The organism is Pantoea phyllosphaerae (genome assembly GCF_051025595.1).
Lineage (GTDB): Bacteria > Pseudomonadota > Gammaproteobacteria > Enterobacterales > Enterobacteriaceae > Pantoea.
The window spans coordinates 1-224,180 of record NZ_JBPFDE010000002.1; the positions used below are offsets into that span (position 1 = coordinate 1).

Sequence of the window (224,180 nt, forward strand, 5' to 3'; positions counted from 1 at the left end):
ACCCGGTGAGCGGGATTGCGGTCACCCCGGCGGCGGACAGCCGGGACGTGACGGTGCACCCCGGCGCGGCGACGGACCAAAGCGGAACCTCCACCTTCACGCTGACCAGCACAAAGGCCGCGGCAGACGTGACGGCGAACGCGAAAGCGGGCAGCGGCGCGGCGGTGAGCGCAGATAAAAAGGTCAGCTTCGCGGCAGACAGCAGCACGGCGAAGGTGGTGGCGCTGAGAACGATAACCAGCGGAATGAAGGCGGACGGAAAGGCCGCAGATCTGGTGCGCGTCTACGTTATGGACACGAACGGGAACCCGGTGAGCGGGGCAACGGTGAGCCTGAGTGCCACCGGCGGGGCGGTCATTGCGGCGAGCGTGCTCACGAACGAGAAGGGCCGCGCGCCCGCCACCCTGACCAGCCAAACGGCCGAAACAGTCACGGTGACCGCGACGCTGGGGTCGAGTAGCCTGAGCACAACGGCGACCTTCACGGCGGACAGCAGCACGGCTAAGGTGGCCTCGGTGACGCTGCAGGGCGCGGAAACAGCGAAGGTGGCGGACGGCAGGAGCGCATTCCATTACCTGGTGACGGTCAGGGATGCGAACGGCAACCCGGTCAGCGGGATCGCGGTTACGCCGTCGGTGGACAGTAAGGACGTGACGGTGCACCCCGCTGGCGCGACGGACACGAGCGGAACCTCCACTTTCACGCTGACCAGCACAAAGGCCGCGGCAGACGTGACGGCCAACGCGAAGGCAGGCAGCGGCGCGGCGGTGAGCGCAGACAAGAAGGTCAGCTTTACGGCCGACAACAGCACGGCGAAGGTGGCCTCGGTGACGCTACAGGGCGCGGAGACAACGAAGGTGGCGGACGGCAGGAGCGCGTTCCATTACCTGGTCACGGTCAGGGACGCGAACGGCAACCCGGTCAGCGGGATCGCGGTGACCCCGGCGGCGGACAGCAAGGACGTGACGATGCACCCGGGCACGGCGACGGACACGAGCGGAACCTCCACCTTCACGCTGACCAGCACGAAGGTCGCGGCAAACGTGGCTGTGAGCGCCAAGGCGGGCAGCGGTGCGGCAGTGAGCGCGGACAAGAAGGTCAGCTTCACGGCAGATGCGCCTGACCAGGCGAAATCGTCGGTTAAGACGGACAGCACCCACTATGTGGCGGGTACTGATATAGCGGTGACGATCACATTGAAAGATGCGAATGATAACCCGGTAAGCGGTGCCGCGTCCGCTCTGGCAGCGTCCGGCGTCGTCGCGGTGGCGAACGCCTCCCTGAAGGCCGACGGTAAGTGGACAGATAACCAGGATGGCACCTACACGGCGACCTACACCGCCCTTACGGCGGGTACGAACCTGACGGCGACGGTGAAGCTGAGCGGCTGGAGCTCGCCCACCTCCTCAGGAGCCTACGCCATCACAGCAGGCGCCCCCGTTTGGGCAACATCCTCCATTGCGGTGGACAAGAGCAGCTACACCTCAGGTAGCGACATTGCGGTTACTGTGACGCTCAGGGACGTAGCCGGCAATGCGATTGCAGGCCAGGCTTCAATGCTCGCAGCGTCTGTTGAAGTCGGCCACGCCACTCTTAAACAAGGGTATTCCTGGAAGGACAATGCCGACGGTACTTATTCCGCTATATATACAGCACAAGATGAGGGATCAGCGCTCAAGGCTACGGTCGAACTAACTGGCTGGGATAAACCTCTCGAATCTGCAACTTATGAGATCAAAATTATATTTAAAATTGTAAATATAACGATAAACGGAATAACTTATGAAAAAGATAAAATCCCAGCCGATGTCAGCTATTTTAGTGGCGCGTCCTTTACCATTAATTATAGTGCTTCGCCAGAACAGGTGACGTCATCCCTGAAAAGTCTGTCACTTACCCAGAGTAGTGAAAGCCTAACCGTTAAAATAGGTGACGATTCTCCAGCAGGAGCAGAGATTGTTGCGAAAAGAGGCGATAAAACCTTAACCTACAGCCTGGATAAGAAAACTACCCTCTACTTCCTGCCTTATTATTCGGATAAGGCTTACGGAACAGGGATCAGCAGCGACAATGCATCAGACAAATTATGTAAAGCGGTTAATGGAAGGGTACCAACGAAAGATGAGCTTGTCGCTCTCCATTCTTATTGGGGAGATATGAAGAATTATGGCTGGAATACTGAGCCCGATTTGCCTTACAGAACCAGCAATACGCTGAGCTCTGGCGGCGTGGGGGATACAATCGCGGTATGGTTAGCGAGTGGAGAAGTTGATGAACAAGAATATAATGCCTGGAACGCATGGAAGCTCCGCTGCATCTCAAATTAGCGAGGTGTAAATCTTTCGCACAGGCTGTGGGTGGAAATATCAAGATAAGTGGCGACGCTTACGATGACACGGCCGCGTTCAACAAGGTGTCTGGCCGCTTCAAGCTTGAACGCTTCAAAATAACGACTACCGCTTTTATACGCTTCAGCGTCATCTCAAATAATGTTGAGATGGCTGTAAAATCACTGCCAGTGCAGGCAGCCTTTCTCAGGATAATGATGAAGGCGTTAAGTGCGCATAATCATGATTATGTTAAATAGACTGTGCGGTTGGTTTCGGTTAGCGATGTGCGGGCTTCAGCATTAAAAAATCCCTCTTTCCCCTGCTGAACCCCGCCTTAAAGACCTTTTATTTCGCAGCGCTTTCCGCCCGTTTAATGGCAGCCTGTAGTGCGGACGCGTTAGCTACGCCGGGAAAGACGCTGACATTGTCGGCGTTAGCGCCGCTGATCGGCATGACGATTAGGCCGGGCGTCCCCTGAAATCCAAGGTTTTGCGCCAGCGCATCTGTCCGCGCCACCACATCAAGCATGCTATTCGGCTTACCTTTTGGCCTGCCCGCAGTTGAGGCCGCTTTTTTAATATCCGCCTGCGTCAACTTGCCTTCCTGATGGCCTGTAGCAAATAGCGCGTTATGGTAGGCCAGATAGGCGTCGGATCCTTTTTGCTGCCAGATCATCAGCCCCGTCTCCGCTGCGGTCAGTGACGGCTCCCATCGCGAAGCAAAAATGGGCCACTCCATAAAGATATAGCGCACCTCTGGATGGGTTTGCATCAGCGACTGGATTACAGGCGCCTGTCTGGCGCACATGACGCATTGATAATCGAAAAATTCAATCAGCGCCACCTTAGCATCTGCCGGGCCTGCTGCAGGAATGGCGGGATCGTTTAATAACGCATCCTGACGCTGAACCACGGCTGCGGTAATGGCCTTAATCAGCTTTTCATGCTGTAAAATATCCAGTTTTTCGCTGACTTCGAGCAGCACTTCGGGATGCGCCAGCAGATAGCCTTTTGCGATTGCGCCAATCTGCTCTTCCTGCTCGGGCGTGAATTTATCCGCCGTGTGCTCAGATGCTGTGGGGGCAGTTGTTTGCGCTTCAGGTTTTAAAACGGGCTCAGGCTGCGTGGTTGACGAAGCCGGTGCCGCAATAGCCTGCGTTGCCTGTCGATTCGCCGCAGCTGGAGATGATGAGGCTTCAGCGGCAGGTTCGACCGGGTCCGCGTTGACCCTTTGAGAAGGCTGTTCCGGGGCGGTGGAAGCGCCTGCTTTGCCTGACGCAACAGAAGGATCCTGTGCCGCTGAAGAAGATGCCGAAACAGCTGCCTCAGCGGTTTGCGCTTCAGGTTTCACGGGCTCAGGCTGCGTGACGGGCGAAGCAGGCGCCACCATCGCCGGCGCTGTCTGTTGATGCGCCGCCGGTGCAGACGTAGAGGCTGCAGCGGCAGGTTCTACAGGGTCCGCTTTGATGCGTTGGGAAGGCTGTTCCAGGACGGTGGAAGCGTCTGCTTTACCTGACGCGACAGGGTGATCCTGTGGCGCCGTGGAGGATTCAGAAGCAGCCGCGTCGGCTGCCAGGGCGGTATGGGTAGTGATGCCAGCCACTAGCATAACCGTAAGGGCAATATTGGTCATTTTCACCATGCGATAAGATCCCAAAAAAAGTCTGATGCCTGACCAGGCGATAGCCGACTATTTTTGCTGAATGCGTTCTGCGCTGAATTGACGAGCGTCATCCTGTAGCGCTGTTTATTAAACAGAGAGATAAAGGAAATCAATTAGTTAAGGAGGGAAAAGAACAACTCGGTTACCGGCCTGGCCGAAAAGCGCGGCAGCAGGCCGGTGAAGCAAAAGCGCCCCGCTAGCCGCTAAATGCAGGCAGCAAATTGAACCAGCTCAGCGTCCACGCCAGGATATTCAATGCGCCAAAGGTTATCACTACCGCTGGCGCAAGCGTGCTCCACGCCCCTGCACTTTCCTGTCGCGCAAAACGTCTGCGCGCGCTGATATAGAGTAAGGCGGGCACAATCACCGCCCAGAGCGTGGCGAAGAGCCCGGCGAAGCCGATAGCGGCGAGAAAGCCGTCTGGAAACCACAACGACGCGCTCAGCGCGGGTACAAAGGTCAGCAGGGCCACCTTAAAACGCGCCAGCGGCGTCTCGCCCAGCTTCAGGCGATCGGCGATAAAGTCAAAAAGGCCAGCCGTTACGCCCAAAAACGACGCGATCACCGCAAAATGGGAAAACAGCGTCATCATTAAGCTCAGCGCGCCAACGTGCAGGCGGTCGCGTAAGGAGGCCAGCAGCGCGGCGATATCCCCGCCCGCCGCCACCACGGCGGGAAAAGCGGCGCGCGGCAGGTTGCCCATGGTACCGGTAATCCAGAACAAATAGATAATCAGCGACATCAGGGTGCCGAACACCAGCGCGCGCCTCACCCGCTTCTGCTCGCCGCCATAGTAGCTTATCAGGCCCGTAATATTGCCATGATAGCCAAACGAGGCGAGGCAAAACGGCAGAACGCCAAAGGCATAGCGCCAGTAGCCACCCTCGCCGTTACCGGCGTCAAAGAGCGTAAGCGGATCGACCTGGGTGAGCAGCCCGCCGAAAACCGTTACCAGCAGCAGAAGTTTGGCCAGCACGCAAAAGGTCATAATCCTGCTCACCCCTTTTGTGCCCAGCCAGACGACAAGGGCGACGCACAGCGTCAGGATCGCTTTTGCGCCCGCGGTGGAGACAGGCAAACCGGCAAGATTAAGCGAGTGCTGATAGACTGGCCCGCTGGCCGAAATATAGGCATAGGTCAGAATGCCCAGCACAAACAGGATGCTCAGGCCGTTGAGCGCCGCCCACCGCCGCCCTAACAGCGAGCGCGTTAAGGTATCGTAGCCGGAGCCCAGCGGAAAATAGCGGCTCGCCTGCTGGAACAGCAGTCCCGACAGCAGCATACATCCCCAGCTTATCAGCAGTATCAGCAGCGACCAGCCGAACCAGGCGCCGGCCATCACCACTGGCAGCGTAAACATCCCTGCGCCCACCACCGTCCCGCAGATAATCATCGCGCCCCACCATACCGAGGGTTGACGCTGTGTTAATGCTGTTTCTGTCATTACGTGTTCCGATAAAAAAATTTAAGCCTGCACCAGGCGAGCGACGGCGAGAGCATAACTCATTAGCTGGCGATCCTCTCCTGGCAGACCATCCACAGAAAGGCCGACGGAGAGTTCACCCGCGATTCCGACCGGCAAGGTCAGGCTGGGCGCGCCTGCGCTGCTGGCGATATCCGTATTGCGAACCAGCTGTTCAAAAACAGCAGGATCGTGCGCCTCTGTCAGGCGCGGTACTGCGCAGCTGACGGTTGGGTAAACTAAAACATCAAGCTGATGTTCAGAAAACATCTCCAGCCAGGCGGTGCGCAAATCCCCTGTCGTACACAAACCTGCCAGATAGTCATCCCAGGAAACGCTGCACTGCTGCAGCTGCCGTTGAAGAAGATTACGTACCTGGATATCGCTTATCTGCTCCAGAATGGCGTGAAATCGCCATTCGAGCCCTTCGTCGAGCAGAAAGCGCGGGAAATCGATAAAAAACTCATAGAACGGAACGGCAAACTGAACGGACGCATTGAGTTCGCCAAGATGGCTGTCATCAAGTTTAATGACTTCGACACCCTGAGCCTCAAGTCTGGCGACAGCCTCCCGGCATCGCTTCTCTACTGAGTGATCGAGCCCCTGCCACAGAAAGGCTTCAGGAATACCCACGCGGCGCGGCATCACGGGTTCCACCGGCTTTTCATCCATCAGGATGGCATCGAGCAGCACGATATCGGAGACGTCGGGCGCAATAAAGCCCGGCGTATCCCGGGTGTGGGAAACCGGCACCACGCCGACAGACGAGTAGCGTCCGGTGGTCGGGCGGAATCCTGACAGGCCGCATAGCGAGGCCGGAATACGCACAGATCCCCCGGTGTCGGTTCCGACAGCGAAAGCGCAGGCACCCGCAGCAACGGCGGCCGCACAGCCCCCGCTGCTGCCGCCAGCCAGATAGCCGGGATGAGCCGGATTGCCTACCGTGCCCCAGGTGTGGTTACATGAGGTCACGCCAAACGATAATTCATGCATATTATTTTTGCCGCACAGCACTGCGCCCTGCTCAATTAAGCGGGCAACGACAGGAGCGTCTTTTTCAGGCAGGAAATCGGCCAGTCCCGGCGTTCCGGCTGTCGTTGCGAATCCGCGCGCGTTGATGTTGTCTTTGCAGGAAAAAGGCAGTCCAAAAAGCGGCGCGTGCGCAATCTGTGCCGGTGTGGCTTCGCCGTTTAGGCGCGAGGCGTCGTAAGCAATAAATGCATTCAGCGCCAGCGTATCCCGGTAGCGTTCAAATCGGTACTGATGATTGTCTTTTAATCCTGCCGGGTGGCGATTCAAGGCCGCCTCGGCGGCCAAAGAGCAAGGGCGTTTAGTCAGCATGAACGTGTCGCTCTCAGTAGTGAAAATGGCGCGCCATGGCGTGCAGCGGATTACGGGATATCAACGCCCCTCCCAGACTGGCGATAGCGGCGCAGGCGGCATTGATCCCCGTCTGTACCGCCCCTTCTGCCCAGCCTCCGGTAAAGGAGCAACTGCATCCTGCGAGGTATATTCCTTTGTCGGTCTCAGGATTGATGGCGCTCTGGAACTGGAAAAAGAGCGCTTCTGAATAACGGTCGTCGCCCGGATAGTTGAGTTTGAACGCCCCCATCGAAAGAGGATTGGTCAACCAGTCATACTCCAGAATAAACTTTGCATCGTTATTCATTGGGACAAGATGACGGGCAAAATCTGGCGCGGTCTGGCTGAGCTCCTCGACAAGCCTTGCCAGACGCGTCTCTTTATCCTTAAGCGTGACCAGCTTGTGTGAATCATCTTCCCACGTATAGCTGATCAGCACGACGCCGTGTCCATCGGGATCGTCTGGCTGATAATCAAGGCAGTAGACCCCTTTCGCTAGCGTATCGGTCAGGATGGTATGCGGCAGCTTCTCCCTTAGCCAAAATTTGTCCCTGGTAAGCAAGAAAAGCTTCGACGAACCGATAAGATGCGTCTCATTTATCGCTCGCGAAACCTCGGGCGATAGCCACTGCGGACGCTGCGAAAGCTTCAGCGCAATCTGCATCGCGCGCGTCGATACCGTAACAATGACGCGGTCAAACAGCGCGCTACCCTCGGCGGTTAGCACCTCGAACTGCTTGTCCTCACGCTCCTCGATGGCGGTGACTTTTTGATACAGGATGCGCTCCGACAGCGTCTTACCGGCAATGCGTTCCTCGCCCATTCGGTTAGTGAGCGTAGCGATACCGGCAGGCACCAGCCGCTGATCCTCTTCCAGACCATTTACCACCAGCCGCATGATCTCAATAAACGACGCGCGGAAAACGGGCTGAAAACCACCGGAACCGATGCCAAGCGAGCCAAAAAGCGCAAAGTCGGTAGGTTTAAGCCAGGGCTCCCCGCCGGGTGGATTTTTGCCGGTGAAAATACGTACCAGTGCCGAGTAAAAACAGCTGTCGCCAAACTGATCCAGATAACATTGCCACGCCTCTTTTGCGTCTGCGAGCCTGCCCTCCTTCAGCGCCTGCGTGATGGCGGCGGGCGCCGCCATCACCTTGCCATCATCCAGGGTAATGCCCTCTTTTATAAACGATCGCCATCCGTTATCGACTTTCTGAAACAGCGGCGGCGGCGGCGCGCCAGCGCGCCAGGCAAATGCCTCGCCGCGATAGTGAATTTCGGTATCGACAATGCCAGGGTCTGGAAAAGCGGATGCGGTACTGATATCGAAATGGTCTAAATAGTGAAACAGCCCGACTTCCGTGGGAGGAAAGCGCATGGCCCCCATTTCGGCAATATAGTGCGGCATGGAGGGATCGAAGCGCTGGCTGAGCAGCCGTCCACCGTAGCCGCCCTGCTCAGCTTCAAACAGCGTCACGTGGCCAATTCCCGCCCGAAGCAACTCACGCGCGGCGATTAATCCACTTAAGCCAGCGCCAATAATGGCGACGCGGGACGCGCTTTCCCTCTCTGGACACTGGCCGATGCCTCCCTGCGACTCCGCACGCGCAAGAAAATCACCGTAATCAAATAGCGTATCAATATAGGGGAAAGCCTGCGCCGCCCCGTTTTCATGTGATGGAGATGTCATAGCTGTTCTCAGATGATCAACTGCAGGCTGTCGAGAGGACGTTCAAGATTAAGCAAAATCGTTTTGCGCGCGGCGATTAGCCATTGCCCTTCCACCAGACGAAAGGCATGCTCAACGCGGGCAGCATAATGCCACTCTTGCTCGCCCCGGCTTTCGCTGTACATAACCTGAGTGACGGCCGCCGCCTTTGCTTCGCCTTCGCGCCAGGCGATCGCTGGCCGCTGCAAAAGGTGCTGACTGCGGCTTTTTGGCTGTTGCGAAAAATTACGCGCGTTGCGCAGGCGATTAACGCGCAGTTGCGTAACAAAACGATCCTCATAAAGCAGCGAAGACTCGGTTAAAGGATCGGGCTGATCGTGACGCAGCGGCATCCACCAGGTGTAATCCTCAGAGAGGAGCGCCATCCAGGCATCATAGTGTTGCTCGTCCAGCAGCTCCGCTTCGTGATAGATCAGGTTGGTCAACGCGTGGTAAACATGTTCAGGAGACATGACGCCCCTCCAGCATATGCTGCCACATGGCATAAAAGTTTCTCATTGCAATTTCACTGGTTCCTGAAGTGACGACCGTGCTGTTCCATTGCTCATCCGGCTGGTAAAGTCGCGCAATGTTGACCCACTCACTCCCCTGGCTGTGCAACCCCTCAGTGGCGCGTTCATACATCTCAACATCGTCATGCGCCACCATTGAACAGGGTGAATTGATCAGGTTGTTGTACTGAACGGTGCGTTCCAGCATCTGTTGCGGTGCGCCAACCAGTTCCAGAATCCAGGACTCGACAAGGGTTTCGGTGGCCGAGACGGGGCGAATAATACGCAGGGTTTGTATTGGGCCTTTTACCATCAGGTTGGGAAAGTAGACGGTATTGTGTCGCGTATCATCGAGAATTTGCCGTGCCCGGCTTTCGCCATAGCTTTCAACCATACTTTCCCAGTAACCGGGGATGGCTGAATAATCTTTGTGGATTGAATTACGGGTTCCCGTATGTCCGTGTCCGTTTGGCCAGATACGCATCCCCATTTCAGCGAAGAACGCGTGCGACGACATGAACGGAGAAAAGAGTTCCACTGCCATCGGCTGATCAGCCTGCCGCTCTGACTGCGCCCAGAGATTGACGGCTTCACCTGCTGAGGACTCATGCGCCACCATGGGATGACAGGTGTCAGTCTGATTATCCATGACCATTTTCCAGTTACAGCGATGACGATGGCGCAGCGGCGCGCCAACCACGCGAAGCTGGCCGGCTGGAGAGCGATCGACCATATTGTCCAGGGTCGAAAGCGCATCGCCGTAAAAGGCGTCAAAAGAGAGGCCGTGCTGGCTCAGACGTACAAAAATGAAATCGCGATAGTTAACGACATTTTCGACTCGCGTCATGCCCTGGCCTGCTTCACACGCGGACATCACACAGGGATCGTATTCATTTTTCACCGGAATGCTCAGCAACTCACCAGACGGCTTAAAGGTCCACGCATGGTAGGGGCAGCGTAAAAACCGGCCGCAGTTGCCTGAGGATTCCGCTAACACCTTGACGCCTTTGTGCGGACAACGGTTAAACAGAACGTTGATATCGCCTGTTTTTTGACGAATCGCGACCAGGGGCTGAGCAGCAAGCTCAGCGGTAACATAATCCCCTGCAGCAGGGAGTTGACTGGCGTGGCACAGATAAAGCCAGCTTTGCCCAAAGACAGTTTCTTGCTCCGTGAGGAAAAGAGTCTGATCGAGGTAGGCGGATTTATGGATTTCGCTGCCGCGAAAAAGGTTATTAAGGTTCATGGCTTAACTCATAAAGCTAATTTAAGAACGCTTCCTTTAGCTCGGGAAACGCAGGGATAAATTGTCCGGCTGGTTGCTGCTTCCTGCGGCGTCATAATAAAGTCGCGGTGCTCCACCTCTCCCTCAATAACCTCCAGCGCGCAGAGTCCGCATTCCCCGCGTCGGCAATCATAGAGGGGCTCCAGACCGGCCTCTTCCAGCGCATCCAGCAGTGACTGGCCGCTAGCGACCTGAAACCTGATGCCCGTCTCCGTCGCCTCGACCTCATAACCGCCTGTTTCAGCCCCAGTGGGAGGCGCGTTAAAGATTTCAAATGCAAGATGGCCGCGGGGAAAATCCCGGGCATCGCAGTAATCAAGCACCGCACTCAACAGACGCGCCGGTCCGCAAAGGTGGATACGATCGTCGCGCTGCAGCTTGCCCAGCAGCGCCTCAATAGTGATGCGCGGGCCTTCCGGGGTGTGTAAATGAAACCGCTCTTGCGCCAGTCTTTCCAGCGGCTCCGCGTAAGCCGCCTGAGTTCGGGAAGAGGCAAAGTAATGACATTCAGGCTGGCGCCCGGCGGCGAACAGGCGGGTGACGATCCCCGTTAAGGGTGTAATCCCAATCCCGCCAGCGATAACAATATCTCGCCCATTCAGCGGCGCGGATAGCTGTGGAAAATGGTTAAACGGCCCCTCCAGCGTGATAACGTCGCCCTCGGCCAGACCTGCCAGATAGCCGCTGCTCAACGAGTCCGGCGAGAGTCGCACAGCAAACTTCAGCGCGGTCGCGGGCAGCTCCAGCATGACGCAGGAATAACAGCGCGCGCCGATCGCGTCAGGCATTTGCCAGCGGTAGTGCGCTCCCGGCGTGAGCAAAGCCAGCTCGTTGTTATCCGCGTCGAGCGTGAACTCGCGAACGGCTTCGCCCAGAGAACGAATAGTCGTGATGACAAAACGCTTCATAATGATTCCGCTACCGCCGTTTCTTGCAGGTAGCGCCAGCGAGGCTCGCCTGAATCAAAATCAATAATGGCGATCGACCAGCGGACATGCGCGGCGCCTTGTTCATAATGGGTTTCGCGGTAGCGGCAGGTTACCGAGGTTTCCGTCTGGGCGAGCGTTTCACAGGCGTCCGTTTCAATACGCAGGTCTGGCCGTATTCCTGTGTTGTTACGGAAAAGGCTTTCTACTTCGGATAAGCCGACAGGCTCTCCCTTAATGGTAACCATGCTGAAAGAGTCGCTGAAGCTGGCGAGCAGCCGGTCAAGGGCTGAGGGATACCCAGCGCGCCCGGTAAATACCTCTTCAATCCACTGATGCAGTTCAGTCACGCTGTGATGTGCGATTAACTCTCTTTCCGATCGCATAAGACCTCCGATTTTTGGCTAAGATTGATGAGTCCGAGCAGAGGAAGTAACCCCAGCCCGGCGGCAATAAGAAACACAGAATGGTAAGCTGACGTCATCGTGGTGGACTGCTGCAGCAGGTTGAATAACAGGGTAAACACCGCGGCGCCTGTGCTGAAAGAAATTTGGCGGTTCAGATTCCAGATGGTGCTGGCGCGTGCCAGGCGATCCCCTTCAAAATCCATCATCGCGGTAGTCTGAGCGGTATTGGCCGCTATACCGCCCCCAATTCCCATGAGCAGATAAGCGCAAACCAGAAACAGAAGATCGTGGGACGCCTCGGTGACCGACAGCACCGCAATACCGGCGGCGTGCAGCAGCAGACCTGCCAGAAAAAGCGGCGCGGCGCCGGTGCGGTTATATAAACGACCGCATAGCGTCATGGCGCAGAAAGAGCCGCCCGCATAGAGCACCATCAGTGAGCCCGTTTCGCTCGCTGTCCAGCCCAGCACCTCCTGCACGAAAAAAATATTAAGCAGATTGACGCCGGTAAAAATGCCCGGCACTGCGTAATAAACGATGACGGAAAAGCGCATATGCGCGTTTCCAAGCACGCTTAAATCCAGCACAGGGTTAGCCTGGCGGCGGTAGTGCAGCACATAAGCAAACGCCAGCGTTATGCCCGCCAGAACCAGCCCCAGAGGCAAGCTCTGGTAAGCAGAGTCAGCATATAAGGACATGCCTGACAGTAGCGCCGTCAGCGCCAGACTGATAATAATCAGACCAACAATATCGGGCCGGCGCGCCGTGATTTTTTCAGACTGGATCCACAGCAGCGCCAGCGCAGCGGTCGCGAGGCTGAAAGGAATATTGCAAAGAAAGACCCAGCGCCAGGAGAGATGGTCGACAATTGCCCCGCCAGCAGCCGGTGAAATGGCCGGAGCGATAAGGGCTACAGCCATCACCAGCGTGGAAATTCTGGCTCTTTCATCCTTTTTAAACAGGCCAAAGGTCAACGCCTGCCCAACGGGGATCAGCAGTCCTCCTCCTACACCCTGGATAAAACGAAATAACACCAGGCTGCCAAAGTGGTCAGCCAATCCGGAAAGCAGCGCGCCCGCAGAGAATATCAGCATGGAAGCTGCTATTGTCAGACGCGCGCCAAAGCGGCTGGCAAGCCAGTGGCTAAGAGGAATAATAAGCGTCAAACCAAGAATATAGCTATTAGCTACCCAGGCAACGCTGGAAGCTGAGACCTGTAATTCACGCGATATGTCAGGCAAGGCGATAGCCGACATAAATATATTGATACAGTCGATAAAAAAACCAGCAAGGAAAACACAAGCAATGCGATAGCGATACGTCATTTTGACCTCCGACGCGGAGTCTAAGGCGGCTTGACGTTGAGAGTCGATTAAATTAAATTAAACGCGGTGTTTACTTAAAATTAACAGTTAATGTTTAACCATTTAAACCGAATTCAGACATTTATCGCGGTCGTCGACTGCGGTTCCTTTACGCGCGCGGCAGAGCGTCTCTTTATCAGCAAAGCCATGGCGAGCATTCATGTCAAATCGCTTGAAGAGGCGCTTAAGGTTCAGCTGTTAATCCGCAACTCGCGCGGTATTATCCTGACTGAAGCAGGGGAAGCGCTTTACAGAGATTTCTGCGAAATATTCATTAACATCCAGAGCTCACTTGAAAATGTTTCTGACAGCCACAGGTCGCTCTCTGGCGCCTTGAATATTACGTCAACTACGGAATTTGGCGAACAATATATCATTCCGCTGATTGGGGATTTCTGCCAGCTACACCCTAACCTGGGCATTAACTTTTACGCAGACTCATCTTTAAATGATTTAATTTCCGATCGCCTCGACTTAGCTATCAGGCTTGGCACACTACGTGATTCGGAATTAAAAAGTCGCAAGTTAGCCAGCTATGATATTTTGCTTGTCGCCTCGCCTGAATGGCTGGTCAATAACCCATTACGCTCTGTCAACGATTTAAACAGCGTGTCCTGGATTGCTAACAGTAATTTACAGGCACCGACGCAGTGGACGCTGCGTCATAAAGACGGAACGTCGACAGATATACGCGCCATCGCGAAATATCACTCCAACTCGTCAACCGCCATTAAATCCATGGCCATTGCCGGTCTTGGCGTTGCCATTCTTCCGGAATGGATGGTTCGCGAGGAGCGTGAAGCAGGCAAGCTGATCCCGCTGTTTGCGGACTACGCCTTACCCGCGCAGGACATTACCATAGTCTATGCAGGCGACCATCGCATTCGGCTTAAGTGCCGAATTTTCATCGACTTCCTAATTAAAAACATAAAAATATAATTCTCTGCGCGCCTGAAATCGTTTCCTGCAAAGAAGTGATCGTCACGCTTGACGCGCTGCAGCGGGCACAATTAGGATACGATCGTTTCCTAATATCGCTAAGCGGCAGGCATGCCGCCATTATCAACCCGCAGCGCTACCCCACTTCCATTGCAGACAAGGAACAACGCCATGATCCACGGTTCAATGCCGCCCGCGCCACAGGGTTTTAGCCACAAATTCGCCGCCGTCAACGGGTTACGCTTTCACTATGTTGAAGGGGGCGCGCCTGGCGAGCCGACCGTGGTGCTGATGGCGGGTTTTCCAGAAAGCTGGTACGCCTGGCGTCACGTGATGCCCCAACTGGGGAGCCGCTTCCATGTTATTGCGCTCGATTTGCCCGGTCAGGGCGACAGCGATCGCCCGTTGGAGGGCTATGACACACAGACTGTCGCTCGCCGCACCCACGATCTTCTCGACCATCTGGGCGTCAGGCGATACAGCCTCGCCGCCCATGACGTCGGCGCGTGGGTCGCCTTTCCCTATGCGCATCTGTTTGCGGAAGAAGTGACGGCGCTAGCGCTGATGGATGCCGGTATCCCCGGCGTAAGGGTGGACTCACCATGCCGGTGCTTGGCTTAAGCGCCGATCAGGGGTCAATCCCGGATATGTCTGCCCTGCTGCGCGCGTTTGCCGTTGACGTCACGGGCGAAACAATCAAGGCGTGCGGCCATTTCCTGCCCGAGGAGCAACCCGACGCCGTCGCGGACGCCCTGACGCGATTCTTTTCGCGCCAGGCGGCCTCAGCGCGCGCGTCCGTTCAGGAGATCGCCCGCATGTAACCGCGCTACTCTCCTCCCCGCAGCGTGATGCGCGTCAGTTCCGACGGCCGCCCTAACCGGATCGCCATGCCGGGCCAGAGGGCGGTGCCGTTATTAACGTAAAGCTGCATGCCCTCCACCTGGTAAAGCCCGGAGACAAAACCGCCGTTGGGTTTGCCGAAGAGCCGGTCAAAGCCGGCGATCAGCCCGCCATGCGTATGGCCCGACAGCTGTAAATCGACCTGCTGCTGCGCATTCTGGCGCGCGTTGCGCGGCTGGTGGTCGAGCAGAATAACCGGGGCGTTTTTCGGCGCGCCTTTTAACGCCAGTGCCAGATCGGGGCCGTCCGCCTCTCTCCGCGATGCAGAGATGTCAGGCAGGCCCGCAATCACCAGCTCCGCTGCGCCGCGTTTGACTATAACGTGGCTGTTATGCAGGGTCGGCAGGCCCAGCGAAGCGAGGTGCTCGGTCCAGCGCCGCTGTTCAAAAAAGTATTCGTGATTGCCGGTAATGGCGTAAACGCCGTCCGGCGCGTGCAAACTGGCAAGCGGCGCCACATCCTGCCTGCGGTTTTGCACGGTACCATCAATCACATCGCCTGTTATAACGATGAGGTCGGCATTAAGCGCCATGGCCCTGTTGACCATCTGCGTGGCCCAGGCGGCATTAAAGAGCTTAGTGATATGCAGATCCGTCAGCTGAAGAAGCTGGTAGCCCTCAAACTCGCGCGGTAGATGATTAATTCTGATGGTGATCTCTTTCACCGGCGGCACGCGTATCGCCTGCTGTACGCCAACGGCCGCCAGCGCCATAGCCAGCAGCGCCGCCAGATAACGCACCATCGGCGCAATCTCCAGCGGGTGCCCGATCAGAAGCGACAACAGCGCCAACGCGTCAATCAGCATCTGCAGCAGTGCAAGAAACAGCACGGCGCCGAACGCCCAGTTGCACAGAATGATCAGCGCGCGGGGCATCTCCGGGGAAAAGATGCCGCCTGCGGTAAAGCGGCGGATCAACAGGTATTGCGAGGCCAGCAACACCAGTGCTGATAAGAGGATTTTTAACGCCAGCGGCATCGCTAACGGGAGAAGGAAACGCACGATGACATACCAGCTCGGTATACTGAAAATCAGATGAAACATGGATCGTCCCTGGGTTACAGGCGCTTGTTCAGCGCGAAAAGGAGTCTGACAGAATGGTGTAACGCGTGCTCAGGCGTTTAAGCGTAGCACGAATGCGGCTGGTCGCTTCGTGATGATCCCAGGCGTTGATGGCGTGAAAGGATTGCGCTGAAGGGGTTTTCAGCCACGTCTCGCGTGAGATCGCAGAGGCGCGGCTGAAGCGAAGAAAATTACATAATACCGGCGACGGATTTCGCCAGCTGGGCTTCCAGCACCGGCTTAGCCTCTTCAAATTTCAGGTTGACCTTATTGGCGTTGGAGACCACGCGCGTCTGATATTTCACGCGGTTGCCCTCTTCGCTGCTGGTCTGCAGCTTAATACCGGCGTTCCCCTGACGCAGCGCACCGATATTTTCGGTGGTGACGGTGGATTTGCTGCGCTCAGAGATTTGCAGATCGGTCACCATCGTGAAGTTTACGTCCTCGATCAGCGCATCTGCCGCCATGCCTGCCAGCCCGGCCGCGAGGCCAATTCCCAGGACAGCACCGCCCGAGTTGCTGTTATAAGCGGTAATGCCAGCACCCAGCGCCGCGCCGGTAGCAGCGCCCTCATAGCCCGTCGACAGGAAACCCTGCGACTGACGCAGATCCATTTTTTCTGCCTTGAGCACGTTGGCCTGAATCCAGTAATAGGCTGTGTCGGGTGAGGATGTCACGGTGTAGCCTTTAGCGCGCAGATCCTGTGCCAGTAATGTCTGAAGATCGCTCATATCTTTGTCTGACGTGTTGCGCACCTGCAGATAAACCGTTTTTTCGTTTGACGGCTCAAGCCACACTGTCTGGCTCATCTGCGTTTTGACGTCGAGATTACGTTTCTTGATGGCCGTTCCCATTGCGCTACAACCTGAGAGAACCAGACATGATGCGACGACAGCCGCCACAACGGTATTGCGGTGTTTCATTTACTGCTCCTTGTTAAATTAAAAAACGGGGCAGTCTCGCCCCGACGCGCACTCCGGTGAGGGATATAATTGAAAACGCATCCTCTACCGTCAGAGTGGCGGGATGATTATCGGCCGAAGGGTGAGAAACTTAAATCTATTTCATCGGTATGGCCGGATCGCAGAGGGATTTTTGGCGGGCTAAGCCCGCCAGGCGGGCGCTCAGGGTCACTGGCAACAGGAGAATTGATAAAGGAAACGCCACGATAGAGGCCTGGCCGGCGAACACAGCGCGGCCTGGTGACGATTAACCGCGATATCCGTCAGCCAGCAGCCCAAACAGCCGGTCGTACCGCCACGCGTTATTTAAATTGTTCAGACAAGATTCTGCCTTTTCAAATAGGCCGCCAGCCGATGTTTGAATCGACGCGTCTGAAAACCTATTTCACTCCAGACATAGAGCGGCGACTTAATGAAAATCTCCCGCTCTTCAGCACGAATTTGCGCGCATTTTTCACAGCGGAGACAGCGGTCGTAAAACCAGAAATATTCGTCCCGACTTAAAAGCGCGCGGCAGTGCCTGCAGTAAGCTCCCATACATTCCTTATTATTTGATGCGTTCGCCAGCGGTCAAAGCCGCGTTTAACGCCTGATGTTAACTGCGACGCTTTTGCTGGCGGCGAAGCATCCAATAAATAACTGGCACTTCCCACCTCCGGCAAATTCCGCAGTCTGACCTGTTGCCTCAACCTACGGGCTCAGCGGCACTGGTAGCAATGAGAGTTATTCTCAAATATAGCGCTCTGCGAGCGCAGGCAGGATTTTTTCGCCAGATAGTGGTTAAGGAGACGACAATGGCGCACGGGCGTCACGCTGGCGGCGCGGTGGCCGCCAGCAGCGCGAGTGCGTAATCGGGCCAGCAGGAAGCAGGCCTGACACTCGGTTTCCGTGCAGTACACATAAAAAAACCCGGCCTTTTGGCCGGGTCGCAGATTGCAGGCAAACGGTGGTGGTTTATCTGTCAGGTCGCTTTAAAAGCCTTCCAGTACAATTTTGCCACACGCGCGGTTGCTCTCAATCAGCGCATGGGCGCGACGCAGGTTTTCCGCGTTGATGACACCGTAATGCTCGCCTTTAGTGGTACGCAGCGTGCCATCGTCGATCAGGCGGCGCACGTTTTCCAGAATCTCATTCTGGCGCGCCATATCCGGCGTCTGGAACAGCGAGCGGGTAAACATCAGCTCCCAGTGTAGCGAGATCGCTTTACGCTTCAGCGGCATCGCGTCGAGGGTGTCTGGATCGTCAATCACCGCCAGACGGCCCTGCGGCGCCAGCACTTCGACGATCTGCTGATAGTGCTTGTCAGTATGGGTCAGGCTGGCGACATAGCGTACCTGCTCGACGCCGATTTCGTGCAGCCCTTCCAGCAGCGGACGGGAGTGATCGATCACGTCGTGTGCGCCCAGTTCGCGCACCCACTCGGCAGTTTCAGGACGCGACGCGGTGGCGATAACGCGCAGCCCGGTCAGCTTGCTGGCGAGCTGGGTCAGAATCGAACCGACCCCGCCGCCCGCGCCGATAATCAGCAGCGCTTCGTTCTCCTGCTCTTTCACCTCAAGGCGGTCGAACAGCAGCTCCCAGGCGGTTAGCGAAGTCAGCGGCAGCGCGGCGGCATCGGCGTTGCTTAGCGAAGCGGGCTTGTGACCGGCGATGCGCTCATCCACCAGGCCATACTCCGCATAGGAGCCGGGGCGATCGATGGCGCCCGCATAAAACACCTCGTCGCCGGGCTTGAACCGCGTCACGCTCTCGCCAACCGCTTCTACCGTGCCGACGGCGTCCCAGCCTAGAATGCGCGGCTGCTGTGTCGGCGCGTTGTTGCGCACTTTGGTATCGACCGGATTGACGGCGATCGCGGCGATTTTTACCAGCAGATCGTGCGCGCCCGGCTGGGGCTGCGCCAGCGTGGTGTCGTAGAGCGATTGCGGATCGGCGATCGGCAATCCATTCTGGCTGTAGACGATAGCTTTCATCTCTGTTCCTTTTTGCAGTAATAAGTTTGCTGATGCTGGATAACAGCATAGGCGGGCTGCGCCGGAAGAAACACCTGCTGGCAACAGCAGCACTTTCACTGCGGGAGTGAAAATAGCCGTCCCGGCGGAAAACGGTGTCAAATGAAGCGGATAAAAAATCGGCAGTCGCACCGCCATAGATGTACAGACGTCTAGATGTAGATTATAGTCCTTTCCCTACGACAAAAGGGATCTGGCTTATGAACAAAAAAGTGCTTTCTATTCTGCTGGCCGCGTCAGTTACGCTGCTTAGCGCCTGTAATAAAGATGACGACAGCAAAATCAAAGTGGCTATCAACACCGGTCCTGACCAGACATTATGGGAGACCGTTAAACAGGTGGCGCATGACAAATATCATCTGGATGTCGATGTCGTGGCGTTCAACGACTACGTGCAGCCCAATGAAGCGCTGTTTAATAAAGATGTCGATGCCAACGCCTTCCAGAGCCTGCCCTATCTGGAGATGCAGTCTAAAGAGCGCGGCTACCATTTCGCCGTGGTCACCAATACCTTCGTCTTCCCGATTGCTGGCTATTCGCGCAAAATCAAATCGCTGAATGCCCTGCCGGACGGCGCAACGATCACCATCTCTAACGAAGCGACCACGCTGGGCCGCAGTCTGCTGCTGCTGCAGGCACAGGGTCTCATCAAGGTGAAGCCGGAAGCGGGCCTGCTGCCAACCACGCTGGACGTGACCGACAACCCGAAAAAACTGAAGTTCGTCGAGGTCGATACGCCGCAGCTGGCGCGCACGCTTGACGATCCGCAGGTTTACGTTTCTATTATCAATAACAACTTCGCCGCGCTGGCGAATCTCTCCGCCTCGCGCGACGGCATGTTTATGGAAGGCAAAGCCTCGCCGTACGTGAATGCCATCGTGGCGCGCGAAGATAATAAAGACAGCCCGAATATCCAGAAGCTAAAAGAGGCGTTCCGCTCGCAGGAAGTGCTGGATAAAGCCAATGAGCTTTATAAAGGCGATATTATCAAAGGCTGGTAACTCCGCCTCGCCTCCGCCTGCCATACAGGTTGCGGAGGCGGTTCGCTCGCCTGTTCCGACATGTCAAAACCCGCCAGAATGTAATCAAATGAAAATATCTTCGCTAAACCTTCGTTAAGTTATCAGCCGCTGTTTCCATAACATCTCATTAGCAATTAAAGCTAAAACGCATAACAAATTCTGGCGTTTATTACTTTCGTTACGACCGAAAACAGAGATAACCGTGCGTTAATGTCATAAGGAGTCGTCTGATGAAAGAGTTAGTGCAGGATGTTTTATCCATTTTCTCTCCGCAGAGCGTGAATCCCGTATTGATTCGTTCGGGCCTCACTCAGCGTGAAATCGCTTCCGTGCAGCCCTTCGCCGTAATGTCGGTGAGCTGGGCGACCTCTATGGAAGAGCTTAACGCCGCGTTTGTCCATAAAGCGCGTGAAGCGGGCGCGGTCGGCTATCACATTACCGATGTGGAATCGCATAAAGCGGGCAGCGACGTCCAGCCGCTACTGGCGGCGAAAGCGACGCTCTACACCATCCCCGACGAAAGCGACCATACGCCAGCGGCGGCGGGATTTATTCTGTAACCGGTCTGAATCGACGCAGACCTTAAATGCCCGCTTCTGTCTGTTATAAAACACCCTTTCCTTTCAGGCTCAGGCGGCCCAGGCCGCCGCGGCCTTCACCCGGCTTTTTGCCTTCCACGCCTCCGTCAGCGTCTATCCCTGCTACCCTTTGACGACTTACCGGCTAGCCGTGCAGGCGGCGAGCCGACAGAACAGCACGTTATGGAAACCTTTTGGGTAGGAGCGTTATGACGTCTAAAGGAAAGGAAAACGGCGGCAACCAGCCGCCTTGCAGCAATTACAGCGGCGTCAGCGTTCAGGGTGCGAGAACGCATAATCTTAAGGATCTCTCCTTCACCTTTCCCCGCAACGCCATGGTCGTTTTTACCGGCGTGTCGGGATCGGGCAAGTCGTCGCTGGCGTTCGACACGCTCTACGCAGAGGCGCAGCGGCGCTTTATGGAGTCGATTGCGCCCCATGCGCGTCGCCTGATAGATCAGGCGTCGGCCCCCGACGTAGACAGCGTTGATGGCCTGCCCCCGGCGGTTGCGCTACAGCAGAGTCGGGCGGGCGTACAGGAGCGCTCCACCGTCGGCAGCCTGACGCGCGTTTCTGCGACCCTCAGACTGCTCTATTCCCGCGCCGGAAAGCGGCCTGACGGCGTGCCTTTTCTGGCGGCCGAATCCTTTTCGCCTAACAACCCACAGGGCGCCTGTCCGGCGTGCCAGGGCATGGGCAGGGTGCATCAGGTGAAGCGAGAAGCGCTGGTGCCGGACGCCTCCCTGAGCATTCGAGAAGGCGCTATCGCTGCCTGGCCGCACGGCTGGCAGGCGAAAAACCTGCGCTCCATCCTGGAGGCGCTGGATTACGATATCGATGCGCCATGGGAAGCGCTCTCTGAACGGGACAGAGAGTGGATCCTGATGACCGATGAGCAGCCCTCGGTGCCTGTCTTCATGGGGCTGAGCGCCGAACAGCGTAAAGCGGCGATAGCGGCAGAGGTCGAACCCGCCTATACCGGCACCTATACCAGCGCCAGAAAATATGTGCTCCAAAGCTATGCAGGAGGCAAAGAGAGCGTCAAAAAGCGCCTTTCCCGCTTTGTCGCGGTAGCGCCCTGCACGCTTTGCCAGGGGAAAGGACTTAACCAGGATGCGCTCTCCGTGACCTTCGCAGGCTACGACATCGCTGAAATGGGCGAGCTGACCATCGCTGAACTCAAAGCGCTGTTTTCCCCGCTGGCGAAGGGTGCCTCTTCTCTCCTTCCTGAAGAGGCGGCGCTAAGGGAAGCCGCGATCCGCATGGCGGCGGATATGGGTGGACGGCTGGACCAGCTGGAAAATCTTGGCCTCGGCCATCTCTCCCTCGGCCGCAGGACAACGATGCTCTCCTCTGGCGAGCTACAGCGCATCCGGCTGGCGACGCAGCTGATCTCACAGCTTTTTGGCGTCATGTATGTGCTGGACGAACCGGCGGCCGGTCTCCATCCGGAAGATGTGCGCGCGCTGATCCACTCGCTGCGCGCGCTGCTGGCGGCGGGCAACTCCCTGGTGATTGTGGAGCACAATCTTGACGTTATTGCCGAAGCGGACTGGCTGACGGAAATTGGACCCGGGCCGGGCCGGCTGGGCGGCGAAATCGTCTATAACGGCGCGCCTTCAGGCCTGACGCGCAACGGCCAGTCAGCGACGGCAGACTACCTGCACGGCGACCGCTATCCCGGCCTGCGTCAGCGCAGACTACCTGAGCAGTGGCTGCAGTTTGAACAGGTAACCTGCAATAACCTTCACGCGCTCGATTTTTCGCTGCCGCTCGACAGAATGACCGTGATTACCGGCGTTTCCGGCTCAGGCAAATCGACGCTGCTGATTCGCGTCCTGCCCGCATTGCTCCAGCGGCTGGACAACACGCCCGCCGACGAAGAGGAGGATGAGGAGGAGGATGCCACTACGGCGGTTCAGGGCAAAGTGGTTGCCGGCGGTGCTTCTCTGAAGCGGCTGGTACGTATCGATCAGCGCCCTATCGGCCGCACACCGCGTTCTAATCTTGCGACCTATACCGGCTTTTTTGATACCGTCAGGCGGCTGTTTGCCGAGACCGATGAGGCGAAGAGGCGCGGCTTCGATGCCAGCCGTTTTTCGTTCAATCTGCCCGCTGGCCGCTGCCCCGCCTGCGAAGGACAGGGGCTCATCACCATTGAGCTGCTGTTTATGCCGCAGGCGAGCGCGCCCTGCTCCACCTGCGGCGGCGGTCGCTATAACGCCGAGACGCTTGAAGTGCGCTGGAACGGCAAAACCATCGCCGACGTGCTGGCGCTGACGGTAGACGAAGCCGCTGAGTTTTTCAGCGACAACAGCACTATTCAGCGTTCGCTCACCGCGCTTAAGGCACTGGGTCTGGGCTACCTGACGTTAGGCCAGCCAGCGACGGAACTGTCAGGCGGGGAGTGCCAGCGCATCAAGCTCGCCTGGGAGCTGCAGCGCGCGCAGCGCGGCAAAACGCTCTATCTGCTCGACGAACCCTCAACCGGCCTGCATCCCTCAGACATGGATAAGCTGATGCGGGTGCTGGATCAGCTGGTGAAACGGGGCGATAGCGTGGTGATGGCGGAACACGATATGAGAATTGCCTCTGAGGCTGACTGGATAATCGATCTTGGCCCGGGCTCGGGGGAAAACGGTGGTCATATCGTGGCCGCCGGGACGCCGGAAGCGGTCAGCCGTGCAGAGAACAGCGTGACCGCACCCTATTTAGCCCGGTGGCTTAAAAACAGGCGCGGCGATCCGCAGACGTAGCGCGAGAGATGATTTCGCGACTCGCGAAAATCCAGCCCTTTAACAGACAAACCAGCAGGCAGCCGGAGGCGTGTTATCTCCGGCTGCCTGATATGCGAGACAGGAATACGCGAGCCCTGAAAAGATCCTGTTCGGACGCAAAAGCGCCACCCTTTTCGCTGCCTGAAAAAAAACCGCACAGCAGCAAATAGAGTGTTACTGTTATTTAGGTATGTTGTAACTATAGGCAGACTGGATGTTATTCTGGTTTTATCTGACCTGAACCCACCTGCTTACGCAACACAATAAACCTTGTGATAAATCAATATTGGAACTTGCTGCTATTGAAACAGCATCAGGCAGATGCTATAACTGCGCCGTGTCTGTTACTGGAGTACAATCCGTCCACCGATGAGAAGCAACAGCGTGGATGTCTTGTTTATTTTATGCGCGTAGCGTTTATCAATCTTTCTCATTTCCTCTGCTCTCTTTCCGTCTGCAATATCGCCGATCGGCACTGGCGTAGCGCCCTGTAGCCTCCTCTCCTCGTTTCCCTATGCCAAAAGGAACTTGCGCCCGTGCGGTGCAGGTCGATTGAATTATTACGACAGGAGTGAGCCATGTTTGCATGGGTTTTATTATTACTTGCTATTTTTAGCGAAATTATCGGCACGCTGGCGATGAAATGGTCCAGCGTCGACGAAAGCGGTTCAGGTTATTTAATCATGCTGGTGATGATCGCCTGCTCCTATATTTTCCTGAGTTTCGCTGTCAAAAAAATTGCGCTCGGCGTCGCCTACGCTTTATGGGAAGGCATTGGCATCATATTAATTACGATATTTAGCGTCCAGCTGTTCGGAGAGCCGCTGTCGCCGATGAAAGTCGCCGGCCTGGCGGTGCTGATCGCCGGTATTATGCTGATCAAAACCGGTACCACGCAGAAAAAGGAGCTGCAGCATGTCATCCGCTGATATTACGCATATGCTCTGGCTGGCGCTGGCGATCCTGCTGGAGATCGCCGCCAATATCTTCCTGAAATATTCCGACGGCTTTAAAAAGCCGCTGCTGGGCATCGCGTCATTGCTCTCGGTGCTGCTGGCGTTCAGCGCGCTCTCCCAGGCGGTAAAAGGGATTGAGCTGTCGGTCGCCTACGCGCTGTGGGGCGGTTTCGGCATTGCGGCTACCGTCGCAGCGGGCTGGGTGCTGTTTGGCCAGCGACTCAACGCGCGAGGCTGGGCGGGGCTCACCCTGCTGCTGGCGGGCATGATCTTAATTAAGCTCGCCTGATAGCGCGTAACGTCCTGCTGCTGCCGGACGTTACGGCTCCAGCCGCGCAGGAAATGTTTCCTGCAGCCAGCTAATAAAGACCCGCAGTCGATGCGTCACATAGCGATTTTGCGGGTAAACCACATGGAAGGGATAGCGCGCTGGCCGCCACGGCGCCAGAATCTCCACCAGCCGCCCCGCCTGGATATGCGCCGCGGTAGCATAGGTGAAGGTCTGTACGATACCCATGCCTGCCAGCGCCGCCGCCAGATGCGCGTTGCTTTCGTTTACCCCGACGCGATACTCCGCCTTAATCTCCGTTTTCTCTCCGTCGCGCGCAAAGCGGAAGGGAAAGGCGCGTCCGCTCTGCGGCGAAAGGTAGCTGATCAGCCGGTGGCCATTTTTCAGCTCCTCAGGATACGCCGGAACGCCATAGAGCTTAAGATAGGCGGGCGTGGCGCAGGTGATAAGGGTGGCAAAGCCGATCTGGCGCGCGATCAGCGAGGAGTCGTTTAACGGCCCGCCGCGGATCACGCAGTCGACATTATCGCTAATCAGATCGACCGCGCGGTCAGCGACGCCGAGATCGATATGAATATCGGGATAGCGCGCCATAAAATCGGGCAGCGCCGGGATCAGCACCTCGCTGGCGGTCGAGCCGCCAACGTCAATGCGCAGGAGACCGCGCGGCGAGCAGCGCGCCACGTTAAAAGAGGCGTCGATATCCTCAAGATCGTGCAGAACGCGCAGCGTTTTCTCATAATATTCCTGCCCTTCCGGCGTCACCGTAACGCGGCGCGTGGTACGCTGCAGCAGACGGATGCCGAGATGCGCCTCCAGCTCCTGCACCAGCTTGCTGAGCGTGGCGTTCGGCATATTTAACGAGTCCGCCGCGCGGGTAAAATTGCCCGCTTCCACCACGCGGGCGAACGCCCGAATCGCCATTAGCTGATCCATCATCCCTCCTGATCTACGATTATCCACCCACAGAAATAGTGCTTTTCATTTTACAGGATTTTTCAATAAAGCCGGAAGGGATAGATTGCTCCTCAGCGCTGCAGTGACCTGGCGCTGCGACCCTAACCTATATGCTTAAAGAGGAAACGATCATGACTCACGCACTTAGCGGCAAAATCGCCTTAGTCACCGGCGGCACCAGCGGTATCGGCCTGGCGTCAGCACAGCAACTCGCCGCACAGGGCGCGCGCGTTTTTATTACCGGACGCCGTCAGGAAGCGCTGGATGATGCGGTCGCGCTTATTGGTTCCGCCGCGACTGGCATTCGCGCCGACGCCTCGCTTCTCACCGATCTGGATGCGGTCTACGCCGAGATAGCGCGCAGCGCCGGCCACCTGGATATTCTGTTCGCCAATGCAGGCGGGGGCGACATGCTGCCGCTGGGCGCGATTACGGAAGCACATTTCGACCGTATCTTCGCCACCAACGTGCGCGGCGTGCTCTTTACCGTACAAAAGGCCCTGCCGCTGCTGGTAGACGGCGCCTCGGTAATTCTGACCTCATCCACGACCTCGGTGCAGGGCACCGCCGGATTCAGCGTTTACAGCGCCAGCAAGGCGGCAGTGCGTAACTTCGCCCGCTCATGGGCGCTGGACCTTAAAGAACGCGCTATCCGCGTTAACGTCGTCAGCCCAGGGCCGGTGCGTACGCCAGGCCTGGGTGAGCTGGTGGATGAAGCCAGCCGCCAGGGCTTGTTCGACGCGCTGGCAGCGCAGGTGCCGCTAGGTCGCCTGGGCGAACCCGAAGAGATTGGCAAGGTGGTCGCCTTCCTCGCCTCTGATGCAGCCAGCTTTATCAATGCGGCTGAACTCTTTGTCGACGGCGGTATGGCGCAGGTCTAAGGCTGATGCCCTGCAGGAAATTGTCTGCAGGGCCTTGCTGTAAACAGAAGTTGTACAGCCTAAGAAGCGTCCTGAAAGCACTTGACGTTTTGCTCGCTTTAACGACAATACAAAGAGTTAACTAAGTTCATGCTCATTTGAGAGCATTTTTTGCAAAAAAGTTATCGCAATTTTTTTGCATATTCTTGTACACTTTTCCAATCGATGTACAGCTTGTCAGTTTTCTTAACTGATCATCGTTTAACTCATTTTGGGGTAAAATTATGCGTCAGAGCAGCAGCCTTCTCTCTTCATCCGAAGATATCGCACGTTATTTTCGTGAAGCCAGCCTGCCTTCCCAACAGGAAACGCTGGGCCAGATCGTTGTTGAGCTTCTCCGTGCGGGAAAAAACGTCAATCGTAAAGGGATTTGCACTAAGCTGGTTAGACGACTGGAAGTAGCCTCGACGGCGGAAGAAGAGCAACACTATCAGCGCCTTATCGGCTTATTATTGGGTCGTTAATACCCGATTATCGTTACGATTTCCGTTTTAACTGGCACGACCTTAGATATAAGCAGGCATTCGCTGGCTTCGGCCAGCACCAGCCGGGTGCGCTGGTTCTTTCTGTAGTCAACCGCACCTCAATCCTGCCCCAATTGCTGGGGCGTGCAGCGGGACACAGAGCAAATGTTATGTATAAAAGTAATGAAGAAAGACTGACCGATATCGTTATTGGCGAGGCGACGCTGGAGCTGCTGTTGTCTGACAAAGCGGTCTCCAGCCGTGCTTTGATGGACGTGCTGCAGCGCATGGCGGCCGAAGAGACGGATGAAGAGCGTCAGCAGGTTATCGCTCGCGCCATTAACGAGGTGCAGCAGAACCTCACCACACAATCTACTCAGTCTCGCGTGACATTACGCGATCGCAACAACAATGAGCATCACTTTAAGGGCGATGCGATACCTGGCGATAAACGCAGGCATTGATCCTCTCTTTTCCGGTTTTCCTTTCAGGAGCACTCGATGAATATTGCCTGTTTAGGTTGGGGCTCGCTGATCTGGAAACCGGGTGATCTTCCCGTTGAAGGCGCGTGGCATCAGGATGGCCCGCGCTTTCCCATCGAGTTCTCCCGCACCAGCGACGGCGGCGAGCTGGCGACCGCGATCTGCATGAACGCGCCGCCGGTGCCGGTGCTCTGGGCCAGGCTGGCGACACAGGATTTAGGTCAGGCCTGCCTGCAACTTCGCGAGCGCGAAGGGATCCCTGATGAACGCGTCGACGGCATCGGTATTTTTTCCCTAACGGCGCATACGCCCGGCGTGCTGGCCGAGTGGGCGCGCGCGCGCGAGCTGGATGCGATTATCTGGACCGGGCTGCCGCCGAAGCTGGGCAGCGTTGAAGGGTTCGTTCCCACGCTGTCGCAGGCGATAGACTATCTGCAGCAGCTGGAAGGCAGAGAGGCAGACCACGCGCGCGCCTATATTTTGCAGGTGCCCGCGCAGATAGATACCCCTTATCGCCGCGCGATTACCGCTCACTTCGGCTGGGATCGATAACCCCTCTGGTCAGCGCATAGTCATAAAGGCGCTGACTGGCGAGATTCTTCATTTTCACCTCGCACATGATATCGAAGGCGCTAAACGATAGCGCCCAGTCGTTAAGCGTCGCATTGAAATAGTAGTCGGAGTGCGCGCGCAGTTTGGTTTTCGCTACGCCCAGGCTGCTCTGATCGGGATAGCCCTGTTCCGGTATCAATCCTTCCTGCGAGATCGAATAGTGCAGCACCGGCTGAACGTCGCGCCATGACGCCAGAATCTGGTCGATACGGCTATCGTCTGGCTGAATAAAGGCGTTCTCTTTCACCCAGTGGTGGTGAATATCCAGCACAATGGGACAGAGCGCCCTCGCCTGCAGCACCTCATCCAGCGAACAGGAAATCTCATCATTTTCCACCGTCAGCATATTGCGCGCTTCAGGCGTAAGCTGACCAAAGGCCTGCTTAAACCCCTCGAAGCCTTTCTTGCCGTTCATATGGATGTTGATTTTAAAATCCTGAAACGTTTTGCCGTAGCCCATTAGTACGGCGCAGAGCGCATGGTACTCCACATCTTCGATCGCCCGCTGCACCACGTCGGGGTTATCCGACGCCAGCACCGAATATTGCCCGGGATGGAAAGAGAGACGGATGCCATGCTGACGCGCCAGCGCGCCACAGCGCTCAAACAGCGGGTAGAGATCGGGCAAAAATTCGCGGTAGAGCGGCATCGCTTCCGGCACGGTAAAGAGCGGCAGCAGATCGCTGCCGATACGCATCATGCGCAGGGTTTCAGGCTGGGTCGCCAGCGTTTCAAGCAGGCCAGCAAGATTCGTCAGGTTCAGGCGGGCAAGGCTGGCGATCAGCGCCATCTGCTCATCGCGCGGCAATCTGAGAAAGCGGGTACGGGTTGTGCTCTTGAACGGGAAATGTTGTTTGCCATCTGCATCCAGATATTTACACGCGAAGCCTAATTTCATATTTCCCCCTGTTAAACACAAACAGTAAGTTTAACAGTTATTTGAAAACCGGCTGGATGCAAGACGCGACAATCAGGAATGCCTGCGCAGAGGGCGCAGGCATCGCGGTCAGGCACTCGCTTTTTTCGGCCTGTTGCTGCTGTAGATAAAGAAGAGCGCAATCGCCAGGCAGACCACCGCCGCCAGCCGACCTGGCGAGAAGGCGATCGCCGGATTGCCTAACCAGCCAAAATTATCGATCAGCATGCTCATGGCGAGCTGGCCGAAGATCACCGCGACGGTGGCGACGGCCGTTCCGATACGCTGCACCGCCAGCACCATAATCACGATATAGGGAACGCCGCACAGCGCGCCCAGCAGCTGCCACTTGGGCACCTCCATCAGGCTCTGCGCCTGCGGCGGCTCAAAAAAGAAGATCAGCAGCGCCGTCACCACCGCGCCCAGCGCGAAGGTAAGAAAGGCGCAGCGGAAGACGCCGACTTTGGCGCCGAGCTGGCCGTTAATCGCCGCCTGAACACTCAGCAGCGCGCCGCCCAGTACCGCTAAACAGATCATAAAAATCGTCATATTAACCTCGGGCGACCAGCGCCAGTGCGATAACAATAAACAGCAGCGCAATGATGCGCTTGCCATCGATTCTGCGATGCGGCGTGCCCAGCAGGCCGAAGTGGTCAATCACCAGGCTTTTGAATACCTGACCGGCAAGAATGCCGATCATCGTCATGGCGATGCCGATCACCGGCGTCGCCAGCGTCAGGACCACCACGTAGCCAGGGCCTAAAATCCCGCCGAGCAGCTGCCAGCCCGGCTGGGCGAAAAACGACGGGCTGTTGCGCGGGCTGAAAAAGAGCATCAGCAAAAAGGTGAGCGCCGCGCCGACGCCAAAAATGCTGAACGTCGCCCAGAGATCGCCAACCTGCTGACCCAGCGGCCCGAGCAGCCCCGCCTCTACCGACAGTCCCATCCCGCCGGCGATAACCAGTAATAGAAAAATGAGTTGCATAATCGCTTCCTTTAAATCGAAGCGGAACAGCATAATGGCGTCGATTAAATTAAAAAACGCTATAGTGTGGCAAACACCTTTGCAGGAAATGCATTAATGGACGGCACCGGCTCGATTGATCTGCGCGCGCTGCGCTTTTTTCTTGGCGTCTACGACGCGCAAAATTTTTCCGTGGTGGCGCGGCGCGAAGGGGTCTCCGCCTCGGTGGTGTCGCGGACGATTCTCCAGCTGGAGGATGCGCTGGGGCAGCAGCTCTTCTACCGCAATACGCGCGCGGTGATCCCGACCGAAGCGGGTCGGCTCTTTATCGACTATGCGCGCGCCATCGACAGCCAGTTTAGCGACGCGCGACAGGCCTTGCAGGCGCGCTCGCTTCAACCGTCAGGCCTGGTGCGGCTCAATGCGCCCGTCTTTTTCGGCCAGCGGCATATCGCGCCCTGGCTGGCGGGCCTGTCGGCACGCTATCCGCTGCTGGAGATTGAGCTGACGTTGACCGACGACTATGTCGACCCCCACCGCACCGCGACCGACCTTATCTTTCGCATCGGCACGCTCACTGACTCCTCGTTTCACGCGCGGGTGCTGGGCAGTCAGCGCTACTATCTGGCCGCCGCGCCAGACTACCTCGCCAGGCATGGCGCGATCGCCAGCCCGGATGCACTGAGCGAGCATCACTGTCTGGTCTACCGCGGCTCCGTGGGGACTAACCGCTGGCTGTTCCGACGCGACGACGCGCCCTGGGTGCACTATCCGGTTAGGCCGCTGCTGTCGTCGAACAACGCCGAGACCTTGCTGACTGCCGCGCTGGGCGGTATGGGAATGGTGCTTTTTCCTGACTGGCTGACGGGCGATCATCTGCGCACGGGCAAACTGGTCAGACTGCTGGAGGAGTATGAAGCGGGGATCTCTCCTGTGCCGCAGCACATTGCCGCCATTTATCCCAATACGCGTCATCCACCGCTCAGCGTGCGTGCGGTGATCGATTATTTTGTCGAGGTGTATGGTTCGCCGCTCTACTGGCAACGCGAGGCGTCAAACGAGGCTCAGAAGGCGTAGATCATTACCCGGGTCAGCGCGAGAAAACAGGAACGGCGGCAGATAACGCGTTTTCCATCCTGTCTGGCTTTCTGGCATAAAACATTCTGACTGAGACGCAATAAAAAGCCGGGTCATAGCGTAACGGCCATTTTAAGCGAAGCGGTTAAGGCTGAAAAAAAGTGTTTCAGCGCGCCGCCAGATTTATGGATAAAATTAAAGCGAACCGGCAGCAGGTTATGACTTTTTTTTAGAAAACAGCCTCCGGCATACTTTTTTTTATTTCTGAAAAAAACCGCTAGACAATTCCTGCGCGACCTCTGTTAATGTGTGCCTCACAAAAGCCAAGACTGGAATTATCCATGCTGACAACAATAATTTATCGCAGCCATCTGGCAGACGACGTGCCTGTAAGAACGCTGGATAATTTAGCTACACGCGCCAACAGCAAGAATGAAACCTATGACGTTACCGGCATTCTGCTGTTTGACGGCACCCATTTTTTCCAGCTTCTGGAGGGTTCCGATGCAGCGGTATGCGCCATATATGAACGCATCTGCGCAGACAAGCGTCATCATAACTTAGTGGAGTTAATGTATGACTACTCGCCGTCGCGCCGCTTCGGCAATGTCGGCATGGAGCTGTTTGACCTGCGCAAATATGACAAAGAGACGGTGCTGCAGGCGGTGCTTGATAAAGGCACCTCAAAATATCAGCTTACCTATGATGACCGCGCCCTGCAGTTTTTGCGTACTTTCGTCGAGGCGAGAGAAAAAGCCAACTATTTTGAAATCCCTTCTACTGACACGCTGCAGTTTGTCGTGGAAGAGAGGCTGGAAAAAGCCATCGCCCCGCCGGACGCCGCCGACTGCAGCTTCGCCTTTCAGCCGATTATCGATCCGCTGAAGCAGCAAATCGTCTCGCTGGAGGCGCTGATCCGCACGCCAGACGGCAGCGCGCCGACTGACTATTTTGCCCAGTACTCCGGCGACGATATTTACGCTGCGGATATTAAAGCGAAAGGCGTCGCCTTCGCGCTGGCGAAAAAGCTCGACATTCAGGGCCAGACGCTATCGGTCAATTTGCTGCCAATGTCACTGGTGGTGGTGCCTAACGCGGTAGAGATTCTGCTGGAGCAGATCAAGCAGAACGGGCTGGTGCCGGAGCAGGTGGTAGTGGAGGTGACGGAAAACGAGGTGATTTCACGTCTTGATGAGTTTACCGTCGCCGTTAAGCAACTGCGTGCGGCAGGCATCAGCATTGCGCTGGATGATTTCGGCGCCGGTTTCGCCGGGCTGTCGCTGCTGTCGCGCTTCCAGCCGGACAAAATTAAAATCGACCGCAACCTCATTATCGACGTGCATAAAAGCGGGCCGAAACAGGCGATTGTGCATGCGATTCTTAAATGCTGCTCCTCGCTGGAGATCAGCGTGATCGCCGAAGGGGTTGAGAAGCCGGAAGAGTGGATGTGGCTGGAAGCCGCTGGCATCAGCAATTTCCAGGGTTATCTGTTTGCCCGCCCGCAGCTGAACGGTATTCCGGCGGTCGCCTGGCCAGATATTCAGTAAGCTGACCAGATGGGCCGCCTTTCGCGCGGCCCATCTGTTTTCACTCAGCCAGCGGCTAAATTTCGTCGTTCGGCGGAATGGCGTTTTTTCCCAGCTTCACCAGAAAACTGCCGTCGACGCGTTTAATTTTCGCGCCCCGATCGCCCCAGTACATCGCGATACCAAAAAACTCATCGGCAGAAAGCTCATAGCCGATAACTACTGATTTATGCTCCCCGCTGCTGAGCAGTTCATTCAGCTCATCCAGATTGCTGGCGATAGCGTAATCCATGTTTCCCCCCTGATGATTCACTTTAAATAGTGCGGCCAAAGTTTAACCATACGCCATCCCGGCAAATCCGCCATCTAAACCGCTTCGCCGCCGATCACCTGCCTGATGCGCTGCGCGATATAGCCCGCATGGGTTTCCAGCGCAAAATGGCCCGTATCGAGCAGCTCAACCTGCGCCTGTGGGTTATCCCGCAGATAAGCCTGCGCGCCTGGCGGAATAAAGAAGGGATCGTGTTTGCCCCAGATAACCAGCGTCGGCAGCTGTTTCTCACGGAAGAACTGCTGAAAAGCCGGGTAGCGCGTCAGGTTATTCGCGTAGTCCAGGAAGAGATCCAGCTGAATATCTTTGTTGCCGGGCCGCTCCATCAGCAGCGCATCAAGCATATAGCCTTCTGGCGCCACCAGCGTTTCGTCGCTGACGCCATGCAGGTATTGCCAGCGGGTGCCTGCCAGATTGAGCACGTTGTCATGCACGACCTGGCGATTTTCCGGCGTCGGCTGCGCCCAGTAGCGACGAATCGGCTCCCATGCGTCGCCCAGGCCTTCCAGATAAGCATTGCCGTTTTGAGACACCAGGCCGGTTACCCTGTCGGGATAAGCGAGCGCCAGCCGCAGTCCGCTCGGCGCGCCATAATCGAACACGTAAAGCGCGTAGCGTTCGAGCCGTAGTGCATCGACAAACGCGGCGAGCGTGTCGCCCAGGGCGTCGAAGCTATAGACGTAACGGCGCGCGTCCGGCACTTCGGTAAAACCAAAACCGGGCAGATCGGGCGCCACCAGATGAAAGCTGTCGCTCAATAAGGGAATCAGATCGCGAAACTGATGCGAGGAGCTGGGATAGCCGTGCAGCAGCAGCAGCGTGGGGCGTTCAGGATTGCCTGCCTCGCGGTAGAAGACGCGTACGCCGTCGGCGTCGACATAGCGGTAGTGCACTGGACAGAGCGGATTGCTGATCATTTTGACCTCTCATGTAACCGTTAAAGTAGTTTTTTACAGGTTGGTTTATACCCTGGCACAGAACACAAACCTTTAAAAGTTATTTTTAGCGGTTACTTGAGTGCGCCACCGTTGCAGCAAGCAACCCTTTAACCTAATCTTTAATGGTTATCAGGAGAGCAGAATTAGATGAAAGAGAGAAACAGCGAACCCTTTCCCGCCGCGCCGCTGCAGATTGGCGATCATCTGGCGCTCGATTTTCTGAACACCGTGGCGCAGGTTGATGGCGAACCGCATGATTTTTTTCAGCGCGACGAGGATGTGGTGCGCTGGCTTGAGGCGGCGGGATGCGGGTCAGCCGGGAGGGCGCGTGAAGCGCACGCTGGCGGATTGCTCAAGGCGGCGCGTGAACTGCGCACTGTTATTCTGCAGGCGGTAAAGCAAAGAAAAAGAGAGGAAGCCTGGCAGCCGGATGCGCTCAATCGCTTCCTTCGCAGCGCCTCCAGCCACTTTGAGCTGACGCTAAACCAGGATGGCCAGCCTGAGTCTCGCCGCGTCTACGCGACGGCGACGCCAGAGCAGCAGCTTGCCCAGGTGGCGGAGCAGGCTGCCGATTTGCTGGTAAACGGCGATTTCTCGCTGGTGCGCGAGTGCGAGCATCCCGACTGCACGCTCTGGTTTTACGACCGCACCAAAGCGCATCGCCGCCGCTGGTGCAGCATGGCGCTGTGCGGCAACCGCGCCAAGGCGGCGCGCTTTCGCCGGATGACTCAGAGCTAAGACGGCTGCGCGCCAGTCGTGATTCAGGATGAGGGCGTATTCGCTTTATGCAGCGTGCTCATTGCCCGATCCAGCGCCTGCACCTCAAGCTGGCCCGGCGCAGACGCCTCGTCCAGCGTGCCGAAGGTCAGATTGCTGCCGAACACCTCGCCCGACAGGCGCGTCACCGCGCCCAGGCCGCCCATCGCCATGGTCAGCAGCGGCCTGTCGCTGCGCTGGCGCATCTGCCAGGTCACGTCGCTCAGGCGGCTGACGTCGTGCGGCGTTTTCGGCATCACCGCTATCTTCAGAATGTCCGCGCCGTGCGCCTCCTGCCACGTCAGCCGCTGCAGCATGTCAGCGCTATCCGGCGTCGCCTGGAAGTCATGATAAGAGAGGATCACCGCGATGTGTCGGCGGTGCGCCTGCGCCACCAGCCGATCCACCGCCTGCGCGCCGATGCGCATCTCAATATCGATAACATCGGCGAAGTCTGCCTCGATCCACTGCTGATAAAGGGCGATATAGCTGGCGTCATCCGGCGACAGGCTGCCGCCTTCGTTTTTAGTGCGCAGCGTCAGCAGCAGCGGCTTGCCCTGAAGTTCACGGCGCATCTCTCGCCCGAGCTGCGCGACCCTGTCAACGTGAGTGGCGAAATCGAGCTTATCGACGCGCAGTTCGACCATTCGCACCTGCGGCGTTTGCGCCGCCTGGCGCGCCAGCTGCAGCGCACTCTCGGCATCGTCGCCCGTGGTCGAGACGATAATGGCCGGTTTGCCCTGCTGAATGGTGAGATTGCCCACTTGTAACGGCCGTACATGCGCAGATGGCGGTTCCGCAGCCGCTGCGGAAACCGACATCATCAGTAGCGCTAAAGGTGCTTTGAGCATAAAACCTCTCCCTGTCCTGAATAAAACCCAGGGTTTAAGATCTAGCTCACACTTTTATCACCATCAAGCCTCAACGCGCCGGTCACTGCATTACTGGGCACGCTGCTGCTGGGGCGCCGTCAGAGACGCGCCTTTTTTATGGAACAGCAGATAGGCGGCGCTGGTCACCACCAGGCTGATCACCCAGGAGATATCGGCGCCAGGGATCAGATGCGCGTAGGGTCCGGTAAAGAAAGCGTTCTCAACGAACGGAATCTGCACCACCACGCCACCAAAATAGATCAGCAGCGCGTTCGCATTCACCAGCCCATAGCGACCGCCGTCGGCGCGGAAAATCGAGGGGATGTCATAGCGCTGCTGCTTCACCACATAAAAGTCGAGCAGGTTGATGACGCTCCAGGGGATCAGCACGCCGATCAGCGCCCAGATCAGGTTCAGGAAGAAAGAGACGAAGTTGGCCGATGCCGCCAGCGACACCAGCACGCCGCCCACCAGCACCACCGCCGAAAACAGCACGCGCACGCGCGCAGCCGGCAGCCAGGTCGGGCGGAAGGTCTGCACGGCGGTAATCAGCGAGAGCACCGAACCATAAAGGTTCATCGAGTTATGGCAGATGATATTCAGCAGGAACAGCACCATCAGCACCGGCCCGAGCCAGCCGGTCGCCTGCCGCACCGCCGCCATCGCATCCCCTTCGCCGCCGACTACATTCACCGCCACCACGCCGAACAAAAAGGCCAGTATCGTGCCGCAGCACGCGCCAAACCAGGTGCAGATAAAGGGTTTGAACACCCCAATATTGGCGGGCAGATAGCGGGAATAGTCAGAGGTATAGGGTGAAAAGCTAATCTGCCACACCGCGCAGATGCAGAACGTGGCGAACCAGCCGTTCAGGCTGAAGCTGCCGCGCTGCCAGAAATCCACCGGCAGCGGACGGCCAAGCATCACAATCAGCCCCACCACCAGCGCAATGCCCATCACCCAGGCGCCAACCTTGTTGATATGGTGGATAAAGCGATAGCCGACGATACCGATCAGCGTTGCCGCGACCGCGCCGAGGATGGTGGCGCTGTGGACCGATAGCGCCGGGATCACGTTATTGATCACCTTGCCGGAGAGCGTCACATTGGAGATAAAAAAGCCGAGGTAGATCGCCGTGGTAAAGCAGATCACCAGCAGCGAGCCGTAGCGGCCGAACTGCGCGCGGCTCTGCACCATTTGCGGAATGCCGACGCGCGGCCCCTGCGCCGAGGTGAGCGCCAGAAACAGCCCGCCGAACAGATGCCCGGCGATAATCGCCGAGATCGCCGAGAGGATATTAAGGTGGTAAGTCTGGGTCGAGATGGCACCGGTCACCACCGCCAGCGGCGCGATATTGGTGCAAAACCACAGCGTGAACAGGCTGCGCGCCTGGCCGTGCCGCTCGTTTTCCGGCACGTAGTCTATCGATTTATTTTCTATCACGTTGTTTTGAGACATTTTATCCTCCGCACTGGGGATTTTTATTTTGTGATGTGTAGGGTTACGTAGCTGAACGGCGGCAAAGCCTGGCCGGAGGCCGTCGTGGCCCCGACAACAATCGGGCTTCTGAATTCATCCTTTACATCAGACGCAGCGCCGGTATCCGTGCGGCGCGCGCCTGCGGGTCACTTCGTCCGTGAGGTCTTTTCCTGGTGTGGTCACGCAGTTAACGCATGACGAAGGGATCGCCGATGGGCTCGTCGCTGGTGCGCAGCCACACCGTTTTGGTGGTGGTGAACTCCAGCGCCGCCTCCATGCCGCCTTCGCGGCCGTGGCCGGAGAGGCCGTAGCCGCCAAAGGGCGCCAGCGGCGACACCATGCGGTAGGTATTGATCCAGACCACGCCGCTGCGCAGCGCCTTCGTCACGCGATGGGCGCGCGCCAGGTTCTGCGTAAAGACGCCCGCGGCCAGCCCGTAGGCGGTGTCGTTAGCGAGGCGAATAGCCTCCGCCTCATCGCGAAAGCTCACCACCGACAGCACCGGACCGAACAGTTCGTTCACCACGGTTTCGGCCCGCGGCGCGGCAGAGCAGTCGAGAATGGTCGGCGGATAGTAGAAGCCGGGCCGGTCGATAGCGTAGTGGCCGGTCAGCAGTCTCGCCCCCTGCTCCAGCGAGCGGGCGACCAGCGACTGAATGCGGGTTTTCTGCTGTTGCGTGCAGAGAGGGCCGAACTGCGTCGCCATCTCCTGCGGCGCGCCGATGATGATGCGCTCGACGCGCGCCACCAGCGTCGCCAGAAAACGTTCTTTGATGCTTTCCGCCACCAGCAGGCGCGAACCGGCGACGCAGCTCTGCCCCGACGCGGCAAAGATCGCCGCCACCTGCGCATTGGCCGCGCTCTCCAGGTCGGCGTCGTCAAAAACGATAAACGGCGACTTGCCGCCCAGCTCCAGCGTGGTTTTGCTGAGGTTCTCCGCGCTGTTGCGCACGATGTGGCGCGCAGTCTCCGGACCGCCGGTGAAGGCGATATGCGCCACGTCGGGATGAGTGGTCAACACCGTGCCGCAGCGCTCGCCGAAGCCGGTAATAACGTTGCAGACGCCCGCCGGGAAACCCGCCTCGGCAATCAGGCGAGCGAAGGCCAGCAGCGGCGTCGGCGCGCTTTCGGCCGCCTTCACCACCAGCGTACAGCCCGCCGCCAGCGCCGGGCCGATCTTCACCGCAGAGAGAAACAGCTGGCTGTTCCAGGGAACGATCGCCGCCACAACGCCTACCGGCTCACGCCGCGTCCAGGTTTCGGTATCGGCCTTGTCGATGCTGAGCACGCGCCCTTCCATCTTGTCGGCCAGCCCGGCGTAATAGCGGTAATAGTCGGCGACGTAAGCGATCTGCGCGCGGGTTTCGCGGATGATTTTGCCGGTGTCGAGCGTCTCCAGCCGCGCCAGCTCGTCAGCGTTCTGTTCGACCAGATCCGCCAGCCGCATCAGCAGCTTGCCACGCATTGATGCGGTCAGGTCGCGCCATGCCGGTGCGTTAAAGGCCTGATGCGCCGCTGCGACGGCACGGTTGACCTCTTCCGCGCGCGCTTCGGCGATGGTCGCCCACGGCTGACCGGTGGCGGGATTCAGCGAGTCGAACGTTGCGGCGCCCGACTCAAACTGGCCGTTAATAAAGAGTTTGAACGATTCCATCTCGCCACCTGTTAATGAAATTCGGGCATCACCTGGTTGATAAAGCGGGTCAGAGACGCTTTTTTACGTTCGAACGTCATGCCGCTGTCGATCCAGAGCGCAAATTCGTCATAGCCCAGCGCTTCGTAGTGCTTGAGGCGCGTAATCACCTCGTTGGCGCTGCCGATAGCCAGGTTCTTGCGCATCGCTGCCGCGGAGTAGTAGGTATTGGCGGCGATGTCGGCGTCGCTCAGTGGCTGGATCAGTCCCTGAGTGACCGGTCGTTCGTTTTTGAACCAGGCGCCAAAGTAGTTGTAGAAGCGGTTAAGCTCCTCCGCCGCCTGCTGCGCGTCCGCTTCGTCCTCCGCCACGTAGCCATGCTGCAGCAGCATGATCTTCAGCGGCTTCTCCGGCGCGAGGCGCTGACGCGTTTCGTGGAAGCACTGCGCCAGACGCACGATCTCCTCATCGCCCTGATGCAGCGGCGTAACCTGGACGTTGCAGCCGTTGGTCACGGCGAACTCGTGGCTGTTGGGATCGCGCGCGGCGATCCAGATGGGTGGATGGGGCTGCTGTTTCGGCTTCGGCGACGAGGTAGAGAGCGGAAACTGCCAGAACTCACCGTTATGGGCATAGTCCCCTTCCCACAGCTTTTTCACCGCGGGCACCAGCTCGCGCATGCGCTGGCCGGCATCCCAGGCGGTCAGGCCCGGCATCATGCGCTCATACTCGTAGCTGTAGGCGCCGCGCGCGATGCCCAGCTCCAGACGCCCGCCGGTAATGATATCGGTCATCGCCGCTTCGCCCGCCAGCCGCAGCGGATGGTTAAAGGGCGCGATCACCGTGCCGGTGCCGAGCCGCACGTTTTTGGTCCGGTTCGCCAGATCGGCCAGATTGATTAACGGGTTAGGCGCGATGGTGAAGTTCATGCCGTGATGCTCGCCGGTCCAGATGGCGTGCATATTGGCCTGATCCGCCATCTCGCACAGCGCCATCATTTCCTGGTAGAGCCTGTCCTGCGGCTCGTCGGGCGAGATGCGTTCCATATGGATAAAGAGTGACAGTTTCATAGGGTACCCCGGTACGAGTTTCAGCTGGCGAATTGTTTTATTGAACCGTTGATTTCATCGCCGTAATAGATGCTGTAATTGCCGACGCTATTCTCTCTGACGAAGCGATTCATCAGCGATTTCAGCGCCGAATCTTTGATGGAAAGCGCAGAAATTTTTTCCAGATCGAGCCATTCGCCCTGGCTGAGCACTCCAGGCGTGCTGTCGGTCGGCAGCGCGCAGAGAAAGACGATATGCTGCTTGTTGCTCTGGCGATCTTCGTAAATCGAATAGACAAAGCCGGGACTGGCGTTGACGCCCAGGTCGGCCATCAGCGCAGTCAGGGTTTCGCTGACGCTGCCGTCAGCGACAGGGCGCGAAGGCAGGCTGGCTGCGCCCGCTTTCTCCACCATGATGGCGTGGCCGTTGCATTCGATCAGCGCGCTGACTTCGACGCGCAGGCGATTGATCAGGGTTTGCGCATTCTGGTACGGCGTGAAATAGGCACCGCGGTAGTAGCCCAGGCCAGCGGTCGCCTGAGAGTCGAAGCCCTCGACCCTGCCAATCAGGAGCGCATGGTCGCCCGCGTCCACCACCTGATGCAGCGCACAGTCGAACCAGGCGGAGCTGTGCTCCAGCAAGGGCGTGCCGTTGTCGCTGGCGCGCCACTCCACCAGCGCGAAGCGATCTTCTACCTTCGAGGCGAAGATATTCGACGTCTCTTTTTGCTGCTCCGCCAGGATATTCACCGCAAAGTGCGCGCACTCGGTAAAGTTGGCGAAGTTGGCCGAACGCTTGTCGATGCTGACCAGCAGCAGCGCCGGATCGAGCGACACCGAGGTAAAAGAGTTGGCGGTAAAGCCTATCGGCTGGCCCGCTTTGTCGCGGCTGGTCACCACGGTGACGCCTGTCATAAAGGCGCCGAACGCGTCGCGCAGCTGTCTGCGTTTATCTGTCTGCATGAGAAACTCCTGCCAGTGCGTTGATCTCTTTTTCCGCCGCGAGGGGTGCGGTCAGGAAGGTCATCATCTCCTGACTGACGCGTTCCGCGTCCGTCAGGCTCACCATATGCCGCGCGTTGGCGATCACCACCGCCTGTCCCTGCGGCGCTGCAGCGGCCATGGCGCGCGCCATCTGCGGATTCGAATTGGCGTCCAGCTCGCCGGTCAGCACTAACACCGGGCACCGCATCTCGTCCCAGCGGTCGGCGTAGACCGCGTCGCCGCTGGCGAATGCCTGATAGGCGGCAGCATAGCCCTGAAGATTGACCTGCTGCAGCCAGCCGCCGACGCGATCGCGCAGCGCGGTTTCACGTTCGTCGTCGCCGAACCAGCGCGCCAGCGGCGAATCCAGCTGGGCATCCCCGGCCGCCAGCTCTTTGGCACGCTGCAATACCGCCTGACGCGCCGCGTCGCTGCGGCGGTAGACGCCGCTCATCACGATGGCGTGGCTGACGCGGTCCGGATAGTCGATCGCCAGCCCGGCAGCGATCAGCGCGCCCATTGAGTGCCCTGCCACGGCGAAGCGTGACTCCGGCCGCTGGTCGAGAAACGCTGCCAGCCAGGCGACATAGTCGGGCAGCGAGACCGGTCGACGAAAGGCATCGCTCTCGCCGTGGCCCGGCATATCGACTGCAATCACGCGGAATCGCGCGCTCAGCGCCTCAATCTGCGGGAACCAGGCCTCGGCATTCATCCCGACGCCGTGGATCAGCACCAGCGGCGCGCCTTGCCCGGCTTCGAGATAGCTGACGCGCATCCCGCCGTCAGAGAGCCGCTGGGTTTTTCGCATCATGGCCTAACTCTTTCAGGTCGGAGTAACGGTTGCCGATACGGTGATGCGGACGGCCGCCCAGCGCCGCGCCCAGCGCGATAACGATCTCGTCGTAGCGCGGCGCATCGCCGATATTAAATTGCATGGTCAGGTAGTGTTCGCGGCTGCCTTCGTCGTTTTTATGCATCATCGGGATCAGCACTGGCGTGTTGGCCGGGCCGCGCGTGTTGTTAAATGCCAGATAGCTTTTGCTCTGCACCGCGCTGCGGTAGTGGTTGCCGAAGTGCAGCGTGTGGATCAGTGCGGAGGCGTGTTCCAGTTCGCCATCAAGCCCGACAACCGCGCTTTTGCCGAAGGCTTCGACGTTTTCGCCGCTGCCCGCCTCTTTCAGAATCAGCCGGGTAAGCAGTTCGCCCAGCACCGGCGCGAGCTCGCGGATCTGCGGCGCCAGATCCTCAACGTAGCCCCGATCGGCCCAGGGGTTTTTCACTACGGCGGCAGCGGCGATCATCACCAGGGGTTTAGCAGCAGCCTTGCCGCCGTCGACGTACAGCGTTTCGGTGGTCACCAGCGTTTTACGAATGGCGGGATGCATAGTCCTCTCCTGAAAGTTATCAAAATGCTAAATGAATGTTTCGTGAGTGGTATAGCACTGGGAAAATTGCCATGTCAAAATATGGTATACCATCATACGAAATGGCATTCTGAGGGCTGCCGACACCGCTTTCAGCGTGTTAATCAGCTGATTTTAAACAGGATTTTAGACAGGAGCCCTGCTGCGTTATTAAACAGATCGTTACTGACACGTTCAAAATGCCAGAGCGAAAAAGCCGCGTGCATCAAGGCATTGCGCGTCGCCGACTGGCGTAACGCACTATTTTTAAGCAGAGTGCAAAAGTGTGAGGCGGGCCAGATTTAACCTGTTTATGCGCACCCGCCGCCGTAGCCTGGGCATTGCGCGCGCCGATCGTTCGGTGTTAATAGTAAGTTACCATCCGGCGCAGTCGGACCCGCGTCAGGTTAATTTATCTACTTGAATACAGAGGGATTTGATGGTTGATAACCATTCTCTGAGAATTGAAAACGCGCCAGTGACCCTGCGCGAACTGGCGCTGAAGAAAGTGCGCCAGGCGATTATCGCTGGCTATTTTAAGGCGGGCGACCGGCTGGTAGAGCGTCAGCTTACCGAGCAGCTCGGCGTCAGCCGCAGCGTGGTGCGGGAGGTGATCCGCTATCTGGAAGCGGAGGGCTTAATTGAGATCCTGCCGAAAAAAGGGCCGATCGTCGCCCTGCTGACGTGGGAGATTGCCGAGCAGATTTACAATATTCGCCTGCTGCTGGAGCAGGAGGCCGCCTGGGACTGCGCGCAGCGCGCCGGCGAGGCCGATAAGGTACGGCTGCGCCAGCAGCTGCAGCAGATTGCGCAGGCATCGCGTGAGCACGACGATATCAGGCGCGTCGAGGCGTCGCAGGCGTTTTACGAAACCCTGTTCAGCGTGGCGCATCACACCATCGCCTGGGAGATTGTGCAGCGTATGAACAGCCGCATCAGCCGCCTGCGCGCGCTGACGCTCGCCTGGCCGGAGCGCGAAGTCGCGGGCTTTGAACGCATGTCGCGTATCTGTCAGGCGATTGAGCAGAACGATGCGCCGCGCGCGAAACAGGCGGTTTATGAGCATCTCACCGAAGCCGCCAGCCTGGCAAAGCAGATCCTTTCTCAACCGGAGTAAACCATGGCCGCATACTGGATTGCGCACGTCACTATTCACGATCCGACGCAGTATCAGCACTATATGGCGCTGGCCCCGGCCGCCTTTCAGGCCTACCACGCGCGCTTCCTCGCGCGCGGCGGCGAAGCGACATCGCTGGAGGGCGCCGCTTTTCAGAAGCATGTATTGATTGAGTTCGACGACTATCAGAGCGCGCTCGACTGCTATCACTCCGAGGCCTATCAGCGCGCCCGCGCCGAACGCGCCGACGTGGCGGAAGCGATGATCATCATTGTGGATGGGCTATAGCGCGCGGCAAGAGATTGCAGGCATAAAAAAACCGGTCAGCGACCGGTTTTAACCTGCATGCGGCACGAGTCAGGCGGCGACGCCTTTGGGCTGCGTAGCGACATGCCCCGCCCACAGGCTGGCGACCCACTTCACCCCTTTGGCGGTAAAGCGCGCCTGCGAAAACGCATGCTGATTTTCGCCCACGCCCGAGCGCAGCGTAAAGTAGCCCGCCTGCAAATGGTGATGCTGCGGGGTCAGCGTACCTTTATCGCGGTACATGATATTACGCTCCAGCAGGAACTGACGAAACTCTGGCTCTTTCACTTTCAGCATTTTGCACAGCTGGCGAAAACCGAGCGAGTCTGTCACCTCAACAAAGCGGTCAAAAAATTCCGCCTTTGGGGCGGAGAGCGCCAGCTGTTCTTCGGCAGCGCGGCGCTGCTCAAACTGCTCTGCCCAGGCGCGCGCCGCTTCGGCGGGGTTGGTAAAGTCGGGCAGATGCGCCACTTTTTCACGCTCCTGCCATTTGTCGAGCAGATCGGCGGTAAAGCCCGGCGACAGGCGCGCAACGGCCAGCAGCGAGTCGCGCTTGTTCAGGCAGAACTCCTGACGCATCTCTCCTTCATGCTCGTAAAGGTTGATCGTCAACGGCTGCGAAAGCCGCTGCGCGGTTTCCAGGCTTTTGATCAAACGTTTTACTTCGCCGTGGGTAATGCCGGTCAGTCGGGCGATTTCACGGCTGCTCATCAGGACAGAAGCGTTGAGAGCAGAAAGATTTTCAGTAGAGAACATCATCAGCGTCACCTCATGCAAACGTACGCAGCCGTCTGGGCTGTTGAATAAGTATACAGGATACTGTTGTTATATCCAGTATTTTTTTTAAGCGTTTTACTAAGCGTTCGCCGTCTCGCCTGATTGCGCAACAGCCGCCGCGCTTGCTTTACCTGTATCTGCGGCCAGGCTTAAACCATCTCCGTCTTCCACGCCCGCCATCCCTGAAACGTCCGGGAAGTGCGCCTCCGGCGTGGAATTTCCGTGTTGCGTCATGGCGACCGGCACACTCATCAAGAAAGGATGTTGATATGAGAGCTCTGACCTATCATGGCCCGCACCGGGTTCGCGTTGAGACCGTTCCCGATCCTGTTCTGCAGGAGCCGGACGATATTATTTTGCGCGTGACGGCCACGGCGATTTGCGGCTCTGACCTGCACCTCTATCGCGGCAAGATCCCCGGTACCGAGCATGGCGAAATCTTTGGCCATGAATTTATGGGCGAAGTGGTCGAAGCGGGCTCGGCGGTGACCAGCGTCGCCGTCGGCGATCGCGTGGTGGTGCCCTTTGTCATCGCCTGCGGCGACTGCTTTTACTGCCATCTGCATCAGTATGCCGCCTGCGAAACCACCAACAGCGGCCGCGGCGCCATCCTGAACAAGAAGAACATTACGCCGCCGGCGGCGCTCTTCGGCTTCAGTAATCTTTACGGCGGCGTGCCCGGCGGTCAGGCAGAGTATGTGCGGGTGCCGAAAGCGAATGTCGGCCCGTTTAAAGTGCCGCTGACGCTGCCGGACGATAAGGTGCTGTTCCTGTCCGATATCCTGCCGACCGCCTGGCAGGCGGTGCAGAACGCCGGTCTGGATAAAGGCTCCAGCGTGGCGATTTTCGGTGCGGGTCCGGTAGGTCTGCTTAGCGCCGCCTGCGCCCGCCTGGTCGGCGCAGAAGAGATTTTTATGATCGACCATAACAATTATCGTCTGGAATTTGCCCGTCAGCGTTACGGCGTCACGCCAATTAACTTTGACGATATCGACGACCCGGCGGCATGGATTATCGAGCATACGAAAAATAACCGGGGCGTTGACGCGGTGATCGACGCAGTGGGCTTTGAAGCGAAAGGGAGCCTGACCGAGACGGTGTTAAGCAATCTTAAGCTGGAAGGCAGCAGCGGCAAGGCGCTGCGCCAGTGTATCGCCGCCGTCAGGCGCGGCGGCGTGGTCAGCGTGCCGGGCGTCTATGCCGGCTTTATTCACGGCTTCATGTTCGGCGATGCCTTTGATAAAGGGCTGACGTTCAGGATGGGACAGACCCACGTGCAGGCCTATCTGCCGCGCCTGCTGTCGCTAATTGAGCAAGGACTGCTGACGCCGGAAGAGATCGTTACCCACCATATGCCGCTTGAAGACGCCGCGCACGGCTATGAGATCTTTGAGAAGCGCAAAGATGACTGCCGCAAGGTCATTCTGGTGCCCGGCATGGCGTCGCAGCGCGCCGCCAGATAACCCGGTTGTCCAGGCTGCCGACGGCAGCCTGGCAGCGGTTAACGCACGATACCTTCATCGCTGTCGTTAAGCTCCGACAGTGAAATTTCGCGCGACGGCGCGTTATCAAGACGGTCCCCATATTCGCCGCGCACGTCCGGCAGGCTGGTGAACTGCCCGTCGACAAATAAAAAGCTCAGGTGCCGGGCGACATCATTCAGCATCTCTTCAGGCTCATTTTCCGTGGTACCTTCCACCTCTTTGCCGTCGAGCTGCCAGCGCAGCTTACCGCCCACCAGCTCGGCCCCGCCGATATCGACCACATGGCCGTCGATATTTTCCACCAGCAGGCGAGACTGGCAGTAATAAAGCAGGTATGGCATCAGGTCACGTTTATTTTCAGACATCTTTTCTCCTGCGGCAGACAATTTCTGCTGTTAAAAATGGAAATAATAACGTAGCGCATAGATCGCCCAGTAAATGGCGTTTGCGGCCAGGTAAATCCAGCATCCCCAATAGGCGACGGGCTCACGTTTGGTTCGGAGTTTGGGCAGGAAAGCCAGCAGATAACCGGCAGCGGCGATAAGCGAAACGAAATAGAAAAACTTCATCTTCCCTCCTGAAAGTCATTTATTTAATAGAAGGATAGTCAGTTTTTTGGGTAGAAGCGGAGATGGGGAGTAAATAGGTTTCAGGCTCGGTTTAAGCGCTGCGCTTAATAGCGGAATAATTTTTTCGCACCATCACTCTAAATAGGGGCTCTTACGCGCCCGTCACAGCATTGCCTGGTTTATGCATCAACTAAAACAGATCGCCAGATATAGCTATGCTTACAGCGGAGGTAACAACTATGTGTGGACGCTTTGCGCAGTATCGCAGCCGGAACGACTATTTTGACGCGCTCGGCATCGCCGACGACGAGCTGATTTACGATCCCGAGCCGATTGCACGCTACAACGTCGCGCCCGGCACCCGCGTGCTGTTGCTTAACATGCGCGACGCGCATCTGCATCTCGATCCGGTATTCTGGGGTTACGGCCCCGAGTGGTGGCATAAGCAGCCGCTGATTAACGCGCGCAGCGAGACCGCGCCTACCGGGCGCATGTTCAAGCCGCTGTGGCAGCACGGCCGTGCCGTCGTGCCTGCCGACGGCTGGTTCGAATGGAAAAAAGAGGGGAGCCGCAAGCAGCCCTTTTTTATCTACCACCCGCAGCGCGAGCCGCTCTTTTTCGCCGCCATCGGCAAGGCGCCCTACGATAAGGCGCACGGGCATGAGGGTTTCGTTATCGTCACCGCGGCCAGCAACAAAGGCATGGTAGATATTCACGACCGTCGTCCGCTGGTGCTGCGCGCCGACGCGGTCGGGGAGTGGCTTAGTGAGGAAACCTCGCCCGAACGGGCGCAAGAGATCGCCGGGCAGGCGGCGCTGCCGGAGACGGCATTTCGCTGGCACCCCGTCACGAAGAAGGTCGGTAATATCCGCAATCAGGGCGAAGAGATGATTGAGGAGAGCAGCGAAGCGGAGTAGCTGCCCCGCGTCCGCCATCAAACGATCGCAATGCAGGACGGAAAATGGCGATTGCAGTACACTTCACCTCTCCTTTTCTGCAGCAGTGAATGACAGTGAATAACGAAACGCACTCCTCAGTAAATGTTCCTCAGTCAATCCCGGCACGCAACCGCATGTTCCGGGCGTTGCTTAACCGCGACAAAACCCCTGTCGCGGTGCTTATCTCCGCCGCGCTGGTCGGCGTTATCGTTGGGCTGGTTGGCAGTACATTCGCCAGCGCGGTCCATTGGGTGCAGCAGTGGCGTCTGTCGCTGGCCGATCCGACGCTGCTCAGCGGCTGGAGGCTCTACGCACTGGTGTTTATCCTCTCCGCGCTGCTGGCGATGGTGGGTTATTTTCTCGTGCGGCGTTTTGCGCCGGAGGCCGCAGGCTCCGGCATCCCGGAAATTGAAGGCGCACTGGAAGAGTTGCGTCCCGTACGCTGGTGGCGCGTTATCCCGGTGAAGTTTTTCGGCGGGATGGGCACGCTGGGCGCGGGCATGGTGCTGGGTCGCGAAGGGCCAACGGTGCAGCTTGGCGGCAACATTGGCCGCATGGTGCTTGATCTGCTGCGTATCCGCAGCGACGAAGCGCGCCACTCGCTGCTGGCGACCGGCGCGGCGGCCGGGCTGGCGGCCGCCTTTAACGCGCCGCTGGCGGGCATACTTTTCATTATCGAAGAGATGCGGCCGCAGTTTCGCTACAACCTGATCTCTATCAAGGCGGTCTTTACCGGCGTCATTATGGCGAGCATTGTCTTTCGCCTGCTCAACGGCGCGCATCCGGTCATCTCCGTCGGCAAACTGGCGGATGCGCCGGTAGAAACGCTATGGCTCTACCTGGTGCTGGGAATGCTGTTCGGCATGGTGGGCGTGCTGCTCAACCGCCTCATTTTTCTCTTTCAGGACGCCTTCGCGCGCCTCTATGCCGGGCGGATCTGGCGCGCGGTGGCCATCGGCGGCGCGCTCGGGGGCGGCTGCGGTCTGCTGGCGCTGTGGTTCGCACCGGGCGCAGGCGGCGGGTTTGAGCTGATCCCGCAGGCGACCGGCGGCCACTATACTTTTGGCGTGCTGCTGGTGATCTTTGCGGTGCGGATGTTCACCACGCTGCTCTGCTTCAGCTCTGGCGCGCCAGGCGGTATTTTCGCGCCCATGCTGGCGCTGGGGACGGTGCTGGGCACCGCCTTCGGCGTGCTGATGGCGGACCTTTTCCCGCTCTACCATCTGCAGCCCGCCACCTTCGCCATCGCCGGCATGGGCGCACTGCTGGCCGCGTCGGTACGTGCGCCGTTGACCGGCATCGTGCTGGTGCTGGAGATGACCGATAACTATCAGCTGATCCTGCCGATGATCGTTACCGGGCTGGGCGCGACGCTGCTGGCGCAGTTCCTTGGCGGCAAGCCGCTCTACTCTTCTATTCTGGCGCGCACCCTGGCGCGTCAGCAGCAAACGGAGAGCGGCCAAGCCTAACGCATTTTGCCGCGGAACACCCAGAACGCCCAGCTGTGATAGATCAGCGTCAGCGGCATCACGATGGCGGCGCCGATCAGCACAAAGCGTTGCGTCGCCGCCGGCGCCGCGCTGCGGTGCAGATCCTGCTGCCAGGGGATCAGCCAGGGGTAGAAACCGCAGGCGACGCCGGCAAACACCGCCGTAATCAGCCCCAGCGTCAGCGCCAGTTGCCAGGTCGCCCGGCCGCGCCACAGCGCCAGCAGCTGGGCCAGCCAGCAGAGGAAAATCAGCGCGGCGGCGATTTTGCCCGGCCAGCGCTGCCAGGCAGTCATCCAGATGTCTCGGTTGAGCAGCAGCACCGACAAAAACAGCACCAGTGAAAGCACCCAGCAGAGCCAGGCCAGCGCGCTGGCACGCTCCTCAACATCCTCGCCGATGCGCCAGCGGATCCAGCAGCAGCCAAGCAGGAGATAGATCACCACCAGCCCCAGCCCGCACAGCAGCGGCGTCAGAGAGAAGCCAATCTCCAGGCCTCGCTGCGGCTCTGCGCTGAAGACCACGCCTGCGCACCAGCCCTGCAGAAAGGCCGCCACTGCCGAACTGGCGCACATTAGCCTGTCCAGCCAGTGGCGAAACGCCTCCTGCGCCTGCGCGCGATATTCCAGCGCCAGGCCGCGCAGAAACAGCGCCAGCACCATGGCGAAAACCGGTCCGCAGAGTGCATTGAACAAAAGGCTGTAGACCGCCGGGAAGAGTGCGAACATGCCGCCCGCCAGCAGCACCAGCCAGGTTTCGTTGGCGTCCCAGATGGGCAGGATGCTGTTCACCATCCGCCTGCGCTGCGACTCCTCGCGGAAGCAGGGAAAGAGCATACCGACGCCGAGATCGGTGCCGTCAAGCAGCACATAGATCAGCATCGACAGCAGCAGCGCCAGCGCGGCAAAATCAGCGAGCGTCATGGCGATGTCCTGATCTCTTGAGTGACAACGTCACGCTTAGGCGGCAGCGGCGCTGAGACCAGCCGCAGCAGATAGCGCAGCCCTAACGCAAAGCTCGCGCCATAAACCACCACGATGGCGGCGAGTACCGCCACGGTAGTAGAGAGCGGCAGCGCGGAGATGCTGTCAGCAGTGCGGAGCATGCCGTAGACCGTCCAGGGCTGACGGCCGATTTCCGTTACCAGCCAGCCTGAGAGCATGGCAATAAAGCCTGCCGGTGAGAACCATACCAGCATGCGCAGCAGACGGCGCGAGGTTGTCAGCCGCCCGCGCCAGTGCTGCACGTTCGCCACCAGGCTGGCGAGCAGCATCACCACGCCCAGCCCCATCATCAGACGAAAAGCGAAAAAAACCGGCGCGACCGGCGGCAGGTTTTGCGCATCAAATTCGCTGAGACTTTTGATGTGGCCGGTCAGATTATGGCGTAAATAGAGCGAGGCGATATCGGGGATCGCCACCTCCAGCCGGTTGCGCTGCGCCTGCTGATCGGGCCAGGCGAACAGCCGCAGCGGTTCACCTCGGTTTGCCGCTGGCGGGTGCCAGCTGCCTTCTATCGCCGCCAGCTTGGCAGGCTGATGCGCCAGCGTATTCTCCCCGTGCAGATCGCCGACGACGATCTGCAGCGGCACCGCCACCAGCGTGAAGCTGAGCGCGGCCGTCAGCATGCGCCGCGCAGCCTGTTCCTGAACGTTGTGCAGCAGACGGCGCGCCGCTACGCCCGCGATCATAAAGGCCACGGCGATCAGCGAGGCCAGCAGCATATGGCTAAAGCGGTAGGGAAAGCTGGGTGCCGACAGCACCATCGCCCAGCTTTCCGGCAGAAAGCGCCCGCTCTCGTCGCGGGTAAAGCCGGTGGGTGTCTGTAGCCAGGAGTTGGCGGCGAGGATCCAGAAAGCGCTCAGCAGCGCGCCGAGCGTCACGAAACAGGTGACGATAAAGTGCAGGCCCGGTTTAATTTTGCCCATACCGAACAGCATGACGCCGGTCAGACCCGACTCAAGAAAAAAGGCCACCAGCACTTCATAGAACAGCAGCGGACCAATGACCCCGCCGACCTTTTGCGACAGCCCGGACCAGTGCGTGCCAAACTGGACCTCCATTATGATGCCGGATACCGCACCGATCGCCACCGTCAGCGCAAAGACCTTGAGCCAGAAGTGCAGCGCCTCGCGCGCGCCCGGCTGCTTTCCCCACAGCCAGCGCGCTTCGAACCAGAGCAAAAAAGGCGCCAGACCAAGCGTCAGCGCGGCCAGCGTAATGTGCATCCCCATGGTGAGTGCGAACTGGCCGCGCGACAGCAGCAGCACCCATTCCGCGTCACTCATTGCTCGGCTTTCCGCTGTAGCGGGTGATCGGCTTCTCCTCCTCGCGCTGCATGCCGGCGGAAAAGGCCTCCAGTGCGGCGAACAGCGGCCGCAGTCCCTGCCACAGTTTTTCGTCACTCAGCAGATGCAGCACGCCGCGCAAGCCTGGCGCGGCATGGCCCTCCTGCTGCGTAGCGTCGCTGGCGGGCTTCATTGCCATCGCCGCGTCGCGCAGCGCCAGCAGAATATGGTTGAGCCGCTCGGGCGGAATAGTGCTCAGCGTCATCAGGATTAGCGATATATTCTGCAGGGCGCTCTGCGTGCCTGGCCGGTTCAGGCCAGCCACCAGAATTTTGCCAATATCGTTATTGGCCTTGATGGCGTCATTGGCCAGCCGCAGAAAACCGTGCTCATGCAGGTTTTCCACCAGTTCATCCATCGCTTCCTGCGCGGTTTTCTCGGTGCGCGTTGGCGGCACGGTATAGGAAAGGCGTTCAGCCATTAGAATTTCTCCGGATGTTCAACGTGTTCAGGCGGCTCAACATAGCCCGCCTGCTGCCATTTCTGCTCAATGGGCAGATGATCCAGCGGCGTGCGCTGGCCGTGGCGGAAATTATGGCGTGGGATAGGGCTCGGCTGCGGCGTGCGCGCCAGTTTGGTCATGCTGACGGCAATCTCTTTATAGGCCGGGGTATTGACGTCAGGATCGTGATGCTCGCCCGTGAGGCCGTTGACGCCCGGCTTACCGTGATGAATAGGGATAAAGAGTACGTTGCCCGCTACGCGATCGGTCACCACGACCGGCACCTCTACCGTGCCGCGCCGCGAGGTCAGCGTGACCCAGTCGCCCTCCTGCAGGCCGCGCGCCTGCGCCAGCTGCGGCGAGATCTCCACAAACCAGTTTGGCGAGAGCGACATCATGCGGCCGCCCTGGCCGGTCTGGTTCGTGGACTGGAAATGCTCCAGCATGCGGCCGTTATCCAGCATCAGATCGTACTGTTCATCCGCCTCTTCCAGGGGCGGCTGCCATGTCAGCGGATAGAGCCGCGCCTTGCCGTCCGGAAACTTGAATTTCTCGGTATAGAGCAGCGGCGTGCTCTCGCCGTCCGGCGTCACCGGCCAGATCTGCGACTGCCAGCCCATCAGCCGCTCGTAGCTGACGCCGGCGAAGATCTCCGCGATGCCAGCCGCTTCCGCCATAATCGCGCCCGGGTTGGGGTAGTTCCAGTGGTGGCCCAGCCGTGCAGCCAGCTCGGTAAAAATCCACCAGTCGGGACGGCTGTCGCCCAGCGGCGCCATTGCGGGTGAGAAGTGCTGGATGCGCCGCTCGGTATTGACGAAGGTGCCCTCTTTTTCCACGCTCGGCGCGCCGGGCAGCACCACATCGGCAAACTCGGCGGTGCGGCTCATAAAGATATCCTGCACGACCATGAAGTCGAGACGGCTGAAGGCTTCATGTACTTTGGTGGAATCCGCGTCGGAGAAAGCGGTCTCTTCGCCGGTGATATACATGGCGCGCAGTTTCCCTTCGTGCGCTTGCTGCACCATCATAAAGTTATCTGCGCCGGGCTGGTCAGAGAGCGCCTCCGGCGTCACGCCCCAGGCGCGCGCCCATTTTTCGCGTATCGCTGAATCGGAGACTTTTTCATAACCAGGATAAACGTTGCTGAGGCAGCCGAAATCACTCGCGCCCTGCACGTTGTTATGGCCGCGCATCGGATAGCCGCCGGTGCCTGGGCGCCCGTAGTTGCCGGTCACCAGCAGCAGGTTCGAAAGCGCCGTGCTGGTGTCTGCGCCGTGGCTGTGCTGGGTAATGCCCATCGCCCACAGCAGGCACACGCTGCCCGCCTGGCCGATCATCTCCGCCGCCGAGGTGAGCGCTTCCACGCTCAGGCCGGTGACCTTGCTGGCGAACGTCAGGGTAAAAGGCGCCAGCGACGCGCGATACTCCTCGACCTGATTGACGCGCTCCGCCAGGAATGCCTCGTCGGCATAACCGTGATCGAACATATACTTCGCCATCGCCGAGGCCCACACCATATCGGTGCCTGGCTTGATGCGCAGGAACTGGTCGGCGCGCTCGGCCATCTCATGTTTGCGCGGATCCACCACCAGCAGCTTCTGCCCGCGATGCTTGTGGCTCTGCTTGATGTGCGAAGCAATGACCGGATGGTTCTCCGCCAGGTTGCTGCCGACGGTGATGATCAGCTCGGTTTTTTGCAGGTCGCGGATGGTGCCCGCGTCGCCGCCGTAGCCAACGGTGCGAAACAGCCCTTCGGTCGCCGGGTTCTGGCAGTAGCGCGACGAGTTATCGACGTTATTGGTGCCGAAAATCAGGCGGGCGATTTTCTGCGTCAGGTAGGCCTCTTCATTGCTGGCCTTGCTGGAGCCGATAAAGCCGATAGCGTCGCCGCCGTGCTGACGCGCCACGTCGCGCAGCCCCTGCGCCACGCGATCCAGCGCCTCGTCCCAGCTGGCGGGGCGGAAGCGGCCGTTTTCGCGGATCAGCGGCGTGGTCAACCGCTGCGGGCTGTTGACAAAGTCCCAGCCGAACTTGCCTTTTACGCAGGTGGAAATGCCGTTGGCGGGCGCATCCGCGACCGGCTGCACCTTGAGGATATGACGATCGCGCGTCCAGATTTCGAAGCTGCAGCCTACGCCGCAGTAGGTGCAGACCGTTTTGGTGCGCTTAATTTCCGCCTGACGCAGCGCATCATCGATCAGCGAGATGCCGGTGATCGGCTCCATGCCAATGCTGTTCTCCAGCGATTTGACGAAGTCAATCATCGGACGTTTCAACCCTTCATCCATCGCCGTGAATGGCCCGGCGTCGGGCTGCATGGTCTTCTCCAGCAGCGCGTTACAGGGGCAGACCGTAACGCAGTGGCCGCAGCTGACGCAGCTCGAACCGGCGATCTGCGTGCCGCCGTCCCACAGGACGCGCGGATGCTCCTGGGTGTAGTCGATGCTCAGCGTCTCATTCACTTCGACGTTCTGACACGCCTCGACGCAGCGCCCGCAGAGAATGCACTGGTCAGGATCGTAGGTGTAAAAGGGGTTGGAATGATCTTTGCTGGTGGGCTTGCGCTGGTAGGGGTAATACTTAATCGGGATATGCATATCCGCGACGGTGTTATGCAGCGTACAGTCGCCGGTGTTGTGCTCGCAAACCGTGCAGTAAAGCTCGTGGCGATTCAGGATGCGGTCCATGCCTTCCTGCTGCGCGGCGCGCGGCCACTCCCCTTCGCTGTTGATTTCCAGACCCTGGAAGGTGCGCAGCGTGCAGCCGCGCACCTTTTCGCCATTGGCTTCCACCCAGCAGACATCGCAGCTCTCCAGCGGCTGCAGCGCCGGGTGGTAACAGACATGAGGAAGTTTTTTTCCCTGCTCGGTGAGAAAGTCGATCAAGGGCTGATTAACGGCGCCGACCAGGGGCTCGCCATTATAAATAATGGTACAGGTTTTTTCTGACATTTAACGCCTCGTTCTCGACATTGCAATTGGCCTTTGCCAGCGTGCTTCTGTTTGTTATGTAAAGTTATGTTCTCAGCTTAGCGACTATTAAATTGCCTGCCATTTAGCGGCTTCACTTATTAATGTCATCCTGACTAAAATTGCAGCAATACGCCTGCCCGGATAATGTGAAACGCATTACTTTTCAACTAAATAAAATTTTTTCCTACCGCGATCCCAAAAAGTGTTAAATATTACTAACCGGTGCGTTTATTTTTCTTTCGGCAAGTTTTCTGACGCTTTCTATACTTTTTAGTCCGGCTGGTTTCCAGCAGTGGGTAATTAAGCGGCAGAGGTAAAAAATGAAAGCATTAGTCTGGCACGGGGTGGGCAATATTCAGCTGGATAACGTTCCCGATCCGCAAATCGAACAACCCAGCGATGCGGTCATTCGCATTACCGCCTCGGCGATCTGCGGGACGGATTTGCACTTTATTCGCGGCACCTTTAGCGATATGCAGCCCGGTACTATTCTGGGTCACGAGGCGGTCGGCATCGTTGAACAGGTTGGGGACGAGGTGCGCAACTTCAGTCCGGGCGACCGCGTGGTGGTCTGCTCCACCGTCTCCTGCGGCGTCTGTCCGCCCTGTCGCGCCGGGCATACCGCGCAGTGCGACAACGCCAACCCCAACGGCCCGGAAGCGGGCACCTGCTTTTTCGGCGGTCCGAAGGCCACCGGGCCGGTGAACGGCTTGCAGGCAGAGAAAGCTCGTATTCCTTACGCCGCCAATACGCTGGTAAAAATTCCTGACGGCGTGACCGACGATCAGGCCATTTTAATCAGCGATATTTTTCCGACCGCCTGGTTCGGCGCCGAGCTGGCCGATATCACCCGCGGCGATATCGTGGTGGTGTTCGGCTGCGGGCCGGTCGGGCAGTTCGCCATCGCCAGCGCCCTGCTGATGGGCGCGGCGCGGGTCATTGCGGTAGACTGCCATGCGGATCGGCTGGCGATGGCGCGCCAGCAGGGGGCGTTCCCGGTTAACTTCGAACGCGAAGATCCGGTGGAGGCGATCAAAAATCTGACCGGCGGCACCGGCGCGGACTGCGCCATCGACGCAGTAGGCGTTGACAGCCAGCACGCTCATCACGGCCCGGCCAGCGAGGAAGCCGAAGAGAAAGCGGAGAAATTTGCTCAGGAAGTAGAGCAGGTAGCGCCGGAAACCCATCCGCAGGATGGCAACTGGGTGCCGGGCGATGCGCCGACCCAGGCGCTGGAGTGGGCGATCGCGGGCGTGAAAAAGGCGGGCCGCATCAGCATCATCGGCGTGTATCCTCCCACGGCGGAGATCTTCCCCATCGGCAAAGCGATGAACAAGAACCTGACGCTCAAAATGGGCAACTGCAACCACCATACCCATATCCCCTCTCTGCTGGAGCTGACGCGCAGCGGCGTTATCGATCCAACCAAAGTGCTGACCAAAGCCGAGCCGATTGAAGAGGTCATTAAGGCTTATGAGGCGTTTGATAAGCGTGAGCCGGGCTGGATTAAAGTAGAGCTGGAGACCTGAGCAGCTGATAGCTCGTGTTTTGCAGTCAATCTCTGACAACGCCCCGTTCGGGGCGTTTTTCGTTTAACGGGCAGAGCTTATACGCGGCGCGGCGGATATCTGTGTGAACAGGCATCGATACACCGCAGACGTTAGAACGGACGTGCCGGGTATCGGCTACGACGAGTTTAGCGTCGAGGCGCGCGAGGCGTTGGTAAGCCAGCATCCGCGCCGCGCCGCTTTTAACGTCAACCAGCCCAGGGACAATTTCGCTGTTTACATATTAACCATAAAAACCTTATATTTAGCATGGCTTTCTGGGTACCTGTCCTTGTTTTGCCATGAAGCCCAGAGCTAAGAGAGAGTAAACCCAGTGGTTCTACAGCCAAAAGGAGAGGGCTATGTATTATAAAGAGGAAATTATCCGTTATTTGCAATCCAATAACATACTGGCCTTAAAACTCGACCATGCTTTAGCAGGCGTAGGCGATTTTGTTTCGAATCAGATAGACTCGATTGGTGCAGGCGCAAAGCGCGCGCTTTATTACAGTTCATGTTTTACTGAAGAATATCAGGAGGTTTGTAAGCAGCAAAAGAATGAAGATGTCAGATTTATTAAAGGCCTCAACCATCTTTTTCAAAACAGAGATGTCATACATGAAATCTTGATGATATATTTTGATGAAGTGCTCAGAAATAAAGAAAAAGAGCAATTAGAGCACATCAAAAATATTCTAATGGCCGCTAATATTCATATTGCTGTAAACTCTCTAACCAAATCTGGATTCGTTTTAGCTACGGCTACCTGTGTTTCTATAGGGATGAATCTTAACCTTGACATGAGAGCAATAGCTGGGCGTACAGTAGGGGTCGCAGTAACTGTATCTGGATTATATGGCATTGTTCAAAAGGCGGCTGATAGCGCTGAGCATCTTCGCATTTGCTATCCTGCATTCTATTCAACTCTCTATGCTAATGAACTTGAAATGCTTTATTTCCTGGTGGAGCCATTATTTGTTCGTGCACACGCGCTTAATGCTGAAAGAACATCAGATACAGACATTGCCAACATCATCAAAAGAATGATTGGGTAGCAAAAATGTTATTTATTAAGAAGGCTTTTTTATGGCTGTTTCAACAGCTATTATCGCTTTATGGGCCACCACTTTGCATTATCATTTTTGCGGTTATTTTTTTTCAAGTCTTTCCAGAGGGGCCTTTATGGCCTGTTGGTGTATTCACTATATTAATTATTTTTATATTTGGCCGATATATAAAATGGTAATAGTTTTGTAAGATCACATCTTTATAAGGAAATACTATGTCTACTCCCGCACACCTGTGGCTTGAAGATGAAAACGGATCACCTGTTATTGGTGGTTGTACAATGCCACAGCGCTTAGGCTCTATCGAGTTAAAGTCTTTCTCTCACGGCTTAACTATTCCAGTAGATCCGAACTGGGGAAAGTTAACGAGCACCCGTATTCATAGACCAGTCACAATAGTAAAAGAGTTTGACAGAACTACCCCGATTCTTTATCGCGCCGTATGTGAAGGGCGCCCGATGAAGAAAGCGACGATGAAAATGTATCGTATTCTGGAAGCGGGTATAGAAGTCGAATATTTCAATATCATTCTGGAAAACCTAAAAATCACTACCGTTTCGCCCTACCTTGCACCTAACGCCATAAGCAGCACCCATCTGGAAACGCTGGAGATGCGCTATGAAGCTATTACATGGAAATATGTCGACGGGAATGTTATCTACCGCGACACATGGAATGAGCGCGCGATGGCCTGAAGATGCTTTCTAAACCGCGCCTGCCCTCCTGGCGTGCTGCGGCGGTTGAACGCCATCCTCCTGCTGAAGTTGTCGCTTTCAGCAAAGGCCTGAGCCGGTTGAGGTACCAATACAAAAAAGCAGCCCTCAGGCTGCTTCTTTGCAGGGTGTTACGCAGGCTGCCCCTCCAGCCTGAACTGTTCGACCGACTGCGCCAGCAGCGAGGAGTGATCCTCCATCGCGCTGGCGGCGGCGGAAATCTCCTGCACCAGCGCGGCGTTCTGCTGCGTCACGCTGTCCATCTCGTTAACCGCCACGGAGACCTGGCTGATGCCGCGGCTCTGCTCGTCGGATGCGGTGGCGATCTCGTCGATAATCGCCTGCACCGAGGTGACCGCCTGGGTAATCTCCAGCATGGTGTCGCCCGCATGGCGCACCAGGCTAACGCCGCTGTCAACGCGCTGCGTCGACTCTTCAATCAGCGAAGCGATATCTTTTACCGCTGCGGCGCTGCGCTGCGCCAGGTTGCGCACCTCAGACGCGACGACAGCGAAACCGCGGCCCTGCTCGCCGGCGCGCGCCGCTTCCACCGCCGCGTTAAGCGCCAGGATATTGGTCTGAAACGCGATGCTGTTGATGATGGCGGTGATATCGCCAATCTTGCGCGCGCTGTCGTTGATTTGCGCCATGGTCTGGACCACCTCGCCCACCAGCGCCTCGCCTTTGCGCGCGGTCTGCGAGGCGTTTTCCGTCAGCGACGTCGCCTGATGCGCATTGGCGGCGTTATGTTTCACCGTTGCCGTCAGCTGCTCCATGCTGGCGGCGGTCTCCTCCAGCGCGGCAGCCTGCTGCTCGGTACGCGACGCCAGGTTGATATTGCCTCTGGCGATCTCCTCCGCGCCGTCACGCACCGAGGCGCTGGTCTCTTTAATATGGCCGACCATCGCGATCAGCCGCGCCTGCATGGTATGCAGCGCATAGAACAGGCTGCTCTGGTCGCCCGCCTTTAGCGGAATGCGCGTATTGAGCTGCCCATCCGCCACCGCCAGCGCAAAGGCAGCCGCGTCGGCAGGTTCACCGCCCAGCGGACGCAGCACGATGCGGCTGAAGACCACCCCCAGCAGCAGGCTCACCAGCACAATACTTGCCAGCATCATCCACAGGGCATTGTGCAGCTGCTGACGCGCGCCGCTCATCACTAAGTCCAGCGGCGCAGCAACGCCCAGATACCAGACGTTGCTGCTGTTGCCGATAGCAATCGGTTGCCAGGTCATCAGCGATTTTTCGCCGAGCAGCGCATCCTCCTGCTCTGTCACCGCAGTGGTCAGGTGGCTTTTGTCGCCCTTCCACTGCTGGTTATTTTGCGCTTTATCGGGCGAAGAAACGATCTTACCGCCGCTGGAGAGCAGCATGGCGTAGCCCGCACCCTGCCAGGGTTTGATCTCATTGACCCGCTGCTGCAGCTTCGCCAGCGAAATATCGGAGGTGACCACGCCCCAGAGTTTGCCACGATCGATAATCGGCGTGGTAATTGAGGTCAGCAGCGTCGGCACGCCGTTATAGGCATAGCTGTAGGGTTCAGTCGGAAAATCTTTGCGGGTACGCTGCGGCACCAGATAGTAATCTCCCTGGCCGGGCGTCAGATAGGACGTCAGGGGATGCATTTTATAATTGCCTGCCTGATCGACATCGACAAACCAGGCGTAGCGCCCTTCCGGCGGCTGGCCGCTCTGGGCGGCGAACTCGGCGTCGCGTCCGTCGAAAACGTCTTTTTCCAGGATGACCGAAATGGACAGGTAATCGGGGTTGTTGCGCAGCGCATACTCAGTCAGCTTGTCGGCGACGTGGCGATCCTGCACGCCGGCATTCGGCAGCGCGATGATACTTTGTCCCAGACTCTGCGCCACATCGCGCGCGTGGTTAAGGCTTTGCGCGACTTCCAGCGCCTTGCTGCGCGCAATCTGTTGCAGGTACTCTTCCGCCAGCGTGCGCTGCGCCTGGCCCGACTGCCAGCTCAGCACGCCGATGGTGACGGCGAAGCCGGTGGCGATGGTCAACGCGCCGGTCAGCAGCATCATGGCGCGGGTACTTAATCTCTTTTTCGGAACGCGATCCGCTTTCATTATTGGTTTCCCCACTGTTCGGATACAGGCGAATAAAACAGCAGCGCTGTTAAAAACCTTATCGGCGTGGGCGATTGAAACTTAAGCAGCTGAACGCGGAAATGTGGGATGAGCGGGCAAACCCACAGGGGTTCGCCCCGGATAACAAAAGAATCAGGCGAGCTTGTTCAGGGCGTTAACCGCCAGTTGCGCCAGATACTGTGCGGTCGGGAAAAGCGCCTTATCGTCAACGCGGAATTTCGGGTGATGCAGCGCCCAGGGCCCGCCGGAGCCGACCATCATAAAGGTGCCGGGGATCTTCTGCTGATAGAAGGCGAAGTCCTCGCCAATCGGGCTGGCCTCGATGCGGCGCGCCTCGAACCCGACCTCACTCGCCTGCTCCAGCGCAAAATCGACCCACTCCCCGGTATTCACCACCGAAGGCGGGCCGGCGTGCCATAATAACTCGATTTGCGCGCCGAACGCGGCGGCGAGACCGTCCAGCAGCGCCCGGAAGCGCTGCTCGATCAGCGCGCGCGCCTCGCTGCTGAAGGTACGCACCGTACCTTCCAGGTAAGCGGTATCGGGGATGACGTTCCAGGTGCTGCCGCTGTGGATCTGGGTAATCGAGACCACGGCGTTCTGATCGGACGGCACGTTGCGGCTGATCAGCGTCTGCACCGCGCTGATAATTTGTCCCACGATAATAATGGGATCGTTGCCCTCATGCGGTTTCGCCGCGTGCGCGCCCTTGGCCGCCACCTTGATTTCAAAGCGATCGACCCCCGCCGTCAGCGCGCCCTCTTTGCCGCCCACGACGCCCACCGGCAAGGTCGGATCGTTATGGATGCCGAAAATCACCGCCGCGTCGTCCAGCGCGCCGGTGGCGATCAGGTCGGGCGCGCCCAGGCCGGTCTCTTCGGCTGCCTGGAACAGGATGCGCACGCGTCCTTTCAGCGACGCCGCCTGCTGCTGCAGCAGAATGGCAGCGCCCAGCGCGGCAGAGGTGTGGAAGTCGTGACCACAGGCGTGCATCACGCCCGCGTTCTCGGAGGTGAAGTCGACGCCCGACTCCTCTTCGATCGGCAGCGCGTCGATATCGGATCGCACCACCACCAGCGGCCCCGCTCCTTCGCCAACCTCCGCCACCAGACCGGTTTTAAGCGGCAGATCAAGGATGCGGATGCCCGCCGCGGTCAGGGCCGCGCGGATTTTTTTAGTGGTTTCGAACTCCTGGTTCGACAGCTCGGGAAAACGGTGCATGTCGTGGCGAAACGCCTGGATCTGGCTGGCAAGCGCCCGATCCTGCTCGCGGATCTCTTTCATATTATCTCCTTCCAGTGCGGCGGCCTGCGGCAACGTATGCGGCGGCACGCTTAAATATTGAAATCATCATTCGTTTCGATGTTAGTCATCTGGCGCAAAAAGCGGCGCGTCACCGGGTTGTCGGAGAAACTGATCACCTGCTCCGCCGGGCCCTGCTCAACGATATGGCCATCCGCCATAAAAATGACGCGGTCGGCCACCTCTTTGGCGAACTGCATCTCGTGCGTGACGATGACCATGGTGGTTTTCTGCTGCGCCAGGCTCTTCATCACCTGCAGCACTTCGTGCACGCGCTCGGGATCGAGCGCGGAGGTCGGCTCGTCGAACAGAATGGCGCGCGGCTTCACCGCCAGCGCGCGCGCGATGCTGACGCGCTGCTGCTGACCGCCAGAAAGGGTGATCGGATACTGATGCGCCTGCGGCGCCATGCCGACCAGCTCCAGCAGCTGCATGCCGGTCTCGCTGGCCTGCGCTTTCGGCATCTTCTTCACCATGATCAACCCTTCGGTGATGTTCTCCAGCGCGGTTTTATTGCGGAACAGGCTGTAGTTCTGGAACACCATGGCGGTCTGTCCGCGCAGCGCATGCTCCTCTTTCGCGCTGTAGTTCGCGGTATCAAGCGCCACATCGCCAATCTGGATCACGCCGGACTCCGGCTTTTCCAGTAGGTTGAGGCAGCGCAGCAGGGTCGACTTGCCGGAGCCGGACGGGCCGATAATCGCCACCACTTCGCCTTCGCCGATGGTCAGGCTGATATCGTCCAGCACCACTTTGTCGCCGAAACGTTTATTGAGCTGTTTTACACTGATCATAAGAGCCTTAGCGTTGCAGTGAGTGACTGAGTTTTTTCTCCAGCAGCGCCTGCAGGCGGGCGTAACCGATAATCACCAGCCAGTAAATCAGACCTACTACGAGGAAGGTTTCAAAGTAGCGCAGCGACTCCGCCGCGATCATTTTGCCTTCGGCGAACATCTCCGAAACGCCCAGCGCAAAGGCGACCGAGGTATCTTTGATCAGCGAGATAAAGGTGTTGCCGGTAGCGGGCAGCGCGTTGAGCAGCGCCTGCGGCAGAATGATGCGGCGATAGATCTGCGTCCGACGCATGCCAATAGAGAGCCCCGCTTCCATCTGCGTGGGATCCACCGACGCCAGACCCGCGCGGTAGATCTCCGCCATATAGGCTGAGGTCTTCAGGCTAAAGCCGATAATCGCGGCGGTGGTGGCGGACATGCCGGTCAGCGCCGGGAAGAGCTGCGGCAGGCCAAAGTAGATAATAAACAGCTGCACCAGCGACGGCATGCCGCGAAACAGCGAGATATAGAGCTCGACCAGCTTGCTCACCAGCGTGGATTTGCTGTTGCGCAGCAGCGACAGCCCCAGGCCGATCACCATAGCGCACGCCATCGACACCACCGCCAGCATCAGGGTGACCGGCAGATAGCTGAGGATTTGCGGCGAGATTTTCAGCAGGTAATTAAAATCGAAATTCATAAAAAGCCCTTAACGACGTTTGCCACCCGGCGGTGGCAAACGTTGACAAGTAAACGCCAGATTTAGTGAGACGGCTGCGCGGTGATATCTTCGCCGAAGTATTTTTCCGAGATCGCTTTCAGGCGGCCATCTTTACGCATCGCATCGACCTCTTTGTCGAACGCGGCGCGCAGCTTGTCGCCCTTCTCATCTTTGTGGAACGGGAAGCCGACCGACTCGACCACCAGCGGCTGGCCGACAAACTTCAGCGGCAGCCCTTTCTGGTTGATCTCCGCCAGCAGAATCGGCCCGGAGTTAACGTAGCCCTGTACGCGGTTGTTGATGACATCGCTCATCGCGCCGTCGCGGCTCTCGTAAGTGCGGATGGTGACGCCGTTATCGCCGAACGCTTTTTTCAGGTTGACCAGGTGGTTAGAGCCCAGCACGCCGGCGATGGTTTTGCCGCGCAGGTCGTCCAGCGTATTGATACTGGCGTTGCTTTTATTGGTGACGATCTGGCTGCCGTAATAGCTGTAAGGGGTAGAGAAGTTATATTTCGCCTGGCGTGCCGGGGTGATCGCCACCACGTTGGCCACCGTATCGAGCTTGCCGCCCTCCAGCTGGCCCATCAGGCCGCTAAAGTCAGAGGTGACCCACTCGATTTTGTAGTTGAGATCTTTGGCGATCGCTTCGGTGACCTCAACGTCAAATCCGGTCAGCTTGCCATCTTTTTTAAACGCGCCGGGAAAGCTCAGGCCGGTCGCGCCGACGCGGATAGTGGAGGCATCGGACCCGCCCTGGGCCGCTTTGTCGCTGTTGTCGCAGGCGCTAAGCAGTGAGGCCGCCATAACGACGGACAGTGCGATTAACCCTTTTTTCATGGTGATCTCCCTGGTTTTTTGTCTGCAGCCGCGCTTAGCGGGCGTGCGGTAAATGAAGGTTTTTTTGCATGTACACGGTGATATGGCCTTTGCCGAGGTCTTTTTTGCTGACCTTCTCAAACCCCATCGCCTCATATAGCTGAATCAGCCACGGATGGCTCTCGGCAGTGCCGAGGGAATAGGCCGGTGCGCGCAGCTGATCGCGCAGCACCGCCTGCTCCAGCCAGTCGAGCATCTTCACGCCCAGCCGCTGACCGCGATAGTGCGGCGCGGTGGCGAACCAGCCGATATGCGGCAGCCCGAACGGGCCAGGCAGCGGCCCCCAGGGATAGCGCAGCGTGACCGACGCGACCAGTTCATCGTCACGGAACATGCCGTAGACGCCGTGGGTAGCGATATGGCGCTGCATCTGCGCCGCATCGGCCGTGGCGGCATCGAATTTAATGCCCAGGTCGCGCGCGGACGCGTAGGCCGCGTGCACCAGCGCGTAATAGGCCGCGGTATCGGCCTCGGTCAGCTGGCGAAAGCTGTCGCTCATGCCCGCATCTCCAGCAAACCTGATGCCTGCGCGGCAGCGAGCACCTCATCCACTTTGCGCGGCGCCGAACCGAGATAGTTCACCGGATCGAGCCAGCGGTTCAGTTCGTCATCGCTGATGCTGTTGTCCATCTGCGGATGGGCGCGCAGCGTCTCTTTGAAGTCGCGCTGCTGTTCCCAGGCGTGCATGGCGCACTCGTACACCAGGTGGTGCGCGGTCTGCTTGCCCATCTTTTTACCCAGTTCGAACATCACTTTTTCCGACAGCAGCAGACCGCCCTGCATATCGAGGTTGCGACGCATGCGCGCTTCGTTCACCGTCATGCCGCGCAGAATGGCGATGGCGTTTTGCAGCTGCGCCGAGAGGTAAATGCAGATTTCCGGCAGCGCGATCCACTCGGCGCGCCAGCTCATGGCGTCGCGCTCGTGCTCGACATGCATCGATTCATAAATCAGCGCGGCGCTTTTCAGCACCGGCGCGGTCAGGCTGGCCAGCCCTTCCAGCGCGGCGGGGTTGCGCTTGTGCGGCATGGTGGTCGAGCCGATCTTGCCGGCGGAGAAGGGTTCCTCAATCTCGTTGATCTCGGTGCGCATCAGGTTGTAAAGCTCGTTGCCGATTTTGCCCAGCGTGCCGCTGATCAGCACTGCCACGGAGGCGAACTCCGAGAAGCGGTCGCGCGCCGATTGCCAGCCGATAGTCGGCGTCGCCAGCCCGAGAATATCAAGGGTGCGCTTTTCTACTTCCGGGCCTGACGGGCCGAAGGAGGCGTAGGTAGAGATGGCGCCGTTGATGTTGCCGGTCAGCGCGCGCGGTTTGATCTCGCTAAGGCGGGTCAGATGGCGCAGGAACTCATCCAGCCAGACGGCCACTTTAAAGCCAAAGGTCGTCGGGAGCGCCTGCATGCCGTGGGTGCGGCCCACCATCGGCGTATGCTGATAGCGCCTGGCAACGACCGCGAGCTCGTTCGCCAGCTGAGTCGCGTCGCGCTGAATAATGGCGAACGCGTCGCGCAGCTGCAGTACCGTTGCGGTGTCGACGATATCCTGGGTAGTGGCGCCGTAGTGGATAAACTCGCCCGCCTCGCCGCACTGTTTTTGCAGCGCAATCAGCGTCGGCATCAGAGAGTGTTTCATCTGCGCGCCCTGCTGCGCGATGTCGTCAATGTTCAGTTTCGACGGGTCGGCACGCTCGACAATGGTTTTTGCCGCCTGCGCCGGAATGACGTCAAGCTCGCCTTCTGCCTGCGCCAGCGCAACCTCTACCCGTACCTGCTGCCTGAGTCGGTTTTGCTCCGACCAGACGTCGCGCATTTCTGGTGTACCAAAATTGTTGCCAATTAAAAGAAAATCAATAATATGTGACGCCATCGCTTTGTCACTTATGTTGTATTTACAGAGCTTTAAAATAACACCTCTAAACGGGCCTGACCGATAATGGAAAGGCATATGTTATAGCGCGAAGTTATAATGCTCTGGCAAAAGCTTTCCTCCTTACTGTGTTGTTCATCGGTCTAAAAGCGCGTCGCAACCCTTGCCAGGCAAGGAAAGTCAGTTGTGCCAGTCGCGATGATGTAAAAATTTCTCAAGGCCCTTATTGCAAATTTGTTATAAAGCGCCACGCGTGCCCGATTTTTTCAGAAAAGTTGCACCACTTTCCATAACCATCTGAAAATAAAGGTTAATGCTTTTTTTACCAAGAGTTACCTGGTATTACAGGAACGCTAATCACTCCTTGCTTATGCCCCAAAGCATGTTCCATGTTTGAAAGCTATGCCCCCCGCTATGCCCCATTTTAACTTATTGTTATATCAATCAAAGTGAGCAGTAATCCCGTTAGACGATCACGATCTTGTAATTGACTTTTGCCAGTACGGTCAATTTCTCAAACACATTGCAAGCAATGCGCAAAGCATTGTCGATACTCATCGAGAAAACTTCTCTTAACGCGGTTGTCCGCTTTGTGCCAGAAGCGAACGTTGCTAACACCAGCCTGTATTAAGCGACGGAGAGCAAGCCACGAACTGAATTCAGGTTTAACGTGAAGGTTCTGATAACTGATTTTGGTCCGCTAGCAATTAGAGGTAATTAAAACTTTGGGTTTTTAACGTAGCAGTTTGAGCTAGCATTGGCTCACCCTGATATAGCAGAGCGACTTTATCGCCGGCAGCAACGCGTGCGCTTCGGTCATTCACCTCAAGCCATCGTCGCGCTCAACGATTAGCGTTGACGCAGGATTATGTACTACGAGATCACTAACAGTGAGCCGACGCTCGATATAGTCCTGCGCTAGAGACTGGAAGCCCATGATCAGATTGCTCCGTTCCGGTTGAATACCTGGAATGTTCTCTCTTCACCCTCTTTTGTTGAGACATCTCGAAAGGTTGATGTGTAAATCTCAACCTGGCGGTTCGCCTCCTTAAGCGTGAAGTGCCAGTTCAGCTTCGCCAGTTCTTTGACGAAATTCACCGTAGTCACGATATAGCGGCCCTGCTGGTTTCGTTTGATCGCGTTTCTAAGCGCAGTTTCTTTTTCGTATTCACGTAGCATGTTTCCCCCCAAAGAAAATACTGCATATAAACACAGTAAAAACTGACCAGGATTTTTTCATGTTACATCAGTTATCGAATGGGGCTTAAAGCGTAGACGTCAACTGTTTACTTGATAAGCAGTTAGCATGATATTGAAAATCGGTTAGCTGGCCGCTATCTGTCAAGGACATATCATCACTATCCGTCCTGCTGCCAGCTAACCACTCCCTTCTCCTTCTAATTGCTTAAGGATCAAGCATGGCACTACATGGGAAATTTCTTCTCAACGGCGCTGATTACGCACCGTTTAATCTATACGGTGTTGGCGTCTTTATGGCGTTTTCAGGTAATGGTATTTACCGTAATCATGGTGGATGTAGGGCAGTCCCGTTTAATGGGCCAATTCCTCCAGGTAAATACTGGATTGTTGAGCGTGGCGAAGGCGGTTTTATTTCTCGCAAAATTGCTGGCGCTAAAGATTTACTTAATAAAATTAAAGACGGCGCCCAATTCGGCCATTCGGACTGGTTTGCTTTATATCGTGACGACTTAGGAATCGACGACGGAACTTGGGTTGATGGCGTTCATCGGGGATTATTTCGACTCCATCCCGGTACCATCTCAAAAGGATGTATAACTATTGCGCATGATTCTGACTATGCAATGATAAGGAATGCGTTATTAAGAACCGCTCCAATACAAGTTCCCTGTATGCGTTCTTTAATGGCAAGAGGCTGGATTGAGGTAGTGGCCGATGCATCTACTACGTGTCCGTAATATTATTAGCCGGATTGCAATGTGCATTTTAAAGTGCATCCTGTTTTTATTATTATTCTGTATATCCGCAATAGCTATTAACTCTTCCAACTTCATAAGCTATGAAACTTCCTCAAGGTTTTCTGAGTGGCTTTACGGCTATTCAAGTCAGGATAATTTTGATGACTTAATTTTCTTCTGTGATATCGGCCTGTCGATATTATCCGCAATTATAATGTTTATTATCATATTGAAATTAATTAAAAAAATCAGGAGTAACTAAAATGCCAATTCCTCCATACATGTGGCTTAAAGATGACGGCGGCGCAGACATTAAAGGCTCTGTAGACGTGCAGGATCGGGACGGTAGCATAGAGATTATCGGGCTAAGTCATGGGATAAATCTGCCCGTTAATAATGCTACTGGTAAAATCACTGCCACGCGGCAGCATTCGGCAATGATGATTGAAAAAGAGGTTGATAGTTCAACGCCCTATTTATATAAGGCCGCCGCGACGGGCCAGACGTTAAAAAGCGCAGAGATAAAATTCTATCACGTAAATCATGCAGGACAGGAGGTTTGTTACTACAGCGTGCTAATGGAAAACGTTAAAGTCACTGGCGTTAATTGTAGTGTACCTAACGTTAAACTGGCGGGAAATGACAAACTGAACCATATAGAAAGCGTCAGTTTGCAATATGAAAAAATCACATGGAAAATTGTTGATGGCAACATCCAATACACTGACGCATGGAATGAAAGGCCGACTGCCTGAGAAATGAAAAAGCCCGGCATAAGCCGGGCGCCCTGGTATTAGCCAATTAAATAAACAAAGTCCTCAATGGAGATATTTCGTTATTTCTTTATAAAGGAGGAGGAGCGCTATCGCCCAGAAAATTAGACATGCCATGAATATAAATATCCAAACATTCCTTCGATTCATAATCATCTCCTTGATTACGGATAAAATATACCTTATCCAATACTGGCTCTAATCGTTTCTATCGATCAATTACACCTCATTGATCAGTATCATCGATCAATTGAGATAACATAATGATAATAAAAGATAAATTCCGCTATTCGCCATTATTGCCGTTTGTGGCCGTGCAATGCATCCAGTCCAGATAGGTCTTTAAAGCCGCTTCTGCGGCCTCCGGGGTAGCATTGCTGCCGTTATAGGCACAGGAGTATTGAAGCGATAATTAAGTATTACATCTCCTAACTGCAACGTATAACTACATACAACTTGCTGAGGCTCCTTCTCAAGTATTTCCTGTACAGAAGAAAACGAGAATAAAATATCGTAATATCCGAGGCCATCTGAAGCACCCATATCATCGGTTATCATCATCGGATCCGGAATAAACTTAGCAATAAAGGACATCCTTTATGTCTCCCTTGTACTGGTCGCCATGAGTCAGTAGGATTATGAACGGGATACCATAATCCATTGTTACTGGCATAAAGCAGTTGCATAGCCGGTTTGCGAGTAGTGTCTGTACAAAATACAAGGCTATATGCATCAGTAGAAGGCGCTGGAAGTCCCGCGTATTTAAACTGGAGTATGCGCACCGCTTCAGCAAAGTCCTGATACTGAATGAACTTTAGTTCACCGTTAACACAGATTGGTATCCGGGTTGATGCGGAAACTGAGCGTATATTATTAATCATCAGTAGAAGATTGCCGGAATCGAGATCCATGCCGAATCCGTTACCTTGGTATGAACAAGAATTTATCGCCCATTTCTTCGGCATAACAACGTTACCAGTTATGCCCTCGATATTTGACAATTGTGATTTAGCCTGAGTGAAATAAAATGGCGAACCTGAATAGATTCGCGGCGTACTCTTCGTCTCAAGTAAAACCGCAGTATGGCGCGCATATTTCCCCACTTTCACATAAATAAAATTTGCTGCCAACTGTGGACTATTCGAATCTCTTTAACAGGCGTTCCGCCTTCACCATACCAGTTTGCCTCTATCGTCGCGGTGGCCGCAGCAGCCAGCTGCTTCATTTCGACAAAGAGTTTCGCTTCTCCACCGCCAAAATTCATTGCGCCAGGACGCGTAATAGCCCCGGCTGGGTTATCCCATCCAGCAGCACCTGTAAAACGCATTATCGCCGTATGGCCTAATATAGGCAGAACGAGACGCCCGACATAGAACCATTTATCCAGGTTGTTCGAATTCTATAGTAAAATTGCACGCTATTTTCTGCTGGCTTAAACCGCCGTTAGTCAAACGCTCAGACTCTATTGCCCGCTCTTTTTAGCAGCGGTGTTATTAACAGCGTTAACCGCCTTCCTTAACGCCTTTTGCCACGCCTGAGCCACCAGCACGAAGGCAGCTACCTCACAGGCAATGGATGAAATTAATTTAGCGATTGGACGCGCGGTTTCGTCTTTGATTTCTTCAGGAAAAGAGATTCGAAAAGAGAGCATCCTGGAGCAACTGCGAAAATCGGAAAAAGAAGCCCTTGATGGTATGAAAGCGGTCTATGCCAGCGCTATTGATCTGATTATGGGATGAGCGGCCGTTCGCATTGACTTACCTGCTCTCAGTCATTTCATGAAATTGTGTCGAGCGGGTCAATCAGAGGCTGTCGCCTGACCCGTAACAAGCGCCCCTGCTGCAGGTAAACAGGCCGCGCTTTGCCCTGCGCCCTCCCTCCATTACACTGTGCCCTTCGCGTCACACCTGTAGGGATAAAAGCAATGATAATTGAAAAAGCGGATGAGCCGTTTCTGCACACGTTTTTTGGCGAGCCGGTAGAGACGATCGCGCCCGGCTCCGCGCAGGCGGAATCAATACGCCAGGCGCTGCAAAGCGCGCGGGCGCAGCGAACCGTTGAAGTGGAGAGCGACTGGAAGCGCAACGCGCTGTTCCTGGCGCTGTTCGTCTTTCTCTATGCCGCGCTCGGCGCGTCGCTGACGCTGGATCTCTCGCGCACCACCGGTCATAAGAGCCTCAACTACGCACTGCAGGCGGTGCCGGTGCTGGTCGCCTTCTCCGGCTTTTTTCTGTCGCTGCTGTTTCTGTTCGTTACCCGCAGCAGCGCCCGTCGGCAGCAAAACTGGGAGCGTTCCATCGTGCTGCTGGAGAAGTATGCTGGCGGCAATCTCTATAAGCAGATCATGGATCTCGGCCCGCGCACCACGCACTACTCCTTTTCCGCGATTAACGTTGCGCTGGCGCTGTTTATCTGCGTGACCTGGGTGGTGATGTACAACTTCTTTACCTTCACCACCAGCGGCGTGATCGGCAGCGTGATCTCGCTGTTTATTACCACCATGACCTATGTGATTCTGGATATTCAGCTGCTGAAGCCGCACAGGCTGGATCATGAGGTGCCGCTTGGGCTGGAGAAAGAGGAAGAGCGGGACGATAAATAGGTGAAAGCAGCACGTCGCCCGTGCGACGTGCTGCTTTGATTGACAGGATACTCGCTTTTAACCGTCATCAGCGGCTCGGATGATTCACCTCGATGGGACGCAGATCGAACAGCAGCACTTCAGCCTTATCGCCTTCGCTAAAGGTCAGGCTCGCCTCGTAACGCACGCGCGCCCCGTCGCCCGCATTAAACCGCACGCCGTTCACCGTCACGCTGCCGCGCGCCACATGGATATAGGCGTAGCGCGTCTCATCCAGCAGGAAGGTCTGCTGCTCATCGCCATCGAACAGACCGGCGTAAAGGCGCATATCCTGACGCACCGACAGCGCATCCTCCTCACCTTCAGGCGAAACAATCAGGCGCAGCTGACCCCGCTTTTCGCTTTCCGGTACCGAAATCTGCTGATAACCGGGCGGCGTGCCTTTCTCCGCCGGCACAATCCAGATCTGCAGAAAGTGCACGCCTTCGCTTTTCGAATGGTTGAACTCGCTGTGGGTGACGCCGCTGCCCGCACTCATCAGCTGCACGTCGCCGGGGACGATAACCGAACCGGTGCCCATGGAATCTTTGTGCTCCAGCGCCCCTTCCAGCACGTAGGAGAGGATCTCCATGTTGGAGTGCGGATGCGCGCCGAAACCGCGCGAAGCCGCCACCCGGTCGTCGTTGATGACCAGCAGATCGGAGAAGCCGCTCTGTTTCGGATCCCAGTAGTTCGCAAACGAAAAGGTGTGGCGTGAATTCAGCCAGCCGTGGTCGCCATGGCCGCGTTGCTCTGACAGTCGTTGCTCAATCATGGTCTGCTCCTGTGTTGTTAAGGGGGAAGCGCCTGTGCCCTTCCGATGGAACAGACAATACCGTAAACTAAAATCCTCAAAAACTGGCTGAAACAGCAATCACTGTCACAAATAAGTGGACAATATGCAGACGGAAGATCTCCGTATTTACGTTGCCGTGATCCATGCAGGCAATTTCACCGCCGCTGCGGAACAGCTGATGCTCTCCAAGCAGTACGTCAGCCGCCGTATGGCCGCGCTGGAGGCATCGCTTGATGCGCAGCTGCTGATCCGCAACACGCGCAAGCTTTCGGTGACCGAAGCGGGCATGCTGTTCCTGACCCATGCGCAGCGCATTCTCGACGACATCCATGAAGCAGAGCAGGCGATGTCGACCCGACGCCAGGCGCTGCACGGCACCTTCCGCATCAGCATGCCGATGTCGTTCGGCATGAGCCACCTCTCGCCGCTTATCGCCCAGTTTCTGGCGCAGCATCCCGCCCTGCAGTTTCACATTGAGCTGGCGGATCGCTACGTCGATATGATCGGCGAAGGATTCGATATGGCGATTCGCATCGGCGCGCTGGCGGATTCGACCCTGATTGCGCGCCGCCTCGGCGAGCAGCGTCGTCTGATCTGCGCCAGCCCCGCTTACCTCGCGCGCGCGGGCACGCCCGCTACGCCGGACGACCTCGCTCAGCACGCCTGCCTGCGCTACGGCCGGGAAGCCCTGAGCGGCTGGGAGCTCCAGCAGGCGGGCAAAAGCAAGAGCGTGACGGTGCAGGGCCCAATGCTGAGCAATAACGGCGAGGTGCTGCGCGATGCGGCGATCGCCGGGCTGGGGCTGGTGCTGCTGCCGGGATTTATCGTCGAGCCAGCGCTAAAGCGCGGCGAACTGGTGAGCGTGCTGGAGGCGTATCAGCCCGCGCCGCTCTGCCTGAATGCGGTCTATCCGCAGCATCGTCAGCGCAGCGAGGTGAACCGCGTGCTGCTGAACTTTTTGCAGGCGCAGCTGGGAAATAAGGCGGGCTGAGCAGCCCGCCGGAGATTACAGCGCGACGTAAAGGTGCAGCACGCGCACCAGCTGGGTCACGAAGCCATATTCGTTGTCGTACCAGGAGACGGTTTTCACCAGCTGCAGGTCGCCCGCTTCGCTGATCTCCGTCTGGGTCGCATCGAAAATGGAGCCGTAAGGCACGCCGATCACGTCGGTAGAGACAATCTGATCTTCCGTATATTTAAAAGATTCGTTGTTCTCGCAGGCGCGCTTCAGCGCCGCGTTGATCTCATCGACCGTGACCTTCTTGTCCAGAATCGACACCAGCTCGGTGACCGAACCGGTTTTGGTCGGCACGCGCTGCGCATGCCCTTTCAGCTTGCCGGTCAACGCTGGGATCACCAGCCCAATCGCCTTCGCCGCGCCGGTGGTGTGCGGGATAATATTTTCCGCTGCGGCGCGCGAGGCGCGGAAATCTTTGCCGCGCGGCCCATCCACCAGCGCCTGAGTGCCGGTGTAGGCGTGGATAGTGGTCATGGTGCCGACCTTGATGCCGAAATTGTCGTGCAGGGCTTTCGCCATCGGCGCCAGGCAGTTGGTGGTGCAGGAGGCGACGGAGATGATGTTGTCTTCCGCGCTGATGGTGTCGTGGTTGACGTTATAGACGATGGTTTTCATCTCGCCGGCCGGCGCAGAGATCAGCACCTTGCCCGCCCCCGCGTCCAGGTGCGCCCGCGCTTTTTCCGCCGAGGTATAGAAACCGGTGCATTCGATAACCACATCAACGCCCAGCGATCCCCACGGAATGTTCTTCGCCTCTTTCTCGGCGAAAACGGTGATGCTCTTGCCGTTGACCCGCAGCGCGTTGCCATCCACGCTGACATCGCCGTGGAATGCGCCGTAGTTGGAGTCATACTTCAGCAGGTAGGCGAGCATCTCGGGCGAGGTGAGATCGTTGATCGCCACCACCTCCACCGCTTCCTGCTGCTCAAGAATACGTCTTAAAACCAGACGGCCAATCCGTCCAAAACCGTTGATGCCAATCTTCTTCATAATGATCTCCCGATGCCGGTAACACGGCGTGTTGAGGGTAAATAGCGGGTGAATCTGCGCATCAAACCATTACTGCATAACAACATTGCACTGCGGTGAAGCAGGAGAGTATAGCCCGAGCAAGATTGCGGAATTTGTCAGCAAGAGGCGCGAAGAGAAACGCGGCAGGCAGAAAAAAACCGCCGCAGGCGGTTTAATCCTTGAAGCGTTTACGTCTGAACATGGCGTTCTGTTTACTGCGGTTCACCTTTCGTCTGGCGTAGGCCATGATGGTCGTCCAGTTGGGATCGGCGGTGTTTTTCATATAGTAGCTCAAGGCATCCGCCAGCTCGCTCCAGGCTTGCACCTGCTGCTGCGCGTCGCTGGTCAGCGCGGTTTTAAGCGTATCGATCAGCCCGTCAACCTTCTTTTTCACATCCGGCAATTTTTCGCCTGTCTGGTACCCTGCTGCAATGCGTCTTAATTCAAGCGCATAACGATCGACATCGACCTCTGTTATATACAAACCTACCTCTGCTCTTTCTGGCATGGTCCATAAGCATAGCGGTTACAGCCGGTTGCGTTACGCAAAAACGGCAGAAATCTTTCTGCCGTTTTGCTGACGCGCTGCTGCAGCTTCAGATCGTACGGAATACCGCGACCATGTGACGCAGTTGCCCAGCGCGTTCAGCCAAATCGTCCGCCGAAACCGCCGACTGCTCCACCAGCACCGCATTCTGCTGAGTCACCTGATCCATCTGATTAACCGCGATATTCACCTGCGAAACGCCGCTGCTCTGCTCTGCCGACGACGCGGAGATATCACGGATCAGCTGCGAGGTCTGTTCGATGGCGCTCAGGCTCTGCTTCACTTTTTCGCCCGCGCTTTGCGCCATGTTCATCCCTTCCTGCGCCTGGCCGACCGACTGCTCAATCAGGCTTTTGATCTCCTTCGCCGCGCTGGCCGAACGCTGCGCCAGCGCGCGCACCTCCGTGGCGACCACCGCGAAGCCCTTGCCCGACTCGCCGGCGCGGGCGGCTTCTACCGCGGCGTTGAGCGCCAGGATATTGGTCTGAAAGGCGATGCTGTCGATAACTGAGGTAATCTCTTCAATCTGACCGGAGCTGCCGCGGATTTTGCGCATCGACTCCATAACCGAATCCATCGCCTCGCCGCTCATCAGGGCCGCCTGGGTGGCGGAAACCGCTTTATCCGACGCGTAGCGGGTATTGTCAGCGTTCTGCTGAATAATTGAAGCCAGCTGTTCCATGCTGGCTGCCGTTTGCGCCAGCGACGCGGCCTGCTCTTCAGTGCGGGAAGAGAGATCGCCATTGCCCTGAGCTATCTCTTCGGAAGAGGTCGCGATGGTGGCCGCATGGCTTTTGATATCGGAAACCAGACGGGCAAGGTGCTGCTGCATCTTCATCAGAGCGTGCAGCAGCTCAGCCATTTCGTTGCTGCCGCCAATGTGCAGCGTCGAGGTCAGATCGCCAGCCGCCACCTGGCTGGCGAGGCGAACGGCCGCCTGCAGAGGACGCGTCACCGAACGGCTGATCAGCAGCGCCATGAGAATCGCCACCAGCGCAACCGCCAGCAGACCAGCCAGCAGCATAAATTGCGCATGGCGACGCGTATCGATCTGCTTTTGCAGCATCTGCGTCAGGCGGTCGCTGTTCTGCTCGCCGAGCGCGCTGAACTGGTTGATGGCGTGAGTAAAGGTCTGGACATATTCGACCGGCGCGACGCTAGCGCTTCTGCTGACAAAAATGCGCTCGGCCAGCTGCAGGGCGTCGAGCGCCTGGCGCTCCGCCTCCTGCGCGACGGCGCTGAAATCTGCAGTCAGCGCCGGTTCAATAGCGTAGGCCTTTTGCAGGTTGCCATTAAACTGTTCCAGCGCCGTTTTCCCCGTCTCTACCTGAAAAGACATGCGGCTGTAATCGCTTTCAGAGAGGGTGCCAGAACCCAGCAGGGAGGCGCCGGCCGCCCGGATCTGCCCCAGCGTCTCAGTGAGCTGCGGCAGTCGGTTAAAAATGCTGGTGATCAGCTGATAGGTATTCAAATCGCTATCAAGCGACATGCCGTAATAGTCCAGCACGTCAAGATTGGCGCTCAGCATGATCTGGATAAGTTGCGCATGCGCGGTCAGGCTGTCGGCGAACGAGAGCGAGCCGCTGTTGATGCTGCTCTGCAGCTGCGTCCACGCCTGTGTCATCTTATCAAGACGCTGCAGCGGCTGCGCGCTGGCATCCTGCTGGCGTAGCGCCGACTGAATTGTCTCAGACAGGCTGTTGATCTCGGCTACCAGCGCCATGCGCGGCGGGTTATCGGGCTTTTTCTGCGCAATAGCGATGGCGGTTTCCGCGCGATGCCGCTGGAGCAGATTCAGCAGCTTTAGCATCTGTTTTTCCACCGGGACGCCGATCAGCTCACGCTGCTTGGCGTCGATAAGCTGATTTCCGCTCTGAATAAAGAGCGTTGTCGGTAAAACAAACAAAATCAGGGCGAATAAGCCGAGGATAAGAAATTTAACGGGCAGGTTAATTTTATCGAGCAGGTTTTTCATCATTTCCATCCGGGTAAGTCTGACTGTGGACACGGGTAATAAGTAAAAAATAGCCGGGCTAATTTTTTAATCGGCAATCAGGCTGAACTGCTAATACTTTGCGACGCCTTCTTTTAGAAACGCACGGCAAAACAAGTGGCGAAAAGGGAGTATAGATTGCTAACGGTGATTTACCACTGAATATACAGACGATATTTATTGCATGATGCAACTAAGCCAAACCAGTTATTTGACATAAAAAACAATGACTTATGATTTTTTGCCTGCCCGCAACTTGTGCCTCATTAAGCCAGGCTGGAGGATAAGGTTTTATTAGTGTTTAAAACTAAAGTTTAACGCGCGCATGCCGATACTCCGGCGCCAGCGTTTATTTTCAGCCAAAAATGATAAAAAGAAACATCACAAAATTGTGCCCGCCGGGCTCAATTAATAAAAATTTACTTTGCCATAATATTGTTTTTTTGCAGGGCGGCGTTTATGTTTTAAACATACTGCTTAACAGAGCGCCGTTTTTACAGAAATAAAAAGGGTGAAAACAGGTGGCGCTTTCGGCTGAAAACCTGTTTAACCTGCCGGTGCCGCTTCGCGGCAAGAAATTACGGGCTCAGTTTGCTGCGCGCGAGCCACGCCTTCCAGCGATTTTCCACAAGGTGGTAGCGATAGCCTCTGAAGCTGTCTCGTCTGAGCCAGCGCTCCTCAAAAAACGCATCGCTGCGGATCCAGCGCTCAAACAGCTGGCGTTCGGCCTCTTCGTTCATTGTCACCTCATCTTGCTTGCTGTTTCTCGCTTCGGTTATATCAAGTATAGACGACTGGCACCTCCCGCTGCGCTTATTGCACACCTGCCGCCATCGTTGTGTAGAGCACCCTGCTTTTCTCAGCGGTTTGTCTGCCAGACGCACCAGGGGTTAACGCCAACTCAGGCGCAACCCCCCGGAAAAGCGGTAATTATTCTGTGATTACCTTCACGAAGTAACGTTTCAGAAATCCTGTACAGCCGATTGATAAGCGTACAGAAGTGCCATTTAATCTAATTATTATGAACAGATTAGACACGCCATATTTAACCCGACTATTAATCCTTTCCATGAATTAAATCCCGCCTCCGCTGCGCATTATTGAAATATTGCGCTACTGATTTCATAATTTATTCGTCTCTGAAGAGTTTTCACTGGGCGGGGTGCAATATGTTTCAACGACGCGGTGGTCCAGGCAACGTTACGGAAACCCCGGAAAGAGCGCGCGGGGCGGGGCGAAAAGGCGCTCAGCCGGGCAGTGGCAACGTGACAAGCTGCCGTGAACGTGTGGTTGAAGCGGGTCGAACAGGCGGCAAAATTAGTCGTCGGCCCTCATCAGAAAAAACTGCGCAATAAATGATTGAGATCTGTTTAACCTTAGTAAAAGCGATTTTTTACTTTGCCCTCAACATTAAGAAAATTACTGATTGATGATCGACTATTAAGGATGATTTTTTGACGCTTATTCAACGGAATCTTTTTTCCTCACCATGGAACCTTTCATGTAAGCCTCCCAAATATTATCGGCGACCGAAAATAAGCGAATAAACACATCTTTGTTATCAGTTATCTTTTTTTAAACTCCTGCCTCTCCTGGTACGGGCTTTTCTTTGTCCTTTTGTCGTATCGTCTCGCACCGCCCTATCCAGTCGCTGCCTGCACTTTCGTGAGCGCCCTCGCAAAACACACTTTTGTTCCGCCGCCCCTCTTGTATAAAAAAATCGCAGGCGTATAAAAATACCACTTCACGAAATTTTGTAAAAAAAGAAAGTACTTCACAAATGGTTAAGGACCTCACATGTCGGAATTAAAATTCGCAACACGCCTGAACTCCTTTGCCTCTGGCGCACATCGCTACTGGCCGAATTTACAGGGCAAGCCCTCGGTGCTGCAGATGATTGCTCGTGCCGGAACCGTTAATGGCCTGACGCACCTTGACCTGAACTACCCGCAGCATATTACACAGGACATCCCGTCGATGCGTCGGGCAATCGCTGACGCCGGGTTAGCGGTCAACGGCATGCAAATGCGCTGGGATGCGCCGCAGTTCAAAATCGGCGCCTTTACCCACCCTGACGCCGCAGTGCGCCGCGAGGCGATTGAATTAACCAAGCGCGGCATCGACGCTGGGCGCGAATTCGGCGCCAGCCTGATGACGCTGTGGATGGGGCAGGATGGTTTCGACTACTGCTTCCAGGCCGATTACAAAAAAATATGGGAAGACGCGGTAAGCGCGGTGCGCGAAGTCGCCGACTATGCGCCGGACATCGACGTCAGCATTGAATATAAGCCTAACGAGCCGCGCGCCTTCAGCATCTTTCCTAACGTCACGACCTGCCTGCTGGCGGTAGAGGAAGCCGGAAGCCCTAATCTCGGCATTACGCTGGATTTCGCTCACGTGCTGTTCGCCAACGAGATTCCTGCCTATGCGGCAGCGATGGTCGCGCGTCGCTCTCGCCTTTTGGGACTGGATCTCAATGACGGCTGGGGCAAGCGTGACGACGGTCTGATGGCGGGCTCGGTGAATCCGCGCGCCACGCTGGAATTTCTCTGGCAGATGCAGCGTGACGGCTATCAGGGCGCCTACTATTTCGACACCTTCCCGGACGCCAGCGGACTCGATCCAGTGCGTGAAGCCGAAACCAATATCACCACGGTCACCCGTCTGCTGAAACTGTGTGAGCAGCTCAACGACAACGCCGCGCTGTTCGACGCTATCGGCCGTCAGGATGCGGTCACCTCTCAGCAGATCGTCAACGACATTATGCTCGCCAGATAACCGCTGACGCACGCTTGCACCAGGACCTCCCTACTACGAGAACGCAGGATAATAACATGAAAAAACTCTTACTCTCTGTACTCGCCTCTTCGCTGTTCTGCAGCAGCCTGTATGCCGCCGAACTGGCGCCGCTGCAGTCCGACACCGAACCCGATCGCACCGACTGGACCCAGCTCGACAGCAAATATGGCGCGCTGCCTAAAGTGGACAGTAAGCTGAAAATTGGCGGCGTGTCGAAAACCCTGACCAATGAGTACTGGCGTTCTCTCGGCGAGGGCTACCAGAACGCGGCAAAAAAATATGGCTTTACCGTCGCCTATCAGGCCGCCGCTAACGAAGACGATCAGCTTGGCCAGCTCTCTATTGCAGAAACGCTAATCTCGCAGGGGTTTAACGGTCTGCTGGTGTCGCCGCAGACCGATATCAACCTTGAGCCAGCGCTGGAAAGCGCCAACGGCAAGAATATTCCGGTAGTTAACGTTAACGACGCGGTGATGCCGAACGCGCGCTATTACGTTGGCAACGTGCAGAAAGATAACGGCGTACGCGTCGCCAAATGGTTCATTCAACACTATCCGCAGGGCGGCAAAGTGGCGGTGATCGAAGGTCAGCCTGGCGTTTATGCCGCAGGCCAGCGCACGCGCGGTTTTAAAGAGACGCTGCAGGCGAACGGTAAATTTAATATCGTCGCCAGCGTGCCTGCCAACTGGAGCCGCGAACAGGCGTTTAACGCCGCATCGACCATTTTGCAGCAGCATCCCGATCTCATCGGTTTCTATGCCAACAACGACACCATGGCGCTCGGCGTGGTAGAGGCGGTGCGCTCACTGAACAAGGCCGATCAGACCAAAATCTTTGGTACCGATGGTATCTCCGACGCCTACGCCTCAATTAAGCGCGGCGAGCTGACCGGCACGGTTGACAGCTTCCCGGTGCTGACCGGCGAGGTGGCGATGGACGTAATGCTGCGGCTTGTCAACGGGCAGAAGCTATCGCGCGTAATTTCAACGCCGCAGGCGCTGATCACCAAAGAAAACGTCGAGGCATTTTCCACCAAAGACAACGACAAGTTGCGTCAGCTGTTAACCCAGCAGTAATGCAGGCGGAGGGGATATGGAAGAGTATCGCTTAACGATGCGTGGCATCAGCAAAACCTATGGCAGCGCTGCCGCTTTACAAAATGTCGACTTTTCCGTGAAGCCGGGTGAAGTGCATGCGCTGATTGGTGAGAACGGCGCGGGCAAGTCGACGCTGCTGAATATCCTCTCCGGCGTGCGGCCGGCGGACAGTGGCGAGATCAGCGTCAATGGCGCGGCGGTGCAGATGAAAAATCCGCTCAGCGCGCGTCAGGCCGGTATCGCCATGATTCATCAGGAGCTACAGCACGTGCCGGAGCTCTCCGTGGCGCAGAATATGTTCCTCGGGCGGCCGCTAACCCGGGCGGGTGGCCTGTGGGTCGATAAGAAGTCGCAGCTGGCGCGCGCGGCGCTGCTGCTTAAACAGCTCGATCCCACTATCGATCCCGCCGCGCCGATCAAAAGCCTTAAGGTGTCTCAGCAGCAGATTGTTGAAATCGCGCGCGCGCTGCTGGATGACGCGAAAATCATCGCGATGGATGAGCCGACTTCAAGCCTGACGCCGCGTGAGTTCGATCGCCTCGCCGAGCTGATCGCCGACCTGAAAGCCATGGGCGTCTCGCTGATTTACGTCTCTCACAAGATGAATGAGATTTTTCGCGTCTGCGATCGCGCCACTATTATGCGGGACGGTCGCCAGGTTGGCGTAGTGAATATCTGCGACGAGAACGAAGAGAGCATCGTTGCGCGCATGGTTGGACGCAAAATCGAAAAGCTCGCCCACAACGCCTGGGTAACTGAGCGAGAAGTATTAAGGGTAGAGAATCTGGCGCGCGGCAGCGAAATATCGCCTGCCAGCTTTAGCGTTCGGGCTGGCGAAGTGCTGGGCATCGCCGGGCTGGTCGGCGCGGGACGCACCGAGCTGCTGAAGCTAATTGCCGGCCTCGACAAACGCAGCAGCGGTAGCGTGTTTGTCAACGGACAGCCGGTGCGCAACCACAACGTCAGCGCGGCGATCCGCGCCGGGATCGGCCTGGTGCCAGAAGATCGCAAAAAAGAGGGCATCATTAAAGCGCGTGCGGTGAAGATGAATATGGCGCTGCCTTCACTGCGCCAGTTCACCCGCGCCTGGATTGTCAGTAGGCAGAAACTGAACCAGGCGGCGCAAGAGGTAATGAGCGATCTGAAACTGCGTCCGCTTGATATAGAAAAAACCATCGGCACCCTGAGTGGCGGCAATCAGCAAAAAGTCATTATCGGTCGCTGGGTCGCGGCAGACGCCAACGTCTTTTTATTTGATGAGCCGACGCGCGGCATCGATATCGGCGCCAAATCGGAAATTTATAACCTGATTGAAAAACTGGCACAGGCTGGTAAAGCGATCGTCGTGGTGTCCTCGGAAATGACGGAAATTATCCGTATCTCAGACCGTGTGCTGGTGATGCGCGAAGGTAAAATTACGAAGGAATTGACCGACGACGCTATCACAGAAGAGAACATCGCCCGCTACGCCATTAACGATTTGGAATCCGTTTAACCTTTTCACCTGCTGAGTTAAAAAAAGGCCCTGACTATGATGACGCAAACCACCCAACGCGCGACGACGCCCGTGTCGTCGCTGTTAAAGTTTAATCTGCGCGACGCAGGCACCTTAATTGGACTGCTGATAATAATTATCACCTTCTCCTTTTTGTCCCCGGTATTTTTTACCCTGCCGAACCTGCTGAATATTCTGCAGCAGTCTTCAATTAATGCCTTAATTGCACTGGGCATGACGCTGGTGATTATTTCCGGCGGTATTGATCTCTCGGTCGGGCCAACGGCGGCGCTCTCAGCGGTGCTGGGTGCCACCCTCATGATCTCAGGCGTGCCGGTGCCAATGGCGATTCTCGCTACGCTGGGCATCGGCGCGCTGTGCGGCCTGTTCAGCGGATCGCTTATCGCTTACGCGGGTCTTCAGCCTTTTATCGTCACGCTCGGCGGCCTGTCGCTGTTCCGCGCCATCGCACTGATTTACACCGGCGGCAGCCCGGTATTCGGTATCCCGCTGTCGTTTCGCAGCCTGATTAACAGCACGCTGTTCGGCATTCCTGTACCTATTGTCATCGTCGCGCTTCTCGCGCTCACGCTGTGGATAGTCATGAATAAAACGCCGCTGGGTGAATATATTCTCGCTATCGGCGGTAATGAAGAGGCAGCACGCGTTGCGGGCGTGCCGGTCAAGCGCACCAAGGTCACGGTCTACGTGATTTCCGGCGTGCTGGCATCGCTGGCCGCGCTGATTCTGATTGGGCGTCTGGGCGCAGCAGAGCCTACCATCGGCAACCTGTGGGAGCTGGACGCAATCGCGGCGGCGGCTATTGGCGGCGCTTCACTGATGGGCGGAAAAGGCAGCATTTTTGGCACGCTCATCGGCGTCATAATTCTCGGCGCGCTACGTAACGGTCTGACGCTGCTTAATATTCAGGCTTTTTATCAATTGCTTGCCACCGGTCTGATTATTATCATAGCGATGTTGATCGACAGAGCGACCCGAGGCAATTAATGAAGCTAGATCCGCGAGCCATTGGCGCTCAAATCCGGATGCGCATTCCACAGCTGACGCCGCTTGAGCGGCGCGTGGTAGAGGCGATCCTTGCACGCACGGACATTAGCGAGCGCACCTCATTGAAAGAGATTGCGCTGGAGAATAATGTTTCCGAGGCGATGGTAGTCAAGATCGCTAAAAAGCTTAACTTCTCCGGATTCCGGGATTTCAGAAGCGGTTTAATTTATTACAACGAATCTGAAGTGGCCGGTCTGCACGCGGAAATCGAACCAGACGACTCGTCGGAACAATTACTCGCGAAGGTATTCAGAACCTCTATCCAGGCGATAGAAGAGACGATGTCGATTCTGGATATTTCTGAATTCAATCGCGCGGCGGATATTATTTTTAAGGCGCGCCATATCGATTTATATGCGGTGGGCGGATCGGCGACGGTGGCGCGCGATCTCTCGCACAAGATGCTGAAGATCGGCATCAAGTCCACCGCCTATGACGACGCCCATATCATGCTGATGTCCGCAGCGGTATTGTCCGACGACGACGTTGTTATCGCTATCAGCCATTCCGGCTCCACGCGCGCCGTGAACGACCCGGTAAAACTGGCAGCGCGCAACGGCGCTAAGGTCATTGCCATCACCAACTACGCCGAGTCGCCAGTGGCGCGCAACGCGCATGTGGTGCTTAATTCAACCTCTCAGGGATCGCATCTGCTTGGGGAAAACGCTGCTTCGCGTATTGCGCAGCTTAATATTCTTGATGCCTTGTTTGTGGCAATTGCCAAAAAAGACCTCAAGCGCGCGGAGCGGAATTTAATGAAGACTCAGCATGCGGTTCAGGATCTTCGGGAATTCTAACCATGAGTAAAATTGTCGTCGTCGGCAGTCTGCATTACGACATCATGCTGGACGCGCCCCATCGCCCGGAAAAGGGCGAGACGGTTATGGGCACCGCCTGTCGCTATAAGTTCGGTGGCAAAGGCGGTAATCAGGCGCTGGCGGCCTCACGCGCTGGCGCAGAGACGCATTTTGTCGGCGCGGTAGGCGCGGACGAGTCGGGCCGGTTTCTGCTCTCCGCTCTGCAGGCGGGCGGCGTCGACATCGCCTACGTGCAGGTGGCGGACGGCATCGCATCTGGTATGAGCGTGGCGATCAGCGATGCGGAAGGCGACTATGGCGCGGTGGTGGTGTCGGGTGCCAACCAGCATATCGCGCCGGACGCGTTGCGCAGCGAGCCGCTGTGGCGCAACGCCGCGATGCTGATCCTACAGAATGAAATCGCCGCCGAAACCAATCTTTTGGCGGCAGCGGCGGCGAAGGCGCGCGGCATTCCCGTTTGCATCAACGCGGCGCCCGCACGGCCGCTGGAACCCGCGCTGGAGGCCTGTATCGATCTGTTGGTGGTCAACGCAGTAGAGGCACGCGACATGTGCGGCGTCGTGGTAGGCGATCTCGCTTCAGCAATGGTAGCCGCCGAGACGCTTGCCCGACGTTTTCGTCAGGTGGTGGTGACCGCTGGCGAACACGGCGTCGCGTTTTGCCAGCAGGGCGCGTCGGCGCTCAGCCAGCCCGCAGAAAAGATTCGGCTGATCAGCACTCATGGCGCTGGCGACTGTTTTACCGGCGTGCTCTGTCGCGCGCTGGCGGCACAGCAGAGTCTCGCTGACGCCGTGCGCATGGCGAACATGGCGGCGGCAAAGCACGTCTCGGCCAGTTAATCCGCCCAAGCGACGCAGGCCGTTACCGGCCTGCGCCCTTCTCTTCTACTCTTGCGGATCGTTGCTGAACCTCCCCACCAGCGAGGCGGCGCCGAGCGCATGGCCTTTTAGCTGCTTCACCAGCTCTTCATGTGTCAGACCCGCCTTAAGCTGTTGAGTCGGCAAATCAGTCGCGATGAAAACAAAGTTATAGTGATGCATCCCGCTGCCAACCGGCGGGCATGGCCCATACCAGGCGTTGGTGCCAGGCGTATTTTTGCCGCCGGTATAACCTTTGCCTTTGGTGAGATCGCCCTGGGCGAAGGCGGTGGTGGCGGCAGGGATGTTGTAGGCCACCATGTGGGTGACGCCGAGGCCTTTGGCCCCGACGGGATCGGTGACCAGCAGCGCGAAGCTTTTCGTGCCCTGCGGCGCATTCGACCAGCTCAGCGCAGGCGAGACGTTCTCGCCGGTACAGGCGGGGCTGCTTTTGTTATTGCCAGCGAAGGATTTCGATAAAAAGGCGTTATCCGTAAAATCCTGCGATTGCAGCGCAAACAGCGGCGCGGCAGCGAAACTCGCCGCTGGCAGTGTTGCCAGCAGAAAAGCGCTTGCTAATCTCATGAACTCTCTCCGTTTAAGTGGCTGAACCCTCAGTATGGAAGCCACAGCGGGAACCGGCATAAAAATGAGAACAGAACATAGAGGAAAACCTGAGGGCTCTTTTCACCGCGCAGCGCTTAGCGCCAGGGTCTACGCTTAGGCATTCCCTGCTAACACGGTGATTTCAATCTGATATGTCTGCTAAGGCTGCTGCGCTTTCACGCTTTTCTCCCGCGACTCAAGGCTGGTTCCAGCACGCCTTCGCCGCGCCCACGCCGGTGCAGTCGGCGGCCTGGGAGGCCATCGCCAGCGGCCAGCATGCGCTGGTGATCGCGCCGACCGGCTCGGGTAAAACCCTCGCGGCGTTTTTGCACGCCATTGACGCGCTGTTCCGCGAGCGCGACGCGCAGGCGATGCCGGAGAAAGCCACGCGCACGCGCATTCTCTATATCTCGCCGGTTAAAGCGCTGGCGGCGGATGTGCAGCGCAATCTGCAGCTGCCGCTGGAGGGCGTTTACCAGCAGCGCCACGCGCGCGGCGAAAAGGCGATTACGCTAACGGTGGGCATGCGCTCAGGCGATACCCCCGCGAGTGAACGGGCAAAACTTCAGCGCACGCCGCCCGATATCCTGATCACCACGCCGGAATCGCTGTTTTTAATGCTGACGTCGCGCGCCCGCGAAGCGCTGCGCGGCGTGACGACGCTGATCCTGGATGAGGTGCACGCGGTGGCGGGCGGCAAACGCGGCGCGCAGCTGGCGCTGAGCCTGGAGCGGCTGGATGCGCTGCTGCCTGAGCCGGCGCAGCGCATCGGTCTCTCAGCCACGGTGCGTCCTGTCGAGCGCATCGCGCAGTTTCTCGGCGGCGTGCAGGAAACCCTGATCGTCAACCCGCCCGCTTCGCGCGCGCTGGAGATGCGCATTGCGGTACCGGTCGAGGATATGACCGATATACCAGGACGCCCCGATAGCAGCGGCGCGCCCGACGCCAGCAGCGCGTCAGGCTCCATCTGGCCCCACATCGAACAGCGCATCCTTGAGCTGGTGCTGGCGCGCCGCGCCACCATCGTATTCGCCAACTCTCGCGGCCTGGCGGAGAAGCTGACGGCGCGGCTAAATGAACGCTACGCCGCCAGCCTCAGCGATGCCGAGGCGCTGGCGCAGCCCGCCCACGCCTGGGACTCGTTTAACGGCGGCACCGGGCAACGCAGCGACGGCGCGTCAGCCACCCTCGCCCGCTCGCATCACGGCTCGGTCTCGAAAGAGCAGCGACGTGACATCGAAGACGCCCTTAAAGCTGGCGAGCTGCGCTGCGTCGTTGCCACCTCAAGTCTGGAGCTGGGTATCGATATGGGAACGGTCGACCTGGTGATCCAGGTCGGCGCGCCGCCGTCGGTCGCCAGCGCGCTACAGCGCGTCGGCCGCGCCAGCCATCAGGTTGGGGGCACCTCCAGCGGCATCGTCTTTCCGCGCACGCGGCGCGATCTGATCGACGCCGCCGTGATTGTGCAGTGTATGCTGAGCGGCGAACTGGAGCCGGTTGCGCCGCCGCAGAATCCGCTCGACGTGCTGGCGCAGCAGACGGTCGCCGCCGTAGCGATGGATACTCTCTCAGTGGATGCGTGGTTCGCCGTTGTGCGCCGCGCCGATCCGTTTCGCAACCTGCCGCGCAGCCTGTTTGACGCCACGCTGGATATGCTGGCGGGCAAATATCCCTCCGATGAATTCGCCCAGTTTCGTCCGCGCCTGATATGGGATCGCGACGCGAATCTGCTGACGCCTCGTCCCGGCGCGCAACACCTTGCCGTCACCAGCGGCGGCACCATTCCCGACCGAGGATCCTTCAGCGTCATGCTGCCTGAGGGCGAAGAGCAGGCGGGATCGCGCCGGGTCGGCGAGCTGGATGAAGAGATGGTATACGAATCGCGGGTAAACGACATTATCACGCTCGGCGCCACCTCCTGGCGCATTCAGCAGATCACCCACGATCAGGTGGTGGTGGTGCCCGCGCCCGGCCGCTCGGCGCGTCTTCCCTTCTGGCGCGGCGACGGGCTGGGGCGATCGGCGCTGCTGGGCGAAAGTATCGGCCGCTTTTTACGCAGGCTGGACAGGGAGCAGCAGTCTGGCGAGGTTAGCCAGATGCCGGGGCTCGACGCCAGCGCGCAGCACAATCTTCACGCGCTGATAGCGGAACAGCGCGAGGCGACAGGTCTGCTGCCGACCGACGCCACGCTGCTGATCGAGCGCTGCCGCGATGAGACCGGCGACTGGCGCGTTATTCTCCATTCGCCGTGGGGCCAGCGCGTGCACGCGGCCTGGGCGCTGGCGGTCGCGGCGCGCATACGCCGCAGGATGGGCCTGGATCCCTCTGTCGTGGCGAGCGATGACGGCATTGTGGCGCGCTTTCCCGATATGGAGGGGCGCGTGCCGGGCGCCGAGCTGTTTCAGTTCGACGCCGACGCCCTGCCGCGCGAGGTGGCCGACGCCATCGCGCATTCAGCGCTGTTTGCCGCGCGTTTCCGCGAATGCGCGGCCCGCGCCCTGCTGCTGCCGCGCCGAAATCCTGGCAAACGATCGCCGCTCTGGCAGCAGCGGCTGCGCGCCGGTGAGCTGCTGGCGGTAGCGCGCGACTACGCCGACTTTCCCATTCTGATCGAGACGGCGCGCGAGTGTCTGCAGGATGTGTACGACCTGCCCGCGCTGCATGCGCTGATGGCGCGCATTCAGAACGGCAGCGTACAGTTTGCCGAGGTGACCACCGAAGCGCCGTCGCCTTTTGCCGCGCCCTTGCTGTTCGGTTACGTGGCAGAGTTTATTTATGCCAGCGATGCACCGCTGGCGGAGCGGCGCGCCTCGCTGCTGGCGCTCGACAGCGGCCTGCTGAGCGAGCTGCTTGGCCAGGCGGACATGCGCGAACTGCTGGACGCCGGGGTCACGGCCCAGGTGGCGAAAGAGCTGCAGCGCCTCGCCGCGCGCTACAGGGTGAGCGACAAAGAGGGGGTCGCCGACCTGCTGCGCGAGCTGGGGCCGCTGAGCGCAGCGGCGCTGGCCGCCCGCTTCGACGGCGACGCACCCGAGCACGCCATCGCTGAGCTGGTGGCGGCGCATCGCGCCATCGCCGTCACCATTGCTGGCGAACAGCGCTGGGCGGCGATTGAAGACGCCGCGCGCCTGCGCGACGCGCTGGGCGTCACGCTACCGGCAGATATTCCCGCCGCCTTTTTACAGCCAGCCGCCGATCCGCTGCGCGATTTGTTCGGCCGATATGCCCGCACCCATCCCCCCTTTACCACCGACGCGCTGGCGCGTCATTTTGGGCTGGGCCCGGCGGTGGTCAGCGAAACGCTGGAGCGCCTGCGCGCGCAGGGCAAACTGCTGAAGGGCGATTTTGGCGATCCCGCAGAAGAGCGCGCGACCGGCTGGGGCGATGCGTGGGTGGCCGAAGAGGTTTTCAGACGCCTGCGCGTTCGCTCTTTGCAGGTCGCGCGCGAGGCGACGCGCCCGGTGCCGCCAGAAGCCTGGGTATCGCTGCTGCTGGAGCGACAGGGGTTAAGCGGCGAGGCAGCGCGTTCGCCTGTCGCGCAGGGGAGTTACGAAGGGGTGAACGGCGTGGCGCGCGTGGTGGAGCAGCTTGCCGGGCTGGCGCTACCTGCGTCGATCTGGCAGTCGCAAATCCTGCCGTCGCGCGTGCACGACTATCAGCCCGCGATGCTGGACGAGCTGCTGTCGGCGGGCGAGGTTATCTGGGCAGGCGAGCGCTCGCTGGGCCACAACGACGGCCTGGTGTCGCTGCACCTGCGCGAGTTTACGGCGGAAACGCTGCTGCCGCTGCCGCAGAACAGTGACGCGCTGCGTCTGACGCCGCTGCACGAGGCTATTCTGGGGCAGCTCGATGATGGCGGCGCATGGTTCGCGCACCAGATCGCCGCCGCGGTCGCCGCCGAACAGCCCGTCGATGAGGCGCAGATCCAGAGCGCGCTGTGGGATTTAGCGTGGGCTGGCTATGTCACATCGGATACCTGGGCGGCACTGCGCCAGCTGACCGGCATGGCGAACAGCGCGCGGTCAAAACCGACCCGTTCACTGCGCACGCGACGCGGCCGCCTCAGCCTGCCGCTGGGACGCCCCGCCACGCTCGCCCTGCCCGGCCGCTGGTCGCGCCTTTATCGTTCGGTCGCGCCGCCAGCCCAGCTGGCGCTGGCAATGGCCGAGAATATGCTGGACCGCTGGGGCGTGGTGACGCGCAGCGCGGCAATGGCGGAGCAGGTACCGGGCGGCTTTCCGACGCTGCAGCCGGTGATGCGCGGGCTGGAGGATGCCGGGCGCGTGCTGCGCGGCCGCTTCGTTGCCGGGCTGGGCGGCGCGCAGTTCGCGGAGAACGCCACCATTGAGCGCCTGCGCGTTATTGCTGAACGCGCCGCGCGCGATCCGCTGGCGGTGGCGCTCTCCGCTGTCGATCCCGCCTCTCCCTTCGGCGTAACGCTGCGCTGGCCCACGCATAGCGCCGCCACGCGTCCGGTTCGCCGCAGCGGCGCGCTGGTAGTGCTCTGTCACGGTCAGCTGGCGCTCTACCTGGCGCAGGGCGGCAAAGAGCTGCTGAGCTATGGCGAAGCGAGCTGGCACGCCGCCGCAATTGCCGCGCTGGCCGTCGCGCTGCGTCGGGAGAGAGCGTCTGGCTTTACGCTGGAAACGATCGACGGCAAACCCGCAGGGCAGTCGCCGCTGATCGACGCGCTGCGCCGCGCGGGCTTTTCACGCGAGCCGAAAGGGTATGGCTGGTATGGGTAAAGGGTGACAGTCGCCCCGTCTCGCGCTGAGCTTACCCGCCAATCCCGGTCTACACTCTTCTGTTGTCTTGTTGTCAAACCCCAGGGAGAAAAGCATGTCAAAGAAAGCACTTATCGCCGGGATCAGCGGCGTGATCGGCACCGCAACGGCGGAGCGCCTGCTGGCGGATGGCTGGGAAGTCTACGGACTGTCGCGCGGACGCACGCCGGTGCCGCAGGGCTGCCACGCACTGACCGCTGATTTAACGTCGGCGGACTCGGTAAAAGACGCGCTGAAAGATCTCCAGCCTGACGCGCTTTTCTTCAGCGTCTGGGCGCGCCAGGAAACGGAAAAAGAGAACATCCGCGTGAACGGCGGAATGGTGCGCAACGTAATCGAGGCGCTGGGTGAGCGTCTTAACGGCAGCCATGTTGCGCTGGTGACCGGCCTTAAGCACTATCTCGGCCCGTTCGACGCCTATGGCAAAGGCGCGGTGCCGATGACGCCGTTTCGTGAAGAGCAGGGACGCCAGCCGGTCGATAATTTCTATTACGCGCAGGAAGATGAACTGTTCGCCGGCGCGGAGAAATATGGCTATCGCTGGAGCGTGCATCGCCCGCACACCGTGATCGGGTTTGCGCTGGGCAACGCGATGAATATGGGACAGACGCTGGCGGTCTACGCCTCGCTGTGCAAATTCCATAACCTGCCGTTTATCTTCCCCGGCTCGGCGGCGCAGTGGCACGGCGTTACCGACATGAGCAGCGCGACGCTGGTGGCCGAGCAGCTGGAATGGGCGACCCAGGCGCCAGGCGCGCAAAACGAAGATTTCAACACCGTAAACGGCGATGTGTTCCGCTGGAAATGGATGTGGGGCGAGATTGCCCGTTACTTTGGCATTGAGGCGCAGCCGATGCCAGATGAAACCCAGCCGCTGGAACAGCGTATGACAGAGGCCGAGGCGCAGTGGAAAGCCGTGGCGCAGCACTACTCGCTACGCGAAGCGGATATCAACCGTCTGGTTTCCTGGTGGCATACCGATGCCGATCTGGGCCGTCCGATGGAGGTTTTCACCGATATGAGCAAGAGCCGCAAAGCGGGCTTTACCGGCTATCACTCTACGCGCGACGATCTCTTCGCGCTGTTTGATCGCCTGAAGCAGGAAAAACTGATCCCGGCATAAGAAAAGGTCCCGCCTGCGGGCGGGCCCTCTGTTTTACTCTTCGTCCTGCGCCACGCGCACCACGGTTTTGCCGAAGTTTTTCCCCTCCAGCATGTCAAAAAACGCCGTCGGCGCATTCTGCAATCCGTCGATGATATGCTCGCGATAGCGAATCTCACCCTGCTCTACCCAGGGCTCCATCGCCTCCAGGAACTCGCCGTAGCGATGGCCATAGTCGTCGAAAATGATAAAGCCCTGCACGCGCAGGCGTTTCTTGAGAATGTCGCCCATCAGCAGCGACAGGCGATCCGGGCCGTCCGGCAGCCCGGTCGCGCTGTAGCCGGAGACCAGCCCGCAGACCGGAATACGCGCTTTGGTATTCAGCAGCGGCAGCACCGCGTCGAACACCTTGCCGCCGACGTTTTCATAATAGATGTCGATGCCGTCCGGGCAGGCTTTTTCCAGCTGTGCCGCCAGATCGTCCTGATGATGATCCAGACAGAGATCGAACCCCAGCACCTCAACCGCATGGCGACACTTCTCTTCGCCGCCGGCGATGCCAACGACGCGACAGCCCTTCTTCTTGCCGATCTGCCCCACCGTTGCGCCCACCGGCCCGGTCGCCGCCGCCACCACCAGCGTTTCGCCAGGCTGCGGTTCGCCGATATCCAGCAGGCCCATATAGGCGGTAAAGCCCGGCATCCCCAGCACGCCCAGCGCCCAGGAAGGATTAGCGAGGTCGTTACCCAGCTTTTTCACCGCAGAGGCGGGAGCGACCGAATAGGCCTGCCAGCCGCCGCTCGACAATACCCAGTCGCCCGGCTGGAAATCGCCATGGCGCGATTCCACTACGCGGCTCACCGTGCCGCCGACCATCACGTCGCCCAGCTTCACCGGTTCGGCATAGGATTTAGCGTCGCTCATCCGGCCGCGCATATAGGGATCGAGCGACAGGTAGATGGTGCGCAGCAGCAGATCGCCCTCTTCCAGCGCGGGCAGGGGGATTTCGCCGAATTCGAAGTTCTCCTGAACCGGTTTACCGTGCGGGCGCGAGGCCAGTTTCCAGCCGTGATTTTGCGGTTTCGCCATCATTTCCTCCGTTGGTTAAAGCTTTAATGCTCCCATTGAGGCTAACAGAGGATGAGAAACTTGCCTGGCAGGAATGGCTCTGGCTGGGCTGGAAACTAATCAGCTGGCGGCAAACAACCGCTAATTTGTTGATTTTCATCAATTGTGCTTCACAGGGAATGTGACGAAGTTGGCAGAAACGAGGAGCGGTTAAGCGAGAAGGTAATGGGAATTTTGTTAAGCAAGGATGTGAAAATGACACAGCGAATGATTTTGAATGAGACCGCTTTTTTTGGCGCAGGCGCCATCCGTAACCTGCCGGATGAGGTTCGACGGCGCGGCCTGACAAAGGCGCTCATCGTCACCGATAAAGCGCTGGTCGCCGCTGGCGCCGTTAAGCGCGTTACCGACCTGATGGAGGCAAATCAGCTTCCCTGGGCGCTCTACGACGAGGTGGTGCCGAACCCCACCATCGCCGTGGTGCAGCGCGGCGTTGAGGTATTTAAGCGGGCTGAGGCGGACTATCTTATCGCCATCGGCGGCGGCTCGCCGCAGGATACCAGCAAAGCGATCGGCATTATCATCAACAACCCCGAGTTCGCGGACGTGCGCAGCCTGGAGGGCTTCGCACCGACGCGTCATCCCTGCGTGACGCTGATCGCCATCCCCACCACCTCAGGCACCGCGGCGGAAGTCACTATTAACTATGTGATTACCGACGAAGAGAAACGCCGTAAATTCGTCTGCATCGATCCGCACGATATTCCAAAGGTGGCGATCATCGACGCAGAGATGATGGCCAGCATGCCGCCGGCGCTGAAAGCCGCAACCGGGATCGATGCGCTGACGCACGCCATTGAAGGCTATATTACGCGCGGCGCCTGGCAGCTGACCGATATGCTGCATCTCAACGCCATTGAGATCATCAGCCAGTCGCTGCGCGGTTCCGTGAAAGGCGATATGCAGGCGGTCGAGCAGATGGCGCTGGGTCAATATGTGGCTGGTATGGGCTTCTCCAACGTCGGGCTTGGCCTGGTGCACGGTATGGCGCACCCGCTGGGCGCGTTTTATAACGTGCCGCACGGCGTCGCCAATGCGATCCTGCTGCCTGGGGTAATGGCGTGGAATGCGGACTACACCGGCGAGAAATATCGCCATATCGCGCGCGCGATGGGGGTAACAGGGGTGGATACGCTGCCGCTGGCGCAGGCGCGTCAGGCGGCCGTCGAAGCGGTCAAACAGCTCTGCCGCGACGTGGGCATCCCGGCTTCGCTGCGCGACGTCGGTCTGAATCCAGATGATGTGCCGGCGCTGGCCCAGGCCGCGCTGGACGATGTCTGCACCGGCGGCAATCCGCGCGAAGCCACGCTGGAAGATATCAAAACGCTCTATCTGCAAAGTTAAGCCTTTGTGCCGCCTTTCGGGGCGGCCTTCCCCTCTCTTTTTTCTGCTTCCAGCGCACCTCACAGTAATCCGCCAAATAACCCGCTTCAATTGTTTATTTAGTGACCTGTTTGCGTGGTGTTTATTCAGAGACTACAAGCGGAGCCGCGCGACTGCTATTCTAGCCGCCCTGGCATGATGATTGACGAGGGGAAAACATGAAACGTATCGCCATTGAGATGGATGAAGTCATTATCGACTTGAACCACAAATTTAGCCCTGACGCCGCCTCTTCTGAGGCTCAAACAGGTTCACTGGACGCAGCAAAACCACAACAGTCGCGCCCGGCGCTGTTTCAGGAGATTGAAGAGCTGATCGGCGAGGAGAGTTTTTACGCCGGACTGCCAGCTTTAGCGGATGCGCAGCGCGTCATTGAGCGCCTGGCACAGGAATATGAAATCTTTATCACTACGGCGGCGGTAGAGTTTCCACGCTCGCTGACGGCAAAACTGGAATGGCTGAAAGCCAATTTTCCGTTTATCAGCCCGATGAATATTATCTGCTGCAGCAGCAAGGGCATTCTCAATGCAGACTATTTGATCGACGCCAATCCACAGAACTTTGCGCAGTTTACTGGCGAAGGCATATTATTCAGCACGGCGCAAAACCAGCAGGAAACCGGTTACGATCGCGTCGAAAGCTGGCGCGACATTGAACAGCGCTTCCTCTGATTACAACAGGCTTCGCCACGCGTCTCTGCGCGTGCAGCCCTCGCGCCAGAAGGACCCGGCGCGTTTTCCCTGCCCAATTTCAGCCTGAAATCGCTGGCAACCACCCCATCGCCGCAGCCAAATCAATTTCTTTAATTTCCGCGGCTGCTTTTCACTTGATCTGGATCACGATTTTCCGCATAGTGCGCAGCAAAACCACTATAACGATGCGGAGTATTAATGAGCCTCTATCAACATATGCTGGTGTTCTATGCGGTGATGGCTTCAATCGCCACGTTAATCACCTTTTTTATCGCAAAGGATAAGCTGACGATTCGCGCGTTAAGCGCCTTTCTGGTCGGCGCCACCTGGCCAATGAGCTTTCCCGTCGCCCTGATGTTTGCCCTGTTCTGAGCCTGAATGCCCTGCAAGCCGCCTGGCGGCTTCAGCCTGATTTTTCGACCTTTTCCTGCCGCCCGCTACACTTAGCAGTACGCCTCTGGTCACGCTGCTGACCAACGACGTTTGTTTGCTTACTTCATCTCATCACAAGGAGCGGATATGCGTTTTGTTGCCTTTGCCCTGTTTATTACTCTGCTTAGCGCCTGTCAGTCAGGCCCCGTGGCGCCGGAAAAGCCCGTACCTTCCGCTGAAACGCGACAGCAAACCTGCCAGCCAGGCACCACCGCCAGCCAGAACGACTGCGGACATTTTCCTGAACCAGAATTTCATTAAGCAGAGAAAGCGGATGCAGCGCTGAGCCTGTACTGAAAGATTATCTGAGAAGAGGGATATCGCGTCAGTCAGCGCAGTGACTGACGCGAACGGAGCTTACGAGCGAGGTTTATCCGAGCTGAGCTGATTCGCTTCGCCCAGCGTTGAGCCAAGCTCTGCGCCGGTGGTCGGGTTCAGGCTGGGATCGGAGGCGGTGCGGCTGGCCATATTAGCGAGATCGGTCGCCTGATCGGACGGCAGGGTCACTGAAGCGCTACCGTCGCCGCCGTCAACGGCCGGCGCCGGATCGGCTACGAACTCGAAGTTCTCATCAGCATTCCAGCTACCGCGCATATCACCTTCGCCCGCTGACATGTTGTAGTAGACGTTGGCATACTGCTCAATCGGCGGCAGCTTACCCGGTGGGAAATTGTTGCGAATCGAGTAGAGCGCTTTTTCAAACGAGATCTGGTGCGCGACTTCACGCGTCATCAAAAAGCCCAGCGCATCTTTTACGCCGACGTCATCGGTCATATTGATCAGACGCTCATAGAGGATTTTTGCCCGCGCTTCGGCGGCGATGTTGGAACGCAGGTCAGCGGTTACTTCGCCGATGGTATCGACATAGGCCGCCGTCCAGGGTACGCCAGCAGAGTTAGTCAGCGGCGGCCCCCCGCCATAAAGCAGCGAGGTCAAATGGCTGTCGTTACCGGCACCGGTAATATTGCGATAAATCTCGCCCTCTTCCTCAGTGCCTTCCGCCAGCTGACCTTTCGCACCCTTGTTGAGCATGCCCACCAGCGAGCCGATGATTTCAAGGTGACTCAACTCTTCCGTAGCGATATCCATCAGCATATCTTTACGGCCCGGGTCATCATCGCCCAGACCCTGGGTGAAGTAGCGACATGCCGCAGCGAGTTCGCCCTGCGGACCGCCAAACTGCTCAAGCAACAGGTTAGCCAGTCCCGGATTGGGCTTTTCAACACGGACCGTATACTGCAGTTTCTTAACGTGTCTGAACATTGCTCATTCCTTTCCAGTGGGATGATTGGCCCTCTGAGAAGAGGGCCTGGCTGTGGCGTTATTATTTTTTTGCTTCAACGCCTTCAGCTGCGTCACGCGTCATGAACTGCTGGGTCACATCCGGCAGATGCGTCAGGCACCATTCCGCCATCGCGATCTCTTGCTCACGAATTTGTTCGAAAATACGCGCGCCTTCGTGGTCGCCCACCAGCTCTGCCGCCGCGATTAGCGAGGTGTAGTTGGCGATTTCAAACTGCTCAAAGACATAACCGCTGATCGCCCCTTTCACCACTTCGTCGTCGGCCAGCATGCCGCCCATTGCCTGCCCCATCGCGGAGAGTTTGCCCATCGCGTCTTTGAAGGCGGAGTTCGACGTATCGTTACGGTCGATAACGGACTGTAATAACGTCTGCTGCTGGCGCGTTTCTTCGATATGCTGCTGAATACGCGCTTTTAAATCAGGATAGTGTTCGAGACGAGACGCCATTTTTTCCAGCATGCTTTCCGCCTGCTTTTCCATAGCATGCGCATCTTTCAGCCAGGCCAGATAATTCTCTTCATGTGACATGATTCACCTCTTTAAAATGTGAGTACGGCAAATACAGATTTCATCGCATCGGATAATTAGCTGGTTTTCTCAGCAATCACATTTAGTTTTTCATCCGTGGCTTTTTCTTCCTGCAGGGTTTCGGCCAGTAATTTTGCCGCCTCGTCAAATCCCAGGCGTTTCGCCATTGCCGCCAGCGTGCCGTAGGTAGCAATTTCATAGTGTTCGACTTTCTGGGCAGCGCCAATCAGGCCTGCGTCGCGCACCGGACCCGCTTCAACAGAGTCGATAATCTCCTGGGCCTCTTCCACTAAGCCTTCCAGCGCATGGCATTTCATACGGCGGATGCGCAGTTCTTCTGTTTTTTCAACAATTTGGTCCAGACGTTCAATTTGTCCGCGCGTCTCTTCAAGGTGCGCTTCAAACGCCGCTTTTAGCGAGGCGTCTGTTGCGGCGCGCGCCATTTTCGGCAGTGCGCGCGTAATTTGCTTTTCTGCGCTGTAGACATCAGAAAGGTCATGAATAAAGAGATCCACCAGTGTTTTAATCGCCATTACAGGTTCCTCTTATCAAATCAGATGATTGCTTTCCTGGCCAGGACGCTACAGAAATTAATAATAGTTGCTAAGCACAATTGCGCAAATTTAATAAAAGCGAAGCGCTGGAGGGAATTAGGTTGTTTATTAAGGAATAATCTTATTTCTGCTGACCCTGCCGCTTCAGTTAAATAGCGCAGAAAAGCGCAATGCTATTTAAATAGCACATCTGGATTATCGTCTCGCTTATTTACCACGCCTGTCATCTTTCCGACAAAAATAAGCTTGCGCTTTTATTGCCGCCAGTCTGTTATCGCAGGATGCTATATATCGCGCCCCTGACGGGTCGGCTTTACAGCGGCGGCGGTAGCCTTTAGAGTAGCGTGCAGACACCGGGCTCTCTTCTTCCTGGTGCGTAAGCGTTAACGTCAACCAACGCACCACAGCGGCTTTGCCGCACTTTGTGATGCGGATCTTATGACCTTTCGACAGGCTTATGCGCAACGCGCTTCTCGCGTTACCCACTCTGGTTTTTTCCTGCTGGTGTTGCTGTTGACCGCCGCGAACCTGCGCGCGCCCATCACCGCCGTCGGTCCGGTGCTGGAAAACATACGGCACGCGTTCGGCCTGAGCGCCGCCGCTGCAGGCTTCTTTAATTTTATTCCGCTGATGCTGTTCGCCGCGCTGGCACCGATTGCCGCCGTGCTGGGTAATCGCTTTGGGCTGGAGCGCAGCCTCTGGGCGGCGCTGCTGCTGATAACGCTGGGATCGATGGTTCGCTGGCTGCCGCTGGAGGCGGCGCTCTGGAGCGGGACGGTGCTGCTGAGCGCCGGCATCGCCGCCGCCAACGTGCTGCTGCCGCCGCTTATCAAACGCGACTTTACACAGCACACGGCGAAATATATCGGGCTTTATGCCGCCACCATGTCGCTGACCGCCAGCCTGGCGTCAGGGATCGCTGTGCCGCTCGCCGCGCTCTCCGACGCGGACTGGCGCCTGTCGCTCGGCGTCTGGGCGGTGCCCGGCCTTGTGGCGCTGCTCGCCTGGCTGCCGCTGCTGGCACCGCGCTCAGCAGGATCGTCAGGCGTCACCTCCTCTCCCGCTCCACACGGCGCTACGCCCTGGCGGTCGGCTATCGGCTGGCAGGTTTCGCTGTTTATGGCGCTGCAGTCGCTGGCGTTTTACACCCTGATCGACTGGTTTACGCCTTATGCGCAGAATAAAGGCTACAGCCAGGCGGAAGCGGGCTGGCTGCTGTTTCTCTACCAGGCGATCGCGATTATCGCCAACCTCGGATGTATGGTGGCGTTAAAGCGGCTGCGCGACGCGCGCCTTACGGCTTTTACCGCCTCTGCCGCCATTTTCTGCGGCGTGTTGGGGTTACTGCTGCTGCCGCGTCTGGCGGCGCTGTGGTTAATCATCGCTGGGCTGGGTGCGGGGGCCTCAATGGTGCTTTGCCTGTCGCTTTTTAACCTGCGCGCGCGCGATCATCGTCAGGCGTCGCAGCTTTCCGGCATGGCGCAGTGCGTAGGCTATGCGCTGGCGGCGCTCGGCCCGCTCTTTTTCGGCATGTTACACCAGCGGAGCGGCGACTGGACGCTGCCGCTGGCCCTGCTGGCGCTGCTGAGCTTTGCGCAAATGCTGCTCGCACCGCTGGCCGGTAGCGCCAGGCAGATGAGGTGAGCGTTTACCCTTCCTCCTCTGGCGGCAGTTCATAATGCACCGCCAGCCAGAGGGTCGGTTCGTCGCTGCTGGTCCAGTTCACCCGGTGGCGCGTCCGCGCAGGCAGATTGATAAAATCGCCCGCGCGCAGCACCCGCTCTTGCGCTTCATCCTCCAGCTGCAATCCCGCCGCGCCCTGCACCACCAGCACCCACTCTCCCTGTGGCTGGCTGTACCAAAAGCCTGGCGGGCTCGCCTGGCCGGTAGAGACAATGCGCTCGATGCACAGACCGGGTCGGCGTAATAACGCCTCAAACGTCTCTTGCTCGCCACGCTCGGCGGCTTGCGGTATAGCGTCAAACAGGCTGGTTATCATGATGTCCTCGGGATTGCGGTGCGGCGTTCACATAATTTGCACAGGCTGCATTGATTCAGCGGCGACTCGCGTTCATTATCCGGCGCCAGACGCCTCAGAAAAGGAGATTCACGCATGACCGAACTCAGCAATACGCTACTGGAAGAGATTCTGGAGCAGGTGCGCCCCCTTACCTCGCGCGGCAGCGTCGCCAGCTATATTCCCGCGCTGGCCGAAGCGCCTGCGCACGCGCTCGGCATCGCCGTGGCTACGCCTGACGGTCAGTGCTGGCAGGCGGGCGACGCGCTGGAGCGCTTTTCGATCCAGTCCATCTCTAAAGTATTGTCATTAACCGTCGCGCTCACCCGCTATTCCGACGATGAAATCTGGCAGCGCGTCGGCAAAGAGCCTTCCGGCCAGCCGTTTAACTCGCTGGTGCAGCTGGAGCTGGAGCACGGCAAGCCGCGCAACCCCTTTATCAACGCCGGAGCGCTGGTGATTTGCGATATGCTGGAATCGCGCCTGACCGCGCCGCGCCAGCGTATGCTGGAGGTTGTGCGCCAGCTAAGCGGCCAGCCCGATATCAACTACGATCGTCACGTCGCGCGCTCAGAGTATGAGCACTCGGCGCGCAACGCCGCCATCGCCTGGCTGATGAAGTCGTTCGGCAATTTTCATAACGACGTCAGCAAGGTTATGCAGACCTATTTCCACTACTGCTCGCTCTCGATGAACTGCGTGGAGCTGGCGCGCAGCTTTGTTTATCTGGCGAACCAGGGCAAAACCGCGAATGGCGCGCAGATGATTACCCCGCGCCAGGCGAGACAGATTAATGCGCTGATGATCACCAGCGGCATGTATGACGGCGCGGGCGAGTTCGCATGGCGCGTCGGCATGCCGGCGAAGTCGGGCGTCGGCGGCGGCATTATCGCTGTTATTCCCAACAAAATGAGCATTGCGGTCTGGTCGCCGGGTCTGGACGCCATCGGCAATTCGCTGGCGGGCACCGCCGCGCTGGAGTTGCTTAGCGATCGCCTTGGCAGCTCAGTTTTCTAGCACGCGCGCGGCGGACGTCAGGTTGTACACCTGTAACCTGAGAATTTTTACAGAATTCGCCCCGTTCAATTCCGTAACGGGGTAAAATAGCGCCCGATGTTTACCAGCCAGTGATGTTTTCATGACCTTTTTCACCCCTTTGCAACAGCGACTCAGCGCCTGCCTGGCTATACTGGCGGTGCTGCTGCTGTTTGTCGCGCCCGTGGTGTCTAAGGATCTGATGGCGCGCCACAACGGCGCGATGCCCGCCACGGTGATGATGCCGCACAGTGCCGACGCCATGCCGATGATGCACCCTATGGACGACGCCATGATGCCTTCCGGCCATATGATGTCGGGCGAAGAGGGCGTCGCCTGCGGCTACTGCGAACTGCTGGTGCATGTGCCGCTGATGATCTGGGCGGCGGTTCCCCTTCTCTGGCTGATGCTGCTGATCGCACGCGCGCCTCCCCCGACGCCGCGCGCGAACCCGCCGCTGTGCCAACGCGAACGCCGCGTCTACCGGCCTCGCGCCCCGCCCTCCCGCTGCGCTTTTTAATCAGCATGCCTGCCTTTCCGCCGCGTAAAGCAACGGAAGCGGGTTCGTCTTTAACTGAATAAAAATGGATGTGCTATGTCATCACTTCGGGAAACGGCGCCGCCGCGCGGCTCGTTATTCAATTTGCTGCGCCGCCTGCACTTTTACATCGGGCTCTTTATCGCGCCTTTTATTTTTATCGCGGCGCTGACCGGCACGCTGTACGTGCTGACGCCGCAGATTGAGCATGTTCTTTATGCCTCTGCGCTGACCGCCGAGCCGCAGGGAACGGCGCAGCCGCTGTCGGCACAGGTCGCCGCGGCGCGACACCATGCTGGTGAAGCGGCGCCTGTCTATGCGGTGCGCCCGGCGCCTGGCGCAGAGGAAACCACGCGCGTGCAGTTCAGCCAGAGCGACCTTGGGCCGTCAGAATCGCGCTCGGTGTTTATCGATCCCTACACCTTGCAGGTTAAGGGTGATATGACGGTTTACGGCACCAGCGGCGTATTGCCGCTGCGCATGTGGCTGGATCAGCTGCATCGCGGCCTGCTGCTGGGCGACGTCGGCCGCCTCTACAGCGAGCTGGCCGCCTCCTGGCTGTGGGTCGCCGCGCTCGGCGGTCTGGTGCTGTGGCTCGGCACGCGACCGCGCAGAAAGATGAAAAAGCCTGCTTCCGGCTTCGCCTTCGCCCGCCACTGGCACATCACGCTTGGCCTGGTGCTGTCGCTGGGTCTGATCTTCTTCTCGATCACTGGCCTCACCTGGTCGCAGTGGGCGGGCGGCAATATTGATAAAATTCGCAGCGAACTGGGCTGGATGACGCCGCAGGTGCGCACCGCCCTGGACGCCAGCGCGCCTGCTGCCAGCGCCGATCCTCATGCCGACCATCACGCTATGCCGCAGATGGACGGCATGAATATGAGCGGCATGGCGATGCCTGCGACGCCGGCCAGAGCGGTCAACGCGCCGGACGCCGACTGGGACAGCGTGCTCAACGCCGCGCGCCGCGGCGGCATCCGCGCTGCGAAACTGGAGCTGCGCCAGCCGAAAGCAGCGGGCCAGGCCTGGACGGTAAGCGAGATCGACCGCAGCTGGCCAAGCCAGGTTGACGCCGTTTCGGTAGATCCCGCCACGTTCGCCATCGTCGACCGCGTGGAATTCGCGCATTTTCCGCTGGTGGCGAAGCTGACGCGCTGGGGCGTCGACGCCCATATGGGCGTGCTCTTCGGCTGGCCAAATCAGCTGCTGCTGGCCCTGTTCGGCTTTGGCCTGTGCGCCAGTATCGTGCTCGGCTACCGCATGTGGTGGATCCGTCGCCCGGCGCTGCCCGCACAAAATCCGGCACAGACGCTTCTTGTCGCCTGGCTGGCGATGCCGCGCTACGCCCAGGCCACCTCGCTGATTGTCGCCCTGGCGCTGGGCTGGGCGCTGCCGGTCATGGGAGGCAGCCTGCTCCTGTTTGTCGCGATCGATCTGCTGCGCTGGCGCAAGGCGCAGCGCGCCGCGATGCCGCAGCCGGAGACGCCGCTTGAGCAGCAGTCGCCGCTGGGCATCGTGCGCGGCCGTTTTGCTACAAAGCAGAAAGAGATGCGTTATTTCCTGCGCAGCGTGGTGATCCTGTGGCTGATTGTCGGCACGGTGATGGGCAAAGCCATTATCAGCGGCGTTATCGAACAGTATCAGATCGCCTTTAGCGACTGGTCGCTGATGATGTACGTGACCCAGGCGTTGATGGTGCTGCTCTATACCTCAGTTTTCACCGGCCTGATGTCGATTCCCCTGTGGTATTTCTTCCTGGGCGAGAGTAGCGAAGAGGAACATAAAAACCGTTAAGAAGAAAAACATCACGACAGTTTCTGGTGATAAAGCTCGCCGCGCTTAACTGCAAACCAGAGAGCGCACTGTCGATCCAGCCTCGTGAAGGGTGAAAAGCGCCTTTACCCTGCTGAACTCACTTTCTGGCCCGCCATCAGGCGGGCTTTTTTTGTCCTGACGGGCGTCACCAGGGTCCGTTAACCTGTCACCATGTTTTCCTCATCCCTGCTAATCCGGGAGGCCATATTAGCGATGCGAGCAGCAGGCTGATAAAAATTAGGTCTAATATCGCTGGCTAAAAAACCTTGCGAAACGATGAGAATAAAAAAATTGACCTGTATCAACAGGATTGCCCGACAATCGAACGCTGTTGATTCTCCGTTTTACCTCTACTCAGCATAATTCCTGTGTGAGTTATGCCTCGTCATAACAAGTGAAGATATTTAATCGGGATTCGATTACGCCCTACGCTTAGGGCGCTTTTTCATTTGTTCAAAACAGGTAGCCAAACCCAACCGGGCATAATGTAACTATTTAAAGGGATATTTTATAATTCTGTTTTTAGCAAAGCTAAATATAGAATAACCGTCATTAATTATCGGGCAGGGCTTTCCATTCAGGCGCGCAAACCTGAAAACCCCGGCACCCACTTCGTACAAACAGGGCTTCCGTCAAAATAACTCCGCCCATTATCCTCAGCGATGAGTGCGCTTCACTATGCGTAAGGCGTTTCCAGGATGTGAATAAAGGCGCTCAGCTGTCTCGTCGATGCGGCCGTGGGCTTATTCAAAAAAGTTGAACTCTTTCAGCAAATCCCCCTCCTTTTCATCTTTCCCTGTCGGTTTATCATCGCTGCATAAGCTCATAACGGGAGAAGATAATGAATGTTGTGCGTGCCCATCGCGGCCAGCTCTTCGAATATGGTCCCTTTACCATTCGCCGTCTGCGCCCGGGCGAACGCTTCGGGCCGCTGGCGATTGTCGATATGACGACGCTGAAACTCGGCGCGCGCATTCCGATGCATGAGCATGTGAACGACGACATCCTCAGCTACGTCTGGCGCGGCTCGGTGCAGCATACCGACCCGCAGGGCGAACGCATGCCGCTGTCGGCGAAGCGCGTGATGGTGGTGAATGCGGGCGAGGGGCTGCGGCACGAAGAGTCCGCGCCGCTGATTGAAGCCGAAGTGCTGCAGGCGTTTATCCGTCCGGCACGCGCCGGGGGCGAAGCGAAAACCCAGCTGCTGGAGCGCGCTGACGGCGTCGCCCACAACGCCTGGACCTGGCTGGCGGGACCGGAAGGCAGCGGCGCGCCGTTGACGCTGCGTCAGGCGGTGCATATTTATGACGTGCGGCTGGATCGCGGCAACAGGCTGGAGGTGCCCGCTATTCCCGGCTTCGCGCCCTGGCTGGCGGTGCTGGATGGCGTGGTGAATCTGGAGGGGCAGCGCCTGCATAAAGGCGATGTGGCTGGGGATACCGAAGCGTTGCCAGCCGTCACCGCCGAGCGCGACGCCACCCTGATCTGCTTTCTGGTGGATGCGGATGCCACCGGCGTGATGAGCGGAACCATCAGCGGCAGTTAGAACAAGGGAAGGTGAAAACCTTCCCTTCTCTTTACCCGTGGTGACGCGCACGCTGGAGCGTATGCCGGAACTGGCGTACCTGTTCACGTGACCAGCAGCGTTCTTTGAAAGCGACATTTTCTACCGGCTCGGGCAGCGGCACCCCGTCCAGCGATCCGCGATTGCAGTAGGCGCGCACCAGTCTCAGCGGGGAGACGCCCAGGTAGCGCGCGAATTCAGACAGGGTCATTAACTCACTTTTCATATACGTCTCCTTTTGCTAATGGTTATCTGCATCTTCCAATCGTTTCACCGCACGTTGTTTGATCTTACGCATTGAAGAAGTGATTAAGTTTTGAGCTAAGCGTAAAATTCACCTTTTATTGACTGGCGAAGCGGCAAATTTTCACCCAGGCTTGAGGCTCTCTCTTCTGCATGCGAGGCTGCGTGAAACCCTACTCCCTGCTGCTTATCTGCCTGCTTGTTCCCGGCCTGGCCGCCGCGCACAGCCTGGAAACGGGCAAAGCCCTTCCGCCCGTCTTTATCGCCAATGAGGGCGAACTGGTGATGCAGCATGAGATGCTGGGCTATCAGCGCTGGAGCAGCCAGTCGCTGACCGGCAAAGTTCGACTGGTGCTCCACGTTGCCGGACGGCTTTCAGCCAAAGAGCAAAATGCGCCGCTCATTGCCGCCATTCAACAGGCGAACTTTCCGCGCGGCCGCTTTCAGACCACTACCATCGTCAATACGGACGACGCGATCCCCGGCAGCGCGATTTTCGTTGAGCGCAGCATTAAATCGAGCAAGCGCGACGCGCCCTGGCAGCATTTTGTTATCGACAGCAGCGGCGTGGCGCGGAACAGCTGGCAGCTGACGCCGCACGGCTCTACGGTTATTCTGATGGACGCGCAGGGTGTGGTTCGCTTTGCGAAAGATGGGGCGCTAAGCCCGCAGGAGGTGAAGCAGGCTGTCGCTCTGCTTAATCAGATGCTTTCCGGGTCGCCTGCGCTATCTGACGCCGCACTGAGTTCGTGAATAAAAATTTTTATTTTATTGCTACTTATCTCTCTTTCCCCCGTCAGAGTGGCAATTCTCGTCTACGCTTAATTGCACCGCCGCGTCAAAACAAAACAATAACGTTCAGTTTACAGCGGCATGAAAAACAACAGGCTTCGCCTTTTTAAGATGGCTTCTTCTGTGCCACTTAGTTCATTTGCAATTACGACAGGCCGACGCTCACCTGCAAGTAAGGACTGCCATCATGACCATTTTTGCTGAAAGAGATCCTACCCTCGTTTACAGCGATCCCCTGATGTTACTCGCGCATATTGAACAGCGCCTTGATCGACTGCTGCCGGTAGAAAGCGAACGCGACTGCGTGGGGCTTGCGATGCGCGAAGGGGCGCTGGCGCCGGGCAAACGCATCCGACCGGTGCTGCTGATGCTGGCCGCGCACGACCTGGGCTATCGCGACGAACTCAGCGGCCTGCTCGATTTCGCCTGCGCCGTGGAGATGGTGCATGCCGCCTCGCTGATACTCGACGATATTCCCTGCATGGACGATGCCGAACTGCGGCGCGGCCGCCCCACTATCCATCGCCAGTTTGGCGAGCCGGTGGCGATTCTGGCGGCGGTCGCCTTGCTGAGCCGCGCCTTTGGCGTTATCGCGATGGCGGACGGCATCAGCAGTCAGGCGAAAACCCAGGCGGTGGCGGAGCTTTCCCATTCCGTCGGCATTCAGGGGCTGGTGCAGGGACAATTTCTCGATCTGACCGAAGGCGGCCAGCCGCGCAGCGCCGACGCGATTCAGCTCACGAATCATTTTAAAACCAGCGCGCTGTTCAGCGCGGCGATGCAGATGGCCTCGATCGTCGCTGGCGCGCCGCTGGCGTCGCGTGAAAAACTGCACCATTTTGCGCGCGATCTCGGTCAGGCTTTCCAGCTGCTGGACGACCTCACGGACGGTCAGAGCGACACCGGAAAAGATGCCAATCAGGACGTGGGGAAATCGACGCTGGTTAATATGCTGGGCAGCAAAGTGGTAGAGAAGCGGCTGCGCGATCATCTGCGCCGCGCCGATCGCCACCTGGCTTCCGCCTGCGACAGCGGCTATGCCACCCGACACTTCGTGCAGGCCTGGTTCGATAAAAAACTCGCTATGGTCGGCTGACCGCGCGTTTCCCGTCTGAGTATATGGAGCAGCAATGAAGGACACGGACCTGACGAAACGCAAAAACGATCACCTGGACATTGTTCTGCGTACCACCACGCCTGCGTCGGGCAGCTTTGCCCGCTGGCAATTCACGCACTGCGCGCTGCCGGAGCTGCACCTGGATCAGATCGATCTGCGCACGCGGCTGTTTAATCGCCCTATGCGGGCGCCTTTTCTGATCAGCTCAATGACCGGCGGCGCGGCACGCGCCCTCTCGATTAATCACCATCTCGCCGAAGCGGCGCAGGCGCTTGGCCTGGCGCTGGGCGTCGGTTCACAGCGCGTGGCGCTGGAAAGCGACAGCAATTTCGGCCTCACGCGCGACCTGCGCCGTATCGCCCCGGATATTCCGCTGCTGGCAAACCTGGGCGCCGCGCAGATCCTGGGCGAGCAGGGGCGCAGGCTGGCGCAGCGCGCGGTAAGCATGATTGAGGCGGATGCGCTGATCGTCCATCTTAATCCCCTGCAGGAAGCGCTGCAGCGCGGCGGCGATCGCGACTGGCGCGGCGTGCTGCAGGCGATTGCGCAGCTGGTGACAACGCTGGAAGTGCCCGTCATCGTGAAAGAGGTCGGCGCTGGCATCTCACCTGAGGTTGCACAGCGGCTTGCCGAGGCGGGCGTCAGCATGATCGACATCGCAGGCGCAGGCGGCACCAGCTGGGCGGCGGTAGAAGGCGAGCGCGCCAGCACGCCGCAGCAGCGCGCGGTGGCGATGGCCTTCGCCGACTGGGGCATTCCCACTGATGAAGCGTTGCGCGCCGTGCGCCACAGACTGCCCGCCATGCCGCTTATCGCCTCCGGTGGCATTCGCGACGGCATCGATGCGGCGAAAGCGCTGCGGCTGGGCGCGGATGTGGTCGGCCAGGCGGCGGCGGTGCTGAGCAGCGCCCTGCACTCCGCCGACGCGGTAGTGGCGCACTTTGAGACGCTGATCGAACAGCTGCGCGTCGCCTGCTTCTGCACCGGCAGCGCCAACCTGCGCCAGCTGCGCCTCGCGCCGCTGACGCGCGTGGGAGAGCCAGAATGAGCCATTTCGCGGTTATTGCCCCGCCCTTTTACAGCCACGTACGCGCGCTTCAGGCGCTGGCGCAAAACTTAATTGCGCGCGGCCATCGCATTACCTTTATTCAGCAGGCGGAGGTGGCCGCGCTGCTCAGCGATGCGGCCGTCGGCTTTCACGCCATCGGCCTGGGGTCGCATCCTGTCGGCACGCTCGATCGTACGCTGCAGCTGGCGGCCCATCCTGGCGGATTAGGCATTCTGCGCCTGATCCGCGATATGGCCAGCAGCACCGATATGCTGTGCCGGGAGCTGCCGGCTGCGCTGCGGGCGCTGGCGGTAGACGGCGTGATTGTCGATCAGATGGCCCCGGCGGGCGGGCTGGTGGCGGAGGCGTTGCAATTGCCTTTCGTTTCGGTCGCCTGCGCGCTGCCCGTGAACCGCGAAGCGCATTTCCCTTTGCCGGTCATGCCCTTTTTGTGGGGCACCAGCAGCGCCGCGCGCGAGCGCTTCGCCTCCAGCGAAAAAATCTACGACTGGCTGATGCGCAGTCACGATCGCGTGCTGGCGCAGCATGCCAGCGCCTTTGGCCTCCCGGACCGCCATCAGCCGCATCAGTGCCTGTCGCCGCTGGCGCAAATCAGCCAGCTGCCGCACGCCCTGGACTTTCCGCGCTGCGCCCTGCCCGCGCATTTCCACGCTACCGGCCCGCTGCGCGAACCGGCGACTTCCACAGCCGCGCCGCTGTTCAGCGATGGCGACCAGCCGCGCGTTTTCGCCTCACTCGGCACCTTGCAGGGCGGCCGCTATGGGCTGTTCAAAACCCTGGCGAAAGCCTGTCGTGAACTGCAGGCGGAGTTACTGATCGCCCACTGCGGCGGCCTGAGCGATTTCCAGGCGCGAAAACTGCTGCGCGCCGGCGCCGCTCAGGTCACCGATTTTGTCGACCAGCGCGCCGCGCTGGCGCAGGCGGACCTGGCCATTACCCACGGCGGCCTGAATACGGTGCTGGACGCGGTTGCGCAAAGCACGCCGCTGCTGGTAATCCCCCTGGCATTCGATCAGCCCGGCATCGCCGCGCGGCTGGCGTACCACGGCCTGGGGAGCCGCGCGTCGCGCTTCTCCACCAGCCATCAGATTGCGCGCCGCCTGCGTCGCCTGCTGGACGATCGGGCGATTAAACAGCGCATGGCGCGCCTGCAGCCGCAGATGGAAACCTGCGGCGGCGTCGAGCGCGCAGCCGATATTACCGAGCGCGCGCTGCTGACGCGTCAGCCGGTGCGAGCGGAGAAGTGCTATGACATCGCAGTATGATCTGCTGCTGCTCGGCGCTGGCCTGGCGAACGGACTGCTGGCGCTACGGCTCAAACAGCAGCAGCCTGGGCTGCGCGTGCGGGTGCTTGAAGCCAACGCTCGCGCGGGCGGCAACCACACCTGGTGCTTCCACGAAGAGGATCTTAGCGCCTCGCAGCATCAGTGGATTGCGCCGCTGGTGGCGCACCGCTGGCCGCACTACGAAGTGCGCTTTCCACAGCTGACGCGTCAGCTTAACAGCGGCTATTTCTGCGTCACCTCCGCGCGTTTTGACGAGGTGCTGCGCGCGACGCTCGGCGACGCGCTGCGGCTCAACCAGACCATTGCCTGCAGCGGGGCTGACCACGTTCAGCTCGCCAGTGGCGAAGTGCTACGCGCCCGCGCCGTGATCGACGGCCGCGGCTATCAGCCCGACGCCGCTTTGCAGATCGGCTTCCAGACCTTTCTCGGTCAGGAGTGGACCCTGAGCCAGCCGCATCGGCTTGAGGGCCCAATTCTGATGGATGCCGCCGTCGACCAGCAGGGCGGCTATCGTTTCGTCTATACCCTGCCGCTTTCGCCGACGCGTCTGCTGATTGAGGATACTCACTATATCGACGACGCCTCGCTGGGGGCGGCGCAGGCGCGCCAGAATATATGCGACTACGCCGCTCGTCAGGGATGGCGCCTGGAGACGCTGTTGCGCGAAGAGCGCGGCGCGCTGCCGATTACCCTGGCGGGCGACTTCGAACGCTTCTGGCATCAGCGGCCGCCTAGCGTTGGCCTGCGCGCCGGGCTATTTCACCCCACCACCGGCTATTCGCTGCCGCTGGCGGTGGCGCTGGCGGATGCGCTCGCCGCGGAGGGCAATTTCTCCCCGGAAACGCTCGCGCCGCATATCCACCGCTTTGCGCAGGCGGCATGGCGGAAGCAGGGCTTCTTTCGCATGCTCAACCGCATGCTGTTTCTGGCGGCCGACGGGGATCAGCGCTGGCGCGTGATGCAGCGCTTTTACGGGCTGCCCGAGGGGCTAATCGCCCGGTTTTACGCCGGACGGCTGACGCTGGCCGACCGCGCGCGCATTCTTAGCGGCAAGCCGCCCGTTCCGGTACTGGCGGCGCTGCAGGCTATTCTCACTCACCCTTCTGGACGAAGAACATCACGATGAAGCACACCACGGTAATTGGCGCAGGATTTGGCGGACTGGCGCTGGCGATTCGCCTGCAGGCGGCTGGCGTACCTACGCGGCTGCTGGAGCAGCGCGACAAGCCGGGCGGCCGCGCTTATGTTTATCAGGACCAGGGCTTTACCTTTGATGCAGGCCCAACGGTGATTACCGATCCCTCCGCCATCGAAGAGCTGTTTGCCCTGGCGGGCAAATCAATGAGCGACTATGTCGAGCTGCTGCCGGTGGCGCCCTTCTACCGCCTCTGCTGGGAGTCGGGCGAGGTATTTAACTACGACAACGATCAGGCGCGGCTGGAAGCGGAGATCCGCAAATTTAATCCCGCCGATGTGGCGGGCTATCAGCGCTTCCTCGACTATTCGCGCGCCGTGTTCGCTGAAGGTTACCTCAAGCTCGGCACCGTGCCCTTTCTCTCGTTCCGCGATATGCTGCGCGCCGCGCCGCAGCTGGCGCGTCTGCAGGCATGGCGCAGCGTCTACAGCAAGGTCGCGAGCTTTATCGAGGATGATAAGCTGCGTCAGGCGTTCTCTTTTCATTCGCTGCTGGTCGGCGGCAATCCCTTCGCTACCTCGTCGATCTATACCCTGATCCATGCGCTGGAGCGCGAATGGGGCGTCTGGTTTCCGCGCGGCGGTACCGGCGCGCTGGTGCAGGGCATGCTGAAGCTGTTTCAGGATTTAGGCGGCACGCTGGAGCTGAATGCGCGCGTGAGCCATATCGAGGCGAAAGACGCCGCGATTTCCGCGGTGCATCTGGAGGATGGCCGGGTCTTTGAAACCCGCGCGGTCGCCTCCAACGCCGATGTGGTGCATACCTACAGTGACCTGCTCGGCAGCCATCCTGCCGCCGCCGCGCAGGGCAAAAAGCTGAAAGGCAAGCGCATGAGCAATTCGCTGTTCGTGCTCTATTTCGGCCTGAACCACCATCACGATCAGCTGGCGCACCACACCGTCTGCTTTGGCCCACGCTATCGCGAGCTGATTGATGAGATCTTCAACCGCGACGGGCTGGCGGAAGATTTTTCTCTCTATCTCCATGCGCCCTGCGTCACCGATCCTTCGCTGGCGCCGCCGGGCTGCGGCAGCTACTACGTGCTGGCGCCGGTGCCTCACCTCGGCACCGCCGATCTGGACTGGAATATTGAAGGGCCGCGCCTGCGCGATCGCATTTTCGCCTACCTGGAAGCGCACTATATGCCCGGCTTGCGCAGCCAGCTGGTGACCCACCGCATCTTTACGCCGTTCGATTTTCGCGACGAGCTTAACGCGTATCAGGGCTCCGCCTTTTCCGTCGAGCCGATTTTACGCCAGAGCGCCTGGTTCCGGCCGCATAACCGCGACAGCCATATTCGCAATCTCTATCTGGTCGGTGCCGGCACGCACCCTGGCGCGGGCATTCCCGGCGTGATCGGTTCCGCCAAGGCCACCGCAAGCCTGATGCTGGAGGACCTGCATGAATAATCCAACGCTGTTGCACCATGCAGTGGAGACAATGGAGGTGGGATCGAAGAGTTTCGCCACCGCCTCTAAGCTGTTTGACGCTAAAACGCGCCGCAGCGTATTGATGCTCTACGCCTGGTGCCGCCACTGTGATGACGTGATCGACGATCAGCAGCTTGGCTTTCCCGGCGACGTTCCCTCGGCGCAGACGCCTCAGCAGCGCCTGGCGAATCTGGAGTGCAAAACCCGCCAGGCCTACGCGGGCGTACAAATGCACGAACCGGCGTTCGCCGCCTTTCAGGAGGTGGCGCTCGGCCATGATATTTCCTCCGCTTACGCCTTCGACCATCTGGAAGGATTCGCCATGGACGTGCGCGGCGCGCGCTATGAAACGCTGCAGGATACGCTGCGCTACTGCTATCACGTCGCAGGCGTGGTCGGGTTGATGATGGCGCAGATTATGGGGGTGCGCGACGAGAGGGTGCTGGATCGCGCCTGCGATCTCGGCATCGCCTTTCAGCTGACCAATATTGCGCGCGATATCGTCGAGGATGCGCGGGTTGGCCGCTGCTATTTGCCGGAGAGCTGGCTGGAAGAAGCCGGTCTCGACCGGCTCCATTTTGCCGATCGCGCACATCGGCCAGCGCTGGCGGGGCTGGCGCGACGGCTGGTAAGCGAAGCGGAGCCCTATTACGCTTCCGCATCGGCGGGCCTGGCTGGACTGCCGCTGCGCTCCGCGTGGGCAATCGCCACGGCGAAAGAGGTCTATCGCCGTATTGGGATTAAAGTTTACGGCGCGGGCGAAACCGCCTGGGATCGCCGCCAGTCCACCAGCAAACAGGAGAAGCTCCTGCTGCTGGCGGCGGGTGCAGCCCAGGCGATCAGGTCTCGGGCGGCCGCTTCGCCGGCGCGTCCGGCCGAGCTCTGGCAGCGTCCGCGTTAGGTTGACGACCGTGGCGCTGGCGCAGCGTCGCCTGTAGTTTCGCCAGCGGCGGCGCATAGAGAAAGCCAAAGGAGACGCAGTCTTCCCGACCGCGCACCGCATGGTGTAGTCGATGCGCCATATAAAGTCGTTTGAAGTAGCCGCGACGCGGTATGTATTTAAAAGGCCAGCGCTGATGCACCAGACCGTCATGCACGATAAAATAGAGCAGGCCATAGAGCGTCATACCTGCGCCTATCCACTGTAGCGGCCAGACGCCGCGACTGCCCAGGTAGATCAAAAGAATCGCCAGCATGGCAAACACCACGGCGTACAGGTCGTTGACCTCAAACCAGCCGCTATGCGGTTCATGATGCGACCGGTGCCAGCCCCATCCCCAGCCGTGCATAATATATTTGTGCGACAGCGCGGCGGTAATCTCCATCGCCACGACGGTCAGTAATACGATTCCAGCGTTCCACAACCACAGCATATTTTCTCCCGTCAATGCATCCTGCCAGCCAGCACAGGCTGGCTATCATCTGCTGCGGCACCCCGCAGGCGAACAGTAAGTTTAGGCTATGCTTTGCAATTAGCCGCAGGGTTTACGCTTACCCAACCATTTTTGTTGGGTGGATATTTAATCAGGTCGTGATTCAATTAAAGGCCTGTTTATGCAAGGGGATACCATCATGAGAAAAGCATTTATTTTTTTATCTGTTCTCTCTATCACAGCCACAGCGAATGCCGCCAGTTTTGACTGCAGCAAGGCATCTCTGCCAGATGAAAAAACAATTTGCGCAGACAGAAGACTAAACGATCTCGATGTTGAAATAGCAACCAAATATAGATTCCTGACAGGGCTATTCGGTATGGGGGCGCGCGATAGCATGAGGGATGCTCAGGCGGAGTGGCTGAAAAGCAGACAGGCATGCAAAAGCGATAAGCAATGCCTTATCAAATCGTACACAAAGAAAAATAACGACCTTAACGCGATTTACGACAACATAAATAAACCGCTGTGATCGTTCAGACAGGGCGTTTCCCGGTGGATGCTGCTGGCGAGAAAAGCGCGCCCCGGGGCGCGCCTGTTCATCAGAAGTCCGCTTTTAGCACGATGCGGTAGTGCGCCTTACCGGCGCGCAGGTGATCGAGCGCGTCATTGATTTTCGACATGGGGAAATACTCCACCGTCGGCGCAACATCCGTGCGCGACGCCAGACGAAGCAGCGAGCGCAGCTGGCCCGGCGAACCGGTAGAGGAGCCGGTGACGCCGCGGTCGCCGAGGATCAGGTTGAACGCCTGCACCTCGAACGGCTTCATCACCGCACCGACGGTATGGAAACGGCCGTTGGCCGCCAGCGCCTGAAAATAGGGCTGCCAGTCAAGGTCGACCGCCACGGTGCTGATAATCAGATCAAACTGACCGGCCAGCTTGTTCAGGGCCTCAGGATCGCGACTGTTGACGACGTAATCCGCGCCCATCTGTTTAATGGTTTCAGTTTTAGCAGGCGACGAGCTGAACGCCGTGACTTCCGCACCCAGCGCGCGCAGCAGTTTGATCGCCATATGGCCAAGGCCGCCAATGCCAATCACGCCGACGCGGCTGGTCGCGGTAATGTTATGCATCAACAGCGGCTTAAAGACGGTAATACCACCGCACAGCAGCGGACCTGCGGTCGCGGGATCAAGATTTTCTGGCAGCGGGATCACCCATTGCCAGTTAGCGCGCAGGTGGCTGGCGAAGCCGCCATGGTTGCTGATGGTGGGAACATTGTTGTTGACGCAGTTTACCTGCTGGCCGTTGATGCAGGCGTCACAATACTCACAGCTTTTAGCTGTCCAGCCGATACCGACACGCTGCCCCAGGCTCAGCCCTTTATTTTTCGCGCTGTCACCCAGCGCGGTAACGCGGCCAATGACTTCATGACCGGCAATGAGCGGATAGGCTGAGATACCCCACTCATTGTCAATCATCGAGAGATCGGAGTGGCACACGCCACAGTAATCGACTTCAACTTCCACATCCTCTGCAGCCAGCTGGCCAGGATCGTACTCATAGGGTTGAAGCGCTTCCCCGGCCGCCATGGCCGCGTAACTTTTATATTTCATGCTTTTCCTCGCTAAGGTGTAAAGGCGCTCAAGACAGGTTGGCGCTAAAGCTGTTCGCAACCGTCACGAACTGCCCGCCGCCAAGATGGTGCAACGTGTGAAGCGCGCGGTTTTCGGCGCTGAAATGCCAGCGTCCGTCGTAAAACACTCGACTGTCAGCCGCTGCCGCCACCACTTCGCCGAACAAGGTGTCGTAGTTTTGCTGCGCCTCTGTTGCCGGCAGCAGCCGACACTCCAGCCAGGCGACGCAGCTCGCCTCCAGCAGCGGCACGCCAAGCTCCGGCCCCTCAATGGCCTGGATATTATAGGTGGCGAATTTATCTTTCTCGCGCCCCGAGCTGTTGCCAACGGCACAGGTGAGATCGGCGAAAGCCGCCGCCGGCACGCAGACGCCAAAAGCGCCGCTCGACTCAATCAGCTCCCGCGACCAGGTCGCCTTATCTACCACGATCGCCAGGCGCGGCGGCGTGAACTCTACCGGCGTCGACCAGGCGGCTGCCATCACGTTGCGGCGCTGAGTTTGTGGATGCTTGCTGGTAATCAGAATGGTGGGACCGTGATTGAGCAGGCGGCTGGCGTGCTGGAGCGCCACTGGACGGAAATGCGACATAGCGGTTCCTTACTGAATTGACGCACGCTGCTTTGTACATCATAAATGGCTGTAAACGTTTTACTTTACCTTTTTCCGCCAGCGGCAGTTTACCGCTGCGTGCCGAGCCGCTTTTATAATAGATCGTGATTGAGCGGAGTGCGAAAAGCGTGGCGGGCGGCGGTCATCAGCTGGTCGGCGGTGACGGTGGGCGGCAGTCGCGTCAGCACTTTGCTCGCCTGCCAGTAGCACAACACCATCACCTCATCGGTTTCGCTTTCGGCCAGCTCTTTAAGCCGCGCGCGCAGCGTCGGCACATTAAGCGTTTGCTGCTCGTCCAGCATCTCTTCAATAGTTTTTATAATGACGTCGTGTATCGTCTTCCAGGAAAGATTAGTAAGCAAAATCAACCTCTTCTAGCGCTTTCCGGCTCCGGAACAGTGATAACTTTTACCACACAGGCGACACCTGCGCAGGCGAGATAATGTTAACATGGCATTAACTATAGCTGTATCGCTGGGCTTTCGGCGACTTTTACAGAGTGGGATTATCATTGTGGAAGCGCTTTCAAAAGATCTGCAGTTTTGGCCATAAAAGCGCGCTTTGTGAGCCCGGTAAGAGCGTGTTGCGACGCTGCTGTAACGTGCTGAGGCAGGGCAATTTTTTCAAAAGCAGAAAGTTGAGACCAAACAGGAGAGAGAAAATGAGCAGAGACAAATTTGCCGCTGATGCGCTGGAATGGGGTCAGGGATCACGCGTGCTGGAGATTTTTCTGGAACCAACCTGCCCTTTTTCCGTACGCGCCTTCAATAAGCTTGATGCGCTGCTGGAATATGTCGGCGAAAAAGAGATGACGCTGAAAATCCGCCTGCAGTCACAGCCGTGGCATCTCTATTCAGGCCTGATTGTGCGCTATATCCTGGCGGCTTCGACCCTGCCTGGCGGTAAGGATGCAGCCAAAGCGGTAATGCAGGCTGTTGCCGATCATCGCGAGGAGTTTGAGTTTACCGATCACTGTCGCGGCCCCAATATGCAAACCACGCCTGAAGAGATTATCGAGCGCCTGATGCGCTACAGCGGCGTAGATGCTCGCGCCCCCTTCGACCGCGCAGAGCTGCAAAACGAAATAAAGTGGCACTGCAAGTACGCGCGTCAAAATGGCGTGCACGTTTCGCCAACCTTTATGATCAACGGGCTGATTCAGCCAGATATGGGCAGTGGCGATGAAATAAGCGACTGGGCGGAGCGTCTGAGGGGATAACAATGTTTCGCCTGCGCAGAGCGCAGGCGAGGTGAATTACTGGTCGGTGTCATCATCTTCGTAAGCAGGTATTTCCGCATCATCCGGCAGCGGTTCGGTATCGGGACGTTCAGACATGGTTTAGCTCCTTCTGGCGGCAATGAAAACTGCACTATATCGCTACAACCGTCGCCTTTTCAGGCGCCCCTACCCAAAAAAGCCGGGGCTAATACATCGCTGTTAAACCCGTTAGGTTCACCTCAGGCAAGGCCTGTTCAATCATACGCTTAGCGATACCGACTGGTTATCGAAGCTGACAATAAACTTTCGGTAACATCTGGCAATATAATAAACGTCTTAAAAAGGCGGCGATATCGATAGATTGATGTGTGCAGACGGGGAGGTTGGCAGCGAGCCAACACCAGGGCAACCGCGCTGACTTCCCCGCTGCAGCTGTTCTGATCCAGACCTGACGACGCCTCGTCAGGCTGTTCAGAACCTTAAGGGCGTTTCAGCAGAGGATCAGCTTTGTCCTTTTCCTCAACGCCTGACACGCCGCTTCTCTCAACGATGTCGTCATCAACGCCAGTGGTTCCGCTGGTGTTGAAAGCGCCTGAAGGTTTTGCCGCCGCGCTGCCCGCACCCGTCAGAGGGGCATCCTTAGCGAGATGGCTGTCTGCGTGATCGATGTCCACTTCCTGGCGACGAACGGAATCGGTGATGTTTTCAACGTGTTCGCTCTGATCTGTGCGTACCACCACTTCTTCTTTGATGTGCGCGGTTTTATTAATGACCGGCTGCTCATGCGTTTCGGCGACTTCGATTGTTTTATCTTCCCAGTCGACATTATCCGCTGCGGCCAAATCGCTGGTCGAACGGCGGAAGATGTCTGCATGCTGCTCCTGCAGTGAAATGTTTTCTGACACCTGATCGGTCACCGTATAGCGGCGAACGCGCGTAGTCCCTTCACTGACCAGACGTTTACCGACCTCCAGGCGCTCTTCAGCCAGGCGCAGCACTTCCTCTTCGCTTTCATCACCAGTCAGCGATGTGCGAACCGGCTGTGTCAGCCCGCTGTCGGCCACGCTGTTTACGCCAGTTGTGCTCTGCGCCGTTGAAACGGTATAGCCGTCATCTTGGGCCAGGCCATCGCCAGCGGGCAGTTCGCCAGTGTCATGCGCATCCAGAATACTGTAGGCGCGCGGCAGCTTCTCTTCTTCGGCACGCAACGTCAGCACGACGCTACCTGAGTTAATCGCATCTTCATACACGCCGCTCTGCTCTTCATCCAGCGTGTTGCCGAAGAGTCGCTGCCAGAAGCCGGGATGACGGGCTTCGTGTCCTTCCGATTTCAGACGCTCGCCAGAAATCACATCAATATCATGCTCGGCAAAACCCGCCTTGATCAGGCTACGCTTAGCCCCTTCAGCCTGCGCCAGGGTACTGAACATTGTTACGATTTTTTCGTGTGCCATGATTTCCTCCTGCGTGATGATGGCTTAGGTATCGTCTTTTTTCCGGTTGATCTCGACATGCTGTTTGCGTAGTGGAACGCTCTCTTCCCAGGGAACCTCTTCATGCGTTCGCCGGATATGCAGCTCCTCTTTCAAAACCAGCCTGCGAATGATTTCAACCTCTTCTTCAACAACCGGCACGATAAGGACGCCTTCCTCTTTCCTGACATCTGGCATAGACGCGATGCGCTCATTTTTTGGCACATGCGTAACCTCAACGTGTTCGCGGCGCAACAGTAGACTCACTGGCTCACTATGAGTTGAAGTCTGGCGTTTGACAGTGACATATCCATCCAGAACTTCTTCCCGCGATACGCTCAGCTTTTCTTCAGCCAGATGCAGGATTTCCTCTTCTGCATTCGGATGTTCGTCATTGTTTGAAGAAGAAGCCATATTTCACCCTTAATGAAATGCCCGGTTGAAATAAACACCCTGATATAATCGAATCAAAAGCATTTACAACTAATGAGATTTAAGTCTGAATCAAAACCCAGCCGTTGCAAGCCAGACGGTAAAAAAAGAAAATAAAAACAAAGGCGGAACTTTTTTTAAAAAGCTGAGTCTGTATCCAGCACGGAAATTACCCTTTTTGACCAAACACTTAACTCAAATGAGTTTATTATTTTCGCGAAGATTAAATTCAGGATAATTCCTACCTGCAAAAGGAAGAAAATTAACTACGCCAGATATGTTTTATTATTAACGCGCTGATATGCAGTGCGTTTATATTTGCTCTTAATAAAAAGGCACTCAAGTATGTGAAAATATGTCAGGGAAAAATAATGGCAACAACAGGAGAGTAGAAGCGTAATAAAGGGCGTTAAACCCTCTTCACGACCAGTTCAATTCAGTTGATATGTTTTTTTACGTCAGGGCAAAGGCTAGTGGGGAGATGTGTACGCGCTGTCGCGATGCACCGCGGCAGCGCAAGGTGGTTATTTCCCTTCAAAGAAATTTTCAGGCAGCTGTCCCGGCGCACGGTCGATCACGCTATCGTTATCTGGTCCTTCATTTTTCATGTAGGTGACTTCGGCAAACTCAGGGATGATGACGTAGGGATAAGCAGGGCCTTCATCTCTGAAGCGATGCATATCTTCGATAAATTCATTCTGATAGCAGATGGTTTTTTCAGGGTGCTGCCCTTCTCCGGCAATCCACTGGGGGAAAAAGATGGTGCCGTGCAGCAATTTGCGGTTCAAATCGAACAGCAGGCTGACGCAGGTGCCGGTCGGTTCGTGCCAGTCTACCTTAAAGATGCCGGGCGCAAACTGCACGGCATTCATCTTCTGATTTGTCACCCACCGCCCGCCGACCAGGCCCTGATGAATTCGGTAGTCACAGGTAGTTTCATTCCGTGCATACCACTCATACTTCCAGCCGTTATCGTAGGTATAGACAAAATGCGTACCGACAAACTGCGAAAGATCGCGAGATGACTCGTTAAGCGAAGCGATAGTCATGGTTAACCTCATGTATCAGTAAGGAGGGCTCCGGCCTGCTGCATAGAGCCGCATTCATTTTTGACGCCGGACATTATATTTTTGCCGGCTCACTTATTATTGATGAGGATCGCTTATTCACCACGTCAACTGCGGTGATAGATGCGCTGCGCGACAATATCAGGCATGTCCTGGCTCTCTTTTATCCGGGCCTGAGGATGAGATAATAGCGTTTTTGTCTACCGGCCTGCCAAAGCAGCATCGCAAAAAATAGCTGCTGCCTCAGGCGAGCACAGGTAAGCGCAGCCTAAACATTTCCTCAACGCGGTGCGACTTTTCGCCTCGTGCTGCCGCCTCTTTTCTTTTACCGCACGGCTGGCCCTTGTCTGACTGACCCGAGCTCTCGATAATCGCTATTTACTTTACTTTATAACGAGAGTGCAAATGAAAAAGCTCAAGCTTGTCGTGTTTATAAGCGCCGCTCTGTGCAGCGCTTCCGTCATGGCAACCGATATTCGCGTCGCCTATGCCGGTTCAATGGGCAAGGTAATGGATGAGAGCTTAGGCCCGGCGTTTGCCAAAGCGAACAACGGCAGCTATCAGGGACAGGGTCAGGGCGCCTACGGCATGGCACGACTGCTGGCGAGCAAAAAAATCACGGCCGACGTTTTTGTCTCTGTTACGCCTGGCCCAATGCAGATCCTGAAAGCGGCAGGCCTGATCGACAGTGCCGTCCCGGTCGCCAGCACCAGCATGGTGATCGCCTATAGCCCAAAAGGCGCCTATGCGCAGCAATTTGCCGCCGCCGCAAAAGCGGGCGATGCCAGCTGGCTTAAGGTGCTGGCGACGCCGGGCCTGAAATTTGGCCGCACCGATCCGGTTAACGATCCAAAAGGGCAAAATATTGTCTTCTCGCTGCTGCTGGCGGAGAAGTATTACGACAGGCCAGGCGTGGCCGACAAGATTATGGACGGCGTGCAGAACCCGGCGCAGACTCATCTGGAGGGCGGTTTGCTGGCACGGCTGGAGAGCGGCCAGGTGGACGCCGCGGCAGGTTATGAAAGCGAAGTCATCTCCGCGCATCTGCCCTATGTCGCGCTGCCGGACGAGATTAATTTGAGCAACCCGGCGCAGGCTAAAAAGTGGTATGACACCGTCAGCTTTACGATAAAGGACAGCAATGGCGAGGAGAAAACCCTGCACACCCAGCCGCTGGTCTACTACGCGGCGGTGCTGAAAAATGCGCCACACGGCGAAAAAGCAGGACAGGGCTTCGTTGATTTTATGCTGAGCAAAGCGGGTCAGGCGCTCTACCAACAGAATGGCTACGCCGCGCCCAAAGGCAGTACGCTCTCCCTGTGATTAAGCGCCGCCCCTCGTCCGCGCTCTGGTTATCGTTGCCTGCGCTTGCTCTGCTGGCCGTGCCTTTTGCCACGCTGATCGCCCTGACGCGCTGGCACCATTTTCATCTTGCCTGGGGCGACGGCAACGCTATCGCCATCTCGACCGGTCTGGGGATGATTTCGCTGCTGCTGATCGTTGTCACCGGTCTGCCTGTCGCCTGGTGGCTGTCGCAGGCGCGCGGCAAGGCACGGACGGTGGTGGAGATACTGGTGCTGATCCCGTTGCTGACGCCGCCGCTGGCGATGGGCATTCTGCTGGTCAGCGCCTATGGTCCCTACGGGCCGGCTGGCTCGCTGCTGGCGCGCATGGGCGTGGAACTGGTCAACAACCCGGCTGCCTTTGTGCTGGCGCAATGGTACGGCGCGCTGCCCTGGTTTATTACGGCGGCGCGCTCAGCCTTCGCCGCGGTGCCCGTCGCTATTCTGGAGGCGGGCCGCACGCTGGGCGCGTCACCCTGGCAGCGATTCCGCCGGCTGTCGCTGCCGCTCGCCGCACCGGGCCTGGCGACAGCGGTGGCGCTCGCCTGGGTGCGCGCTATCGGCGAGTTCGGCATCGTGATGATCTTTGCCTATTTTCCGCAGGGCATTCCGGTTAAGCTCTACAACAATTTGCAGAATGACGGCGTCGACGCGGTGTATGTGCTGCTGTGGCTGCTGCTGTTGTTTACCTTACCTTTGCCGCTGGCCTGTTTTGCATTTGCGCGTCGTTATACTCGCAAAAAAGGGCCGCGGCGCACCCGATCGGGAGTGATCTGATGTCCGTTTCGCTGGAGCAGTTAACTGAGAAATACCCTAAGGCGCAGGCATGGGCGTTTGGCGACTCGGCCGAGCTGGCCGACGGTCTTGTTACGCTGGTGATCGCCGGTAAAAAGATGGCGAGCTGCGGCTCGCTGCACGCATGGCAGGATGAGGCATCGAAGCCTGAGCCTGGCGGCTACAGCATTATCCTCGACGGCGCGGGGCAGCCGCGCTGCGTAATCCGCACTACCGGCCTTTTTTTGACCCGCTTTGACCGCGTGACCCCGGAGATGGCGATGCTGGAGGGCGAAGATGACCTGAGTCTGGAGAGCTGGCGCCGTGAGCATCAGCGCTTTTTCCAGAACGAAGGCACCTTTCACCCTGAGATGGAGCTGGTGTTTGAAACCTTCCAGCTGGTTGAGGTGGTGTCGTTCTGACTGCGGCTAGCTCGCATTGCGCTGGAAGTGGCTGCTCACAAACGCACGGCAGCGCGGCGAAACAGGGTCGAGAAACAGCTGTTCCGGCGCGCCCTCCTCTTCCACCCTGCCCTGATGCAGAAACACTGCCTTATTTGACACGTCACGCGCGAAGCCCATCTCGTGCGTCACAATAATCATCGTGCGCCCCTCTTCCGCCAGGCCGCGGATCACGCGCAGCACCTCGCCTACCAGTTCGGGATCGAGCGCCGAGGTCGGTTCATCGAACAGAATCGCCTTCGGCTGCTGCGCCAGCGCGCGCGCAATCGCCACGCGCTGCTGCTGGCCGCCCGACAGCTGCGATGGCCAGGCGTCGCGCTTCGCGTAAAGCCCCACCTTATGCAGCAGCGCCTCGGCCTCTTCCATCGCCTCTTTAGCGTTGCGCTTCTGTACGTGCACCGGCGCTTCGATGATGTTCTGCATCACCGTCTTGTGCGGCCAGAGATTAAAGCTCTGAAACACAAAGCCGAGCTGCATCCGCATCTGCTTAATGCGCTGGCGCTGCGCGCGACTCAGCTTTTCATCGGCGTTATCCAGCGTCACGCTGTTCTCGCCCACGGCGATCGTACCCGCCTGCGGCACTTCGAGAAAGGGAATACAGCGCAGCAGCGTGCTTTTGCCCGATCCGCTGGCGCCGATCAGCGAGATGACATCGCCGTCCTGCGCCGTGAGGCTGATGTCGTGCAGCACTTCATGTCCCGCGTAACTTTTTCTGAGGTGGCTCAGCATGATAGTGGGTTGGGTCATGAACGCGCTCCAAAGTAGTAGGGGGAGAGGCGCCGCTCCAGCAGGGAGACGCCTTTGCTCACCAGTATGCTGAGCAGCAGATAGATCGCCGCCGCGCTGAGGAAAACTTCCAGCGCGCGGAAGGTAGAGGAGACGATAGAGTCGGCAATGCCGGTCATCTCCATCAGGCTAATGGTACTGACCAGCGAAGTGGACTTGAGCATGGAGATAATTTCGTTGCCGTAGGCGGGCAGCGCCTGTCGGATGGCGACAGGTAGGGTAATGCGGGTGAAAATTTTATGCGACGACATGCCGCAGACCCTGGCCGCCTCCAGCGACTGCGGGCTAACCGCGTTGAAACCGCCGCGCAAAATTTCCGAGGTATAGGCCGCGTCGTTGAGGATCAGCGCCAGCAGACCGCACCAGTAAGGATCGCGCAGCAGCGGCCAGAGCACGCTTTCACGCACCGCTGGCAAACTGCCCAGGCCGTAGTAGATCATAAAAATCTGAATCAGCAGCGGCGTGCCGCGAAACAGCCAGACGTAAAAACGGGCGAAATAGCCGCCAGCGCGCGTCTGACGCAGCAGGTTCAGCCCCAGCGCCAGCAGGCCGCCGCCCAGCAGCGACAATACCGCCAGATTAATGGTCAGCGGCAGGCCTTTCAGCAGCGCCAGCAGGGTTTCCTGCAAAAAAGGGAGGTCCATCGGCTTTCCTTAAACGTTAGCGCGCTGCTGGCCGCGCATTGCGAACTTCTCTACCGCGCGGAAGACCCAGTCGGAGCAGGTGGTGATAATCAGATAGATCACGGCGCCGACGCTGTAGAAGAAAAATGACATCTGCGTGGAGTTGGCGGCAGTGGTGATCTGATTCATGGTTTCCACCAGTCCGGTCACCGAAACCAGCGCCGACTCTTTGATCACCGACTGCCACTGATTGCCCATGCCCGGCAGCGCGGTACGCAGCGCCTGGGGCACAATCATGCGGCGGAACAGCATCAGCCGCCCCATGCCCGTGACCGTCGCCGCCTCCAGCGTGCCGCGCGGAATGGCGTAGAACGCGCCGCGAAACACCCCGCTCTGGTAGGCGCCGGAGATCAGCCCGATGGCGATCGCGCCGGCGATAAAACCATTAATATCGAACGGCCCCTGCATGCCCAGCGCGGTCCCGACCGAAGAGAGCACCTGACGGCCGCCGAAGTAAAACAGGTAGATCACCAGCAGTTCCGGCACGCCGCGAAACAGCGTGATATAGCCTGCCGCCAGACGCTGCTGCCAGCGCGATCCGGCAATCTGCATCCAGCACAGCAGGCTGCCCAGCGCCGCGCCCAGCAGCCACGCGCAGAGTGAAACGGTTACCGTGACCGTGGCGGCGCTCAGCAGCACGCCGCCCCAGCCTTCGTCGCCGAAGCCAATGAGCTGCCAGTCGATTTGCGTCAACATCGGCTATCAGGCTTTCGGCGCGACGTCTTCGCCGAACCATTTGATGGAAAGTTTGCTCAGCGTGCCGTCTTTAATCATTGCAGAAAGCGCGTCGTCCAGCGCCGCCTTCAGCTCTGCGTTGCCTTTGCGCAGGCCGATCGCCGATCCCGCGCCCAGCACGCCGCCGCTAAATCCATAGCCGCTGCTGCTGATGGCATCTGCATGCTTTTTCACAAAGGCGTTAAGGTTGGTGCGCGACGCCATCACCGCATCTACGCGGCCGTTCATCAGATCGGCAAAGGTTTCCGGGCCAGCCTGATAGGTACGGATCGTGGCGACGTCGCCCAGATATTTTTGCAGGAAGTCCGCCTGAATGGTCGCGACCTGCACCGCGATGGTTTTGCCCTTGAAGCGGGTTTTCAGTTCATCAATCGCTTTCTGCATGCCCGCGGCGTCATCGGCCGTCACCACGCTTCCGGTGCCGGGCAGCGTCGCCAGCGGCGAGTTTTTGGCCGTCACGAAGCTGGAGACGCTGACGGTGTACTGCTGGGTAAAGTCGATCGCTTCAGCGCGCTTCGGCGTGACCGTCACCGCGTCGATAACCGCATCATATTTGCCGTCGATCAGGCCGGGGATCATGCCTGACCACTTCTGGGCGCTGATCTCATATTTGAAGCCGACGCGCTTCGCCAGCTCCGCCACGATATCGGGCTCATAACCGACGATCTTACCGTTTGGCGTGGTCTGATTAAATGGAGGATAGCTGCCTTCAGTGGCGAATTTCAGCGTGCCAAAATCTTTTGCCAGGCTGAGCGCCGGTACGGCTGCCAGACCCAGGGCGAGAGTGGCCGCGAACAGCCCTTTGCGCATCATCATAGTGATATCCTCAGTTGTTATTGTCAGAAAGCAGATCGATGGCCAGACGCACCATCGCCTGCGCGCCGGCGGCAATGCTGCGTTCATCCGGCTGATAGTCGGAGTTATGCAGATGGTCGTCGCGGCCCGGCGTGCCGGAGCCGATATGGATCTGGCAGCCCGGCGCGCGCTCGGTAAACAGGGAAAAGTCTTCCGCGCCGAAGCTGTCGCTCGGTTTCGCGATGATGGGCCTGGCGAACTGATGCGAAAGAATCGCCTCAAGCGCGTCAATCAGCCGGTCGTCATTCATCAGCGGCGGCACGCCGCGCAGATACTCCACCTCGATGCGCACGTTCATCGCCAGCGCGACGCCTGCGCAGATGCGACGAAACGCGGCTTCCATATCGGCGCGTACCTGCGGCGATTTCGTGCGGACAGTGCCCTGAAGCAGGCAGCTGTCAGGAATAATATTGTGCGTAGTGCCGCCCTGGATATGGCCAATGGTCAGCACAGCGGAATGGGCAGGATCGCGCTCGCGCGAGATAAGCGTTTGCAGCTGGCCAATTAGAGAAGCCGCGGCAACAATGGGATCAACCCCCATATGGGGCCGCGCGGCGTGCGTCGACATGCCATGCACCCGCACGTCAAACTCGTCGCTTGAGGCGGTGCTGCCGCCTCGGGTCAGCGCCACGTCGCCAGCCGCCAGCTCTGGTTTGTTGTGCAGCGTGACGGCCCAGTCTACGCCTTCCGCGGCGCCATCGGCGATCATCGCCTCCGCGCCGCTTTCCGGCGTTTCTTCTGCAGGCTGGAAGATAAGCCGCACGCGGCCTTTCAGCTGCTGACGGTAGTGCGGCAGGATCGCCGCGACGCCAAGCAGCGTGGCCGTATGGAGGTCGTGTCCGCAGGCGTGCATTTTGCCTGGCAGCGTGCTGCTGAAAGAGAGACCGGTCTGCTCCTGGATGGGCAGCGCGTCCATATCCGCGCGCAGCAGCAGCGTTTTACCCGGCTGTGCGCCGACAATGTCTACCAGCACGCCGGTGCGGCCGACGCCTGTTTGGGGGGTAAGGCCCTGCGCGCGCAGCCAGCGGGCAACAATCTCCGCGGTACGCACGGTATCGAAGCCGAGTTCGGGATGCGCATGAATATCGCGCCGGATGGCGATCAGTTGCGGCTCAAGATCGGCCACTCTGGCCCTTATTTCCCTGGCCAGGCGTGCTTTTTCGTCAGTCATATTTTCCCTGCAGAATGCCCTACATGCGGCGTCAGGCGCAGCGGATCGAGCCGCTGGCGATATTGTTGTGTTTGCAGGCTTTATTTATTCACAGAGAAAAGCAGAAAGCAACGCGGGGAAAATTGAAGAAACATGTTTATAATCAGCGAATTAGGAAGCATGACTATCAATGCGCCTGAGAATGCAGCGAATAAGCAAGATTATTAATAATCTCCGATCGCTCATCACATCGCCTAATTATGTTATTGCACAAAGTAAGCTGCCGCCGATAAAAAAACGCCCTGCGAACAGGGCGTTTTCACCGGTAATCAGGCGCGGCGCCAGCGGCGCGTCAGCTGTTTTTCCAGCTCGACGACGACAAAGATCGCTGCGCCGACGATAAAGGCGATGACCCAGTATTTAAACGGCAGCGGACGCGTGCCGAACAGAGTATTCATCAGCGGCAAATAGATAATCAGCGCCTGCAGCAGCACCAGCACGCCGCTCACCAGCCAGATGCCGCGATTTTTCAGTATGCCGCTGTCGAGCGAGAAGCTGTTGGTGCTGCGGCAGTTCAGCATATAGACCCACTGCGCCGTGACCATCATCTGCAACAGCACGGTGCGGATGAATTCCGGCTCGTAGCCGCGCGTCTGCAGCCAGGCCTCAAGAACGAAGGCGCTGACGGAGATCAGCAAACCGACAAAAACCATGCGCCAGACGGCGTAACCGTCCATCACCGAGGCGCTGACGTCGCGCGGCGGACGGCGCATCACATTCGCCTCGGCCGCTTCAAACGCCAGACCGAATGAGAGCGTGGCGGAGGTCGCCATATTCATCCAGAGGATTTGAACCGGCGTCAGCGGCAGCAGGTTGCCCATCAGGATGGCGATAATAATCAGCAGCCCCTGCGCCAGGCAGGTCGGCATAATAAACAGGATGGTTTTGATCAGGTTATCGTAGACCCGCCGCCCCTCTTTCACTGCGGCGGCGATGGTAGCGAAGTTGTCATCGGCAAGGATCATATCGGCGGCCTCTTTGGTCACCTCCGTGCCTTTGATGCCCATGGCAATGCCGACGCTCGCCTGCTTCAGCGCCGGCGCGTCGTTGACGCCATCGCCGGTCATGCCGACCACTTCGCCGCTGACGGCCAGCGCTTTCACCAGACGCAGCTTATGCTCCGGGCTGGTGCGCGCGAAGATATCATACTGCCGCGCCGCTTCAGCAAGCTCGCTGTCGCTCATATGTTCCAGATCGCGCCCGGTCAGCGCCTTATCGCTGTTGCTGATGCCCAGCATCTTGCCAATTGCCATGGCCGTTTCCTGATGATCGCCGGTGATCATCTTGACGCGAATGCCAGCCTGCTGGCAGTCGTCGATAGCCGCGACCGCTTCCGGACGCGGCGGATCCATCATACAGGCGAGGCCGAGCAGCACCATCTCCTCGCGCAGATCCGCATGATCCAGCGTGGCGATCGTGCTCGGCACGCGTTTCCACGCCGCCGCGACGGTGCGTAATCCTTCGCTGGCGTAGCGGGTAATTGCCGCCTCCCAGTAGGCGCGATCCAGCGGCTGTGCGCCATCGGCGCGCTGCTGATGCGTGCAGAGCGACAGCAGCACGTCTGGCGCGCCGGTCATCAACACCCAGGCCTCGCCGTCCGCTTCACCGCTGACCGCCATATATTTATAGAGCGAGTCGAACGGCAGCTTGCTGGTCAGCTGCGGCTGACCTGTCTTAACGCCGCCTTTCGCCGCCAGCACTTTCAGCGCACCCTCGGTGGGTCCGCCCACGATGCGCCAGCGCCCTGCCGCATCCTGCTGGATCTGGCTTTCGTTACAGATATTGATGGTGGTAAGAAAGCGCGACATGACCGGATCCTGCGCCGCGATAAGCCCGCTGTCGGGCGTTTCCGGCACGATTTCGCCCACCGGCTCATAGCTGTCGCCGCTGACGCGCCACTGGCTTTCCGCCAGCACGACCGCTTTCACCGTCATCTCGTTCATGGTGAGGGTGCCGGTTTTGTCAGAACAGATCACTGACATGGCGCCCAGGGTTTCGACCGTCGGCAGCTTGCGAATAATCGCGTTTTTGCGCGCCATCGACTGCACGCCCAGCGAAAGAATAATCGAGATAATCGCTGGCAGACCTTCAGGCACCGCCGCCACGGCCAGACTGATCACCGACAGCGCCAGCGAGGGCAGCGGAATGTCGCGCAACAGGTAGCCAAAAACAAAGAGCCCGGCCATCATCAACAGGATCGCCGCGAAAATCGCTTTGCCGAGCTTATCGATTTGCAGTAGCAGCGGCGTTTTGGCGCTTTTAATGTCGCTCATCATATCGTTGATATGGCCCAGCTCGGTGTTGCGGCCGGTAGCGATCGCCACGCCTGAGGCGGTGCCGGAACTGACGGTGGTGCCGGAGAAGGCGAGATTGAGCCGGTCCCCCAGCGATTTATCTCCTTCGAGCGCCTCACTGCGCTTCGACACGACGGTTGATTCGCCGGTCAGGATAGCTTCTTCCACGCGCAGGTTATGCACGTCGAACAGCCGTAGATCCGCCGGAATGCGATCGCCAGGCCGCAGCATCACCACGTCGCCAGGCACGAGGGTTTCGCCTGGCACCGTCATTATCTCGCCGCCGCGCACCACCACCGCTTCACTGGATAGCATATTTTGTATGCCCTTCAATGACTTCTCGGCGTTGCTCTCCTGTATAAAACCGATGAAGGCGTTGATTACCGCCACGCCGAGAATGACAAAGGTATCGACCCAGTGGCCCATGATCGCCGTAATCACCGCCGCCGCCAGCAGGATATAGATCAGCATATCGTTGAAGTGGGCCAGAAATCTCAGCCAGGCCGGCTGAGATTTCTTTTGCGGCAGCGTGTTGGGGCCATTTTTCGCCAGCCGCGCCTGCGCTTCGTCAACAGACAGCCCCTGCGGGGAGCTATCCAGTTCGGCAAAAACGGCTTCGCTTCGATGCTGATACCACGGCCGCGCTTTTAAAGCGGCATTTTGCAATGTCTTGCGGTCGTTATTCATTTCTTACTCCGTGCGGGCAACCGGCGACGGGATCGCAGTTAAATTAAACGGGCCAGCATAGTGCGACAGCTTAAATAAGCCGATACTGATTCAGGTCATATTTTTGTTGTTTTGATTCGGTAAGACTATTGCCGGAATAATTACCCTTTTGCATCAATTTTTATCTGGAAAGAAGAAGCGGGAAACGTGGATATATCTCTAAGAATCAATGTCTTGGCATGTGTTATATTTGCTGTCGCCGCGACCAGCGCGGTGGGGTGGCTAACCTATTATGTGGTCGCTAACATCCTGTAGGCTATGTAATTTATCGCACCATGACGACTATTTCACAGACGCAATGAATGACCGGAAAAATAACACTCTTTCTACCGTGCATTTAAGTGCGTCGGTGAAAACGATCCTCAAAAAATTAAACGGCGGATAAACGATAACGTCATCACTATTATATTATGTCGTTGCCGGGCCACGCCTGCTGACGGGCCCGGCTTGTTATGCATTACTTTGCGCAAGCCTCTGTGCCGCCAGCTCTGTTGCCCGGCGTCTGACGGCGATAAAAGCCGCCATCTGCGCGCGAGCGGCTTCGACCTGCTCAGGCAAGGCGGAATGCGGCGATCCGGCATGAAACGGCGGTTCAGGATCGTACTCCATCTGCAGCTGAATCGCCTGCGCAGCAGCCTGACCCCGTATCTCCGCCACCAGCGTCAGCGCAAAATCGATCCCTGAGGTGACGCCCGCGCCGGTTAGCCGGTTGCGGTCGCGCACCACGCGCGCATCGACCGGCTCCGCACCTAACAGCGCCAGCTGATCGCGCGAGCTCCAGTGCGAGGTTGCGCGATAGCCGCGCAATAACCCGGCGGCGCCCAGCACCAGCGATCCGGTACATACGGAAGTGATGAACTGCGCCTGCTCCGCCTGACGGCGCAAAAAGCACAGCGTTTCGCTATCGGACATCAGCGCAACCTGGCCGGGCCCGCCCGGCACGCAAATCACATCCAGCGGCGGACAGTCGCTAAAATCGCAGCTCGGCAGCAGCATTAAGCCACGATCCGAGCGCACCGGCTGTTTCTCTTTCCAGATCAGATGACACATCACATCCGGCGTGCGGGCGAACACCTCAAAAGGCCCCGTGAGATCAAGCTGGGTGACATCCGGGAAAAGCAGTATGCCGATATGCAGAGGCGTTTTCATGGCGGTGATCCTTTATGGGCGATGGATAAGCGCGACGCGTGCGTTACTTTGCACCTGAAACGACGTTCAGCGTCGCCTCAAGCGAAGAGGGCAGCAGCTCGCCGTGTGTCTTACCAGGATAACGTATTTCATGCAGGCTGACGCCTTTATCGCGCAGCGTAGCAATCAGCGCACGATCGGCGTCGTTCAGCTGCGCGGCGTCCTTCCCTTCATGACGATCGCTGCGCCCGTCCCCTTCGATCAAATAGAGGGTTTTACCGCTCAGCGCCTGCGGCACGGCCTGTCGCGCCAGCTCAACGATGCGCTGATGGCGCCAGCCCAGCGACGGGGCCGCGCTGAAATAGTGAGTGAAAGGGGCGTTGCTATAGAGGGTATCCAGTACGAAGAGCCCGCCGTAAGAGTGGCCCCACAGCGCCCGCCGCTGCGGATTGCTTTTCGCCTGCTTCTCCGCCCAGGGCATAATCTGCGCCAGCAGCAGCGCGCGAAAAGCGTGACTTCCGCCGCCTGGATAGCGTTCATGTCGCGCATCGCCCTGCTGCCCGCCGGGCGGGGTGTAGTCTAGCGCGCGCGCCTCGACGTCGAACGGCAAACGGGTGTCATATCCCACCGCCACCAGCACCGGCGGCTGGTGGCCCGCCAGCCGCTTCAGGCGATCTTCGCTGAGACGCGCCATCGCTGCGTTGCCATCCAGCAGGTAGAGCACGGGAAAGCCTGCTGTCGGCGCCGCCTGCTTCGGCACGCCAAGCCAGACTTTATAGCGGCGCAGGCCGTCAGCAGAGGTGAAGATCTGGCTGGTAAAGCGATAAAACGCCGAGCCGCGATCGGCAACGTTGTCGCCCAGCGGCGCCATGTGCGGCCTGGCGTTCGCCTGCATCGCGGGCGTCAAACCCACGCTGAGCGCCAGCAGCGCCGTGGAGAAAATCTTCAGCGGGTGTTGCATGAAAAACCTTCCTGACCTGACGAAAAGAGTCGCCATCCTAACAAACCAACTGTGATAATGAGAAGCTTTCTCAACAAAACAGGTAATATTGGTTTATGTCTGCTTATCAGAGCCGCTAGCTAAACTCTGATTTAGCGACAGAGGGATTGCGAACCCACATCACAGATCGTTAAATTTCAGCATTCGACCACCGTTTTTTTATTTTTGATGCCGGCCGTTTGTCACGGCAAACGGGCCTATGCCTCTTTCCACCGACACCAGCAAAGCCATTAATCAGAGGTTGTTCAATGGATCGCCTTAAATACCAGATAAGGGTTGTACGCTTTTTATGTCTGTACGCCCTGTTTCGACTGAAATTATTCACATTCAGCGATATCACCTATTCGGATAGCCATGAAAATGAGGCATTAGATATTCTCACCAGACATGACAGCGAAAAAAACGCTATCCCAAAAGTGATCTGGATGTACTGGGACAGTCCCAACCCGCCTGACCATATCATGGCCTTCCATAAAAAAATGAAGACGATCAATCAGGCGCATGAAATTATACTGCTCGACCGCAACAGCCTGAGAAAATATCTTCCTGCGCTGAATTTTGATTTTCAGGGGATTGGACTGGCGCATAAAAGCGACGTCATTCGCCTCGCCCTCCTCAAGCGCTACGGCGGGATCTGGGTCGACTGCTCGACGCTGGTTTATCAGGATTTCAGCTGGGTGCATGAACGCAGCGGCTATGACATGGTGGGCTATTACAGCGAAGCCAATACGCAGGACGCGCGTTTTCCGGTGATCGAAACCTGGTTTATGTGCGCGCCGCCTGAAAACCCTTTTGTCAGCCGCTGGCTGGAGCTGATCATGCCGTTGACCAAGATCAGCGTCGATGACTACTACAACCGCATCAAAGATCGTCCTGATTTTGAACGCATTAAACAGGGCATTCCGCGCGGCAGCTATTTAACCACTAATTACCTCTGCCAGATTGCCATGCGCGAAGCGGATAGCGTTAACCTTTATCTGAAAAAATGCGAAACCTCGGCCTTTTATTATCAGAACGTTTTTAAGTGGAATTGTCTGAAGATGTCGCTGTTTTTACTCTGTACGCGCCAGCCCACAACCCATCCGAAATTGATTAAGCTGACCAACAGCGACCGCCAGTTTTTACCGCTGGCCCGTAAGCTGCGCATTCTCGACGCAGAAAGCATTCTCGGAAAGTTAATGCTGGAACAACAGCATCCTTAATCAATAAGCGGATAAAAAAATGGAACAGCTGAAACGACATCTCAGAACGGCAAAATTTCTCCTGCTTTATGTTTTATATAAGCTGCATCTTTTTCGCTTCCCCGATCTGGCCTATTCAGAGGCGCACGATAACGACGTAAAAGATATCGGTCGGCGAGCCGCTGCGCTGGCGCCCGCCATTCCAAAAGTGATCTGGATGTACTGGGACGACCTGACGCCGCCCGACTTTATCCAGGCGTTCTACGTCAAAATGAAGCAGATGAACCCGGACCATCAGATTCATCTGCTCAATCGCGAGTCGGTCAGGGAATTTCTGCCGTGGCTGCGCTTTGACTACGCGCAGATCGGCATGTCCCATAAAGGCGACGTGATCCGCCTCGCGCTGCTGAAAAGCTACGGCGGCATCTGGGTCGACAGCTCAACGCTGGTTTATCAGGATTTCTCCTGGGTGCATCAGCGTAGCGGCTACGATATTGTCGGCTACTACAGCGACGGCACCACGGTGGACAAGGCCTTTCCCGTGGTGGAAGCCTGGTTCCTTGCCTCGCCGCCGGGCAACGCGTTTATCGCCCGCTGGCTGGAGCTGATTATGCCGCTGACGCAGATCGGCATCGACGACTACTATGCGCAGATTACCCAGCGCAGCGATTTTGCCGAGATCCGTCAGGGCATCAACCGCGGCAGCTATATCATCATCAATTTTCTCTGCCAGATTGTGATGCGGGAGCAGCCCGGCTTTAGCTGCTATCTGAAAAAGTGCGAAAGCTCCGCCTTCTTCTATCAGGACGTATTCCAGTGGGACAGCCTGAAGATGTCGCTGTTTTTGCTCTGCGCGCGCGAGCCGGCGACGCATCCCAAACTGATTAAGCTCACCAACGACGATCGCCGCTTTCTGCCGCTGGCGCGCAGGCTGAATATCCTTGAGCGCGACAGCGTAATGGGCAAGCTGCTGACGCCACAGCGCGCGTCTTGACGCCGCACGTTATTCAGGGCGTAAAACAGGCTATGCTGGTGGACGGATGACCGCCGGTCATTGTCACCACAGGGATCTGAACATGCAGTTGATTTCCGAACGGTTAGTGATGCGCCCCGTTGTCGCGCAGGACAGAGAAATGCTGATGCGTATTTATGGCGATCCCGCCACCAATACCTTCAACCCCGCCGGGCCGCTGGAGAATCTGGACGAAGCGCAGCAGCTGCTGGATCGCTGGATTGCGCACTGGCAGCAGCACGGCTTCGGCAATATGGCGCTGATTCAGCGCGAGTCCCCCGGTGAGATTCTGGGCTTCGGTGGTTTCACCCTGCGCGAATTTGGCGGCAGGCCGGTAAATAACCTGGGTTATCGCCTGGCGACCCACGCCTGGGGCCGGGGCCTGGCGACCGAGTTTACCCGCACGATGGTGCGCTATGGCTTTGAGGAGTGCGGGCTGCAGGTTATCGACGCCGCGGTGCGGCCAGACCATCTCGCCTCACAGCGCGTGCTGGAGAAGGCGGGCTTTACGGTGAACGGGCACGTTTACGATGTGCCCGACGCGCCCGCCACTCTGACTTTTGAGATAACGCTGGCGCAGTGGCGCGACGCTCAGGGCACGCCGCAGTAGCGCAGCGCGGCGGTCATCATGGCGGCACCGATAATCACCGCGATCAGCGGCGCCTTGCGCCAGGCGAGGAAGATGGCGAAGGCGACGCCCAGCACCCGCGCCATGCCGGCAAACTGCTGGCCTTCAAACAGCGTGCTGGTAGAGGCGACCGCCAGCAGCAGTATCGTTGCCGCGTCTGACAGCATGGTTTGCGTTCGCTCGGCGATCGGCAGCCGGTTGCCGAGCTTCACGCCCGCCAGCCGTATCAGATAGGTGCCAGACGCCAGCAGTGCGATACCCGCGATAATCAGGGCCTGATGGCTCATTTTCGCATCCTCCACGACAGTAATCCCAGCAGTGAGAAAAGCACCGGCATACCTGCCGGAACGAACGGCGTCGCCAGAACCGACAGCAGCGCGCCGCCGGACGCCGGGATCAGCGTACGGCGCTGACGCAGCGCCGGAAATATCAGCGCGATGAGAATAGCCGGAAACACGGCGTCCAGACCGATAGCGGAGACGTCCGGAATAAACTGGCCGATGGCGGCGCCGGTAATGACCGTCAGCGGCCAGATCAGGCCGATGCCGAGGCCACACAGCCAGAATGCGGCCCGGCGCTGCGCCAGCGTCGACTGGGAAATACCGAACACCACGCTTTCATCATTCATGATGTGGCAGCCGACCAGGCCGCGCGCGCCCTTCCCCACCAGATCCTTCACCGCGATGCCAAACGGCAGGTGGCGCGCATTGACCAGCAGACCAGCCAGCGCCGCAGTAAGCGGACTGCCGCCGCCCGCCACAATGCCGATAAAAAGAAATTCTGAGGCACCAGCCAGCACCAGCGTCGACAGCGCCACAGGCACCCAGAGCGGAAAGCCGTCAGCGCTGGCCAGCGAGCCGTAGGATAATCCGACGATGCCGTCGGCCAGACAGACCAGAATAATGGCTTTGACCACTTCCCGGTTTAGGGGAAGGCGAGACATCTTCATCACAAATCCTTCTTATAACGAACGAATTTTCCATTATAATGAACACCGCAGGATTGTTTTACAATACGAACGATCCGTTCGGTTTAGAAAACAGGAGTGAACGTGACCCCGATCACGATTATTGCCCATAGCCTGGTGCGCGAGCGTCAGCGCGCCGGTCTTTCGCTGGCTGAAGTTGCGCGCCGCGCCGGTATCGCCAAGTCTACCCTGTCGCAGCTGGAAGCGGGCAACGGCAATCCCGGCATTGAAACGCTGTGGGCGCTGTGCGTTGCGCTGAACATTCCTTTTGCGCGCCTGATGGAACCGGAAGAGAAACGGATGCAGGTCATCCGACGCGGCGAAGGCCCAACGGTTACCGCCGAACTGGCGGATTATCAGGCGGTACTGCTGGCGACCTGTCCGCCCGGCGCGCGGCGTGACATCTATCTGCTGAATACGCAGCCCGGCAGCGAACGCGGCTCGCAGCCCCACTCGCCCGGTACCATCGAACATATTATTTTGACCCAGGGTCGCGCGCTGGTGGGCCCGAAGGCGTCACCCGTTGAACTGCATCCCGGCGACTACATCTGTTACGCCGGTGATGAGGAGCACGTTTTTCGCGCGCTGGAGCCGGATACCCTGGCGGTGCTGGTCATGGAGCAGAGTTGAGCCATCACTTTTTCCTATGGCGCGCGCTGCTGCTAACAGGCGATCGCAGGTGTAGGATGGCGTTATCAAGGTCGCTTACGAGGACGTTATGCGCATTCTTCCCGCTACAGCCTGTCATATACCGGCAATACAGCACATCTATGCCTGGCATGTGCTGCACGGCAGTGCCACTTTTGAAACCGATCCCCCTGGCGTTGAGGAGATGCAGAACCGGCTTAACGCGCTGCTGGAGAAAGGCGGGATCTGGCTGGTGGCTATGGAGGAAGAGATCCTGATTGGCTACTGCTATCTTGCGCCCTATCGCCCTCGTTACGGCTATCGCTTCACGCTGGAAGATTCGATCTATCTCGACCCTGAGCATACCGGCCGTGGCGCAGGCCGCGCACTGCTGACGGAGGCTATTCGTCTCGCCGAAGCGCGCGGTTTCCGACAGATCGTCGCCGTGATTGCAGGCAACAGCAACCAGGCGTCGATTGGCCTGCACCGCGCGCTGGGCTTTCAAGCCACCGGCGTGCTGAAAGCCGTTGGCTTTAAGCACGGCAGCTGGCTGGATACCCATCTTATGCAGCGTGAGCTAGGCGAGGGCGACGCCACTTCGCCGGAATAAACGCGAGCTTAGCGCTTCTGGCAGCAGAGCAGACCGGCTGCCGCCAGAGGCTTTCACCTTGACGTCATGAAATAGCACTGATCAATCTTTTGCACTGCTTTCATCTTTTCATATTGTTATTTTCGCTAATCCCTACGGCACGGTTTTACGCCAGACGGCCGGATAAAGGCGTTAATGTCTCACACAGCCCCTCTGAAAATATCGCGCCATTCACCCCCATTCACCGCTTTATGAACCAACTGGTCCGGTATTATTTTTAAGACTCATTACCCGTTTAATCATTAGCTTAAGTAAGCGACGCCTTAACCAGCATTTTATTAGCTAAGGAGTAAGCCAGCAAAGCCGATATACCGGCTAACCTTAGTAAACTGGAAATTTGAAATGTCGCTGAAAAAATCTTCGCTGCTCGTATTTTCACTGATGATAATTCTCTTTCTGACCAGCGTTGCGGTTAGCATCTGGCTGCTGGTGCGCAGCAATGACTCTCTTAACGCCGTGAATAAAGAGATCCGCGTGGTGCTCTCCGTTATTGACCCCATAAACCACAGCCGCACCCTGCGCGTGCGGTTAATGGAATATATGAAAGAGATTGAGGTTAATGACGGCCAGTCGGCCGCGTCGCTGGACGGCGTAAAAGCGGCCGCGGAAAAAGCAGATGTGGCGTTTCACGCCTATCTCGACAGCCCTCGACTAAAGGGTGAAGAAGCGGAGGCTGACGCCTATCGGCAGGCTTATCTGGCATACCGAAATCAGGGCATTCAACCCTTGATAGAGGCTGCTGAAGCCCGGAATCAGGTTCTATTCAGGGAACGCCTGCCTGCTGTCATTCGTCTTGATCGCGCCTACGAAATCATTCTGGATAAAGTGCTGGCGCAGCATGAAGCCTATGCGAGAAAACTGAATGAAGATGCCCAAAGCCATTTCAGCTCAGGCGTTATGCTATTGCTGGTCATTGGAAGCTTATTTGGCCTGATAGTGATTTCCATATCGATACTGATGCATCGCTTTGTGCTTACGCCTTTAATCAACGCAGGAAAACACTGTAATTTAATCGCCGAAGGCCATCTCGATACCCCCGTTCCGGTGACGTCCGCTTCGCGTAGCGAAATTCAGAGCCTGATGCGTTCTCTCGAGGCCATGCGGTTGTCCCTGACGACAATTATTATGCAGGTGCGCGATTCCGCCCATTCCGTTTCTTCTGCATCCAGCGAAATAGCGGCCGGGAACGTTGATCTGGCTTCACGTACCGAGCAGCAGGCTGCCGCATTAACGCAAACGGCCGCCAGTATGGAAGAGCTGGGCGCGACGGTAAAACAGAACACAGATAATGTGTATGAAGCCTGTCGACTTACAGGTGAAGCGGTTGAAAATGCGCATAAAGGGGAAGATGTTTCGCGTGAAGTCATTATTTCAATGGATTTGATTAATTCAAGCTCGAAGAAAATTGAAGATATTATCAGCGTGATTAATGGCATCGCATTTCAGACCAATATTCTCGCGCTGAATGCCGCTGTGGAAGCCGCCCGCGCCGGGGAGCAGGGACGAGGATTCGCCGTTGTCGCCGGTGAGGTGCGTAACCTCGCGCAGCGCAGCGCCGTGGCGGCGAAGGAAATTGAAAGCCTTATTGCCGAGTCTGTAAATATCATCGGCAAAGGCGCGGAACAAGTGAGCCGGACAGGCGAAGCGATGAATGCCATCATCTCCTCTGTCAGTCGCGTAAACGTCCTGATGGAACATATTTCAACCGCCTCTGATGAGCAGAGTCGCGGTATCGCGCAAATTGAAAAAGCGGTCACCGAAATGGATTCCGTTACCCAGCAAAACGCGGCGCTTGTACAGGAGTCGGCTGCGGCAGCGGCGTCGCTTGAAGACCAGGTGCAACACTTGACCCATTCCGTCTCAACTTTTCGGCTTTCAACGGGCTAAGGTCGGCCAGGCCTCAATTCTTTCAGGAGAAATTGTCGCCCGCTCGCCTGCGTTAAGTCTGGCTGGTTATAGCCAGACTTTTTTAAACCGCCGCCTGGGAAACACCGCTCTGCTCACCCACTCACTCCAGAGATAACATCAGTAGATAACGCGCTGTTGCCAATCGTAGCCATCAGCCAGGACAATTAAAGATTATGGGCCGGTTCGCCGATAATAGATGTGTCACACTTCTTACCCTGCATTACGTCAACGATAGATCGCCGCGCATCTTTACGTGCAAAAGAGCGCGATATAAAAGCGCTCAGACAAGCCATAGCACTTATCACCGCTGATGGCGCACCTTTCCTCAGCGCACACGCCTTAGACGCATCGCCTGCTTTGCGATTGCTGGAACAGGGTGATTGAGAGGTTTGTTACGACGGGTATCGAGGTTGTCCAGTATTGTCAGCCAACCATGGAGCCGACCACTATGAATCCTGTGATCCAACCTACCTTTTCCGCTGTTTGGACCACGGACGCCAGAGGCATTTGCATCCTCAGCCAGGAATGCCCTGAAGGTCTGATTCCCGCGCTGAAAGGCGTTACTTTGTGCGAATGGCTCAGATTCGCCCAGGCTGATGATGATGCGCAAATCGCGCTGCAGCTTACTGCGGCGTTAGACTGCATAACCCCCTTTCATATCGAAGTGCCGATTCAGTGTCTTGATGGCACAACGCGGCGCGTGCTGGTATCAGGCTTGCCGGATGGCCAGCCTGCCGCCTCTCGCCTGCAGTACAACGGGTTCATACTTGATATCACCGGGCAGCGCAAAGCGCTTGAAGACGCACTGCGCACGGCGGCGGAATACCGTCTTCTGATAGAAAACAGCACTGACCTTATTGCCCATTGCGATGCTGAGGGCAGATACGTTTCAATCTCCCCCTCCTACAGTGAAATGATCGGCTGGTCTGCCGAAGAGATGATTGGCCAACCGGTGGTGGATTTCCTGCATTCTGACGACCGCGCGCCGGCTGCCGAGGCGCTGGCAAGCCTGTTCAAAGGCGGCGAACTGCCGGACGTGATTGAAGTGCGCAAGCTTCATCGCGACGGTCACCACATAACGCTTGGCACCAAAGCCTGCGGCGTCAGCGATCCTTCTACGGGCCACAATATCGGCGCGGTGCTGGTGTCGCGCGATATCACACGTGACAAGGAAAGATTACGCAAGCTCGAGAGGCTGGCGACCCGTGATGCCTTAACGGGTTTACCTAATCGCACCTGGATCAACGACCAGGTTCGCTGCATGCTCGCGCAGAGTAAAGATCCGGCGTACACCGCTGTGCTGTTTATCGACCTTAACGGATTTAAGGCGGTGAATGATTCGATGGGCCATGCCACAGGGGATGCCTTGCTGCAGCAGGTGAGTGAACGCTTCCAGCGCTGCATGCGTCCAGGCGATGCGGTGGCGCGGCTGGGCGGAGATGAATTTGTGGTTGCTGCGAAATGCGGCCATCGCAATGCCGCGTCCGCTATCGCTCAGCGCATTATAGACAGCCTGAAAGAGCCTTTTGTTATCAACAGCATGGAGGTACGGATCGGGGCCGCCATCGGCATCAGTCTCGCACGATTTGGTACAGCATCGGCTGAAATGTTATTCGAACATGCCGATATCGCAATGTACCAGGCGAAGGCGCGACGTGATGGCTCCTACCAGTTTTTCTAGCCCTTTCCGCTCTTGCCGTTCAGAAACCAGAAGAGCTCATGTTGAGCTCTTCTGACCTCCTCTAGTTTTTCAGATTAGCCGGAAAATTGGCGGGCAGCTCGCTGGCCGGGCAATCAATCACGGTGTCGTTGTTTTCTCCTGCGTCGCGTACAAAGGTGAGCGTCGCGAACTCATCGATCACTTCCGTTGGATAAGCCGGGCCTGCTTCACGGTAGCTGGCCATCTCTTCCAGATGATCGTTCTGGAAACAAACGGTTTTTTCCGGATTGTTCATCACCCAACGTGGGAAGAAAATGGTGCCGTGGAACACCTTATCGGCCATGTTAACGGCCAGGCTGACGTCGGTACCGGTAGGCTCGGTCCAGGAAACTTTATAGACATCTTCTGCCAGACGAACGATAAACGCGCGCTGATTTTTAACCCAGCGGTTGCCCACCATACCGCTGTGAATGCGGTAGTCGACAGTATTGGCGTTTTTAATATAAAGCTCGTAGTTCCAGCCGTTGTCGTAGGTGTAAACCAGATGTTTGCCGACCAGACCAGACAGGTTGTGTTTATCGAAAGTGCTCATTGTGGCCTCCTCATTGATTTGCCTTGAGGAGAGTATTACTCGTTGCAAAAACGATTAATAACGCTATTTTTAGCGCTTAATGATTTAATTTTTAGATAAATAACTATGCTTAAAACAACGCTCGAACAGTGGGTTTTGCTTGATGCCGTCGTGAAGGAAGGCAGTTTCGCGCTGGCGGCGGAGAAGAACAATCGTAGCCAGTCTTCATTGAGTTATCAGCTTGGTCTGCTGCAGCAGCGGCTGGGCATGACGCTGTTAAAACAGGAAGGACGTCGCGCCGTGCTCAGCGCGGAGGGGCACCAGCTTCTCGCGCAGGTGCGTCCGCTGCTGGAAGGGTTCAGCGCCCTTGAAGCGCGGGCAAATGCGCTGCAGCGAGGCGAGCGCTCGCGCATCGACCTGATGGTTGATGCCATTATGCCGAAACCGCTGCTTTTTGATGTGCTACAGGCGTTTCAGCAGCGCTATCCCCATGTTCGCATCTGGCTCAGCGAAATTGTGCGTAGCGAAACAGCTGACAGGCTGGCTGAGCAGCAGGCCGATCTCTGGCTGGTGGCGCAGTATGGCGATGAGCAAATAACGGGAGAAAGTCTTCTGAGCGTCGATTTCATTGCCGTCGCCCATCGCGATCATCCACTGCACAGCGAGCCGCCGCCGCTGAGCGTCGCGACGCTCGCGCGCTGGCCTTGCATAACGATCCTGGATCGTCAACAGCAGCAACAGACGGAACTGAACGGCGAGCAGGCCGAGAGCTGGTCCTTCACCACGCTCTCAGCCGCTATTGAGGCGGTGCAGCATCAGTTAGGCTATGGCTGGTTGCCAGAGTGGAACATCGCTCCTTTGCTTGAGAGCGGTGAGCTTCGCCCTCTGCCGTTGCTGCAGGGAAAACGACGCGCAACCTCGCTTATATTACGCATTAATGAGGAGAGGCTGGCGGGCAACGGCGCGATCTCTGACCTGGCTGAAATGTTTATGGAGCGTGTCGGGCAGGCTAAATAGAGGCTTACTCTTTCTGTCTCATCGAACATCAACTTCGCGAAGCGCGGATTAAGCGCCTCAGCGCAGCGTGGTGCCCTTAAACGGCAAAAGCGAGGGCCAGCTTGCCCTCGCTTCTGTGATCGACGCGTAGCGGGTTTTAGCGGCGGTTCTTCCAGACGGTCTGAATGTTGCAGAACTCATGCACGCCAAAATGGGAGAGCTCGCGGCCATAGCCGCTTTTTTTAACGCCGCCGATGGTGACGCGCGGATCCGACGCGCCGTTGCCGTTGATAAACACGGCACCGGTTTCGATACGATCCGCCAGACGATCTGCCGTAGCGCTGTCACGGCTCCACACCGTGGCGCTCAGACCAAATTCGCTGTCGTTGGCGATAGCCAGTGCATGATCGGCGTCCCGAGCCACAGCGATCGCCGCTACCGGGCCAAACAGCTCTTCACGAAACGCCGTCATCTCGGTGGTGACATCTGACAGGATCGTCGGTGCATAGTAATTACCTTCGCCCGCGATCTTTTCACCGCCCAGCACCAGACGCGCACCTTCGCGCAGTGACTGCTGCACCTGATTGTGCAGCTCATCACGCAGATCGAAACGAGCCATAGGGCCGAGATAATTTTTCTCATCCAGTGGATCGCCCATGGTTAATGCCTGTACCGCCGCGCTGAAGCGCGCTTCAAACTCCTCTGCAATGGACGCCTCGACGATAAAGCGTTTAGCGGCCATGCAGACCTGCCCGGTGTTCTGATAGCGTCCAGTTACGGCTGATTTTACCGCTTCGTCCAGATCGGCGTCGGCCAGCACAATAAAAGGATCCGATCCACCCAGTTCGAGAACGGTTTTTTTCAGCGCTGCGCCCGCCTGGGCAGCGATAGCGGAGCCGGCGCGCACGCTGCCGGTTACAGCGACGGCGGCAATGCGCGGATCCTTAATTGCGGCAGAGACACCGTCATTATCGACATTTACGGAAGCGAAGGCTCCTTTAGGCAGATCTGTCGCGTCAAACAGCTCCGTCATCAGCGTGGCGCAGCCCATGACGTTCGGCGCATGTTTGAGAACGTAAGTATTTCCAGCGAGCAGCATGCCCACAGCGCCGCGTAACACCTGCCAGAAGGGGAAGTTCCACGGCATCACTGCCAGAATGGTGCCGACAGGTTTAAAGCGCTGCCAGGCGTCTGGTACCTGCGTAGGTTGATCTTCCAGCATTGCCGGGCCGTGCTCGGCGTACCAGTCGCTGAGGGTGGCGCATTTGAGTATTTCGGCGCGTGACTGCGCCAGAGGTTTGCCCATCTCCAGCGTGATTGTGCGTGACAGTTCCGGTTCGCGCTGCCGCAGTTGTTCAGCCAGCTGACGCAGCACTTTAACGCGCAACGCTATATCCGTATCGCGCCACTGTTTAAAAGCTGCTGCGCTGGCTGCAAGGATGTTATCCAGCTCCGTCAGAGACTGCATAGGATAGCGAGCCAGAATGTCGCCATTGGCGGGATTTTTTGAAACAGCGTAATCGGTCATGTTGCCTCTCAGCATATCTGTGGACGATGGGCTTACCCTACCCTTCCTGGTTCGTGATGAAAAATGAATAATAGTGAGCAACTTGTTTTTATATTATGAAGATAACATTGGCGCCTGATGCGGTTTCTCGGTCGATCTGTTGCAGGCGATGCCTGACTGACATCATGGCGACGATCGTTTATCCACATATACAGTGAGAAGATCCTAATAAACGATCATAAAGAGATCTAAAAGAGATCCTAAGAGATCCCCGATCGTCGCAGGCCGCACGGCACAAGGGCTCAGAAGGTGATCGCGTTCACTATAATCAGTAAAGAGTTCACTGTAATCAGTACTTTATTCACTATACACTGTAGAATGTTCACTATAAACAGTGCTAGTGTTCACTGTAGTCAGAAAACGATCCCTTTCATCCACAGAATGAAGATCTCATGTTATGGCAGATAAAGAGAGCGAAAACAAAGCGTTACTTGAACCTTTTCTGTCGGTGACCAAAAACAGCGGCGAAGTTATTCAGCTTCATCCCAATAAGAACAATACTGTTCAGCCCGTCGCGTTGATGCGTCTGGGACTGTTTGTCCCGACACTAAAGTCAACAGCGCGCGGAAAGTCAGGAGCAATGGCTTCCACCGATGCGACCAAAGAGCTTAAAAACCTGTCGCTGGTGAAAGCAGAGGGTTATGAAAAGATTACCATTACCGGCGCGAGGCTGGATATGGATAACGATTTCAAAACCTGGGCGGGGATCATTCAGTCTTTTTCCCGCTATCCGACTCAGGGCGATACCGTTACCCTGCCCTTTATCGATTTCGTTAAGATGTGCGGCATTCCTTCCGCTAACTCTTCTGCGGCGTTGCGTAAGCGGCTGGACGCCTCATTGCGGCGCATCGCCACAAATACCCTTTCCTTTGAGGGTAACGGTAAGGCTTACCATACGCACCTGGTGCAGTCTGCCTATTACGATCGGGAAAAGGATGTCGTGCGCATTCAGGCCGATCCCAAGCTGTTTGAGCTCTATAACTTCGACCATAAAGTTCTGCTGCAGCTCAGAGCGATATCCCGGCTTAAGCGCAAAGAGTCCGCGCAGGCGCTCTATACCTTTCTTGAGAGCCTGCCAACAAATCCTGCCCCTATCTCGCTGGCGCGTCTGCGTATGCGCCTGAATCTCGGCTCAAAAACCACGACGCAGAACCACGTTGTGCGACGCGCTATGGAGCAGCTGAAGGAGATTGGCTATCTCGATTATTCCGAGGTTAAACGTGGCCGCTCGGTGTTTTTTATCATCCACAGTCGTACGCCAAAACTTGATGGAATCAGTACGCTGGAGAGTATTGATGCTCTCGACGAAATCGATTTTGATGAGTCATAGGCATCGTTCACTGTAATCGGTATGTTGCCTGCGGCACTGTCACTTTTCCGGGAACGGGATGGTTGCCGCGATGGCATATCGTTCACAGTGGTGGGTCCTCTGCACCGTTCACTGTAATAGGCATCGTTCACTGTAATCAGTGAACTCGAACCGATGCATATCTTCTTATTCTGTTTTTTATCCTTTCAATAGTGAGTTAAAACAGACGGTTAGCTAGTTTGTTTGCGCTTACTAACCTTATCTTCAACTCTCTTGCTATCTCCAGAATGCTGTCTACACTGATTACAGTGAATATTCTCTGAGGCCACTCTGGGAAGCTTATCTGCTGAATATAGTGAATGGTTCAAAGAGGCGCTGTACTGCATGCAGTGAATGATTTTTTAAGTCAATGAATTACAATGATTTTTATTAACTTCCTTCGGAGATCTCGATTTACTGACTACAGTGAACACCAACACTATCATGTCTGTCGCGGTGAAACGTGACAGGGTCAGCTTTTCTGCTGATTACAGTAATCTTTTAAGCCTGACGAACGGTTTTTGCAGCTTATTTAAGCGCTATTGCTTATTACAGTGAATCTCATCTTCTACACGGTGTTATCAGATAGCTAAGGATCCGGTTAGCTGCGCCTACTGACTACAGTGAACGCTGCTGCGCCTCTCCATGGCCTACTATTTTTTGCTGATTACAGTGAATCTTTGACTTTTCTCTCCTGCGTTCTGCATCTCTTTCTTCGTTTTTTCTGTGCTGACGTCTTGCCTGTCGGTTGGGTTTACTCTCTTTGCTGATTACAGTGAACGTTAGTGCTTTGCTTTGGCCACTCTCAGCTTGTTCGCTGATTACAGTGAATGTTTGCCGCTCCACCATTCTTTCCTTCCTGCTTGCTCCACCCTTCAACGCTGGCTGCTGACTACAGTGAACAGTGAGCATATTTGCTGATTACAGTGAATGCTGTTCTGATTACAGTGAACATTTCCGCTTTGAAACTCTGCCAGCTTATGCATCGAGGATGCGGTTACTGATTACAGTGAATGTTTGAGCGTGTATCGTTTTCTTGCCCTCCTCCGCTGATTACAGTGAATGCTTGCTGGGGTAACAGCTGATTACAGTGAACGTTTAGCTAGGTGATGCAGGGAATAAGGAAACTTAAAGCGGGTAATGGTTCCAGGCTACTGATTACAGTGAATGAATAACTGATTGCAGTGAATGTTTGCTTTTTTAGTTAACATCTTTACGGCCTGGTACTGATTACAGTGAATCTTGGAAACAACCTCTTATCTTAACAGCCAAATTTGGATCCTTCTTTATTTCGGTATGAAAGATATTTTCTTGCCCGACATGCAGGATTTATGTATAAAGTCACAAATCCTACATGTGTGGAGCAAGTATGGCTAACGACGAAAAGCAGGTGCTGAAGGTCGCACAACGGTCTGAGCGGATGCTGCTAAGCCTGACAGAACAGATTCAGGCGCAGAAAGAAGAGCTACACGAAAATACTTTTTACCAGGTTTACGCTAAAGCTGCGCTGGCAAAATTGCCAAAACTGACGCGCGCGAGCGTTGACTATGCTGTCAATGAGATGGAAGAAAGCGGCTACCAGTTTGACAAGCGCGCTGCGGGTAGTTCGACCAAGTACGCTATGTCGATTGAAAACATCATCGATATTTATCACCACCGCGGCGTGCCTAAATATCGCGATCGCCATTCCGAAGCCTATACAATCTTCGTGGGTAATCTTAAAGGTGGCGTATCTAAAACTGTCTCGACCGTCTCTCTTGCTCATGCACTAAGGGCGCATCCACATCTGCTTTTTGAAGATTTACGCATACTGGTTATCGACCTCGATCCTCAGTCTTCTGCGACGATGTTCCTTAACCACGAACGCTCAGTGGGTATTGTCGAAGCGACAGCCGCGCAGGCAATGTTGCAAAACGTCAGTCGTGAAGAGCTGTTAAAAGAATTTATCGTGCCGTCGATTATTCCCGGCGTTGATGTGCTGCCGGCATCCATTGACGATGCTTTTATCGCTTCCCGCTGGGAAGAACTCTGTGCTGAACATCTTTCTGAACAGAATGTACATGCGGTGCTGTATGAGAATGTCATTGCTAAACTCAAGAAAGATTATGATTTCATCTTTATCGACAGCGGCCCGCATCTGGATGCATTTTTGAAAAATGCCATCGCGGCGTCCGATCTGTTGATGACGCCCGTGCCGCCAGCGCAGGTCGATTTCCACTCAACTCTTAAGTATCTGACGCGCCTTCCTGAGCTGATCGATATCATCGAACAGTCCGGCGCGCCCTGCCGCCTGCAGGGCAATATCGGCTTTATGTCTAAGCTGTCGAACAAGGCGGATCACAAACTCTGTCACAGCCTGGCAAAAGAGATATTCGGCGGCGATATGCTTGATGCCGCTCTGCCGCGCCTGGACGGGTTTGAGCGCTGTGGCGAATCCTTTGACACCGTTATATCGGCTAACCCTTCTACCTACGTCGGCAGCAGCGAAGCGTTAAAGAACGCGCGCTCAGCCGCGGAAGATTTTGCGAAAGCGGTTTTTGACCGTATTGAATTTATTCGCCTGAACTGAGGTCGCTATGAGTGCAAAAAGAATTACTATTGGCAGAACTTTTAGCCAGACGCCTGTGCAGGCTGAAGCGACAACAGACACGCTCACCCAAACCTTTGTCCTTTCAACGGGAAAGCGCGCCCTGTTTCGCCTTGAGCGCATTGAAGCCAGGGAAATAGAAGATAAAACCTTTGTGGTGATGGAAACCAACGGTCGTGATCAGGCGGGTCTGACGCCCGATTCGCTGCGCGATATTATCCGCACTATCAAGCTTCAGCAGTTTTTCCCGGCAATCGGCGTAAAGCGGGACGGGCGGATTGAGATCCTGGACGGTTCGCGCCGTCGCGCTGCCGCGCTGTATTGCAAGACCGGGCTGGATATCCTGGTTTCTGAAACTGCGATCACCACCGAAGAGGCGCGTCGGCTGGCTCAGGATATCCAGACCGCGCGTGAACATAACCTGCGTGAAGTTGGCCTGCGTCTGTTGTCGTTAAAAAACGGTGGCCTGTCGCAAAAAGAGATCGCAGAGAGTCAGGGCCTGTCACAGGCAAAAGTGACGCGAGCTTTACAGGCGGCGAGCGTGCCGGCAGAGCTGATTTCACTTTTTCCCAACCATTCCGAACTGACCTATCCTGATTACAAGGCGCTGCTGATGGCCGCCGATAAACTTTCTGAAACAGGACAGCCGATTGAGCGGCTCATCGAAACCGTGTCTATGGATGTGGATAGTATCTGCGCCCGCGAAGGCCTGGCAGAAGATGAGGTGAAAAACCATATCCTTCGTCTGGTGCGTAACGGCAGTCAGACGCTGATGGAAGTCCCCGCAAAAGAGAAACCTGTCTCAGAAAACCTCTGGACCTTTGTGGATAAGGATCGTTTTGCCCGGAAGAAAATTCGCGGCCGCATGTTCAGCTACGAGTTTAACCGCCAATCCAGAGAGCTGCAGGAAGAACTGGACAAAGTGATTGCCGAAACGTTACGCAAATATCTGGGCGATCAGTAAGCTTCTACATCCGGGTAAATCGCTACCCGGATGTGTTTTATCCCCCCTCTTCCCGCCTCTCTGTTCGCCATCAGTATTTCAAAGCTAACTTACTGTTTTTGCGATTTTTACAAAAAAATTTCAGGCTGAAATCGCCAGAATTTCAATCTAATTTAAAGTCAAAAGCTATCAGGCAAAGCGCTAGCTATAAAAAGCGCAAGATCTCTCGCTATACTTTGCCCATGCTGAAAACAAAACAACCTTCTCCAGTGCAGTTTCATATGTAAGTGATTGAATAAAAATATTTTTTAATCAGGATTTCAGGCCGAAATCGCCAGGCTTGACGATAAGTGCGGAGATGATTGCCCTCAGGTCAGGACAATAACACATTATTACTTATCTGCTGACCAGGTAGCCGATCGCACATCGACTTTAACCGGCAGCAGCTTCACGCGGGTAAAAGTATCCGCCAGCGTCTGCTGTTGCGTAAACACGCTGTCGGACATGCGTTCCGCTCCATAAGGCAGACGTGTCAGCGTGGTACGCCAGATAGCTTTATCCAGACCAGTAGACTGCGCCAGAATTGCGGCTGCCTCATCCTGATGATCATTTGCCCAGCGGCTTAAAGCGCCCAGCTCATCAAGCACTTTTTTGGCTGTCTCAGGCTGGCTGTCGGCAAATTTACGGCTGGCGAGATAAAAAGTGTAATGCGGCACCAGTCCCTCCGCATTGCGCACCTGACGCGCGCCAGTGCTGGCTTCAACTTCTGCGAGATAGGGATCCCAAATCACCCAGGCATCCACCGCGCCTTTCTGAAAAGCAGCGCGCGCATCGGCTGGCGGCAGATAAACCGGCGTAATATCTTTATAGGTCAGCCCGGCTTCTTCAAGCGCAGCGATAAGCAGATAGTTAACGTCTGAGCCTTTATTCAGCGCCACACGTTTACCTTTAAGGTCTTTAACGCTGTGAATAGCAGATGATGAAGGCACTACAATTGCTTCGGTTTTCGGATTCGCAGGCGAATGTCCCAGGTAAACCAGATCGGCTTTTGCCGCCTGAGCAAATGCGGGCGGCGCATCGCCGGTGGCCGCCAGGTCAATGCTACCTACATTCAGTCCTTCAAGCATTTGCGGTCCGGCGGGAAACTCGACCCAGCGAACGGCGATATCCTCTTTTTTTAAGGCGGCGTCGAGCGTGCCGCGATATTTAAGCAGGGCAAAAATATTCGCTTTCTGATAGCCAATATTGACCTGCTGAGGCGCTGCGTGAGTGACGGCAGTCAGGGCACTCAGGGCGCAGGCCACTATTGCCAGCGTTAATCCGTTTCTTTTCATCTGTTGCTCTCCGGTTTTTTCGCTAACCTTAGCAAATAGCGGATATAACCAATAAATAACCAATTACATTGACTTATGCTGCGAGAGAATAGTTAGCACGTTAATAATTTGTAGTAATAATCAAAGAGCATTCCGCCATGCCTTCTGCCAGGATACGGCCAAAAATGCCTGTCTGAGGTCCATTCACCGTATGAAGTGGTTTTCAAAAAGCGCGCTACTCTTTTCCAGCAAAACCTGCCTGGCCGCCTTCTTAGCGCTCTTTATCGCACTAGAACTCAACCTTGATAAACCTGCCTGGTCACTGACCACCGTCTATGTCGCTTCACAACTTTATTCCGCCTCGACTATCTCAAAATCTGTTTTCCGGTTTTTAGGCACGCTGCTGGGCGGGCTGTTAGTATTGCTGATCTATCCCGCCACGGTGCAGGACCCGATGCTGTTCAGCCTCTGCATCTCGCTATGGGTCGCGCTCTGTCTCTACCTGTCGCTACACGACCGCACGCCCAAAAGTTATGTCTTTATGCTGGCGGGATATAGCGCGGCGATTATGGGCTTTCCTGACGTTACCGCTCCGGCCGACATCACCTATACGGTTATCTCGCGCGTGGAGGAGATTAGCGTCGCTATCCTCTGTAGCAGCCTGGTGCATCGGCTCATCATGCCGGTTTCGATGAGCAGCATGCTGGAGCAGAGTGTCAGCAACTGGTATCAAAATGCCAGAAAGCTCTGCGCCGAGCTGATTACAGTGATGCCTAAAGAGAAGTCGCTGGAACGGGAAGACATTCTTATCCAGATGGCGAACTATCCGCTAAACGTAGAAACCCTGATTACCCACTGTGTGTATGAAGGTGAGGCGGCACGGCGGCTAATTCGGCTGGTCAGCGTGCAGTATCAGCATCTCTCCTATTTAATTCCCACGCTCACGGCGATTGAGGCGCGCCTTAATCTGCTGGCGGAACAGCAGATACGCTTTCCAGAGCATATCGCGCAGACGTTTCAGCAGTTTTTGTACTGGCTGAACAGCGCCGAGCACGGCGCCGAAACGCAGGCGATTAAGGAAAGGCTGTCGATAGCGCAGCAGCAACTTAAGGCGGAGTGGGAAAGCGGTGAGCTGCCAGTTGAGGAGAGCATCCTGCTCGCCGGTCTGCTGGAAAGGCTACTGAATTTCGTGCGTATCGCAGAGGCTTACCAGACGGTGGGCGAACGCGTCAGCGATCTGACGCCGAGCACGAAACCTGGCAAGGTGGCGCGCAGCCATAAACATGTCGATAAAGGCATGCTGCTGCTCTCCTGCCTGACCGCTTTTCTAGCCACCTTCCTGACCTGTCTGTTCTGGATAGGCAGCGGCTGGGTGGATGGCGCCACTGCCCCCATGATGGCGGCGGTTCTTTGCTCCTTCTTTGCTGCCATGGACAGTCCGCTCGCGCCGATGAAAATTTTTCTCAAGGGCGTGGTGGTGGCGATCGTCATCAGCATGCTTTACACCACCTTGCTGATACCGGAAGCGACCTCCTTTGAAGCGCTGGTGCTCTGCCTGGCGCCAGGGCTGATGGCGTTAGGACTGGTGATCGCTAATCCCTCCACCAATCTGATCGGCCTGATTGTGGCGACGCAGATCCCTGGCCTGATCGGAATGAGTCATCACTTCAAACCCAACCTGCTGCTTATAGTGAATGCCTCCCTCTCTACCCTCAGCGGCATTGCGGCAGCGGTAATGATTACCGCGGTGATCCGCAACAAACGGCCTGCCTGGACTGCTAAACGTGCGCTGCGCAAAGGATTGAAAGAGCTGCTGCAGTTTATTACTACGGTTGAGCTCAACAGCGCTTCGCTGCTGATGCGTCAGCAGTTTGTGGCGCGCACGCTGGACAAGGTTAACGTTATCCTTCCTCGTAAGCGTATCGACAACGATGCCGAACTGGCGGCGGGTGGCAATCTGATTACCGAAGCCTGGCTGGGCGCCAACTGCTATGACTTCTACGTCCGTCATCAGCCGCTGCTGGCCGAGCATCAGATTAGCTGCGACCCGCTGTTCGGCGAGCTACGGCAATTCCTTAAAAGCCGTATCAGGGTGTTACAGACGCCGCCGCATCAGGCGCTGCTAGGTGAGCTGGACAGGCTGGTGCTGGCGCTGGAAACCCTGGCGCAACACGATAGTCGCTTTTATGCGCCGTTGTTGTATCTGTTCAACGTACGGCTCTCGCTGTTTCCTCAGGCCCGCTGGCCACAGAAGGCGTAATCCATTCCCGGAAAATAAGCACAGCCACATCCGTGGCTGTTTTTTTGTGCTCAAGCGCACCCGCCTGGCAATAAAGCCGCGCCAGCGCGGCCTGTTATCAGGCATGCTATAGATAATGATTACCTGGAGCAGCGAGGCATAATGTGAAGACGATCGGCTTAATCGGCGGCATGTCATGGGAATCGACGGCGCTTTATTACCGCATCCTGAATGAAGAGGTTAAGCTTGCCCTGGGTGGCCTGCATTCGGCGCGCGTAGTGCTTTACAGTGTCGATTTTGACGAGATAGAGAAGCTGCAAAGCGCAGGGCAATGGGACAAAGCTGGCCTGCTGCTGGCGCAAGCGGCGCAGGCGCTTTCGCGTGCAGGCGCTGACTTTCTGGTGCTGGCGACCAATACCATGCATAAAGTGGCACCCCAGATTGAACAGGCGGTAACGATCCCTCTGCTGCATATCGCCGATGCAACTGCGCAACGCATCCATGAACAAGGATTAAAGAAGGTCGGGCTGCTGGCCACGCGCTTTACCATGGAAGAGGCTTTTTACCGCGGACGGCTCACGGATAAATGGGCGCTGGAGGTTATCACGCCTGAGCAGAATGACCGTGACTTTGTCCATCAGGTTATCTATCAGGAGCTGTGTCAGGGAGTAATCAATTCGGAATCGCGGGCGCGGTTTTGCGAGATCATGGCCATGCTTGCCGCACAGGGTGCCGAAGGGATTATCCTCGGCTGTACCGAAATTACTATGCTGGTTACAGTGAACGATGCCTGTGTGCCCCTGTTCGATACCACGCAAATTCATGCGCAATGGGCGGTCCAGCAGGCATTAAAAAAAGAGTGATCAAGATCGCACTTTTTGTTAGGTGAGTAATAGTAACCAGGGTTACTATTACACCCATCGAAGGCATGTTGCCTTGCACTAACAAAAGAAGGATTTTGACCATGAAAAACGTAAAAACACTCGCTCTTGCTACCGTCGCTGCACTTTCTGTGATCTCATTCGGCAGCTTTGCCGCAGAAAGCATCTCTGCACACGGCAGCACGCTGGACAGCGCTGAAGCCCATATCGCCGCAAAAGCGCAGGCTGAAGGCGCATCAGGCTACAAAATTACCAGCGCCCGCGCCGATAACGGCGTCTACATGACCGCTGAACTCTATAAATAACGGATGGTCGTACAGGGACGTGCCAGAAAAGGCTGCCGCAAGGCAGCCTTTTTTGTTGCCCGGTCTTAACCGCTAACGCGGGGTCAATAGGGCGAGCGGGTAGGGCGCACCACAATCTCGCTGACGTCGACATCGTCAGGCTGCTCGATTGCGAAGCGGACGGCGCGTCCAATCGCCGCTGGCTGGAGCGCGATAGATCGATAATCCTCCATCAGCGCGGCGGCGGCGGGATCGGTAATGGTAGAGGCGAGTTCGCTCTCCACTACGCCAGGATGAATACAGGTTACGCGCAGCTGCGTATTCTCCTGACGCAAACCGTCTGAGATCGCCCGCACGGCAAACTTGGTCGCGCAGTAAACGGCGGCGGTGGGCGAAACGCTCAGCGCGCCGATGGAGGCGATATTGATGATATGGCCCGCTTCACGCGCCAGCATTGGCGGCAACACGGCGGCGATGCCGTACAGCACCCCTTTGATATTGACGTCAATCATCTGATCCCATTCATCCACCTTCAGCGATGCCAGCGGCGACAGCGGCATCACGCCCGCATTATTTATCATTACGTCGATCCGCCCCCACTTTTCCAGCGCGACGTCGGCAAACTGCTGAACGGACGCGCGTGAGGTGACATCCAGTGCGGCGACGGCCACCTCTCCCCCCTGGCGCTCAAGCTCCGCCGCCAGCCTCTCTAAACGATCGACACGGCGTGCGCCTAGCAGCAGCGTCGCGCCGCTCGCCGCCAGCTCACGCGCGATGCCTGCGCCTATGCCGCTTGAGGCGCCGGTGATTAAGATCACTTTATTGCTCATGGTTTCTCTCCTGCTGTTAAGTGTCTGGCGATCCTAGGCCTGCTGCTCTATAAAGAGAATCCACCCGTTCCTTACCTGACTGGTAACAGAGGCTAACCAATGATGCTGGATAAAAACGCGCTGGAGGTCTTTGTCACCCTGGCGCAAACGCGCAACTTTCGCGTGGCGGCTGAGACGCTGGGCGTGACGCGACCGGCAGTGAGCCAGGCCTTAAGGCGGCTGGAGGATCGGCTACAGATATCGCTGATACATCGCACAACGCGCAGTCTGAGCCTTACTGAGGCCGGGGAGAGGCTCTACGCCGAGGCGGCGCCAGCCATCTCACAGCTCAATCAGGCGGTGGTGGACGTCAGCGCGCTGGCGGGCGAGCCGCGAGGGCTGCTGCGGCTCGCCGTCTCTTCTATTGCCGAACGTTTTATCAACGGTGAGCTGCTGGCGTCGTTTCTCAGCCACTATCCCCATATCGAGCTGGATATTTCCATCACTGACGAAGAGTTCGATATTGTGGCGCAGGGCTATGACGCTGGCGTCAGGCTGGGAGAGATCATCGCGCAGGATATGATTGCGGTGCCGGTCTCGCTGCGCCAGCGGCAGGTCGCCGTCGCCTCGCCCGATTATCTGGCGCGCTGCGGCACACCGCGTCACCCTCATGAGCTGCTGCAGCACTGCTGCATTGGCTGGCGCCGCGAGCCGGGCGTGGCCCCTTATCGCTGGGAATTTGCGGAAGAGGGCAGGGAGTTCGATGTGGCGGTTAACGCGCGGCTGAATACCAATGACATGGGGGTGATGATCCGCACCGCCTGCGCGGGCGGTGGCATCGCATTCGGCATGGAGGAGACCTATCAGCCCTATATCGCGCGCGGCGAGCTGGTGCCGCTGCTGGGGGAGTATCTGCCGACCTTCGCCGGATTCTATCTCTACTTCCCCAGTCGGAAAAATCTGGCGCCTAAGCTGCGGGCGCTCATCGATCATATGAAGATTTAGGCGACAGTCAGCGCGATGCAATGCGCGTGACCGCGACGCCCTGTTCCTCTAGCTGCGCCAGCGTCTCGGCGCTCAGCCCGCTGTCGGTGATGACCTGCGTAACGCGATAGCCTGACGACAGCGGATAGGGATGGATCTGCCCGAACTTCGAGGCGTCCGTCAGCGCCCAGGTCGGTACACTCTTCGCCAGTACCGCATCAACCACATCGCAGCGCAGCATATTGCGGCCGGTAAAGCCGGTTTCCGCCTGCCAGCCGTCAACGCCGATAAAGGCTTTATGGAAGTGTATTTGCTGAATGCAGTAGCGCGTCAGCGGGCCGACCATCGACTGGCTGCTCTTTTGCAACAGCCCGCCTGGCACGATCACGTCGCACGCTGCGTCTTTCAGCAGGTGCGCGATGAAATGGCTGACGGTAATCACCGTAATGTCGGCGCGATCGGCCAGCAGGCGAGCCAGCAGCGCATTGGTGCTGCCGCCTTCGATAAAGATCGCCTCGCCGGCCTCAATCAGGCCCGCGGCGTGACTGGCGAGCGCCTGTTTGAGTTCATAACGCGTATGCATACGCATGCCAACGTTATCGCTGTCCAGCGCCATCGCGGAGCCATGAACGCGGCGCAAGAAATGGTCGCGCTCCAGCAGGTTGAGATCCTGACGGACGGTGACTTCGGAAACGCCGGTCAGCTGGGCCAGTTCGGTGACCGTCACGCTGCCGCGCGTGTTAACAAGTTGAATAATCTGTTGATGACGAGCGTTCATGCGGGCCGTTTAGTGGAAAAGGGTGGCGCCAGTGTAGCAGAGAGAGGCCGCGCAGGGGACGCTGCGCGGCAATGATCAGGCCAGACCGAGTGCGCGGCGGCCGTTGTCGTTGAGATCGTCGAACGTAAAGCGGTCGCGCCAGCCCGTTTCGTAATCCTCAGGCGGAAAGTCTGCTGGCGACCGACCCAGCGCCAGCGCTTCGGCGACCGCCTGCGCGCAGGTGCGGTTTTTGGCGCACATCGGCGCGGCGGGAATATACATCACGTTTCCCCAGCCCTGTTGATTTTCCACCGGCGCGACGGAATGGATGACGTCGCAGTGCCACCATACCGAATCGCCCGCTTCCAGCGGCGGAATCGAGCAGAGGCCGTTAATCAGCAGCGGATGCCACTTCTCGCTGACGGGCAGCACCTTGCCGGGCGCGACGCCGCACAGCTCGTCGTCCGGCACGTCGTCGAGCAGCGGACGCAGCAGAATATAGGCCATCGCCTCCGGCACCGGCACCACATGCAGCAGACCCTGTCCGGCGAGCATATCTGACAGTGCGGTCCAGCCCTGAAAAGTGCGAAACGCGGAGCATTTGGTGGTGTCGGGCACGTCGTACTCATTCACCTCGGTGCGCCACGCCGCGTCCCAGGGATCGTAAGCCTCTATATCGCCATGGAAGACGGCGGCGAACACCTGCTGATAAGCGGGTAGCAGCCAGCGCTCCAGCGCGCCGGAATCAGTGTGCGCACCCAGCCCTTTCGAGGTGGTGCCCGGCGGACGACGACGGATGCGGTCGGGATAAATAATGCTGACGTCAGGATCGAACCACTGCTTGCCCTGTGAAGAGAAACGCCACAGACGATTCAGGAAAGACTGCACCTGCGCGGTGGCGTCGCTCTGGCGCGCCTGCATCTGCGCCTGCGACCAGTAGATGGGAAAAATTTCCGGACGTGACGCTTCAAGGCTGCCGAAGAAATTATCGCCGGGGCCGCGATACTGCGCGTCGAAGTCATTCAGATCGAGATAATCCAGCAGCGATTGATCCCACGCCAGCGCCTGCTCGCGAGGAAACTGCTGCTTCACCACGACGCAGCCGCGTCGTTTAATGCGCGCCAGGGTTTCATTCGAAACCGCTCCCTGCGCGATAGCGTCCAGCGACACAATCGGCCATGCCGTACCGTATTGCTGCTCTTCCTCTTTTGCTTCTGCAATCGCGCTTTCGATGCGCTGGCTGACGCGGGCGAAAAGCGCCTCGACATCGCCGATTTGCTCACGAAGCTGCTGTTTAAAGGTGCGAATCGCTACGCTGGTGTCGTCGGGCAACGGCGTAGCCTGTGTGTGTAGGGTCATTTTGGCCTCCGTAGGCTGGTAACTGTTTTTCATTTGTAATAAAATTGTGTTTCGTTCGTAAGTTTAAGCAGAGCAGTTATGATTAGGCAACCCCCCGTTTCGTGATCGCCTGCACATGACGTCAGGAAAGCTCCGAAAGCCCTGAACATTCTTATTATTAGAATTCTCATTAATCCACACTGCGGGTAAGCTTTACTTATTGAGTGGGCATCACTAAAACAACAGCCTCAGCAAGGAGATGACAATGGCGGTAAAGATGATCGCGGTGGATATGGATGGCACCTTTCTCGACGACAACAAGGAGTACAACGTTCAGCGTTTTTTGCGGCAGTACGCGCTGTTGAAAGAGAAAGGCATTCGTTTCGTGGTCGCCAGCGGCAATCAGTACTACCAGCTGCAGCGTTACTTTCCTGAAATTAAGGATGAAATCGCCTTTGTCGCCGAGAACGGCGCCTGGGTTTCAGACAGCAATGAAGAGATTTTTTGTGGCGAGCTGGCGCAATCGCGCGTGCATCAGGTGCTGGACATCCTGGCAAAAGAGCCCGATATCAGCACCGTGGTGTGCGGGCGCAACGGCGCCTACGTTCACTCATCGGTCCCGGATGAGGTAGTCAACCTGCTGTCCAACCATTATGCCCGGCTGGAGAAACGCGACGATCTCTACGCTCTCGACGACACCATCTTTAAATTTTCCCTGAACCTGGCGCATGAAGGCGTCGATGCGCTGCTGGCGCGCCTGCATAACCAGCTGGGCGAGATCGAGAACATTATGCATCCGGTCTCCAGCGGCTATGGCTTTATCGATCTGATTATTCCGGGCTGTCATAAAGCGCACGGCATTGCGCTGCTGCAGGAAAAATGGGGCATCAGCGATTGCGAAGTGGTCGCTATCGGCGACAGCGCCAACGATCTGGAGATGCTGCGCCAGGCCTGCTTCAGCTTTGCGATGGCGAACGCCGTGGAGCCGGTGCGCGCCGTGGCGCGTTATAAAACCGAAAGCAATAATGACGACGGCGCGTTAAACGTTATCGCTCGCGTGCTCTCGCGCGAATTTCCCTTCGGCTAAGCTTCTGCCGACCCCTCATGCGGTGCCGCGGGGTTACGCCTGCTGCCGCGCTGCCTCGAGATTCTGCTCCATCTCATCCAGCGCGGCCTGATGCTCCAGCCCCCACTGATACATCCGCTCAATCGGTTCGGCAAAGGTTTTACCCAGCGGTGTCAGCGCGTACTCCACCTTAGGCGGCACCACTTCAAACACTTTGCGCGACACCAGCCCGCGCTGCTCCAGCTCACGCAGCGTCTGCACCAGCATTTTTTTGGAAATTCCCTGCAGGCTGCGCTGCAGTTCACCCGTGCGCGCGCGCTGCTCAGGCCAGTGATAAAGGGCGTGCAGCACCATCGTGCTCCACTTTACGGCAAACAGCTCCAGCAGACGCCGCGGCGGTGAATCCGCGAAAAACATCAGCTTTCCATCAATCCAGGCTGGCATGGCAAAATTTCCTTATGGTCACCAAAAGGTAACTACTACCAATAGCTTCCCCGCCTGTCTATAGTGGGCCGCTTTCTTTGCCGCTTCAGGCAGACATCAGGAGGACACCATGAAAATTAACGCACTGGTCGCTCAGCAGGCGACGCAACCGCTGGCTGTCGGTCAGGTCGAGTTACGCGAACTGCAGCCGGACGACGTTAAAATTGCCATTATCTACTGCGGCGTATGCCATTCCGATCTGCATATGGCGCGCAATGAGTGGGGCGTAAGCCGTTATCCGCTGGTGCCTGGCCATGAAATTGTCGGACGCGTCGAAGCCGCTGGCGCTAACGTCACCCGCTTTAAAGCGGGTGACGTTGTCGGTGTCGGTGTAATGGTTGACGCCTGCGGCCAGTGCCATTTTTGCCAGCAGCAGGAAGAGCAATACTGCGAGACAGGCTTTACGCCCACCTATAACGGAACCGATAAATATACTGGCGCCCCCACTTTCGGCGGCTACGCTCAACATCTGATTGCCGATCAGCATTTTGTGGTTTCTATTCCGCAGACTCTCGATCTGAAAGCGGTCGCGCCGCTGCTCTGCGCTGGCGTAACCGTCTGGTCGCCGCTGCGTCACCATAAGGTGCAGCCAGGGGACAAAGTTGGCGTAATCGGGCTGGGCGGGCTAGGGCATATGGCGGTGAAGCTGGCCAGCGCGCTGGGCGCAGAGGTGACGCTGTTTACCACCTCGCCGGAAAAGGGTGCCGATGCGCGTCGCCTGGGCGCCAGCCACGTAGTGGTATCGCGCGATGAGCAGCAGATGGCTGCCCGTCAGGCCTCACTGGATATCATTCTCGACTGCGTCGCCGCGCCGCACGATCTTGATCCCTATCTGGCGACCCTGAAAACCAACGGTCAGCTGGTTCTGGTGGGCATTCCCGATCGGCCACACCCGTCGCCGAATGTCACGCCGATGGTTTTCCGCCGACTGAGCATTAGCGGCACCTCTATCGGCAGCATCCGCGAAACGCAGGAGATGCTCGACTTCTGCGGCCAACACAACATTACCGCCGACGTCGAAATGATCGCGGGTGAAGAGATCGAAAGCGCCTTCGCTCGTATGCTACAGGGCGACGTCAAATATCGCTTCGTTATCGATATGGCGCAGACGCGCTGGTAACAACAAAAGGGGCTGAAGGATAAGCCCCTTGATTTTTAAGCGTTTCAGCCTGAAATCGCCAGCTTTGCCTGGCGCTAACCGTCGATGGGTAGCGCGCTCTCCTTTCTCATCTCTCTACTGATTACAGTGAATGTCTGGTAACTGACAGATGCGATCACATTTCATCCCACAATCGCTCAGGGATTAAACAGATCGGCCTGTTGTTCGCATGTCGGGCAGCTATGCAGGCAGATTGACTGTAATCAGCCGCGCTGTGCTTTCACGGACGCAAACACATTCACTGTAATCAGCAGTGTGGTGCTGACGTCGATGCGACAACATTCACTGTAATCAGTAGCCCAGTCAGACGTCAGATCTGTTCACTGTAACCGGCGCAGAGCATGACATTGCCTGACATCGTCGGTAAAGTCAGGCTTTCGCTTTTAAAAGGAGGTAATAAATGGAAAAGCTGTTTGTCTACGACACCTTGTGTCCGGGGCGTTCCAACGCCCATATTCTGGAAAATATCGGCGGTGACTGGCTGGCGGGGTGGGTGAAAGGCGTACTGCATGAGTCGGGCTGGGGCGCGGCGCTGGGATTCCCGGCTATCCAGCTGGATGCCAAGGGATCGCCTGTACATGGCTATGTTTTTCAGTCAACCAGCCTGGCGCAGCACTGGCCGATGCTGGATGAATTTGAAGCGGGTTACGAACGCGTGCCAGTTACAGTGAACACTGAAAAAGGCGATCTCGTCACTGCCTGGATTTATCAAATCCAGGCCGCCTGAAAATTCTGTGCCAGCGAGGAGTGCTGGCACAACAACGCGTTACCCTCCGTTTCGTTTTAACCCTTGCCTGACAAAATATTGCCGAAAGAGTGGCAATAGCGCTTTTCTCTGACTAGTTTTTTAATCGTCCTTGTTAACAATTTTTTTACGTTGCATCAGTGATGCGGCGCTTTTCAGGCTGCGCGGGCATCTTCGACCGCGTCTGTCTTTCAACCCTGCGGCCGGGCGAGTGACGCCTGGCGATTTCCGGAGTCGATGATGAAAACCCTTAAAGACGCGCGTTCTCTCGCTGCCCTTGCTGCCCTTGGCGTCTTAATGACGCCGCTGTCGGCGCTGGCGTGGGATAGTCTTACCGTGTTTGGTGACAGCCTGAGCGACAGCGGCAATATCGGCCGTTTTACCTGGGACGGTGCTCGCCATCCGCTCTATGATGAGATTCTGGCTGCACATCTGGGGCAGGACCTACAGCGCTCGAGGCTGGGCGGCAGCAACTATGCGCAGGGTGGCGCAGTATCACGGCCGCAACTCGATCCCCGGCTCAATACTGAAGACCAGCTCGCCGGCTACCTGAGCTCGACCGGCGGACGCGCCGACAGCAACGGACTTTATATCCACTGGATCGGCGCTAACGACGTTGCCGCCGCCGTCACCAATCCTGCTACCGCGACCAATACGCTCAGCACCAGCGCGGCAGCGGCGACGGCGCAGGTGAAGACCTTGCTGGATGCTGGCGCAGGCGCGGTGATTGTGCCGACCGTCCCGCAGCTGGGCGAAACGCCCTATATGATCCAGACGGTGTTACGCGCGCTGGGGCCCGCCTCCAGCGCGGCCACGACTGCCGCCTTTCAGTCCCTCGCAGGCACCGCCACGCCCGATGTCGCCTCGCGCCAGCAGGCGGTACGCAACGCCTTCACCCAGGCGGCGGCTCAGGTGACCGCCGTGCCAGCCCAGCGCGACGCGCTGGCGCAACTGCTTTATCGCGCCTGGGAGGCACTGAGCACGCAGGTTTCGGCGCTGACGGCGGGCTATAACCAGCAGGAGGAGCAGGGGCTGGCGACGCTTAACGGCAATATTGTACGCGTCGATATTGCCGGGCTGTTTAACGAGGTGATCGCCGATCCGACCCGCTACGGCCTGACCAATACCATCGGCATCGCCTGCCCGGTCGGCACCGCAGCGGATGAATGCGCCTCTACCGACGCAGGCTTCTCCAGCGCCCAGGCCTATCTGTTTGCTGACCGTTTGCACCCCAGCCCCGATGTACATGCGATGATGGCGGACTATATTCAGTCGATTCTCGACGCGCCCGCGCAGGTCGCGGCCCTCTCCCAGGCGCCGCAAACCCTGGCGCGCGATATGCAAAGCACGCTGGACGGGCACCTGCAACAGCAGCGGCATCAGACGAGCAGTGCGGGCGATCTGTCAGTATTCGGCGGCTATGCTGGCCAGCATGTGGACTACAAAGGCGATGCCTGGTACAACGGCGACGCCACCACCGCCAGCTTTACGCTGGGGCTCGGCTATCAGCTTACTGATAGCTGGCAGACTGGGGTGATCTTCTCGAATACCAATCAGCGGCAGACGCCTTCCTCGCGCTACGACTACCGACTGCGCGGCAATCTGTTGGCGCTTTACAGCCAGCTTGAACTGGGCGATCAGGCATGGATTAACGCCGATCTGCACTATGCCGACCTGGATTTTGACGATATCCAGCGCGACATAAAAATCGGTCCGGCCACCCGGACCGAGCAGGGGAACACCGGCGGCAAGCTGCTGGGCATGCGCGTGCAAACCGGCTGGGACCTGCCGCTGAGCGAGCATCTTACAACCGGCCCCATCGCCAGCTATGCGCTCGATTATGGCCGTATCGGCGGCTACCGCGAAGAGGGCAACAGCAGTACGTCAATGCGCTACGGTGACCAGACCAGCCATTCGCAAATCGGCGCCATCGGCTGGCGCATCGACAGCCATCAGTGGCCGGTTAATCCCTGGGCTCAGGTGAGCTACAACCATCAGTTTGGAGATACTGACTCCACCGTAACCGCCGGCCTGAAGTCAACCCGCACCGCTTTCAGCCGAACCACAGGCGCACGCGACAGCAACTGGCTGGACGCCGCCGTCGGCGCCAACGTTCCGCTGGGCGAAACGGTCAATGCTTTTGCCGGCGTATCGGCAGTTGGCGGCAATCGCGATGCGCATCAAATCGGCTGGAATATCGGCGTAAACGCCACCTTTTAATCATAATGGGCCAGTCTTGACGGCTGGCTCTGATTAACAGGTGTAGCGCCTGTGCGGGGTAATTAATGAAGAAGTGCGGCGGTTTAGTGTGCAGGCAGAAAAAAATATGCGCCAGGTTTTGCAACCCGGCGCAGTGACTGGCGGCTTAAGTTCAGCGATGTCCTGTTTTCACACCGCTTTTCACACCGCCGAACCCCAGTGGGCGGACAGGTGCTCAGGAGCCCCGGCGGCTGTTCTGCCCGCCTTTTTTACCCGCTTCGGACGCTTTTTCACGGTCATTCTTAAAGTTGCCGCCGCTGTGCTGTCCGCCTTTACGACCAGCTTCTGACGCTCTTTCACGATTTTCAGCAAAGTTACCTGATCCGCCTCGATGTTGAGCCATAATGGGTCCTCTTCATGAGTGAGAAATAACACAGCCGGTTTGCAAAGCTGTGTGCGTCTTACAGCCTTAAGATTAGAAGCCCTGTTTTATTCCGCAAGCGCTGCGGCGAGGCGATAAATGGCAGGTTAAATAACAGGGTAATTAATCTGGCTGGCAGAAGCGGCTGGAAATAAAAGAGAATATATGTGAAGTTGTATACGAATAATAAGGATGTACAGGTTTAAGCTGACGTAAAAAATATAAATTAATTTATGGCCTCCAGTGATTCAGAATAGTCCTGGCAGGATGGGGCAGCCGCGCCGAAGCGCGGTCTGGTACAGCAGTTATTCGGCGGGCAGCCAGCGCGTCTGGGTCGCTTCGCTGTCGTAGTCCAGCGGCGAGGGCAGGGTGATTAGCTCGATAAGTACGCCAAACGGCGTCAGGCAGAACCAGGTCTGATTGCCCGCCCCTTCCTCCTGCGCAAAGCAGTCGTTTGGGCCGTCGTAAAAGCGCGCGCCGTGCGCCTTCAGTTTTTCTGCGGTCGCGTTGATATCCTCTACGAGAATAGAGAAATGGTTAACGCCAGGCTGACCAATATTCGCTAAATCGTCAGCAATTCCCGGATCGAGCTGAAACAGCTCCACGTTACAGCCGTTGCCCAGGCGTAACATTGACAGCCCAACCACGCTCAGCTGCGACGGAAAGCCGTTAACCGGACGCATCTGGTCGCCGCTGATACGCTGCTCGCTCTGTTGCCAGGGCACGATGCGATAGAGAATGGACGCGTCGAGCGCCTTTATAAAGAAATTTTCCGCCTGCTCAATATTGCTGACGGTGATGCCAATATGCTCAATGCCTCTGATCGCCATCAGGCTTCTCCTTTGGTGTTCTGATTACGTTGATGACAGGTTAGCGCCTGCGCAGCACAGATCAGGGCCAGGTGGCTGAGGCCCTGTGGCAGGTTGCCGCGCCACTCGTTGCTGCGCACATCAAACATTTCATTAAAGATCTCAACGTTGCCGCTGTCGCACAGCGTCTCCAGGATCTCCTCCATGCAGGCGCGCGCCTTGTCGATTTCACCCATTGAGGCCCAGGCCTCTGCCAGCCAGAACGAGCAGGCGATAAAGGTGCTCTCTTCCTCTTCCACGCCGCTGTAGCGGTACAGCATGGCGCGCCCCTGGCCTAGCTCGCGCTGGATCGCCGCATAGGTTGAACGCATACGCGCCGGGTTGACCGCGTTGCCGTAGTGATGCACCAGCGCCAGCGATGCATCCAGCCGATCTTCGCTGCCGACGTAAAACAGATAGGCCTGCTTGCTCTCTGACCAGCAGTGTGTCTCTATCCAGTCGCGGATGCGGTCGCGCTCACGCGCCCAGCGCGCCATCCAGGTGGGTTCGATATGGCGCGCCTCGGCCATGACGACCGCGCGATCCAGCGCCAGCCAGCACGCCATTTTCGAATGGGTATAGTGCTGTTCATCGGGCAGCTCCCAGATGCCTGAATCCTTCAGACGCCAGCGGTCGGCGCAGTGGTTCGCCAGCTGGCCCAACAGGCGCGAGGTGCCCAAATCCAGCACGTGGCCCGCTTCGATAAACAGCTGCGCCGTGGCGAGCATATCGCCATACATGCTTAGCTGGCGCTGGTCGCGTGCGTTATTGCCGACGCGTACCGGCTGCGAATCTTTGTAGCCGCGCAGCGCTGGATAACGCTCCGGCGGTACGATATCGCCCTCCAGCGTATAGCAGGTGCGCAGCTCAATGCCGTGGCGCAGAATGGTCTGCGACAGCCATGAGAAAGCCGCCTTGCAGTCCTCCAGTGCGCCAAGATAGACGAAAGATTTAATAATCAGGCAGGCGTCGCGCACCCAGGCGTAGCGATAGTCGTAATTCTTTTCTCCGCCGATGCCTTCCGGCAGCGAGGTGGTGGCCGCTGCAGCCAGCGCGCCAGTGGGGGAGTACCAGAGAAACTTCAGCGACAGCGCCGAGCGTTTTACGTGGACTTTGTACTCGCCCTCGTAGCTCAGGCTTTTACACCAGTCCTGCCAGGCAGTATGGCTGGTTTCAATACGGGTATCGATGGCGCCGAGATCGGGCACCGCCAGCGGTTCGCGCTGGGTAATCAGCAGCGCCACCAGCGAGCGAGAATCCGGCTGCGTGGTCAGTTCGGCGATCACCTCTTCGTCATCCATATGGGTGATCTTCACGTCGTCGCTGGTGCGCAGCATCGCCATGATATCGCCGATATGAAACACATTGCCCTGCGTAGTCTCGCCCATCCAGGGCGATCGCGTTTCCGCCACAGTGCCGAAACGCAAATGCAGTTTAAGCGTTACGCTGCCGCGCACCCCTTCTACGCGACGTGCCAGTTCGCTCCACGGCAGCCGCCCCGCCAGCGTGCTGTTGAGCGATTCGGTCAGGCGCACTTCCCCTTCGTCAGTGGAGAAACAGGTTTCCAGCACATTGCTCTCTTCGCGATAGTGGCGCTGCACGCGCCAGGGGTTAACGGGCGTCAGCGAAAAAAAGCCGCCGATAGCCGGGTCGAGCAAGCGGTCAAACAGCGGCGGCGAATCCAGGTTTGGGGCACACCACCAGTCGATGGCGCCATCGGGCGCAATTAACGCAACGGAGCGCCCTTCGCCAATGGCAGCGTAGTCGCCGAGGCCAGCAAATCCCTCCTCGCGAATGGGCGAGGCGTAATCACCATTTTTCATCAGAAGCATCCTTGTCTGAAACGCATTCTCTACAGACGAAAAAACTGGCCGCACAGGGCGGCCAGTTTGACAAAAAGCAGGGGGTTACAGCGTGCCGGTGCCGCCGTCGGAGCACCATACCTGACCAGAGGTGTAGCTGCTTTCGACCGAGGCGAGGGTCACATAGAGCGGCGCGATTTCAACCGGCTGGCCGGGGCGGCCCAGCGGCGCGCTGGCACCGAACTCTTTCACTTTTTCCTGCGGCTGACCGCCGGAAACCTGCAGCGGCGTCCAGTAAGGACCCGGCGCCACCGCGTTTACGCGGATGCCTTCTTTGCCCAGCTGCTGTGCCATGGTTTTGGTGAAGGCGACGATACAGGCTTTGGTTTGCGCATAATCGAGCAAAATTTCGCTAGGCTGATAAGCCTGTACGGACGAGGTATTGATAATGGATGCGCCGCGTGGCAGATAATCCACCGCCGCTTTGGTGATCCAGAACATCGCGTAGACGTTGGTTTTGAACGTGGCGTCAAAGTCTTCAGTGGAGAGGGTACGGATCGACTCATTAAACTGCTGACGGCCTGCGTTGTTGACCAGAATATCCAGTCCGCCGAGCTTCTCAACAGCCTGTTTTACCAGTGACTGGCAAAAGGCTTCGTCGCGAATGTCGCCCGGGATCGCCACGGCTTTACGGCCTTCCGCTTCAATCAGCTGAATCACTTCCGCCGCATCGGACTCTTCTTCTGGCAGATAGTTAATGGCCACGTCGGCGCCTTCACGGGCATAGGCGATAGCCACGGCGCGGCCGATGCCCGAATCACCGCCGGTGATCAGCGCCTTACGGCCGGTCAGGCGGCCCGTACCACGGTACGTTGTTTCCCCATGGTCTGGAACCGGCTCCATTTTGCTGGCAAGACCAGGCACGGGTTGTTTCTGCCCTGGGAAAGAGGGTGTCGGAAATTCAACCGGGACGAGAGTTTTGTCGTTTTGATTACTCATGCTTAGCTCCTTGCACATCGTTTTCGGATAATAATAAGCCTGGCACATATGTGAAGTTTGTCACATTAAATTTCGCGAAAGCTTATTAAATCCACCTGTTGAGAGATCAGCATTAATAATAAGACGCCTTTTTGCTTTTCAGGGTGGGCTGCACAATTTTTTTTGCCAGAGATATTTAAATGCCGGTTTAATAAACAGTTTATATAATCCACGCTTATCTGAGTTGCTCGAGAAGTATTAATAATGGTTTTATGTATAAATTATTTATTATCAGCAATTTAAGTTATATTCCTGGTGTTTACGTTGCGCTTTTATATCATTTTGTCCTGGCCTGATTTTTTTAGCGTTGGCGCTTTGAACGACGCGTAGCGCACTTCTGGTCAGGGCAAAAAATATATTTATCCTCGCCAGGCAAAACGGGAAATAACGCTCTTTATCGCCCGCAGCGAAACAGCGAAAAAACCAGGCGCATATTTATGCTGTCCGGCCGCTTCATAAAGGCAGAATACGCTGTATTTACTGAGGTTTCCCCCCGCTCGCGCCGTGCGTCTGGGTTACTCTGAACGCTCTTTTCTGCAACAGGCAATAAGGAGCGCCACGTGAGCGCGTCGACGGGAATTTCACTCAAAATTATGGCGACACTTAGCTCGACGCTGATGCTTGCCTGCGTAAAAGGTCTGGAGGGTGCGTTTCCGGTGGGAGAAGTAATCTTCTTTCGTTCGCTGGTGGGCATAATGCCGCTGCTGGTATGGCTAACCTTTCAGGGCGGCATTATTCAGAACATTAAAACCCGCAACGTGAAAGGGCACATCGGTCGCGGCCTGGCGGGCACCTTCAGCATGTACCTCAGCTATCTGTCGCTGATTTATATCTCTCTGACCGACGCCACCGCAATTAACTACGCCGCGCCGCTATTCACCGTGCTGCTGGCGGCCTTAGTGCTGCGCGAAAAGGTGCGGCTGAATCGCTGGCTGTCAGTCGCGGCCGGTTTCGTGGGGATCGTCATTATGCTCTCCGGCCACCTGTCGCTCAGCGGCGCGCCCAGGCTAACGGTCGCCAGCCTGGCCTCTTCCGTCGGCGTCTTGCTGGCGCTATTCTCTGCGCTCTGCACCGCAGGCGCGCTGATTCAGATCCGCTACCTCAGCGGTAAAGAGAAGCCGGGCGCAATCGCCTTCTGGTTTACCGCCATGACGGGCGCGACCTCGCTGCTGACGCTGCCGTTTGGCTGGCGCGTGCCGCAGGGAGAGCAGCTGCTTCTGCTGCTGGGGTGCGGCCTGTGCGGCGGCCTGACGCAAATTTTGCTGACGCTGAGCCTGCGCTACGCCGACGCCTCGCTGCTCGCCCCGTTCGATTACAGCTCGCTGCTCTGGTCGGTGATTATCGGCCTGGTTTTCCTCGGCACCCTGCCGGAGAAACTCACCCTGATTGGGGCCAGCCTGGTGGCGTTCGCTGGCATTTATACGGTTTTAAGCGAGCGACGTCAGCGGCGTCGGGCTGCGGCATCGGCGCTGACTGCCCGCCGCGACACCGCCGATTTAACGCCTGATTAACACACTCTGCTTGACGTCGGGCAGGCAGTTGCCCTACAACTAATGGCCGTCGGGGGAGTCTCGCCAGAGAGACTGAGAGGCTAATAGCGCAGCGCGCGGTTTAGCGACCCTTTGAACCTGACCCAGTTGATACTGGCGTAGGAAGACTCGTATCTCATTGTTTTTCACCTCGTTGAGATGCCTGCCGCGCGAGCCTGCTCACCGCTCACGCTTTTTCCCTTCACGTATCACGGGTCGTCAACATCGAGGCCTGCGTGAACATGACTCTTTTTCAAACCGTTTTCTCTGCCGGGTGCGCGCTATGAGCCGCTGGTCGGTGCTCGGCAGCGGCGTCGCTGGCTTATGCGTCGCGACGCTGCTGGCTGAACAGGGCGAGACGCCAGAGGTGATCCTCAGCGACGAGACGCCCGCGTCGCACTGGGCGGGCGGCATGCTGGCGCCCTTTTGCGAAGGGGAGAGCGCGCCTGAACAGGTTATTGAGCTGGGGCAGCGTGCCGCCGGCTGGTGGGCGCAGCGGGTCGATGGCGTCGCACGTCAGGGCACGCTGGTGGTGGCCGCGCCGCGCGACACGGCGGAGCTGACGCGCTTCGCGCATATGACGCGGCAGCACCAGTGGCGCGATCCCGCGCAGCTTGAGCCTGAACTGGCAGGGCGCTTTGCGCGCGGCCTGTTTTTTCCCGACGAAGCGCACCTTAATCCGCGCGACGCCCTGCGCCAGCTGCGGGCCAGCCTGGAAGCGCGCGGCGTGGTTTTTCACCGCGGCAAACCCGGCGGCACGGTGATCGACTGTCGCGGCATTCACGCCGCCCCTTGCCAGCCCGACCTGCGCGCGGTGCGCGGCGAAATGCTGATCCTGCAGTGCGATGAACTCCATTTCTCCCGTCCGGTGCGGCTGCTGCATCCCCGCTTTCCCTGCTATCTGGTGCCGCGCGCCCGTGGCCGCTTTATGCTCGGCGCCACCATGGTCGAGAGCGACGACGCCAGCCCGATCAGCGCTCGCGCCATGATGGAGCTGCTCAGCGCCGCCTGGAGTATCCATCCGGCGCTGGCCGAAGCGCGCATTGTCGAGAGCGGCACGGGGCGGCGTCCCGCCTATCGCCACAACCTGCCGGAAGTGCGCTATCAAGACGGCGTTTTTTCTCTTAACGGCATGTACCGTCACGGTTTTCTGCTCGCGCCCGCCATGGCGCAGCAGCTTATGCAACTGCTTAGTCAGGAGTCGAATGATGCAAATCGAACTTAACGGTCAGAGAGTGGAAACCGAGGCGACGACCGTCGCCGCGCTGCTGCAGGAGCGGCAGATCGACGCCGCCTGCGTGGCCAGCGCCTATAACGGCCAGTTTTTGCCGCGCGCGCAGTATGAGAGCCAGCGGCTGGAGGCGGGATGCCGCCTGGAAGTGCTGTCGCCGATGCAGGGAGGCTGAACCATGTTTTACGGCTTTGTTCCCCGTTCGCGTTTTTTGCTCGGCACCGCGGGCTATCCGTCGCCCGCTATTCTGCACGAGGCGATCTGCGCCGCGGAGGCGGAGATCATCACCGTCAGCCTGCGGCGTGAGGGCAGCCAGGGCGGCGCATTTCGCGAGCTGCTCAGCCAGCTCAACCGCCGCGTGCTCCCCAACACGGCCGGCTGCCACAGCGTGAAAGAGGCGGTGACCACGGCGCATATGGCGCGCGAACTCTTCGACACACCCTGGATAAAGCTGGAGGTGATCGGCAACGCCGACACGCTGCAGCCCGATCCCTTTGCGCTGGTCGAGGCGGCGCGCATTCTTTGCGCTGACGGTTTTCAGGTCTTTCCCTATACCACCGAGGATCTCATCGTCGGTGAAAAACTGCTGGAGGCGGGCTGCGAAGTGCTGATGCCCTGGGGCGCGCCCATCGGCTCTGGCCAGGGGCTGCGCAATATCGACGGGCTGCGCAGCTTCCGCGCCTGGTTCAAGGGGGTGCCGCTGGTGATTGACGCCGGTATCGGCGCGCCGAGCCAGGCGGCGCAGGCGATGGAGATGGGGTTCGACGCCATTCTGCTCAACACCGCCGTTGCCAAAGCGCAGGATCCGGCAGCGATGGCGGGCGCCTTCGCAAGCGCGATTCGCGCGGGGCAGCAGGCGCATCAGGCGGGCCTGATGGAGCGGCGCGATATGGCCGCCGCGTCGACGCCGGTATTTGGCCTGGCAGAGTTCAGCTAACGGGAAAATCTAATGAATCGTTATCAGCGGCAGCAGATGCTGCCGGAAATCGGCGAAGCAGGACAGCAGCGGCTGCGCGCCGCGCGCGTGCTGGTGGTCGGCGCGGGCGGGCTGGGATCGACGCTGCTGCCGCTGCTGGCAGGCGCGGGCGTCGGCTATCTGCGTATCTGGGACGCTGACCAGGTAGCGCTGCATAATCTGCATCGCCAGACGCTTTACACGGAGGAGGATGTCGGCCAGCCGAAGGCGGTTTGCGCCGCGCGCGCACTGGCCGCCCGCAACCGCGACTGCGTTACCGAGGCGCGGCAGCAGGCGCTGCGCGCCAGTACGGTCGAGCAGGCGCTGTTGCAGGTGGATCTGGCGATCGACGCTGCGGACAGCTTTGCCGTGACCTATACGCTCTCTGACGCCTGCCGGCCGCGCAATATCCCGTTGATCAGCGCCTCGGTGCTGGGGCTGCAGGGCTATGTTGGCGGTTTTTGCGGCGGGGCGCCGGGCTATCGCGCCCTGTTTCCCCGGCTGCCCGCCTCCGCTGGCAGCTGCGACACCGCCGGTGTGATGGGACCGGCGGTAGCGACGCTGGGCGCGATGCAGGCGCAGATGGCCCTCAGCGTGCTGCTGGGGCACAGTCCGTCACCGCTCGGCAGCATAATAAATTGTGACTTCAGCCAGTGGCACTTTCGCGCCTTTCGCTTTGACGACGCGCAGGAGCCGACGCAGCCCGCCATTCCCTTTATCGATCGCGAACTGCTGCATGCCGACGACTGTATCGTTGAGCTGCGCAGCCTGGCGGAAGCGCCGCACAGCGTGGCGGCGCAGGTGGAGCGCCTGCTGCCCGACGCGATCGCCGCGTGGCAGCCGCCTGCCGATCGACGCGTGGTGCTGGTCTGCGCCAGCGGCATTCGCGCGGCGAAAGCGGCTGCCGCGCTGGCGCAGCGCGGCGTCGAGCGGCTGGCGATTATCGCGGCGAACCAGCTATGAGCCCGGTATCACACGGCCCCGATATTCTCTTCGACGACGTGACCTTCGACTGGAAGAGCGCCCCCCTCTGCGCGCGCTTCAGCCTGCGGCTGCGCGGTGGCAAAACCAGCGTGCTGCTGGGGCGCAGCGGCGCGGGCAAGAGCACGCTGCTGCGGCTGGCGGCGGGGCTCTCAACGCCGCAGCAGGGGCGCGTCAGCAGCTCGCTTCCCGGTGCGCTGTCGCGGCAAATCGCCTGGATGGGCCAGCGTGACGATCTCTATCCCTGGCTGTCGGTGCGCGACAACGTCATGCTCAGCGCGCGGCTCAGCGGCCAGCGGCCTGATAGCCAGCGCGCGGAGGCGCTGCTGACGCAGGTTGAGCTTGCCGGACTGGGGGATGCGCGGCCCGATTCGCTCTCCGGCGGCATGCGGCAGCGCGTGGCGCTGGCGCGCACGCTCTATCAGGACCGCCCGGTGGTGCTGATGGATGAGCCGTTCGCCGCCCTCGACGTTATGACGCGGCTGCGGCTACAGAGCCTGACCGCCGAACTGCTGCGCGGCAAAACGCTGCTGCTGGTTACGCACGATCCGCTCGAGGCGTGCCGCCTGGCGCATGATATCTATCTGCTGGAGGCTGCGCCGCTGCGCGTCCGCAACATGCCGACGCCCGAGGGCGAGGTGCCGCGTGCGGCGCAGGCTGAGGCAATCCTGCAGGCGCAGAGCCAGCTTTTCCAGATGCTCAGTCATGATTAAGCGCCTGTTAAGCTTTGCCTGGCTGATGGCGATTGTCGGCGGCGCGTGGCAGCTGGCGCGCTACTGCGGCGTACCCGCTTTTCTGCTTCCCTCTCCATCGTCGGTAGGGCAGACCCTGCTGCAACAGCACGCCCTGCTGATCCACCACGCCTGCTACACGCTCGGCGAGATCGCGCTGGCGCTGCTGCTGGGCGGCGGTGCTGGCGTCACGCTGGCGATAGCGATGGCTGCAAGTCCGCTGCTGCGCCGCTTGCTGTTCCCGCTGGTCGCCGCCAGTCAGACGATTCCCGTGTTCGCGCTGGCGCCGCTGCTGGTGCTGTGGCTCGGCTTCGGCGTCGCCTCAAAAGTGGCGGTCGCGGCGCTAATCGTCTTTTTTCCGCTCTGCCTGTCGCTGTTCGACGGGCTCTGCCGCACGCCGCCCGGCTGGCTGGAGCTGGCGCAGACCATGAATCGCTCGCGGCTGCGGCTGTTCCTGCACGTGCGCTGGCCCGCCGCGCTGCCGCATTTTTTTTCTGGTCTGCAAATGGCGGCGATTCTTGCGCCGGTCGGCGTGGTGATCGGCGAATGGGTCGGTGCCAGTGAGGGGCTCGGCTATTTGATGATGCACGCCAACGCGCGGCTGGAAACGCCGCTCAGTTTCGCTGCGCTGGCGCTGTTAATGCTGCTGGCGCTGCTGTTATCAGGCGGCGTCGCACTGCTGCGCCGTCGCTTTCTCTACTCTGCATAAGGAATAATTGTGAAAAAAGTGTTGCTGATGTTGTTGGCGCTGCTGGTTGCGGGCGCGGCGCCCGCGCAGGCGGCGCAGAAGGTGCGCCTGCTGCTTGACTGGTTCGTTAATCCTAACCATGCGGCGATCTTTGCTGCCAAAGAGAGCGGCGCCTTTGCGCGTCAGGGGCTGGACGTTGAGATGATTGCGCCAGCGGACTCCGCCTCGGTGCCGCTGCTGCTGGCGGCAGGCAAGGCCGATCTCGCCGTCGGCTACCAGCCGCAGCTCTACACGCTGGTGGATAAAGGGGTGCCAGCCATCCGCGTCGGCACGCTGATCGGCCAGCCGCTCAACACCCTCACCGCGCTGAAAAGTGGCGATATCCACCAGCTGAAAGATTTCGAGGGTAAGACGCTCGGCTACGCCATTCCAGGGTTTGAGGATGTCGCCATCAAGACCATGCTCAGATCCGCAGGCGTGGACGTGGATAAAGTGAAGCTGATCAACCTTAATATGGACGCCGTCTCGGCGCTGCTTAGCCATAAAATCAGCGGCGCAATGACCCTTTATCGCAACTACGAGCTGCTGGAGCTTAAGCAGCAGGGCGCGGAAACCCTGACGTTCAAGCCAGAAGATCACGGCGTGCCCGCCTATGACGAACTGATCCTGCTGGCGAATGCCGGAACCGCAGCCACCGACCCGCGTATCGGCAAGTTTTTGCATGGGCTGAACGAGGGCGTGGCCTACCTGCGTGCCCATCCGGAAGCAGTCTGGCAGGCGTTTATCCGCGCTTACCCGGAGCTGAACACGCCGCTTAACCACCAGGCGTGGCAGGCGACGGTGCCGCTGTTCGCCAGCGATGCCGGTCGCTTTGACGAGGCGCGCTATCAGGCGTTTGCGCGTTATATGCTGGACAATAAGCTTATTGGCCAGGTCGCGCCGATGTCGCGCTACTCGCTGCCGTCGCAGTAAAGGGGCGCGTTGCCCGCGTGCTCGTTATCCGGCGCGTCTAGACTTAACGAACAGGATAAGGAGCTAATGATGAGAGAGAAGATCACGCTGATGGCAGGCGATATCACCAAAATCGAGGCCGACGCGATTGTTAACGCGGCGAACAGTTCGCTGCTCGGCGGCGGCGGCGTAGATGGTGCCATTCACCGCGCCGGCGGGCCGGAGATACTGGAGGCGTGTCGGGCTATTCGCAACCGGCACGGCGGCTGCCCTACCGGCGATGCGGTGATCACCACCGCGGGAAAACTGCCTGCACGCTATGTTATTCATACCGTGGGTCCGGTCTGGAACGGCGGCAGTCAGAAAGAGGCGGAGCTGCTAAGGCGCGCCTATGACAGCTGTTTTGAGCTGGCACGGCAGCACGATATCAGGAGCATCGCGTTTCCCGGCATCAGCACCGGCATCTACCGTTTTCCAAAGCAGAAGGCGGCTGACATTGCGCTGGCGGCGACAGAAGCGGCGCTGGCGGACTATCCAGCGCTGGAAGAGGTGAAAATTGTCTGTTTCGATGAGGAGAATTACGCAATCTATGCCGCACTGCTTAACTAAGGCATCACCAGGCCAAGGATAAGCAGCACGACGGCTACCACGGCGTAGACGCCCGCACGCGTCAGCAGGTTTTTCTGCTGGCGCTTCACGCCCATGAATAAGAATCCCAGCGCAATACAGAGCGCCATAAGTGAAACCAGTAAGTATGCTGACATGCGAACTCCTGCTAAAAAAGCCTTATTTAACATGCCAGCAGCGGGGGCGACAGCCGATTTACACTTCTACTAAAAACTTATCCTGGCCACACTAAAACCCCGCTCATTAACCTGTCCGGGCGGCTTTCTTGAGCATCTTTGTGAGAAGATAAGAAAATTCCTAAAAAATTTCACCGATTTAAATCAAATCCCGATAAACTGCGAGAACCATCCGCCTCTCAATACTGATTTAATGAATTATTATTCTCCTGATGACAGGCATCTGAAGTTACGCTCGACACGGTTCGTCAGGCGCATGTTTGCTATGCGACAGCTGGGAACCCTTCTCTGCTTCTATCCCATTCTGTCGGTATTAATGGAGTCGGGAAAAAGCCTGAGCGTCTGCGCGTTGCTGTTCGTTAACGCCTTTTTCTGGCCCTGGGTGGCATGGCGGCTGGCACTCGCCTCGGACGATCCTACCGGACGCGAACGTACTAACCTGACGCTGGACGCCGCCTTTGGCGGCATCTGGGTGGCCATGATGGCGATCAGCCCGCTGCCGTCTTTCGTTATCATGGCGGTTCTGGTGGCAGACCGCTACGCCGCGGGCGGCCTGGCGCAGCTTATCGCCGCGCTTCAGGCTTTCCTGGTCGCCTTCGTGCTGACCTGGGCGATGCAGGGCGCGCCGGTCACGATGAGCTTCAGCACGCGCACGGTGTGGCTGACGCTGCCGCTCGCCACCTTCTATCTGCTGGCGTTAAGCGTGGTCTCGTATAACCTGACGCTGAGTCTGCGTTTGAAAAATCGTGAGCTTGAGCGGATCGCGCTGATGGATCCAGGGCTGAAGATCCCCAACCGGCGGCTGTTTGAACGTCGCCTGGAGAGCGAGTTTCTGCGCACTCGTCGCGGGGAAAGCGCCGCCTGGCTAATGCTGATCGATGTCGACCATTTCAAAGCGGTCAACGACAGTTTTGGCCATGAAGCGGGGGATTTTTTGCTGGCGGAGATCTCCGCGCTGCTGCGCGACGGCGTCGGCATCGAGGATATTCCGGCGCGCTTCGGCGGCGACGAACTCTGCGTTATCGTGCGCGATGCGCAGGATGACGGGATTCTGGCGCTGGCGCACACCCTGAAAACGCGCATCGCGCAGCTTCGTTTGCCCACGTCGGCGGACTTTTCCTGCACGGTGAGTATCGGCATTGCGCCCGCCAGCAAGGCGGATTCGATCCACCACTGGCTGCGCCACGCCGACGAGGCGCTCTATCAGGTGAAGCGCGACGGCCGCAACGGCGTGTGCCTCTGGCAGCCGGCGTAAACGCCGAGCGTTAAACTCCCCAGCAGAGCGCGCGCTGTCAGCCTGATGAGGCTTTTTTACCGGCCGAGCCCGGTTCAGAAATCATGCGATGGCGCTGCGCCTTCTGGGATTCACTCTGAAGGCGATTGAGCACGTCGCCCTCATGTTCAGCCTCGTCGCTGCCGTAAACATATTCATGACCGCTCATCAGCGCGTACCAGGCGCGCTCGGCGACTTCGCTCGGCTTCGTCGGCTGCGAGGCGCCGACGATGGTGTCGGTCTGCCCCGCATTTTTGAAGAAATTGGTTTCCGTGGCACCGGGCATCAGCAGCGTCATATTCAGGCCGCTGCCCTTCAGTTCGTTGCGTATGGCCCAGAAGAAGGAGTTGACGAAGGCTTTAGACGCGCCATAAATCGCTTCGAAAGGAACTGGCGTGGTGCCGGAAACAGACGAGGTCATCAGCACATGTCCGCTACCGCGCTGGATCATGCCTTCCCACCTGCGCGGGCGTTAAATCGCAGGATAGTCGCCGTAGCCGTCTGGCCAGGGCGTCAGCAGGTCAAATCCGCTTTCCGTTACCGCCAGGGTATGTTCCCACTGCGCCGAAAGCGAGCGATCTTTGGTGACCACCGTCCAGCCGTCCGAGAGCACGCTGGTGCCCGCTTTACCGGCGTTGATCATCGGCTCAATGGTAAAGATCATGCCGGGCTCGAGCGCCAGACCTTGCCCGGGCGTGCCGTAGTGCAGGACCTGCGGCTCGTCATGATAGATCTGACCGACGCCATGGCCGCAATAGTCGCGCACCACGGAGAAACCGGCGCCTTCCGCGACGCGCTGGATCGCCGCGCCGACATCGCCCAGCGTCGCGCCCGGCTTCACGGCGTGAATGCCCGCGACCAGCGACTGATAAGTGATATCCACCAGCCGCCGCGCACGCACCGAGGGTTCGCCGACAAAGTACATGCGGCTGGTATCGCCGTACCAGCCCTCTTTAATGATGCCGATATCGATATTGACGATATCCCCTTTTTTCAGCCTTTTGGCCGAGGGGATGCCGTGACACACCACGTGGTTCACCGAGATGCAGGTGGTGCGCGTGTAGCCCTGATAGCCGATATTGGCGGGGATCACCTTCAGTTCGTTAACGATAAAATCGTGGCAGATCTCATCCAGCTCTTCTGTGGTGACGCCTGGCTGCACGTGCGGCGCAATCATCGCCAGCACCTGTGCCGCCGCGTGGCCCGCCGCGCGCGCCAGCTCAATTTGTTCCTGGGTATGGATCTTTACGCTTCTCTTCACTGCGCTTCTCCTTGTGGCAGGCGGTCGGCAGGGGAGAGGAGCTGACGCAGGTCGCTGCCATGCTCCAGTTCGACGCGGATCAGCAACTGCGCCAGCTCCTGCTGGGTAAAGTGCGGATAGAGCTCTGCCAGCATGCCCAGCTTGAGCCAGTGTTCAGCCTGCGCGTTAATGGAGCGGCTCATCGCCTGGCTGGCGATACGCAGATTTTCATGCATCAGATCGGATATTTTAACAATGCCCATGGTTGGCCTATATGAAACGTATATGGTTTGTATATAGGTTACGCTTTGCGGGCTGATGTGCAAGAGGAATGTAGCGCTGCTTCACCTTTACACCTCTTCTTTTAGAGGCGATTGAATTCCGTATGGAGCAGATGGGCCTGCGGCGAGAAACCTTGTGGCAGCGCCTGGGCACCTCAACTGCGTCTATGAGGCGCTGAACATTTTGTTGGCCTGCCTCACTGGGCCTAAAATTTGCCCGTTGTCTGCTGTACTTTCAAAGCATCAGCTCAATCATATTCAGCGTCATAATGTTGGCTCACACTCTACATATAAATTAACCCCTGGGTTGAGCGTCGCACCTTCATCGTCGAGGTCTTTATGTTGATAGCGCAGGTTTCAGATATCCACGCGTCACCTGAAAACGATAACTTACAACGGTTTGACCGGGTGCTAATGTGGCTTACGCATTTGCGACCTGACGTATTGGTGCTTACGGGTGATCTAACTGACGGACATTGGCATGAGGGTTACAAACAGATAGCTGATCGCCTGAGCCAGCAGAGTTATCCTTCGTTCGTCCTGCCAGGCAATTCAGACGACCGCCGTTTGATGCGTTCGGTATGGGCGGAAAATAAATGGGCGACTGATGCGCCTGCGGAAACCCTGCACTTTATCCATGATGTTGGCAGTCTGCGATTAATAGGTCTGGATTCTACGGTTGATACTCACGATTATGGCAGCGTGACTGCTCACCTCGAATGGCTTGATAAACAACTCAGTAAAGCTGAGAGCTTGCCATCACTACTGTTTATTCATCATCACGTATTTAAATCAGGCATACCTACGCTGGATAAATCGATGTGCAGAGGTCTGGATAAGTTAGATGAATTACTTAAACGTACATCGGCCAGACTACTGGCCATTTGTGCCGGACATGTTCACCGACCGATTGCTGGCACGTTCGCAGGCGTTCCCGCTTATCTATGTGGCTCTGTCTGCCCGGCCAATCCCGTCTGGTTTGGAACAAAACATATTCCTCCTGTCGATGATCCACCCGCATTAATGATTCACCGCTACAGCAGTGACATTCTTACCAGCCACCATGTATGCGTTTAACCGATGCATAAAAATCACCATACAGCTGGCATGCCAGCTTAGCTGTATCCACTTCAAGACAAAGAGCGATATCCTCATTAAACCCTCGCTGCTGAAGCTCAAGCGCTGAAGAACACTCATGAAGCGGCAGCAGGTTTTGCTTTTGATAAAACTGCCAGGCAGCAATGGCTGACTGCGCTTCAGGAGAACAACTCCCGCGTCCCATTGCGGCGATGATGCCACCGGCTGCTGCATAATCCTCAACAGCGGGACGAATGCTGTTATCTGGCCATCGCTCTCCACAGGGGATTACCAGGACACGCCTGAAGCCGCTACACGCTTCTGCCGTAGCAGAAAGGTTTCTGAAGCAGCCGCTGAAAACCGTAATGCCTGCATCCCTGGCTTTGAATGAAATGGCCGAACCATTAGGAGATGGAAGTACCAGACTTTCACCCTCGCTAATCCTCTGAATCGAGACTGGTGACAAGCTGTAATCTCCAGCGCTGAATCTTCTGTCAGGACTGGCTGTCTTCGCGCCGATTTCCTGCCGAACTCGCTGGCAGACTCGTTTTTCCACGGATACGGATAAATGCGGGCCCCCTTATCGACAGCCAGGCTGACGCTCGTTGAGAACGACATAACGTCAACAATGACAGCACAGTCGACCTCCCTTGCAAGATGCTCTACGGCAGACAGGCCCCATTCCAGGCGAATCTCATATTTATTCTGACTGAACCATTGCACGAGGCTTTCTCCGTTACAGGATGCCGGTGAGATGAAATTAACAACAGCATTCGCTCACGAATCACACCTTCCCCTACACTATGTTATGTTTAAAACCCTTCCATAACATGAGGGTAGAAACATGATAGTAAGAACATGGCACGGATGCGTACCCATCAAGTATGCAGAAGGCTTTGCAGACCATTTGCAAAAAACGGGCGTTGAACATTCAGAGAGGACACCAGGAAATCTGGGAGCGTATGTACGCAGAGAGACGCAGGCTAAGTGGGAGCATTTCTTTCTGGCGACTTACTGGAAAGATCTTGAGGCTGTAAAGGCATTCGCAGGCGAACAATACCAGATTGCAGTTACCTATCCGGATGATGAGCAATTTCAGCTGCTATCCGATCCTTACGTCTTCCAGCATCACGTCCAAACGATATCTCCTTTGTAATCATTTGCTGGCTGACGCTGTGCGGCTGTTCGGCCAGTGTCACAAAGAAGCCCTGCAGGCTGGCCCAGTGGCTGCAGGTAAATCACACCTGTTAAGCTGGGTGATAAAATGAAGGGGGCTGGCCCGTAACCCGACGGAACATTGTCGCGAAGGAGGAGCCATTGTCATAACCAAGCGACAACGCGACTTCATTCACCGGTGTGCCTGTTAGCAGCAATGACAGCGCGCTAACGACACAGGCTCGCTGACGCCAGGTGGAAAACGACATGCCGGTTTGCTGCCGAAAATGGCGGCGAAATGAGCTGCCGCTCATAAACAGCGCCCTGGCCCAGCGCTCGGCTGGATCGTGAATGGCTGGGGCGAGTAAAAAAGCCTGACACAGCGCCAGTAGGGCGGGCTGCTGCGGCAAAGGGATCTCAAATGCGCACACCGGCATTGCCGCCAGTTCCAGGAGCATTAACTCTTTAAGTGCTCGATCGCGCATACTTTCATAGCGCGGCGGCAAATCTACTGCCTCTAGCAGAAGCTGCCGCAACAGCGGCGATACGCCAATAACTTCGCAGCGGCTGATGTTACGCAATCTGGCCGCGCATGCGGGTTCGATATACAGGCTACGCGTAGTGACGCCCACAAACTTTACGGCATGCAAGGTTTCGGGGGGAATCCATACCCCATGCTGGGGCGGCGGAAGATTATCGTTTTCTTGAGCAGCTAATCGCGCACTACCGCATTGACTGTGATTACCAGCAGACTGGCCGTCTGGCAGCAGCGTGGATCCCCGCGCATCTGGAGAGCTGGAAAAAACGTTTGCCGTTACTGAATGAGGTCAGCCAGGTCAATGCGCAGCTGCTGTCGCGCGAGGAGTTGCGTGCTGAGCTGGACAGCCCCGCGTATCACGGCGGCATTCTGATTGAGCGCGCTGGCCTGCTTAATCCGGCGCGTTATTATGCTGGCGTGCTGCATGCAGCGCGCGCGGCGGGCGTCATGGTATGCAGCGGTTCAGCGGTAAGCCGCATCGAAAAAGCTGACGCTCAGTATCGCGTGATTTCCGGGCGGGGGAGCGTTAATGCACGTCACGTTATCATCGCCACCAATGGCTATACCGGACCTGAAATGGCGCATCTGCGTGCGCGCATCGTGCCGGTTACCAGCCACCAAATCGCGACGGAACCGTTGCCGGAGCCGCTGCGGCACAGCCTGATCCCACACCAGCGCGGCGTCGCGGAGACGCAGCGCGTCACGCATTACTTCCGCTATTCGCCAGATGGATCGCGTCTGCTGTTTGGGGGGCGCGCACGTTTTTATCCGCTCAACCGGCAGCAGTCGGCGCGGGTGCTGCATCAGCACATGACACAGCGCTTTCCACAGCTGCGGGATGTCAAAATCAGCTTCAGCTGGGGCGGCAAAGTGGCCGTCACGCTCGACTATCTGCCGCATATTGGTCAGACACCTGAAGGCTGCTTCTATGCCGTTGGCTGCAACGGCAGCGGCGTCACCATGATGAGCTGGCTGGGCCATCGCCTGGCGCGGCATCTGCTTGAAGAGACGCCCCTCAGCACGAGTCCTTATGGCGTCTCGCCGCTGCCCGGCAATCCGCTCTACACCGGCAACACCTGGTTTATGCCGCTGCTTGGCAGCTACTACCAGGTGCGCGATCGCCTTTATAAATCTGCACATTCGCAAACGCAATAAGGGGAAAGTATGGGATTACGCATTGGTGTCGATATCGGCGGCTCGTTTACCTACTTTGCCGTCTTTGATGAAGAGTCGGGCAAACTACACAGCCTTAAGGTTTTCTCGCGGCCCGATGAGCCAGGTCAGGAGGTGCTGCATGGTATTCAGGAGCTGGTCAAGCGGTATCAGATTAACCCGGCGGATATTCACTATTTCACCCACGGCACCACGGTGGGTGTAAACGCGGTAGTGCAGAAAAAAGGCGCAAAGCTTGGGCTGATCACTAATCGCTATTTTGAGGATGTGCTGGAGCTGGGCAGGCTGAAAACGCCCGATATGTACAGTCTGCATTCGCTACGGCCAGAGCCGCTGATTGCGCGCGAAAATATATTTGGTATCGACTGCCGGATCGATGCGGCTGGCAACGTCCTGCGTGACATAGACGAACAGAGCGTGCGCCATGCCATTGACGGGCTGCGCAACATCGGTTGCGAAGGCGTAGTCATCGCGCTGCTGCATGCCTATCGCAACCCCGCTCATGAAAAGCAGGTGCAGTCTCTGATTGAACAGGCGATGCCGGGCATTTTCGTCAGCTGTTCCAGCGACGTCTGGCCCACCATCCGCGAGTTTGAACGCACGCAGACGGCAGTAATCGGAGCCTATGTGCAGCCGCGTGTGGCGCATTATCTTGGTGCGCTGCAGCAGGCGCTGAGCCAGGCTGGCGTGGGCGCCGAACTGAAAGTCACCAAATCTAACGGCGGCGTAATGAGTGCCGAAAGCGGTAAAGCGGAATGCGTGCAGATGATCCTGTCCGGCACCGCATCGGGCGTAATGGGCGCAGCCTGGGTAGCGCGTCAGTGCGGGCGCGAAAATGTGATGAGTCTGGATATTGGCGGCACCACAGCTGACGTGGCACTGATCGTCGGCGGCGCAGCGCAGTATGATACGGGCGAATATATCGGTGATTACCAGGTCCACATTCCTTCGGTGTCAGTCACCTCAATCGGCGACGGTGGCGGCTCCATTGCGCGCGTGGATGAGTTTGGCGTACTCAAGGTCGGTCCGGAAAGTGCGGGTTCAACGCCGGGACCGGTCTGCTATGGACGCGGCGGCATGCAGCCCACCATTACTGACGCCTTTGTGGCGCTGGGCATCCTCGGCCAGGCAAATCTGGGCTACAACGCGGTTAAGGTGGATGTTGCTGCAGCAAAAAGCGCGATAGGCGCGCTGGCGGAACGTCTCGGGCAGTCGGTTGAAACCACCGCCGAAGCCATTATCAAAGTGTCCGTTTCCGGCATGTATGCCGGTATCAGCCGCCTGGTCTCGCGCTTCGGCATCGATCCGCGGGCGTTTTCGTTAATGCCGTTTGGCGGTGCCGGGCCGATGATGGCCTGCTACCTGGCGCGCGCCATGCATATGCACGAGGTGCTGGTGCCGCTTACGCCTGGCGTACTGAGCGCGTTAGGCGGCCTGGTTGCTGACGTGAAGAATGACTTTGTGCGCATCATCTACAGCGACTTGACGGCGGAAAGTCTGCCGCAGCTGGCAGCTGAATACCGGTTGCTCGAAAATCAGGCGCGTGAGTGGCTGAGTCGTGAAGTCAGTGACGGCAACTGTGGTCAGTTTAGCCTGTCAGCAGAGATGCGCTATAAGGGGCAGTCATTTGAAATTGAAACGCCATTACAGCAACAGGATCTGGCCGCAGGCAATCTCGCGCAGATCCGCGAGGCGTTTCATGCTCAGCATGCTCACCTTTATGCTTACAGCGATCGCGATGCGCAGATTCAGGTGGTTTCGCTGCGGCTGGTGGTCAGTATGCCAACGCCAAAACCGCAGCTGGAGCCGCTGCCGCAAAATAACGCTGCCCCGCAGCCTGCCGAACATATTGATGTGTGGATGTCAGGCGCTTATCACACCGTCCCGCTCTATCAGCGCGAGCAACTCTCGGGCGGCCAGCATTTCACCGGTCCGGCAGTGATTTGTCAGTCCGACACCACCGTAACGCTGTTGCCAGGTTTCCGCGCGCAGGTTGATCCCCTGGGCAATCTCATCCTCACCGATCTCACCCACACGGCGAATTAAGGAGTAGCGATATGGCTTTTGAACCTTCAGAACTGCAGATCCTGGCCAATTACTGTGTGGCGGCGGCGGAGAGCATAGCACATACGCTGGTGCGCACAGCGCACTCCACTTTTGTGAAAGAGACGGAAGATTTCTCCTGCGCGCTGCTGACCCCGGAAGGACTGGCTTTCGCTTCGCCAAAAACGCTGGGCGCAACCTGGTATATCGGCCTCGATTACGGTCCGGTTCTGGGTATGATCGATGATTACCAACCGGGTGACGTGGCGATGACCAACGATGCCTACAGCGGCAACGTCGCTACGCACAGCCCGGATATGGTGATGTGGAAACCGGTGTTCTGGCAGGGCAGGCTGGTCTGTTTCGTCGGCGGGCATATCCATAACACCGATGTTGGCGGCGCTGTACCTGCATCGCTGTCACGCACGTTGACGGAAATCCATCAGGAAGGGATCCGCATTCCGCCCACCAAAATCGTGCGCGAAGGCGTGCTGGATGAGGCACTGCTCAATCTGATAAAAATCAACGTGCGTGCGCCGGAACAGAACATCGGCGATCTTCACGCGCAGCTGGCAATGCTGGCCAATGGCGAAAAGCGCGTCCATGAAATGATCGCCCATTTCGGCGTAGAGAGTTTTCAGCAGGGAATGTACGCGCTGCTCGATTACGCCGCGCAACAGGCGGAACGGGTTCTGGAGAGCGTGCCTGACGGCGATTACTTTTTTGCGGAGTACGCCGATGAGGACAGTGTTAACGGCAAACCGATGCGCGTGGCGATGACGCTTAAGATTCTCGGTGGCCGCGCGGTGCTGGATTACACCGGCAGCGACCCACAGCTGCTTTCATCTCTTAATATGCCAACCGGCGGCATGACGCGGCATGCGCTCGCGCTGGTGGGTTATCACTACGTTCTCTACACGCTTAATCCTGACATTCTGCTCAATGCGGGCCTGGATCGCGTCGTGGAATGCATATTGCCGGAAGGCAGCGTAATGAATGCCGTTTATCCGGCCGCGGTCGGCATGCGAAGCCTGACCTGTAAACTGACGCATGTCCTGACTTTTGGCGCTTTCTCACAGGCGGTGCCCGACCGTCTGCCAGCCTGCGCCGCCTGCGGCCTGGCGATCCTTAATGTCAAAACCACTAACGCTTCGGGACGGTCGGTAATCGCCTCTATCGGCCCGGTAGGCGGCGGCGCTGGCGGCATGCCGTTTGGCGATGGCGAAGAGGGATCGGGTGCCAACGTGGCTTTTTTGCGCAACACGCCGGTGGAAATTAATGAGGCTGAAGTGCCCATCCGTATCACGCGTTACTGTCTGGTACCGGATTCTGGCGGCGCGGGCAAATATCGTGGCGGTCTTGGGCTGATGATGGAGTTTCAGGTCTTTGCGCCTGACACCACTGTCACTGCGCGCAACCGCGATCGCACCCATTTCGCTTCCTGGGGCGTGCTGGGCGGCAAAGCGGGCAGCAATGCCATTTTCGTCAAAAACCCTGACAGCGCATCCGCTGAAATACTGGGCAACAATGACGTCATTCACTGTCCGGCGGGCGATGTTATCCGCCTGTCTGGCGCGGGCGGCGGTGGCTATGGTGCACCGCTGGAGCGCGATATTCAGCAAGTCGTGCGCGATGTGAAAAGCGGTTACGTCTCCGCCGCATGCGCAGAACAGGATTATGGTGTGGTGATCCGTAATGGAGAGCTGGATAGCGCGGCCACGCAGCAGAAACGCGATACGATGATGACAGCTATGAAGGCCGTAGCGCATTTTGATTACGGCCCATGGCGCACCCGATTTGAACAAAGCTGGACGCCTGAACGCTATCTTGCCCTGACCGACATATTATCCCAGGTACCGGTGATCTGGCGCTTTCACATCAAACATCGCCTGTTCGATGCACTCGCAAAAGCTGAAAAATCGGATGGCTTTTCAAACCAGGGCAGTGAAGTCATTTATCACCTCTTTAATGAAATAAAGGATGACTACCGGGAGTTTCTTACAAGATGATGGAAGCGGTTAGCGATGAGTCACAGAGGGATCAATTTAACATCAAGCGGAAAGGTGCAGTGGCAGGCGCAATGCCTACAGTGGCGCAACCGGTTAAGCTGAAGAACGGGAATTCAATCAGCGATCGATGAGCAATATGGGCAGGTGTCCTGAACAAATCAAGGTGACGTTTGTTTGAACAGAGACACCTGTAACCTTTACAAGACGAATCGCCACGGGTTTATCCGACCCCTCAGCGTCATTTAAGCTGCCTTAATGAAAGGGGCATATCAGCAGCAAGCGCAATCCTGAAGATTGTAAACCTGAAACGGTCAAACAGGTTATTGATCGTGGTCATCCTGTTTCCAGCGTGGCAACACCTCTCGATATCACTCCCCACAGTCGCAATGCCTGGATAAAAAAGTACGGGCCGGACGCTTCCATCAGCAATGAGCAGCCTGATACTCAGGCCGGGATCCGCCAACTTAAGAAGGCGCTGAAGCGGGTTGCTGACGAACGGGACATTAAAGCCGAGGCTTCTGGCACGTCCGCTTCTGGCACAAAGCGGACAGTCTGACTGAGCTGAAGAGCCGATACAGGCGGAAAGAGACGCCTTGCGCCTGCTGTAGTGAATATGTCATTTTAGTGTTTGAAGGATGTGTGAGAAACGTCGATGGTTATTCGTAAATGAAGTCAAAAAGAGCGTGATAATAAGGATATGCTATGCCGGGTGTAACGCTGACCCTTTCCGGGTCAAAAAATGAAAAGTTAACCAAAGAGTGTGTGCTTTTAGCAACGCAAATCACATGCGATATTTTGAAGAAAAACAGCTTTGAAACCATGGTTATCGTGAAGTACATCGATAGGGAAGACTGGTTTATTGATGGTAAAAATCTGGTGGAGTGGGGAAAAAACTCTTTCAGGCTTGAAGTGACTGTTGTTGATGAAACCTGTAGCAAAGATCAAAAGGCGGCATATCAAAAGGCAATTTATACTGCTATGGATCAGGTAATTGAAAACTTACACCCTCATTCAAATGTGCATATCATTGATTGTAAGGCTGCCTCATACGGATATACCGGTATAACGCAAGAGTACAGATATCAGCATAAAGATGAGTTTTACTGAATCAATGCCATAGCATGACTGTTTCGCCTCTGGAGGGGAAGTAAAGTGAGTGTTTCTGAATGGAGTGAATGGCAGCAAAATAATTACCTGGTCAGTACCGATAGTAAAAAGCTGGATTTACAGGCTATTCATCATTACCTGACGAGGTCAAGCTGGGCTAAAGGTATCTCACCAGACACTGTTGCGTTATCAATAAAAAATAGCCTTAACTTTGGGGTGTATCACTCTGATGTGCAGATAGGCTTTGCTCGTCTTATAACAGATTACGCTACTTTTGCTTATTTGAGTGATGTCTATATACTGGAAGAATATCAGGGCAAGGGGCTGGGGAGATGGGTGATGGAATGTATACATCAACATCCTATATTTGAGCAGCTTCGTAGGATCATGTTGGTTACCACAACCGCGCCCTGGCTTTATGAGAAATTAGGGTATGAGCCAGTAAACCAAAAAAACTTTGCGTGGACAATTGCCCGTCCAGATATTTATAGCCAGGTAAAAGCTGATTGAGCAACTTTCACCTTAAGCTCCCCGTAGTGTTTTGCTTACCTCTGTGTAAGGTCCGCTTCTGGCACAGAGCGGACACCCAAAACCGTCTGTTAATCTAAGTAAAATCTCATATTCTCAGTGATCTGTTTTGCCAGGATAGCATGGTCCATTTCCCAGCGTGCCGGGCTGAACAGTTCTGCTGACCACACGCCGTTAAAACCGGTGGCTTTTACCGCATTGCCCCATGCCTGGATATCAATATCCCCCTCGCCGGGCATATAAGCGCGCAACACGGTTTCATTCCACTCTTCACCAGGGTAGGGCTTACGGCCATCACAAAAGTGCACACCATAGATAAGGGCGGGATCAAGCCGTCGAATCTCTTCCGGCGTAGTATACCCGGTCGCAAAGAGGTGCCAGAAGTCGATTACCAAACCGATGTTAGGTGCGTTTATACGCTTAATCACCTCCAGTGCCTGATTGAGCGTGTTGAATCGGGTATGTGCGATAACTTCAATTTGATAGCGCACCCCATGCTGCTGACCAATACTGGCAATCTCAGAAATATTTTCGGTAATAATATCGAGGCGCTCTCCCTCAGGCAGATGATCAATGCCATGCTGCGCCAGAATCTGAATAGTCGGGCAGGCCAAATCTGACGCAATCTGCGTCAGTCGCCTGGCTTCAGCCAGCATTTGCTGCTTTTCTGTGCCCTGATGACGTTCAATATTTATCAGGGCATTAAGACACAGGGTCTGCAATCCATACCCCCGCACCAGCTTGTTAAGTTCACCAGTGCTGCCGCCGTGATCGAGATAGCGCAGCAATTTGTCATGCAACAACTCCAGGCCGTCATAGCCCGCTTCCGCGGCTATACGCGCTTCAGTCACGACATTGCAGTAATGTGTTGAAATACCGTGCAGTGCTTTAAGCATAATTTTCTCCGCATCAGGATTTAACATAGCGGGAATCAACTGAAGACATACAGCTGACATATGGCCCCTCACTATTACTGGGTGCACCTTGCTCTGTACGGAAGCAAAAGAAGGCTGGAGGCAATTCAGAACCGGTTAGGGCAGGGCAATGGTACCGAACATAAAGCAACCATATGACTTATCTTTTGATCTGGCCGGTTATCCAGAATTTTTTATAACGAGCAGGTGGGATGCCGACAAGGTTATGAAAGATCCGATGGAAATTGTTCACGTTGTCGTATCCTACTGCACTCGCTACATCTATGACTCCCAAATCAGTGCTTAATAATAAGTTCTGTGCCTCACCGATACGGCGACGGGTCTGATATTGTTTTGGGGAATAGCCCGAGTAAGCTTTGAATATATGCGCCAGATAAAACTGATTCATATTCATCGCTGCGGTAATCGAATTGAGAGAGATATCTTCTTTATAATGGTTATCGATATAGTCCTTCACGCGCTGCCCTAATAATATGCTGGCACTCTCCTGTTGAGGTTTGCTTTCTATCCAGATATTTCGGCACAGCAATAACAACACGCTGAGTAGGCTATCGCCAATTTCTGTGCTGTAGAGACGTTTACTGCTGACGTGCGACCACATTTGCTCAAACAGCCGGCAAATTTCATAGTAATAACTGCCGCTCGGCATGACCGCGGTTTGCGAGCGAGGTGTAAGTACGTTTAGTGGCAAACCATCGATCTTCAGTTGCTCGACGCCACAGCTAAATATCAGCAAGTCATCTGATGCTTCCGGACATTCATCATGAAGCACGCTGGCATTGAACAGCAATATATCGCCAGCTTTAACAACATAGCTACGGCCGTCGATATTATAAATCCCCTTGCCTGAGCGGATGAACATTAACTCAAAGCGTTCATCATGTTTATGCATTACGCGAGGGATCGCTTCCTCTCTGCCTTCAGCTTTGCAGATGAAGCTCAGGCGCGGTCGCATGCCACTATCGAAGCCGCGTGCGGAAGGATGCTCATTAAGGCTGAAGGTGATCATAGTCTCTCCTGTCGTAATGCCGCTATTCTGACATGACTTTATGCCGTAGTAATCATCAACTTTGCTTTTTGTCCCTTCTTAACCCACTGATATTTAATGCCAGAAGAAGATTTCCTTATCCTTAGCTCTCTTTACTTGTTATGCCCACTCTGGTCACGGAAGGAGACATGAGCGCCATCACGTTCTTTGAAAATCTGCCTGATGCACTTAATCAGATAAAGAGAGCAACGTGCTAACACTACCTGAGGGTTATATTTTCATTAAAAGAAAAAATATCATCAAAATTGCTATTTTATTTCTCACAGGTATGTAATGACAGCGGCGCCATAAATTTATATTTAAAAACCTCTTCAATCTTGCTATGTCAACGTCAATATTTAACGACGTGATGATTATCACTGCTTTACAAGAATTTAATTAAAAATTTTTGATCGCCGACACGCTGGTAAATAGTGCGCTCAGCGGTATCTGGCTTTTACTTTTAACTTTGATGTAACGTTGCCGTAACGTTTAAGGGGCACAGCAGCATCTTCGCGCTGACATTGAAAATACTGTTTACCTGGCCCATAAATTAATCGCTCTATTTTTACGTTATTAAAAACATAGCTTTATTCTGACTATAAACGGCTTGCAACGGTATTACCTTACAACCAGATGGAAAAACTATGTATAACAAAACTAGTCTGCAAAACCCTAAGCGTATGCGGTTGATTACGCTTGTATCAACAATTGGTGGCTTGTGCTTTGGTTATGACACCGGCGTAATCTCCGGCGCATTGATATTCATGAAATATGATATGAACCTGACGCCGGCTCAAGAAGGGTTTATTACTTCATTTCTGCTATTTGGTGCCGCGCTAGGCTCGCTGTTTGGCGGATATTTATCAGATAAGCAAGGGCGTCGTAAAAATCTGCTCTGGGTGGCCGCCGTTTTCATGTTCGGCGCATTAGGCACGGCGTTTGCCTGGGATGTGCCATCAATGATTGTTGCACGTTTTATCCTGGGCTTAGCAGTGGGCTGCGCTTCTGTCACCGTACCTATTTATATTTCCGAACTGGCACGCGCCGATCAGCGCGAGCGGTTAGTCACCGTCAATGAGTTAATGATAGTTACCGGTCAGTTCCTGGCGTACTCGGTTAATGCAACGCTGGTGAATCTCTATCCCGAGTTGCAGCATAACTGGCGCATTATGCTAGCCATTCCAGCATTGCCTGGCGCGCTACTATGGATTGGCATGCTTATGATGCCGGAATCACCGCGTTTCTTTATTCGTCGCGGTGAAACCGACAAGGCCATAAGTGTATTGAAAACGCTTCGCCTGCCGGAAGAAGTTGACCGCGAAGTGAAAGATATTCAGCAAATTGTCAAAGCTGACCAGATGAAATTGAACCTGTTCGCTGAACTGAAAAAACGTTGGGTGATTCAGCTGGTATTAACGGGCTTAATGATCGTGCTGGCAACGCGGGTTACCGGGGTTAATACCATCATGTACTACGCGCCAACCGTATTAAAAGCCACCGGCCTGGGCGATGCGGCGGCTGTCACCGGCGCGGTAGCCAATGGCATTATTTCAGTACTGGCTACCCTCCTTGGCATGGCGTTAATTGGCAAACACTCACGTCGAAAAATGTTTTTTACCGGCCAGGCCGGCGTCACGGTGAGCCTGCTACTGATTGGTTTAGCGTTTAAGTTCCTGTTCCACACTGAAGTTGTTAATGGCGCGGAAGTTCTGCATGCGAATTTTGCCAGCGCACCCTATGTGATCCTTGGCTTAATGCTGGTTTTTCTGGTGTTTATGCAGGGCTGGATAGCACCGGTATTCTGGCTGATGCTGGCAGAAATTTATCCTCTCAGAATGCGCGGTATCGGTATGGGTTTTGCGGTATTCGGTTTGTGGATATTTGATTTTATGATCCAGTCTATTTTCCCTTTCCTGCTGAACCATTATGGAGGCGGTTTGACCTTCGGCTTCTTCGGGACAACTAACATCATTATGTTGATCCTGCTGGTAAAATATCTGCCAGAAACACGCGGTCTGACACTCGAACAAATTGAAAAGAAATTTCGTTTTTAATGCTTAATTAACTGAGGGTAAATGAATGACTGTCAATATTGGCCTGATTGGTCTGGGCATGATTGGCCAGGATCACCTGAAACGTTTTCAAAATATCATCACTGGCGCGCGGGTGACTGCTGTTTGCGATATAAATCATAAGGCAGCCGATGTGGCGGCCAGAGAATTTAACGCTACAGCATTTTATGATGCTGAAGAGATGATTAATTCAGAGCTGGTTGATGCGGTATTTATTTGCTCAATAGGATCGGTTCATAAAACGCAAATTCTTGCGGCGTTTAACGCGGGCAAACCGGTATTCTGCGAAAAGCCATTAACCCCAACCGCTGATGAATCAGCAGAAATCATCGATGCTGAAGTCAGAACCGGTAAGCGTCTGCTTCAGCTTGGCTTTATGCGCCGTTTCGACCCAGGTTATCAGGCGCTGAAAAAGACGATTGATGACGGGAAACCCGGCGATATCTTGCTGATCCATTGTGCACACAGGAATCCCTCTGTGCCAGAAAGCTATACGCTGGAAATGGCGGTGAATGATTCCGCCACTCACGAAATCGATATCATCCGCTATTTGCTTAACGAGAATATTATTTCGGTACGCGTGGATAAGCCCCGTAAGAAAACCCAGCGTGCGCTGCCGCATTTACAGGATCCTTTAATCATAATTTTCGAAACCGAATCTGGTGTACGCATCGATGATGAGCTGTTTGTGAACTGCCATTATGGCTATGACATACGCTGTGAGGTGATTGGCGAAAACGCGGTTGTCGCGCTTACTGAACAGCAGCTGATTAGCACGCGTTCGCTGAGCGGCAACGCACAGCATATCGCACAATCCTGCATGGAGCGTTTCGCCACGGCATACGACCGGGAAGTGCAGCATTTTGTCGATAACGTACGCAATGGGCGCGAAATGAGTGGCCCCTCCTCATGGGATGGTTACGTCGTGGCGCTGGTGTGTGATGCTGGTTTAGCATCGCTGAAAGATGGCGAAAAACACGATGTCATTATTCCGCCGCAGCCAGCGCTCTACCGTTGATAAATGCACTTTTGCGCTATCAGTGAGGAAGTATTCATGTTGACTTTAACTGAAGACGCGCTGCATCTGCAGTGCCGTGCAACGCATAAAAATGAGGCGATACACATTGCCGCCAGTGCTCTGGAAAAGGCGGGTTATGTCAAACCTGGCTTTGAACAAGGCATGCTTTCGCGGGAAAAGAGTGTCTCAACTTATATTGGAGCAGGTATTGCGCTTCCTCATTGCGCAAAGGAAAACCTTGATCTCGTCATTCAATCGGGCTTTCAGGTATTTCAATTTCCCGATGGCGTAAGCTGGGGTAAAGGAAAAATTGTTTTTATTGTTGTCGCTGTGGCTGCAACGAAAAATGAACATATTCAGATTCTGGCGGATATTGCAGGTCTACTGGGCGATGAAGTCAAGACTACCTTATTAGCGAATGCCAGAACTAAAGCCGGTTTTATCGATCAGTTCGAAAGAGCGTAACTTACGTAAAATATTGGGGATAAGAGAATGGAACTTGCATTGTGTACTGACGTTCTGGCTGATTTACCTTTTCCAGACATGCTGGACAAAGTTAAAAATTATGGGATTAGTGGTGTTGAAATGACCGCAGGCGGCTGGTCCCCCTGTCCACATGTCAAAACCGAAGAGTTATTGAATTCTCCTGAAAAGCTTGAGCAGTTTAAGCATGAACTGGCTGAGCGGGAGATGCGTATTGTGGCGCTTAACTGTTCTGGCAATCCGCTAGCGCCTGGTGAACTGGGTGAAGCCCATACCAAAAGCAGCTACAGGGCGGTTGAGTTAGCAGGCAAACTAAGTGTTAAAAAGATTGTGATGATGAGCGGTTTACCCGGAGGCGGGCCTGAAGATCGCGTGCCGAACTGGATAACATCCACGGTTTCATGGCCAGATTACATGCCGGGTGTAATCGACTATCAATGGAACGATGTTGCAATTCCATGGTGGAAAAAGTTTGTGCAGCACGCTAAGCACCATGGTGTAGAGAAAATTGCTATCGAAGCGTTTCCGAGTCAGCTGGTTTATAACCCATCCACCTTACTGCGTCTGCGCCACGCCGTCGATGACATGGTTGGCATTAACCTGGATCCCTCCCATTTGATAGCCATGGGCGCCGATCCTGTTGCGGCGGCACGTAAGCTGGAAGGGGCAGTCTTTCATGTACATGGTAAAGATGCGCGAATAGAGCGGGGTCTGGCCGACGTTGATGGACTGATGGAGTACCAACCCGTTACCCAGACTAAAACACGTACCTGGAACTATGTCGCCGTAGGTTGCGGGCAGGATCTGAAATGGTGGAAAGAGTTCTTTTCAGTGCTGCGTATGACGGGTTATGACGGTGACGTGTCACTTGAAATGGAAGATCTTACGATGAGTGTCGAAGCTGGCCTGCAGACGTCAATTGATGCCTTACTCGCCACTTTGAGCCGCTAGAAGCGCAGTGCCTGTCATTAACGGCAGGCATGCGCCCAAAACCCTATCGGGTCATATTTTCTGCAGACAGAATGCATACCTGTTTTTGGCCTTTTATGCCAGGCGGCCTGTCAGGACCACAGACGACGTTATGAGCAAACAGCAAGTTGTCTTGATGTCGCTGACGTTTTTTGCCGTGTATGGAGTGGCGCTCGCAGTCAGATGCTGATTTCGCGGGAGTGCTGAAATAGCGCTCTCGCGAAGACAGAGAGCGGGCCGTTAAATTCAGCCTGCGTAGTGACCGAATAATGCGCCCGTGAGCCCCGATAATCCCATCGCCAGGCTACTCCAGAAGCTGACCCGGATGATGCTGCGCATCACTGGTGCTCCCCCCGCTATGGCGGCAACAGTCCCCAGTAAAACGAGCGCCAGCAGAGCCGCTATCACGATGCTGGCTATGCCGGAACGAGTCAGTGCCACCATCAGCGGAATCAGCGCACCCACCGTGAAACTTCCGGCAGAAAACAGCGCAGCCTGAAGGGGGCGCGCGCTTGAGATATCGGAGATACCGAGCTCATCGCGGGTGTGCGCATCCAGAGCGTCATGTTTCATTAACGCGCTGGCGACCTCATGCGCCAGCGCTTTACTGAGGCCGCGTTGCACATAAATTGCGGCCAGTTCATGAGTTTCGGCAAGGTAATCATTTTCCAGTTCAACCTGCTCCTCAGCAATGGCGGCGCGCTCGGTGTCAGACTGCGATGAAACGGAAACATACTCACCGGTGGCCATGGACATTGCTCCCGCGACCAGGCCAGCCACGCCTGCCAGAAGAATACTGTGCGTGGAGCTGTCCGCCGCCGCCACGCCAGTCAACAGGCTGGCAGTAGAAACAATGCCGTCATTGGCGCCCAGGACGGCGGCACGTAGCCAGCCAGAGCGTGAAATTTTATGCGTTTCTCCGGGCGTCACGCTTTTCCTCCTGATAGTGTTTTTTCAAACCGTATGCAGATTCAGTTATTTTCAGTGCCTGAAATGACTGCGGTTCTGGACAACACGACATGTAATAAACCCATTGCGCCATGCGCATAAAAATAAATCTCAATGAAGGTCGTTAAGAATTTATGCAGGCCGAGATAATATTCCGCTGTGCCTGGCGAGGCGCTCAGCAGGGTTTGTGCAAGAAACCAGATGCCGCCTGATGAAGCAACAAGGATCAGTGCAAGCACACCAGCCCCCTGGATGGCAGCCGCAATACCTCCCTGTGCAGCCTCGGGCAGTTTTAGCTGACGGATTAATTTGATATCGCGTTTGATGCCGCTAAAGTCCAGCATTAGCCATGCGTAGTACCAGCGAAATCCTCGTTGTGACATCATCCATATCAGCAGTATCCAGCCAAGAAACAGTAGCAGAAAACCTGAGCCGATGTGGATCCAGGTTATCACGCCCTCAATGCTACTCAGGTTTAGCCGCTCTGCCTCAATAAAGTTCGAATTAATAATCTGCAATAAAATAAGCACGGCTACAGCAATGTGAAGCCCACGAAAAAAAGGGGCGTAGCTGTAGGGTATTAAGGCTGTCAGTGTCGATTTCATACTCGCTCCCGGAGAAAGTTACCTCACGAAAATAGCCTTTTAACGTTAAGTTATCCTTAGGTGCGAAAATAAGCGGGCGTCAGACGTGATGTAAAGCGCCTGATTTTTGGTGACCAGCGGCAAGGTTCTTTTCAGGGGGGCCATTAATTTGAGGTGATATCGTTGTTGAAAGTGATAATGAAAACGATAAGCAAAAAGTTTGTCTTAAATAAAAAGGGTGGTTTGTGGTGGCCATTTGAACGATATAATAACGCTGCCGAGAACCTCTCAATTAGCCATGACGGTGTTGTTAACTGCGTAAACCGTACATTCTTTCTGGGCGCTCTGCTGATGCTTCTGACAGTTTCTGAGTGCAGCCGCTGCGGCTTCTGTGGTCGTGCGCGCCCAGTAGGAAACTCCCCAGTCACCTGACGCATCCGTCGCAAAGGCTTTTTCAAAAAGCTGCGCAGATTCATACTCTCTGAATGCAGATTTTCCCTCGGCGTTATTGAGTGCAAGCGGTAAGGGCATATTTTTCATACTGATCCTGACCACCTCCTTGTATGGCATTCCCTTCTTATGAAGAAATTCTCCCACTGGCCCCCACCAGAAATCTTCCGGAGCGGAATCCATAAACGCGTGACCGTTAGCACGATAGGGGGGCATTACGACAAAACTGCCGGAGCCGCCTGCTGAGATATAAGCATTGAAAAACGAGAGGGCGGTCAGGGGCGGGAATAATTTATCGTTTTGTGAATAAAGCCAGAGCGAAGGAGTGTGTGAGGCGGCGCCCATCTCAGCGAAGGCTCTCAACAATCCCGCCTGGTCACACACTGAGCTGCCGCCGCTAGCGCCTCTTCCTCCGTCAAAATTAATGATCGCCTGAACACCCGACGGCTGTCCGGCACCGGCGGCCAGAGCGCCAAATCCACCGGCTGACATGCCGGCGAGAATGGCGTTATGCCCGGATGCCCATGGCTGGCGCCTGATTGCATTGAGCGCGCTCAGCAGATCATCAGCGTCTCGCTTCCTTGCCAGGCCATGCTGTGGATGTGCGCAGGTTCCGCCAGTATATTCGGCTCCGCCGCTGGAATAGCCATAGCCTTCCCGCAGAACGACCACCGCCGCATAGCCGTGGCGGGCGAACGCCAGAGCCGTTCCTGACATCCGGTTTGGATTCATTTCCCAGCGATCGAATTCAGCCGTGCCCGTGGTACCGTTGGTAATCAGGGCGATGGGCCAGCGGCCAGGCCCGGAGGGCCGCGTCACGAGAGCGTCCAGCAGGGCCGGTTTGCCATCTGGCAACGTGACACGCAACATAACAGGCTCTCTTATAAGCCCGTTGAACTGCTGATTATTTTCGACAGAGGGCGCAGCAGCACTTCCCATGGGAAGTGCCAGCCATACAGGCAGCAAAAGTAAAAGCCCGCGCACGGCCTGATTTAAAGAGGGGGATGTCACGATGTCCGGCCTGGCTTATGGTGGTTAACTGAACAACTTAGCGTGACGGTGCGGCGGTGAATACTGCGCGGCAGGAAAAATTGCTTGTCAGATTGTTACCCAGCCTTTTCCGGCCACCTGTAAAGGATACGCGCAGCATCAATGACCGATGGGATAGTGCAGTGGGTAAAGCACACGCTCTCTGCAACAGAGCAGCATCGTTGACCTTTGCTAAGCTCGTTGCTATTGATCGAGGACAGGTCAGTCAGTTAAGGCTTCCTTAAAAATAGTGCTGGCCATCGCGCCGTTGCTAATGCAATGCAAAAAACAGACAGGAGAGGATGCAATGAAAGTAAACGCTAAAGACCAAAACGGGACTGCTCAACATCTGGACGTCGCATCACTGATCATTACGTTCAGTAACGGTGAAACCATAGAGATCACCGATGAAAGCCCAAATCGGCCAGCCAATATCGCTGAGGGCGTGACAGTATGGGGAGGCAGAATGCCTGAAGAGGGCGCTTCTTTAGATAAACTCAAAAACACCACGCGCGGGCTGGGAATTTATCCAATGGCAGCGAATACCATTCATATTTTTCCCTATCCCTTCAGCAAGTAATTATTCGGTCTCGTTTCTGAAGAGCAGAAAATCGTCGTGAAAGAAAAGGCGCTATCACCCCTGTCAGAATATTTTACATCGCTCAGTCGCCATGCTCGACTTTAGCCAGGAAATAAAAATTTGCGTTAAATAATCATGCAGGCCAGATTTTTTTTATCATTAAGAAGAGTGTGGATCAGCCTGCTATCCTTTGTTAAGAGCTTGTTGGCTAATTCTCTGTTTTTCGCAGCAGATTTCAGCGGTGGCTAATAAAAAAGCGGAAATCTGCTTTCTTTAGTTAAGATACTTTTTTATTTAATTTAAAAATTAAATATTGTCAATTTTTTGAAGCGATGATTTATACGGAGTGTTTAAAACTCGATGCGAGTAAGTTAAAATATTGGTTCATTCATTTATTTCCGATAGTACTAAATATAATGCTGCAACAAAATAAGATTCTCCCCGCGTTATCACTCATCGCAATGGTCGTCAGCGCAACAGCGCATGCTGAAGACGCTAATGAAAAAACAGACGTACTTCTGATTGGCGGCGGCATCATGAGTGCCTCTATGGGAACATTACTGCAGGAGCTTCAGCCTGACTGGAAACAGCTCATGGTTGAAAAGCTGGATGGTGTTGCGCTCGAATCATCCAACGGCTGGAACAATGCCGGTACCGGCCACTCAGCCAATATGGAGCTGAACTATACGCCAGAACGTCCAGACGGTTCGATTGATGTTTCTAAGGCGCTGGAAATCAACGAAGCGTTCATGATCTCCCGCCAGTTCTGGTCATCGCAGGTAAAGCGTGGCGTATTAAACGATCCGCACTCTTTCATCAACTCTACGCCGCATATGAGCTTTGTATGGGGTGATAAGAACGTTGAGTACCTGACCAAACGTTATGCCGCTCTGCAACAAACGACGTTGTTCCAGGGCATGAAGTTCTCTACCGATCAGAATCAGATCAAGCAATGGGCTCCCCTGATTATCGCCGGGCGCGATCCGCAGCAGAAAGTGGCTGCCACCTGGACGCCGGTTGGCACCGACGTTAACTATGGCGAAATTACCCGCCAGCTGGTGGGTAGCCTGAAAAAAGAGAGTAACTTTAAGCTGGAAACCTCATCTGAGGTTACAGGTTTCAAACGCAACAGCGATAACTCCTGGCACGTCACGATTACTGACGTGAAAAGCGGCAAAGAGCATGCAGTAGATGCGAAATATGTCTTTATCGGCGCAGGCGGTGGGGCCCTGAAACTGCTGCAGGAGACAGGTATCCCGGAAGCGGATAACTATGCAGGTTTCCCTGTGGGCGGCTCATTCCTGGTCACTGAAAATCAGGACATCACGCGCCAGCACGCGGAGAAAGTTTACGGACAGGCTTCCGTGGGTGCGCCACCGATGTCGGTCCCGCATCTCGATGCGCGTTTCCTGGATGGCAAACGTGTGGTTTTGTTTGGGCCTTTTGCCACCTTCTCGACCAAGTTCCTTAAAAACGGCTCTTTCCTCGATCTGCTCAGCACCACTACGACTAAAAACGTGGGGCCGATGACTGACGTAGGGCTTGATAACTTCGATCTGGTGAAGTACCTGATTGGCCAGGTGATGTTAAGTGACGAAGACCGGTTCGAGGCGCTGAAAGAGTATTATCCGTCAGCGCGTAAAGAGGACTGGAAACTTATTCAGGCCGGCCAGCGCGTACAGATTATCAAGAAGGATGCGGAAAAAGGCGGCGTACTTAAGCTGGGAACTGAAATCGTAACCGATAAACAGAAAACTCTGGCTGCGCTGCTGGGCGCTTCTCCGGGCGCATCCACCGCTGCGCCTATCTCCATCAATGTGATGAAGGAGCTGTTCCCAGAGCAATTTAAATCGGCGGAGTGGCAGAGCAAGATCCGTAGCATCGTTCCGAGCTATGGACAGAAGCTGAACGGCAACGTTGCGCTGACCCAGCAGGTTTGGGATGAAACGGCAGCGACGCTGCAGCTGGTAAAACCGCCAGTGATTCAGATGAAGGCGGCTCAGGACGCTCCTCAGGCTCAACCTCAGAAACCAAAAGCCGCTGCTGAAGCTCAGCATGATATGGCTCTCTAATCCTTACGGATGATGATAAAGCCCCTGACGGTCTCTTCAGGGGCTTTGATTATCAGGCCGCTGCACGCCCATCTCCCCGCTCTGCATCCTGATCTGCGTCCCAACGCCACCAGCCGGACTTAAAGCCCCACTGTTTTATCCTCTTCTCGGTTAGCAGGAAGGTTTAGCGTAAATCAGCCTTACGCATTGGCATCCTGTCTATGGTGGAAAGCAGCTCTTCTGACGTAAGCGGTGTTTTTTGGCGAATTTTCACCCCGCCATCTTTTCCAACCAGCACAACTTCAAAACCGCTGGGCTTAAATTGTGAACGGAGCTGGCCACTGGCCGCAGGCGACGTATCACTCAGCACGATGATATCGCGCTCCGCTAGCTCAGCGCTGCTTTTCTCCAGCATGGCGATTTGCCTGACGTAGTCAGCATCTTTTTCAGATGGAGCAAATATAACAACAGGGCGTCTGTGCCACTGATACTGTCCAAGGCTTGCCGTATCTGGGGGCAGAGGGGAGAACAGCGTTGTATCTGCCATCAGCGCCGGGCTGTAACAAAACAGAGACAGCGCCAACACGCCTGAAGCAGTGAAGGCGTGCCGAGACAGGGATAACGGCTTTGGCAACAAATTTTTCATAGGTACCTTTACTCCTTCTGGGCAGGCTGGCGGCATTCAGAGAAAAAGAGTAACCGGGCAGATGAACGCGGATCCTGTATCAACAGTAGCGGAATTTGCCAGGGATGAACGTCTCCTTTCACATGTTTACAAGAAGGGCAAACAGAATGCGCACTACAGCTTTCCTGGTCTAAAGGCACAGGCATAATGTGCAGTCAGGTTCCTGTCCCGCTTTCGCTGCGTCATGGTGCTATTCAGCATCTATGCGTCACGTATCTCAGAAGCCTGACTGATAGCAGCCCGTCAGGCTTCACCCTGACAGGGCGCAGCCGTCGTCACGGGCTTTCTGAGCTTTTCGGACAGCTGCAGGCTGATCAGCGCCAGCACAATGAAAGCCACGGAGATGCCGGCCAGCCCGTAAAATCCCGCCACCGGATAAACCCAGGAGGCTACCGCTGAGCCGAAACCGATGCCCCCGAACATAAAGGCACTGGTCAGCGCCAGCGCGATGCCGCGATACCGGGCAGACGACAGTTCAACGATCCTGCGCTGCTGGCTGGGCCAGAGCAGATCTGTGGCAAAGGCCCAGAAGACCAGTGCCAGCAGTAGCACGCCCAGGGCTTTTGGCAGCAGGGCAATCAGCGCCGTATCTGTGATGAGCAGGGTCATGCCCGTCAACAGCAGCTTTTCCGAGGTAAAGCGTGTTGCCGCCCGGGTGACCCAGAGGTTCCCCAGCACCCCGGCGACGCCCAGCACCGCCAGCGCCGCGGAAACCGCATGCGTGCCGCCAGCGTAGGTGTCGCGGATAAGCGGGGCGATAAAAGAGTAAAAGCTGTAAACGCCGGAGGTGATGAAAAACACCACCAGGAAGGCCGTCAGGTATTTCCCCTCAGACAGGACGCTCGCCATCTCGGCGAGCCGGATACGCGAACCCACACTTTCATCCGGCACCGTCAGCAGGACATTCAGCCCGCTCAGCAGGCTCGCCAGTCCGACCAGCGCAAACAGGGCTTTCGCCCCCCACATGTCGGCAACCCATGCGGCGAGCGGAATACCGGCCAGGCTCGCCATCGATACCCCGAGAAGTACCATGCCGATAGCCCGCCCGCGCTGCTGTTCATCTACCAGCTCAGAACCCAGCGCGACCAGCACCGGGCCGATAAACCCGGCACCTACGCCCATCAGTATGCGGGAGGCGACCAGCGACCCGTAGGCCGGCGAGAGCGCAAAAGCGAAGGCGCCCAGGCCAAACAGCCCGATGCCCGTGAGCACCAGCTGGCGACGGCGAAGATGGCCAAAGATGACCTGAACCAGCGGGGCGGCGAGCGCAAAGGTCAGGCCGAATATACTCAGTAAGCGCGCGCTCTGCGCATCAGTCAGCTGCCAGGCAGCAGAGATAGCAGGCAGGCTGCCGGCGACAGAGAGCGCGCCGGTAGCCTGGACAAAGTAAGCGATGCTTAGCGCGCGCAGGGCGCGGCGCTGGGAAGAGGTGATAGCAGCGTTCATTATTCATCTCCGGCATAGAAAAACAGGGGCTGGATGCCCCTGTAGCGTTTACTGAACAGGAATTGGGTTATCCGCCACGGACTGGTTGAACTGATTCACCAGGGTATGCTCGTCTGCGCCCGGGTTATCGCGCACCGGCAGCACGCGATCGACGATGGCTTCGATGGTGTCGGTGCCGAGCTTGTCGAAGGTTTCGCGGATAAAGTCTTTCAGCGGCATGGCGCGCGGATCGCCGCTCTTGTAAATCAGGTCGGTATCCACCCACGGCGGAGAAATTTCAATTACCTGCACGCCGCTGTCGCGCAGCAGGAAACGCTGAGACAGGGTGTAAGAGTGAATGGCGGCCTTGGTGGCGGAGTAGAGCGCGTTGGTTGCCAGCGGCAGAAACGCCAGCACCGAGCTGTTGTTGATCAGCACCGCGTCAGGCTGCTGCTTCAGGTGTTCGATAAAGGCGGCGCTGACGCGCACCGGCCCGAGAATATTGGTATCCAGCAGGGTGACCGCCTGCGCATCATCCAGCTCGCCAGCCGCGTTGTCGAAAGGCATGATGCCGGCATTGTTGATCACCACGTTCAGCGCCGGATAGCGTGCCAGCACGCTCTGCGCGGCGGCTTTGATGCTGTCGGCGCTTGTCACGTCCAACACGACATAATCCATGCCTGGGCTGGCTGCGGTCACCTCCTTCAGCAGCGCCTCGCGGCGTCCCGAAATAATTACCTGGTTACCCAGCTGATGAAATTTTTCTGCCATTGCGCGGCCGATGCCAGAGGTACCGCCGGTGATGAAGATAGTGTTGTTAGTCAGTTTCATGGTCATATTCCTTCAGATGATAAGTGGTAAGGTTATTAGGCTGTCGGAGTGGATCAGTGCATGGAAACAGGTTGATAGCGTGGCGCCGGCGCGTCGCTGCCAAGGTGCGGGATCATCGCCTGGCGCGCCTGCTCATAAGTGGTCCACAGGGTTTCATCCTGCAGGGACGGAATAGTGACAAGCTCGCCGCGGGCAAAACCGGTCAGCGCGGCGTCCACCATCTCCTGTGCGCTCATGACGATTTTTGGATTGAGTTGCTCGACGGGCAGGCCGCCGCTCTCCCAGAACGGCGTCGCGGTCGCGCCGGGCAGTACCGCCTGCACCTGAATGCCTTTACCGGCCAGTTCGTGATGCAGCGACTGCGTAAACGCCAGCACAAAGGCTTTACTGCCGCCATAAACCCCGTTCAGCAACTCAGGCGCAATACTGACGATAGAGGCAATATTGATAACGGCGCCGCGCCCGCGGTCGACGAAGCCGGGCACCGCGGCGTAGGTCAGGCGGGTCAGCGCGGTGACGTTCAGGTTGATCATCGCGGTCGTCTGCTCCACGCTGCTCTGCAGCAGCGGCGTATGGGTGCCGATGCCGGCATTGTTAACCAGAAGCGTGATGCTGGCGTCCTGACGCAGCTTCTCTTCCAGCCTGGCAAGCTGGGCGGCATCGGCCAGGTCAGTCGCAACAACCTCGACGCTGCGGCCGCTGTCGGTGGTGATATGCTCTGCCAGCTGGTTCAGGCGGTTGTGGTTACGCGCCACGATAATCAGGTCATAGCCCATGCGTGCCAGGCGGCCAGCGTAAAGTGCGCCCATGCCGGTGGAGGCGCCGGTGACAACGGCAGTGCCGCGGTTGGTCAGTGTTTGCTGCGTCATGATGTTCACCTTGTCAGTTATCGGGTTGGTGAATTCATAGTACGCAGTCACGCACCGGCGCGGCTGACAAGAAAAGGCAGGATTCAGGACATCATGATGGCCGGATTAACGGACATCATGACGGGAGAAGCAGGAGGAGGGCGGAAGCGTCAGGCTCTTCCGGTGCGTATAGACTGCGGCGGAATGCCATAGCCGCGCATAAAGACCTCGCGCATGTGTCGCCGGTCGCGAAATCCAGATTCACGTGCGATCGCTTCCATCGAGAGCCTGCTCTGTTCAATCAGCAGCCTGGCATTTTCAAGGCGCAACGCCTCCACCGCTTTTGCCGGTGACTTACCTGTCTCTGACCGAAACAGCCTGCTGAGCTGGCGCGCGCTGACATGCACCGCATCCGCCAGCTCCTCAACAGTTAAGGGGTTACTCAGGTTTTTGCGTGCGTATTCCAGCGCAGACTGCAGGCGATCGCTGCGCGGCGAGAGCATCAGCATCTCTGAATGCTGGGTCTGCCCGCCCGAGCGGCGATGGTGCATCACCAGCAGATGCGCCACGCTGCGCGCAACCTCTGCGCCCAGATCCTTCTCCACCATACCCAGCGCCATATCGAGCCCGGCGGTTAAGCCAGCCGACGTCCAGACGTGGTCATCGATGATAAAGATGCGGTCTTCCTCCACCCGGGTGGTGGGGTGCATTGTTTTCAGGGTCTGCGCATGGATCCAGTGTGTGGTCGCGCGGCGTTCGGCAAGTAATCCCGCCTGACCCAGCACGAAGGCGCCAGTGCAAATACCGGCCACGCGGCGCGCTTTCAGCGCATGGGTCTGCAAAAAGGTGACCACCCCAGGCGTTGCCGGCAACTCAACCGGCGTCAGCACCCCGGCGACGAGCCAGGTATCAATTTGCGCCTCCGCATCAAGCAGCCTGCTGTCAACGGCGAAGCCGTACGAGGATAAAACCGACCCGCCATGTTCAGAGTAAACTGCGCAATCATAGAAAGGTTCACCCTTAACCTGATTGGCAAACTCAAAGATACTCAGCGTGGACAACCCTAAAACCTGAAAGTAATCAGAAATCAGCAAGCCTACCCGATGCATCCTATTCTCCTGTCACAGTCTGGCGCCGGAACCGTCTGGGGTGCCGGTATCGCTGAAAACGTTGAGCATTAACAATACCCTGAATATGACGCTTTACGTACTGACTTTTTAAGTGTGCGTCAATCCTCCTGCCGAACCGGACTTTCTATCTTCACTTTTCACGTGAAAGTGTTTGCTGTTATTGCACCTGTTTTGCAGCAGATGTCCGCACTATTATTCATTTCACACAAGGCAGCGGAAATAACCGGCTGCCCTGATAAATAACCCTGAACATCTCAATCACTGAAGGAAATGAAAATGAAAACTGTAAAATCTGCGCTGATTATTGCCGTCCTGTCCGCCATTTCATTTGGCAGCGTTGCTCAGAGCATTACCGCAACGGGTTCGACGCTGGATGAAGCGGAGTCACACATTGCGCAGCAGGCTAAAAAAGCAGGCTCTGATTATAAAATTACCGAAAGCTACGCGGGCAATCAGTTCCATATGACGGCCGAGCTGATTAAGTAAATTTAAAAGCGATGAAAATGGCCATTTATTTAAATGGCCTTTTCTTTTTTTATAAATTTCCTGCCCGCTTTAATTAGCGTTTGCCAAATATCGCTGCGATAACACCGTCTCGCGCTTTTTATTCAGGCGCTCTGGTTCGCCGCGAGTTCAGTCTGCCCGCCCTTTACAAAAGCCGGATGGGTGCGCATTAACGCCGTGATGGACTTAAGGTGTTCGCGCAGCAGGCCATGCAGCTCCCGGATCGCCGGAGAAAACTGTTTACGGTGAGGACAGATAAGATTCAACGGCACGGCTTCCCCAGGCTGTTCGGGAAGCAGCACTTCCAGCCGACCGGCCAGCACATCGCTGCTGACATCTATCCATGATTTATAGGCAATGCCCATCCCCGCGACTGCCCAGCGCCTCACCAAATCGGCATCATCGCACAGCATCCTGCTGCTTACCGTCAGCTGGCGCCGAACGCCATTTTCTGGAAATGACCATTTATCGTAAGCGTGCCCGTTCAAGGTGTAGAGCAGACAGTGGTGCCTGAGCAAATCATCAAGGCGCTGCAGCCTGCCATGCTTGCTGATATAGGCGGGTGAAGCGGTGAGCACGCGCCGGTTATCTTCGGCCAGCGGCAAGGCCACATAACTGCTGTTTTCAAGCGTGCCATAGCGGATGGCCACATCCACCGGATCGCGAAAAACATCGCTGACCTGATCGGACAGAAAGAGGCGAAGGGATATTTTGGGATGTTTTTCGCAGAAGGCGGTGATCACCGGCAGGATGATGTTTCGCCCGATGTCTGAGGGAACGGCAATTTTCAGCTCACCCTGGATTTCATCTTCACTGCCCTGCAGGCGTTCCGTTCCTGCCTGCAGGATGGTCAGCATTTCCTGTGCATAGGGCAGCCAGGTTTCTCCCTCTGCGGTCAGGCGCAGGCTGCGCGTGGATCGCGCAAACAGGCGTTTATTCAGGTCGCGCTCCAGACGGTTGACGGCGGCACTGACCTGCCCCGGAAGAATATCGGCTTCACGGGCTGCACTGGAAAAGCTGCCCAGCGCGGCGGAACGGACGAACAACGTAACATCTTCAAGACGTATCATTGAGGCTCCAGAATGCAAAACGTATTCGGATCCGGTCAGGCTGAGACATTACTGGCTATCAGAAGATCTGATAAAGCCAAGCAGGGCGGTGACGCGCGCCTGCCAGCCCTGCGGCTCGAGCCTGTCATTTGCTTCCAGACAGGCCTCAACCAGAAAAGACCAGATAATTTCTGCCATTACGCCGGCATTTTTTTGTAGCGGGATATTCATCCGTATCTGTTCAATGACCGCTCCGCGAAAGTCGCGCACGATCTCCAGCGCAGCTGCGGGCAGAACGGCAACTTCCCGCGTGGAGTTGATAATGAAGCAGCCGTTAAACGCAGGATTATTAAACGGCGCAGCCAGCAGGAACTGTTCAATATTTTGCCAGCCATAGGGCTGTTTTTGTAACAGAAACTGGGCGGGCGCGCTACTGACATAGTGTTCAAGCGCGCTGACAAAAAGCTGCTCCTTACTGCAGAAGGTCGCGTACAGGCTTGAGCGGTTAATATCGGTCGCTTCTTCAAGCTGGCCCAGGCTGGTGCCAGCCAGCCCGTTCTTCCAAAAGACCGGAATAACGCGGCTCAGAACGTCTTCATTGCTTATTTTCCTGGGTCTGGCCATCGGGGCCTCCGTTTTAAACCAATCGTTTTAATATGCATCCTGTCGGCAAAAAATACCAGACTAAAAAAAATAAAAAACTGATCGGTTCAAAACTTCTTGCCTTTTTGCTATGCCATTAGCTAGTTTTAAAACGAACAGTTTAAAACAGGATCGCAGCATGAAAATCGAGACCCCTTCAGCCCGATATGCTTTCTGGATCAGCGCCGCCGTCGTTGCCCATACGCTCTGGACCAGCGCAGCACCCGCAATGATTTATCCGCTCTATGCCGCTCAATGGCATCTCTCCTTTACGACCGTCACGGTGATTTTTGCCGTTTATCCGCTGACGGTTGTTGTGACCATGCTGCTGTTTGCCGGCCTGTCTGACAGAGCAGGAAGGAAAAATCTCATGCTCGCCGGGCTGCTCAGCTCCGCAGCGGGCGTGCTGCTGTTTGCCGCGGCAGATAGCGTAGCCGTCCTGCTGACGGGCCGGGTGATGATGGGGATTGGCGTAGGGCTATCAGCGGGGCCTTCGGCCGCGGCGCTGGTAGATTATGCCGGTCAGGACGGCTCTGCGCGCGCTGGCGCGGTGACGCTCGGGGCGCAGTCGATAGGGTTCGCCGCTGCTTTGTTGCTGGCCGGAGCGCTGATAACCTGGGCACCGGCGCCCACCCGCCTCAGTTTTTATGTTCTTTTCGCGCTGTTGATTGTGCTGATCGTTCTTTGTCTGTTTATCCCAGGCGACCGTCCTGCAGGCGCATCTTCCAGACTGCTGGCTCGCCCTGACGTGCCAGTATACCTGCGCCACACCTTCTTTTATGCCGCGCTGGCGGTAACAGGGGCCTATACCCACGGGGTGCTGATATCGTCGGTAGGGGCGCAGATCGCGCGTTCTCTCATTGGGTCGCCCAGCCCGTGGATTAACAGCGTGGCGCTGGCGCTTTTCCCGATGGCGCTGGGCATTGCCGGCATATTAGCCAGAAAAATCGAACCCCGTCGTTCAGTCATAACGGGATCGATAGTTTCCGCGACGGGTATGGCCAGCCTGTGTCTGTCCGTATCTGAACACAGCCTGACTTGTTTTGTCGGCGCCTCACTTATCTCCGGCGCCGGCTATGCCTTTATGACCTTTGGCGGACTGGGACTGATTGCGCGTCATGCACGACAGTCAGATCGCGGTAGCGCCATGTCTATGCTGTTCGTTTTTGCCTATCTGTTTACCGGCGGACTCGCCGTTGGCCTCGGCAAAATGGCCACGCAGCTGAACCTGGCGAGTGCGGTCTATGCTGGCGCGCTGACCCTTATTTTCATCTGTGCGGTGCTGATTATTCTTGGCGTATATCAGCTGCGCAGCACTAACCGGCTTTCTGTAGCCGACGTCTGAGACTTCGCTTTCTATTCATCAGCGCTGAGATGTCACGCAGCGCAACAGGTTTCTTTTATCTGAATTCAGGAGAATACAATGTCCTTAAATATCTATCCGCTCAACCTGGGCAATATTACGCTCGATAAATCAGGCCTGGTGTTATTTCAGGATGCGGGCGTGAAAACCACGATTCCCACGCTGGGTTTCCTGATCACCGGCGGCGAATTTCCGGTACTGGTCGATACCGGCTCACGCTCAACGGAATATTACCGTCAGTTCGGTTTTGAGGCTGAGCAAACGCGCGAGATGACCCTTTCATGGCTGCTTGCCCAGCATGGCCTGAAGCCTGCGGATATCCGCTACGTGATCCATACCCATGCGCATGTCGATCATGCAGGGGGAGATTATCTCTTTCCGATGACCACGACGGTTTGCCTGTCGAGACGTGAGCTGTCGTTTGCCGCTTCCGGCATTATGGGGCCAGCGATGTACGCGCTTGAAGATACCCGTCATCTGCTTGACCGCCTCTATACACGAGGCGCGCTGCGCCTGTTTGACGTGGACGGCAGCTATGAAGAAGAGGTTATTCCAGGCGTAACGGTACGCCTGAGCGGCGGCCATACCCCGGGTTCCATTTCGGTGCTGGTGGATACCGCTGAGGGCATTGCCAACATCAGCGGCGACGTGGTGTATAACCTGCAGAGCAGTCTTATCGACCCCTTCCTCGACAGCCTGAACGCTGGCGAACCGACCATTACCGGCAACCGGGCAATGTCGACGCTGGAGGAGAAGACCGCGATCAAAAAAGCCCTGTCCGGCGTCCGTTTTATGCTGCCCAGCCATGATGTGCCTGCTCTCGTTCAGGGAGGACGGGTGACGGGTCTTCTGCATAATGCGATCTCTAATCCCGAAGCCCGCGTCACTGACCCTTCTGCCTACACATTGCTGTAAATCTCCGCGGAGCCTGCCAGGCTCCGCTTCTCATTGCGCACCTGACTTTCACTGCAGGAGTGAAAGTGCTGATGGGTTTCCCCCGTTTTTCTACACGCGCTGAGCCCGTAATCTTCCATCAACGAATCGACAGCGCTGCTGCTCACGCCACAACAAACGGGGACCACACTATGAAAGCCATTGTATACAGCCAGAACGGACTGCCGGTTACCGATTCGCAGTCTCTTTACCAGACCGAATTACCAAAACCTCAGCCGGGCGAACACGATCTGCTGGTAAAAATCAGCGCGATTTCGGTGAATCCGGTCGATATCAAAGTGCGCGCGGGCTCGCCTGTGACGCAGCCGCGCATTCTCGGCTGGGACGCCGTGGGCACAGTGGAGGCTATCGGTGAGAGCGTCACCCTGTTCAGGCCTGGCGACAAGGTCTATTACGCTGGCTCCATTATCCGCCCGGGCTCCTATGCAGAATACAGTCTGGTTGACGAGCGTATTGCCGCTCATAAGCCCGCTTCACTGAGCGATGCCGACGCGGCTGCGCTCCCGCTCACCTCCCTTACCGCCTGGGAGTTACTGTTCGACCGTCTTGAAGTGAAGGGCGGGCACGGCGACGCCATCCTCATCATCGGTGCCGGCGGCGGCGTGGGTTCGGTGCTCACTCAGCTGGCCAGCAAGCTGACCGGCCTTCGCGTAATCGGCACCGCTTCCCGCGCGGAGACGGCGGAATGGGTGCGCGAGCTTGGCGCGCATGACGTCATCGATCACTCCCGTCCGCTGCTGGAAGGCCTGCGTGAAATCGGTGTCGCTTCCGTGCGTTACATCGCAAGCCTGACCCATACCGACAAACATTATCAGCAGATTGTCGAAGCGCTGGCGCCTCAGGGCCGGCTGGCTGTTATCGACGATCCGGAAACGCTGGATGCCTTACCGCTCAAGCGTAAGGCCGCTTCCCTGCACTGGGAGCTGATGTTCACCCGCTCACTGTTCCAGACCCCGGATATGATCCGCCAGAACGAGATTCTGGAGAGCGTGCGCCGCCTGGTCGAGGACGGCACCCTGCGTACCACGAAAGGCGAGCACTACGGAAAAATTAGCGCGGAAAACCTTCGCCGGGCGCACGGCTTTATTGAAAGCGGCCGGGCACGCGGAAAAATCGTGCTGGAAGGCTTTTGATTTCACCGCCAGTTACGCCACAGGCTGGCTGGCCCATTCAATATCCCAGGAAGATGCAATGATGAAAACACGTATGATAAAAACGGCGTTAGCGCTCTCTGTGGCGCTGGTGGCGGGCGGCAATACCCTGAATGCGCTGGCGGCAGACGATCACGCGTTGCCTGCGCTCAGCGAGCTTGCTCAGGACCGCGCAATTGGCAAACCCGAAGTGGTGGCGACATTTAGCGGCGCTATGCCGACCGGGGTGACCGTTACCGAAACGGGCCGTATTTTTGTAAATTTCCCGCGCTGGGGTGACGACGTGCCGTTTACCGTGGCCGAGGTAAAAGGGAACCGGCTGGTGCCTTACCCGGACGCCGCGATAAATATCGCTGACAATTCAGCTCCCCGCACGCATTTGCTGAGCGTGCAGAGCGTGGTGGCCGACGGCCGGGGCCGGGTCTGGATACTCGATACCGCCGCGCCGGGCTTTTCAAAACCGGTTGCAGGCGGCGCAAAACTTGTGGCGGTTAACCTGAAAACGAATCGGGTTGAAAAAACCGTTGTTTTCCCGGCTGACGTGATTAAACCCGCCACCTACGTCAACGACATGCGCTTCGATTTTCGCATCGGTAAAGCTGGCGTGGCGTACGTGACCGACTCCTCGCTGTCCGGCACTGGCGCGATTATCGTTATTGACCTGGATAGCGGCAAAGCGGTGCGCCGTCTGGACGGCGACCGCACAACGTCGCCTGAAGCGGGCTTTTCACCTGTCGTTGAGGGCGAAACGCTGCTTCAGCGTCACGCGGACGGAACAACCGCGCCGTTCAGCGTAGCCTCTGACGGCATTGCTCTCTCTCCGGACGGTAACACGCTCTATTACAGTCCGCTCTCGGGGCGTCACCTGTATGCCGTTTCCACGGCGCTGCTTCGCGATCCGGCCATCACAGCGTCTCAACTCTCGGCGTCCGTAAAAGACCTGGGTGAAAAAGGGGCGTCAGATGGCCTGGAAAGCGATGCGACAGGCGCTGTGTATGCCGGTGACTATGAGCGCAATGCTATCCGCAAGCTGCCAGCTGGCGGGGAGTGGACAACCCTTGCGCACGGCCCTGAAATCCTGTGGCCGGATACCCTGTCGGTCGGGCCAGATGGCTATCTCTACTTCACTACCAACCAGCTGAACCGCCAGCCCGGTTTCCACGGTGGTAAAGATTTGCGCCAGAAGCCGTATGCTCTGCTACGCATCAAAATCAACGCAGCGCCCGCCCCAACGCACTAAACCACTTCACAGTCGGGGGCAGAGTGCCCCCGCAGTCAGCGCAGATCGCATTGATTACCCGCCAAAGCAGACACGTCGGGAGCGCCCTAAACCATTCTGTAGCATAAAGCCCACGTCTGGCATGGGCTGAAGGGCGCTTTACTGCTTATGGTTTGCTGCGCGGGAAGGCGACCCGGCATTGCTTTCCTGAATGACAGGCTGACTTTTCCCGGCCCGAATAAACGGCCTTTCAATATAACGCCATGACAACCACGCGAGTAAGCAGGAAAGAATAATGGAAACGGTAAACCTCACATATCCATCTTCGATTCCAATGCTTGCGAATCGCTTCCCTAAGCCGTTATTCATCAAGGTATGAATCAGATAAAGAGAAAAAGAAATGTCGCCTAACCGTATTAAAAGTTCAGGTACATACTTACCAATAATATCCTCAGAAAGTGCAAAGGTTAATAAAATGAGGCCATATATCCAGCCCGAACTTAGCAGCCCGTGCCCGGCAAACATACCATGACTAAAGCAGTAGGCTGCAGCGATCAGGCTACACCCTGCACCAACGGCCATAATTTTGGGTGATAGCCACTTCAGGTAAGGGAGTAGTAGTCCGACGCACATTCCTGTGATAAAAAGCCAGGTCATCGGGTTAGTGATCAACCCAGCCAGGGCTGAATCAATCTTATATCCGGCAGGCTGAAGCGTTAACTGATGGCCTAAAGTCAAAGGCAGCACAATAAGCGTGGCAGCAAACAGCGCGCCAGCCCCTATCCAGCGCTTAGCAAACAGAAGCGCAACGGAGATAAACAGGTAAAACATAACCTCATAATTTAGTGTCCATCTGACGCCATACATTCCACTATCGTCAACATAAAAGGGGGGATGGTCGGGTAAAATCGGCATAAAGGTCAGGGCGCTAATAAGGTTTTCTGTTTTATCCGGATAATGAAATGTACTCATCGCGCCTGTCAGGAAAAAAGAGATAAGCAGGATGATATAGTAGGCCGGTAATATTCTCAGTGCCCTTTTTTTTAAAAAGGTCAAGGCGCCGATAATACCCTGAGGCGATCTTGCCGCGCTCAGCGTTATAACAAATCCGCTGATAAGAAAAAAGAGATCAACACCGGTTGCTCCCCATCCAAAAAGTTCATCTCCACGCCCTGGAATCTGAGCATTAATGTTCCATCGGAAGTGGAAAAGCATAACGCTTAGCGCAGCAATTCCTCTGAGCGCCTGTAAGCCCCTGTATGATGTTTGCTTATTAATCATGATCTATATTCAAAGTGTTAAGAGTGTATGCTTAATGCGACTTTATCATCATTGAGTTGTAAAGATCATGCTTGTTTGCAAAGCTTACCTGTGCTTGATGCCCAGGCTTTTGCTGCGTTGTACCGGCCGAGCCTGGCATTCAAGGCAATATAACACTGTCGATATTCACCGGGCGGCGTTCAGTGCAGATCATATCTGACCGGGCCTCAGGGACACGGTCAGTTGCCTGTGTGAGGGTGGCGGGGAAGTGTGGAAGCCCCGGCGCATAACGTGCGGGGCCTGTTGCAGCCAATCTGTAACCTCTGAGCGGACGCTCAGCGGTTTCTCTCCATAAACGTACCGGCAGAGCCGACGTTGGGGTCAATAAACACGACGTCATCGGGTGAGCGGCGCGGAGTGTCCAGCGTCAGGAAGATCACGGGTTCTTCCAGCAGAACGGGAAGCGCATGAACGACGTTGCGCTCGAAAAAAAGCATGTCGCCTGGCCCGAACTCAGCTTCAGTCGACGCATCCTCCATCCAGAACGTTCCGCGGCCTGAGAGCACGTACAGGTATTCATCGCATTCGCGGTGAAAATGAGGGGGCACGCCCCGATAAGCCCGGAATACGCGGCTGCTGGCAGCTGGGCGATCGGTTAGATAGATATCGGCCAGCATTGTGGGGGCCGACGCTGGCAGATTCGTTGCGATTTCGGCCGGTCTAAAACGCGCTGACTTCTGTGAAGTGATATCCGTCATTTCACTTTCTCCCTAACAAGGTAAAAGGTAAGGGCGAGGAGCAAAAGCGGTGGGGGGACCGCCTCTGCGCCACGGGCGTCCTGAGCATCAGCTCACTTTTGGAAAATCAACAACGGTGTCGTTCACCCGGTTCACCATATTGGTAAACAGAATGGCGCTGACGGCACCAAGGGTTTCCACAACCTGCTGGTCGCTGAATCCGGCCTCGCGGAAAGCCTGAACGCGCTCGGCTGATACCGTTCCACGAGAGGAAACGAGATACTGAACAAACTGCACCAGCGCATCGATGCGCGCATCGCCGCTGAAGCGGGCTTCACGCAGCTCCCGCGTCTGCTCGTCGGTATAACCCGCCTTTTTAGCCATCAGCGTATGCGCGGCCAGGCAGTAGTCACAGCCCGACTCTTCACTGACAGCAAGATTAATCGCTTCCAGCTCACGGGCGCTCAGGCTGCCTTTGTGCAGAGCTGCGTTCAGCTGAAGCATCTGACCCAGAACCTCAGGTGAATTGCTGCCGATGGTCAGATAGGCATTGGGGACTTTACCCATGCTGCCTTTGATGGCGCCAAAAAGCTGGGCGGTTTTGCCGGTGGCGTCGCTTTCAGTAATGGTATGCAAACGGCTCATATAAGCTCCTTGATTGAGGTATACAGGCAGAGGCGACGGCGCTTTCTTGCGGAGAAGACGCGGTCGCGCTGCGTTCAGGAGAAGAGTACTGCGGCTGAAAGAGAGGAAAAACCGGCTGTAAGAGTCAGCACTTTATCTCGAAAAGATAAAATGCTGACCCTTACAGCACTTCGAATCAGCCTCTGACTGCTACCGGTCTGGTTCATACCCAGAAAGGACAAGAGAGGCTGGCAGGCATCCTTCATCACGCCTCTTTTACCAGCCCAAACAGGTCATTCAGCGATTCGCTCATGGTGGGATGGGTAAAAATTTGATCCCTGAGCAGGGTATACGGCAGGCCTGCATCCATGACGGTTTTCACGATATTGATCACCTCATGAGAGTCTGCTGCCAGCAACGCCACGCCAAGAATTTTCTTGCTGTCATTGTCTACCAGCGCCTTGAGGATGCCTCGCGTATCGTCAATAACCCGAGCACGTGGAATCGCCGCCACGGGCAATGACACCACCTGAAAATTCCGGCCCTGCTCACGCGCCTGCGCTTCTGTAAGCCCGATGCGTGACAGCGTGGGCGTCATAAAGACCGAATAAGGTATATTTACGCGATCGTCTGTGGTGCGCGTTCCTTTACCCAGCAGCTGATCGTGCACAATGCGAAAATCATCCAGCGAAATATAGGTAAACTGCGGGCCGCCGGTGACATCACCCAGCGCCCATATATGATCCACAGATGTTTTTAGATACTTATCAACCACAATGGCACCACGCGCATCTGTAGCTACATCGGCGTTCTCCAGCTTCAGTTCCCGCGTCGCCGGGCGCCGCCCGGTTGCCACCAGTAAGACGTCAGCCTGACGTTCGCCCTGATCCGTGTGGATCGTAACGCTGTTCTCGTCGCTGGAAACCGACTGCACCCGGGTGTTCAGCTCAATTTTTACCCCCTGGTCCTGCAGAACGGTTTTGATGGCCGCGCTGATATCTGCATCCTCACGTGCCAGAAACTGCGAGGACGTCTCAAGTAAGGTGACCTCACTGCCAAAGCTGGCAAACATTGAAGCGAACTCAACGCCAATATAGCCTCCACCAAGGATGGCCAGACGTTTGGGCAGGCTGGATACATTCAGGATGCCCGTGCTGTCTACAATGCGTGGCCCGGGCACCAGGCCTTCAATCTGCGGGAACACAGCTTCGGCGCCAGTATTAATGAAAATGCGATCGGCAGTGATCTCGCTGCTTCCCTGCTCCGTCGTGATGTTTAGCGTGTGAGGATCAATGAACGCCGCCTGGCCATCGATCATCTCGACCTGCGCGATATTCGCCAGGTTGAGATAATTTTTTTCACGCAAAAGCGCGACGACTGAGGCTTTGCGCTGCATCGCCTCACCGAAGTCGGCGTCGGTTTGCGCATCGTGCACCAGCGCCTTAGTGGGAATACAGCCGACGTTGATACAGGTGCCGCCGTACATCTCCTTTGATTTCTCAACGATCGCCACGCGCCAGCCGGCACGCCCCAGGGCGGCGGCCAGCGTTTTGCCTGCTTTACCAAAACCGATAATTGCTGCCTGATAATGGTTCATAATGCTCTCCGATATAAATAGCGGTAAAAACTGTCAACGTCACCAGCTTACGATTAACGGCGACGCGCTTTTACGCCGTAACGCTGGCTTTATTGTCTTTGCGTCTGAATAACCGGATTTCAGGATAAGAAATGAAAAACAGAGGGCGAGTATGGATCCACTGAGTCATCTGCTGTTATTGCATAATCCCCGGAGCAGCATTGACAAAAACTGTGTACTGAGTGGCGAATGGCAGCTGCCGCATCGGGCAGGGCATCTGTGTTCGGTGCGCTGGCACACTGTCGCTGGCGGTTCAGTTATGCTGGACATGCCGGGCTCAGCAAAAGTTGAGATCTCTGCCGGGAGCGTCGTCTTTTTGCCGCAGAATGCCGCGCATCGCCTCTATCAGCAGCAGAGGTCGCCAACCCATCTGGTATGCGGCGGACTGACGTTACCTGCATCGGCTCAGGCTTTTCTTACGGCGCTGCCGGAAGTATTGATGCTTAAGCCAGCAGCCGGGAGCCATGAAGCACGCTGGCTGGCCGCCGCCCTGACTTTAGTCACTCAGCATGATGCCACCGATGCGCCGGGCGATGAGGCGTTGCGCAGTCATCAAATCAGCGCAATGTTTACGCTTGCCGTTCGCAGCGCCCTTTCTGATACGCTGCAGAATAAAAGTCTGCTGACACTGGCACTCCATCCGCGCATCGGGACGCTGATCGCCCAACTTTGCGAAGCGCCAGCGCTGCCGTGGACCGTGGCAGAAATGGCACAGCGCGTATTTATGTCGCGCGCCTCATTTGCGCAGCTGTTCCGCCAGCTGAGCGCCACCACGCCGCTCGCCGTTTTGACCTCTATTCGTCTACAGCTGGCCGCCCAGCAGCTGGCGCGCGATTCCGCGCCGGTCATCAATATCGCCCTCGCTGTTGGCTATGCCAGTGAGTCATCCTTTCATAAAGCTTTTCTGCGGGAGTTTAATTGCACACCGGGCGAGTATCGCCGGCGAACAGAAAGGCTGGCGAAGGAGGACAGGATGCTTTTTCAGGCATAACTGTTTTCTCTTTGCAGTCACGTGAATGCCGAAGAGATCTGATTCGGCATTCGCGCGATAAGTCACCCCCTGTCGGGGAGTCAGTTGATGAGCGCACCGCCTTCAATATCAATGACCGTGCCAGTGACAAACGGGTTATTCAGTAAAAACAGATAACCTTCAGCGATGTCCTGCGCGCGACCGTACGCTTTCACCGGCAGATTCTCAGCCGCCGCCTGAAGCATTTTTTCACGAGCGGCAGGGTCCATCGTGGCGTACGCCTCCGTATCCGTCAGGCCGGGACTCACGACGTTTACGCGCAACGGCGCGAGTTCTTTTGCCAGCACCTTTGCGGCCGATTCAATGGCAGCGTTCATCGTGGATTTAACAAGCGTGCCGCTCAGAGTGCGTCGAGCCAAAAAACCGCTGGTCAGCGTCAGCGTTCCACGCTGCCGGATATTTCTGCTGAGATGCCTGGCCGTGTAGATGCTGCCCCAGAATTTGGTATCAAAAGCGCGCCGCGCCGCGCTGAGATCCATGTCCGTCAGAAGGCCACCGGGTGCACTGGAACCTGCGGTAAACACAATATGATCAACATCACCCAGCGAGTGACTCAGCGCAACGACTTCAGCTTCGTTACTGACATCCAGCATTAATGTCCTGACATCTGCTGGCCTCAGAGTAAGCGACTGGCGCGCAGCTTCCAGCTTCTCTTGATTTCGTCCTGCCAGAATAATGCTGTTTTCCTGTTCCGCCAGCGCGCTGGCCACAGCAAAACCAATGCCTGACGCGCCACCAATAATTAACGTTTTACTCATCGGTTTACTCCTCATCTTCTTAAAAAGTGGATGGCTGTATATCGGTTGTGAAAAGGGGTTAAAGCACTTTACTTACCCAGGCTTTCTTTGATAATGGCGCCTCAGGTGCAATGACTTTTCGGAAAAGATGAAATATGGGAAAGCTCGAGGATATGGCGCTGATCGTTGAAGTAGCCGAGACCGGTGGCCTGTCGGCCGCCGGACGTCGGCTGTCGCTTTCTCCGGCCTCAATGACGGCAAGACTGAAAGCAATTGAAGAGCGCTACCAGACCCGGCTTTTTCATCGTTCCACGCGCGCCCTTACGCTGACCAGGGCGGGAGAGGATTTTTACCACGCCGCTTTGCGGGTACTGAATGAGGCCCGACACGCAGAATCGCTGCTGATGCAGAAAGAGGGGGTACTCAGCGGAAACATTCGCATCTCTGCGCCGTCAGATTTTGGAAGACAATATCTGAGCCCTGCGTTACTGGATTTTTCCCGCCTTCATCCTGAAGTAAATACGTCGGTTTACCTGGGCGAACGCGTTGAGGATTTAATTGCTAACCGGCTGGACATGAGCATCCGTTTCGGTAATTTGCCGGACAGCAGCCTGATTGTCAGGAATATCGCTCCTAACCACAGGGTGCTGGTTGCCTCAAATTCCTATCTCCAGGCCTGCGGGATGCCCTCTACGCCTGATGCGCTTCACCATCACAGGTGCCTGGTTCTTGAGCGACACGGTGTGGTTATAAATGAGTGGCGATTTGAGGAAGAAGGTGTCAGCAGAACGATCCGCGTGGATCCTGCCATGGTGTGTAACGATGGCGCGCTTCTCCGTCAGTGGGTGCTTGAGGACGGAGGGATTGCCTGTAAATCCTGGTGGGATGTAAAAAGAGACGTTGAACAGGGCAAGCTTAATGTGCTGTTTGCAGAAAGCTTTATAGGGTTCAGCCGCTTCGATCGCAAAGATGTTGGGCTGCAGTTTGTCTACCCGCAGCGCAAGCTTCAGCCTTTACAGGTGACCGCCTTCAGTGCTTTTTTTATCGACTGGCTAAAAAAAGAGTGAGCGAGACCTTTTTCATTCAGCCCCAGCGTCAGACGGCACCTGCCAGCATTTAATCTTCTGTATTGTGAACCCGGTCACCTCCTCGCCGGGCGCTATTTAAACGAACCCCACTATAGTCATTAACATTCCGATTACGGTGGGTAACTAAAATGAAAAGAAATAAAAAAACGGTGCAGAACCGTTTAGCCACAAACATCACCATGGCATTATCCCTGGCTGTTTTTTCACTGGCGGGAAGCAAAATGGCAAATGCCGCGATCGATCATCAAACAGCGCTGGTTGGCACCTGGACATCGCTTCCAGATGCGCCGTCAGCGCAAAAACCTGACCATCCCAGTGAGGGGTTATATCGCCTGAAGGTGAACAGCGACGGTACGCTGACGCCACTCGAGGTGATCAAGATGAAAAGTCCGTCGTGGATTGTGAAATCGCGCGATGGGCGTTTTGCCTACACCACCAATGAAGAGAATGATGGGGCGGTCACCGCGCTGAGTGTGGATAAAAGCGGCCAGGTGCGGGTGCTTAATCGCGTGAACAGTCACGGCCAGCAGCCCACCCATGCCACCATCAGCCCGGACGGTAAGTTCCTCTTTGTCTCTAACTACTCCGTGGCGAAAGGTGGGGCGGGCATATCGGTCTTCCCAATCCATCACGATGGCAAACTGGGCGAGCAGGTACAACATTTTCCGTTCGAGCACGGCACCGGCGCCGTTGCAGGGCGTCAGGATAGCGGCCATGCGCACGCCACCGCGTTTACCCGTGATGGCAAATATCTCTACGCAGCCGACCTCGGCGGTGACAAGCTGCACGCCTACCGTTATTACGCTGACAAAGCTGAGCCGCTGGAGGCGGATAGCGCGCGCGACGTGAATTTTACTGCCGGTTCAGGTCCCCGCCACATGGTATTTACGCCAGAGGGCAAGCATGCCTATGTCATCACTGAGATGGCCGGTGAGATTGTCGTGTTCAGTGTGGATCAGGATCGGCTGGAACCGGTTGGCCATATCAGGCTGAATAGAGAGAATAGCAGCGCAGAATATCGCAGCGGTGGGGGGATTATTTTAAGTCCGAACGGCAAATATGTGATTGCCTCGAACCGCGGATCAGATAATAAATTGCTGGTGTTCAAAATTGAAGCCGATGGCATGTTAGGCAAACCGGTAAGCTATAAGGCTAACGGAATTGAACCGCGTGCCTTTGCCTTCGACGCTAGCGGTAAATATCTTTACGTGGCTAACGTCTTCACCAACACCATTTCTCTGTTCCATTTCGATGAGAATACCGGCGAGATGAAAGCGGCGGGTGACGCGGCGAAAATCTCTACGCCAACGGATATTGCATTTTTTAATTAAGAAGCATCAATGCGCTCAGCAGCAGGCGTTTGCTGCAAATTCGCTGTTTTGAGGGTATCACCTGCGCGTTTTAACCCGCAGCATTGCTCAGGTTGTTCTATCTTTAATGTCGTCATAATAAAACAACTGCTGGAGTAAGGGTTTATGTCGGAAGAAACAGAAAAGAAATCGCTTAGCCACCGTGCGCCCCACACTGGCCCGGAATCCTCAGAAGCCGGTATGGGTTCGCTGGCACCCAGTGATGGTTCGCATCAGCCGCAGCCCGAACCCACGCCGCCCGGCAAACAGCCTACCGCACCCGGCAGCCTGAAAGCCCCGCAGACGCATAACGCCAAACTTGACCAGCTCGAAGCACACCGTAAAAACGGCACCGACCGCGCCCTTACCACTAATCAGGGCACGCGCATCGCCAACGATCAAAACTCGCTGCGCGCCGGTTCCCGCGGTCCTACGCTGCTGGAAGATTTCATCATGCGTGAAAAGATCACGCACTTCGATCATGAGCGAATTCCAGAGCGAATCGTGCACGCTCGCGGCTCTGCGGCGCATGGCTATTTTCAGCCTTACCGCTCACTTAAAGATCTTACTAAAGCCCAGTTCCTGAGCGATCCAGACCAGACCACGCCCGTTTTTGTCCGCTTCTCCACGGTGCAGGGCGGTGCCGGTTCCGCCGACACCGTACGCGATATCCGCGGCTTCGCCGCCAAGTTCTATACCGAAGAGGGCGTGTTTGACCTGGTCGGGAACAATACGCCGGTCTTCTTTATTCAGGATGCGCATAAATTCCCCGACTTCGTGCATGCCGTTAAGCCGGAACCGCACAACGAAATTCCGCAAGGCCAGAGCGCTCATGACACCTTTTGGGATTACGTTTCTCTCCAGCCGGAAACCATGCATAACGTCATCTGGGCGATGTCCGATCGCGGTATTCCGCGCAGCTATCGCACCATGGAAGGTTTCGGTATTCATACCTTCCGCCTGATTAATGCCGAAGGCAAAGCGACCTTTGTGCGTTTCCACTGGAAGCCGGTAGCGGGTAAAGCCTCGCTGCTGTGGGATGAGTCGCAGAAGCTGACCGGGCGCGATCCTGACTTCCATCGCCGCGATTTATGGGAAGCCATTGAAGCGGGAGACTATCCGGAATATGAACTGGGACTGCAGCTGATCCCGGAAGAGGATGAGTTTAAATTTGACTTCGATATTCTCGATGCGACCAAACTGATTCCAGAAGCGCTGGTTCCAGTCGAGATCGTCGGTAAGATGGTGCTCAACCGTAACCCCGATAATTTCTTTGCTGAAACCGAACAGGTTGCGTTCCACCCTGGCCATATTGTGCCGGGCCTGGATTTTACTAACGATCCGCTGTTGCAGGGCCGTCTCTTCTCCTATACCGATACGCAGATCAGCCGCCTGGGCGGACCGAATTTCCATGAAATCCCGATCAACCGCCCGACCTGCCCTTACCATAACTTCCAGCGCCAGGGCATGCATCGTCAGGATATTGATACCAATCCAGCCAACTACGAGCCGAACTCGATCAACGACAACTGGCCGCGCGAAACGCCGCCAGCGGCTAAAAATGGTGGGTTTGAAAGTTATCAGGAGCGGGTGGAGGGCCACAAGGTGCGTGAGCGTAGCCCGTCATTCGGCGAATACTATGCCCAGCCGCGCCTGTTCTGGCTCAGCCAGACCGAGGTCGAGCAGCAGCACATTATCGGCGCCTATTCGTTTGAGCTGAGTAAAGTCGCGCGCGCCTATATTCGTGAACGCGTGGTGGATCATCTGGCGCGCATTGACATTGCCCTGGCGCAGGGCGTCGCGGATAACCTCGGTATCGCCCTGACCGACGAACAGCTGAATATTCAGCCGCCAGCGGCAGTCAACGGCCTCACCAAAGACGATAGCCTGAGCCTCTATGCGATTCCAGACGGCGAGATCAAAGGGCGTCAGGTTGCCCTGCTGCTCAGCGACGGCGTAAAAGCGGACGATGTGCTGAATATCTTGCAGGCGCTTAAAGCCGCGGGCGTACATGCCAAACTGCTGGCGCCGCATATGGGCCAGGTGCGCGCAGACGACGGCTCTGTACTGCCGGTCGACGCGACCTTTGCCGGTCTGCCTTCTCTGACCTTTGACGCGGCGATCGTGCCGGATGGCAATATCGACGCTCTGCTGAAGAGCGGGGATGCGCGCTACTTCCTGCTGGAAGCCTATAAGCACCTGAAGGTGATTGGTCTGGTGGGTGAGGCGCGCCGCTTCAAAACGCAGTTCGGCCTGGAAGAGGCGGATCGTGAAGAGGGCCTTGTGCAAGGTGATAAAGCGGAAAGCGCGCTGATGTCTGAATTCACACAGGCGATGAAAGCGCACCGCGTCTGGTCGCGCAGCCAGAAGGCGCAAACTATTCCTGCATGACGATAGCGGCTGGCGATCGTTGCGCGGTTGATCCTCTCGATTTCGGGCCGGGTTGACTGCAGGCATAGCAGAGGCAAAAAGGGCGACATGTTTATCATGGCGCTCTTTTTTTTTAACGCTACTTTTACGCGTGCGCTGCAGAGCAGCGACTTTATCCCGCCGCGTCGGCTCCAGAGGCGCGATTTATTCAGGCTACCGGCAGAAACAGTTACTTACCGTTTTCATCAAACTCAGCTGAAGTTATCGCCTCGCCTGTCGATACTGTAAACGCAAGGTAACGCGCTTAATGGCTGACGTTATCGCTGTTTTTAATCGCGTAGGGATGCGGCATCACGCCTGCTTTTACGTCCTGACGTTTCAGGCGGCCTCTCAGGTGCTTTCTTCTGGCGATGTTAACGATCCGTCTGACGGAACCTGTCTCCAGCTTGCTGTTTCATGCCGACCCCAGCATTTTAAGGAGGGGATAGATTTGAAATCCACTATCCATACGGAAGCGGCACGCCTTTACGCCCTCGATCAGTATCAGCTGATGAAGAGGCCGTACTCCGATGCGCTTGATCGGCTCACCTTGCTGGCGGCTAGCCTGTTTCGGGTACCGGTATCGTTTATTTCGATAATTGACAGCGAAAAGCAGCTTTTTAAAGCGCGCTATGGACTGAATATTTGCGAAACGTCGCGCAGCGTCGCTTTTTGCCATTACACCCTGGAACAGGACGACATCCTTTGCGTGCCGGATACCCATCTGGACCCTCGGTTTCGCCAAAATCCGCTGGTGCTCGGCTACCCCCATATCCGTTTCTATGCCGGTATTCCGCTGGTGACGCCGGAGGGGCACCGCATTGGAACGGTTTGTCTGGTCGATACCCAGCCGCGGCCGCCGCTAAGCGCAGCCGACAGAGGTCACCTTGCGGCAATCGCTTCACTGGTGATGGACCGTATGGAAGTGCATCGCCTGGAGTTGCTGCGGCATAGCAGCCAGCAGCGGCTGGAAGCGATATCCGCGACCTCATCCGATGCCATTATCTGCACAGATATTAAACAGGGCGTCATTTTCTGGAACCCGGCGGCAACCAGCCTGTTCGGCTATAGCGCGCAGGAGATGACGGGCGACTATGTGGCCGGGCTGGTTTCAGAGCGATCCCAGACCCACTATCGTCAGGAGCTGGCGCGCATGATGGCCGATCGGTCGGCCATTTCGCAGCCGCGACGGATTCAGGTCTGGGCAAAGCGGCGCAACGGGCAGGAATTTCCGGCTGAAGTCTCCTTTTCAGGCTGGTATGAGGATCAGGACAGGCTGGTCGGGATGATCATTCGCGATGTCACGGAGCGTCACGAAAGCGAGGCGCGCCTGTGCGAACTTGCCTCGCTCGATATGCTGACCCGCCTGGCGAGCCGCGGCGCGTTTATGGATCAGCTTGAGCATCTGACGGCCGCCGACGTGCCTTTTACCCTCATGATGGCCGATCTGGACGGATTTAAAGAGATCAATGATTCGCTTGGGCATGCAGCGGGCGACGCCTTGCTGTGCCATGTGGCCGATCAGATTCGCCTTGTCTGCGCACACGCTGTTATGGCGGCGCGACTCGGTGGCGATGAGTTTGTGATCCTGCTGCCGGAAAACGGTCAGGCAGCGCAGCGGGTTGCGGAACAGCTGATTCTGGCGGTGCAGGCCCCCTTTACCTGTCAGGACACCTCCGTCACCGTTGGAGCCAGCCTGGGCATCGCCTGTTTCCCAGAACATGGTCCGGACGCCTCGGCGGTGATGTCGGCGGCGGATCTTGCGCTTTATCGCGCCAAGGCAGCAGGCAAAGGTTGTAGCGTGCTTTTTCTGCCGAGCTTTCTCGAAGCTGACCAGCAGCGCCGCCGTTTTGAACGTGAACTTGAGATGGCTGTGCGTCAGCAGCAGTTCGTGCTCTTTTATCAGCCTCAGTATGATGCCGTCAGCGGTAAATTAACCGGCTGCGAGGCGCTACTGCGCTGGCAGCATCCTGCGCGGGGAATGCTGCTGCCCGGCGCGTTTCTAAACATCCTGATGAAAAGCTCGCTTTCCCTCACGCTTGGCGAGTGGATCTTACGTAGCGCGCTACGCCAGGTCAGCGAATGGCGACGCTACCTGCCTGCGCTGCGCGTCAGCATCAATCTTTTTCCACGCCAGCTGGATGACAGCCGTCTCGACAGACTGCTGGGCGAACTGACGGCCAATGACGCCAGCTTCGTCAACCTTGAGGTCGACGAGTCGATGCTGACCACGCTGGTGCAGGAGGTTCCGTCTCGCTTCAGTGCCATCAGGCAAACCGGGGCCAGTTTTATTATCGACCACTATGGACGCACGCTGGGCGCGATTAACCTGCTGCAACATGAATTTGTTACCGGTCTCAAAATAGATAAGTCGCTTACGGCACAACTGGCCGACAGCGGACGCATCCGCATGATGTTCCGCGCGCTGGCGGCATTAGGGAAAAGCCTGAGCCTGACGGTACTGGCGGAAGGGGTAGAAAATGGCGCGCAGCGCGATTTCGCCGCCCAGTCGCAGTGCGACATTGTTCAGGGCAACGCGCTTGGCGAGCCTCTTAGCCCAGAAGCCTTTCAGAGGCTGTTGCCTGATACAGCGGTCTGTTCGCATGAGTAATAAACCTACCGATTTTTTTATGGTTAAGTTCGCTCTGAGACGTAGTCTGAGGCGGAGGATATGTGTTGATAGATTTTGATAACGACAGCCATCGTTACTGCGTGCTGCAGGCGCTGCGCGAGCCTGATGCGAGCCGTGACGATGTGCTGCATCAGTTTGTGCAGCTCGCCAGTCAGGTACTGGGCATTCCGGGCAGTTTTATCTCTGTGCTGGACGACAGCGACCAGTATATTCAGGCTGCGCATAATTTCGTGCTGAAACAGACCGCGCGCGAAGATGCTCTGTGCCGTTACGTCGCGGATAACGACGCCGAGATTGTGGTACCAGACACCTTACTTGATAGCCGCTTCATGGCGCACCGCTATGTTACCGACGCGCCGTTCATCCGCTTTTATGCTGGCGTGCCGCTGAAAGACCGCGAAGGTCGCCTGTTTGGGACGCTCTGCGTAACGGATGGCGAGCCTCACACTTTTAGCGTCGAGCAGCTGCTGACCCTCAAGAAGCTGGCTAACTTAATGATGTCTTTCCTGGAGGCCTGGCATGCGGCGGGGTTTACCGACCCGGCCACCGGCATGCCAAACCGGCAGCGGTTGATGCGCGATCTACAGTATCTCGCCGACTCGGGCGATGTCTCCTTGCGTCGTCTGGTGCTAATCGATTGTATCGATATGCCTCGCGCCTATGAGCTGGCTCGCTCCATGGGGATGGGCCCGGTTGAGACATTGCTAAAAAATGTCGCTGCGCTGCTGCCGCGGCTGCTGCTGCCCGCGTCTGACGAGCGGCTTTACACCGTCACGACCGGACGCTTCGCCCTGTTGACGCATGGCAAAAGCCCATTGAGCGCAGCGTCGATTGCGGAGCGGTTAACGGGCATGAGCGCCGAGCTGGGTGAAGGCCTGTCGCTCGCGCT

The 224,180-nt window shown here is 57.0% G+C and carries 213 protein-coding genes, 4 pseudogenes and 1 riboswitch (1 of these 218 running past the window's edge); of the genes and pseudogenes, 112 read left to right on the forward strand and 105 right to left on the reverse strand.

What is annotated here, in order from left to right; all coding sequences use genetic code 11:
* Both ACR6A7_RS03195 and ACR6A7_RS03200 read left to right on the forward strand, forming a co-directional pair.
* Positions 1-2,327: Ig-like domain-containing protein (locus ACR6A7_RS03195; protein ID WP_434123336.1), on the forward strand; the 2,327-nt coding region annotated here is incomplete at its 5' end.
* On the forward strand, positions 2,300-2,587 hold the full coding sequence (locus ACR6A7_RS03200; protein ID WP_434123337.1) for a hypothetical protein: 288 nt from the start codon (positions 2,300-2,302) through the stop codon (positions 2,585-2,587). The genes ACR6A7_RS03195 and ACR6A7_RS03200, both read left to right, overlap by 28 nt.
* Positions 2,588-2,675: 88 nt before the next feature.
* On the opposite strand, the gene ACR6A7_RS03205 is transcribed toward ACR6A7_RS03200, so the two are convergent.
* The 9 genes from ACR6A7_RS03205 to ACR6A7_RS03245 all read right to left on the reverse strand — a co-directional run bounded on the left by ACR6A7_RS03205 (position 2,676) and on the right by ACR6A7_RS03245 (position 12,979).
* Positions 2,676-3,971, reverse strand: coding sequence for a DsbA family protein (locus tag ACR6A7_RS03205; RefSeq protein ID WP_434123338.1), 1,296 nt, complete (start codon positions 3,969-3,971; stop codon positions 2,676-2,678).
* A gap of 217 nt (positions 3,972-4,188) precedes the next feature.
* Positions 4,189-5,436, reverse strand: a complete 1,248-nt coding sequence (locus tag ACR6A7_RS03210; RefSeq protein ID WP_434123339.1) for an aromatic amino acid transporter — start codon at positions 5,434-5,436, stop codon at positions 4,189-4,191.
* A gap of 21 nt (positions 5,437-5,457) precedes the next feature.
* Positions 5,458-6,795, reverse strand: a complete 1,338-nt coding sequence (locus tag ACR6A7_RS03215) for an amidase family protein (RefSeq protein WP_434123340.1) — start codon at positions 6,793-6,795, stop codon at positions 5,458-5,460.
* A gap of 13 nt (positions 6,796-6,808) precedes the next feature.
* Positions 6,809-8,506: an NAD(P)/FAD-dependent oxidoreductase gene (locus ACR6A7_RS03220; RefSeq protein ID WP_434123341.1), complete on the reverse strand. Its 1,698-nt coding sequence runs from the start codon at positions 8,504-8,506 to the stop codon at positions 6,809-6,811.
* 8 nt (positions 8,507-8,514) lie between these two features.
* Positions 8,515-8,997 (reverse strand): aromatic-ring-hydroxylating dioxygenase subunit beta, encoded by a 483-nt coding sequence (locus tag ACR6A7_RS03225; RefSeq protein ID WP_434123342.1) that lies wholly within the window; start codon positions 8,995-8,997, stop codon positions 8,515-8,517.
* Entirely contained in the window at positions 8,987-10,282 is a 1,296-nt protein-coding gene (locus tag ACR6A7_RS03230; protein WP_434123343.1) for an aromatic ring-hydroxylating dioxygenase subunit alpha, read from the reverse strand. The genes ACR6A7_RS03225 and ACR6A7_RS03230 overlap by 11 nt, the downstream gene beginning before the upstream one ends.
* Before the next feature lie 8 nt (positions 10,283-10,290).
* On the reverse strand, positions 10,291-11,229 hold the full coding sequence (locus ACR6A7_RS03235; RefSeq protein WP_434123344.1) for a flavin reductase family protein: 939 nt from the start codon (positions 11,227-11,229) through the stop codon (positions 10,291-10,293).
* Positions 11,226-11,633: a hypothetical protein gene (locus ACR6A7_RS03240; RefSeq protein ID WP_434123346.1), complete on the reverse strand. Its 408-nt coding sequence runs from the start codon at positions 11,631-11,633 to the stop codon at positions 11,226-11,228. The genes ACR6A7_RS03235 and ACR6A7_RS03240 overlap by 4 nt, the downstream gene beginning before the upstream one ends.
* Positions 11,612-12,979, reverse strand: coding sequence for an MFS transporter (locus ACR6A7_RS03245; RefSeq protein ID WP_434123347.1), 1,368 nt, complete (start codon positions 12,977-12,979; stop codon positions 11,612-11,614). The genes ACR6A7_RS03240 and ACR6A7_RS03245 overlap by 22 nt, the downstream gene beginning before the upstream one ends.
* Positions 12,980-13,069: 90 nt before the next feature.
* On the opposite strand from ACR6A7_RS03245, the gene ACR6A7_RS03250 reads away from it, so the two are divergent.
* The gene (locus tag ACR6A7_RS03250; protein ID WP_434123348.1) at positions 13,070-13,957 is read left to right on the forward strand and encodes a LysR family transcriptional regulator; all 888 of its coding nucleotides are present in this window, start codon (positions 13,070-13,072) and stop codon (positions 13,955-13,957) included.
* A gap of 171 nt (positions 13,958-14,128) precedes the next feature.
* Positions 14,129-14,778: pseudogene (locus ACR6A7_RS03255) on the forward strand (alpha/beta fold hydrolase).
* A gap of 5 nt (positions 14,779-14,783) precedes the next feature.
* Here ACR6A7_RS03255 and ACR6A7_RS03260 read toward each other — a convergent pair.
* The 3 genes from ACR6A7_RS03260 to ACR6A7_RS03270 form a co-directional block, all read right to left on the reverse strand.
* Positions 14,784-15,899: a metallophosphoesterase gene (locus ACR6A7_RS03260; protein ID WP_434123349.1), complete on the reverse strand. Its 1,116-nt coding sequence runs from the start codon at positions 15,897-15,899 to the stop codon at positions 14,784-14,786.
* Positions 15,900-16,108: 209 nt separating this feature from the next.
* On the reverse strand, positions 16,109-16,840 hold the full coding sequence (gene traT / locus ACR6A7_RS03265) for a complement resistance protein TraT (protein WP_434123350.1): 732 nt from the start codon (positions 16,838-16,840) through the stop codon (positions 16,109-16,111).
* Between the two features lie 1,010 nt (positions 16,841-17,850).
* Positions 17,851-18,852 carry a zinc-binding alcohol dehydrogenase family protein gene (locus tag ACR6A7_RS03270; protein ID WP_434123351.1) on the reverse strand — a complete coding sequence of 334 codons (1,002 nt, stop codon included), beginning with the start codon at positions 18,850-18,852 and terminating at the stop codon, positions 17,851-17,853.
* Positions 18,853-19,091: 239 nt separating this feature from the next.
* Between ACR6A7_RS03270 and ACR6A7_RS03275 the strand changes: the two genes are divergently transcribed.
* The 5 genes from ACR6A7_RS03275 to mdtI all read left to right on the forward strand — a co-directional run bounded on the left by ACR6A7_RS03275 (position 19,092) and on the right by mdtI (position 24,513).
* Complete coding sequence (locus ACR6A7_RS03275; RefSeq protein WP_434123352.1) at positions 19,092-19,892, forward strand: MetQ/NlpA family ABC transporter substrate-binding protein; 801 nt, start codon at positions 19,092-19,094, stop codon at positions 19,890-19,892.
* 251 nt (positions 19,893-20,143) lie between these two features.
* On the forward strand, positions 20,144-20,473 hold the full coding sequence (locus ACR6A7_RS03280; protein ID WP_434123354.1) for a YdgH/BhsA/McbA family protein: 330 nt from the start codon (positions 20,144-20,146) through the stop codon (positions 20,471-20,473).
* Positions 20,474-20,700: 227 nt separating this feature from the next.
* The gene (locus ACR6A7_RS03285; protein WP_434123356.1) at positions 20,701-23,247 is read left to right on the forward strand and encodes an excinuclease ABC subunit UvrA; all 2,547 of its coding nucleotides are present in this window, start codon (positions 20,701-20,703) and stop codon (positions 23,245-23,247) included.
* A 599-nt stretch (positions 23,248-23,846) separates the two neighbouring features.
* Positions 23,847-24,197, forward strand: coding sequence for a multidrug/spermidine efflux SMR transporter subunit MdtJ (mdtJ, locus tag ACR6A7_RS03290; RefSeq protein WP_434123358.1), 351 nt, complete (start codon positions 23,847-23,849; stop codon positions 24,195-24,197).
* The gene (mdtI, locus tag ACR6A7_RS03295) at positions 24,184-24,513 is read left to right on the forward strand and encodes a multidrug/spermidine efflux SMR transporter subunit MdtI (RefSeq protein WP_434123359.1); all 330 of its coding nucleotides are present in this window, start codon (positions 24,184-24,186) and stop codon (positions 24,511-24,513) included. The genes mdtJ and mdtI overlap by 14 nt, the downstream gene beginning before the upstream one ends.
* A gap of 30 nt (positions 24,514-24,543) precedes the next feature.
* On the opposite strand, the gene ACR6A7_RS03300 is transcribed toward mdtI, so the two are convergent.
* On the reverse strand, positions 24,544-25,449 hold the full coding sequence (locus ACR6A7_RS03300; RefSeq protein ID WP_434123360.1) for a LysR family transcriptional regulator: 906 nt from the start codon (positions 25,447-25,449) through the stop codon (positions 24,544-24,546).
* Positions 25,450-25,601: 152 nt separating this feature from the next.
* On the opposite strand from ACR6A7_RS03300, the gene ACR6A7_RS03305 reads away from it, so the two are divergent.
* The 4 genes from ACR6A7_RS03305 (at position 25,602) to ACR6A7_RS03320 (ending at position 27,888) form a co-directional block, all read left to right on the forward strand.
* The gene (locus ACR6A7_RS03305) at positions 25,602-26,351 is read left to right on the forward strand and encodes an SDR family oxidoreductase (RefSeq protein ID WP_434123362.1); all 750 of its coding nucleotides are present in this window, start codon (positions 25,602-25,604) and stop codon (positions 26,349-26,351) included.
* Positions 26,352-26,614: 263 nt separating this feature from the next.
* Entirely contained in the window at positions 26,615-26,854 is a 240-nt protein-coding gene (gene ycgZ, locus ACR6A7_RS03310) for a regulatory protein YcgZ (protein WP_434123363.1), read from the forward strand.
* 170 nt (positions 26,855-27,024) lie between these two features.
* Complete coding sequence (locus ACR6A7_RS03315) at positions 27,025-27,318, forward strand: hypothetical protein (RefSeq protein WP_434123364.1); 294 nt, start codon at positions 27,025-27,027, stop codon at positions 27,316-27,318.
* A 36-nt stretch (positions 27,319-27,354) separates the two neighbouring features.
* A complete protein-coding gene (locus ACR6A7_RS03320; RefSeq protein ID WP_434123365.1) occupies positions 27,355-27,888 on the forward strand; it encodes a hypothetical protein in 534 nt (177 codons plus the stop codon).
* Here ACR6A7_RS03320 and ACR6A7_RS03325 read toward each other — a convergent pair.
* The 3 genes from ACR6A7_RS03325 to ACR6A7_RS03335 form a co-directional block, all read right to left on the reverse strand.
* The gene (locus tag ACR6A7_RS03325; RefSeq protein WP_434123367.1) at positions 27,860-28,846 is read right to left on the reverse strand and encodes a UV damage endonuclease UvsE; all 987 of its coding nucleotides are present in this window, start codon (positions 28,844-28,846) and stop codon (positions 27,860-27,862) included. The two genes, ACR6A7_RS03320 and ACR6A7_RS03325, sit on opposite strands and share 29 nt — an antisense overlap.
* Before the next feature lie 108 nt (positions 28,847-28,954).
* Positions 28,955-29,413: a DMT family transporter gene (locus ACR6A7_RS03330; protein WP_434123369.1), complete on the reverse strand. Its 459-nt coding sequence runs from the start codon at positions 29,411-29,413 to the stop codon at positions 28,955-28,957.
* A 1-nt stretch (position 29,414) separates the two neighbouring features.
* A complete protein-coding gene (locus tag ACR6A7_RS03335) occupies positions 29,415-29,849 on the reverse strand; it encodes a DMT family transporter (protein WP_434123370.1) in 435 nt (144 codons plus the stop codon).
* A gap of 96 nt (positions 29,850-29,945) precedes the next feature.
* Here ACR6A7_RS03335 and ACR6A7_RS03340 point away from each other — a divergent pair, with 96 nt between their 5' ends.
* Positions 29,946-30,905 (forward strand): LysR family transcriptional regulator, encoded by a 960-nt coding sequence (locus ACR6A7_RS03340; protein ID WP_434123372.1) that lies wholly within the window; start codon positions 29,946-29,948, stop codon positions 30,903-30,905.
* A 341-nt stretch (positions 30,906-31,246) separates the two neighbouring features.
* A complete protein-coding gene (locus tag ACR6A7_RS03345) occupies positions 31,247-32,452 on the forward strand; it encodes a diguanylate phosphodiesterase (RefSeq protein ID WP_434123373.1) in 1,206 nt (401 codons plus the stop codon).
* Positions 32,453-32,507: 55 nt separating this feature from the next.
* On the opposite strand, the gene ACR6A7_RS03350 is transcribed toward ACR6A7_RS03345, so the two are convergent.
* Positions 32,508-32,723, reverse strand: coding sequence for a hypothetical protein (locus tag ACR6A7_RS03350; RefSeq protein ID WP_033748899.1), 216 nt, complete (start codon positions 32,721-32,723; stop codon positions 32,508-32,510).
* 74 nt (positions 32,724-32,797) lie between these two features.
* On the reverse strand, positions 32,798-33,679 hold the full coding sequence (locus ACR6A7_RS03355) for an alpha/beta fold hydrolase (RefSeq protein ID WP_434123374.1): 882 nt from the start codon (positions 33,677-33,679) through the stop codon (positions 32,798-32,800).
* Positions 33,680-33,847: 168 nt separating this feature from the next.
* Between ACR6A7_RS03355 and ACR6A7_RS03360 the strand changes: the two genes are divergently transcribed.
* Positions 33,848-34,438, forward strand: coding sequence for a CGNR zinc finger domain-containing protein (locus ACR6A7_RS03360; protein WP_434123375.1), 591 nt, complete (start codon positions 33,848-33,850; stop codon positions 34,436-34,438).
* Positions 34,439-34,461: 23 nt separating this feature from the next.
* Here ACR6A7_RS03360 and aroD read toward each other — a convergent pair whose 3' ends face one another.
* The 7 genes from aroD to ACR6A7_RS03395 form a co-directional block, all read right to left on the reverse strand.
* The gene (gene aroD / locus ACR6A7_RS03365; protein ID WP_434123376.1) at positions 34,462-35,307 is read right to left on the reverse strand and encodes a type I 3-dehydroquinate dehydratase; all 846 of its coding nucleotides are present in this window, start codon (positions 35,305-35,307) and stop codon (positions 34,462-34,464) included.
* 90 nt (positions 35,308-35,397) lie between these two features.
* On the reverse strand, positions 35,398-36,786 hold the full coding sequence (locus ACR6A7_RS03370; protein ID WP_434123377.1) for a purine-cytosine permease family protein: 1,389 nt from the start codon (positions 36,784-36,786) through the stop codon (positions 35,398-35,400).
* A gap of 208 nt (positions 36,787-36,994) precedes the next feature.
* Entirely contained in the window at positions 36,995-38,461 is a 1,467-nt protein-coding gene (locus ACR6A7_RS03375; protein ID WP_434123378.1) for an aldehyde dehydrogenase, read from the reverse strand.
* Between the two features lie 11 nt (positions 38,462-38,472).
* Complete coding sequence (locus ACR6A7_RS03380) at positions 38,473-39,510, reverse strand: LLM class flavin-dependent oxidoreductase (protein WP_434123379.1); 1,038 nt, start codon at positions 39,508-39,510, stop codon at positions 38,473-38,475.
* A 20-nt stretch (positions 39,511-39,530) separates the two neighbouring features.
* On the reverse strand, positions 39,531-40,451 hold the full coding sequence (locus ACR6A7_RS03385) for a flavin reductase family protein (protein ID WP_434123380.1): 921 nt from the start codon (positions 40,449-40,451) through the stop codon (positions 39,531-39,533).
* A complete protein-coding gene (locus tag ACR6A7_RS03390) occupies positions 40,438-41,283 on the reverse strand; it encodes an alpha/beta fold hydrolase (protein ID WP_434123381.1) in 846 nt (281 codons plus the stop codon). Before ACR6A7_RS03390 ends, ACR6A7_RS03385 begins: the two co-directional genes overlap by 14 nt.
* Positions 41,255-41,857: an amino acid synthesis family protein gene (locus tag ACR6A7_RS03395; protein WP_434123382.1), complete on the reverse strand. Its 603-nt coding sequence runs from the start codon at positions 41,855-41,857 to the stop codon at positions 41,255-41,257. The genes ACR6A7_RS03390 and ACR6A7_RS03395 overlap by 29 nt, the downstream gene beginning before the upstream one ends.
* A gap of 457 nt (positions 41,858-42,314) precedes the next feature.
* Here ACR6A7_RS03395 and ACR6A7_RS03400 point away from each other — a divergent pair, with 457 nt between their 5' ends.
* Both ACR6A7_RS03400 and ACR6A7_RS03405 read left to right on the forward strand, forming a co-directional pair.
* On the forward strand, positions 42,315-42,992 hold the full coding sequence (locus tag ACR6A7_RS03400) for a GntR family transcriptional regulator (RefSeq protein WP_434123383.1): 678 nt from the start codon (positions 42,315-42,317) through the stop codon (positions 42,990-42,992).
* Between the two features lie 3 nt (positions 42,993-42,995).
* On the forward strand, positions 42,996-43,280 hold the full coding sequence (locus tag ACR6A7_RS03405; protein ID WP_434123384.1) for a DUF1330 domain-containing protein: 285 nt from the start codon (positions 42,996-42,998) through the stop codon (positions 43,278-43,280).
* A gap of 69 nt (positions 43,281-43,349) precedes the next feature.
* On the opposite strand, the gene ACR6A7_RS03410 is transcribed toward ACR6A7_RS03405, so the two are convergent.
* Entirely contained in the window at positions 43,350-44,057 is a 708-nt protein-coding gene (locus ACR6A7_RS03410; protein ID WP_434123385.1) for a phage antirepressor KilAC domain-containing protein, read from the reverse strand.
* A 287-nt stretch (positions 44,058-44,344) separates the two neighbouring features.
* On the opposite strand from ACR6A7_RS03410, the gene ACR6A7_RS03415 reads away from it, so the two are divergent.
* A complete protein-coding gene (locus tag ACR6A7_RS03415) occupies positions 44,345-45,538 on the forward strand; it encodes a zinc-dependent alcohol dehydrogenase (RefSeq protein WP_434123386.1) in 1,194 nt (397 codons plus the stop codon).
* A gap of 38 nt (positions 45,539-45,576) precedes the next feature.
* Here ACR6A7_RS03415 and ACR6A7_RS03420 read toward each other — a convergent pair whose 3' ends face one another.
* Complete coding sequence (locus ACR6A7_RS03420) at positions 45,577-45,924, reverse strand: hypothetical protein (RefSeq protein ID WP_434123387.1); 348 nt, start codon at positions 45,922-45,924, stop codon at positions 45,577-45,579.
* 30 nt (positions 45,925-45,954) lie between these two features.
* On the reverse strand, positions 45,955-46,128 hold the full coding sequence (locus tag ACR6A7_RS03425) for a hypothetical protein (RefSeq protein WP_179944755.1): 174 nt from the start codon (positions 46,126-46,128) through the stop codon (positions 45,955-45,957).
* Between the two features lie 239 nt (positions 46,129-46,367).
* On the opposite strand from ACR6A7_RS03425, the gene ACR6A7_RS03430 reads away from it, so the two are divergent.
* Complete coding sequence (locus ACR6A7_RS03430; RefSeq protein ID WP_434123388.1) at positions 46,368-47,045, forward strand: SOS response-associated peptidase family protein; 678 nt, start codon at positions 46,368-46,370, stop codon at positions 47,043-47,045.
* Positions 47,046-47,134: 89 nt separating this feature from the next.
* Positions 47,135-48,535 (forward strand): H(+)/Cl(-) exchange transporter ClcA, encoded by a 1,401-nt coding sequence (gene clcA / locus ACR6A7_RS03435; protein ID WP_434123389.1) that lies wholly within the window; start codon positions 47,135-47,137, stop codon positions 48,533-48,535.
* Here the strand turns inward: clcA and ACR6A7_RS03440 are convergent.
* From ACR6A7_RS03440 to fdhF, 4 genes are read right to left on the reverse strand one after another with little or no spacing between them, the layout of a single operon-like run.
* Complete coding sequence (locus ACR6A7_RS03440) at positions 48,532-49,476, reverse strand: cytochrome d ubiquinol oxidase subunit II (protein WP_434123391.1); 945 nt, start codon at positions 49,474-49,476, stop codon at positions 48,532-48,534. The two genes, clcA and ACR6A7_RS03440, sit on opposite strands and share 4 nt — an antisense overlap.
* Entirely contained in the window at positions 49,473-50,840 is a 1,368-nt protein-coding gene (locus ACR6A7_RS03445) for a cytochrome ubiquinol oxidase subunit I (RefSeq protein WP_434123392.1), read from the reverse strand. Before ACR6A7_RS03445 ends, ACR6A7_RS03440 begins: the two co-directional genes overlap by 4 nt.
* Positions 50,833-51,321: a DUF1641 domain-containing protein gene (locus ACR6A7_RS03450; RefSeq protein ID WP_033748956.1), complete on the reverse strand. Its 489-nt coding sequence runs from the start codon at positions 51,319-51,321 to the stop codon at positions 50,833-50,835. Before ACR6A7_RS03450 ends, ACR6A7_RS03445 begins: the two co-directional genes overlap by 8 nt.
* Complete coding sequence (gene fdhF / locus ACR6A7_RS03455) at positions 51,321-54,293, reverse strand: formate dehydrogenase subunit alpha (protein WP_434123393.1); 2,973 nt, start codon at positions 54,291-54,293, stop codon at positions 51,321-51,323. The genes ACR6A7_RS03450 and fdhF overlap by 1 nt, the downstream gene beginning before the upstream one ends.
* A 341-nt stretch (positions 54,294-54,634) precedes the next feature.
* Here fdhF and ACR6A7_RS03460 point away from each other — a divergent pair, with 341 nt between their 5' ends.
* The 3 genes from ACR6A7_RS03460 (at position 54,635) to ACR6A7_RS03470 (ending at position 57,623) form a co-directional block, all read left to right on the forward strand.
* Positions 54,635-55,843: a zinc-dependent alcohol dehydrogenase gene (locus tag ACR6A7_RS03460; RefSeq protein ID WP_434123394.1), complete on the forward strand. Its 1,209-nt coding sequence runs from the start codon at positions 54,635-54,637 to the stop codon at positions 55,841-55,843.
* Between the two features lie 380 nt (positions 55,844-56,223).
* Complete coding sequence (locus ACR6A7_RS03465; protein WP_434123395.1) at positions 56,224-56,916, forward strand: hypothetical protein; 693 nt, start codon at positions 56,224-56,226, stop codon at positions 56,914-56,916.
* A 227-nt stretch (positions 56,917-57,143) separates the two neighbouring features.
* On the forward strand, positions 57,144-57,623 hold the full coding sequence (locus ACR6A7_RS03470; protein WP_434123396.1) for an Hcp family type VI secretion system effector: 480 nt from the start codon (positions 57,144-57,146) through the stop codon (positions 57,621-57,623).
* A 149-nt stretch (positions 57,624-57,772) separates the two neighbouring features.
* Here ACR6A7_RS03470 and ACR6A7_RS03475 read toward each other — a convergent pair whose 3' ends face one another.
* From ACR6A7_RS03475 to ACR6A7_RS03510, 8 genes are all read right to left on the reverse strand, one after another.
* Positions 57,773-59,725, reverse strand: a complete 1,953-nt coding sequence (locus tag ACR6A7_RS03475) for a methyl-accepting chemotaxis protein (protein ID WP_434123397.1) — start codon at positions 59,723-59,725, stop codon at positions 57,773-57,775.
* A 153-nt stretch (positions 59,726-59,878) separates the two neighbouring features.
* On the reverse strand, positions 59,879-61,030 hold the full coding sequence (locus tag ACR6A7_RS03480; RefSeq protein WP_434123398.1) for an amidohydrolase: 1,152 nt from the start codon (positions 61,028-61,030) through the stop codon (positions 59,879-59,881).
* Positions 61,031-61,080: 50 nt separating this feature from the next.
* Complete coding sequence (locus ACR6A7_RS03485) at positions 61,081-61,842, reverse strand: amino acid ABC transporter ATP-binding protein (protein ID WP_434123399.1); 762 nt, start codon at positions 61,840-61,842, stop codon at positions 61,081-61,083.
* Between the two features lie 7 nt (positions 61,843-61,849).
* Positions 61,850-62,521 carry an amino acid ABC transporter permease gene (locus ACR6A7_RS03490; RefSeq protein WP_434123400.1) on the reverse strand — a complete coding sequence of 224 codons (672 nt, stop codon included), beginning with the start codon at positions 62,519-62,521 and terminating at the stop codon, positions 61,850-61,852.
* Positions 62,522-62,583: 62 nt separating this feature from the next.
* Positions 62,584-63,387 carry an amino acid ABC transporter substrate-binding protein gene (locus ACR6A7_RS03495; protein WP_434123798.1) on the reverse strand — a complete coding sequence of 268 codons (804 nt, stop codon included), beginning with the start codon at positions 63,385-63,387 and terminating at the stop codon, positions 62,584-62,586.
* Positions 63,388-63,415: 28 nt separating this feature from the next.
* Positions 63,416-63,919: a GNAT family N-acetyltransferase gene (locus tag ACR6A7_RS03500; protein WP_434123401.1), complete on the reverse strand. Its 504-nt coding sequence runs from the start codon at positions 63,917-63,919 to the stop codon at positions 63,416-63,418.
* Positions 63,916-65,286 (reverse strand): adenylosuccinate lyase, encoded by a 1,371-nt coding sequence (gene purB / locus ACR6A7_RS03505; RefSeq protein ID WP_434123402.1) that lies wholly within the window; start codon positions 65,284-65,286, stop codon positions 63,916-63,918. The genes ACR6A7_RS03500 and purB overlap by 4 nt, the downstream gene beginning before the upstream one ends.
* 939 nt (positions 65,287-66,225) lie before the next feature.
* Entirely contained in the window at positions 66,226-66,465 is a 240-nt protein-coding gene (locus ACR6A7_RS03510) for a DNA polymerase V (RefSeq protein WP_434123403.1), read from the reverse strand.
* Positions 66,466-66,704: 239 nt separating this feature from the next.
* On the opposite strand from ACR6A7_RS03510, the gene ACR6A7_RS03515 reads away from it, so the two are divergent.
* The gene (locus ACR6A7_RS03515) at positions 66,705-67,223 is read left to right on the forward strand and encodes a DUF2778 domain-containing protein (protein WP_434123404.1); all 519 of its coding nucleotides are present in this window, start codon (positions 66,705-66,707) and stop codon (positions 67,221-67,223) included.
* Between the two features lie 263 nt (positions 67,224-67,486).
* Positions 67,487-67,978 carry an Hcp family type VI secretion system effector gene (locus ACR6A7_RS03520; protein ID WP_434123405.1) on the forward strand — a complete coding sequence of 164 codons (492 nt, stop codon included), beginning with the start codon at positions 67,487-67,489 and terminating at the stop codon, positions 67,976-67,978.
* 360 nt (positions 67,979-68,338) lie between these two features.
* Here ACR6A7_RS03520 and ACR6A7_RS03525 read toward each other — a convergent pair whose 3' ends face one another.
* On the reverse strand, positions 68,339-68,590 hold the full coding sequence (locus ACR6A7_RS03525) for a hypothetical protein (protein WP_434123406.1): 252 nt from the start codon (positions 68,588-68,590) through the stop codon (positions 68,339-68,341).
* 511 nt (positions 68,591-69,101) lie between these two features.
* Positions 69,102-69,323, reverse strand: a complete 222-nt coding sequence (locus ACR6A7_RS03530; RefSeq protein WP_434123408.1) for a hypothetical protein — start codon at positions 69,321-69,323, stop codon at positions 69,102-69,104.
* A 244-nt stretch (positions 69,324-69,567) separates the two neighbouring features.
* On the opposite strand from ACR6A7_RS03530, the gene ACR6A7_RS03535 reads away from it, so the two are divergent.
* Together ACR6A7_RS03535 and ACR6A7_RS03540 are read left to right on the forward strand one after the other, a co-directional pair.
* Positions 69,568-69,735: a hypothetical protein gene (locus tag ACR6A7_RS03535; RefSeq protein WP_434123409.1), complete on the forward strand. Its 168-nt coding sequence runs from the start codon at positions 69,568-69,570 to the stop codon at positions 69,733-69,735.
* Between the two features lie 185 nt (positions 69,736-69,920).
* The gene (locus ACR6A7_RS03540) at positions 69,921-70,598 is read left to right on the forward strand and encodes a RipA family octameric membrane protein (protein WP_434123410.1); all 678 of its coding nucleotides are present in this window, start codon (positions 69,921-69,923) and stop codon (positions 70,596-70,598) included.
* A 67-nt stretch (positions 70,599-70,665) separates the two neighbouring features.
* On the opposite strand, the gene ACR6A7_RS03545 is transcribed toward ACR6A7_RS03540, so the two are convergent.
* Positions 70,666-71,391, reverse strand: coding sequence for a pirin family protein (locus tag ACR6A7_RS03545; protein ID WP_434123411.1), 726 nt, complete (start codon positions 71,389-71,391; stop codon positions 70,666-70,668).
* Positions 71,392-71,515: 124 nt separating this feature from the next.
* Between ACR6A7_RS03545 and ACR6A7_RS03550 the strand changes: the two genes are divergently transcribed.
* Entirely contained in the window at positions 71,516-72,403 is an 888-nt protein-coding gene (locus tag ACR6A7_RS03550) for a LysR family transcriptional regulator (protein WP_434123412.1), read from the forward strand.
* A 15-nt stretch (positions 72,404-72,418) separates the two neighbouring features.
* Here the strand turns inward: ACR6A7_RS03550 and gap are convergent, their stop codons facing one another.
* From gap to ACR6A7_RS03570, 4 genes are all read right to left on the reverse strand, one after another.
* Positions 72,419-73,420 carry a type I glyceraldehyde-3-phosphate dehydrogenase gene (gene gap, locus ACR6A7_RS03555; RefSeq protein WP_434123413.1) on the reverse strand — a complete coding sequence of 334 codons (1,002 nt, stop codon included), beginning with the start codon at positions 73,418-73,420 and terminating at the stop codon, positions 72,419-72,421.
* Between the two features lie 193 nt (positions 73,421-73,613).
* Complete coding sequence (locus tag ACR6A7_RS03560) at positions 73,614-73,949, reverse strand: hypothetical protein (protein WP_434123414.1); 336 nt, start codon at positions 73,947-73,949, stop codon at positions 73,614-73,616.
* A gap of 88 nt (positions 73,950-74,037) precedes the next feature.
* Positions 74,038-75,963 (reverse strand): methyl-accepting chemotaxis protein, encoded by a 1,926-nt coding sequence (locus ACR6A7_RS03565; RefSeq protein ID WP_434123799.1) that lies wholly within the window; start codon positions 75,961-75,963, stop codon positions 74,038-74,040.
* A gap of 596 nt (positions 75,964-76,559) precedes the next feature.
* Positions 76,560-76,721 (reverse strand): hypothetical protein, encoded by a 162-nt coding sequence (locus tag ACR6A7_RS03570; protein WP_434123415.1) that lies wholly within the window; start codon positions 76,719-76,721, stop codon positions 76,560-76,562.
* Positions 76,722-77,778: 1,057 nt separating this feature from the next.
* Between ACR6A7_RS03570 and ACR6A7_RS03575 the strand changes: the two genes are divergently transcribed.
* The 6 genes from ACR6A7_RS03575 to ACR6A7_RS03600 are packed head-to-tail and all read left to right on the forward strand — an operon-like array spanning position 77,779 to position 84,097.
* On the forward strand, positions 77,779-78,759 hold the full coding sequence (locus ACR6A7_RS03575; RefSeq protein ID WP_434123416.1) for a TIM barrel protein: 981 nt from the start codon (positions 77,779-77,781) through the stop codon (positions 78,757-78,759).
* A 56-nt stretch (positions 78,760-78,815) separates the two neighbouring features.
* The gene (locus tag ACR6A7_RS03580) at positions 78,816-79,856 is read left to right on the forward strand and encodes a sugar ABC transporter substrate-binding protein (RefSeq protein WP_286868116.1); all 1,041 of its coding nucleotides are present in this window, start codon (positions 78,816-78,818) and stop codon (positions 79,854-79,856) included.
* Between the two features lie 16 nt (positions 79,857-79,872).
* The gene (locus tag ACR6A7_RS03585) at positions 79,873-81,372 is read left to right on the forward strand and encodes a sugar ABC transporter ATP-binding protein (RefSeq protein WP_434123417.1); all 1,500 of its coding nucleotides are present in this window, start codon (positions 79,873-79,875) and stop codon (positions 81,370-81,372) included.
* Between the two features lie 36 nt (positions 81,373-81,408).
* Positions 81,409-82,380 carry an ABC transporter permease gene (locus tag ACR6A7_RS03590; protein ID WP_434123418.1) on the forward strand — a complete coding sequence of 324 codons (972 nt, stop codon included), beginning with the start codon at positions 81,409-81,411 and terminating at the stop codon, positions 82,378-82,380.
* Positions 82,380-83,237, forward strand: coding sequence for a MurR/RpiR family transcriptional regulator (locus ACR6A7_RS03595; RefSeq protein WP_434123419.1), 858 nt, complete (start codon positions 82,380-82,382; stop codon positions 83,235-83,237). The genes ACR6A7_RS03590 and ACR6A7_RS03595 overlap by 1 nt, the downstream gene beginning before the upstream one ends.
* Positions 83,238-83,239: 2 nt before the next feature.
* Complete coding sequence (locus ACR6A7_RS03600) at positions 83,240-84,097, forward strand: ribokinase (RefSeq protein WP_434123420.1); 858 nt, start codon at positions 83,240-83,242, stop codon at positions 84,095-84,097.
* Between the two features lie 45 nt (positions 84,098-84,142).
* Here the strand turns inward: ACR6A7_RS03600 and ACR6A7_RS03605 are convergent, their stop codons facing one another.
* Entirely contained in the window at positions 84,143-84,700 is a 558-nt protein-coding gene (locus tag ACR6A7_RS03605) for a YbhB/YbcL family Raf kinase inhibitor-like protein (RefSeq protein WP_434123422.1), read from the reverse strand.
* A 173-nt stretch (positions 84,701-84,873) separates the two neighbouring features.
* Here ACR6A7_RS03605 and ACR6A7_RS03610 point away from each other — a divergent pair, with 173 nt between their 5' ends.
* Positions 84,874-89,466, forward strand: a complete 4,593-nt coding sequence (locus ACR6A7_RS03610) for an ATP-dependent helicase (protein WP_434123423.1) — start codon at positions 84,874-84,876, stop codon at positions 89,464-89,466.
* A 94-nt stretch (positions 89,467-89,560) separates the two neighbouring features.
* Positions 89,561-90,628 carry an SDR family oxidoreductase gene (locus ACR6A7_RS03615; protein ID WP_434123424.1) on the forward strand — a complete coding sequence of 356 codons (1,068 nt, stop codon included), beginning with the start codon at positions 89,561-89,563 and terminating at the stop codon, positions 90,626-90,628.
* A 33-nt stretch (positions 90,629-90,661) separates the two neighbouring features.
* On the opposite strand, the gene curA is transcribed toward ACR6A7_RS03615, so the two are convergent.
* Entirely contained in the window at positions 90,662-91,696 is a 1,035-nt protein-coding gene (curA, locus tag ACR6A7_RS03620) for an NADPH-dependent curcumin/dihydrocurcumin reductase (protein ID WP_434123425.1), read from the reverse strand.
* 234 nt (positions 91,697-91,930) lie between these two features.
* Here curA and fucO point away from each other — a divergent pair, with 234 nt between their 5' ends.
* The 4 genes from fucO to ACR6A7_RS03640 all read left to right on the forward strand — a co-directional run bounded on the left by fucO (position 91,931) and on the right by ACR6A7_RS03640 (position 94,503).
* The gene (gene fucO, locus ACR6A7_RS03625; protein WP_434123426.1) at positions 91,931-93,079 is read left to right on the forward strand and encodes a lactaldehyde reductase; all 1,149 of its coding nucleotides are present in this window, start codon (positions 91,931-91,933) and stop codon (positions 93,077-93,079) included.
* A gap of 197 nt (positions 93,080-93,276) precedes the next feature.
* The gene (locus ACR6A7_RS03630; protein ID WP_434123427.1) at positions 93,277-93,789 is read left to right on the forward strand and encodes a 5' nucleotidase, NT5C type; all 513 of its coding nucleotides are present in this window, start codon (positions 93,277-93,279) and stop codon (positions 93,787-93,789) included.
* Positions 93,790-94,008: 219 nt separating this feature from the next.
* Complete coding sequence (locus ACR6A7_RS03635) at positions 94,009-94,182, forward strand: GhoT/OrtT family toxin (RefSeq protein WP_065426280.1); 174 nt, start codon at positions 94,009-94,011, stop codon at positions 94,180-94,182.
* A 147-nt stretch (positions 94,183-94,329) separates the two neighbouring features.
* Positions 94,330-94,503, forward strand: coding sequence for a hypothetical protein (locus ACR6A7_RS03640; protein WP_434123428.1), 174 nt, complete (start codon positions 94,330-94,332; stop codon positions 94,501-94,503).
* Positions 94,504-94,599: 96 nt separating this feature from the next.
* Here the strand turns inward: ACR6A7_RS03640 and ACR6A7_RS03645 are convergent, their stop codons facing one another.
* The 3 genes from ACR6A7_RS03645 to ACR6A7_RS03655 all read right to left on the reverse strand — a co-directional run bounded on the left by ACR6A7_RS03645 (position 94,600) and on the right by ACR6A7_RS03655 (position 96,606).
* The gene (locus ACR6A7_RS03645; RefSeq protein WP_434123429.1) at positions 94,600-95,505 is read right to left on the reverse strand and encodes a manganese catalase family protein; all 906 of its coding nucleotides are present in this window, start codon (positions 95,503-95,505) and stop codon (positions 94,600-94,602) included.
* A 61-nt stretch (positions 95,506-95,566) separates the two neighbouring features.
* Positions 95,567-96,073: a ferritin-like domain-containing protein gene (locus tag ACR6A7_RS03650; protein WP_434123430.1), complete on the reverse strand. Its 507-nt coding sequence runs from the start codon at positions 96,071-96,073 to the stop codon at positions 95,567-95,569.
* A gap of 56 nt (positions 96,074-96,129) precedes the next feature.
* Entirely contained in the window at positions 96,130-96,606 is a 477-nt protein-coding gene (locus tag ACR6A7_RS03655) for a YciE/YciF ferroxidase family protein (RefSeq protein ID WP_434123431.1), read from the reverse strand.
* Positions 96,607-97,065: 459 nt separating this feature from the next.
* Here ACR6A7_RS03655 and ACR6A7_RS03660 point away from each other — a divergent pair, with 459 nt between their 5' ends.
* Complete coding sequence (locus ACR6A7_RS03660; protein ID WP_434123432.1) at positions 97,066-98,271, forward strand: CynX/NimT family MFS transporter; 1,206 nt, start codon at positions 97,066-97,068, stop codon at positions 98,269-98,271.
* Positions 98,272-98,275: 4 nt separating this feature from the next.
* On the opposite strand, the gene ACR6A7_RS03665 is transcribed toward ACR6A7_RS03660, so the two are convergent.
* The gene (locus tag ACR6A7_RS03665) at positions 98,276-98,626 is read right to left on the reverse strand and encodes a cupin domain-containing protein (protein ID WP_434123433.1); all 351 of its coding nucleotides are present in this window, start codon (positions 98,624-98,626) and stop codon (positions 98,276-98,278) included.
* Positions 98,627-98,740: 114 nt separating this feature from the next.
* On the opposite strand from ACR6A7_RS03665, the gene glsB reads away from it, so the two are divergent.
* The 4 genes from glsB (at position 98,741) to ACR6A7_RS03685 (ending at position 103,578) form a co-directional block, all read left to right on the forward strand.
* A complete protein-coding gene (gene glsB / locus ACR6A7_RS03670) occupies positions 98,741-99,661 on the forward strand; it encodes a glutaminase B (RefSeq protein WP_434123434.1) in 921 nt (306 codons plus the stop codon).
* A gap of 121 nt (positions 99,662-99,782) precedes the next feature.
* Positions 99,783-100,199 carry a DUF2946 domain-containing protein gene (locus ACR6A7_RS03675; protein WP_434123435.1) on the forward strand — a complete coding sequence of 139 codons (417 nt, stop codon included), beginning with the start codon at positions 99,783-99,785 and terminating at the stop codon, positions 100,197-100,199.
* A gap of 75 nt (positions 100,200-100,274) precedes the next feature.
* The gene (locus tag ACR6A7_RS03680; protein WP_434123436.1) at positions 100,275-102,011 is read left to right on the forward strand and encodes a DUF2534 family protein; all 1,737 of its coding nucleotides are present in this window, start codon (positions 100,275-100,277) and stop codon (positions 102,009-102,011) included.
* Positions 102,012-102,873: 862 nt separating this feature from the next.
* Positions 102,874-103,578, forward strand: coding sequence for a pirin family protein (locus tag ACR6A7_RS03685; protein WP_434123437.1), 705 nt, complete (start codon positions 102,874-102,876; stop codon positions 103,576-103,578).
* 31 nt (positions 103,579-103,609) lie between these two features.
* Here ACR6A7_RS03685 and ACR6A7_RS03690 read toward each other — a convergent pair whose 3' ends face one another.
* Complete coding sequence (locus tag ACR6A7_RS03690; protein ID WP_434123438.1) at positions 103,610-103,822, reverse strand: hypothetical protein; 213 nt, start codon at positions 103,820-103,822, stop codon at positions 103,610-103,612.
* Between the two features lie 182 nt (positions 103,823-104,004).
* On the opposite strand from ACR6A7_RS03690, the gene ACR6A7_RS03695 reads away from it, so the two are divergent.
* The 7 genes from ACR6A7_RS03695 (at position 104,005) to crtB (ending at position 111,629) form a co-directional block, all read left to right on the forward strand.
* Entirely contained in the window at positions 104,005-104,592 is a 588-nt protein-coding gene (locus tag ACR6A7_RS03695; RefSeq protein ID WP_434123439.1) for a YtfJ family protein, read from the forward strand.
* Positions 104,593-104,869: 277 nt separating this feature from the next.
* Positions 104,870-105,727, forward strand: coding sequence for a polyprenyl synthetase family protein (locus ACR6A7_RS03700; protein ID WP_434123800.1), 858 nt, complete (start codon positions 104,870-104,872; stop codon positions 105,725-105,727).
* 34 nt (positions 105,728-105,761) lie between these two features.
* Positions 105,762-106,796 carry a type 2 isopentenyl-diphosphate Delta-isomerase gene (gene fni / locus ACR6A7_RS03705; protein ID WP_434123440.1) on the forward strand — a complete coding sequence of 345 codons (1,035 nt, stop codon included), beginning with the start codon at positions 105,762-105,764 and terminating at the stop codon, positions 106,794-106,796.
* Entirely contained in the window at positions 106,793-108,082 is a 1,290-nt protein-coding gene (locus tag ACR6A7_RS03710; protein WP_434123441.1) for a glycosyltransferase, read from the forward strand. The genes fni and ACR6A7_RS03710 overlap by 4 nt, the downstream gene beginning before the upstream one ends.
* A complete protein-coding gene (gene crtY / locus ACR6A7_RS03715) occupies positions 108,066-109,229 on the forward strand; it encodes a lycopene beta-cyclase CrtY (protein ID WP_434123442.1) in 1,164 nt (387 codons plus the stop codon). Before ACR6A7_RS03710 ends, crtY begins: the two co-directional genes overlap by 17 nt.
* Positions 109,226-110,707 (forward strand): phytoene desaturase, encoded by a 1,482-nt coding sequence (locus ACR6A7_RS03720; protein ID WP_434123444.1) that lies wholly within the window; start codon positions 109,226-109,228, stop codon positions 110,705-110,707. The genes crtY and ACR6A7_RS03720 overlap by 4 nt, the downstream gene beginning before the upstream one ends.
* Positions 110,700-111,629 (forward strand): 15-cis-phytoene synthase CrtB, encoded by a 930-nt coding sequence (gene crtB / locus ACR6A7_RS03725; protein ID WP_434123445.1) that lies wholly within the window; start codon positions 110,700-110,702, stop codon positions 111,627-111,629. The genes ACR6A7_RS03720 and crtB overlap by 8 nt, the downstream gene beginning before the upstream one ends.
* On the opposite strand, the gene ACR6A7_RS03730 is transcribed toward crtB, so the two are convergent.
* Positions 111,568-112,101 carry a sterol desaturase family protein gene (locus ACR6A7_RS03730; protein ID WP_434123446.1) on the reverse strand — a complete coding sequence of 178 codons (534 nt, stop codon included), beginning with the start codon at positions 112,099-112,101 and terminating at the stop codon, positions 111,568-111,570. The two genes, crtB and ACR6A7_RS03730, sit on opposite strands and share 62 nt — an antisense overlap.
* 199 nt (positions 112,102-112,300) lie before the next feature.
* On the opposite strand from ACR6A7_RS03730, the gene ACR6A7_RS03735 reads away from it, so the two are divergent.
* On the forward strand, positions 112,301-112,633 hold the full coding sequence (locus ACR6A7_RS03735; protein WP_434123448.1) for a lysozyme inhibitor LprI family protein: 333 nt from the start codon (positions 112,301-112,303) through the stop codon (positions 112,631-112,633).
* Positions 112,634-112,703: 70 nt separating this feature from the next.
* On the opposite strand, the gene ahr is transcribed toward ACR6A7_RS03735, so the two are convergent.
* The 3 genes from ahr to ACR6A7_RS03750 form a co-directional block, all read right to left on the reverse strand.
* On the reverse strand, positions 112,704-113,720 hold the full coding sequence (gene ahr / locus ACR6A7_RS03740; protein WP_434123450.1) for an NADPH-dependent aldehyde reductase Ahr: 1,017 nt from the start codon (positions 113,718-113,720) through the stop codon (positions 112,704-112,706).
* Between the two features lie 28 nt (positions 113,721-113,748).
* Positions 113,749-114,330, reverse strand: a complete 582-nt coding sequence (locus ACR6A7_RS03745) for a flavin reductase family protein (RefSeq protein ID WP_434123451.1) — start codon at positions 114,328-114,330, stop codon at positions 113,749-113,751.
* Positions 114,331-114,443: 113 nt separating this feature from the next.
* Positions 114,444-114,713 (reverse strand): hypothetical protein, encoded by a 270-nt coding sequence (locus ACR6A7_RS03750; protein WP_434123452.1) that lies wholly within the window; start codon positions 114,711-114,713, stop codon positions 114,444-114,446.
* 299 nt (positions 114,714-115,012) lie between these two features.
* On the opposite strand from ACR6A7_RS03750, the gene ACR6A7_RS03755 reads away from it, so the two are divergent.
* Positions 115,013-115,570, forward strand: a complete 558-nt coding sequence (locus tag ACR6A7_RS03755) for a DsbA family protein (protein ID WP_434123453.1) — start codon at positions 115,013-115,015, stop codon at positions 115,568-115,570.
* A 479-nt stretch (positions 115,571-116,049) separates the two neighbouring features.
* On the opposite strand, the gene ACR6A7_RS03760 is transcribed toward ACR6A7_RS03755, so the two are convergent.
* The 3 genes from ACR6A7_RS03760 to ACR6A7_RS03770 all read right to left on the reverse strand — a co-directional run bounded on the left by ACR6A7_RS03760 (position 116,050) and on the right by ACR6A7_RS03770 (position 118,523).
* Positions 116,050-117,024: a YsnF/AvaK domain-containing protein gene (locus ACR6A7_RS03760; RefSeq protein ID WP_434123454.1), complete on the reverse strand. Its 975-nt coding sequence runs from the start codon at positions 117,022-117,024 to the stop codon at positions 116,050-116,052.
* Between the two features lie 24 nt (positions 117,025-117,048).
* Positions 117,049-117,456, reverse strand: coding sequence for a DUF2382 domain-containing protein (locus ACR6A7_RS03765; RefSeq protein ID WP_434123455.1), 408 nt, complete (start codon positions 117,454-117,456; stop codon positions 117,049-117,051).
* Positions 117,457-117,998: 542 nt separating this feature from the next.
* Positions 117,999-118,523: a phenolic acid decarboxylase gene (locus tag ACR6A7_RS03770; RefSeq protein WP_033748190.1), complete on the reverse strand. Its 525-nt coding sequence runs from the start codon at positions 118,521-118,523 to the stop codon at positions 117,999-118,001.
* A gap of 423 nt (positions 118,524-118,946) precedes the next feature.
* On the opposite strand from ACR6A7_RS03770, the gene ACR6A7_RS03775 reads away from it, so the two are divergent.
* The 3 genes from ACR6A7_RS03775 to ACR6A7_RS03785 are packed head-to-tail and all read left to right on the forward strand — an operon-like array spanning position 118,947 to position 121,080.
* A complete protein-coding gene (locus tag ACR6A7_RS03775; protein ID WP_434123456.1) occupies positions 118,947-119,864 on the forward strand; it encodes an extracellular solute-binding protein in 918 nt (305 codons plus the stop codon).
* Between the two features lie 35 nt (positions 119,865-119,899).
* The gene (locus ACR6A7_RS03780) at positions 119,900-120,661 is read left to right on the forward strand and encodes a molybdate ABC transporter permease subunit (RefSeq protein WP_434123457.1); all 762 of its coding nucleotides are present in this window, start codon (positions 119,900-119,902) and stop codon (positions 120,659-120,661) included.
* Entirely contained in the window at positions 120,661-121,080 is a 420-nt protein-coding gene (locus tag ACR6A7_RS03785; protein WP_434123458.1) for an ASCH domain-containing protein, read from the forward strand. Before ACR6A7_RS03780 ends, ACR6A7_RS03785 begins: the two co-directional genes overlap by 1 nt.
* A 6-nt stretch (positions 121,081-121,086) precedes the next feature.
* On the opposite strand, the gene ACR6A7_RS03790 is transcribed toward ACR6A7_RS03785, so the two are convergent.
* The 8 genes from ACR6A7_RS03790 to ACR6A7_RS03825 all read right to left on the reverse strand — a co-directional run bounded on the left by ACR6A7_RS03790 (position 121,087) and on the right by ACR6A7_RS03825 (position 130,497).
* A complete protein-coding gene (locus tag ACR6A7_RS03790) occupies positions 121,087-121,866 on the reverse strand; it encodes an ABC transporter ATP-binding protein (protein WP_434123459.1) in 780 nt (259 codons plus the stop codon).
* Positions 121,863-122,549: an ABC transporter permease gene (locus ACR6A7_RS03795; RefSeq protein ID WP_434123460.1), complete on the reverse strand. Its 687-nt coding sequence runs from the start codon at positions 122,547-122,549 to the stop codon at positions 121,863-121,865. Before ACR6A7_RS03795 ends, ACR6A7_RS03790 begins: the two co-directional genes overlap by 4 nt.
* Positions 122,550-122,558: 9 nt before the next feature.
* Positions 122,559-123,284: an ABC transporter permease gene (locus ACR6A7_RS03800; RefSeq protein ID WP_434123461.1), complete on the reverse strand. Its 726-nt coding sequence runs from the start codon at positions 123,282-123,284 to the stop codon at positions 122,559-122,561.
* A gap of 6 nt (positions 123,285-123,290) precedes the next feature.
* Positions 123,291-124,139 carry a transporter substrate-binding domain-containing protein gene (locus tag ACR6A7_RS03805; protein WP_434123462.1) on the reverse strand — a complete coding sequence of 283 codons (849 nt, stop codon included), beginning with the start codon at positions 124,137-124,139 and terminating at the stop codon, positions 123,291-123,293.
* 10 nt (positions 124,140-124,149) lie between these two features.
* The gene (locus tag ACR6A7_RS03810) at positions 124,150-125,349 is read right to left on the reverse strand and encodes a M20 metallopeptidase family protein (protein ID WP_434123463.1); all 1,200 of its coding nucleotides are present in this window, start codon (positions 125,347-125,349) and stop codon (positions 124,150-124,152) included.
* Between the two features lie 308 nt (positions 125,350-125,657).
* Positions 125,658-128,369: a cation-transporting P-type ATPase gene (locus ACR6A7_RS03815; RefSeq protein WP_434123464.1), complete on the reverse strand. Its 2,712-nt coding sequence runs from the start codon at positions 128,367-128,369 to the stop codon at positions 125,658-125,660.
* Between the two features lie 489 nt (positions 128,370-128,858).
* Positions 128,859-129,557: a DJ-1/PfpI family protein gene (locus tag ACR6A7_RS03820; protein WP_434123465.1), complete on the reverse strand. Its 699-nt coding sequence runs from the start codon at positions 129,555-129,557 to the stop codon at positions 128,859-128,861.
* Between the two features lie 43 nt (positions 129,558-129,600).
* Entirely contained in the window at positions 129,601-130,497 is an 897-nt protein-coding gene (locus ACR6A7_RS03825) for an alpha/beta hydrolase (protein ID WP_434123466.1), read from the reverse strand.
* A gap of 287 nt (positions 130,498-130,784) precedes the next feature.
* On the opposite strand from ACR6A7_RS03825, the gene ACR6A7_RS03830 reads away from it, so the two are divergent.
* From ACR6A7_RS03830 to ACR6A7_RS03840, 3 genes are all read left to right on the forward strand, one after another.
* A complete protein-coding gene (locus tag ACR6A7_RS03830; protein ID WP_434123468.1) occupies positions 130,785-131,738 on the forward strand; it encodes a glycosyltransferase family 32 protein in 954 nt (317 codons plus the stop codon).
* A 19-nt stretch (positions 131,739-131,757) separates the two neighbouring features.
* Positions 131,758-132,711 carry a glycosyltransferase family 32 protein gene (locus ACR6A7_RS03835; RefSeq protein WP_434123469.1) on the forward strand — a complete coding sequence of 318 codons (954 nt, stop codon included), beginning with the start codon at positions 131,758-131,760 and terminating at the stop codon, positions 132,709-132,711.
* Positions 132,712-132,793: 82 nt separating this feature from the next.
* Positions 132,794-133,339, forward strand: a complete 546-nt coding sequence (locus ACR6A7_RS03840; RefSeq protein ID WP_434123471.1) for a GNAT family N-acetyltransferase — start codon at positions 132,794-132,796, stop codon at positions 133,337-133,339.
* On the opposite strand, the gene ACR6A7_RS03845 is transcribed toward ACR6A7_RS03840, so the two are convergent.
* Both ACR6A7_RS03845 and ACR6A7_RS03850 read right to left on the reverse strand, forming a co-directional pair.
* Positions 133,321-133,644 (reverse strand): AzlD domain-containing protein, encoded by a 324-nt coding sequence (locus ACR6A7_RS03845; RefSeq protein ID WP_434123472.1) that lies wholly within the window; start codon positions 133,642-133,644, stop codon positions 133,321-133,323. The genes ACR6A7_RS03840 and ACR6A7_RS03845 overlap by 19 nt on opposite strands.
* Entirely contained in the window at positions 133,641-134,306 is a 666-nt protein-coding gene (locus ACR6A7_RS03850; RefSeq protein ID WP_434123473.1) for an AzlC family ABC transporter permease, read from the reverse strand. Before ACR6A7_RS03850 ends, ACR6A7_RS03845 begins: the two co-directional genes overlap by 4 nt.
* 102 nt (positions 134,307-134,408) lie before the next feature.
* Here ACR6A7_RS03850 and ACR6A7_RS03855 point away from each other — a divergent pair, with 102 nt between their 5' ends.
* From ACR6A7_RS03855 to ACR6A7_RS03870, 4 genes are all read left to right on the forward strand, one after another.
* Positions 134,409-134,954, forward strand: a complete 546-nt coding sequence (locus tag ACR6A7_RS03855; RefSeq protein ID WP_434123474.1) for a helix-turn-helix domain-containing protein — start codon at positions 134,409-134,411, stop codon at positions 134,952-134,954.
* Positions 134,955-135,042: 88 nt separating this feature from the next.
* Positions 135,043-135,561 (forward strand): GNAT family N-acetyltransferase, encoded by a 519-nt coding sequence (locus ACR6A7_RS03860; protein ID WP_434123475.1) that lies wholly within the window; start codon positions 135,043-135,045, stop codon positions 135,559-135,561.
* A gap of 381 nt (positions 135,562-135,942) precedes the next feature.
* On the forward strand, positions 135,943-137,487 hold the full coding sequence (locus ACR6A7_RS03865; RefSeq protein WP_434123476.1) for a methyl-accepting chemotaxis protein: 1,545 nt from the start codon (positions 135,943-135,945) through the stop codon (positions 137,485-137,487).
* Between the two features lie 469 nt (positions 137,488-137,956).
* The gene (locus ACR6A7_RS03870) at positions 137,957-139,189 is read left to right on the forward strand and encodes a diguanylate cyclase domain-containing protein (RefSeq protein WP_434123477.1); all 1,233 of its coding nucleotides are present in this window, start codon (positions 137,957-137,959) and stop codon (positions 139,187-139,189) included.
* Between the two features lie 61 nt (positions 139,190-139,250).
* Here the strand turns inward: ACR6A7_RS03870 and ACR6A7_RS03875 are convergent, their stop codons facing one another.
* Positions 139,251-139,760: a phenolic acid decarboxylase gene (locus ACR6A7_RS03875; protein WP_434123478.1), complete on the reverse strand. Its 510-nt coding sequence runs from the start codon at positions 139,758-139,760 to the stop codon at positions 139,251-139,253.
* Positions 139,761-139,865: 105 nt separating this feature from the next.
* On the opposite strand from ACR6A7_RS03875, the gene ACR6A7_RS03880 reads away from it, so the two are divergent.
* Positions 139,866-140,756, forward strand: coding sequence for a LysR family transcriptional regulator (locus ACR6A7_RS03880; protein ID WP_434123479.1), 891 nt, complete (start codon positions 139,866-139,868; stop codon positions 140,754-140,756).
* A 136-nt stretch (positions 140,757-140,892) separates the two neighbouring features.
* Here the strand turns inward: ACR6A7_RS03880 and ACR6A7_RS03885 are convergent, their stop codons facing one another.
* Positions 140,893-142,263 (reverse strand): aldehyde dehydrogenase family protein, encoded by a 1,371-nt coding sequence (locus ACR6A7_RS03885; RefSeq protein ID WP_434123480.1) that lies wholly within the window; start codon positions 142,261-142,263, stop codon positions 140,893-140,895.
* A gap of 436 nt (positions 142,264-142,699) precedes the next feature.
* Here ACR6A7_RS03885 and ACR6A7_RS03890 point away from each other — a divergent pair, with 436 nt between their 5' ends.
* From ACR6A7_RS03890 to ACR6A7_RS03900, 3 genes are all read left to right on the forward strand, one after another.
* Positions 142,700-143,632 carry a RepB family plasmid replication initiator protein gene (locus tag ACR6A7_RS03890; RefSeq protein ID WP_434123482.1) on the forward strand — a complete coding sequence of 311 codons (933 nt, stop codon included), beginning with the start codon at positions 142,700-142,702 and terminating at the stop codon, positions 143,630-143,632.
* Positions 143,633-145,019: 1,387 nt separating this feature from the next.
* Entirely contained in the window at positions 145,020-146,219 is a 1,200-nt protein-coding gene (locus ACR6A7_RS03895) for an AAA family ATPase (protein ID WP_434123483.1), read from the forward strand.
* Positions 146,220-146,226: 7 nt separating this feature from the next.
* Complete coding sequence (locus ACR6A7_RS03900; RefSeq protein WP_434123484.1) at positions 146,227-147,201, forward strand: ParB family protein; 975 nt, start codon at positions 146,227-146,229, stop codon at positions 147,199-147,201.
* A gap of 371 nt (positions 147,202-147,572) precedes the next feature.
* Here the strand turns inward: ACR6A7_RS03900 and ACR6A7_RS03905 are convergent, their stop codons facing one another.
* Positions 147,573-148,514 carry a sulfonate ABC transporter substrate-binding protein gene (locus tag ACR6A7_RS03905; protein WP_434123485.1) on the reverse strand — a complete coding sequence of 314 codons (942 nt, stop codon included), beginning with the start codon at positions 148,512-148,514 and terminating at the stop codon, positions 147,573-147,575.
* A gap of 190 nt (positions 148,515-148,704) precedes the next feature.
* On the opposite strand from ACR6A7_RS03905, the gene ACR6A7_RS03910 reads away from it, so the two are divergent.
* The 3 genes from ACR6A7_RS03910 to ACR6A7_RS03920 all read left to right on the forward strand — a co-directional run bounded on the left by ACR6A7_RS03910 (position 148,705) and on the right by ACR6A7_RS03920 (position 151,918).
* Positions 148,705-150,753 carry an FUSC family protein gene (locus ACR6A7_RS03910; protein WP_434123487.1) on the forward strand — a complete coding sequence of 683 codons (2,049 nt, stop codon included), beginning with the start codon at positions 148,705-148,707 and terminating at the stop codon, positions 150,751-150,753.
* A 143-nt stretch (positions 150,754-150,896) separates the two neighbouring features.
* The gene (locus ACR6A7_RS03915) at positions 150,897-151,595 is read left to right on the forward strand and encodes an aspartate/glutamate racemase family protein (RefSeq protein ID WP_434123489.1); all 699 of its coding nucleotides are present in this window, start codon (positions 150,897-150,899) and stop codon (positions 151,593-151,595) included.
* Positions 151,596-151,696: 101 nt separating this feature from the next.
* Positions 151,697-151,918, forward strand: coding sequence for a YdgH/BhsA/McbA-like domain containing protein (locus tag ACR6A7_RS03920; RefSeq protein WP_434123490.1), 222 nt, complete (start codon positions 151,697-151,699; stop codon positions 151,916-151,918).
* Positions 151,919-152,001: 83 nt separating this feature from the next.
* Here the strand turns inward: ACR6A7_RS03920 and ACR6A7_RS03925 are convergent, their stop codons facing one another.
* Positions 152,002-152,727: an SDR family oxidoreductase gene (locus ACR6A7_RS03925; protein ID WP_434123492.1), complete on the reverse strand. Its 726-nt coding sequence runs from the start codon at positions 152,725-152,727 to the stop codon at positions 152,002-152,004.
* 99 nt (positions 152,728-152,826) lie between these two features.
* Here ACR6A7_RS03925 and ACR6A7_RS03930 point away from each other — a divergent pair, with 99 nt between their 5' ends.
* Complete coding sequence (locus tag ACR6A7_RS03930) at positions 152,827-153,711, forward strand: LysR family transcriptional regulator (protein ID WP_434123494.1); 885 nt, start codon at positions 152,827-152,829, stop codon at positions 153,709-153,711.
* Between the two features lie 7 nt (positions 153,712-153,718).
* Here the strand turns inward: ACR6A7_RS03930 and ACR6A7_RS03935 are convergent, their stop codons facing one another.
* Positions 153,719-154,468, reverse strand: a complete 750-nt coding sequence (locus ACR6A7_RS03935; RefSeq protein ID WP_434123495.1) for a DeoR family transcriptional regulator — start codon at positions 154,466-154,468, stop codon at positions 153,719-153,721.
* 75 nt (positions 154,469-154,543) lie between these two features.
* Positions 154,544-155,806 carry a DUF1479 domain-containing protein gene (locus ACR6A7_RS03940; protein ID WP_434123496.1) on the reverse strand — a complete coding sequence of 421 codons (1,263 nt, stop codon included), beginning with the start codon at positions 155,804-155,806 and terminating at the stop codon, positions 154,544-154,546.
* 244 nt (positions 155,807-156,050) lie between these two features.
* On the opposite strand from ACR6A7_RS03940, the gene ACR6A7_RS03945 reads away from it, so the two are divergent.
* Complete coding sequence (locus tag ACR6A7_RS03945; RefSeq protein ID WP_434123497.1) at positions 156,051-156,872, forward strand: Cof-type HAD-IIB family hydrolase; 822 nt, start codon at positions 156,051-156,053, stop codon at positions 156,870-156,872.
* Between the two features lie 33 nt (positions 156,873-156,905).
* Here the strand turns inward: ACR6A7_RS03945 and ACR6A7_RS03950 are convergent, their stop codons facing one another.
* Positions 156,906-157,295 carry a winged helix-turn-helix transcriptional regulator gene (locus ACR6A7_RS03950; RefSeq protein ID WP_434123498.1) on the reverse strand — a complete coding sequence of 130 codons (390 nt, stop codon included), beginning with the start codon at positions 157,293-157,295 and terminating at the stop codon, positions 156,906-156,908.
* Positions 157,296-157,404: 109 nt separating this feature from the next.
* Here ACR6A7_RS03950 and ACR6A7_RS03955 point away from each other — a divergent pair, with 109 nt between their 5' ends.
* From ACR6A7_RS03955 to ACR6A7_RS03965, 3 genes are all read left to right on the forward strand, one after another.
* The gene (locus tag ACR6A7_RS03955; RefSeq protein ID WP_434123499.1) at positions 157,405-158,454 is read left to right on the forward strand and encodes an NAD(P)-dependent alcohol dehydrogenase; all 1,050 of its coding nucleotides are present in this window, start codon (positions 157,405-157,407) and stop codon (positions 158,452-158,454) included.
* 439 nt (positions 158,455-158,893) lie between these two features.
* Complete coding sequence (locus tag ACR6A7_RS03960; protein ID WP_434123500.1) at positions 158,894-159,220, forward strand: gamma-glutamylcyclotransferase family protein; 327 nt, start codon at positions 158,894-158,896, stop codon at positions 159,218-159,220.
* A gap of 258 nt (positions 159,221-159,478) precedes the next feature.
* The gene (locus tag ACR6A7_RS03965) at positions 159,479-161,458 is read left to right on the forward strand and encodes an autotransporter outer membrane beta-barrel domain-containing protein (protein ID WP_434123502.1); all 1,980 of its coding nucleotides are present in this window, start codon (positions 159,479-159,481) and stop codon (positions 161,456-161,458) included.
* Between the two features lie 214 nt (positions 161,459-161,672).
* On the opposite strand, the gene ACR6A7_RS03970 is transcribed toward ACR6A7_RS03965, so the two are convergent.
* The 4 genes from ACR6A7_RS03970 to ACR6A7_RS03985 form a co-directional block, all read right to left on the reverse strand.
* The gene (locus tag ACR6A7_RS03970) at positions 161,673-161,840 is read right to left on the reverse strand and encodes a con-10 family general stress protein (protein ID WP_071997418.1); all 168 of its coding nucleotides are present in this window, start codon (positions 161,838-161,840) and stop codon (positions 161,673-161,675) included.
* 323 nt (positions 161,841-162,163) lie between these two features.
* Entirely contained in the window at positions 162,164-162,688 is a 525-nt protein-coding gene (locus ACR6A7_RS03975; protein ID WP_434123504.1) for a VOC family protein, read from the reverse strand.
* A complete protein-coding gene (locus ACR6A7_RS03980) occupies positions 162,688-164,529 on the reverse strand; it encodes a glycoside hydrolase family 15 protein (protein WP_434123505.1) in 1,842 nt (613 codons plus the stop codon). The genes ACR6A7_RS03975 and ACR6A7_RS03980 overlap by 1 nt, the downstream gene beginning before the upstream one ends.
* 84 nt (positions 164,530-164,613) lie before the next feature.
* Positions 164,614-165,507, reverse strand: coding sequence for an SDR family oxidoreductase (locus ACR6A7_RS03985; RefSeq protein ID WP_434123506.1), 894 nt, complete (start codon positions 165,505-165,507; stop codon positions 164,614-164,616).
* A gap of 599 nt (positions 165,508-166,106) precedes the next feature.
* On the opposite strand from ACR6A7_RS03985, the gene ACR6A7_RS03990 reads away from it, so the two are divergent.
* The 9 genes from ACR6A7_RS03990 (at position 166,107) to ACR6A7_RS04030 (ending at position 173,221) form a co-directional block, all read left to right on the forward strand.
* On the forward strand, positions 166,107-167,057 hold the full coding sequence (locus ACR6A7_RS03990; RefSeq protein ID WP_434123507.1) for a DMT family transporter: 951 nt from the start codon (positions 166,107-166,109) through the stop codon (positions 167,055-167,057).
* A 41-nt stretch (positions 167,058-167,098) separates the two neighbouring features.
* Positions 167,099-167,218: riboswitch (TPP riboswitch) on the forward strand.
* A 140-nt stretch (positions 167,219-167,358) separates the two neighbouring features.
* Positions 167,359-168,300, forward strand: a complete 942-nt coding sequence (locus ACR6A7_RS03995) for an FAD-dependent oxidoreductase (RefSeq protein ID WP_434123509.1) — start codon at positions 167,359-167,361, stop codon at positions 168,298-168,300.
* Positions 168,284-168,481 carry a sulfur carrier protein ThiS gene (thiS, locus tag ACR6A7_RS04000; RefSeq protein WP_434123510.1) on the forward strand — a complete coding sequence of 66 codons (198 nt, stop codon included), beginning with the start codon at positions 168,284-168,286 and terminating at the stop codon, positions 168,479-168,481. Before ACR6A7_RS03995 ends, thiS begins: the two co-directional genes overlap by 17 nt.
* A gap of 3 nt (positions 168,482-168,484) precedes the next feature.
* Entirely contained in the window at positions 168,485-169,243 is a 759-nt protein-coding gene (locus ACR6A7_RS04005) for a thiazole synthase (RefSeq protein ID WP_434123511.1), read from the forward strand.
* A gap of 12 nt (positions 169,244-169,255) precedes the next feature.
* Positions 169,256-170,224: a HesA/MoeB/ThiF family protein gene (locus tag ACR6A7_RS04010; RefSeq protein ID WP_434123512.1), complete on the forward strand. Its 969-nt coding sequence runs from the start codon at positions 169,256-169,258 to the stop codon at positions 170,222-170,224.
* A complete protein-coding gene (locus ACR6A7_RS04015) occupies positions 170,221-170,955 on the forward strand; it encodes an ABC transporter ATP-binding protein (RefSeq protein ID WP_434123513.1) in 735 nt (244 codons plus the stop codon). Before ACR6A7_RS04010 ends, ACR6A7_RS04015 begins: the two co-directional genes overlap by 4 nt.
* The gene (locus ACR6A7_RS04020; RefSeq protein ID WP_434123515.1) at positions 170,948-171,682 is read left to right on the forward strand and encodes an ABC transporter permease; all 735 of its coding nucleotides are present in this window, start codon (positions 170,948-170,950) and stop codon (positions 171,680-171,682) included. Before ACR6A7_RS04015 ends, ACR6A7_RS04020 begins: the two co-directional genes overlap by 8 nt.
* 9 nt (positions 171,683-171,691) lie before the next feature.
* Complete coding sequence (locus ACR6A7_RS04025; protein WP_434123516.1) at positions 171,692-172,633, forward strand: ABC transporter substrate-binding protein; 942 nt, start codon at positions 171,692-171,694, stop codon at positions 172,631-172,633.
* Between the two features lie 69 nt (positions 172,634-172,702).
* On the forward strand, positions 172,703-173,221 hold the full coding sequence (locus ACR6A7_RS04030) for an O-acetyl-ADP-ribose deacetylase (protein ID WP_434123517.1): 519 nt from the start codon (positions 172,703-172,705) through the stop codon (positions 173,219-173,221).
* Here ACR6A7_RS04030 and ACR6A7_RS04035 read toward each other — a convergent pair.
* Complete coding sequence (locus ACR6A7_RS04035) at positions 173,218-173,376, reverse strand: hypothetical protein (RefSeq protein WP_434123518.1); 159 nt, start codon at positions 173,374-173,376, stop codon at positions 173,218-173,220. The genes ACR6A7_RS04030 and ACR6A7_RS04035 overlap by 4 nt on opposite strands.
* Positions 173,377-173,608: 232 nt before the next feature.
* Here ACR6A7_RS04035 and ACR6A7_RS04040 point away from each other — a divergent pair, with 232 nt between their 5' ends.
* Positions 173,609-174,670 (forward strand): diguanylate cyclase, encoded by a 1,062-nt coding sequence (locus ACR6A7_RS04040; RefSeq protein ID WP_434123519.1) that lies wholly within the window; start codon positions 173,609-173,611, stop codon positions 174,668-174,670.
* Positions 174,671-174,707: 37 nt separating this feature from the next.
* On the opposite strand, the gene ACR6A7_RS04045 is transcribed toward ACR6A7_RS04040, so the two are convergent.
* From ACR6A7_RS04045 to ACR6A7_RS04055, 3 genes are read right to left on the reverse strand one after another with little or no spacing between them, the layout of a single operon-like run.
* Positions 174,708-175,139 carry an SDR family NAD(P)-dependent oxidoreductase gene (locus ACR6A7_RS04045; protein ID WP_434123520.1) on the reverse strand — a complete coding sequence of 144 codons (432 nt, stop codon included), beginning with the start codon at positions 175,137-175,139 and terminating at the stop codon, positions 174,708-174,710.
* Positions 175,140-175,160: 21 nt separating this feature from the next.
* Entirely contained in the window at positions 175,161-175,949 is a 789-nt protein-coding gene (gene map, locus ACR6A7_RS04050) for a type I methionyl aminopeptidase (RefSeq protein WP_434123522.1), read from the reverse strand.
* Entirely contained in the window at positions 175,946-176,191 is a 246-nt protein-coding gene (locus ACR6A7_RS04055; protein WP_434123523.1) for a ParD-like family protein, read from the reverse strand. The genes map and ACR6A7_RS04055 overlap by 4 nt, the downstream gene beginning before the upstream one ends.
* Before the next feature lie 357 nt (positions 176,192-176,548).
* On the opposite strand from ACR6A7_RS04055, the gene ACR6A7_RS04060 reads away from it, so the two are divergent.
* Positions 176,549-177,286, forward strand: a complete 738-nt coding sequence (locus tag ACR6A7_RS04060; RefSeq protein WP_434123525.1) for a metallophosphoesterase — start codon at positions 176,549-176,551, stop codon at positions 177,284-177,286.
* On the opposite strand, the pseudogene ACR6A7_RS04065 reads toward ACR6A7_RS04060, so the two are convergent.
* Positions 177,261-178,009, reverse strand: a pseudogene (locus tag ACR6A7_RS04065) (2-phosphosulfolactate phosphatase). The gene ACR6A7_RS04060 and the pseudogene ACR6A7_RS04065 sit on opposite strands and share 26 nt — an antisense overlap.
* 121 nt (positions 178,010-178,130) lie before the next feature.
* Between ACR6A7_RS04065 and ACR6A7_RS04070 the strand changes: the two are divergent.
* Positions 178,131-178,442: an antibiotic biosynthesis monooxygenase gene (locus tag ACR6A7_RS04070; protein ID WP_434123526.1), complete on the forward strand. Its 312-nt coding sequence runs from the start codon at positions 178,131-178,133 to the stop codon at positions 178,440-178,442.
* Between the two features lie 91 nt (positions 178,443-178,533).
* Here the strand turns inward: ACR6A7_RS04070 and ACR6A7_RS04075 are convergent.
* A pseudogene (locus ACR6A7_RS04075) lies at positions 178,534-179,130 on the reverse strand (AraC family transcriptional regulator); the annotation flags it as partial.
* Positions 179,131-179,171: 41 nt separating this feature from the next.
* Between ACR6A7_RS04075 and ACR6A7_RS04080 the strand changes: the two are divergent.
* From ACR6A7_RS04080 to ACR6A7_RS04105, 6 genes and pseudogenes are all read left to right on the forward strand, one after another.
* Complete coding sequence (locus ACR6A7_RS04080) at positions 179,172-180,134, forward strand: NAD(P)/FAD-dependent oxidoreductase (RefSeq protein ID WP_434123801.1); 963 nt, start codon at positions 179,172-179,174, stop codon at positions 180,132-180,134.
* 9 nt (positions 180,135-180,143) lie between these two features.
* Entirely contained in the window at positions 180,144-182,198 is a 2,055-nt protein-coding gene (locus tag ACR6A7_RS04085; protein ID WP_434123528.1) for a hydantoinase/oxoprolinase family protein, read from the forward strand.
* A gap of 11 nt (positions 182,199-182,209) precedes the next feature.
* A complete protein-coding gene (locus ACR6A7_RS04090; protein WP_434123529.1) occupies positions 182,210-184,204 on the forward strand; it encodes a hydantoinase B/oxoprolinase family protein in 1,995 nt (664 codons plus the stop codon).
* A 268-nt stretch (positions 184,205-184,472) separates the two neighbouring features.
* A pseudogene (locus tag ACR6A7_RS04095) lies at positions 184,473-184,739 on the forward strand (transposase); the annotation flags it as partial.
* Positions 184,740-184,906: 167 nt separating this feature from the next.
* Positions 184,907-185,311: a tautomerase family protein gene (locus tag ACR6A7_RS04100; protein ID WP_434123530.1), complete on the forward strand. Its 405-nt coding sequence runs from the start codon at positions 184,907-184,909 to the stop codon at positions 185,309-185,311.
* A gap of 45 nt (positions 185,312-185,356) precedes the next feature.
* Positions 185,357-185,821 carry a GNAT family N-acetyltransferase gene (locus ACR6A7_RS04105; protein ID WP_434123531.1) on the forward strand — a complete coding sequence of 155 codons (465 nt, stop codon included), beginning with the start codon at positions 185,357-185,359 and terminating at the stop codon, positions 185,819-185,821.
* A gap of 89 nt (positions 185,822-185,910) precedes the next feature.
* Here ACR6A7_RS04105 and ACR6A7_RS04110 read toward each other — a convergent pair whose 3' ends face one another.
* The gene (locus ACR6A7_RS04110) at positions 185,911-186,735 is read right to left on the reverse strand and encodes a sugar phosphate isomerase/epimerase family protein (RefSeq protein ID WP_434123534.1); all 825 of its coding nucleotides are present in this window, start codon (positions 186,733-186,735) and stop codon (positions 185,911-185,913) included.
* A 178-nt stretch (positions 186,736-186,913) separates the two neighbouring features.
* Positions 186,914-187,783 (reverse strand): AraC family transcriptional regulator, encoded by an 870-nt coding sequence (locus tag ACR6A7_RS04115; RefSeq protein ID WP_434123535.1) that lies wholly within the window; start codon positions 187,781-187,783, stop codon positions 186,914-186,916.
* Positions 187,784-188,448: 665 nt separating this feature from the next.
* On the opposite strand from ACR6A7_RS04115, the gene ACR6A7_RS04120 reads away from it, so the two are divergent.
* The 4 genes from ACR6A7_RS04120 to ACR6A7_RS04135 are packed head-to-tail and all read left to right on the forward strand — an operon-like array spanning position 188,449 to position 192,328.
* Positions 188,449-189,858, forward strand: a complete 1,410-nt coding sequence (locus ACR6A7_RS04120; protein ID WP_434123537.1) for a sugar porter family MFS transporter — start codon at positions 188,449-188,451, stop codon at positions 189,856-189,858.
* Positions 189,859-189,883: 25 nt separating this feature from the next.
* Positions 189,884-190,894, forward strand: coding sequence for a Gfo/Idh/MocA family protein (locus ACR6A7_RS04125; protein ID WP_434123538.1), 1,011 nt, complete (start codon positions 189,884-189,886; stop codon positions 190,892-190,894).
* A gap of 36 nt (positions 190,895-190,930) precedes the next feature.
* Positions 190,931-191,359 (forward strand): PTS mannitol transporter subunit IIA, encoded by a 429-nt coding sequence (locus ACR6A7_RS04130; RefSeq protein ID WP_434123539.1) that lies wholly within the window; start codon positions 190,931-190,933, stop codon positions 191,357-191,359.
* A 27-nt stretch (positions 191,360-191,386) separates the two neighbouring features.
* Positions 191,387-192,328, forward strand: a complete 942-nt coding sequence (locus tag ACR6A7_RS04135; RefSeq protein ID WP_434123540.1) for a sugar phosphate isomerase/epimerase family protein — start codon at positions 191,387-191,389, stop codon at positions 192,326-192,328.
* 264 nt (positions 192,329-192,592) lie between these two features.
* Here the strand turns inward: ACR6A7_RS04135 and ACR6A7_RS04140 are convergent, their stop codons facing one another.
* The 3 genes from ACR6A7_RS04140 to ACR6A7_RS04150 form a co-directional block, all read right to left on the reverse strand.
* Complete coding sequence (locus ACR6A7_RS04140) at positions 192,593-193,276, reverse strand: VIT1/CCC1 transporter family protein (RefSeq protein ID WP_434123541.1); 684 nt, start codon at positions 193,274-193,276, stop codon at positions 192,593-192,595.
* A gap of 41 nt (positions 193,277-193,317) precedes the next feature.
* Complete coding sequence (locus ACR6A7_RS04145; RefSeq protein WP_434123543.1) at positions 193,318-193,899, reverse strand: cytochrome b/b6 domain-containing protein; 582 nt, start codon at positions 193,897-193,899, stop codon at positions 193,318-193,320.
* A gap of 267 nt (positions 193,900-194,166) precedes the next feature.
* Entirely contained in the window at positions 194,167-195,339 is a 1,173-nt protein-coding gene (locus tag ACR6A7_RS04150) for a dienelactone hydrolase family protein (protein WP_434123544.1), read from the reverse strand.
* Between the two features lie 325 nt (positions 195,340-195,664).
* On the opposite strand from ACR6A7_RS04150, the gene ACR6A7_RS04155 reads away from it, so the two are divergent.
* Positions 195,665-195,937, forward strand: a complete 273-nt coding sequence (locus tag ACR6A7_RS04155; RefSeq protein WP_434123545.1) for a hypothetical protein — start codon at positions 195,665-195,667, stop codon at positions 195,935-195,937.
* Between the two features lie 416 nt (positions 195,938-196,353).
* On the forward strand, positions 196,354-198,009 hold the full coding sequence (gene mqo / locus ACR6A7_RS04160; protein WP_434123546.1) for a malate dehydrogenase (quinone): 1,656 nt from the start codon (positions 196,354-196,356) through the stop codon (positions 198,007-198,009).
* 163 nt (positions 198,010-198,172) lie between these two features.
* Here mqo and ACR6A7_RS04165 read toward each other — a convergent pair whose 3' ends face one another.
* From ACR6A7_RS04165 to ACR6A7_RS04185, 5 genes are all read right to left on the reverse strand, one after another.
* Positions 198,173-198,634, reverse strand: coding sequence for a DUF4174 domain-containing protein (locus ACR6A7_RS04165; protein WP_434123547.1), 462 nt, complete (start codon positions 198,632-198,634; stop codon positions 198,173-198,175).
* 282 nt (positions 198,635-198,916) lie between these two features.
* Positions 198,917-200,119, reverse strand: coding sequence for an MFS transporter (locus ACR6A7_RS04170; RefSeq protein ID WP_434123548.1), 1,203 nt, complete (start codon positions 200,117-200,119; stop codon positions 198,917-198,919).
* A gap of 48 nt (positions 200,120-200,167) precedes the next feature.
* Complete coding sequence (locus tag ACR6A7_RS04175; RefSeq protein WP_434123549.1) at positions 200,168-200,929, reverse strand: SDR family oxidoreductase; 762 nt, start codon at positions 200,927-200,929, stop codon at positions 200,168-200,170.
* Between the two features lie 53 nt (positions 200,930-200,982).
* Positions 200,983-201,798, reverse strand: a complete 816-nt coding sequence (locus tag ACR6A7_RS04180; RefSeq protein ID WP_434123551.1) for an SDR family NAD(P)-dependent oxidoreductase — start codon at positions 201,796-201,798, stop codon at positions 200,983-200,985.
* A gap of 149 nt (positions 201,799-201,947) precedes the next feature.
* Entirely contained in the window at positions 201,948-202,886 is a 939-nt protein-coding gene (locus tag ACR6A7_RS04185; protein ID WP_434123553.1) for a GlxA family transcriptional regulator, read from the reverse strand.
* 297 nt (positions 202,887-203,183) lie between these two features.
* Here ACR6A7_RS04185 and ACR6A7_RS04190 point away from each other — a divergent pair, with 297 nt between their 5' ends.
* Complete coding sequence (locus ACR6A7_RS04190) at positions 203,184-203,393, forward strand: YdgH/BhsA/McbA-like domain containing protein (protein WP_434123554.1); 210 nt, start codon at positions 203,184-203,186, stop codon at positions 203,391-203,393.
* Positions 203,394-203,515: 122 nt separating this feature from the next.
* On the opposite strand, the gene ACR6A7_RS04195 is transcribed toward ACR6A7_RS04190, so the two are convergent.
* Both ACR6A7_RS04195 and ACR6A7_RS04200 read right to left on the reverse strand, forming a co-directional pair.
* Positions 203,516-204,481, reverse strand: a complete 966-nt coding sequence (locus ACR6A7_RS04195) for a LysR family transcriptional regulator (RefSeq protein WP_434123555.1) — start codon at positions 204,479-204,481, stop codon at positions 203,516-203,518.
* Between the two features lie 48 nt (positions 204,482-204,529).
* Positions 204,530-205,084, reverse strand: coding sequence for a TetR/AcrR family transcriptional regulator (locus tag ACR6A7_RS04200; protein ID WP_096074121.1), 555 nt, complete (start codon positions 205,082-205,084; stop codon positions 204,530-204,532).
* 157 nt (positions 205,085-205,241) lie between these two features.
* On the opposite strand from ACR6A7_RS04200, the gene ACR6A7_RS04205 reads away from it, so the two are divergent.
* The 4 genes from ACR6A7_RS04205 to ACR6A7_RS04220 all read left to right on the forward strand — a co-directional run bounded on the left by ACR6A7_RS04205 (position 205,242) and on the right by ACR6A7_RS04220 (position 209,810).
* Complete coding sequence (locus ACR6A7_RS04205) at positions 205,242-206,447, forward strand: MFS transporter (protein WP_434123556.1); 1,206 nt, start codon at positions 205,242-205,244, stop codon at positions 206,445-206,447.
* Positions 206,448-206,525: 78 nt separating this feature from the next.
* Positions 206,526-207,380 carry an N-acyl homoserine lactonase family protein gene (locus ACR6A7_RS04210; RefSeq protein ID WP_434123557.1) on the forward strand — a complete coding sequence of 285 codons (855 nt, stop codon included), beginning with the start codon at positions 206,526-206,528 and terminating at the stop codon, positions 207,378-207,380.
* Between the two features lie 170 nt (positions 207,381-207,550).
* Entirely contained in the window at positions 207,551-208,552 is a 1,002-nt protein-coding gene (locus ACR6A7_RS04215; protein ID WP_434123558.1) for a zinc-binding alcohol dehydrogenase family protein, read from the forward strand.
* Between the two features lie 58 nt (positions 208,553-208,610).
* The gene (locus ACR6A7_RS04220; protein WP_434123559.1) at positions 208,611-209,810 is read left to right on the forward strand and encodes an L-dopachrome tautomerase-related protein; all 1,200 of its coding nucleotides are present in this window, start codon (positions 208,611-208,613) and stop codon (positions 209,808-209,810) included.
* A gap of 138 nt (positions 209,811-209,948) precedes the next feature.
* On the opposite strand, the gene ACR6A7_RS04225 is transcribed toward ACR6A7_RS04220, so the two are convergent.
* The 4 genes from ACR6A7_RS04225 to rclA all read right to left on the reverse strand — a co-directional run bounded on the left by ACR6A7_RS04225 (position 209,949) and on the right by rclA (position 214,007).
* Complete coding sequence (locus ACR6A7_RS04225; protein ID WP_434123560.1) at positions 209,949-211,070, reverse strand: acyltransferase family protein; 1,122 nt, start codon at positions 211,068-211,070, stop codon at positions 209,949-209,951.
* Positions 211,071-211,384: 314 nt separating this feature from the next.
* Positions 211,385-211,807 (reverse strand): cupin domain-containing protein, encoded by a 423-nt coding sequence (locus ACR6A7_RS04230; protein WP_434123561.1) that lies wholly within the window; start codon positions 211,805-211,807, stop codon positions 211,385-211,387.
* Positions 211,808-211,894: 87 nt separating this feature from the next.
* Positions 211,895-212,431 carry a carboxymuconolactone decarboxylase family protein gene (locus ACR6A7_RS04235; protein ID WP_434123562.1) on the reverse strand — a complete coding sequence of 179 codons (537 nt, stop codon included), beginning with the start codon at positions 212,429-212,431 and terminating at the stop codon, positions 211,895-211,897.
* 244 nt (positions 212,432-212,675) lie between these two features.
* On the reverse strand, positions 212,676-214,007 hold the full coding sequence (gene rclA, locus ACR6A7_RS04240; RefSeq protein ID WP_434123563.1) for a reactive chlorine resistance oxidoreductase RclA: 1,332 nt from the start codon (positions 214,005-214,007) through the stop codon (positions 212,676-212,678).
* 151 nt (positions 214,008-214,158) lie between these two features.
* Here rclA and rclR point away from each other — a divergent pair, with 151 nt between their 5' ends.
* The gene (rclR, locus tag ACR6A7_RS04245) at positions 214,159-215,037 is read left to right on the forward strand and encodes a reactive chlorine-specific transcriptional regulator RclR (protein ID WP_434123564.1); all 879 of its coding nucleotides are present in this window, start codon (positions 214,159-214,161) and stop codon (positions 215,035-215,037) included.
* Between the two features lie 80 nt (positions 215,038-215,117).
* Here the strand turns inward: rclR and ACR6A7_RS04250 are convergent, their stop codons facing one another.
* Positions 215,118-215,834 (reverse strand): SDR family oxidoreductase, encoded by a 717-nt coding sequence (locus tag ACR6A7_RS04250; RefSeq protein WP_434123565.1) that lies wholly within the window; start codon positions 215,832-215,834, stop codon positions 215,118-215,120.
* A gap of 134 nt (positions 215,835-215,968) precedes the next feature.
* Between ACR6A7_RS04250 and ACR6A7_RS04255 the strand changes: the two genes are divergently transcribed.
* The 5 genes from ACR6A7_RS04255 to ACR6A7_RS04275 all read left to right on the forward strand — a co-directional run.
* Positions 215,969-216,880, forward strand: coding sequence for a LysR family transcriptional regulator (locus ACR6A7_RS04255; RefSeq protein ID WP_434123566.1), 912 nt, complete (start codon positions 215,969-215,971; stop codon positions 216,878-216,880).
* Between the two features lie 149 nt (positions 216,881-217,029).
* The gene (locus tag ACR6A7_RS04260; protein ID WP_434123569.1) at positions 217,030-218,232 is read left to right on the forward strand and encodes a lactonase family protein; all 1,203 of its coding nucleotides are present in this window, start codon (positions 217,030-217,032) and stop codon (positions 218,230-218,232) included.
* Between the two features lie 144 nt (positions 218,233-218,376).
* A complete protein-coding gene (katE, locus tag ACR6A7_RS04265; RefSeq protein WP_434123570.1) occupies positions 218,377-220,641 on the forward strand; it encodes a catalase HPII in 2,265 nt (754 codons plus the stop codon).
* Between the two features lie 529 nt (positions 220,642-221,170).
* Positions 221,171-223,270 (forward strand): putative bifunctional diguanylate cyclase/phosphodiesterase, encoded by a 2,100-nt coding sequence (locus ACR6A7_RS04270; protein ID WP_434123803.1) that lies wholly within the window; start codon positions 221,171-221,173, stop codon positions 223,268-223,270.
* Positions 223,271-223,332: 62 nt separating this feature from the next.
* Positions 223,333-224,180: the 5' portion of an EAL domain-containing protein gene (locus ACR6A7_RS04275; protein ID WP_434123571.1), read on the forward strand. It continues 934 nt past the right edge of the window; the window shows 848 of its 1,782 coding nt (coding positions 1-848); the start codon lies at positions 223,333-223,335; its stop codon lies off the right edge, out of view.

What these genes read in the sequence shown, in the direction of transcription:
- ACR6A7_RS03200 (WP_434123337.1), top strand. Translation starts at nt 2,300, where the DNA reads ATGGAAGCTCCGCTGCATCTCAAATTAGCGAGGTGTAAATCTTTCGCA.
- ACR6A7_RS03205 (WP_434123338.1), bottom strand. Translation starts at nt 3,971, where the DNA reads ATGGTGAAAATGACCAATATTGCCCTTACGGTTATGCTAGTGGCTGGC.
- ACR6A7_RS03210 (WP_434123339.1), bottom strand. Translation starts at nt 5,436, where the DNA reads ATGACAGAAACAGCATTAACACAGCGTCAACCCTCGGTATGGTGGGGC.
- ACR6A7_RS03215 (WP_434123340.1), bottom strand. Translation starts at nt 6,795, where the DNA reads ATGCTGACTAAACGCCCTTGCTCTTTGGCCGCCGAGGCGGCCTTGAAT.
- ACR6A7_RS03220 (WP_434123341.1), bottom strand. Translation starts at nt 8,506, where the DNA reads ATGACATCTCCATCACATGAAAACGGGGCGGCGCAGGCTTTCCCCTAT.
- ACR6A7_RS03225 (WP_434123342.1), bottom strand. Translation starts at nt 8,997, where the DNA reads ATGTCTCCTGAACATGTTTACCACGCGTTGACCAACCTGATCTATCAC.
- ACR6A7_RS03230 (WP_434123343.1), bottom strand. Translation starts at nt 10,282, where the DNA reads ATGAACCTTAATAACCTTTTTCGCGGCAGCGAAATCCATAAATCCGCC.
- ACR6A7_RS03235 (WP_434123344.1), bottom strand. Translation starts at nt 11,229, where the DNA reads ATGAAGCGTTTTGTCATCACGACTATTCGTTCTCTGGGCGAAGCCGTT.
- ACR6A7_RS03240 (WP_434123346.1), bottom strand. Translation starts at nt 11,633, where the DNA reads ATGCGATCGGAAAGAGAGTTAATCGCACATCACAGCGTGACTGAACTG.
- ACR6A7_RS03245 (WP_434123347.1), bottom strand. Translation starts at nt 12,979, where the DNA reads ATGACGTATCGCTATCGCATTGCTTGTGTTTTCCTTGCTGGTTTTTTT.
- ACR6A7_RS03250 (WP_434123348.1), top strand. Translation starts at nt 13,070, where the DNA reads ATGTTTAACCATTTAAACCGAATTCAGACATTTATCGCGGTCGTCGAC.
- ACR6A7_RS03260 (WP_434123349.1), bottom strand. Translation starts at nt 15,899, where the DNA reads ATGTTTCATCTGATTTTCAGTATACCGAGCTGGTATGTCATCGTGCGT.
- traT (WP_434123350.1), bottom strand. Translation starts at nt 16,840, where the DNA reads ATGAAACACCGCAATACCGTTGTGGCGGCTGTCGTCGCATCATGTCTG.
- ACR6A7_RS03270 (WP_434123351.1), bottom strand. Translation starts at nt 18,852, where the DNA reads ATGAAAGCTATCGTCTACAGCCAGAATGGATTGCCGATCGCCGATCCG.
- ACR6A7_RS03275 (WP_434123352.1), top strand. Translation starts at nt 19,092, where the DNA reads ATGAACAAAAAAGTGCTTTCTATTCTGCTGGCCGCGTCAGTTACGCTG.
- ACR6A7_RS03280 (WP_434123354.1), top strand. Translation starts at nt 20,144, where the DNA reads ATGAAAGAGTTAGTGCAGGATGTTTTATCCATTTTCTCTCCGCAGAGC.
- ACR6A7_RS03285 (WP_434123356.1), top strand. Translation starts at nt 20,701, where the DNA reads ATGACGTCTAAAGGAAAGGAAAACGGCGGCAACCAGCCGCCTTGCAGC.
- mdtJ (WP_434123358.1), top strand. Translation starts at nt 23,847, where the DNA reads ATGTTTGCATGGGTTTTATTATTACTTGCTATTTTTAGCGAAATTATC.
- mdtI (WP_434123359.1), top strand. Translation starts at nt 24,184, where the DNA reads ATGTCATCCGCTGATATTACGCATATGCTCTGGCTGGCGCTGGCGATC.
- ACR6A7_RS03300 (WP_434123360.1), bottom strand. Translation starts at nt 25,449, where the DNA reads ATGGATCAGCTAATGGCGATTCGGGCGTTCGCCCGCGTGGTGGAAGCG.
- ACR6A7_RS03305 (WP_434123362.1), top strand. Translation starts at nt 25,602, where the DNA reads ATGACTCACGCACTTAGCGGCAAAATCGCCTTAGTCACCGGCGGCACC.
- ycgZ (WP_434123363.1), top strand. Translation starts at nt 26,615, where the DNA reads ATGCGTCAGAGCAGCAGCCTTCTCTCTTCATCCGAAGATATCGCACGT.
- ACR6A7_RS03315 (WP_434123364.1), top strand. Translation starts at nt 27,025, where the DNA reads ATGTATAAAAGTAATGAAGAAAGACTGACCGATATCGTTATTGGCGAG.
- ACR6A7_RS03320 (WP_434123365.1), top strand. Translation starts at nt 27,355, where the DNA reads ATGAATATTGCCTGTTTAGGTTGGGGCTCGCTGATCTGGAAACCGGGT.
- ACR6A7_RS03325 (WP_434123367.1), bottom strand. Translation starts at nt 28,846, where the DNA reads ATGAAATTAGGCTTCGCGTGTAAATATCTGGATGCAGATGGCAAACAA.
- ACR6A7_RS03330 (WP_434123369.1), bottom strand. Translation starts at nt 29,413, where the DNA reads ATGACGATTTTTATGATCTGTTTAGCGGTACTGGGCGGCGCGCTGCTG.
- ACR6A7_RS03335 (WP_434123370.1), bottom strand. Translation starts at nt 29,849, where the DNA reads ATGCAACTCATTTTTCTATTACTGGTTATCGCCGGCGGGATGGGACTG.
- ACR6A7_RS03340 (WP_434123372.1), top strand. Translation starts at nt 29,946, where the DNA reads ATGGACGGCACCGGCTCGATTGATCTGCGCGCGCTGCGCTTTTTTCTT.
- ACR6A7_RS03345 (WP_434123373.1), top strand. Translation starts at nt 31,247, where the DNA reads ATGCTGACAACAATAATTTATCGCAGCCATCTGGCAGACGACGTGCCT.
- ACR6A7_RS03350 (WP_033748899.1), bottom strand. Translation starts at nt 32,723, where the DNA reads ATGGATTACGCTATCGCCAGCAATCTGGATGAGCTGAATGAACTGCTC.
- ACR6A7_RS03355 (WP_434123374.1), bottom strand. Translation starts at nt 33,679, where the DNA reads ATGATCAGCAATCCGCTCTGTCCAGTGCACTACCGCTATGTCGACGCC.
- ACR6A7_RS03360 (WP_434123375.1), top strand. Translation starts at nt 33,848, where the DNA reads ATGAAAGAGAGAAACAGCGAACCCTTTCCCGCCGCGCCGCTGCAGATT.
- aroD (WP_434123376.1), bottom strand. Translation starts at nt 35,307, where the DNA reads ATGCTCAAAGCACCTTTAGCGCTACTGATGATGTCGGTTTCCGCAGCG.
- ACR6A7_RS03370 (WP_434123377.1), bottom strand. Translation starts at nt 36,786, where the DNA reads ATGTCTCAAAACAACGTGATAGAAAATAAATCGATAGACTACGTGCCG.
- ACR6A7_RS03375 (WP_434123378.1), bottom strand. Translation starts at nt 38,461, where the DNA reads ATGGAATCGTTCAAACTCTTTATTAACGGCCAGTTTGAGTCGGGCGCC.
- ACR6A7_RS03380 (WP_434123379.1), bottom strand. Translation starts at nt 39,510, where the DNA reads ATGAAACTGTCACTCTTTATCCATATGGAACGCATCTCGCCCGACGAG.
- ACR6A7_RS03385 (WP_434123380.1), bottom strand. Translation starts at nt 40,451, where the DNA reads ATGCAGACAGATAAACGCAGACAGCTGCGCGACGCGTTCGGCGCCTTT.
- ACR6A7_RS03390 (WP_434123381.1), bottom strand. Translation starts at nt 41,283, where the DNA reads ATGATGCGAAAAACCCAGCGGCTCTCTGACGGCGGGATGCGCGTCAGC.
- ACR6A7_RS03395 (WP_434123382.1), bottom strand. Translation starts at nt 41,857, where the DNA reads ATGCATCCCGCCATTCGTAAAACGCTGGTGACCACCGAAACGCTGTAC.
- ACR6A7_RS03400 (WP_434123383.1), top strand. Translation starts at nt 42,315, where the DNA reads ATGGTTGATAACCATTCTCTGAGAATTGAAAACGCGCCAGTGACCCTG.
- ACR6A7_RS03405 (WP_434123384.1), top strand. Translation starts at nt 42,996, where the DNA reads ATGGCCGCATACTGGATTGCGCACGTCACTATTCACGATCCGACGCAG.
- ACR6A7_RS03410 (WP_434123385.1), bottom strand. Translation starts at nt 44,057, where the DNA reads ATGATGTTCTCTACTGAAAATCTTTCTGCTCTCAACGCTTCTGTCCTG.
- ACR6A7_RS03415 (WP_434123386.1), top strand. Translation starts at nt 44,345, where the DNA reads ATGAGAGCTCTGACCTATCATGGCCCGCACCGGGTTCGCGTTGAGACC.
- ACR6A7_RS03420 (WP_434123387.1), bottom strand. Translation starts at nt 45,924, where the DNA reads ATGTCTGAAAATAAACGTGACCTGATGCCATACCTGCTTTATTACTGC.
- ACR6A7_RS03425 (WP_179944755.1), bottom strand. Translation starts at nt 46,128, where the DNA reads ATGAAGTTTTTCTATTTCGTTTCGCTTATCGCCGCTGCCGGTTATCTG.
- ACR6A7_RS03430 (WP_434123388.1), top strand. Translation starts at nt 46,368, where the DNA reads ATGTGTGGACGCTTTGCGCAGTATCGCAGCCGGAACGACTATTTTGAC.
- clcA (WP_434123389.1), top strand. Translation starts at nt 47,135, where the DNA reads ATGACAGTGAATAACGAAACGCACTCCTCAGTAAATGTTCCTCAGTCA.
- ACR6A7_RS03440 (WP_434123391.1), bottom strand. Translation starts at nt 49,476, where the DNA reads ATGACGCTCGCTGATTTTGCCGCGCTGGCGCTGCTGCTGTCGATGCTG.
- ACR6A7_RS03445 (WP_434123392.1), bottom strand. Translation starts at nt 50,840, where the DNA reads ATGAGTGACGCGGAATGGGTGCTGCTGCTGTCGCGCGGCCAGTTCGCA.
- ACR6A7_RS03450 (WP_033748956.1), bottom strand. Translation starts at nt 51,321, where the DNA reads ATGGCTGAACGCCTTTCCTATACCGTGCCGCCAACGCGCACCGAGAAA.
- fdhF (WP_434123393.1), bottom strand. Translation starts at nt 54,293, where the DNA reads ATGTCAGAAAAAACCTGTACCATTATTTATAATGGCGAGCCCCTGGTC.
- ACR6A7_RS03460 (WP_434123394.1), top strand. Translation starts at nt 54,635, where the DNA reads ATGAAAGCATTAGTCTGGCACGGGGTGGGCAATATTCAGCTGGATAAC.
- ACR6A7_RS03465 (WP_434123395.1), top strand. Translation starts at nt 56,224, where the DNA reads ATGTATTATAAAGAGGAAATTATCCGTTATTTGCAATCCAATAACATA.
- ACR6A7_RS03470 (WP_434123396.1), top strand. Translation starts at nt 57,144, where the DNA reads ATGTCTACTCCCGCACACCTGTGGCTTGAAGATGAAAACGGATCACCT.
- ACR6A7_RS03475 (WP_434123397.1), bottom strand. Translation starts at nt 59,725, where the DNA reads ATGAAAGCGGATCGCGTTCCGAAAAAGAGATTAAGTACCCGCGCCATG.
- ACR6A7_RS03480 (WP_434123398.1), bottom strand. Translation starts at nt 61,030, where the DNA reads ATGAAAGAGATCCGCGAGCAGGATCGGGCGCTTGCCAGCCAGATCCAG.
- ACR6A7_RS03485 (WP_434123399.1), bottom strand. Translation starts at nt 61,842, where the DNA reads ATGATCAGTGTAAAACAGCTCAATAAACGTTTCGGCGACAAAGTGGTG.
- ACR6A7_RS03490 (WP_434123400.1), bottom strand. Translation starts at nt 62,521, where the DNA reads ATGAATTTCGATTTTAATTACCTGCTGAAAATCTCGCCGCAAATCCTC.
- ACR6A7_RS03500 (WP_434123401.1), bottom strand. Translation starts at nt 63,919, where the DNA reads ATGAGCGACAGCTTTCGCCAGCTGACCGAGGCCGATACCGCGGCCTAT.
- purB (WP_434123402.1), bottom strand. Translation starts at nt 65,286, where the DNA reads ATGGCGTCACATATTATTGATTTTCTTTTAATTGGCAACAATTTTGGT.
- ACR6A7_RS03510 (WP_434123403.1), bottom strand. Translation starts at nt 66,465, where the DNA reads ATGCTACGTGAATACGAAAAAGAAACTGCGCTTAGAAACGCGATCAAA.
- ACR6A7_RS03515 (WP_434123404.1), top strand. Translation starts at nt 66,705, where the DNA reads ATGGCACTACATGGGAAATTTCTTCTCAACGGCGCTGATTACGCACCG.
- ACR6A7_RS03520 (WP_434123405.1), top strand. Translation starts at nt 67,487, where the DNA reads ATGCCAATTCCTCCATACATGTGGCTTAAAGATGACGGCGGCGCAGAC.
- ACR6A7_RS03525 (WP_434123406.1), bottom strand. Translation starts at nt 68,590, where the DNA reads ATGTCCTTTATTGCTAAGTTTATTCCGGATCCGATGATGATAACCGAT.
- ACR6A7_RS03530 (WP_434123408.1), bottom strand. Translation starts at nt 69,323, where the DNA reads ATGCGTTTTACAGGTGCTGCTGGATGGGATAACCCAGCCGGGGCTATT.
- ACR6A7_RS03535 (WP_434123409.1), top strand. Translation starts at nt 69,568, where the DNA reads ATGGATGAAATTAATTTAGCGATTGGACGCGCGGTTTCGTCTTTGATT.
- ACR6A7_RS03540 (WP_434123410.1), top strand. Translation starts at nt 69,921, where the DNA reads ATGATAATTGAAAAAGCGGATGAGCCGTTTCTGCACACGTTTTTTGGC.
- ACR6A7_RS03545 (WP_434123411.1), bottom strand. Translation starts at nt 71,391, where the DNA reads ATGATTGAGCAACGACTGTCAGAGCAACGCGGCCATGGCGACCACGGC.
- ACR6A7_RS03550 (WP_434123412.1), top strand. Translation starts at nt 71,516, where the DNA reads ATGCAGACGGAAGATCTCCGTATTTACGTTGCCGTGATCCATGCAGGC.
- gap (WP_434123413.1), bottom strand. Translation starts at nt 73,420, where the DNA reads ATGAAGAAGATTGGCATCAACGGTTTTGGACGGATTGGCCGTCTGGTT.
- ACR6A7_RS03560 (WP_434123414.1), bottom strand. Translation starts at nt 73,949, where the DNA reads ATGCCAGAAAGAGCAGAGGTAGGTTTGTATATAACAGAGGTCGATGTC.
- ACR6A7_RS03565 (WP_434123799.1), bottom strand. Translation starts at nt 75,963, where the DNA reads ATGAAAAACCTGCTCGATAAAATTAACCTGCCCGTTAAATTTCTTATC.
- ACR6A7_RS03570 (WP_434123415.1), bottom strand. Translation starts at nt 76,721, where the DNA reads ATGAACGAAGAGGCCGAACGCCAGCTGTTTGAGCGCTGGATCCGCAGC.
- ACR6A7_RS03575 (WP_434123416.1), top strand. Translation starts at nt 77,779, where the DNA reads ATGTCGGAATTAAAATTCGCAACACGCCTGAACTCCTTTGCCTCTGGC.
- ACR6A7_RS03580 (WP_286868116.1), top strand. Translation starts at nt 78,816, where the DNA reads ATGAAAAAACTCTTACTCTCTGTACTCGCCTCTTCGCTGTTCTGCAGC.
- ACR6A7_RS03585 (WP_434123417.1), top strand. Translation starts at nt 79,873, where the DNA reads ATGGAAGAGTATCGCTTAACGATGCGTGGCATCAGCAAAACCTATGGC.
- ACR6A7_RS03590 (WP_434123418.1), top strand. Translation starts at nt 81,409, where the DNA reads ATGATGACGCAAACCACCCAACGCGCGACGACGCCCGTGTCGTCGCTG.
- ACR6A7_RS03595 (WP_434123419.1), top strand. Translation starts at nt 82,380, where the DNA reads ATGAAGCTAGATCCGCGAGCCATTGGCGCTCAAATCCGGATGCGCATT.
- ACR6A7_RS03600 (WP_434123420.1), top strand. Translation starts at nt 83,240, where the DNA reads ATGAGTAAAATTGTCGTCGTCGGCAGTCTGCATTACGACATCATGCTG.
- ACR6A7_RS03605 (WP_434123422.1), bottom strand. Translation starts at nt 84,700, where the DNA reads ATGAGATTAGCAAGCGCTTTTCTGCTGGCAACACTGCCAGCGGCGAGT.
- ACR6A7_RS03610 (WP_434123423.1), top strand. Translation starts at nt 84,874, where the DNA reads ATGTCTGCTAAGGCTGCTGCGCTTTCACGCTTTTCTCCCGCGACTCAA.
- ACR6A7_RS03615 (WP_434123424.1), top strand. Translation starts at nt 89,561, where the DNA reads ATGTCAAAGAAAGCACTTATCGCCGGGATCAGCGGCGTGATCGGCACC.
- curA (WP_434123425.1), bottom strand. Translation starts at nt 91,696, where the DNA reads ATGGCGAAACCGCAAAATCACGGCTGGAAACTGGCCTCGCGCCCGCAC.
- fucO (WP_434123426.1), top strand. Translation starts at nt 91,931, where the DNA reads ATGACACAGCGAATGATTTTGAATGAGACCGCTTTTTTTGGCGCAGGC.
- ACR6A7_RS03630 (WP_434123427.1), top strand. Translation starts at nt 93,277, where the DNA reads ATGAAACGTATCGCCATTGAGATGGATGAAGTCATTATCGACTTGAAC.
- ACR6A7_RS03635 (WP_065426280.1), top strand. Translation starts at nt 94,009, where the DNA reads ATGAGCCTCTATCAACATATGCTGGTGTTCTATGCGGTGATGGCTTCA.
- ACR6A7_RS03640 (WP_434123428.1), top strand. Translation starts at nt 94,330, where the DNA reads ATGCGTTTTGTTGCCTTTGCCCTGTTTATTACTCTGCTTAGCGCCTGT.
- ACR6A7_RS03645 (WP_434123429.1), bottom strand. Translation starts at nt 95,505, where the DNA reads ATGTTCAGACACGTTAAGAAACTGCAGTATACGGTCCGTGTTGAAAAG.
- ACR6A7_RS03650 (WP_434123430.1), bottom strand. Translation starts at nt 96,073, where the DNA reads ATGTCACATGAAGAGAATTATCTGGCCTGGCTGAAAGATGCGCATGCT.
- ACR6A7_RS03655 (WP_434123431.1), bottom strand. Translation starts at nt 96,606, where the DNA reads ATGGCGATTAAAACACTGGTGGATCTCTTTATTCATGACCTTTCTGAT.
- ACR6A7_RS03660 (WP_434123432.1), top strand. Translation starts at nt 97,066, where the DNA reads ATGACCTTTCGACAGGCTTATGCGCAACGCGCTTCTCGCGTTACCCAC.
- ACR6A7_RS03665 (WP_434123433.1), bottom strand. Translation starts at nt 98,626, where the DNA reads ATGATAACCAGCCTGTTTGACGCTATACCGCAAGCCGCCGAGCGTGGC.
- glsB (WP_434123434.1), top strand. Translation starts at nt 98,741, where the DNA reads ATGACCGAACTCAGCAATACGCTACTGGAAGAGATTCTGGAGCAGGTG.
- ACR6A7_RS03675 (WP_434123435.1), top strand. Translation starts at nt 99,783, where the DNA reads ATGACCTTTTTCACCCCTTTGCAACAGCGACTCAGCGCCTGCCTGGCT.
- ACR6A7_RS03680 (WP_434123436.1), top strand. Translation starts at nt 100,275, where the DNA reads ATGTCATCACTTCGGGAAACGGCGCCGCCGCGCGGCTCGTTATTCAAT.
- ACR6A7_RS03685 (WP_434123437.1), top strand. Translation starts at nt 102,874, where the DNA reads ATGAATGTTGTGCGTGCCCATCGCGGCCAGCTCTTCGAATATGGTCCC.
- ACR6A7_RS03690 (WP_434123438.1), bottom strand. Translation starts at nt 103,822, where the DNA reads ATGAAAAGTGAGTTAATGACCCTGTCTGAATTCGCGCGCTACCTGGGC.
- ACR6A7_RS03700 (WP_434123800.1), top strand. Translation starts at nt 104,870, where the DNA reads ATGTTACTCGCGCATATTGAACAGCGCCTTGATCGACTGCTGCCGGTA.
- fni (WP_434123440.1), top strand. Translation starts at nt 105,762, where the DNA reads ATGAAGGACACGGACCTGACGAAACGCAAAAACGATCACCTGGACATT.
- ACR6A7_RS03710 (WP_434123441.1), top strand. Translation starts at nt 106,793, where the DNA reads ATGAGCCATTTCGCGGTTATTGCCCCGCCCTTTTACAGCCACGTACGC.
- crtY (WP_434123442.1), top strand. Translation starts at nt 108,066, where the DNA reads ATGACATCGCAGTATGATCTGCTGCTGCTCGGCGCTGGCCTGGCGAAC.
- ACR6A7_RS03720 (WP_434123444.1), top strand. Translation starts at nt 109,226, where the DNA reads ATGAAGCACACCACGGTAATTGGCGCAGGATTTGGCGGACTGGCGCTG.
- crtB (WP_434123445.1), top strand. Translation starts at nt 110,700, where the DNA reads ATGAATAATCCAACGCTGTTGCACCATGCAGTGGAGACAATGGAGGTG.
- ACR6A7_RS03730 (WP_434123446.1), bottom strand. Translation starts at nt 112,101, where the DNA reads ATGCTGTGGTTGTGGAACGCTGGAATCGTATTACTGACCGTCGTGGCG.
- ACR6A7_RS03735 (WP_434123448.1), top strand. Translation starts at nt 112,301, where the DNA reads ATGAGAAAAGCATTTATTTTTTTATCTGTTCTCTCTATCACAGCCACA.
- ahr (WP_434123450.1), bottom strand. Translation starts at nt 113,720, where the DNA reads ATGAAATATAAAAGTTACGCGGCCATGGCGGCCGGGGAAGCGCTTCAA.
- ACR6A7_RS03745 (WP_434123451.1), bottom strand. Translation starts at nt 114,330, where the DNA reads ATGTCGCATTTCCGTCCAGTGGCGCTCCAGCACGCCAGCCGCCTGCTC.
- ACR6A7_RS03755 (WP_434123453.1), top strand. Translation starts at nt 115,013, where the DNA reads ATGAGCAGAGACAAATTTGCCGCTGATGCGCTGGAATGGGGTCAGGGA.
- ACR6A7_RS03760 (WP_434123454.1), bottom strand. Translation starts at nt 117,024, where the DNA reads ATGGCACACGAAAAAATCGTAACAATGTTCAGTACCCTGGCGCAGGCT.
- ACR6A7_RS03765 (WP_434123455.1), bottom strand. Translation starts at nt 117,456, where the DNA reads ATGGCTTCTTCTTCAAACAATGACGAACATCCGAATGCAGAAGAGGAA.
- ACR6A7_RS03770 (WP_033748190.1), bottom strand. Translation starts at nt 118,523, where the DNA reads ATGACTATCGCTTCGCTTAACGAGTCATCTCGCGATCTTTCGCAGTTT.
- ACR6A7_RS03775 (WP_434123456.1), top strand. Translation starts at nt 118,947, where the DNA reads ATGAAAAAGCTCAAGCTTGTCGTGTTTATAAGCGCCGCTCTGTGCAGC.
- ACR6A7_RS03785 (WP_434123458.1), top strand. Translation starts at nt 120,661, where the DNA reads ATGTCCGTTTCGCTGGAGCAGTTAACTGAGAAATACCCTAAGGCGCAG.
- ACR6A7_RS03790 (WP_434123459.1), bottom strand. Translation starts at nt 121,866, where the DNA reads ATGACCCAACCCACTATCATGCTGAGCCACCTCAGAAAAAGTTACGCG.
- ACR6A7_RS03795 (WP_434123460.1), bottom strand. Translation starts at nt 122,549, where the DNA reads ATGGACCTCCCTTTTTTGCAGGAAACCCTGCTGGCGCTGCTGAAAGGC.
- ACR6A7_RS03800 (WP_434123461.1), bottom strand. Translation starts at nt 123,284, where the DNA reads ATGTTGACGCAAATCGACTGGCAGCTCATTGGCTTCGGCGACGAAGGC.
- ACR6A7_RS03805 (WP_434123462.1), bottom strand. Translation starts at nt 124,139, where the DNA reads ATGATGATGCGCAAAGGGCTGTTCGCGGCCACTCTCGCCCTGGGTCTG.
- ACR6A7_RS03810 (WP_434123463.1), bottom strand. Translation starts at nt 125,349, where the DNA reads ATGACTGACGAAAAAGCACGCCTGGCCAGGGAAATAAGGGCCAGAGTG.
- ACR6A7_RS03815 (WP_434123464.1), bottom strand. Translation starts at nt 128,369, where the DNA reads ATGAATAACGACCGCAAGACATTGCAAAATGCCGCTTTAAAAGCGCGG.
- ACR6A7_RS03820 (WP_434123465.1), bottom strand. Translation starts at nt 129,557, where the DNA reads ATGAAAACGCCTCTGCATATCGGCATACTGCTTTTCCCGGATGTCACC.
- ACR6A7_RS03825 (WP_434123466.1), bottom strand. Translation starts at nt 130,497, where the DNA reads ATGCAACACCCGCTGAAGATTTTCTCCACGGCGCTGCTGGCGCTCAGC.
- ACR6A7_RS03830 (WP_434123468.1), top strand. Translation starts at nt 130,785, where the DNA reads ATGGATCGCCTTAAATACCAGATAAGGGTTGTACGCTTTTTATGTCTG.
- ACR6A7_RS03835 (WP_434123469.1), top strand. Translation starts at nt 131,758, where the DNA reads ATGGAACAGCTGAAACGACATCTCAGAACGGCAAAATTTCTCCTGCTT.
- ACR6A7_RS03840 (WP_434123471.1), top strand. Translation starts at nt 132,794, where the DNA reads ATGCAGTTGATTTCCGAACGGTTAGTGATGCGCCCCGTTGTCGCGCAG.
- ACR6A7_RS03845 (WP_434123472.1), bottom strand. Translation starts at nt 133,644, where the DNA reads ATGAGCCATCAGGCCCTGATTATCGCGGGTATCGCACTGCTGGCGTCT.
- ACR6A7_RS03850 (WP_434123473.1), bottom strand. Translation starts at nt 134,306, where the DNA reads ATGAAGATGTCTCGCCTTCCCCTAAACCGGGAAGTGGTCAAAGCCATT.
- ACR6A7_RS03860 (WP_434123475.1), top strand. Translation starts at nt 135,043, where the DNA reads ATGCGCATTCTTCCCGCTACAGCCTGTCATATACCGGCAATACAGCAC.
- ACR6A7_RS03865 (WP_434123476.1), top strand. Translation starts at nt 135,943, where the DNA reads ATGTCGCTGAAAAAATCTTCGCTGCTCGTATTTTCACTGATGATAATT.
- ACR6A7_RS03870 (WP_434123477.1), top strand. Translation starts at nt 137,957, where the DNA reads ATGAATCCTGTGATCCAACCTACCTTTTCCGCTGTTTGGACCACGGAC.
- ACR6A7_RS03875 (WP_434123478.1), bottom strand. Translation starts at nt 139,760, where the DNA reads ATGAGCACTTTCGATAAACACAACCTGTCTGGTCTGGTCGGCAAACAT.
- ACR6A7_RS03880 (WP_434123479.1), top strand. Translation starts at nt 139,866, where the DNA reads ATGCTTAAAACAACGCTCGAACAGTGGGTTTTGCTTGATGCCGTCGTG.
- ACR6A7_RS03885 (WP_434123480.1), bottom strand. Translation starts at nt 142,263, where the DNA reads ATGACCGATTACGCTGTTTCAAAAAATCCCGCCAATGGCGACATTCTG.
- ACR6A7_RS03890 (WP_434123482.1), top strand. Translation starts at nt 142,700, where the DNA reads ATGGCAGATAAAGAGAGCGAAAACAAAGCGTTACTTGAACCTTTTCTG.
- ACR6A7_RS03895 (WP_434123483.1), top strand. Translation starts at nt 145,020, where the DNA reads ATGGCTAACGACGAAAAGCAGGTGCTGAAGGTCGCACAACGGTCTGAG.
- ACR6A7_RS03900 (WP_434123484.1), top strand. Translation starts at nt 146,227, where the DNA reads ATGAGTGCAAAAAGAATTACTATTGGCAGAACTTTTAGCCAGACGCCT.
- ACR6A7_RS03905 (WP_434123485.1), bottom strand. Translation starts at nt 148,514, where the DNA reads ATGAAAAGAAACGGATTAACGCTGGCAATAGTGGCCTGCGCCCTGAGT.
- ACR6A7_RS03910 (WP_434123487.1), top strand. Translation starts at nt 148,705, where the DNA reads ATGAAGTGGTTTTCAAAAAGCGCGCTACTCTTTTCCAGCAAAACCTGC.
- ACR6A7_RS03920 (WP_434123490.1), top strand. Translation starts at nt 151,697, where the DNA reads ATGAAAAACGTAAAAACACTCGCTCTTGCTACCGTCGCTGCACTTTCT.
- ACR6A7_RS03925 (WP_434123492.1), bottom strand. Translation starts at nt 152,727, where the DNA reads ATGAGCAATAAAGTGATCTTAATCACCGGCGCCTCAAGCGGCATAGGC.
- ACR6A7_RS03930 (WP_434123494.1), top strand. Translation starts at nt 152,827, where the DNA reads ATGATGCTGGATAAAAACGCGCTGGAGGTCTTTGTCACCCTGGCGCAA.
- ACR6A7_RS03935 (WP_434123495.1), bottom strand. Translation starts at nt 154,468, where the DNA reads ATGAACGCTCGTCATCAACAGATTATTCAACTTGTTAACACGCGCGGC.
- ACR6A7_RS03940 (WP_434123496.1), bottom strand. Translation starts at nt 155,806, where the DNA reads ATGACCCTACACACACAGGCTACGCCGTTGCCCGACGACACCAGCGTA.
- ACR6A7_RS03945 (WP_434123497.1), top strand. Translation starts at nt 156,051, where the DNA reads ATGGCGGTAAAGATGATCGCGGTGGATATGGATGGCACCTTTCTCGAC.
- ACR6A7_RS03950 (WP_434123498.1), bottom strand. Translation starts at nt 157,295, where the DNA reads ATGCCAGCCTGGATTGATGGAAAGCTGATGTTTTTCGCGGATTCACCG.
- ACR6A7_RS03955 (WP_434123499.1), top strand. Translation starts at nt 157,405, where the DNA reads ATGAAAATTAACGCACTGGTCGCTCAGCAGGCGACGCAACCGCTGGCT.
- ACR6A7_RS03960 (WP_434123500.1), top strand. Translation starts at nt 158,894, where the DNA reads ATGGAAAAGCTGTTTGTCTACGACACCTTGTGTCCGGGGCGTTCCAAC.
- ACR6A7_RS03965 (WP_434123502.1), top strand. Translation starts at nt 159,479, where the DNA reads ATGAAAACCCTTAAAGACGCGCGTTCTCTCGCTGCCCTTGCTGCCCTT.
- ACR6A7_RS03970 (WP_071997418.1), bottom strand. Translation starts at nt 161,840, where the DNA reads ATGGCTCAACATCGAGGCGGATCAGGTAACTTTGCTGAAAATCGTGAA.
- ACR6A7_RS03975 (WP_434123504.1), bottom strand. Translation starts at nt 162,688, where the DNA reads ATGGCGATCAGAGGCATTGAGCATATTGGCATCACCGTCAGCAATATT.
- ACR6A7_RS03980 (WP_434123505.1), bottom strand. Translation starts at nt 164,529, where the DNA reads ATGAAAAATGGTGATTACGCCTCGCCCATTCGCGAGGAGGGATTTGCT.
- ACR6A7_RS03985 (WP_434123506.1), bottom strand. Translation starts at nt 165,507, where the DNA reads ATGAGTAATCAAAACGACAAAACTCTCGTCCCGGTTGAATTTCCGACA.
- ACR6A7_RS03995 (WP_434123509.1), top strand. Translation starts at nt 167,359, where the DNA reads ATGAGCCGCTGGTCGGTGCTCGGCAGCGGCGTCGCTGGCTTATGCGTC.
- thiS (WP_434123510.1), top strand. Translation starts at nt 168,284, where the DNA reads ATGCAAATCGAACTTAACGGTCAGAGAGTGGAAACCGAGGCGACGACC.
- ACR6A7_RS04005 (WP_434123511.1), top strand. Translation starts at nt 168,485, where the DNA reads ATGTTTTACGGCTTTGTTCCCCGTTCGCGTTTTTTGCTCGGCACCGCG.
- ACR6A7_RS04010 (WP_434123512.1), top strand. Translation starts at nt 169,256, where the DNA reads ATGAATCGTTATCAGCGGCAGCAGATGCTGCCGGAAATCGGCGAAGCA.
- ACR6A7_RS04015 (WP_434123513.1), top strand. Translation starts at nt 170,221, where the DNA reads ATGAGCCCGGTATCACACGGCCCCGATATTCTCTTCGACGACGTGACC.
- ACR6A7_RS04020 (WP_434123515.1), top strand. Translation starts at nt 170,948, where the DNA reads ATGATTAAGCGCCTGTTAAGCTTTGCCTGGCTGATGGCGATTGTCGGC.
- ACR6A7_RS04030 (WP_434123517.1), top strand. Translation starts at nt 172,703, where the DNA reads ATGAGAGAGAAGATCACGCTGATGGCAGGCGATATCACCAAAATCGAG.
- ACR6A7_RS04035 (WP_434123518.1), bottom strand. Translation starts at nt 173,376, where the DNA reads ATGTCAGCATACTTACTGGTTTCACTTATGGCGCTCTGTATTGCGCTG.
- ACR6A7_RS04040 (WP_434123519.1), top strand. Translation starts at nt 173,609, where the DNA reads ATGAATTATTATTCTCCTGATGACAGGCATCTGAAGTTACGCTCGACA.
- ACR6A7_RS04045 (WP_434123520.1), bottom strand. Translation starts at nt 175,139, where the DNA reads ATGATCCAGCGCGGTAGCGGACATGTGCTGATGACCTCGTCTGTTTCC.
- ACR6A7_RS04055 (WP_434123523.1), bottom strand. Translation starts at nt 176,191, where the DNA reads ATGGGCATTGTTAAAATATCCGATCTGATGCATGAAAATCTGCGTATC.
- ACR6A7_RS04060 (WP_434123525.1), top strand. Translation starts at nt 176,549, where the DNA reads ATGTTGATAGCGCAGGTTTCAGATATCCACGCGTCACCTGAAAACGAT.
- ACR6A7_RS04070 (WP_434123526.1), top strand. Translation starts at nt 178,131, where the DNA reads ATGATAGTAAGAACATGGCACGGATGCGTACCCATCAAGTATGCAGAA.
- ACR6A7_RS04085 (WP_434123528.1), top strand. Translation starts at nt 180,144, where the DNA reads ATGGGATTACGCATTGGTGTCGATATCGGCGGCTCGTTTACCTACTTT.
- ACR6A7_RS04090 (WP_434123529.1), top strand. Translation starts at nt 182,210, where the DNA reads ATGGCTTTTGAACCTTCAGAACTGCAGATCCTGGCCAATTACTGTGTG.
- ACR6A7_RS04100 (WP_434123530.1), top strand. Translation starts at nt 184,907, where the DNA reads ATGCCGGGTGTAACGCTGACCCTTTCCGGGTCAAAAAATGAAAAGTTA.
- ACR6A7_RS04110 (WP_434123534.1), bottom strand. Translation starts at nt 186,735, where the DNA reads ATGCTTAAAGCACTGCACGGTATTTCAACACATTACTGCAATGTCGTG.
- ACR6A7_RS04115 (WP_434123535.1), bottom strand. Translation starts at nt 187,783, where the DNA reads ATGATCACCTTCAGCCTTAATGAGCATCCTTCCGCACGCGGCTTCGAT.
- ACR6A7_RS04120 (WP_434123537.1), top strand. Translation starts at nt 188,449, where the DNA reads ATGTATAACAAAACTAGTCTGCAAAACCCTAAGCGTATGCGGTTGATT.
- ACR6A7_RS04125 (WP_434123538.1), top strand. Translation starts at nt 189,884, where the DNA reads ATGACTGTCAATATTGGCCTGATTGGTCTGGGCATGATTGGCCAGGAT.
- ACR6A7_RS04130 (WP_434123539.1), top strand. Translation starts at nt 190,931, where the DNA reads ATGTTGACTTTAACTGAAGACGCGCTGCATCTGCAGTGCCGTGCAACG.
- ACR6A7_RS04135 (WP_434123540.1), top strand. Translation starts at nt 191,387, where the DNA reads ATGGAACTTGCATTGTGTACTGACGTTCTGGCTGATTTACCTTTTCCA.
- ACR6A7_RS04145 (WP_434123543.1), bottom strand. Translation starts at nt 193,899, where the DNA reads ATGAAATCGACACTGACAGCCTTAATACCCTACAGCTACGCCCCTTTT.
- ACR6A7_RS04155 (WP_434123545.1), top strand. Translation starts at nt 195,665, where the DNA reads ATGAAAGTAAACGCTAAAGACCAAAACGGGACTGCTCAACATCTGGAC.
- mqo (WP_434123546.1), top strand. Translation starts at nt 196,354, where the DNA reads ATGCTGCAACAAAATAAGATTCTCCCCGCGTTATCACTCATCGCAATG.
- ACR6A7_RS04165 (WP_434123547.1), bottom strand. Translation starts at nt 198,634, where the DNA reads ATGAAAAATTTGTTGCCAAAGCCGTTATCCCTGTCTCGGCACGCCTTC.
- ACR6A7_RS04170 (WP_434123548.1), bottom strand. Translation starts at nt 200,119, where the DNA reads ATGAACGCTGCTATCACCTCTTCCCAGCGCCGCGCCCTGCGCGCGCTA.
- ACR6A7_RS04175 (WP_434123549.1), bottom strand. Translation starts at nt 200,929, where the DNA reads ATGAAACTGACTAACAACACTATCTTCATCACCGGCGGTACCTCTGGC.
- ACR6A7_RS04180 (WP_434123551.1), bottom strand. Translation starts at nt 201,798, where the DNA reads ATGACGCAGCAAACACTGACCAACCGCGGCACTGCCGTTGTCACCGGC.
- ACR6A7_RS04185 (WP_434123553.1), bottom strand. Translation starts at nt 202,886, where the DNA reads ATGCATCGGGTAGGCTTGCTGATTTCTGATTACTTTCAGGTTTTAGGG.
- ACR6A7_RS04190 (WP_434123554.1), top strand. Translation starts at nt 203,184, where the DNA reads ATGAAAACTGTAAAATCTGCGCTGATTATTGCCGTCCTGTCCGCCATT.
- ACR6A7_RS04195 (WP_434123555.1), bottom strand. Translation starts at nt 204,481, where the DNA reads ATGATACGTCTTGAAGATGTTACGTTGTTCGTCCGTTCCGCCGCGCTG.
- ACR6A7_RS04200 (WP_096074121.1), bottom strand. Translation starts at nt 205,084, where the DNA reads ATGGCCAGACCCAGGAAAATAAGCAATGAAGACGTTCTGAGCCGCGTT.
- ACR6A7_RS04205 (WP_434123556.1), top strand. Translation starts at nt 205,242, where the DNA reads ATGAAAATCGAGACCCCTTCAGCCCGATATGCTTTCTGGATCAGCGCC.
- ACR6A7_RS04210 (WP_434123557.1), top strand. Translation starts at nt 206,526, where the DNA reads ATGTCCTTAAATATCTATCCGCTCAACCTGGGCAATATTACGCTCGAT.
- ACR6A7_RS04215 (WP_434123558.1), top strand. Translation starts at nt 207,551, where the DNA reads ATGAAAGCCATTGTATACAGCCAGAACGGACTGCCGGTTACCGATTCG.
- ACR6A7_RS04220 (WP_434123559.1), top strand. Translation starts at nt 208,611, where the DNA reads ATGATGAAAACACGTATGATAAAAACGGCGTTAGCGCTCTCTGTGGCG.
- ACR6A7_RS04225 (WP_434123560.1), bottom strand. Translation starts at nt 211,070, where the DNA reads ATGATTAATAAGCAAACATCATACAGGGGCTTACAGGCGCTCAGAGGA.
- ACR6A7_RS04230 (WP_434123561.1), bottom strand. Translation starts at nt 211,807, where the DNA reads ATGACGGATATCACTTCACAGAAGTCAGCGCGTTTTAGACCGGCCGAA.
- ACR6A7_RS04235 (WP_434123562.1), bottom strand. Translation starts at nt 212,431, where the DNA reads ATGAGCCGTTTGCATACCATTACTGAAAGCGACGCCACCGGCAAAACC.
- rclA (WP_434123563.1), bottom strand. Translation starts at nt 214,007, where the DNA reads ATGAACCATTATCAGGCAGCAATTATCGGTTTTGGTAAAGCAGGCAAA.
- rclR (WP_434123564.1), top strand. Translation starts at nt 214,159, where the DNA reads ATGGATCCACTGAGTCATCTGCTGTTATTGCATAATCCCCGGAGCAGC.
- ACR6A7_RS04250 (WP_434123565.1), bottom strand. Translation starts at nt 215,834, where the DNA reads ATGAGTAAAACGTTAATTATTGGTGGCGCGTCAGGCATTGGTTTTGCT.
- ACR6A7_RS04255 (WP_434123566.1), top strand. Translation starts at nt 215,969, where the DNA reads ATGGGAAAGCTCGAGGATATGGCGCTGATCGTTGAAGTAGCCGAGACC.
- ACR6A7_RS04260 (WP_434123569.1), top strand. Translation starts at nt 217,030, where the DNA reads ATGAAAAGAAATAAAAAAACGGTGCAGAACCGTTTAGCCACAAACATC.
- katE (WP_434123570.1), top strand. Translation starts at nt 218,377, where the DNA reads ATGTCGGAAGAAACAGAAAAGAAATCGCTTAGCCACCGTGCGCCCCAC.
- ACR6A7_RS04270 (WP_434123803.1), top strand. Translation starts at nt 221,171, where the DNA reads ATGAAGAGGCCGTACTCCGATGCGCTTGATCGGCTCACCTTGCTGGCG.